This window comes from Pseudomonas sp. AC172 (assembly GCF_979258595.1).
Window position 1 is genome coordinate 6,198,830 of the sequence record NZ_OZ409868.1, and the last position, 227,960, is coordinate 6,426,789.

At 57.7% G+C, this 227,960-nt stretch carries 208 protein-coding genes, 3 tRNA genes, 1 other RNA gene and 2 pseudogenes (2 of these 214 running past the window's edge); 125 read left to right on the forward strand and 89 right to left on the reverse strand.

The features are described from left to right. Together ACZ0A4_RS27875 and ACZ0A4_RS27880 are read left to right on the forward strand one after the other, a co-directional pair. Positions 1–751 carry the 3' portion of an N-acyl-D-amino-acid deacylase family protein gene (locus ACZ0A4_RS27875; protein WP_463577166.1) on the forward strand. It extends 707 nt beyond the left edge of the window, so the window shows 751 of its 1,458 coding nt (coding positions 708–1,458); its start codon lies beyond the left edge, outside the window; the stop codon is at positions 749–751. Between the two features lie 118 nt (positions 752–869). After that, on the forward strand, positions 870–1,238 hold the full coding sequence (locus ACZ0A4_RS27880; RefSeq protein WP_463577167.1) for a glyoxalase superfamily protein: 369 nt from the start codon (positions 870–872) through the stop codon (positions 1,236–1,238). Between the two features lie 394 nt (positions 1,239–1,632). Here ACZ0A4_RS27880 and ACZ0A4_RS27885 read toward each other — a convergent pair whose 3' ends face one another. Then, positions 1,633–1,998: a DUF6124 family protein gene (locus ACZ0A4_RS27885; protein WP_463577168.1), complete on the reverse strand. Its 366-nt coding sequence runs from the start codon at positions 1,996–1,998 to the stop codon at positions 1,633–1,635. A gap of 513 nt (positions 1,999–2,511) precedes the next feature. Continuing rightward, positions 2,512–3,528, reverse strand: coding sequence for an AraC family transcriptional regulator GliR (gene gliR / locus ACZ0A4_RS27890; protein WP_463397755.1), 1,017 nt, complete (start codon positions 3,526–3,528; stop codon positions 2,512–2,514). A gap of 211 nt (positions 3,529–3,739) precedes the next feature. On the opposite strand from gliR, the gene ACZ0A4_RS27895 reads away from it, so the two are divergent. The 8 genes from ACZ0A4_RS27895 to ACZ0A4_RS27930 all read left to right on the forward strand — a co-directional run bounded on the left by ACZ0A4_RS27895 (position 3,740) and on the right by ACZ0A4_RS27930 (position 14,603). Continuing rightward, on the forward strand, positions 3,740–5,335 hold the full coding sequence (locus ACZ0A4_RS27895; protein WP_463577170.1) for an FAD-binding oxidoreductase: 1,596 nt from the start codon (positions 3,740–3,742) through the stop codon (positions 5,333–5,335). A gap of 5 nt (positions 5,336–5,340) precedes the next feature. Beyond that, entirely contained in the window at positions 5,341–6,933 is a 1,593-nt protein-coding gene (locus ACZ0A4_RS27900) for a glycerol-3-phosphate dehydrogenase/oxidase (RefSeq protein WP_463577171.1), read from the forward strand. A gap of 20 nt (positions 6,934–6,953) precedes the next feature. Beyond that, positions 6,954–8,522 carry an FGGY-family carbohydrate kinase gene (locus tag ACZ0A4_RS27905; protein WP_463577173.1) on the forward strand — a complete coding sequence of 523 codons (1,569 nt, stop codon included), beginning with the start codon at positions 6,954–6,956 and terminating at the stop codon, positions 8,520–8,522. 240 nt (positions 8,523–8,762) lie between these two features. Beyond that, positions 8,763–10,052 (forward strand): phospholipase, encoded by a 1,290-nt coding sequence (locus ACZ0A4_RS27910; protein WP_463577174.1) that lies wholly within the window; start codon positions 8,763–8,765, stop codon positions 10,050–10,052. Between the two features lie 50 nt (positions 10,053–10,102). Beyond that, positions 10,103–12,061 carry a DUF1302 domain-containing protein gene (locus ACZ0A4_RS27915; protein ID WP_463577175.1) on the forward strand — a complete coding sequence of 653 codons (1,959 nt, stop codon included), beginning with the start codon at positions 10,103–10,105 and terminating at the stop codon, positions 12,059–12,061. A gap of 131 nt (positions 12,062–12,192) precedes the next feature. Beyond that, positions 12,193–13,566 carry a DUF1329 domain-containing protein gene (locus ACZ0A4_RS27920; RefSeq protein ID WP_463577177.1) on the forward strand — a complete coding sequence of 458 codons (1,374 nt, stop codon included), beginning with the start codon at positions 12,193–12,195 and terminating at the stop codon, positions 13,564–13,566. A gap of 156 nt (positions 13,567–13,722) precedes the next feature. Continuing rightward, positions 13,723–14,076, forward strand: coding sequence for a type II toxin-antitoxin system HigB family toxin (locus ACZ0A4_RS27925; RefSeq protein WP_463577178.1), 354 nt, complete (start codon positions 13,723–13,725; stop codon positions 14,074–14,076). A gap of 53 nt (positions 14,077–14,129) precedes the next feature. Further along, positions 14,130–14,603, forward strand: coding sequence for a helix-turn-helix domain-containing protein (locus ACZ0A4_RS27930; RefSeq protein WP_007911534.1), 474 nt, complete (start codon positions 14,130–14,132; stop codon positions 14,601–14,603). A gap of 145 nt (positions 14,604–14,748) precedes the next feature. Here ACZ0A4_RS27930 and ACZ0A4_RS27935 read toward each other — a convergent pair whose 3' ends face one another. Both ACZ0A4_RS27935 and ACZ0A4_RS27940 read right to left on the reverse strand, forming a co-directional pair. Then, positions 14,749–15,612, reverse strand: coding sequence for a methyl-accepting chemotaxis protein (locus ACZ0A4_RS27935; RefSeq protein ID WP_371748303.1), 864 nt, complete (start codon positions 15,610–15,612; stop codon positions 14,749–14,751). Beyond that, positions 15,607–16,668: pseudogene (locus tag ACZ0A4_RS27940) on the reverse strand (methyl-accepting chemotaxis protein); the annotation flags it as partial. The gene ACZ0A4_RS27935 and the pseudogene ACZ0A4_RS27940, both read right to left, overlap by 6 nt. Positions 16,669–16,921: 253 nt before the next feature. Between ACZ0A4_RS27940 and pmrG the strand changes: the two are divergent. Next, a complete protein-coding gene (gene pmrG, locus ACZ0A4_RS27945; RefSeq protein ID WP_463577179.1) occupies positions 16,922–17,593 on the forward strand; it encodes a lipopolysaccharide core heptose(II)-phosphate phosphatase PmrG in 672 nt (223 codons plus the stop codon). Continuing rightward, positions 17,590–18,411 carry a phosphatase PAP2 family protein gene (locus ACZ0A4_RS27950; protein ID WP_463577181.1) on the forward strand — a complete coding sequence of 274 codons (822 nt, stop codon included), beginning with the start codon at positions 17,590–17,592 and terminating at the stop codon, positions 18,409–18,411. The genes pmrG and ACZ0A4_RS27950 overlap by 4 nt, the downstream gene beginning before the upstream one ends. A 65-nt stretch (positions 18,412–18,476) precedes the next feature. Here ACZ0A4_RS27950 and ACZ0A4_RS27955 read toward each other — a convergent pair whose 3' ends face one another. From ACZ0A4_RS27955 to ACZ0A4_RS27965, 3 genes are all read right to left on the reverse strand, one after another. Then, a complete protein-coding gene (locus tag ACZ0A4_RS27955) occupies positions 18,477–19,955 on the reverse strand; it encodes an ArnT family glycosyltransferase (RefSeq protein ID WP_463577182.1) in 1,479 nt (492 codons plus the stop codon). A gap of 30 nt (positions 19,956–19,985) precedes the next feature. Next, positions 19,986–20,573 carry a ribosomal protein S5-alanine N-acetyltransferase gene (rimJ, locus tag ACZ0A4_RS27960; protein ID WP_463577184.1) on the reverse strand — a complete coding sequence of 196 codons (588 nt, stop codon included), beginning with the start codon at positions 20,571–20,573 and terminating at the stop codon, positions 19,986–19,988. Positions 20,574–20,821: 248 nt separating this feature from the next. Beyond that, positions 20,822–21,196 (reverse strand): DUF6124 family protein, encoded by a 375-nt coding sequence (locus tag ACZ0A4_RS27965; RefSeq protein ID WP_463577186.1) that lies wholly within the window; start codon positions 21,194–21,196, stop codon positions 20,822–20,824. Between the two features lie 315 nt (positions 21,197–21,511). On the opposite strand from ACZ0A4_RS27965, the gene ACZ0A4_RS27970 reads away from it, so the two are divergent. Beyond that, positions 21,512–22,552 carry a DMT family transporter gene (locus ACZ0A4_RS27970; RefSeq protein WP_463577188.1) on the forward strand — a complete coding sequence of 347 codons (1,041 nt, stop codon included), beginning with the start codon at positions 21,512–21,514 and terminating at the stop codon, positions 22,550–22,552. Positions 22,553–22,735: 183 nt separating this feature from the next. Here ACZ0A4_RS27970 and ACZ0A4_RS27975 read toward each other — a convergent pair whose 3' ends face one another. Next, complete coding sequence (locus tag ACZ0A4_RS27975) at positions 22,736–23,413, reverse strand: hypothetical protein (RefSeq protein WP_463577189.1); 678 nt, start codon at positions 23,411–23,413, stop codon at positions 22,736–22,738. A gap of 130 nt (positions 23,414–23,543) precedes the next feature. Then, positions 23,544–23,810 carry a hypothetical protein gene (locus ACZ0A4_RS27980; protein WP_463577190.1) on the reverse strand — a complete coding sequence of 89 codons (267 nt, stop codon included), beginning with the start codon at positions 23,808–23,810 and terminating at the stop codon, positions 23,544–23,546. Positions 23,811–23,855: 45 nt separating this feature from the next. Here ACZ0A4_RS27980 and ACZ0A4_RS27985 point away from each other — a divergent pair. The 4 genes and pseudogenes from ACZ0A4_RS27985 to ACZ0A4_RS28000 all read left to right on the forward strand — a co-directional run. Next, a pseudogene (locus tag ACZ0A4_RS27985) lies at positions 23,856–24,077 on the forward strand (antitermination protein Q); the annotation flags it as partial. Positions 24,078–24,201: 124 nt separating this feature from the next. Further along, positions 24,202–24,453 (forward strand): hypothetical protein, encoded by a 252-nt coding sequence (locus ACZ0A4_RS27990; RefSeq protein WP_463577191.1) that lies wholly within the window; start codon positions 24,202–24,204, stop codon positions 24,451–24,453. Between the two features lie 123 nt (positions 24,454–24,576). Further along, positions 24,577–25,071: a hypothetical protein gene (locus ACZ0A4_RS27995; RefSeq protein WP_463577193.1), complete on the forward strand. Its 495-nt coding sequence runs from the start codon at positions 24,577–24,579 to the stop codon at positions 25,069–25,071. Positions 25,072–25,458: 387 nt separating this feature from the next. After that, the gene (locus tag ACZ0A4_RS28000; protein WP_463577195.1) at positions 25,459–25,824 is read left to right on the forward strand and encodes a hypothetical protein; all 366 of its coding nucleotides are present in this window, start codon (positions 25,459–25,461) and stop codon (positions 25,822–25,824) included. A gap of 1,344 nt (positions 25,825–27,168) precedes the next feature. Here the strand turns inward: ACZ0A4_RS28000 and ACZ0A4_RS28005 are convergent. From ACZ0A4_RS28005 to ACZ0A4_RS28025, 5 genes are all read right to left on the reverse strand, one after another. Beyond that, entirely contained in the window at positions 27,169–29,397 is a 2,229-nt protein-coding gene (locus ACZ0A4_RS28005) for a Z1 domain-containing protein (RefSeq protein WP_463577197.1), read from the reverse strand. 2 nt (positions 29,398–29,399) lie between these two features. Beyond that, positions 29,400–30,983, reverse strand: a complete 1,584-nt coding sequence (locus ACZ0A4_RS28010) for an ATP-binding protein (RefSeq protein ID WP_463577198.1) — start codon at positions 30,981–30,983, stop codon at positions 29,400–29,402. Next, a complete protein-coding gene (locus ACZ0A4_RS28015) occupies positions 30,980–32,341 on the reverse strand; it encodes a DNA cytosine methyltransferase (protein WP_463577200.1) in 1,362 nt (453 codons plus the stop codon). The genes ACZ0A4_RS28010 and ACZ0A4_RS28015 overlap by 4 nt, the downstream gene beginning before the upstream one ends. Positions 32,342–32,532: 191 nt before the next feature. Continuing rightward, positions 32,533–32,979 carry a hypothetical protein gene (locus ACZ0A4_RS28020; RefSeq protein WP_463577202.1) on the reverse strand — a complete coding sequence of 149 codons (447 nt, stop codon included), beginning with the start codon at positions 32,977–32,979 and terminating at the stop codon, positions 32,533–32,535. Next, positions 32,976–33,971: a DUF6731 family protein gene (locus ACZ0A4_RS28025; RefSeq protein WP_463577204.1), complete on the reverse strand. Its 996-nt coding sequence runs from the start codon at positions 33,969–33,971 to the stop codon at positions 32,976–32,978. The genes ACZ0A4_RS28020 and ACZ0A4_RS28025 overlap by 4 nt, the downstream gene beginning before the upstream one ends. 426 nt (positions 33,972–34,397) lie before the next feature. On the opposite strand from ACZ0A4_RS28025, the gene ACZ0A4_RS28030 reads away from it, so the two are divergent. The 5 genes from ACZ0A4_RS28030 (at position 34,398) to ACZ0A4_RS28050 (ending at position 38,979) form a co-directional block, all read left to right on the forward strand. Then, entirely contained in the window at positions 34,398–34,934 is a 537-nt protein-coding gene (locus ACZ0A4_RS28030) for a LasR-specific antiactivator QslA (protein ID WP_463577206.1), read from the forward strand. Between the two features lie 1,068 nt (positions 34,935–36,002). Further along, positions 36,003–37,403, forward strand: a complete 1,401-nt coding sequence (locus ACZ0A4_RS28035; RefSeq protein WP_463577207.1) for a YfjI family protein — start codon at positions 36,003–36,005, stop codon at positions 37,401–37,403. Then, positions 37,396–37,749 carry a hypothetical protein gene (locus ACZ0A4_RS28040; RefSeq protein WP_463577209.1) on the forward strand — a complete coding sequence of 118 codons (354 nt, stop codon included), beginning with the start codon at positions 37,396–37,398 and terminating at the stop codon, positions 37,747–37,749. The genes ACZ0A4_RS28035 and ACZ0A4_RS28040 overlap by 8 nt, the downstream gene beginning before the upstream one ends. After that, positions 37,733–38,713: an integrase domain-containing protein gene (locus ACZ0A4_RS28045; protein WP_463577210.1), complete on the forward strand. Its 981-nt coding sequence runs from the start codon at positions 37,733–37,735 to the stop codon at positions 38,711–38,713. The genes ACZ0A4_RS28040 and ACZ0A4_RS28045 overlap by 17 nt, the downstream gene beginning before the upstream one ends. Beyond that, positions 38,710–38,979, forward strand: a complete 270-nt coding sequence (locus ACZ0A4_RS28050) for a hypothetical protein (protein ID WP_463577212.1) — start codon at positions 38,710–38,712, stop codon at positions 38,977–38,979. Before ACZ0A4_RS28045 ends, ACZ0A4_RS28050 begins: the two co-directional genes overlap by 4 nt. Before the next feature lie 163 nt (positions 38,980–39,142). Here the strand turns inward: ACZ0A4_RS28050 and ACZ0A4_RS28055 are convergent, their stop codons facing one another. The 8 genes from ACZ0A4_RS28055 to ACZ0A4_RS28090 all read right to left on the reverse strand — a co-directional run bounded on the left by ACZ0A4_RS28055 (position 39,143) and on the right by ACZ0A4_RS28090 (position 49,078). Continuing rightward, positions 39,143–40,399: an integrase domain-containing protein gene (locus ACZ0A4_RS28055; protein WP_200986606.1), complete on the reverse strand. Its 1,257-nt coding sequence runs from the start codon at positions 40,397–40,399 to the stop codon at positions 39,143–39,145. Positions 40,400–40,585: 186 nt separating this feature from the next. Next, positions 40,586–40,974, reverse strand: a transfer-messenger RNA (tmRNA) gene (gene ssrA, locus ACZ0A4_RS28060). Between the two features lie 96 nt (positions 40,975–41,070). Then, complete coding sequence (locus ACZ0A4_RS28065; RefSeq protein ID WP_463577214.1) at positions 41,071–41,349, reverse strand: hypothetical protein; 279 nt, start codon at positions 41,347–41,349, stop codon at positions 41,071–41,073. A gap of 130 nt (positions 41,350–41,479) precedes the next feature. Further along, on the reverse strand, positions 41,480–44,290 hold the full coding sequence (locus ACZ0A4_RS28070; protein ID WP_463577216.1) for an FAD-binding and (Fe-S)-binding domain-containing protein: 2,811 nt from the start codon (positions 44,288–44,290) through the stop codon (positions 41,480–41,482). Beyond that, complete coding sequence (locus ACZ0A4_RS28075; protein WP_463577218.1) at positions 44,287–44,958, reverse strand: LutC/YkgG family protein; 672 nt, start codon at positions 44,956–44,958, stop codon at positions 44,287–44,289. The genes ACZ0A4_RS28070 and ACZ0A4_RS28075 overlap by 4 nt, the downstream gene beginning before the upstream one ends. Beyond that, the gene (locus tag ACZ0A4_RS28080) at positions 44,958–46,412 is read right to left on the reverse strand and encodes a LutB/LldF family L-lactate oxidation iron-sulfur protein (protein WP_463577220.1); all 1,455 of its coding nucleotides are present in this window, start codon (positions 46,410–46,412) and stop codon (positions 44,958–44,960) included. Before ACZ0A4_RS28080 ends, ACZ0A4_RS28075 begins: the two co-directional genes overlap by 1 nt. Continuing rightward, positions 46,409–47,233, reverse strand: coding sequence for a (Fe-S)-binding protein (locus ACZ0A4_RS28085; RefSeq protein ID WP_463577221.1), 825 nt, complete (start codon positions 47,231–47,233; stop codon positions 46,409–46,411). The genes ACZ0A4_RS28080 and ACZ0A4_RS28085 overlap by 4 nt, the downstream gene beginning before the upstream one ends. A gap of 150 nt (positions 47,234–47,383) precedes the next feature. After that, on the reverse strand, positions 47,384–49,078 hold the full coding sequence (locus ACZ0A4_RS28090; protein ID WP_463577223.1) for a lactate permease LctP family transporter: 1,695 nt from the start codon (positions 49,076–49,078) through the stop codon (positions 47,384–47,386). A 262-nt stretch (positions 49,079–49,340) separates the two neighbouring features. Between ACZ0A4_RS28090 and ACZ0A4_RS28095 the strand changes: the two genes are divergently transcribed. Then, positions 49,341–50,108 carry an FCD domain-containing protein gene (locus ACZ0A4_RS28095; RefSeq protein ID WP_463577225.1) on the forward strand — a complete coding sequence of 256 codons (768 nt, stop codon included), beginning with the start codon at positions 49,341–49,343 and terminating at the stop codon, positions 50,106–50,108. A 119-nt stretch (positions 50,109–50,227) separates the two neighbouring features. Here ACZ0A4_RS28095 and smpB read toward each other — a convergent pair whose 3' ends face one another. Then, complete coding sequence (gene smpB / locus ACZ0A4_RS28100) at positions 50,228–50,710, reverse strand: SsrA-binding protein SmpB (RefSeq protein ID WP_008088297.1); 483 nt, start codon at positions 50,708–50,710, stop codon at positions 50,228–50,230. A 118-nt stretch (positions 50,711–50,828) separates the two neighbouring features. On the opposite strand from smpB, the gene ACZ0A4_RS28105 reads away from it, so the two are divergent. From ACZ0A4_RS28105 to ACZ0A4_RS28115, 3 genes are read left to right on the forward strand one after another with little or no spacing between them, the layout of a single operon-like run. Beyond that, positions 50,829–52,232, forward strand: a complete 1,404-nt coding sequence (locus ACZ0A4_RS28105; RefSeq protein WP_463577226.1) for a sodium-dependent transporter — start codon at positions 50,829–50,831, stop codon at positions 52,230–52,232. 7 nt (positions 52,233–52,239) lie between these two features. Continuing rightward, positions 52,240–52,674 (forward strand): type II toxin-antitoxin system RatA family toxin, encoded by a 435-nt coding sequence (locus ACZ0A4_RS28110; protein WP_016986510.1) that lies wholly within the window; start codon positions 52,240–52,242, stop codon positions 52,672–52,674. Then, entirely contained in the window at positions 52,667–52,981 is a 315-nt protein-coding gene (locus ACZ0A4_RS28115) for an RnfH family protein (RefSeq protein WP_463577227.1), read from the forward strand. Before ACZ0A4_RS28110 ends, ACZ0A4_RS28115 begins: the two co-directional genes overlap by 8 nt. Positions 52,982–53,041: 60 nt before the next feature. On the opposite strand, the gene ACZ0A4_RS28120 is transcribed toward ACZ0A4_RS28115, so the two are convergent. Beyond that, the gene (locus ACZ0A4_RS28120; RefSeq protein ID WP_038357476.1) at positions 53,042–53,569 is read right to left on the reverse strand and encodes an outer membrane protein assembly factor BamE; all 528 of its coding nucleotides are present in this window, start codon (positions 53,567–53,569) and stop codon (positions 53,042–53,044) included. 97 nt (positions 53,570–53,666) lie between these two features. Here ACZ0A4_RS28120 and fur point away from each other — a divergent pair, with 97 nt between their 5' ends. Further along, a complete protein-coding gene (gene fur / locus ACZ0A4_RS28125) occupies positions 53,667–54,071 on the forward strand; it encodes a ferric iron uptake transcriptional regulator (RefSeq protein ID WP_064119476.1) in 405 nt (134 codons plus the stop codon). A gap of 75 nt (positions 54,072–54,146) precedes the next feature. On the opposite strand, the gene recN is transcribed toward fur, so the two are convergent. Further along, positions 54,147–55,820: a DNA repair protein RecN gene (gene recN / locus ACZ0A4_RS28130; protein ID WP_460097873.1), complete on the reverse strand. Its 1,674-nt coding sequence runs from the start codon at positions 55,818–55,820 to the stop codon at positions 54,147–54,149. 241 nt (positions 55,821–56,061) lie between these two features. On the opposite strand from recN, the gene grpE reads away from it, so the two are divergent. The 8 genes from grpE to ACZ0A4_RS28170 all read left to right on the forward strand — a co-directional run bounded on the left by grpE (position 56,062) and on the right by ACZ0A4_RS28170 (position 66,533). Further along, the gene (gene grpE, locus ACZ0A4_RS28135) at positions 56,062–56,628 is read left to right on the forward strand and encodes a nucleotide exchange factor GrpE (protein WP_122598517.1); all 567 of its coding nucleotides are present in this window, start codon (positions 56,062–56,064) and stop codon (positions 56,626–56,628) included. A gap of 102 nt (positions 56,629–56,730) precedes the next feature. Next, entirely contained in the window at positions 56,731–58,647 is a 1,917-nt protein-coding gene (gene dnaK, locus ACZ0A4_RS28140; protein WP_007915221.1) for a molecular chaperone DnaK, read from the forward strand. A gap of 297 nt (positions 58,648–58,944) precedes the next feature. Next, positions 58,945–60,069 carry a molecular chaperone DnaJ gene (gene dnaJ, locus ACZ0A4_RS28145; protein ID WP_463577228.1) on the forward strand — a complete coding sequence of 375 codons (1,125 nt, stop codon included), beginning with the start codon at positions 58,945–58,947 and terminating at the stop codon, positions 60,067–60,069. A gap of 9 nt (positions 60,070–60,078) precedes the next feature. Then, positions 60,079–60,885, forward strand: coding sequence for a 4-hydroxy-tetrahydrodipicolinate reductase (gene dapB / locus ACZ0A4_RS28150; RefSeq protein ID WP_463577230.1), 807 nt, complete (start codon positions 60,079–60,081; stop codon positions 60,883–60,885). 257 nt (positions 60,886–61,142) lie between these two features. After that, the gene (gene carA / locus ACZ0A4_RS28155; RefSeq protein WP_007915228.1) at positions 61,143–62,279 is read left to right on the forward strand and encodes a glutamine-hydrolyzing carbamoyl-phosphate synthase small subunit; all 1,137 of its coding nucleotides are present in this window, start codon (positions 61,143–61,145) and stop codon (positions 62,277–62,279) included. A gap of 126 nt (positions 62,280–62,405) precedes the next feature. Next, a complete protein-coding gene (gene carB, locus ACZ0A4_RS28160) occupies positions 62,406–65,627 on the forward strand; it encodes a carbamoyl-phosphate synthase large subunit (RefSeq protein ID WP_463577232.1) in 3,222 nt (1,073 codons plus the stop codon). Then, positions 65,624–66,100, forward strand: a complete 477-nt coding sequence (gene greA / locus ACZ0A4_RS28165) for a transcription elongation factor GreA (protein ID WP_064119469.1) — start codon at positions 65,624–65,626, stop codon at positions 66,098–66,100. The genes carB and greA overlap by 4 nt, the downstream gene beginning before the upstream one ends. 28 nt (positions 66,101–66,128) lie before the next feature. After that, on the forward strand, positions 66,129–66,533 hold the full coding sequence (locus tag ACZ0A4_RS28170; protein ID WP_463577234.1) for an MFS transporter: 405 nt from the start codon (positions 66,129–66,131) through the stop codon (positions 66,531–66,533). Positions 66,534–66,542: 9 nt separating this feature from the next. On the opposite strand, the gene ACZ0A4_RS28175 is transcribed toward ACZ0A4_RS28170, so the two are convergent. Continuing rightward, positions 66,543–66,851, reverse strand: a complete 309-nt coding sequence (locus ACZ0A4_RS28175; RefSeq protein WP_463577236.1) for a YhbY family RNA-binding protein — start codon at positions 66,849–66,851, stop codon at positions 66,543–66,545. Between the two features lie 101 nt (positions 66,852–66,952). Here ACZ0A4_RS28175 and rlmE point away from each other — a divergent pair, with 101 nt between their 5' ends. From rlmE to ACZ0A4_RS28260, 17 genes are all read left to right on the forward strand, one after another. Next, a complete protein-coding gene (gene rlmE, locus ACZ0A4_RS28180) occupies positions 66,953–67,582 on the forward strand; it encodes a 23S rRNA (uridine(2552)-2'-O)-methyltransferase RlmE (protein WP_007915237.1) in 630 nt (209 codons plus the stop codon). 202 nt (positions 67,583–67,784) lie between these two features. Beyond that, positions 67,785–69,692, forward strand: coding sequence for an ATP-dependent zinc metalloprotease FtsH (gene ftsH / locus ACZ0A4_RS28185; protein ID WP_016986501.1), 1,908 nt, complete (start codon positions 67,785–67,787; stop codon positions 69,690–69,692). Positions 69,693–69,700: 8 nt separating this feature from the next. Next, positions 69,701–70,552, forward strand: a complete 852-nt coding sequence (folP, locus tag ACZ0A4_RS28190) for a dihydropteroate synthase (protein ID WP_463577238.1) — start codon at positions 69,701–69,703, stop codon at positions 70,550–70,552. A 16-nt stretch (positions 70,553–70,568) separates the two neighbouring features. Beyond that, positions 70,569–71,906, forward strand: a complete 1,338-nt coding sequence (glmM, locus tag ACZ0A4_RS28195; protein ID WP_463577240.1) for a phosphoglucosamine mutase — start codon at positions 70,569–70,571, stop codon at positions 71,904–71,906. A gap of 65 nt (positions 71,907–71,971) precedes the next feature. After that, the gene (gene tpiA, locus ACZ0A4_RS28200; RefSeq protein WP_463577242.1) at positions 71,972–72,727 is read left to right on the forward strand and encodes a triose-phosphate isomerase; all 756 of its coding nucleotides are present in this window, start codon (positions 71,972–71,974) and stop codon (positions 72,725–72,727) included. A 4-nt stretch (positions 72,728–72,731) separates the two neighbouring features. Then, the gene (gene secG, locus ACZ0A4_RS28205) at positions 72,732–73,118 is read left to right on the forward strand and encodes a preprotein translocase subunit SecG (RefSeq protein WP_141127794.1); all 387 of its coding nucleotides are present in this window, start codon (positions 72,732–72,734) and stop codon (positions 73,116–73,118) included. Between the two features lie 22 nt (positions 73,119–73,140). Next, positions 73,141–73,226, forward strand: a tRNA-Leu gene (locus ACZ0A4_RS28210). A 97-nt stretch (positions 73,227–73,323) separates the two neighbouring features. Next, a tRNA-Met gene (locus ACZ0A4_RS28215) sits at positions 73,324–73,400 on the forward strand. A 139-nt stretch (positions 73,401–73,539) separates the two neighbouring features. Beyond that, on the forward strand, positions 73,540–73,998 hold the full coding sequence (rimP, locus tag ACZ0A4_RS28220; RefSeq protein ID WP_064119463.1) for a ribosome maturation factor RimP: 459 nt from the start codon (positions 73,540–73,542) through the stop codon (positions 73,996–73,998). Between the two features lie 47 nt (positions 73,999–74,045). Next, positions 74,046–75,527, forward strand: a complete 1,482-nt coding sequence (nusA, locus tag ACZ0A4_RS28225) for a transcription termination factor NusA (RefSeq protein WP_008088341.1) — start codon at positions 74,046–74,048, stop codon at positions 75,525–75,527. Between the two features lie 27 nt (positions 75,528–75,554). Beyond that, a complete protein-coding gene (gene infB, locus ACZ0A4_RS28230) occupies positions 75,555–78,086 on the forward strand; it encodes a translation initiation factor IF-2 (RefSeq protein ID WP_463577244.1) in 2,532 nt (843 codons plus the stop codon). A 160-nt stretch (positions 78,087–78,246) separates the two neighbouring features. Then, on the forward strand, positions 78,247–78,648 hold the full coding sequence (gene rbfA, locus ACZ0A4_RS28235) for a 30S ribosome-binding factor RbfA (RefSeq protein WP_007915259.1): 402 nt from the start codon (positions 78,247–78,249) through the stop codon (positions 78,646–78,648). A 4-nt stretch (positions 78,649–78,652) separates the two neighbouring features. Next, a complete protein-coding gene (gene truB, locus ACZ0A4_RS28240; RefSeq protein ID WP_034154423.1) occupies positions 78,653–79,570 on the forward strand; it encodes a tRNA pseudouridine(55) synthase TruB in 918 nt (305 codons plus the stop codon). A 142-nt stretch (positions 79,571–79,712) separates the two neighbouring features. Beyond that, positions 79,713–79,982 carry a 30S ribosomal protein S15 gene (gene rpsO, locus ACZ0A4_RS28245; protein WP_003197723.1) on the forward strand — a complete coding sequence of 90 codons (270 nt, stop codon included), beginning with the start codon at positions 79,713–79,715 and terminating at the stop codon, positions 79,980–79,982. 193 nt (positions 79,983–80,175) lie between these two features. After that, positions 80,176–82,281, forward strand: a complete 2,106-nt coding sequence (gene pnp, locus ACZ0A4_RS28250; RefSeq protein ID WP_463577246.1) for a polyribonucleotide nucleotidyltransferase — start codon at positions 80,176–80,178, stop codon at positions 82,279–82,281. 129 nt (positions 82,282–82,410) lie between these two features. Further along, a tRNA-Thr gene (locus ACZ0A4_RS28255) sits at positions 82,411–82,486 on the forward strand. A gap of 292 nt (positions 82,487–82,778) precedes the next feature. Further along, positions 82,779–83,939 (forward strand): acyltransferase family protein, encoded by a 1,161-nt coding sequence (locus tag ACZ0A4_RS28260; RefSeq protein ID WP_463577248.1) that lies wholly within the window; start codon positions 82,779–82,781, stop codon positions 83,937–83,939. 171 nt (positions 83,940–84,110) lie between these two features. On the opposite strand, the gene ACZ0A4_RS28265 is transcribed toward ACZ0A4_RS28260, so the two are convergent. Further along, positions 84,111–84,605 (reverse strand): hypothetical protein, encoded by a 495-nt coding sequence (locus tag ACZ0A4_RS28265; RefSeq protein ID WP_463577250.1) that lies wholly within the window; start codon positions 84,603–84,605, stop codon positions 84,111–84,113. Between the two features lie 277 nt (positions 84,606–84,882). On the opposite strand from ACZ0A4_RS28265, the gene ACZ0A4_RS28270 reads away from it, so the two are divergent. Further along, positions 84,883–85,182 carry a DUF6388 family protein gene (locus tag ACZ0A4_RS28270; RefSeq protein WP_463577647.1) on the forward strand — a complete coding sequence of 100 codons (300 nt, stop codon included), beginning with the start codon at positions 84,883–84,885 and terminating at the stop codon, positions 85,180–85,182. Between the two features lie 88 nt (positions 85,183–85,270). On the opposite strand, the gene nadC is transcribed toward ACZ0A4_RS28270, so the two are convergent. Then, the gene (nadC, locus tag ACZ0A4_RS28275; protein WP_463577251.1) at positions 85,271–86,119 is read right to left on the reverse strand and encodes a carboxylating nicotinate-nucleotide diphosphorylase; all 849 of its coding nucleotides are present in this window, start codon (positions 86,117–86,119) and stop codon (positions 85,271–85,273) included. 390 nt (positions 86,120–86,509) lie between these two features. Between nadC and ACZ0A4_RS28280 the strand changes: the two genes are divergently transcribed. From ACZ0A4_RS28280 to ACZ0A4_RS28305, 6 genes are all read left to right on the forward strand, one after another. After that, positions 86,510–88,690, forward strand: coding sequence for a DUF1631 domain-containing protein (locus tag ACZ0A4_RS28280; protein ID WP_463577252.1), 2,181 nt, complete (start codon positions 86,510–86,512; stop codon positions 88,688–88,690). Positions 88,691–88,754: 64 nt separating this feature from the next. After that, entirely contained in the window at positions 88,755–89,315 is a 561-nt protein-coding gene (gene ampD / locus ACZ0A4_RS28285) for a 1,6-anhydro-N-acetylmuramyl-L-alanine amidase AmpD (protein WP_141127791.1), read from the forward strand. After that, entirely contained in the window at positions 89,312–90,151 is an 840-nt protein-coding gene (gene ampE / locus ACZ0A4_RS28290; RefSeq protein WP_463577254.1) for a regulatory signaling modulator protein AmpE, read from the forward strand. Before ampD ends, ampE begins: the two co-directional genes overlap by 4 nt. A 310-nt stretch (positions 90,152–90,461) precedes the next feature. After that, complete coding sequence (locus ACZ0A4_RS28295; protein ID WP_463575969.1) at positions 90,462–91,457, forward strand: IS110 family RNA-guided transposase; 996 nt, start codon at positions 90,462–90,464, stop codon at positions 91,455–91,457. A gap of 1,500 nt (positions 91,458–92,957) precedes the next feature. Beyond that, entirely contained in the window at positions 92,958–93,662 is a 705-nt protein-coding gene (locus tag ACZ0A4_RS28300; RefSeq protein WP_463577649.1) for a methyl-accepting chemotaxis protein, read from the forward strand. A gap of 244 nt (positions 93,663–93,906) precedes the next feature. After that, entirely contained in the window at positions 93,907–94,296 is a 390-nt protein-coding gene (locus tag ACZ0A4_RS28305) for a hypothetical protein (protein ID WP_463577256.1), read from the forward strand. On the opposite strand, the gene ACZ0A4_RS28310 is transcribed toward ACZ0A4_RS28305, so the two are convergent. Both ACZ0A4_RS28310 and cra read right to left on the reverse strand, forming a co-directional pair. Beyond that, the gene (locus ACZ0A4_RS28310; protein WP_463577258.1) at positions 94,297–95,073 is read right to left on the reverse strand and encodes a TatD family hydrolase; all 777 of its coding nucleotides are present in this window, start codon (positions 95,071–95,073) and stop codon (positions 94,297–94,299) included. Between the two features lie 3 nt (positions 95,074–95,076). Next, positions 95,077–96,072 carry a catabolite repressor/activator gene (cra, locus tag ACZ0A4_RS28315; protein ID WP_463577260.1) on the reverse strand — a complete coding sequence of 332 codons (996 nt, stop codon included), beginning with the start codon at positions 96,070–96,072 and terminating at the stop codon, positions 95,077–95,079. A 307-nt stretch (positions 96,073–96,379) separates the two neighbouring features. Here cra and ptsP point away from each other — a divergent pair, with 307 nt between their 5' ends. From ptsP to ACZ0A4_RS28335, 4 genes are all read left to right on the forward strand, one after another. Further along, positions 96,380–99,241 (forward strand): phosphoenolpyruvate--protein phosphotransferase, encoded by a 2,862-nt coding sequence (gene ptsP / locus ACZ0A4_RS28320; RefSeq protein WP_463577261.1) that lies wholly within the window; start codon positions 96,380–96,382, stop codon positions 99,239–99,241. Then, positions 99,241–100,182: a 1-phosphofructokinase gene (pfkB, locus tag ACZ0A4_RS28325; protein ID WP_463577262.1), complete on the forward strand. Its 942-nt coding sequence runs from the start codon at positions 99,241–99,243 to the stop codon at positions 100,180–100,182. Before ptsP ends, pfkB begins: the two co-directional genes overlap by 1 nt. An 11-nt stretch (positions 100,183–100,193) precedes the next feature. Next, a complete protein-coding gene (locus tag ACZ0A4_RS28330) occupies positions 100,194–101,927 on the forward strand; it encodes a PTS fructose-like transporter subunit IIB (RefSeq protein ID WP_463577263.1) in 1,734 nt (577 codons plus the stop codon). Between the two features lie 184 nt (positions 101,928–102,111). Continuing rightward, positions 102,112–103,653, forward strand: coding sequence for an alkaline phosphatase D family protein (locus tag ACZ0A4_RS28335; protein WP_463577265.1), 1,542 nt, complete (start codon positions 102,112–102,114; stop codon positions 103,651–103,653). Between the two features lie 120 nt (positions 103,654–103,773). Here the strand turns inward: ACZ0A4_RS28335 and ACZ0A4_RS28340 are convergent, their stop codons facing one another. After that, entirely contained in the window at positions 103,774–106,302 is a 2,529-nt protein-coding gene (locus ACZ0A4_RS28340) for a PepSY domain-containing protein (protein WP_463577651.1), read from the reverse strand. 235 nt (positions 106,303–106,537) lie between these two features. Then, positions 106,538–108,865, reverse strand: a complete 2,328-nt coding sequence (locus tag ACZ0A4_RS28345) for a TonB-dependent receptor (RefSeq protein ID WP_463577266.1) — start codon at positions 108,863–108,865, stop codon at positions 106,538–106,540. A 207-nt stretch (positions 108,866–109,072) separates the two neighbouring features. Between ACZ0A4_RS28345 and ACZ0A4_RS28350 the strand changes: the two genes are divergently transcribed. The 4 genes from ACZ0A4_RS28350 to ACZ0A4_RS28365 all read left to right on the forward strand — a co-directional run bounded on the left by ACZ0A4_RS28350 (position 109,073) and on the right by ACZ0A4_RS28365 (position 113,864). After that, positions 109,073–109,753 carry a Fe2+-dependent dioxygenase gene (locus ACZ0A4_RS28350; RefSeq protein WP_463577268.1) on the forward strand — a complete coding sequence of 227 codons (681 nt, stop codon included), beginning with the start codon at positions 109,073–109,075 and terminating at the stop codon, positions 109,751–109,753. Beyond that, positions 109,750–110,505 (forward strand): tetratricopeptide repeat protein, encoded by a 756-nt coding sequence (locus ACZ0A4_RS28355; RefSeq protein WP_463577269.1) that lies wholly within the window; start codon positions 109,750–109,752, stop codon positions 110,503–110,505. The genes ACZ0A4_RS28350 and ACZ0A4_RS28355 overlap by 4 nt, the downstream gene beginning before the upstream one ends. 218 nt (positions 110,506–110,723) lie before the next feature. Beyond that, a complete protein-coding gene (locus tag ACZ0A4_RS28360; protein WP_463577271.1) occupies positions 110,724–112,940 on the forward strand; it encodes an alpha-xenorhabdolysin family binary toxin subunit A in 2,217 nt (738 codons plus the stop codon). 45 nt (positions 112,941–112,985) lie between these two features. After that, on the forward strand, positions 112,986–113,864 hold the full coding sequence (locus tag ACZ0A4_RS28365; RefSeq protein WP_463577273.1) for a hypothetical protein: 879 nt from the start codon (positions 112,986–112,988) through the stop codon (positions 113,862–113,864). Between the two features lie 43 nt (positions 113,865–113,907). On the opposite strand, the gene ACZ0A4_RS28370 is transcribed toward ACZ0A4_RS28365, so the two are convergent. The 5 genes from ACZ0A4_RS28370 to ACZ0A4_RS28390 form a co-directional block, all read right to left on the reverse strand. Further along, positions 113,908–115,071 (reverse strand): type III PLP-dependent enzyme, encoded by a 1,164-nt coding sequence (locus tag ACZ0A4_RS28370; protein WP_034154440.1) that lies wholly within the window; start codon positions 115,069–115,071, stop codon positions 113,908–113,910. Between the two features lie 644 nt (positions 115,072–115,715). Then, positions 115,716–116,873, reverse strand: coding sequence for an osmoprotectant ABC transporter ATP-binding protein OsmV (locus ACZ0A4_RS28375; RefSeq protein WP_463577275.1), 1,158 nt, complete (start codon positions 116,871–116,873; stop codon positions 115,716–115,718). Then, entirely contained in the window at positions 116,870–117,523 is a 654-nt protein-coding gene (locus ACZ0A4_RS28380) for an ABC transporter permease (RefSeq protein ID WP_064585940.1), read from the reverse strand. The genes ACZ0A4_RS28375 and ACZ0A4_RS28380 overlap by 4 nt, the downstream gene beginning before the upstream one ends. 12 nt (positions 117,524–117,535) lie before the next feature. Next, positions 117,536–118,429: a glycine betaine ABC transporter substrate-binding protein gene (locus ACZ0A4_RS28385; RefSeq protein WP_463577277.1), complete on the reverse strand. Its 894-nt coding sequence runs from the start codon at positions 118,427–118,429 to the stop codon at positions 117,536–117,538. A 21-nt stretch (positions 118,430–118,450) separates the two neighbouring features. Continuing rightward, complete coding sequence (locus ACZ0A4_RS28390) at positions 118,451–119,140, reverse strand: ABC transporter permease (protein WP_169844036.1); 690 nt, start codon at positions 119,138–119,140, stop codon at positions 118,451–118,453. 358 nt (positions 119,141–119,498) lie between these two features. Here ACZ0A4_RS28390 and ACZ0A4_RS28395 point away from each other — a divergent pair, with 358 nt between their 5' ends. The 3 genes from ACZ0A4_RS28395 (at position 119,499) to ACZ0A4_RS28405 (ending at position 123,454) form a co-directional block, all read left to right on the forward strand. Then, positions 119,499–121,082: a peptide chain release factor 3 gene (locus ACZ0A4_RS28395; protein ID WP_463577279.1), complete on the forward strand. Its 1,584-nt coding sequence runs from the start codon at positions 119,499–119,501 to the stop codon at positions 121,080–121,082. Positions 121,083–121,830: 748 nt separating this feature from the next. Then, positions 121,831–123,030 carry an MFS transporter gene (locus tag ACZ0A4_RS28400; protein WP_463577280.1) on the forward strand — a complete coding sequence of 400 codons (1,200 nt, stop codon included), beginning with the start codon at positions 121,831–121,833 and terminating at the stop codon, positions 123,028–123,030. Positions 123,031–123,190: 160 nt separating this feature from the next. Beyond that, positions 123,191–123,454, forward strand: a complete 264-nt coding sequence (locus tag ACZ0A4_RS28405; RefSeq protein WP_064387907.1) for a hypothetical protein — start codon at positions 123,191–123,193, stop codon at positions 123,452–123,454. Positions 123,455–123,581: 127 nt separating this feature from the next. Here the strand turns inward: ACZ0A4_RS28405 and ACZ0A4_RS28410 are convergent, their stop codons facing one another. From ACZ0A4_RS28410 to ACZ0A4_RS28450, 9 genes are all read right to left on the reverse strand, one after another. Continuing rightward, positions 123,582–124,562, reverse strand: coding sequence for a peptide ABC transporter ATP-binding protein (locus ACZ0A4_RS28410; RefSeq protein WP_007917625.1), 981 nt, complete (start codon positions 124,560–124,562; stop codon positions 123,582–123,584). Continuing rightward, positions 124,562–125,530 (reverse strand): ABC transporter ATP-binding protein, encoded by a 969-nt coding sequence (locus ACZ0A4_RS28415; RefSeq protein ID WP_016985406.1) that lies wholly within the window; start codon positions 125,528–125,530, stop codon positions 124,562–124,564. Before ACZ0A4_RS28415 ends, ACZ0A4_RS28410 begins: the two co-directional genes overlap by 1 nt. Before the next feature lie 10 nt (positions 125,531–125,540). After that, complete coding sequence (locus tag ACZ0A4_RS28420; RefSeq protein WP_102900706.1) at positions 125,541–126,467, reverse strand: ABC transporter permease subunit; 927 nt, start codon at positions 126,465–126,467, stop codon at positions 125,541–125,543. Positions 126,468–126,478: 11 nt separating this feature from the next. Further along, entirely contained in the window at positions 126,479–127,489 is a 1,011-nt protein-coding gene (locus ACZ0A4_RS28425; RefSeq protein WP_007917620.1) for an ABC transporter permease subunit, read from the reverse strand. A 73-nt stretch (positions 127,490–127,562) separates the two neighbouring features. Beyond that, the gene (locus ACZ0A4_RS28430; protein ID WP_463577283.1) at positions 127,563–129,158 is read right to left on the reverse strand and encodes an ABC transporter substrate-binding protein; all 1,596 of its coding nucleotides are present in this window, start codon (positions 129,156–129,158) and stop codon (positions 127,563–127,565) included. A gap of 78 nt (positions 129,159–129,236) precedes the next feature. Continuing rightward, positions 129,237–130,658 carry an OprD family porin gene (locus tag ACZ0A4_RS28435; RefSeq protein ID WP_463577285.1) on the reverse strand — a complete coding sequence of 474 codons (1,422 nt, stop codon included), beginning with the start codon at positions 130,656–130,658 and terminating at the stop codon, positions 129,237–129,239. A gap of 174 nt (positions 130,659–130,832) precedes the next feature. Then, a complete protein-coding gene (locus ACZ0A4_RS28440; RefSeq protein WP_463577287.1) occupies positions 130,833–132,431 on the reverse strand; it encodes an ABC transporter substrate-binding protein in 1,599 nt (532 codons plus the stop codon). Positions 132,432–132,730: 299 nt separating this feature from the next. Next, positions 132,731–134,356: an ABC transporter substrate-binding protein gene (locus ACZ0A4_RS28445; RefSeq protein ID WP_141127771.1), complete on the reverse strand. Its 1,626-nt coding sequence runs from the start codon at positions 134,354–134,356 to the stop codon at positions 132,731–132,733. Between the two features lie 260 nt (positions 134,357–134,616). Next, positions 134,617–136,218, reverse strand: coding sequence for an ABC transporter substrate-binding protein (locus ACZ0A4_RS28450; protein WP_463577290.1), 1,602 nt, complete (start codon positions 136,216–136,218; stop codon positions 134,617–134,619). Positions 136,219–137,299: 1,081 nt separating this feature from the next. Here ACZ0A4_RS28450 and ACZ0A4_RS28455 point away from each other — a divergent pair. Further along, positions 137,300–137,656 (forward strand): DUF6124 family protein, encoded by a 357-nt coding sequence (locus ACZ0A4_RS28455; protein ID WP_102900701.1) that lies wholly within the window; start codon positions 137,300–137,302, stop codon positions 137,654–137,656. A gap of 165 nt (positions 137,657–137,821) precedes the next feature. Here the strand turns inward: ACZ0A4_RS28455 and ACZ0A4_RS28460 are convergent, their stop codons facing one another. Beyond that, positions 137,822–138,538 carry an SIMPL domain-containing protein gene (locus tag ACZ0A4_RS28460; RefSeq protein ID WP_116029459.1) on the reverse strand — a complete coding sequence of 239 codons (717 nt, stop codon included), beginning with the start codon at positions 138,536–138,538 and terminating at the stop codon, positions 137,822–137,824. A gap of 314 nt (positions 138,539–138,852) precedes the next feature. Here ACZ0A4_RS28460 and ACZ0A4_RS28465 point away from each other — a divergent pair, with 314 nt between their 5' ends. From ACZ0A4_RS28465 to ACZ0A4_RS28480, 4 genes are all read left to right on the forward strand, one after another. Beyond that, positions 138,853–140,115, forward strand: a complete 1,263-nt coding sequence (locus tag ACZ0A4_RS28465; protein ID WP_463577293.1) for an ATP-binding protein — start codon at positions 138,853–138,855, stop codon at positions 140,113–140,115. Further along, the gene (locus ACZ0A4_RS28470; RefSeq protein ID WP_463577295.1) at positions 140,108–140,668 is read left to right on the forward strand and encodes a response regulator transcription factor; all 561 of its coding nucleotides are present in this window, start codon (positions 140,108–140,110) and stop codon (positions 140,666–140,668) included. Before ACZ0A4_RS28465 ends, ACZ0A4_RS28470 begins: the two co-directional genes overlap by 8 nt. Before the next feature lie 96 nt (positions 140,669–140,764). Continuing rightward, the gene (locus tag ACZ0A4_RS28475; RefSeq protein WP_463577297.1) at positions 140,765–142,492 is read left to right on the forward strand and encodes an ABC transporter ATP-binding protein/permease; all 1,728 of its coding nucleotides are present in this window, start codon (positions 140,765–140,767) and stop codon (positions 142,490–142,492) included. Between the two features lie 191 nt (positions 142,493–142,683). Beyond that, the gene (locus ACZ0A4_RS28480; RefSeq protein ID WP_463577299.1) at positions 142,684–143,433 is read left to right on the forward strand and encodes a FadR/GntR family transcriptional regulator; all 750 of its coding nucleotides are present in this window, start codon (positions 142,684–142,686) and stop codon (positions 143,431–143,433) included. Between the two features lie 4 nt (positions 143,434–143,437). On the opposite strand, the gene ACZ0A4_RS28485 is transcribed toward ACZ0A4_RS28480, so the two are convergent. Next, entirely contained in the window at positions 143,438–143,818 is a 381-nt protein-coding gene (locus ACZ0A4_RS28485) for a hypothetical protein (RefSeq protein WP_463577301.1), read from the reverse strand. A 296-nt stretch (positions 143,819–144,114) separates the two neighbouring features. On the opposite strand from ACZ0A4_RS28485, the gene kdgD reads away from it, so the two are divergent. The 5 genes from kdgD (at position 144,115) to ACZ0A4_RS28510 (ending at position 150,786) form a co-directional block, all read left to right on the forward strand. Further along, a complete protein-coding gene (kdgD, locus tag ACZ0A4_RS28490; RefSeq protein ID WP_034154457.1) occupies positions 144,115–145,026 on the forward strand; it encodes a 5-dehydro-4-deoxyglucarate dehydratase in 912 nt (303 codons plus the stop codon). A gap of 75 nt (positions 145,027–145,101) precedes the next feature. Then, positions 145,102–146,547 carry an aldehyde dehydrogenase family protein gene (locus ACZ0A4_RS28495; protein WP_016984320.1) on the forward strand — a complete coding sequence of 482 codons (1,446 nt, stop codon included), beginning with the start codon at positions 145,102–145,104 and terminating at the stop codon, positions 146,545–146,547. A 99-nt stretch (positions 146,548–146,646) separates the two neighbouring features. Beyond that, a complete protein-coding gene (locus tag ACZ0A4_RS28500) occupies positions 146,647–148,011 on the forward strand; it encodes an MFS transporter (protein ID WP_463577303.1) in 1,365 nt (454 codons plus the stop codon). 11 nt (positions 148,012–148,022) lie between these two features. Next, positions 148,023–149,576, forward strand: coding sequence for a galactarate dehydratase (gene garD, locus ACZ0A4_RS28505; RefSeq protein ID WP_150646881.1), 1,554 nt, complete (start codon positions 148,023–148,025; stop codon positions 149,574–149,576). 268 nt (positions 149,577–149,844) lie between these two features. Beyond that, positions 149,845–150,786 (forward strand): AEC family transporter, encoded by a 942-nt coding sequence (locus ACZ0A4_RS28510; RefSeq protein ID WP_463577305.1) that lies wholly within the window; start codon positions 149,845–149,847, stop codon positions 150,784–150,786. Positions 150,787–150,867: 81 nt separating this feature from the next. Here ACZ0A4_RS28510 and ACZ0A4_RS28515 read toward each other — a convergent pair whose 3' ends face one another. From ACZ0A4_RS28515 to gatC, 6 genes are all read right to left on the reverse strand, one after another. After that, a complete protein-coding gene (locus ACZ0A4_RS28515) occupies positions 150,868–151,248 on the reverse strand; it encodes a carboxymuconolactone decarboxylase family protein (RefSeq protein ID WP_463577306.1) in 381 nt (126 codons plus the stop codon). Continuing rightward, entirely contained in the window at positions 151,245–152,306 is a 1,062-nt protein-coding gene (locus ACZ0A4_RS28520) for a calcium/sodium antiporter (protein ID WP_463577307.1), read from the reverse strand. The genes ACZ0A4_RS28515 and ACZ0A4_RS28520 overlap by 4 nt, the downstream gene beginning before the upstream one ends. A 46-nt stretch (positions 152,307–152,352) precedes the next feature. After that, complete coding sequence (locus tag ACZ0A4_RS28525; RefSeq protein ID WP_463577309.1) at positions 152,353–152,724, reverse strand: septal ring lytic transglycosylase RlpA family protein; 372 nt, start codon at positions 152,722–152,724, stop codon at positions 152,353–152,355. Between the two features lie 149 nt (positions 152,725–152,873). Then, entirely contained in the window at positions 152,874–154,319 is a 1,446-nt protein-coding gene (gene gatB / locus ACZ0A4_RS28530) for an Asp-tRNA(Asn)/Glu-tRNA(Gln) amidotransferase subunit GatB (protein ID WP_463577310.1), read from the reverse strand. A 10-nt stretch (positions 154,320–154,329) separates the two neighbouring features. After that, entirely contained in the window at positions 154,330–155,781 is a 1,452-nt protein-coding gene (gene gatA, locus ACZ0A4_RS28535) for an Asp-tRNA(Asn)/Glu-tRNA(Gln) amidotransferase subunit GatA (protein ID WP_025109475.1), read from the reverse strand. 16 nt (positions 155,782–155,797) lie between these two features. Further along, complete coding sequence (gatC, locus tag ACZ0A4_RS28540; protein WP_007901429.1) at positions 155,798–156,085, reverse strand: Asp-tRNA(Asn)/Glu-tRNA(Gln) amidotransferase subunit GatC; 288 nt, start codon at positions 156,083–156,085, stop codon at positions 155,798–155,800. A gap of 211 nt (positions 156,086–156,296) precedes the next feature. Here gatC and mreB point away from each other — a divergent pair, with 211 nt between their 5' ends. The 8 genes from mreB to tldD all read left to right on the forward strand — a co-directional run bounded on the left by mreB (position 156,297) and on the right by tldD (position 167,504). Then, the gene (mreB, locus tag ACZ0A4_RS28545) at positions 156,297–157,334 is read left to right on the forward strand and encodes a rod shape-determining protein MreB (protein ID WP_002555108.1); all 1,038 of its coding nucleotides are present in this window, start codon (positions 156,297–156,299) and stop codon (positions 157,332–157,334) included. A 141-nt stretch (positions 157,335–157,475) separates the two neighbouring features. After that, positions 157,476–158,615, forward strand: a complete 1,140-nt coding sequence (gene mreC / locus ACZ0A4_RS28550; RefSeq protein WP_463577653.1) for a rod shape-determining protein MreC — start codon at positions 157,476–157,478, stop codon at positions 158,613–158,615. Next, positions 158,615–159,106: a rod shape-determining protein MreD gene (mreD, locus tag ACZ0A4_RS28555; RefSeq protein WP_077571118.1), complete on the forward strand. Its 492-nt coding sequence runs from the start codon at positions 158,615–158,617 to the stop codon at positions 159,104–159,106. Before mreC ends, mreD begins: the two co-directional genes overlap by 1 nt. A 37-nt stretch (positions 159,107–159,143) precedes the next feature. Then, positions 159,144–159,740: a Maf family protein gene (locus ACZ0A4_RS28560; RefSeq protein WP_463577313.1), complete on the forward strand. Its 597-nt coding sequence runs from the start codon at positions 159,144–159,146 to the stop codon at positions 159,738–159,740. Between the two features lie 58 nt (positions 159,741–159,798). Next, positions 159,799–161,256, forward strand: a complete 1,458-nt coding sequence (gene rng / locus ACZ0A4_RS28565; protein ID WP_007915369.1) for a ribonuclease G — start codon at positions 159,799–159,801, stop codon at positions 161,254–161,256. A gap of 75 nt (positions 161,257–161,331) precedes the next feature. Beyond that, positions 161,332–165,138: a YhdP family protein gene (locus ACZ0A4_RS28570; protein WP_463577315.1), complete on the forward strand. Its 3,807-nt coding sequence runs from the start codon at positions 161,332–161,334 to the stop codon at positions 165,136–165,138. 58 nt (positions 165,139–165,196) lie between these two features. Next, positions 165,197–166,057 (forward strand): carbon-nitrogen hydrolase family protein, encoded by an 861-nt coding sequence (locus tag ACZ0A4_RS28575; RefSeq protein ID WP_463577316.1) that lies wholly within the window; start codon positions 165,197–165,199, stop codon positions 166,055–166,057. Positions 166,058–166,061: 4 nt separating this feature from the next. Beyond that, positions 166,062–167,504, forward strand: a complete 1,443-nt coding sequence (gene tldD / locus ACZ0A4_RS28580; RefSeq protein WP_034154473.1) for a metalloprotease TldD — start codon at positions 166,062–166,064, stop codon at positions 167,502–167,504. A gap of 51 nt (positions 167,505–167,555) precedes the next feature. On the opposite strand, the gene yjgA is transcribed toward tldD, so the two are convergent. Next, positions 167,556–168,080 (reverse strand): ribosome biogenesis factor YjgA, encoded by a 525-nt coding sequence (gene yjgA, locus ACZ0A4_RS28585; protein ID WP_007915377.1) that lies wholly within the window; start codon positions 168,078–168,080, stop codon positions 167,556–167,558. 108 nt (positions 168,081–168,188) lie between these two features. Here yjgA and pmbA point away from each other — a divergent pair, with 108 nt between their 5' ends. From pmbA to ACZ0A4_RS28615, 6 genes are all read left to right on the forward strand, one after another. Further along, a complete protein-coding gene (pmbA, locus tag ACZ0A4_RS28590) occupies positions 168,189–169,535 on the forward strand; it encodes a metalloprotease PmbA (protein ID WP_463577318.1) in 1,347 nt (448 codons plus the stop codon). Positions 169,536–169,783: 248 nt separating this feature from the next. Continuing rightward, positions 169,784–170,191, forward strand: a complete 408-nt coding sequence (locus ACZ0A4_RS28595) for a FagA protein (protein WP_141127755.1) — start codon at positions 169,784–169,786, stop codon at positions 170,189–170,191. Continuing rightward, the gene (locus tag ACZ0A4_RS28600; RefSeq protein ID WP_463577320.1) at positions 170,172–171,548 is read left to right on the forward strand and encodes a class II fumarate hydratase; all 1,377 of its coding nucleotides are present in this window, start codon (positions 170,172–170,174) and stop codon (positions 171,546–171,548) included. Before ACZ0A4_RS28595 ends, ACZ0A4_RS28600 begins: the two co-directional genes overlap by 20 nt. Before the next feature lie 27 nt (positions 171,549–171,575). After that, positions 171,576–172,016 (forward strand): hypothetical protein, encoded by a 441-nt coding sequence (locus ACZ0A4_RS28605; RefSeq protein ID WP_463577322.1) that lies wholly within the window; start codon positions 171,576–171,578, stop codon positions 172,014–172,016. A gap of 1 nt (position 172,017) precedes the next feature. Further along, the gene (locus ACZ0A4_RS28610; RefSeq protein WP_141127753.1) at positions 172,018–172,629 is read left to right on the forward strand and encodes a superoxide dismutase; all 612 of its coding nucleotides are present in this window, start codon (positions 172,018–172,020) and stop codon (positions 172,627–172,629) included. Between the two features lie 30 nt (positions 172,630–172,659). Next, the gene (locus ACZ0A4_RS28615) at positions 172,660–173,553 is read left to right on the forward strand and encodes a ZIP family metal transporter (protein ID WP_463577324.1); all 894 of its coding nucleotides are present in this window, start codon (positions 172,660–172,662) and stop codon (positions 173,551–173,553) included. A gap of 94 nt (positions 173,554–173,647) precedes the next feature. On the opposite strand, the gene ACZ0A4_RS28620 is transcribed toward ACZ0A4_RS28615, so the two are convergent. The 10 genes from ACZ0A4_RS28620 to ACZ0A4_RS28665 all read right to left on the reverse strand — a co-directional run bounded on the left by ACZ0A4_RS28620 (position 173,648) and on the right by ACZ0A4_RS28665 (position 180,674). After that, positions 173,648–173,923 carry an HPr family phosphocarrier protein gene (locus ACZ0A4_RS28620; RefSeq protein WP_217830968.1) on the reverse strand — a complete coding sequence of 92 codons (276 nt, stop codon included), beginning with the start codon at positions 173,921–173,923 and terminating at the stop codon, positions 173,648–173,650. A 15-nt stretch (positions 173,924–173,938) separates the two neighbouring features. Continuing rightward, the gene (gene rapZ / locus ACZ0A4_RS28625) at positions 173,939–174,796 is read right to left on the reverse strand and encodes an RNase adapter RapZ (protein WP_038357533.1); all 858 of its coding nucleotides are present in this window, start codon (positions 174,794–174,796) and stop codon (positions 173,939–173,941) included. A gap of 2 nt (positions 174,797–174,798) precedes the next feature. Next, complete coding sequence (ptsN, locus tag ACZ0A4_RS28630) at positions 174,799–175,263, reverse strand: PTS IIA-like nitrogen regulatory protein PtsN (RefSeq protein ID WP_463577327.1); 465 nt, start codon at positions 175,261–175,263, stop codon at positions 174,799–174,801. Between the two features lie 11 nt (positions 175,264–175,274). Next, positions 175,275–175,583, reverse strand: a complete 309-nt coding sequence (hpf, locus tag ACZ0A4_RS28635; RefSeq protein WP_007912419.1) for a ribosome hibernation-promoting factor, HPF/YfiA family — start codon at positions 175,581–175,583, stop codon at positions 175,275–175,277. 73 nt (positions 175,584–175,656) lie between these two features. After that, on the reverse strand, positions 175,657–177,150 hold the full coding sequence (locus ACZ0A4_RS28640) for an RNA polymerase factor sigma-54 (protein ID WP_463577328.1): 1,494 nt from the start codon (positions 177,148–177,150) through the stop codon (positions 175,657–175,659). Between the two features lie 187 nt (positions 177,151–177,337). Continuing rightward, positions 177,338–178,063, reverse strand: coding sequence for an LPS export ABC transporter ATP-binding protein (lptB, locus tag ACZ0A4_RS28645; RefSeq protein ID WP_008085069.1), 726 nt, complete (start codon positions 178,061–178,063; stop codon positions 177,338–177,340). Further along, positions 178,063–178,608, reverse strand: a complete 546-nt coding sequence (gene lptA, locus ACZ0A4_RS28650; RefSeq protein ID WP_463577330.1) for a lipopolysaccharide transport periplasmic protein LptA — start codon at positions 178,606–178,608, stop codon at positions 178,063–178,065. The genes lptB and lptA overlap by 1 nt, the downstream gene beginning before the upstream one ends. Then, on the reverse strand, positions 178,595–179,167 hold the full coding sequence (gene lptC / locus ACZ0A4_RS28655) for an LPS export ABC transporter periplasmic protein LptC (protein ID WP_116029479.1): 573 nt from the start codon (positions 179,165–179,167) through the stop codon (positions 178,595–178,597). Before lptC ends, lptA begins: the two co-directional genes overlap by 14 nt. 8 nt (positions 179,168–179,175) lie before the next feature. Further along, positions 179,176–179,700, reverse strand: coding sequence for a KdsC family phosphatase (locus tag ACZ0A4_RS28660; protein ID WP_116029480.1), 525 nt, complete (start codon positions 179,698–179,700; stop codon positions 179,176–179,178). After that, positions 179,700–180,674: a KpsF/GutQ family sugar-phosphate isomerase gene (locus ACZ0A4_RS28665; RefSeq protein ID WP_463397662.1), complete on the reverse strand. Its 975-nt coding sequence runs from the start codon at positions 180,672–180,674 to the stop codon at positions 179,700–179,702. The genes ACZ0A4_RS28660 and ACZ0A4_RS28665 overlap by 1 nt, the downstream gene beginning before the upstream one ends. Before the next feature lie 275 nt (positions 180,675–180,949). Here ACZ0A4_RS28665 and ACZ0A4_RS28670 point away from each other — a divergent pair, with 275 nt between their 5' ends. The 10 genes from ACZ0A4_RS28670 (at position 180,950) to hisC (ending at position 188,896) form a co-directional block, all read left to right on the forward strand. Continuing rightward, positions 180,950–181,759 carry an ATP-binding cassette domain-containing protein gene (locus ACZ0A4_RS28670; RefSeq protein ID WP_007912403.1) on the forward strand — a complete coding sequence of 270 codons (810 nt, stop codon included), beginning with the start codon at positions 180,950–180,952 and terminating at the stop codon, positions 181,757–181,759. After that, positions 181,759–182,556, forward strand: a complete 798-nt coding sequence (mlaE, locus tag ACZ0A4_RS28675) for a lipid asymmetry maintenance ABC transporter permease subunit MlaE (RefSeq protein ID WP_007912402.1) — start codon at positions 181,759–181,761, stop codon at positions 182,554–182,556. Before ACZ0A4_RS28670 ends, mlaE begins: the two co-directional genes overlap by 1 nt. After that, positions 182,556–183,023 (forward strand): outer membrane lipid asymmetry maintenance protein MlaD, encoded by a 468-nt coding sequence (gene mlaD, locus ACZ0A4_RS28680; protein WP_007912400.1) that lies wholly within the window; start codon positions 182,556–182,558, stop codon positions 183,021–183,023. The genes mlaE and mlaD overlap by 1 nt, the downstream gene beginning before the upstream one ends. An 11-nt stretch (positions 183,024–183,034) precedes the next feature. Continuing rightward, positions 183,035–183,682, forward strand: coding sequence for an MlaC/ttg2D family ABC transporter substrate-binding protein (locus ACZ0A4_RS28685; protein WP_034154487.1), 648 nt, complete (start codon positions 183,035–183,037; stop codon positions 183,680–183,682). Beyond that, on the forward strand, positions 183,679–183,984 hold the full coding sequence (locus ACZ0A4_RS28690) for an STAS domain-containing protein (protein WP_141127746.1): 306 nt from the start codon (positions 183,679–183,681) through the stop codon (positions 183,982–183,984). The genes ACZ0A4_RS28685 and ACZ0A4_RS28690 overlap by 4 nt, the downstream gene beginning before the upstream one ends. A 115-nt stretch (positions 183,985–184,099) precedes the next feature. Continuing rightward, complete coding sequence (locus ACZ0A4_RS28695) at positions 184,100–184,339, forward strand: BolA family protein (protein ID WP_007912386.1); 240 nt, start codon at positions 184,100–184,102, stop codon at positions 184,337–184,339. Between the two features lie 22 nt (positions 184,340–184,361). Further along, positions 184,362–185,627, forward strand: coding sequence for a UDP-N-acetylglucosamine 1-carboxyvinyltransferase (gene murA, locus ACZ0A4_RS28700; RefSeq protein ID WP_007912385.1), 1,266 nt, complete (start codon positions 184,362–184,364; stop codon positions 185,625–185,627). Positions 185,628–185,754: 127 nt separating this feature from the next. Next, complete coding sequence (gene hisG / locus ACZ0A4_RS28705; RefSeq protein ID WP_007912384.1) at positions 185,755–186,390, forward strand: ATP phosphoribosyltransferase; 636 nt, start codon at positions 185,755–185,757, stop codon at positions 186,388–186,390. Positions 186,391–186,515: 125 nt separating this feature from the next. Further along, positions 186,516–187,841, forward strand: coding sequence for a histidinol dehydrogenase (hisD, locus tag ACZ0A4_RS28710; protein WP_463577333.1), 1,326 nt, complete (start codon positions 186,516–186,518; stop codon positions 187,839–187,841). A gap of 2 nt (positions 187,842–187,843) precedes the next feature. Further along, positions 187,844–188,896, forward strand: coding sequence for a histidinol-phosphate transaminase (hisC, locus tag ACZ0A4_RS28715; protein WP_463577334.1), 1,053 nt, complete (start codon positions 187,844–187,846; stop codon positions 188,894–188,896). A gap of 193 nt (positions 188,897–189,089) precedes the next feature. Here the strand turns inward: hisC and ACZ0A4_RS28720 are convergent, their stop codons facing one another. The 3 genes from ACZ0A4_RS28720 to algW form a co-directional block, all read right to left on the reverse strand. Continuing rightward, positions 189,090–189,809: a DUF4198 domain-containing protein gene (locus tag ACZ0A4_RS28720; protein ID WP_463577336.1), complete on the reverse strand. Its 720-nt coding sequence runs from the start codon at positions 189,807–189,809 to the stop codon at positions 189,090–189,092. A gap of 12 nt (positions 189,810–189,821) precedes the next feature. Continuing rightward, a complete protein-coding gene (locus ACZ0A4_RS28725) occupies positions 189,822–191,927 on the reverse strand; it encodes a TonB-dependent siderophore receptor (RefSeq protein ID WP_463577338.1) in 2,106 nt (701 codons plus the stop codon). Between the two features lie 88 nt (positions 191,928–192,015). Further along, on the reverse strand, positions 192,016–193,173 hold the full coding sequence (algW, locus tag ACZ0A4_RS28730) for a Do family serine endopeptidase AlgW (protein ID WP_141127741.1): 1,158 nt from the start codon (positions 193,171–193,173) through the stop codon (positions 192,016–192,018). 103 nt (positions 193,174–193,276) lie between these two features. Between algW and ACZ0A4_RS28735 the strand changes: the two genes are divergently transcribed. From ACZ0A4_RS28735 to cysN, 4 genes are all read left to right on the forward strand, one after another. Beyond that, the gene (locus ACZ0A4_RS28735; RefSeq protein ID WP_463577340.1) at positions 193,277–194,035 is read left to right on the forward strand and encodes a Nif3-like dinuclear metal center hexameric protein; all 759 of its coding nucleotides are present in this window, start codon (positions 193,277–193,279) and stop codon (positions 194,033–194,035) included. 250 nt (positions 194,036–194,285) lie between these two features. Further along, a complete protein-coding gene (cysD, locus tag ACZ0A4_RS28740) occupies positions 194,286–195,203 on the forward strand; it encodes a sulfate adenylyltransferase subunit CysD (protein ID WP_007912374.1) in 918 nt (305 codons plus the stop codon). Positions 195,204–195,307: 104 nt separating this feature from the next. Then, positions 195,308–195,649 (forward strand): four helix bundle protein, encoded by a 342-nt coding sequence (locus ACZ0A4_RS28745; RefSeq protein WP_463577342.1) that lies wholly within the window; start codon positions 195,308–195,310, stop codon positions 195,647–195,649. 53 nt (positions 195,650–195,702) lie between these two features. Further along, positions 195,703–197,601 carry a sulfate adenylyltransferase subunit CysN gene (gene cysN / locus ACZ0A4_RS28750; RefSeq protein ID WP_463577344.1) on the forward strand — a complete coding sequence of 633 codons (1,899 nt, stop codon included), beginning with the start codon at positions 195,703–195,705 and terminating at the stop codon, positions 197,599–197,601. 197 nt (positions 197,602–197,798) lie between these two features. Here the strand turns inward: cysN and ACZ0A4_RS28755 are convergent, their stop codons facing one another. The 3 genes from ACZ0A4_RS28755 to ACZ0A4_RS28765 are packed head-to-tail and all read right to left on the reverse strand — an operon-like array spanning position 197,799 to position 201,191. Further along, on the reverse strand, positions 197,799–198,704 hold the full coding sequence (locus ACZ0A4_RS28755) for an acyltransferase (protein WP_463577346.1): 906 nt from the start codon (positions 198,702–198,704) through the stop codon (positions 197,799–197,801). Further along, positions 198,705–200,804 carry a phosphate acetyltransferase gene (gene pta / locus ACZ0A4_RS28760; RefSeq protein WP_122595131.1) on the reverse strand — a complete coding sequence of 700 codons (2,100 nt, stop codon included), beginning with the start codon at positions 200,802–200,804 and terminating at the stop codon, positions 198,705–198,707. A gap of 60 nt (positions 200,805–200,864) precedes the next feature. After that, positions 200,865–201,191, reverse strand: a complete 327-nt coding sequence (locus ACZ0A4_RS28765; RefSeq protein WP_463577348.1) for a DUF3565 domain-containing protein — start codon at positions 201,189–201,191, stop codon at positions 200,865–200,867. Between ACZ0A4_RS28765 and ACZ0A4_RS28770 the strand changes: the two genes are divergently transcribed. From ACZ0A4_RS28770 to ACZ0A4_RS28780, 3 genes are all read left to right on the forward strand, one after another. Next, entirely contained in the window at positions 201,160–201,645 is a 486-nt protein-coding gene (locus ACZ0A4_RS28770; RefSeq protein ID WP_463577349.1) for an FKBP-type peptidyl-prolyl cis-trans isomerase, read from the forward strand. The genes ACZ0A4_RS28765 and ACZ0A4_RS28770 overlap by 32 nt on opposite strands. A 123-nt stretch (positions 201,646–201,768) precedes the next feature. Continuing rightward, a complete protein-coding gene (locus tag ACZ0A4_RS28775; protein WP_463577351.1) occupies positions 201,769–202,251 on the forward strand; it encodes a glutathione peroxidase in 483 nt (160 codons plus the stop codon). Between the two features lie 158 nt (positions 202,252–202,409). Continuing rightward, on the forward strand, positions 202,410–203,513 hold the full coding sequence (locus ACZ0A4_RS28780; RefSeq protein ID WP_463577353.1) for an NADH:flavin oxidoreductase: 1,104 nt from the start codon (positions 202,410–202,412) through the stop codon (positions 203,511–203,513). Positions 203,514–203,648: 135 nt separating this feature from the next. On the opposite strand, the gene ACZ0A4_RS28785 is transcribed toward ACZ0A4_RS28780, so the two are convergent. Further along, entirely contained in the window at positions 203,649–204,848 is a 1,200-nt protein-coding gene (locus ACZ0A4_RS28785) for a glycosyltransferase family 4 protein (protein ID WP_463577355.1), read from the reverse strand. Positions 204,849–205,060: 212 nt separating this feature from the next. Between ACZ0A4_RS28785 and ACZ0A4_RS28790 the strand changes: the two genes are divergently transcribed. Continuing rightward, a complete protein-coding gene (locus tag ACZ0A4_RS28790; protein WP_463577357.1) occupies positions 205,061–205,858 on the forward strand; it encodes a hypothetical protein in 798 nt (265 codons plus the stop codon). A gap of 53 nt (positions 205,859–205,911) precedes the next feature. Here the strand turns inward: ACZ0A4_RS28790 and cysZ are convergent, their stop codons facing one another. Together cysZ and ACZ0A4_RS28800 are read right to left on the reverse strand one after the other, a co-directional pair. Then, positions 205,912–206,661 (reverse strand): sulfate transporter CysZ, encoded by a 750-nt coding sequence (cysZ, locus tag ACZ0A4_RS28795; RefSeq protein ID WP_463577358.1) that lies wholly within the window; start codon positions 206,659–206,661, stop codon positions 205,912–205,914. 251 nt (positions 206,662–206,912) lie between these two features. Beyond that, the gene (locus ACZ0A4_RS28800) at positions 206,913–207,515 is read right to left on the reverse strand and encodes an acyl carrier protein phosphodiesterase (RefSeq protein ID WP_463577360.1); all 603 of its coding nucleotides are present in this window, start codon (positions 207,513–207,515) and stop codon (positions 206,913–206,915) included. A 242-nt stretch (positions 207,516–207,757) separates the two neighbouring features. On the opposite strand from ACZ0A4_RS28800, the gene ACZ0A4_RS28805 reads away from it, so the two are divergent. The 5 genes from ACZ0A4_RS28805 to kefC all read left to right on the forward strand — a co-directional run bounded on the left by ACZ0A4_RS28805 (position 207,758) and on the right by kefC (position 211,949). Next, entirely contained in the window at positions 207,758–208,090 is a 333-nt protein-coding gene (locus tag ACZ0A4_RS28805) for a carboxymuconolactone decarboxylase family protein (protein WP_014860758.1), read from the forward strand. 38 nt (positions 208,091–208,128) lie between these two features. After that, positions 208,129–209,235 carry an alkene reductase gene (locus ACZ0A4_RS28810; RefSeq protein ID WP_463577362.1) on the forward strand — a complete coding sequence of 369 codons (1,107 nt, stop codon included), beginning with the start codon at positions 208,129–208,131 and terminating at the stop codon, positions 209,233–209,235. Positions 209,236–209,265: 30 nt separating this feature from the next. Then, complete coding sequence (locus ACZ0A4_RS28815) at positions 209,266–209,484, forward strand: tautomerase family protein (protein ID WP_463577364.1); 219 nt, start codon at positions 209,266–209,268, stop codon at positions 209,482–209,484. Between the two features lie 110 nt (positions 209,485–209,594). After that, entirely contained in the window at positions 209,595–210,116 is a 522-nt protein-coding gene (gene kefF / locus ACZ0A4_RS28820) for a glutathione-regulated potassium-efflux system oxidoreductase KefF (RefSeq protein ID WP_150617149.1), read from the forward strand. Beyond that, on the forward strand, positions 210,117–211,949 hold the full coding sequence (kefC, locus tag ACZ0A4_RS28825) for a glutathione-regulated potassium-efflux system protein KefC (protein ID WP_463577366.1): 1,833 nt from the start codon (positions 210,117–210,119) through the stop codon (positions 211,947–211,949). It abuts the gene before it with no gap. A 20-nt stretch (positions 211,950–211,969) separates the two neighbouring features. Here kefC and ACZ0A4_RS28830 read toward each other — a convergent pair whose 3' ends face one another. The 6 genes from ACZ0A4_RS28830 to ACZ0A4_RS28855 all read right to left on the reverse strand — a co-directional run bounded on the left by ACZ0A4_RS28830 (position 211,970) and on the right by ACZ0A4_RS28855 (position 216,141). Further along, positions 211,970–212,317, reverse strand: a complete 348-nt coding sequence (locus tag ACZ0A4_RS28830) for a thioredoxin family protein (RefSeq protein WP_463577655.1) — start codon at positions 212,315–212,317, stop codon at positions 211,970–211,972. A gap of 46 nt (positions 212,318–212,363) precedes the next feature. Beyond that, a complete protein-coding gene (locus ACZ0A4_RS28835) occupies positions 212,364–213,062 on the reverse strand; it encodes a DsbA family oxidoreductase (RefSeq protein ID WP_463577368.1) in 699 nt (232 codons plus the stop codon). Between the two features lie 65 nt (positions 213,063–213,127). Continuing rightward, a complete protein-coding gene (locus tag ACZ0A4_RS28840; RefSeq protein ID WP_463577370.1) occupies positions 213,128–213,655 on the reverse strand; it encodes a TetR/AcrR family transcriptional regulator in 528 nt (175 codons plus the stop codon). A 102-nt stretch (positions 213,656–213,757) separates the two neighbouring features. Beyond that, positions 213,758–214,531: an SDR family NAD(P)-dependent oxidoreductase gene (locus ACZ0A4_RS28845; protein ID WP_463577371.1), complete on the reverse strand. Its 774-nt coding sequence runs from the start codon at positions 214,529–214,531 to the stop codon at positions 213,758–213,760. 93 nt (positions 214,532–214,624) lie between these two features. Continuing rightward, positions 214,625–215,179, reverse strand: coding sequence for an OsmC family protein (locus tag ACZ0A4_RS28850; protein WP_150617154.1), 555 nt, complete (start codon positions 215,177–215,179; stop codon positions 214,625–214,627). A 386-nt stretch (positions 215,180–215,565) separates the two neighbouring features. Continuing rightward, on the reverse strand, positions 215,566–216,141 hold the full coding sequence (locus ACZ0A4_RS28855; RefSeq protein ID WP_463577373.1) for a TetR/AcrR family transcriptional regulator: 576 nt from the start codon (positions 216,139–216,141) through the stop codon (positions 215,566–215,568). A 578-nt stretch (positions 216,142–216,719) separates the two neighbouring features. On the opposite strand from ACZ0A4_RS28855, the gene trxB reads away from it, so the two are divergent. Next, positions 216,720–217,682, forward strand: a complete 963-nt coding sequence (gene trxB, locus ACZ0A4_RS28860; protein ID WP_108226178.1) for a thioredoxin-disulfide reductase — start codon at positions 216,720–216,722, stop codon at positions 217,680–217,682. Positions 217,683–217,863: 181 nt separating this feature from the next. Here trxB and ACZ0A4_RS28865 read toward each other — a convergent pair whose 3' ends face one another. From ACZ0A4_RS28865 to ACZ0A4_RS28890, 6 genes are all read right to left on the reverse strand, one after another. Beyond that, the gene (locus tag ACZ0A4_RS28865) at positions 217,864–218,202 is read right to left on the reverse strand and encodes a HopJ type III effector protein (protein ID WP_463577374.1); all 339 of its coding nucleotides are present in this window, start codon (positions 218,200–218,202) and stop codon (positions 217,864–217,866) included. Beyond that, positions 218,195–218,491: a DUF1244 domain-containing protein gene (locus ACZ0A4_RS28870; protein WP_034154503.1), complete on the reverse strand. Its 297-nt coding sequence runs from the start codon at positions 218,489–218,491 to the stop codon at positions 218,195–218,197. Before ACZ0A4_RS28870 ends, ACZ0A4_RS28865 begins: the two co-directional genes overlap by 8 nt. 98 nt (positions 218,492–218,589) lie before the next feature. Further along, positions 218,590–218,961, reverse strand: a complete 372-nt coding sequence (gene folX, locus ACZ0A4_RS28875; protein WP_007914273.1) for a dihydroneopterin triphosphate 2'-epimerase — start codon at positions 218,959–218,961, stop codon at positions 218,590–218,592. Beyond that, on the reverse strand, positions 218,962–219,522 hold the full coding sequence (folE, locus tag ACZ0A4_RS28880) for a GTP cyclohydrolase I FolE (RefSeq protein ID WP_463577376.1): 561 nt from the start codon (positions 219,520–219,522) through the stop codon (positions 218,962–218,964). A gap of 21 nt (positions 219,523–219,543) precedes the next feature. Continuing rightward, the gene (folM, locus tag ACZ0A4_RS28885; protein ID WP_463577378.1) at positions 219,544–220,254 is read right to left on the reverse strand and encodes a dihydromonapterin reductase; all 711 of its coding nucleotides are present in this window, start codon (positions 220,252–220,254) and stop codon (positions 219,544–219,546) included. Between the two features lie 175 nt (positions 220,255–220,429). Further along, a complete protein-coding gene (locus ACZ0A4_RS28890) occupies positions 220,430–220,999 on the reverse strand; it encodes an antibiotic biosynthesis monooxygenase (protein WP_463577380.1) in 570 nt (189 codons plus the stop codon). A gap of 212 nt (positions 221,000–221,211) precedes the next feature. Here ACZ0A4_RS28890 and ACZ0A4_RS28895 point away from each other — a divergent pair, with 212 nt between their 5' ends. After that, positions 221,212–222,171 (forward strand): MerR family transcriptional regulator, encoded by a 960-nt coding sequence (locus tag ACZ0A4_RS28895; protein ID WP_463577382.1) that lies wholly within the window; start codon positions 221,212–221,214, stop codon positions 222,169–222,171. Positions 222,172–222,173: 2 nt separating this feature from the next. Here the strand turns inward: ACZ0A4_RS28895 and ACZ0A4_RS28900 are convergent, their stop codons facing one another. After that, positions 222,174–222,779 (reverse strand): hypothetical protein, encoded by a 606-nt coding sequence (locus ACZ0A4_RS28900; RefSeq protein WP_322845934.1) that lies wholly within the window; start codon positions 222,777–222,779, stop codon positions 222,174–222,176. Positions 222,780–222,833: 54 nt separating this feature from the next. Then, positions 222,834–223,310, reverse strand: a complete 477-nt coding sequence (locus tag ACZ0A4_RS28905; RefSeq protein WP_463577383.1) for a PAS domain-containing protein — start codon at positions 223,308–223,310, stop codon at positions 222,834–222,836. A 154-nt stretch (positions 223,311–223,464) separates the two neighbouring features. Between ACZ0A4_RS28905 and ACZ0A4_RS28910 the strand changes: the two genes are divergently transcribed. Beyond that, on the forward strand, positions 223,465–223,920 hold the full coding sequence (locus tag ACZ0A4_RS28910) for a flavodoxin (protein ID WP_463577385.1): 456 nt from the start codon (positions 223,465–223,467) through the stop codon (positions 223,918–223,920). Here ACZ0A4_RS28910 and ACZ0A4_RS28915 read toward each other — a convergent pair. After that, positions 223,910–224,797: a LysR family transcriptional regulator gene (locus ACZ0A4_RS28915; RefSeq protein ID WP_463577386.1), complete on the reverse strand. Its 888-nt coding sequence runs from the start codon at positions 224,795–224,797 to the stop codon at positions 223,910–223,912. The genes ACZ0A4_RS28910 and ACZ0A4_RS28915 overlap by 11 nt on opposite strands. Positions 224,798–224,893: 96 nt before the next feature. Here ACZ0A4_RS28915 and ACZ0A4_RS28920 point away from each other — a divergent pair, with 96 nt between their 5' ends. The 5 genes from ACZ0A4_RS28920 to ACZ0A4_RS28940 all read left to right on the forward strand — a co-directional run. Continuing rightward, a complete protein-coding gene (locus tag ACZ0A4_RS28920) occupies positions 224,894–225,280 on the forward strand; it encodes a CidA/LrgA family protein (RefSeq protein ID WP_463577387.1) in 387 nt (128 codons plus the stop codon). Continuing rightward, positions 225,270–225,956 (forward strand): LrgB family protein, encoded by a 687-nt coding sequence (locus tag ACZ0A4_RS28925; RefSeq protein ID WP_463577388.1) that lies wholly within the window; start codon positions 225,270–225,272, stop codon positions 225,954–225,956. Before ACZ0A4_RS28920 ends, ACZ0A4_RS28925 begins: the two co-directional genes overlap by 11 nt. A gap of 131 nt (positions 225,957–226,087) precedes the next feature. Beyond that, entirely contained in the window at positions 226,088–226,870 is a 783-nt protein-coding gene (locus tag ACZ0A4_RS28930) for a class II aldolase/adducin family protein (RefSeq protein ID WP_463577390.1), read from the forward strand. Continuing rightward, positions 226,870–227,772 (forward strand): alpha/beta fold hydrolase, encoded by a 903-nt coding sequence (locus ACZ0A4_RS28935; protein WP_463577391.1) that lies wholly within the window; start codon positions 226,870–226,872, stop codon positions 227,770–227,772. The genes ACZ0A4_RS28930 and ACZ0A4_RS28935 overlap by 1 nt, the downstream gene beginning before the upstream one ends. A gap of 156 nt (positions 227,773–227,928) precedes the next feature. Then, on the forward strand, positions 227,929–227,960 hold the start of the coding sequence (locus ACZ0A4_RS28940; RefSeq protein ID WP_463577393.1) for an SDR family oxidoreductase. 880 nt of this gene lie beyond the right edge of the window; only the first 32 of its 912 coding nucleotides appear in the window; it begins with the start codon at positions 227,929–227,931; its stop codon lies beyond the right edge, outside the window.

Here is a 227,960-nt window from a genome sequence, read left to right on the forward strand (position 1 = left end):
ACATGCGAAATCGCCAGTGATCATTTCTCACCTCAAATGCGCTGGCGTCGGTAATTGGGGGCGCAGTCCGCAGTTGCTCGCCTCATTGGAAGAAGCGGCAAAAAACCACCCTGTCGGCTGCGATTGCTACCCCTACGCGGCGAGTTCTTCGACGCTGGATTTGAAGCAAGTCACCGACGCGCATCGCATCACCATCACCTGGTCGACGCCGCACCCGCAAGTCAGTGGTCGCGACCTGATCGACATCGCTGCCGACTGGAACGTGCCGCTGGTCGACGCCGCCAAGCGCCTGCAACCGGCAGGTGCGGTGTACTACGGCATGGACGAGGCGGATGTACGAAGAATCCTCGCGCATCCGTTGTCGATGGTCGGCTCTGACGGACTGCCGGAAGACCCGTTCCCGCATCCGCGTCTTTGGGGGGCTTTCCCACGGGTTCTCGGACATTTCAGTCGTGACGTCGGCCTGTTTCCGCTGCACACCGCCGTGCACAAGATGACCGGGTTGTCGGCGGCGCGGTTTGGTTTGAAGGAGCGGGGCGAGATTCGTGAAGGTTATTGGGCGGATCTGGTGTTGTTCGAACCGGCGACGGTGCGTGATGTCGCCGATTTCAATGATCCGCAACGACCGGCGCAGGGGATTGACGGGGTATGGATCAACGGCGTGTTGAGTTACCGCGACGGGCAGGCGAACGGGCGCAGGGAAGGACGGTTTTTGGCGCGGGAAGGGGATTTGCGCAAGGGGTTTCAGTGATTGCGATTTGAACTGCGTCTCATAGTGGCACTGTGCAATTAAAGAAACGCCAGCCCAAGCCGAATTGCTGACATCCACCCCGTCTACACTGTGGGGCCAATCAGTCAGGGAGCACCCCATGAGCTTCGGCAAAACCACCCCGATCCTGCGGATCTTCGATGAAGCCAAGGCTGTCGAGTTTTACGTCGACTTTCTGGGTTTCAAGATCGACTGGCAGCATCGCTTCGAGGCGAATTTTCCGTTGTATCTGCAGGTGTCGCGCGGTGAATGTGTGCTGCATTTGTCCGAGCATCATGGCGATGCGTGCCCGGGTTCGGCGCTGCGTATCGAGACGGATGAGCTGGAGGCGTTTGAGCAGCAGTTGGTGGCCAAGGATTACAAGTTCTCGCATCCGGGGATTCAGGCGATGCCGTGGGGTAGCCAGGACATGACCATCGTTGATCCGTTTGGTAATCGGCTGGTGTTTACCAATGCGATCTGTCTCTGAAGCGAAAAGCCCCTCACCCTAACCCTCTCCCGGAGGGAGAGGGGACTGACCGAGTTGTCTGACGCTAGACATCGACCTGAAAGATCTGCAGCGATTATGGATTCACGGCAGCACTTTCAGGTCGGTGTATTTAGCGAACATCCTACGGTCGGCCCTCACCCTAGCCCTCTCCCGGAGGGCGAGGGGACCGATCCGGGGATGCTTGAGAGATACATCGACCTGAACCTGCTCGGTCGAATCCATAATCGACTCGGTCATTCAGGTCGATGTATAGCGCCAGACAGCTCGGTCGGCCCCCTCTCCCTCCGGGAGAGGGCTGGGGTGAGGGGGAAATGGCACACCGCAAAAAGAAGCCCGCCACCTAACCATCACAGTTGGGGTCGCGGGCTTTTCGTTACTCGGTCGGCACTAACCTGTCCAACACGCGATTGACGGCCATTTCCGCCACCATTACCACTTGCGCAATGCCCTGCAGGGTTTTGCGGTGCGTGCCTTCGACTTGCGCGGCGTGATTATTGAGCATGACGGTCGCCGAACCCAGGGTTTCGCTGGCGTCGGCCAGCAGGGATTCGGTGTCGGCATTGGGGTTGGCCATGTACAGCGTGTTGGGGGTGTAGGGCGTGGCCATGAGGTCGGCGTTCGTCGGACCGAGATAATGGTCGAGCGCGCGCTCGGCGGCTTCGTGAAATTTCTTTGAATCGGCGGATTTGTAAGGGGAGGCCGGGTCGGTGACCGGCGGGTTTGGCGTTACTTTGAACATGGGAGCGTACCTTTTAAAGCCGCATCCATTTAGCCGCTAAGCAAAAGGGAGGCAGCTGTGCGCAAGTTAGCGGACCGGTCGCATCCCACCCCGGCGCACCCGAAGGTGCCATGCGCACAGCCACCATTAAGCGCAGGCAAATACCTGACTGGATGATATTCGTGCAGCGGGGAGCGAATGTAGCCGAGCCGCTAAGCTCGATCACTGGGAATCAGTGACGCAATCAAGTTACGCAGCATGCTCAGGGCGCACAAGCCGGCGGATTCTGGCGCAGGCGTAGGTTACGGCGCAAGGATTTGTGGGCTGTTTCGCGTAACGCTGAGTGTCTTTAAACACCTGTGGTGCGGGATGTTTATTGCGCTCAAGTATCGAAGATTTACCTGTAGGAAGTGTTGGCTGCCACTGACGCCATCGCTGGCAAGCCAGCTCCCACAGGTTTACGTGCAAGCAATCGATTTTGTGGACGACTCGGACACTGTGGGAGCTGGGTTGCCAGCGAAGGGGCCCGAACATTCATCCCCGATGCATCTGCCGAAACTCCCCCGGCGGCATCCCCCGCCGACTCTTGAACGTGCGGTGAAACGACCTCGGTTCGGTAAACCCCAGATACTGCGCAATGTCCTGAATCGGCAAGGCGCTATTGAGCAAATAATGCTCGGCCAGCTCCTGGCGCAAATCATCCAGAATCTGCTGATACGACGTCCCCGCCTGATGCAACTGGCGCTGCAACGTCCGCACGGAAACAGCGAGCTGCTCGGCGACCTGCTCCTTGCGCGGCAACCCTTCCTTGAGCAACTGCCGCAGTATGTTTTTCACTTGCTGTTCGAGCGACGCATCCTCCAGCGTCGCCATCAAGCCCAGCGCATGTTCTTCCAGCGTCCGCAGCAACTGCGCATCCGCCTGACGCAACGGCAACTGCAAATACGCCAGGGGCACGACCAGCGCCGAATACGGCTGGTCGAACAACACCGGGCAATCGAAAAACGCTTCGTACTGCGCCGGCGTGATCTCCGCCGGGCATGAATGTTCGAGCCAGACCCCGGCCGGCGACATCTGCGTGTCGGCGATCCAGCGCGCATATTGGAGCCACGAACCGAGTACGTTTTCCACCAGATGCCGACGAATCCGTGGACGCTGATACCGGCAGGTCCAGATCAGATGCACGTGGCCGTCCTGCACCTCGGCGCGGCTGACGCCCATGTCCCCCACCAGTTTCTCGAACGGCATGATCCGGCTCATCGCATCACCCAGCGTCGCGCAGTTCATGGTGATGTAACCGAGCACGCTCCACGAGTTGGGCAGGACGAAATTCGCCGCGTTAAGCCCGAACAGCGGATCACCCGAGTGTTCGCAGAAATAATCCAGCAAGCGTTCATGCGCTTCACCGGGCAAACGCAGGGTGTTGTCGCTCAACTGCTGCGCGTGCAAACCCGCCGCCGCCAACGCAGGCTCGATGGCCATGCCCAGCTGTTCGGCATGGCGCATGTACTTGAGCAGCGGCGGAACCGAGGTGAAGCCGAGCGATTGCATGATCCCATTCCTTTGATCAATGGCGGCGGATGCGGACGAATAGCCTGAAAGGTAATTTGAAACCCCGACTAAAGTAAATGGCTGACGCTTGCGCGACGTTTGACTCAATTGGCTACACGAACTGGCCGGATGCGACCGTGACACTTGGCGGCCGCTGGCTAGTATGGAGGCCTGAAATATCACTGATTCGACGGCAAAAAAGGACACACGCATGCGACGCTGGAACGGCTGGGGAGAGGCAAGCACGGTGGTCGAACTGCCGGCCCAGGGCGCGGAGTTTCTTCATGAACGCCTGGGCGAGGGGCGCGCGCTGCCCGATGCCACGCTTGAAGCGGCATTGGCCCGCGTGCCGGCATCGCGATTGCCGGCGCACACGTTGTACAGCGTCGATTCCCATGACCGCTTGCTGCATGCCCGAGGCCAGAGCCTGCCGGACTGGCTGGCGTTGCGCGAAGGTGCGCTGGGCAATTATCCGGATGCGGTGGCGTTCCCCGAGACCGCTGAGCATATTCGCCAGTTGCTGGCGCTCGCTCACGAACAGGACTTGTGCCTGATCCCTTACGGCGGCGGCACGTCGGTGGCCGGGCATATCAATCCGCCAAATTCTGCGCGGCCCGTCGTGACGGTTTCACTGGCGCGGATGAATCGCCTGATCGACCTCGACGAACAGAGTCTGCTGGCGACGTTTGGTCCCGGTGCGAGTGGCCCGCAGGTCGAGAGCCAGCTGCGCGCGAAAGGCTACACGCTGGGGCATTTCCCGCAGTCGTGGGAGTTGTCGACGTTGGGTGGCTGGGTCGCCAGCCGATCGAGCGGTCAGCAGTCGTTGCGCTATGGTCGGATTGAGCAATTGTTTGCGGGCGGAACCTTGGAAACCTTTGCCGGGTCTTTGGAAATTCCAACTTTCCCGGCTTCGGCTGCCGGCCCTGATCTGCGCGAAGTAGTGCTCGGTTGCGAGGGCCGTTTCGGGATTATTTCCGAGGTCAAGGTGCGGGTCAGCGCGCTGCCTGCCGATGAACGTTTCTACGGTGTGTTTCTACCCGACTGGCCGCAGGCACTCAGCGCCATCCGCCAATTAGCTCAGGCGCGCGTACCACTGTCGATGTTGCGTTTATCCAACGCCGTGGAGACCGAAACGCAACTGGCGCTGGCCGGTCATCCACAGCAAATCGCCTGGCTGGAAAAGTACCTGAAGCTAAGGGGGGCGGCAGAGGGTAAATGCCTGCTGACCTTCGGCGTCACCGGCAATCGCCGACAAAATGCATTGTCGCTGACGCAGGCGCGGCAGCATCTGAAGGCCTTCGGCGGCGTATTCACCGGCACCTTGCTCGGCAAGAAATGGGCGCAGAACCGCTTCCGATTCCCCTACCTGCGCGAGAACCTGTGGAACGCCGGTTACGTGGTCGATACCCTGGAAACCGCTACCGACTGGAGCAACGTCGACAACCTGCTCAACCTCATCGAAAACAGCCTGCGCGACGCCTTGGCCGCCGAGGGCGAACGCGTGCATGTGTTCACCCACTTGTCGCACGTCTACGGCGAAGGTTCGAGCATCTACACCACCTACGTGTTTCGCCCGGCGGCGGACTACCCCGCGACGCTGGCGCGCTGGAAAGCGCTCAAACATGCGGCCAGCCAGACCATCGTCGATAACCACGGCACCATCAGTCATCAGCACGGCGTCGGCAAGGATCACGCGCCGTACCTGTTGCGTGAGAAGGGCGCACTGGCGATGGACACCTTGCAGGCGCTGAGCAAACACTTCGATCCGGCCGGGCGCCTCAACCCCGGCACGCTGCTGCCGGAGTGACGGCCATGAGTCAGGACTGGAACGCCGCGTGGCGCCAGCAGATTCTACCGACGCTGGCCGAGGAAACCTGGGATCTGATCGTCATCGGCGGCGGCATCAGCGGCGCCGGAATACTGCGTGAAGCGGCGCGTCGTGGCTGGCGCTGCCTGCTGCTGGAGCAACGCGATTTCGCCTGGGGCACCTCCAGCCGATCCTCGAAAATGGTTCATGGCGGTTTGCGTTACATCGCCAAAGGCCAGTGGCGCCTGACCCGTGATTCGGTACGCGAGCGCCAGCGCTTGCTCGACGAAGCGCCGGGGCTGGTCGAACCGATGAGTTTCATGATGCCGCACTATCGCGGCGGCTTTCCCGGGCCTCGGGTGCTGGGTGGTTTGCTGAGCGTATACGACGCTTTGGCGGGACGGCGCAGCCATCGCTTTCATGATGCGCAACAGCTTCGATATCTGGCGCCGGGCGTGAGAGAAAATGACCTGCTCGGCGGCACCAGTTTTGTCGATGCGCTGACCGACGATGCGCGGCTGGTGATGCGTGTGTTGAGCGAAGCGCGGGCCGAGGGAGCGGTCGTGGTCAATGGCGTGCGCGTCGAACAGCTGCTGCGTGAAAACGGCCGAGTGTGCGGCGTTCAAATCGAAGATTGCGAGGCCGGTTCGTCACAGCAGTTGCGCTGCGGCGTGCTCGCTGTGGCCACCGGCGCATGGGCCGAACGCTTGCGACCGACTGAGGCACCACGGCAATTACGGCCGTTGCGCGGCAGTCATTTATTGCTGCCGGGTTGGCGTCTGCCGGTGGCGCAGGCGTTCACGTTTCTGCATGAGCGCGATCGTCGCCCGGTGTTTGTTTTTCCGTGGGAAGGCGCAACGGTGGTCGGCACCACGGACCTCGATCATCACAAGGATCTGGATCAGAGCGCGAGCATCAGCGGCGAAGAGCTCGACTATCTGCTGGCCGCCTGCACACAACAGTTTCCCGGCGCAGAAGTGACGGCGAATGATGTGCTGTCGACCTGGTCTGGCGTGCGTCCGGTGGTGGGCAGCGCAGGTGCGCATCAAGACAAACCGTCGAACGAAACCCGCGAGCATGTGCTTTGGCAGGAGCCCGGTTGCGTGACACTGGCCGGCGGTAAACTCACCACGTTTCGCCCGCAAGCCATCGAAGTGCTCAAGGCCTGCGCGAGCATGCTGGACCGTCCCTTTGTCGATGACGCCGCGCCGGTGTTTGCCGCAGTCCCTGCGCTGGCGATTGCAGAGTTGAGCAGCCATCAGTGGCGACGTCTGGCCGGAAGGCATGGCCGAGAACTGCCAAGGCTGGCGCAACTGATCAAAGACGTCGGCCACGAAGCGGTCGGCGCCACGGATACGTTGTGGGCAGAATTGGCCTTCGCCTGCGAGAGTGAAATGGTTCTGCACATGGATGATTTACTGCTGCGCCGCACGCGTCTGGGCCTGCTGTTGCCTCGTGGTGGCGAAGAATATTTCACCGCAATCCGTCAACTCTGCCAGCCACGATTGGGTTGGAGCGATGAACACTGGCAGCAAGAAATTCAGCGTTATCGGGCGTTGTGGCAACGCCATCACGGTTTGCCGGATGCCACGCCTTGATGCCCCTTGAAGAGAGCTCCATGGATAACCACCCGAACAAGCGTTACCTGCTGGCCATCGACAACGGCACCCAGAGCGTGCGCGCGCTGCTCTTCGATTTGCAGGGCAATCTGCTCGGTAAGGGCAAGGTCGAATTGCAGGCGTATTACTCGACGCAACCGGGCTGGGCCGAGCAGGATCCGGAGTATTACTGGGCGAAATTGGGCGAGGCGTGCCAGCAAGTCTGGGCGCAGACCGGCATTGATCGCTCGCAGATTGCCGGTGTTTCCCTGACCACACAGCGCGGCACGGTGATCAACGTCGATGCTGAGGGCAAGCCATTGCGTCCGGCGATTCTGTGGCTCGATCAGCGTCAGAGCGAAGTCGAGGGCGGGATCAAAGGGCCGTGGGGCTGGCTGTTCAAACTGGTCGGTGCGCAGGGCACTGTGGATTATTTTCGCGCTCAGGCCGAGGCGAACTGGATTGCTCAACATCAACCTGAAGTGTGGGCGGCGACTGACAAGTTTTTACTGCTCTCGGGGTTTCTGACTCATCGACTTTGCGGGCGCTTTGTCGACTCGGTGGGCTGCTGCGTCGGCTACCTGCCGTTCGATTTCAAACGGCTGAAATGGGCCGCGCCGAATGACTGGAAATGGCAGGCACTGTCGGTGCGCCCCGAGCAATTGCCAGGCCTGCACAAACCCGGTGAAACCCTCGGCTACATCACCGCTGAAGCGGCTCGCCATACGGGTATTCCCGAAGGCTTGCCGTTGATTGCTGCCGGTGCCGACAAGGCCTGCGAAGTGGTGGGTGCCGGCGTGGTCGATGCGGGCACGGTGTGCCTGTCCTACGGCACCACGGCGACGATCACCAGCACCCGATCGCGCTATCTGGAAATCGTCCCGTTGATTCCGCCGTACCCCTCGGCGGTGCCGGATCAGTACAACTGCGAGGTGATGATTTATCGCGGTTACTGGATGGTCAGCTGGTTCAAGAACGAGTTCGGCTTGCGCGAGATGCAGCAGGCCAAAGAGCAGGGCATTGAGCCGGAGCAGTTGTTCGATGCACTGGTTGAGGCGGTGCCGCCGGGCTCGATGGGTTTGATGCTGCAACCGTACTGGTCGCCGGGGATTCGCGAGCCGGGTGTGGAAGCGAAAGGCGCGATGATCGGCTTCGGTGATGTACACACCCGCGCGCATATTTACCGGGCGATTCTTGAGGGACTGGCGTATGCGTTGCGTCAGGGCATGGAGAATATCGAGCGGCGTTCGAAGGTCTCGATCAAGCGATTGCGCGTGGCCGGTGGCGGTTCGCAAAGTGATGCGGCGATGCAATTGACGGCGAATATTTTCGGCCTGCCGGCGGAGCGTCCGCATGTGTATGAAGCGTCCGGTCTGGGCGCGGCGATCTGCTGTGCGGTGGGGCTTGGGTTGCACGCGGATTTTCCCACCGCTATCGCGGCAATGACCCGCGTCGGTGCGGTTTTTACCCCACAACCCGAAGCGCAGAAAATCTACGAACAACTGTACAAAGAGGTCTACCTGCGCATGTACCGCCAGCTCAAGCCGCTGTACCAGAGCATTCGTAAAATCACCGGTTACCCCGCCTGAGAAAACAACACCAATCCTTGTGGGAGCGAGCTTGCTCGCGAATGCGGAGTGTCAGTCAATATTGTCTTGTCTGACCCACCGCTTTCGCGAGCAAGCTCGCTCCCACAAGGTTATGCGATGGAACCGGATCCTCTTATGTGGCGCCATCGGAGAGTTTTTCTGGTGAGATCGGACAGTGTCACCAGCGGGGTCGGTTGTTAGGCTCACCCCCCACGGCACCGCCAATAAGAACGAAAAGCAATGAAGCTGACCTTCCTCCTGTTGCTGCTTTGTGCAACCGCCCCGAGCGCCTGGGGCTGGTCGAACCATACGGTCGGCAGCTATCTGGCGTTGCAGGATCTGCCGGCGTTGCGCGATGCGCCACCGGTTGAAGTCGAGCCACTGGAGCAGTTTCTCACTGAGCAATACCCGGCCGTGCTGGCGCTGTTGGAACAGCAGGAAAGCTTCGCCCGCGAGCACTTCGCTCAGTACCCGCCACGCCCCGACAATCTGAAGTTGCCGGCGGTGCCGAGTGACAATCTGCGCCACGACTTTCTCACTGCGCTGCGCATCAATCCCGAGATTCATCTGGCGATGGTCATCCAGCCATTACCCGGCAAAGACCTGCCTGAACGTGAGCACTTGCAGGCCCATCAAGTGATGGTCGAGCAGACCCTGTCACCGTGGAATCGCCAACGTTTCATCGTTGTCGCCGATCACGAAAAAGTCGCACCGCTGGCCGTGCTCGCCAGTGCCGCCGACGAACCGGATTACGGCCACGACATCAACTTGTTCAGCGACAACCCTGGCAACGTCGGCACGCTCTACGGTTTCGGCCCGCAACCGTTCGGTGATGCGCGCTTCCAGTACAGCTCGCAGGCGCCGTTTCATATGGGCTTCTTCCATGAAAGTCCTGTGGTGTACGCCGCTGCCGGTTTCCTCGAACGCAGCTGGCCGGACTGGCGCGCGTATCAATACATGGGCCTGGCGCGACTGGCGTTTGCCAGCGGTCATCCGTACTGGGGCTATCGTTTTCTCGGCTGGGGCCTGCACCATATTCAGGACCTGACCCAGCCGTATCACGCCAAGCCATTACCCGGCGTCGACCTCGCCAGTCTTCTGTTGCTGGAAGGCAAGGCGCTGGCCGGTTTCGCCGCCGACAAACAAGCCTCGATCGAACGCGTTGCCACTCGACATATGGAAGTGGAGAAGTACCAGTCGACCTGGCTGCGGCGCTTGCTGCGCGCCGGTCAGCCGCACCCGATGCTCGCGGCTTACGCCGATGTGGCTCAGGACAAAACCTATCCGCCGTACTCGGTCGACTACCTGCGCGAAGTGGTCAGTGCCGAGTCCGTCAATGACTCGGCAGCGTTTGATGAGGCCATCGGACAGTGGCTGGAAGCAGCGCCCGTGAGCAGCGATTTCAGCAGCGGCAATCAGCTGCATCGCGAAGATTTCGACCATCCGGCACTTAACCGGCAACTGTTCAAGTTGCTGGGGCATTTCGGCTCGCACAGTCGAATCTACGTCAGCGCGGGATTGGCGCCCTAGCCCTCGCGGCAGGACAAAAAAACAATAAAAAAACAGGGAAGGAGGAACACATGATCAACTCTCGATTGCGCCTGACGGGCGCGGCGCTCCCCGGTGTCGGCCTGGCCGGGCTGCTGCAACTGTGCGCAGTCGATGCGGCGCACGCGGTGGAATTCAGCCTGATGGACAAACAGGTCACCGGCTCCCTCGACACGACCTTGTCTTACGGTCGTTTGTGGCGGGTACAGGGCCGCGACAAGACTAACGATGACGTCAACACCAACGACGGCAATCGCAACTTCGACACCGGACTGGTTTCCGAGGTGTACAAGATCACCTCCGAACTTGAAGCCAACTATCAGAACTACGGTGTGTTCGTGCGCGGCACCGCGTTTTACGACACGCAACTGATGGACAAGCGCAACGACTACTACGACAACAACAGCCCGTCGCAGCCGAGCCAGAGCTACCCGCAGGACGATCATTTCACCAGCCAGACCCGCGACATCGCCGGCAGCCGCATCGAGATGCTTGACGCCTACGTGCATGGCAGCTGGGACGTTGCGCAAATGCCGGTGACCGCGCGTGTCGGTCGGCAGGTATTCAACTGGGGCGAGGGGATTTTCTATCGTGGCGGGATCAACACCACCAACCCGGTGGACGCCGCCAAGTACCGTTTGCCCGGCGCCGAAGTCAAGGAAGTGCTGGTGCCGGTCGAGGCACTGAGTTTCAACATCGGCCTCACCGATTCGCTGACCATGGAGAGTTTCTACCAGACCAACTGGAAGGAAACCCGCATTGATCCGGTCGGCACGTTCTACTCGCAGACCGACCTGTTCGCCGACGGTGGCAACACCGGTTACAACAACTTCAGCGGCACAGCGCTCGATACGCCAGTGCCGGGGTTTGGCAACGTCATCGGTTTGTACAGTGCGCTGGGCAACAACCCGTTGCTGAACTCCGCCCTGCAAACCACTGGCCTGTACGCCAACGGCGTGACACCGGCCTATGGCAATACGCTGAAAGTGGCGAGCATCGGCAAGGACTACAACGCGCGCAACGATGGCCAGTTCGGCTTCGCCTTTCGCTACATCGCCGAACAGCTCAACAGCACCGAGTTTGGCTTGTACATGGTCAATTACCACGCCAAGGAACCGACCATCGCTGCCGATCTGGGCGGCTACAAAGGCATCGACATGGATGTGCTGACCAATCTGCTGGCGGGCGTCGCTGGCAGTCAGGCCGGGGCGCTGGCCAACGGTCTGGCCACGGCGGATGTGATGGGCAATATCCAGGCGCATCGGCGTTACGCCGAAGATATTCGCATGTACGGCTTCAGCTTCAACACCACGTTGGGTGAGGCGTCGGTATTCGGTGAAATCGCTTATCGGCCGAACTTGCCGATCGGCGTCGCGGCCACCAATGATCTGATCGGTGACCTGGCCAACGGCGCAGCGGCAGCGGTGACCGGCAGGTCGATCAACGTCGGCGGGCAGATGGTGACGCTCGACAGCCAGATCAATAACGCCGAGCGTGTGGAAGCGTTCAACACCTCCGTCGGCACCATCTACAACTTCGGCCCGACGGCATCGTTCGACTCACTGTTCGGCATCTTCGAACTGGCCTCCGAACACCTGCGCGGCAGCAGTCTGCAATACACCGCCTACGACGGCAGTCGTCGTTACTACGCCGGCACGGGCAACTATTCCTATGTCTCCGGCGGTGATCGCGACGATCAGGTCAACCGCAATTCCTACAGCTACACGGCGATGCTCAACGGCACATGGAACGATGTGTACGCCGGGGTCAACGTCTCGCCGTACATCGTTTACAAGGACGATTTCGAAGGCAACAGCTATCAGGCCGGCAACACCATCGAAGGGCGCAAGGCTTACACACTGGGGATCAAGGCCAACTACCAGAACAAGCTTGAAGCCGAACTGCAATACACCGAGTTCTATGGCGGCGGGCAAAACAACGGCATTCGCGACCGCGACAACGTCGGGTTCAACCTCAAGTATTTCCTTTAAAGGCTACACACAGCCCCTGTGGGAGCGAGCCTGCTCGCGAAGAGGCCGGCACATTCAATATTGATGTCGACTGACCCACCGCTTTCGCGAGCAGGCTCGCTCCCACAGGTTTTTGTATTTTGGAGAAGATCATGGTTCACACTTCGAGATTGACCAAAGCTTCGCTAGGGCTTGTTTTAGGCCTTGTCGCCAGCAGCGTCTTCGCGGCCATCACCCCACAACAAGCCGAACAACTGAAAACCACCCTGACCCCCATGGGCGCCGAGCGCGCCGGCAACGCCGCCGGCACCATCCCCGCGTGGACCGGCGGCATCACTCAAGCCCCGGCCGGCTACAAACCGGGCCAGCATCACCCGGATCCGTACGCGGCCGACAAACCGCTGTTCACCATCACCAAAGCCAATCTCGACCAGTACAAGGCCCACCTCAGCCCCGGTCAGATCGCCCTGTTCAATAGCTACCCCGACACCTTCCAGATGCCAATCTATCCGTCCCGCCGCTCCGGCTCGGCGCCGCAATGGCTGTACGACAACACCCTGAAAAACGCGACCTCGGCCAAGTTGCTCGAAGGCGGCAGCGGCTTCTCCGATGCCTACGGCGGCGTGCCGTTCCCGGTGCCCAAGGACGGTGTTGAAGTGCTGTGGAACCACATCACCCGCTATCGCGGCATCTACGTCGTGCGCCGCGCCTCGGAAGCACCGGTCCAGCGCAATGGCAGCTTCGCGCTGGTGACCTCGCAGCAGGAAGCGCTGTTCAACTACTACCGCCCGAACGGCCAGTTCGCCGACCTGAAAAACATCCTGTTCTACTATCTCGCCTTCGTGAAAAGCCCCGCACGACTGGCCGGCGGTGCCGCACTGGTGCACGAAACCCTCGATCAACTCAAAGATGCGCGCCAAGCCTGGATCTACGACGCCGGCCAACGCCGCGTGCGCCGCGCACCGAACCTCGCCTACGACACGCCGATCGCATCCTCCGATGGCTTGCGCACCGCCGACGACACCGACCTGTTCAACGGCTCGCCGGATCGCTACGAGTGGAAGCTCAAGGGCAAACAGGAAATCTACATCCCCTACAACAACTACAAGGTCGGCAGCCCCGAGGTGAAATACGCGCAACTGCTCACCCCGGGCCACCTCAACCCGCAATACACCCGCTATGAACTGCACCGGGTCTGGGTGGTGGAAGGCAACCTGAAACCGGGCTCGCGGCACATCTATTCCAAGCGTGTGCTGTTTCTCGATGAAGACAGCTGGGGCGCCGCGCTGGTTGATCAATACGATGGGCGAGGGGAGTTGTGGCGCGTGTCGATGGCTTACCTGAAGAACTTCTACGACCTGCCCACCACGTGGAGTGCGCTGGATGTTTTCCATGATTTGCAGGCACGGCGTTACTACGTGCAGAACCTTGATAATGAAGAGGCGGAGACTGTGGATTTCGCGCAGCCGGTGCCCGAGGATGCTTACTTTATGCCGTCGGCGTTGCGGCAGCGTGGGACGCGGTGATGGCTGAAGTCTTAGTCCACCACTGACAGAAAAAGCCCGAATCCACTGATGCATTTGGCTTCGGGTTTTTTCTATAGAGCTAAAAATATCTGCTTTACAGATATCTGTATTTGAGATAATTTGGCCGCATGTAGGGATACCAGAACCGAAAATTGTATGAGAGTGATCACAAAAGCGACGGTTGCGCGGGCCATTGAGACTCATGGCCAGTGGAGAGATCCTCTCACCTTGTGGCTAACCATCTTCGACAGAGCATCGTTGCGCTTCGAGTCGTTTGAGAAGCTTCGTCAAGACTGGGTCAGCGCCTCAGGTTGGAACGTCGATCGTATCCCTCACTCGAAGCTGAGGCTGACGAGCAAGAAAGGTCCGCTTGATATTTACGTTTTTGATATCAAGAAAAACGAGTGCCGTGTCATTACGTGGATCAACACGAAGACTGGCACTATCTATATCAAGGACATTCTTCCCCATTCCGGATATGACAAATGGTGGAAGGGTGATGTCAAGTAGTTGGCCAGAATGAAATACGCTATTTATGTTTAACGAAAATACAGGTGATCTCAATGAAGCGTAATAAAGTCGAAGCGACAGGACTGGATTCCTTCATAGCCGATATTTCACCCATGCTTGAGGGGCTGGGCGATCAGCTAGCGACTTTGTCCAAGTTGTTGTCTGCCTGCCATGATCCGATAAAAAATGATGACGATCTGCAAGTGCGAATGGCCCTGATTGATGAGCTTTATTCACACGCAAACACCGAGGATCATGCTGCGGCACGGTTTGCGGAGTTTGTGGCTGATCGGGTTTATGAGTACGAGAATGAAACGGTGTTGATTGCTTATTCGTCTCAATCTGAAGCGCTGGCGTTTCTGCTTTCGGAAAGAGGCGTCAAACAGAAGGACTTGTCTGAGATCGCAACTCAGAGTGCTGTTTCAGAGATATTGAATAACAAGCGAAAGATGACCGTTGCCCAGATAAAGGGATTCGCGGAGTTCTTTAAAGTGCCGGTCGAGTTTTTTATGCACGGTGTGGTTTGACGTGAAACGGTGAAAGGCCTGACGCAATCGCGGGCAAGCCCGCTCCCACAGGTCATGAGTCGAACACAACATCTGTGAACGACTCCAAACCCTGTGGGAGCGGGCTTGCCCGCGATTGGTTTTTGGCTTCAGCGCGAAATCAGGATCAAACGCGGAAGTGGCTGACCATCTGCTGCAACTGACCACCCAGACGCGCCAATTCAACACTCGACGCTGCCGTCTCATCACTCGCCGCTGCGGTCTGTTCCGACACGTCGCGCACATTGATGATGCTGCGGCTGATCTCTTCCGCCACGGCGCTCTGCTGTTCGGCAGCAGCGGCGATCTGCTGGTTCATCGACTGGATGTTTGACACCGTGCGGGTGATGTTTTCCAGCGATGCGCCAGCCTTGCGCGTCAGGGCGACGCTGCTGTCGGTCAGCGCGCGGCTGTTGCTCATCACGGCCGAGACTTGCTGGGTGCCGTTCTGCAGACCGGCGACCAGGCCTTCGATTTCTTCGGTGGACTTCTGCGTGCGCTGGGCCAAACCACGCACTTCGTCGGCGACCACGGCAAAACCACGACCGGCTTCACCGGCACGCGCGGCTTCGATTGCAGCGTTGAGGGCGAGCAGGTTGGTTTGTTCGGCCACAGCCTTGATCACGTCCATGACGCTGCCGATCTTGTCGCTTTCCTGTTGCAGCACGCTCATCGCTTCGGTGGAGCGCACCACTTCGCTGGCCAGACGTTCGATCTGAGCGATGGCTTCGTTGACCACTTTGTCGCCTTCACGGGCTTCGCCGTCAGCGGCGGCAGCGGCTTGCGAAGCTTCTTCGGCATTGCGCGCGACTTCCTGCACGGTGGCAGTCATCTCGTGCATGGCGGTGGCGACCTGATCGGTCTCTACCTTCTGGCTGTTCACACCGGCGCTGGTCTGCTCGGTCACGGCGGACAGTTCTTCGGCGGCGCTGGCAATCTGGGTGACGCCGTCGCGGATGCCGCTGATCAAGTCACGCAGGGTCACACCCATGCGGGCGATGCCTTGTTGCAGCACACCGAGTTCGTCGCGGCGGGTGACGGTGACGTTCTGGGTCAGGTCGCCGCTGGCGATGCGCTCGACCACGGCCAGGGTTTCTTGCAGCGGACGGGTGATCTGACGGGTGATGATCACCGCAGCAATCACGCCAACCAGCAGCGCCAGCAGGGTGCTGATCAACTGGAAGGTTCGCGCCTGAGCACTTTCGACATCGCGACGGTCGAGTTGAATCTGATACAGCTGCTCGCTGGTGTTGACGATCGCGGTGCCTTGATCGGTCATTTCCTTACGGGCCTGCACGGCGTCAGTGTTGGCATTTTTATAAGCCATCAATGCGCTGCGATAGTTGACCAGTGCGGTTTCCAGCTGACGCAACGCGTCTTGCTGAGACTCAGCGAAATGCACGTTCAGTTGCTTGAGGCTGGCGATCGCCACGTCCAGTTGGCCAACGGCTTTCTGTTCGGTTTCGGCGTTGGTGGTAGCGGTGTAGCCACGCACCTCGTAGCGCGCGAGGATGAACGCTTCCTTGGCGGCGGTGATCGCCTGGAACTGTTCGAAGCGCTGTTCGCTCATGTCCATCTGCTGCACGCGTTTGCTGATCGATTCGATCTGGTTGTACGCGGTCTCGGCACTCACACTCATGCTGTCGCGGGCACTGTTGCCGGTGCGGTAGGCATTGCGCATTTTGTTCAGCGACGTCTGGTATTCAGCGATGGTCGCTGCCTGCTCCTTGAGCAGTTTGACGTTTTCCGGGCTCTTGAAGCTGTTGATCAGCTTCTGTTGCTGCGCGGCAAAGCTTTCGAGGGTGGTTTGCACATTCTGTGCGGCGGTTTCATCGCCATTGGTCAGCATGTATTGCAGGCGCACCACGCGCAGTTTGGTCAGACCGGCATTGAGCTGGGTGATGTCGCTCATCCAGTTGCTGCGGTCGATCAGGCCACCGAGACTGGTCCAGCCCGTCAGGGCCAGCACGCAGGTCAGGGCCAGCACTAGGCCGAAGCCCAGGCCCAGTTTCATGTTCACGCTGATGTTGCCGAACCAGCTATTCATCAAAAATCCTCCAGAAACGTTGGGTTTCTTGTCGTCGGTTAGGCTGGAAGATTGTTGTTTTTTTGAGCCAGCAAGGGTGTTAGCAGGTTTGTATCGGCCGCATTTCCCAGAGCTGAAAGGATTTTGTCCTACGGAATTTGTAACAACGGATCCCAAGACTTTTTTCACATGAGTTTCACTGGCTGCCCACGCGCGCCTCTGTACCTTCGCCGCATCGAATGAACCCGTGATGCAGAGTGGCGAGGCAGTTTTTGTGGAATTGAGACTGAGTCTGTTCGGCGTCAAACGCTCGATCGATCTGAGCTTTTTGGCGCGTTTTCGCAACACCTGGGTGGTGTTGGCGGCATCGGTATTGGTGATCCCGCTGACCCTGTGGTTGCTCGCGCCGGCGGCGGTGCCGGATCTCGCGCATGGCAATGTCGCCGGTGCGCAGGCGCTGGCAGCCGGTTGGGCCAAGGGCGAGATGATCGTGCTGGTGCGTCATGTCGAGCGCTGCGATCACTCCAAAGCGGCGTGCCTGAGTGGCAACGACGGCATCACCGATCGCTCACGCAGTGTCGCGGTGGCGGTCGGTGCAAGGTTCGAACAACTGGGCCTGAACAACGCCGACATCTACAACAGCCCGTCGGTGCGCACGGTGCAGACCGCCGGTTACATGTTCAACCATGCCGCCAGCGGCGAAGACTGGTTGATCGATTGCCGAGGGCGCATGTTGCAGGATGCACTGGCCCACAAGGTTCCCGGTCGAAATCTGGTACTGGTGACCCACAGCGAATGCATGGCGCAAATCGAGAAAGACCTCAAAGTGCCCACCTCGGACATGGGTTATGGCTCGTCATTGTTTGTTTCCGCTGCCAGCCCGGCGGCTCCCAAGATGCTCGGCTTTATTGAAGCCTCCGACTGGCGCACGGTGACCACCCGATGAAATCCCGTTTCTACGCTTACAACTTTGGCATTCCGTTAGTCTGTGCGGCGCTGGTGTTCCTGATGTTCGACATGACCAGAATCGACATCGCCTTCAGCAACCTGCTGTTCGATCCGCTGACCCAGACCTTTCCGCTCGACAAAATCCACTTCTTTGAAAAGCTCACCCACAAATGGGCGCGGATCATTCCGAACTGGACGGCGGAAATCGCTCTGATCGGCGCGCTGCTGTCGGTGGTCTGGCCATTGGCCAATCCGCACAAACGTCCGCGTCTCGGTGCGATGCTGGAACGCAGCAAAGTCGCGCCAGTGCTGCGATTTGCCGCTGATCATCGTAGGGATTTTCTGTTTGTGGTGGTCGCATTCGCGGTCTGCACCGGGGTGATCCATTTCCTCAAATCCCACACCAGCGTTTACTGCCCGATCGAGACCACGCTGTACGGCGGAAAAATGGCCCACATTGAGTGGTACAGCAACTTTCAACTGTTCCACGAAGCCGGTAGTGGCCGGTGCTGGCCAGGTGGTCATGCGTCGGGCGGCTTCACCATGCTGGCGCTGTATTTCGTGGCGCGGCGCTATCAATGGCGTTTTTCCAGTGCCATCTTGTGGGGCTCACTGTTGCTGGGGTTCGTTTATGGCACTACTCGCGTCCTGCAGGGCTGGCATTACATGTCCCACACGTTCTGGGCCGGAATCTTTGTGTGGCTGGCGTGTTTGCTGACGGCGCTGGCCTTCTACGGGCGGGCACGGCTGGAGGTGCCGGTGCTGGGTAAGCGTGAGGAGAAGGCTTTCGGTGCTCAGCCTGAGGTCTCTCTCTGAACCCGATCGGATGAAATGAAAAACCCGCCAATCACCGGCGGGTTTTTTTATGGGCTGCACAGGCCTCAATAGCCGACGAAGTAATACGCCTGACGTCCGACCATCATGGTCTTGAGTACTTTTAGTGGCGGCGCGGGTTCGCTGTCGCCGGCCATCACCACGACATGCGAGGGCGAGGCCGTGAGGAAGTCTCGCAACTGCGCCTCGGTATCCAGCCCTTTGAGTACTTGCTGGGTATAGAAGACCGTCGCGCCACCGACCCGCTCATTGGCCTGAAACAGTGCGACTTGATGCCCGGTGGTCTGCAGGGTCTGAATTTCTGCGCTCAACGGCAGGAACGAAAGCTTTTTGTCGGCGTGGGGGAGTGCCCATTGCGCGGCGGCGAGATAACTGCCGATCACCAGCGTGAGCACAGTCACTGCCAATGTCTGACGGTGACGGGCGATTCGGCCTACGAATCCATTGCCGGATTCATACCGCTTCAAGCGCTCGAAGAGCACACCCACATACTCCGCCGCGATCAGCGCAGCGGCCGGTGTCATCGACATCAGATACACCGTGCGTTTGCTCGACGCCAACGTCAGCATCACGAACTGCGCAACGATCCACAGGCTGAAAAACAACAGGTAACGGTTGGCCTTCAATTGTGTACGGAAATGCCAGAGCCCCAGGTAGACCAGAATATTCCACGGCAGGAAGGCTTCCGGCAGTTTGGCGAGGTAGTAATAGAACGGTTCATAGTGCCCGGCCTCGACGAACGATCCGCTGAAGCGCCCGACGCTGTTGGTCAGCAGCACTTCTCTGACGGCCTGCGCGCCGCCGTGCTGGAAGAGGATGACGAGCCAGATCAGCAGCGGAATCAAACCGACCAGGGTCAGTAAGCCCGGTCGCAGCCAGTCGGCGATTTTCAGGCGCTTGTCCATCAGGTTGTCGGTCAGCAGATAAGCAAAAATCACCACCCCCGGCATCGCCAGCCCCAGCACACCCTTGCTCAATGTGGCGATGGCGATCCCGACGACAAACAACAGCGAGTTGCCGAGAGTCGATGCTCGTTGAGCCTGGAAAAAGGCCAGCAAGGCCGTGGTCACGCCGAGGGCGAGCAATGCGTCTTCACCGACGCCGCGCACATTGCTCCAGTAACTGGCCATGGTCGCGAGCAGAATGCCCGCCGTCCAGGCAATCATCTTCGGCCGTTCAAAGCGGCGCAACATGCCGTACAGCAGCATCACACTGAGCAAGCCAGCCACCGCCGACGCCAGTCGCACGGCCCACGGTGAAACGCCGAACACGCGCATCGCGCCAGCGTCGAGCCACAGACTCAGCGGTGGTTTTTCCAGAAACGGTTCGCCGAACAGGCGCGGCGTCACCCAGTCGTCGTCCAGATGCATCTCCATGGCGATGCCGGCGACGCGGGCCTCGGTGGAGCCTTGCAATTGATGGCCGCCCAAGGCGAAGAAAAACAGCAGGGCGGCAAGCAGAAACAGCGAAGTGACGGCACGCGACATAGGGTTCAGGCAACCGAAAGGGGCGGGAGGCCTGAGCATACGACGGCAATCCTTAACGAATTGTGAAACTCACGCCAATGGTTTCGACCAGCGCTTTTCCGGTGTTTCGAACCTTGAATTGACCAGCGCCGTCAGCACATGATCCTGCCAGCGCCCGGCAATGTTCAGATACGCCTTGGCGTAACCCTCGCGTTCGAAGCCCAACCGCTCAAGCAAGCGCTCACTGCGCTCGTTGCCGGGAATGTAGTTAGCCATGATCCGATGCAGGTTCTGGATATCGAACATGTAGTCGATGCCAGCCTCCAGTGCTTCCTGCATCAAGCCCTGTCCCTGTTGGGCTTTATCAATGTGATAGCCCAGATAGCACGCCTGAAAGGCCCCGCGAATGATGCCGCTGAAGTTGCACGCGCCGATCATCTGCTGGCCGTCCTGCGTCAGCAGCGCGAAATGCATAGCCAGACCGGCCTCGAACGCGCTGGCCTGTATTTCAAGGCGTCGGCGAATCTGTTCGGTGGAAAAATATTCGGTGGTACGGATCGGCGACCATGGCGCGAGGTGGCGCAGGTTGCGTCGGTAGAACTCGCTTTCAAGTTCGGCCTGGTCCGGAGCCAGTATCGCGAGCGTCAGGCGTTGGCAGGGCAGGGTCAACAGCGGCATCGGGCGCTCCGGCTTGTGGGATCTGCTCGCAGAGTCGCGCAATCACCGGGGTTACGGCAAGTTGTGGCGAAGAAGGGGTTTTGTTTCAGGCAAAAAAAAGCCCGCAGGAGCGCGGGCGAACCGTAGTTTCTTGAATGAGCGAGCGGACTGTACAAGGCTTGGCCGCGTAGCTGCAGTGAAGAAAAATTCATCTCGATGGGCGGCGGCAATGCAGTCCGATGCACAACCGAGCGTCGGGGTTTTGCCCGTCAATGGCGGGTTTCAGGCCCGGTAGTGTTCTGCGGTTTCTGCGGATCAAGATTGTCCCGTGCCCGACAAATCAGGATCTCGGCCAGTGCGCTCAATTGCTTCATGGCCACCGCCACGTGGCGTTTCGAACCGTCGAACTCATCGGCAAAGTTTGCGCTGATGGCCGCGAGGGAATCGAGAATTTCGCTGGCGTGGGTGAGCAGGGTCAGTGTGTCGACATCGTCGCGCACTCTGATGAGCTGATTGAGCGGGACGCTACGACGCCGACGGGGCGCCTCGGTGCGTGTGGTGGTATTCGACTGAGGTTGGGTGCTGGAAGCTGGCGCGTCGGAAGGTGCCGAGCCAACCAGCGAAAGTTGTGGGGTCTTTTTCATGACGTAGCTCCGTGGAGTGAACATTCACTGCAGTTGCGGCTGCCAAACCGTCCGCTGGTTGGCAGTGGTCGTGGAGCGTAACGCCCTGAGGAAGTGTTCACCAGTTCATCAAAGTCGACGCGTGTTGCGGGAATTTTCCTAGGACGTTCGGTGTGGGAAGGAGGGCGTGGCGATAAAACCAAACAGCGTTCGTGATGATCATGCAAAGTCATTTCAAGGCATGTGGTCAGCGGGCGGAACGGTTCACATAATGCTCACCTGAGTTTTGCCATGATCGTTGCCAATATTTCATCGGCCCGAGCGAGTGATCCCTTCATGAATGTGAGCGTGCTCTACGCGTTGGTTGCGGCTGCGTTGTTTGGCGCCAGTACGCCACTCGCCAAGCTGTTGGGCGTACAGATTTCACCGATTCTATTGGCCGGGTTGCTCTATCTGGGCAGCGGGCTGGGTTTGACCGTCCTGCGTTTTGCCCGTGATCGAGGCTGGCAGCGTTCCGGACTCAGCACCAGCGAATGGCCGTGGCTGATCGGTGCCATAGGCTTCGGCGGTGTGCTGGCGCCGGTGGCATTAATGTTCGGTTTGACCAGAACGTCCGGCGCGAGCGCGTCACTGATGCTCAATCTGGAATCAGTGCTCACGGCGCTGCTGGCGTGGCTAGTGTTCAAGGAAAACGCCGATCGGCGAATCGTGATCGGCATGCTCGCCATCGTGGCCGGCGGTGTCGTGTTGTCATGGCCGCAAGAGGCCGTGTCGGCGCAAGACTGGACCGGCCCGCTGGCCGTCGCCTTCGCCTGCTTTTGCTGGGCCATCGACAACAACCTGACGCGTAAGGTCTCTGCCTCGGATGCACTGTTTATCGCGGGCAGCAAAGGTCTTGTGGCGGGGTTGGTTAACTGCAGCCTGGCCTTGTTCATCGGCAAACAACTGCCCGCAACCGCCTCGCTGGTGCCAATCCTGCTGGTCGGGTTTCTCGGTTACGGCGTCAGCCTGGTGATGTTCGTCCTCGCCCTGCGCGGGCTGGGCAGTGCACGCACCGGCGCATACTTTTCCACCGCGCCGTTTCTGGGCGCCGGTATCTCGATTCTGCTGCTGGGCGAGTCGGTATCGCTGATGTTCCTGCTCGCTGCCGCGTTAATGGCCGTGGGGGTATGGATTCACTTGATGGAGAACCATGTTCATGAGCATCAGCACGAACGGCTCGAGCATGAACATCGCCACACACACGACGAGCATCACCAGCATGTGCATGGGTTTGAATGGGACGGAACGGAGCCGCACAGTCATCCGCATGTGCATACGTCGATGCGGCATCGGCATGCGCATTTTCCGGATGTGCATCATCGGCATGAGCATTGAGGTGTGTGGGCGGGGTTGGTTTTCGGAAGGAGCTGGACGGGGCGGCCAGATGCGACAAAGCCCGCACTTGGCGGGCTTTGTCGTTGAGAGTTGGGCCGGGAGGATTTGAGCCCCCGTCTAAGCCCTATGCTACAAGGCTTTCAGAGCTCAAACTGCCATTCTGCTGCCATTTGCGTTCGCCGTTCACCGGCCACCGCCCCAAACTCGGGGAACAAATCCCTTACCGAGCATGAGATAAGTTCTATCGAGAACGTACACATCAATTCCTGCAGGAGTTTTCCATTTGAATTGACCCCTATCACCAATCGCGGACGGCTCTCCTAGGGCTTTGGTCGCTGCGAGTTCTAAGAAACGCTTGCCAAAATCTTTCGCATAATTCAACGGGAAAGAAATAGAGGTTATCTTCTTGGTAACTGGGTCGTAACTATAGTTAACTTCTTCGAAAACTGAATTTTCAAGTTTTACTGTTATCTGCGGCTGTGACGGTCGATCATCACGGAGAGATATCTTTTTGCTGTCGTGGTTCTCATATATTTTTGATATGTCGGAACCTACAGAAACAACGTCAATTGTTGCGGGATAAACTGAGTTTTTAACGAATAAGTCGCTATATTCAATCTGGGATATTTTTTCTCTAGCTTTTTCCAGTTCTGACTTTGTTTTCTCTAATTCATTTGCAATATCTAACTGAGAATCGAGTTTAGCTGTAAGCTTGTCAATTTGTTGTTTTGACTCAAAAACCTTCATTGGAGTTATGAACTGATCATGAAGAACATGTACAGCAGTAGCGGTAGTAGTTATCGCGCCTAATAACAATCCTCCGACCCACACTATCGTACTTTTCTCGATAGAGTCCGCCATTATTTCTCCTTCCTTAGGATGATTTGATAGAAATTCTCTCACAGAGCGTAGAGTAGAACGCGTCCGCCGCCTACTGCCAGCGGAATCGCCTCCAGACGGCAGCCACCAACGTAGACCTTGGCAATCATCGTTAATGCCCGTTGAGGCGCCCGAACTCTGATGCATGGTCTCTGACCAGTTGATCGTAAGCTTGAGCTGTCTCTCTGAAAGTGGAGAAATATCCACGCTTCCTGGCCACGCCGCTGACGGTTAGCCGTGCGTTCCAGAAAACTCCCTTGAACCCAGAGCTGCTGGTGGATGAGCGATCACGGTTTAGGCTGTTTAGAGTCCTTCTCGCGACACGCAGATTGCTTCTGAGGTTGTTGAGGCCATTACCATCTCGGTGATCGACGTCCATTCCCGCAGGAAAACAACGTGTACCGGTGGAATGAAGGAGTACAGCCTGACCGATGATTTGGCGCTGGTGATCGATGACGCCGTGGCACGTCTGATCAATCGGGACTCGCAGATGGATGATTTCATCTGGCTCTACTTCGGTGCGAAGTGGCCGGCACTGCGTATCGCTCGGGAGTCTGGCATCGGTGAAGCTAAGGTTCGGGAGGTGATCAAGGCCGGAGTAGCTTGGGTTGATTGCGCGCTGAAGCGAATTCGAGAGGCTGCGTAAAAAGTCTTTCCACGCGGATAAACACCTGTTTTCATGGCACCGTGTTCAGCTTTTCAAGCGCGACACAACAGACACAGCCAGACTATTGCGTCGGGCTTTCTTCTTGCTCGAAAGGATTCAGCTCGTGGTATACACCGCATCTACTCTAGCCGCCGAATTGAAGCATCAGATCATCAGGCAGTTGCCGTCCAGGCCGCTGGTCGGTGGCGGATTTCGTCATTTTGAACTCAAAGCATCGGTCGAGGCTGAAGTCAGCGTTGAAGTGTCCTGCGAAGCGTTTGAGACGGTGTTGCTGGATTTGAGCGCCGAATGCCCGGAGTGGGAAATAGAGCTTGAAGGCGGCCATGACAACCTGAAGGCGACCTTCACCAGATAGGCCGCGTATGTAGTTCAGGCTGCAAGGCAGCGTAGTACCGGGACGCCCCAGCCACTGCGACGGGCTTTTTTTTGCTGGAGTATTCTGGCACTCTTGCGAAAATTGCATTAAGGAACTCTGCAAGTGACTGAAGCTACGAAGTTCAAGGCTCTTCAAGACATATATGTAAGCAAGAAACTGGCTGACGATTTTTATTGGATAGACATGATCAGTAGCCTGAGCGAAATTCTAGAAGATTTCGGAAAGTACTTAGGTGCACCTCCTCCTTATACTTCTGAGGCCGGTCGGAAAGAGTACTACGTAAGATTTTTTTCCTATAACGGAGAGAAAATGGTTCCTCTTGATGCGAAAAAGATCCAGAAAAAAGGTCAAGCTTTCGATTTTAGATTGGATCTCGCTTTAGATTCTGTGAAGAGTGAGAACGAGCGTGTGAGCGAAATTGTCTCTGCCGAGGTCAGAGTAGAGATGCCTGAGAAGGGGCAGCTTTCTTTCCTCGTCGGAAGTCCACCCAAAGCAGTAACGGTTACCACTCGAGCTCCTGAGCCTTTCTATGATGCGGTTTATGCGGTATTTAAATCCCAAATTGAACGCCCAGTGACGCTTCCAGATATCAAGTAAAAGAAGATGTAATAAATACCAGTGACCAGTCCCCTCAGGGCTTTTTGCTTTCTAATCCAAGGCCTCGCCATCGTGCGGGGCTTTTTCGTTTTCGGCTCCACGACACACATTGCTCAAGCTGGGAGTGCTGCTGGAGCTGACCTACATCTAGGCTCATCATGTCGGCGGCCTTTTTCGTTTCTGGGGCATTCGATGCAAAGCCACGATCATGTGACCGTTGTCTGCGTTCGGAAGCTTGATAAGTAATCCTCATTGATGCGCGCCACGTTTTCGAGAGTTTCAGTTCGTGGCGCTATGGATGCCCCATTCTCAGATCGCCAGGTCTGATTCTGGTGGGTGATGCTGTTATGATGGCCATCACTCAAATCAGCGTTTTAGAGGGATCTTATGCAGTCGTTTTTGTCGAAGACTTTTGGCGGGCTAACCCCCAGCTACTACATCCGGCAGCTTATTTTTGGGTCGTTGTTTACGATTCTGATTTTGTCGGTCGCGGCCAATAGCCCAACTGGTCTGACGGGTAAGCCTGGGCTGATTGTGATGTCGGTCATCTGCACGCTGCTCTACCCATACTCTCGGTTCGTATATGAAAGCGTCGTAAGCTACGTGATGGGCGGGAACGTATTCTTCATCAACGCCATTCTTATGCTGATGGTGAAAGGATTCACGATGGCGATGTGCTGGTCGTTTGCAATTTTCATTGCACCGATTGGCTTGGCGTATCTCTACTGGCACAACAGTCGCCAGGTTTCTTGAGTACGAAAGCCCAGCCATCGAGCTGGGCTTTTTGTGGTCGTGATTCTACTTGTGATGCTTGAAGAAGTCGTTCATTGCGTCAGATACGGGTTCGTTGAACTCAACCTAAATCAAGTCTTCGCCTCGTTGCTTCAAACGGTAGAAATTCAAACCGCCCTGAAAGATGACCTCGGTGTCCCTTGACTCTCTATTCAGTGCATCGAGCAATTCACCCACAGTGATTTTTCGTCCTTCGTTCATAGCGCACTCCAGATAATTGAGGCGCTATTTTGTCATGACTGAAAAAGCAGCGTTTCGCATGGTTGCCGCGACTGTCACGGTAGTCCAGCAACTTTCTGAGCCTCGGCAGTTACCGGGGCGTTTTGTTTTTGATTCCACCATGCTCATTGGGGGCACATCCTCTCCGAGCGAGCTGATGAGCGTTTTATGCCCTATGCCCCCGCCATGGGATGCCCTGGGATTAAATGGGAAAACGCGGGCAAGAAAAAAGCCGTAAAGCTTTGATTTCTCAAGGCTTTACGGCTTTTTTGGGTCTTCCTAGGAAGACTAAATGGTGGGCCGGGGTAATTTGAATCGAATTAATAAGCTTTTGATAAATAACATTAATTTCAAAGACGATTTCTGTTTGGAATACCGATTGGAATACTACTTTCAGTCTAATAGTCATGTGAACTATGTGATGGTCGTGCTTCGTGGCTCTTGTTGGGGGTAACGATTACAATCGGTCCACCTTTAAGTAGTGAATTACTGTCAGGGCGCGTGGTCTGCGCCGAACTGTATCGGTGGGACCCCGTGCTGTTTTACGGCCTTGTCGCGTAGTAGTACGCGATTTCAATAACGTGTATCTAACAATAAAATAGAACTCATAGGTATCGATGTGGATTTTAAATGATCTAACGGAATTTGCTTTTGCCTGATTTAACTCTGCTGCAATATATTATTGTCGGGTTTTTATGGGTTTTGTACTAATAGTGTTTACGGTGGACGTAGAGAAACTAGGGAGGCGTCTTCAGGTTGGAGTTGATATGGGTTTATTATTTTAGTGGTAAGCGCTATTTGTAGCGTTTACGGGTGATCTATAATTTTTCATAACTGTTTTATGCTTTTAGTGTCAGAAAAGTATGTGGGTGTCGTCGAGTTAGGTTGTAGTTGGTGTTTTGGACTATGTGAGTGAATTTGATTCAGTTTTAAACATCGGTGTCCGTTCTATAAAACCCAAGGGAGGATTACTCAGAACGTCACCGATTGATATGAAAAATCGCTACATGGCTTAGGACTTCATTTTTCATGGTTGTCTTTGAACAAGCCAAATACAAAGTTAACAGTATAGGTTGTAAGTATTTTTTATGATCTTAACTCTATGACGAGTTCTTTCTTCAGTTTTGGGGGGATATGTAGAGAAAACCAAGTTACATCAAATACGTTTGCGCTAGACGGATCGCCTGCTTTGATCCCCAAGTTGAAACGTCTAAGCTGCAATGTGATTCTATCTTTAAATATATAGCTTTTGTCATTAACTGTATTGGCGCTCAGGCTGAAATACTGGTTTATGGGAGCGTTGAAATCTTCACGAGAATAGCCTCTAGAGTTTTCCCTTGTACGATACTGGGATTCCAAGCCATTCATTAAAAAGACATCAACTGAGGCTTTTGAATTAAGACGTAGGAGCTCTGCCAACGAAACCAAAATGGCACTGTGCAACTCTGCATCACGAGTGTCTTTTACTTTAAGCGTTAGCAGGAAGTCACTTAGAACGTTTAGAAGTGGAACATTTTCAATGACGGTTGTTGTTGAGTTGGTCCGTTGGAATTGGGGGAAGGATGAGCAGTTTGTAGGTGATCCAAAGCTAGAGGACCAATCAGTAACAACTTTATTTAACAAGGTTTTGTTTTCTGATACGGCTTCAGAATCTCGGTGTAACGCTTTGGGATATATCCAGCCATCCACAGATATTTTTCTGGTATCTAGACCTATTACATTTGGCCTCGTGGGTTTCATTAGAGCACTTAAAACAAAATCGCGTCGCCATTCAATAAGTGGGCGGCCTCGGTGCTCCATTAGGGCTGTGCGTACAAACTCCTCATGTTCTACATAGTTTGAAAATGCACGCTTTACATCCGCTTGAACGAAAACACGGCAAAGCCCAAGATAACCTTTCTTATAACCGAAGAAGCGGGCTCTCTGTTGCAGAGTATCTGCTGCTGCCGCATTTCCCAAGGGCCTTGGCATATACGTTATAGCAAGCCCTTCTACAGTATATCCCCTATCAAGCTTTGCACCACCTACTACGATCCAATAAGGAGACAGTTTCCAGTCAATTTTTTTCTCTGCATCTGGAGTGCCGTTAACTTCCACGATCGTAATATCATCAAGTACTTCTTCGATCATTTCTTGCAGGAGATTGCTTAATGGCAGAATTTTTGGGAATGTCGTTTTTAATGAAGAGTACTCAACCTCAAACCTTTTCTCGATCTCTGCGGGAGAATTAGTATAGTTACTTAAAATAGTCCCTTTCAGCGCCTTGAAGGATCTATCTAACCAGGTTTTATAGGCTTTGTGTGAAGCAGTCTGCATCGCAGGATGAACCATCATAGACCGATTTTTGTCTTTTCCCTTGGTTTGCGTAAGGGAATGTTGGGCTGCGATCAGCAAAAAATATCTAAGTGCACTGAGAAGGCTTTTTGGCGATTTATCAAGAACATTATCTTTGTTCGGAACTTCAGTTGCAGGAATGTCTTTGATTAGTGCTGGATTATCTCTGAAAAATGCTTTGCCCCCCGTATAAGCTGGGCCAGGTGTGACTAATTCGGCAAAGGAGGGGTTCAAAATATCGGCATGAGCGAGCAATAGGTTTGCTTGTGGCGTCGCTGTATATTGGAGAAAAGAATGGGAGGCAAACTGACCGCGTATCAAACAAACTCGGTCATATGTAGCGCTTTTTGTATCTTCGTCAACTTGGTTGGTGCGGATTTTAGCCGCATTTGTATTTAGGCTGGCTTGATCGCTTTCATCATCTATGATCAATACAGGTACTCCCTCAAGAGGAAGTTCTTTTAACAAATTACACAGGTTGTCCAAATGATTTATTTGTTTAAGTACCGTAATTAAAGTCGCGCGTTTTATTTTTGGTCTTCTTTTCCATGCGCCAATTTTATCAGATATTTGACTGCTCGCACCTTTTGTAGGATTTGAAAAAAGATGCCAGTTCTCGCCTTCCTCAATTCCTAAGTCTTTTTTCAATCTGTCTTCAGACTGCTCTCTTAGATTGGTCTTGGTTCCCGCAAAAACAATAACCAATCCAAAGCCATTGTCCCTAGCCAAAGAGATAACTGTTTCAAAGGACATAGTCTTACCACTTTGTACATATCCGATGACCAGCCCTGTTTCACTACCCTTCTTGCAGCTTGGCGGTAGGCAACGCCCCAGTATCCTTTTTGCTTCAGCTAAAACTGAATCATCGCCTTGGGTTAAATCGTCATAGCTAGGATTTTGATCCTTTGTTTTATTTCGGAGAAATTCCTCTGTAACTTCTAATACTTGAGGTTCCCACAACAGACCGTGAGCGTTGTCCATAACTAGATTTCCTTGCGTCTAAGGGCGCCTCTCAAGAGGCTATTCAAGTGACAAAGTACTACATGAGGAGGTTCAGATGTTAGATCCTCAGAAAGTACTAGCGAGATACAGACCGCAGTAGCGATGCGTAGAAATAGCTCGATATTTTTGTTATCGGGACCTAAAAACTCAGAAGAGAAGGGATGAGCTAGAGACACATCTATGCTAATGCGCCGTAGTCGAGTCGAATCATTCATATCGTTTTCAGTTTTTGAAAGGCTTAGCCAATCATTGACTGCTGGATCTATCGATGTTCTGAGCGTTATAACCCAATTCCAATCCCCATCGTCGACACAGACTATTTTTTCTGACGCTTGTAATGGGCTTGATTCAAGCTCTAATGGTAGCGGGACAGGCGAGGCCGGTTGTTGCCGCGCTTCGACGATTATAGGGGCGACAGTAGACTCAATATAATCCGCGACAATCTGAGTCGCCTCTATAGCATTCTGTTCTATGGTGTTTTTCGTGGGTAATGCTCGATAGTTTTCGGCTTGAGCTAATAGATCTAGAGGAGCTGCGCTGATCTCATTTTTGAGCAGCTCTAAAAAAATATCTTCGTATTCCTCCCACCGGAAACCATCTTTAGTATGACTGACCTCAAATCCTTCTATATGAAGCTCACCGAAGAGTCTCTGATACGGATAGCTGTTAGTGTTCTTAAAAATAAATGAGGGTCGGTATGTTTCATCATGACTACCTACGATAAGTCTGTTTCGCCTAAATAGCGCAAAGCCAGCTAAAGGGGTTGAACCGATTTTTCGTAGTGCAACGAACCCAGAAACCTTTTGTCCCGCACCGAAGTCTAGGCTAATGTCTTTCTTCCACTCAATCTCCGGGCCGTCTAAATCGGAAATTTGACCTGGAGCAGAGTATTTCTTACTTTTCAAAATTGGCGGTGAAATATAAAGTAACTCTTCTCCGTTGAATCTTATAGTTATATCGCGATTGCGTAAAAAAACTCGGTAAATACTTGTGAGATGCTCCTTGATTTTACCGACGGTTCGTCCCTGCGGAAGATGATGTAAGTTCTGTAAATCGACGACCGTATAATGTGAAGATAAATTTACGGATCTGCTTTCTACTTCAAGTTGTTCAATGTTGTTGGTTATAATGTTTTGAACGTCGAAGTGTATCGATCTTTCTGCTGCATCATTTAAAGCCTTAGTTCTGACGCTCCACTTCTCAGCGAACCAACATGCGGCGCTTTTCATTCCCATCCCGAACTCTGAAAGTCCTCCTTTCATGTCAGGGGCTTGAGCGGTTTTGAATGCACGAGGGAAATCAATAAGGGAAATTCCCGCTGCATTATCTGTAATAATCAAGCTGCCAGGTTTTGTGGTGTTAAGCCGTATATCAACAACTAGTCTATAGGTGGCGTCGTTTTCTTTTAATAAATCATAGTTTGATATCGAGCTTTGAATCGCGTTGTCTATAAATTCGGCAATTGCAAACCATGCTTTATAGTTTAAATGTCGAAGCACAGAAAGTATTGTTACTTCTGGTCGAATTTCAATAGGTGTGATAGCTTTGGTATTGAGGTTGTTCATACGGCTATCAAGTTTTCAGGCTGTTGATTTTGTTTCGGAATGTCCATTATAGTTCGCTCCTTGTTTGACATAAGCAACGCACTTGCAACCGCTTCAACAACTTTCGTATTTACTGCGTTGCCTAGTGCTTTAAAGGCTTGCGTAGAAGTATCCGGAAGAAATCTAAGTTCTTCCATGCTTTGAAGGCGTGCGCACTCTCTAGGAGTCATGTATCGTTTTTCCCACCCAATTATTGGTACTTGGGTTGCCGTCATGGCTATGAGGCTAGGAGCGGTTGTACGTCTTTTCACACGTACACCCGAAGCGCGCATTTGGATAACATATTGCCATATATCCTGAACGCCACCGTGCACGTTCCATTCCAACTTCTGATGACTAGAAGCAAAACTTAGTATTTTGGGGAGCCAGGGATCAATCCAATCTTTATTGTCTTGATAGAACTGTCTATTTTGTCTAATAAATGTTCGCTTCCAGGTTGGAAACCTCATTTGTTCAGTTCTGGCATGACTCGGTATAGCCAGCCATTTTTCATCGATATTATCAAGAAGGTCTAAATCAGCACCATGATTTCCTTTATACCCATTTAAAGCCTTACCTCCTTTGAGGATCCGTAACGAGTAAGGAGTTTCGTTTTCAAACGGGTAGGTCGCCCCCCATTCCATGGACCATAAAGGATATGATGGAAGTCTAACGCTTTCAGGGCATGCCTCAAGAAAGTCATTCCACACGTTAAGGCTGTCTGCTATTCGCGTGGAGAACTTTTTGGCGTCTAGAGGGCTCTTATCAAGTACACTCTCTATCGTGGTTTCTGCGTTTGTTTTTATGGGCCAATGAAAGTCATCTAATGAGTTTTTTGAACCAACAATATAAACACGCTCACGAATTTGAGGTATGCCAAAATTATGAGGAGACAGCTTTGTTGCTTTTACATGATATCCTAAACCGTCAAGCCCTAAAATTTCTTGTATTTTTTCCCAGGTGCGTCCGTCGTCATGCTTAAGCAAGTTGGGAACGTTCTCAAGAATGAAGAAGGTTGGTTTTTTTTCTTTTAAAATTGCTTCAACATCAAAAAATAGGCCGCCTTGCTTTGTGCATTCAAAGCCCAGTTGCTCCCCAGCCTTTGAAAAGGGCTGACATGGAAAACCTGCAGCAAGTAAGTCGTGATCCGGAACGTCTACTGGAGAAATTAGTGTCAGATCACCAGCAGGGCGAATTCCAAAATTTTTCTCGTAAAGATCTTGAAGATGAGACTTCCACTCAGCTGCAAATACGCACTCCCCACCTAGTCGATTTAAGGCGAGGTGAAAGCCACCAAGGCCAGAGAATAAATCGATAAAACGGAAGTTGGACCCTAGCATGATATAAACCCAAGCAAGCGAGGTAAACGCACCAAAAAAAACATCTCCATTGACTCCCGGCTCCGTGGGTATTGCATCATACTGCTAGCTCATTCATTCTGGGATGTCCTAAACTCGCAATATACTATACTCTCAATGGATTTTCACGAAATTTCAGATAATAATAGCTTCCCATTGTCATGTCCGCGCTATTATTTTGCTCCGTATTTCAGTATTAGCATCATCAGCTTGCTCACGCGAAAAAATGTTAGTGCGCAGTAAGATAAAGAAAAAAACCAGATATAATAAAACTGAGAGTTAAGTGTGGTTATGAAAAATCCTACTAAAGAGAGTGCAACAAAAAAAGTTGCGCCAATCATAGCTGCTGCGAAACAGTTCACTAGGTCATGTATATAACCGCTGGATCGCAATCTTGATAGAAGTCCCGCTTCCGGCAAAGTCATTAAGATTGCTTGAGATGTCGCGATAAATCCTGTCAAAATCGCTCCTAAGCTCATAGACGCTGAAAGAAAGGCAGAGCGGTCTTTAGTCTCGTAAGTGAAATCTAGCAATGTTGGAATTTGTGTTGTAAGTATAGCTAATACCAATGATATTAAGGTGGGGTACCATTTGTGAAATAATCTATGTTTGATATTCATGGATTTATCACGGACTGCCAGTCTGCTAGTGCGCGCTCTAACATGTTCCAGCGTTGAGCTTGTGTAATTCTACCTCTTGATTTTTCAGATATGTCAAACGCCTTGGATAATTTTCCTTCAAGTAAGTCAATTGGTTCTGGTCTTTGGGTTCCATCACTCGCTTTCACTTCAGCAGCTTCTAATGCATCACTTCGGGCAAGCTTCTTTAACCATTCAATCATAGGTAGAACACTTAGCCCATTTTCTTCCTTGCGCTTGCGCGTAGAAACTTCAATAGTGATGTAATCGCCATGTATGGGCATCGAAGCCGCAAGCGCGCTCTGAATAGATAGTTTTCCATCCAAGAGGTCCGAGGTTAGAGAAGCAGTAGCTACCTTTACTCTAATCTTTGTAAAGTGCTTCGCTTGTTCTAATCGTGCGAATGCATCTTCTCGCATCTTTACACTTAATTCATAAACGCATGATTGGCTGTCGTTTAGATATATGCTCAGATATTTTTCGATCGCAGAAGCTCTGGCGCCGTTATGATTGTGTTGAACTAGTAACCAGCCTCGACCATCTTGTCCTCTAACAAAAAGAGCAGCTGTGTCTTCAGCAAAAGAATGCCCGTCTGTCAAAGTGATATCTTTAATGTGGGTAGTCCGTCCCCCTTGTCCTGGACCATCCCAGCGAAATTTTCCAAAATCCATTAGCCAGTAAGCTTTTTTATCAGAAGGTTGTTCTATTTGATCGATACGAAGTTCGTAGTCGGTAAAGGGTCTAAGTCTATCTTCAAGTGAGGCAGAGCTTATAGATTCCAGTACTGTTTCAACTTTTAATTTAGCTCGGCGCTCATCAAGTGCAAACAGATGCACGCGAATTGTTTTTTTTGCCATACTGTTTTTCCCTAAACTTATTCGGTCGTGTGCTTTGTTTTCCGCTTGGACCCGCCTTTCCCTTCCTTTGGCACGGTAGCATAAAGCCACTTCTTTGCCATCTCGTTTGTCATTCATCGGCCTGGTGGGCATTCAGATTCATCGAAGAATACGAGCTAGGATGGTTATTTCTAGGATATTGCATGCTTGTGTTGTAGCTGTTTCGCCTTTAGGCTTTATACCGCCACGGTCAATCCCGTGGTCGGGTGTCGCAACCTGAATCGAAACCAAGGCGCGGTATGTGCCATATCGCACAGTCAGCACTTCAAGTGCTAGCTGCTGCTTTTCTATGGCGCACCGTGCAGGGCAGGCTTCGGCCTGGCCGGGTTCCTTGGTTTCCGGTTTGCGACCCCTGTACGGTGTGCCACCCATTCGTGTCGCAACGGTGGATGGCATTCCTTAATCAAACCAAGGAGATAAGGAAAATGACCTGTCCCCCTTTTAAGCTCGCGCGCCGCCCTGGCCGTTTTTTTAGTTCTGCAAACTATCTCGGAGGATTCCGTGATGTTTGATCTCTCGCTTCTCATCGGCCTCCCCAAACCCCACAGCATCGATACCGCGTTGCTTACCCCTCAAGATGCCGCGATTAAACTGCGGCAGGCTGCCACTCTTCGGCTTAATGGAGCGCAGAGTATTCTGCTTCATTTTCCGCAAGACGTTGAGCTGGCGGTAGAATTGTTGGATGACGCGGCAGTGCTGTTCGACAAAGCATTCCGATATCTGTCGGGTATCCCTGCTCAGCGCGTTCATCAAGAGATTGGTGAGTACGTATCTGTCCCTTCCGCTGAAGGCTGTCCCGGTCTTCGAACACCATGGGGCAATGAATTCCGCCCGATGATTGAGGACGGCGTTCGGTGCGCTGAGACCTGGCTCGATGGCTCATCATTGCCGCTGTGGTGGGCACTGGCGCAAAACCGAAAGCATCATCGTCCAGGTGATCCCCAAGAAGCATTTGAAGCAGGTTTTCTGCTGCGGTTGCAGCAGACGTTGATTATGCGACGTGAGGCAGTCACTTCCCAATCAACGAGCTTCGATGCCTGAGTTTGTAATTGACGTTTGAGACTTTGCTTTTCCCGCCAAACCCTCCGATCAAGCGATCTTTGATCGCGCCGATCGGAGGGTTCACTCGCTTTTTCTTGCAGCCACCGCGTTCCCCCCTTTCATTTCAAATTTGATCAGCGCCAGCCTTCTTTTACCCGTCAGTAATTGCTCGTGATCTGTATCGGGCGCAGAGCCGTTTCAGTGTTAAAGCGGATCCTTTCGTTGGGCATGGATATAGGTATGGCGACAACGGCGACAGTGGCGACAACTCGCGTATAACGTGGTCTGGAGCATGGCGACAGAAGTGGCGACAGTCGCCACTTTCTCAGCGCATTGGCGGTGCCGCTTGACCGCCTTTTCGAGTGGGTATAACAATTGGCGCACGGATCGCTGTCGTTGACAGTACCTGCCCAGGTAGCCAGAACCTTTAAGGCTAAGCCACTCGCGTGGTGGTTCTTCCCCAAGTGCGATTAGCGTCCGGCGGCTCGCACGGTCACTCCCAAGAGTGATGGATGCCTACTCGACCAATCTGCCTACTGCGGCAGACGATGGACCTTCCTCACTGCACTGCAGCAACCTCACCTCTTGGCACACTTCGCTGCGCCAATCCGCGCCCGTCTCTTTCTTCTGGAAAGAGACGGGCGCTCGTACCACTGCTGCAAGCCACGTCGTACAGGGCATTGCCGCAACTCTCCTCGTGACAATCGATCTGACAAATCCGATTCGTCGCCATCCGCAACGACACAGGCACCGGTGCCGCAGCCAATGGAAAGGCTGCATCTGACTGACAGTCAGGCATGCCCCAGGTGTCCATGTCGTTGCCTTCTCCTACTCCAGATCTCCAGGTGCCGAACTCGTCAGTCGGCACAGCCTCTACCCGCCCGCATCTTCGGATGCGACTAAGGAGGCCAGACTCATGGGGTTATGCCCTCGCTCCCGGTTGTAAGGAGCCGTGCGTTCCGCGTCAGTGAACACCTCGCAGGCCGCAGGGGCCTTGATCCCTGATAACACTCAACAGTCGTGGCGGGACTACGTGAGGACAACCAGCAATCACCGAGGAGAGGACCCATGCAGCAGTTAGATCCGAAGCTTGAACTATCACGACCGCCTCGACCGTTGATTGAGTCGAACCCCGTACCTCAGCCTTATCCGGTGCAGGCACTGGGTGGGATTCTTGGGCCTGCGGTTGAGCGCATGGCCGAGGTCATCGGCGTGCCCCAAGCACTGGCCGCGCAATCGGTGTTGGCCGCCTCGGCCCTGGCCACTCAAGGTCATGCGGGCTTACAACTCGACGGGAGACATTATCCCCTGTCGTTGTACCTGATCACGGTGGCTGCGTCCGGTGATCGCAAGACCGCGGCAGACCGATCCGCACTGCTGCCAGCGCGCCAATGGGAGCGTGAACAGTGGCAACACTATCGTGAGCAGCTCTTTCGGTACCGTGCCGCACAGCGACAAGCGCAGCGTATCAATCCTGCCGATCCCGCCCCCACAAACAGCGTACCGCTCGAAGCGGAGCCTTCGGCCCCTCGGCTGATCACCACAGACCCGACGATCGAGGCCCTGATCAAGGGGCTCTGCCATGACTTGCCGAGCATGGGGCTGTTCTGTGACGAGGGCGGACAATTCCTTGGCAGCAGCACTATGAGTCGGGACAACCGTTTGAAAGCGGTCACGACCTTGTCGTCACTCTGGGACGGTAGCCCGATTGATCGTGCTCGCTCTATGGCAGGCGAAAGCCTAAGAGCCTATGACCGACGCCTGAGCCTGCACCTGATGCTGCAACCGTTTTTGGCCATGCAGTTACTCAGTGACCCGTTGCTGCAGGGGCAAGGCATTCTCGGGCGCTGCTTGATGACCTGGCCCACCAGCCTAGCCGGGCAACGTAGCTACCAGGCTGTCGACTTGTCCAAAGACGCCGCCCTCAAGCGCTATCATCACCGCCTTTCGGCTCTGTTTTATCAGCCTTGGTCACTTTCCGCTGACGGAGCCTTGCAGCTATCAAAGCTGAGCCTCAGTCCGCTGGCGCGTCGTCGCTGGATTGATTTGCATGATGCTATCGAAGCTCAGCTGGGGGAGTTTGGCGAGCTGGCCAGCGTACGGCCCAGCGGATCAAAGGCCGCAGATAACCTGCTGCGCGTCGCCGGCATTCTTGCAGTTGTGGAGGAGAGCAGCGTCGTGGAGGTCGACCATATCCAACGGGCCTCCGCTTTAGTCGGCTATTACCTCAACGAGATCCAGCGCCTGACTGAGCAGGAGCCGGTGTGTCGAGTAAAAGAGGAGGCAGACCGGCTGCTGCGATGGCTACAGGTCAAAGATTGGAAGCGTTTCAGTATTCGTGAATTGAATCGCAACGGTCCCCGCTTTGCCCGCAAGAGCAGTCGTCATGCCGCCAAGCTGCTGGTCGAGTTGACTGATCATCAGTGGTTGATCACTGATGGCCACACCTTCGAGGTGCGCCATGTTTAATCTTGATGAAGCGCTGCGCAACCATCTGGCTCAGCGTCAAAAGGAGCCTAAAGCGCGACTTGTCGCCGCTACTGTCGCCACTTTGTCGCCACGCTCAAAACCAGGCAGGACAAGGGTTGTCGCCGCTGTCGCCAGTGTCGCCACCACCCATAAAGCTATCGCCTCTACGACAGCCATTATTCAATGGTTGAAAGAGGAGGGTGCGCATCTTTACGTCACCGACAACACGCTGTGTTTTCGCCCGACTGATTGGGCTCAGTTCGCGATTGTAAGTGCGCACTGGCGAGCCCTTTTGCATGATCTCGCGGTAGTCGATCAGGAACAGAAAAATGGCTCGGGTCGGTAAGCGAGCGGGGCGCAATTTCGGCTTCGGTCGCCAGCTTAGCTATGCTGGACCGCAAGCACTGAAAGACCTGTTTGGCGACGGCCATTTTGCTACCGTCAAAGCCCATAGTGATCGCTGGCAGGCGTTCGTGCATTGGTGTCGATCCGATGAAGGACCGAGGGTCAACGACGCGCGCCAGATAGACCGCGAGATCCTCATGCGGTACGCCGTCCACGTGCGGGAGCAGTTTGATCAGGGCAACGTCGGCATTGCCACCGCGCAGAACCGACTGTCCAGCGTGAACCGAACGATGGCGGCGCTACGCGGTGATCAGTACGTCAAAATCCCGAGTCCGAGTAAGGCGCTTTGCCTGCAGCGCTCAAGCGTGCGTAGTGAGGCTCCGCAAGGCCAAGACCGTGCGCAGGTCGAGTTGATCGCGCGGGCTCTGTCAGATCGTCAGCAATCGAGGGTGAGTGCCATTGTGCTCCTCGCCCGTGAGACTGGTATGCGCCTGCGCGAAGCGATCCTGGCCGATCTGCCCCGACTGCAACGTGAGGTTCGGCAACTGGGCAAGATTAACATCCAGGATGGCACCAAAGGTGGTCGATCAGGGGCCTCGGCACCGCGCTGGATTACGGCAACGGATCAAGTTCGCGATGCCCTGGATTGGGCCAGCGCGACCTCACCCAATGGCAGCCGGAATTTGTTGGCGCCCGACGAAAGCTATAAAGACTTTATGCAGGCAGTTGTGCGACCGGCACGGGACATCCTGCATGAGTATGGATTGAAAGGTTTTCATGAGCTGCGGGCGGCCTACGCCTGTGAGCGCTATGAGCAGCTAATCGGCTTTCCTGCACCCGTTAATGGTGGTCGTGTTCATCAAGAGGATCGAGCACTTGATCAGCGAGCCCGTAAGCAGATCAGCCACGAGTTGGGACATAACCGCATCGATGTGGTGAGTGCCTACATCGGAGGTCGGCGATGACCTCTGAGTTCGACATAGCGTTGTTTCTGAGCCCTGTGCTCAAAGGTGCGCATGCCACGCGGCAGCGGCACATCAGGCAAGCAGAAAGGATGCACGAGGTGATTCGTGAACGCTGGGGTTGCGCGACTCCCTGGTCCTGGAGAGAAAAGCACGTGAGATGGTTTCTGGAGCACTATTTACGATGCTCAGCTCCAGCTACCATCTACTACTACGAGTTAACAGCGGGGTTGATCCGCCGTAGAAAGGCAAAAGTCGTGGTTGCCTGATAGACCTTTAAGCGTGAGCCCCTGAGTATGGGAATGCGGAGCCTTCCCATACTCAGGGGCTTGGCTTAAAAGGCGCAGGCATACCAGAGATCTGGCAACTGTCGTCACTCCTTTCGCCCTACACGACACGGATCGTAGCCGGTGGCGCATACCTTTCGGATGTTCAGCGAATCGGTACGACGTTGCGGTCCCTGGTTTGATTGATGGCAGATGCCGACAGGCTTCCAGTGGCTGCCTTCTGAATATGCTCACTCCACCAGGCCATCATCGGACGCCGGCGTTCGATGTAATCCGCCCTGTTGTAGGCGCTACGAACTTCGTCCTTGTCGACATGCGCCAGTGCGACCTCGATCAGTTCCGGATCCCAGCCATGCTCATTCAGGATGGTACTCGCCATCGAGCGCAAGCCGTGGCTGACCAGACGGTCCTGAAAGCCCATGCGCTTCAATGCCATGTTGGCGGTCTGGCTATTGGCATGGGTGCGGGGATTTCTATCTGAGGGGAACACGTACTCTCTGTTACCACTGAGTTGCTTGAGCGTCTCCAGTAACGAAAGTGCCTGATCGGTAAGGGGGATTGTGTGCGGGCGACGCTTTTTCATGCGCTCTGGCGGAATGGTCCAAATGCGCTTTTGGAAGTCGATATCTGCCCATCGTGTGGTGGCTGCTTCGGCAGGGCGGGTCATCGTATGCAACTGCCATTCGATCAAGCAGCGGGTCGTGCGTTTGATGCTGGCATTCGCGATTTCCATCATGAGCTCGGGAAGCTCCTCAGGTGGTAGCGCAGCCATGTTCTCTTTCTTGGGTTTCTTGAACACCGCCCGAATTCCATTGAGGGGGTTCGCAAATATCAGCCCGGAGTTGACCCCGTAGGTCATGATCTCGTTGAGTCGTTGGCTCAATCGTTTCACGGTTTCGAGGCTCCCTTTGGCCTCGATTGGGCGAAGGATCTTGATAACCATCGGAGCAGTGATTTGAGAGAGCGGCGTTGTTTTCATGCTTGGGAAAACATGAAGCGTCAGCGATCTCCAAATGTCTTCGGCGTAGGCTTTGGTTACGGAGTCTTTCTTCAGCTCGAACCAGGCAGTGGCCACCTTCTCGAAAGTGTGTTCAGTCTCAGCAAGTTTGGCTTGCCTTGCCTCATCGCGCTGGGTTTTGGGATCAGTGCCCAAAGCGAGCAACTCACGCGCCTCTGCGGCTTTCTTCCGGGCGTTGGCTAGCGAGAGATCGGGGTATGGACCAAGTGCCATGTTGATACGGCTTCTGGTCAACGGCTCGCGGTAATTGAAATTCCACATCATTGAGCCGCTCGCGCGTACTCGAAGCTGTAAGCCATCGCCGTCGCTGAGGACGAAGTCTTTACCAGTTGCCTTGACTGCCTTGAGCTGGCGATCGGAGAGGCGGGTTGCGTTAGTAGGCATGGGGGCTACCTCCAGCACCGTTTTGGTATCCTGAAAATAGCATTTGGTGGTCCGGGATACCACCTGGGATACCAAAGCGCCTGGAACTCAGAAACTCTCCAAAGACCCCAAAGGCGCCGAAACCCTTGTATTCATTGGATTTCAGGCACAAAAAAAGACGTCCGTGGACGTCTTTAGATGATGAAGTGGTGGAGCCGGGGGGATTTGAACCCCCGTCCGCCAGTACTCCGCTGTCGGTACTACATGCGTAGCCGTTTCTATTAAGTTAACCCTCAGCGACCCGAAGGGCAGGGTGCTTTGGGCGAGTTGTGTAAGTTTTAGCCGCTTCGTCCACAACGTACTGCACGGCGATTCTGTTCTATATGACAATCATTTTGGGTTTACAGACATCCCCTGATGATTGCTGGACCCGAAGGTACCAGGAGCATTGTCAGCTGCAATTAAGCAGCGAGAGCAACACCGTATTGGTCGTCATTGGCAACTATAAGTAGTTGCAACAGTGGATTTACGACTTCTGTTACCAAGTCGGCATGCACCTAGAGTTTCGCAACCGGCGTCGAATCCTAAACGGCCCCGAACTCATTGCTCAGTACATCTGTTTGAGCAACAAGCCTGCGCAGTGTACGCCAATCGGCCCACAAGGCCAACCCGAAGGTTGGCCGGGACGCTGATCAGTTGTTGGTACCGGTGGATTTGCGCAGTTCCACGATGGTTTGCGAGGTTTCCGCAATGCAATCGTCGATTTTGCCTTGAGCCTTGAGCGCCTTGGCCTTGGCCACACTGGTTTCAGCGCGCTGAGTCAGTTCCGGATTCGCTGACAATTGCCCCTTGGCATTCTCAATGGTCTGAATATTGGCATCGCACAGGTCCGCAGGTTTATCCGCAGCAAACGAAGTGGACGCCATCATCGATGCAGTAACGAACAGACCTAACAGTACAGAACGTTTCATGTGTATCTCCTTGAACCGAGTGGGTCCAGACGTCGCTGGCCGTCAGGACGGGCAACCGAATGGATGAAAAACCCCGATCAGCCGGGGTTAATCTGTTGACTACAGTCGAACTCAAGGGTTCTATTTTTCTTCAGCAGGCCTTCGCCCGGGTCACGCGATCCACCAGATAGACCAGCCCGTGGTAGTCAATTCCACCGTGTTGCGTCAGACCGATCTCACAGGTGCGGCTGGTGGAAATCCCCTCGCTGCAATGCTGCACCGCATCCTTGAGCGTGCGCAGCGAGTGGCTGTTCAGCTCCGGCGTGGTGAAGCCTTTGTCGCCGGCAAACCCACAGCAGTGAATGCCTTCCGGAATCACCACGGTGTTGCTGCACTTGCGCGCCAGATCAATCAACGCCTGGCTTTCGCCCAGATGTTGTGTGCTGCAGGTCACGTGTACGGCAATCGGTGCGTCTTGTGGCGTGAAGTCCAGTCGATCAAGAAGGTGCGTACGGATGAAGCGCACCGGGTCGTACAGATCCAGACGAACTTCTCCTACATCCTGCACCAGCCGCAACGTGCACGGACTGGTGTCGCAGTAAATCGGATCGAGCCCGCCGCGACTGGCGTGGAGCAATGCGCTGATCAGTTCCTGACGCTTGTGCTCTGCTTGCTCGGCGTAGCCTTTGGAGGCGAAGGGCTGACCGCAGCAAAGGTTGTCCTGATTGTCCGGGAAGACCACTTGGTAACCGGCCTTTTCCAGCAAACCACGGGTTTTGTCGTACAGCGATATCTGCTCTTTATCAGCCGCCGCCGGGCCCATGACCCGCGACACACAAGCCGCTAGATAGACAACGCGCGGGCGTTCGTCTGACACGCTTGGGCTGAAGCGAATGGCCTTCTCCGGTTGCGGCATCGCATTCGTCCACAGCGGCACCTGGCCTTTGGACAGCCGCGTAATCGTTGCCGAAAGTTTCGCCAGACGCGGCGCCCCGAGCATCATCCGCGCACCGTTGGCCACGTGCAGCGTGAAGCGAGCGCCCTGCAGAGTCTTGGCGAAATTTCCTTCAATCCAGTCAGCGGTTTTCTGATGCGTCGCGTGTCGGCCACGGAGCTTTTTCACAAGCTCGCCGGTATTGATACCTACAGGGCAACGCTGCGCGCACAGACCGGTGGCGGCGCAGGTTTCGATGCCTTGGTATTCGTAGGCTTTTTCCAGTTCGGTGGTGTCGACTCCTGCACGTTTTTTCGCCTGAATATCGCGCCAGATCACGATGCGCTGGCGCGGGCTCAGGGTCAGTCCTTTCGACGGGCAAACCGGCTCGCAGAAACCGCACTCAATGCACTTATCGACAATCTCGTCGGCCGCTGGCAGCGGTTTCAGGTGTTTGAGGTGGATCTGCGGATCTTCACTGAGCACCACGTCCGGGTTGAGAATGCCATTTGGGTCGAGCAGACGTTTGAGCTGCCACATCAGTTGATAGGCGTCGCTGCCCCATTCCAGTTCCACGAACGGCGCCATGTTGCGACCGGTGCCGTGTTCGGCTTTCAGCGAGCCACCGAATTCCACCGCGACCAGTTGCGCGACGTCGTCCATGAACGCTTGATAGCGTGCGACTTCTTCCGGGTTGTTGAAGCCTTGGGTGAAGACGAAGTGCAGATTGCCTTCCAGCGCGTGTCCGAAAAGGATCGCTTCGTCGTAGGCATGTTTGTCGAACAGCTCGATCAAGCGGTTTACGCCGATGGCCAGTTGTTCGACCGGGAAGGTCACGTCTTCGATGATCACCGTGGTGCCGGTTTTGCGTACGGCGCCGACAGCGGGGAAGGTGTCCTTGCGAATGGCCCAGAGCTTGGCGTTCTCGGCAGGATCTTCGGTGAAGTCGACCTGCTTTTCCACCGGGAAACCGCTGAGTGACGCCATGATCTGCGCCAGTTGCTCATGCAGAAGTGCGGAAGTTGCCGCGCGGGATTCGATCAACAGGGCGCAGGCATTGTTCGACAGTTGTTGTACGAAAGCGGGCATGCCCGGTTTGTCTTGCACCGACCGCAGGCTGCGCCGATCCAGCAGCTCTACGGCGGACACCGGTTGGCTTTTCAGTACGGTGACCGCGTTGCAGCAGGTTTCCACATCCGGAAACACGATCAGCGCCGAGGCTTTGTTCGGGTGATCGATCACGGTGTCGTAAGTCACCGAGCTGATGAAGCCGAGGGTGCCTTCGGAGCCGACCAGCAAGTGGCTCAAGATATCCACAGGCTCATCGAAATCCACCAAGGCATTCAGCGACAGGCCGGTGGTATTTTTCAGACGGTATTTGTGGCGGATTCGTGCAGCGAGTTCGGCATTGGCGCGGGTCTCGCGACCTAAAGTCGCCAAGCGCTCAAGCAGATCGCCGTGGCTGGCGTGGAATGCCGCGACATTGCCAGCGTCCTCGGTATCCAGACGTGTGCCATCGGCCAGCACCAGGCGAATACCGGCCAGCGTGTGATAGGTATTTTGCGCTGTACCGCAGCACATGCCGCTGGCGTTGTTGGCAACGATGCCGCCGATCTTGCAGGCGTTGATCGACGCCGGATCCGGGCCGATCTTGCGCCCAAACGGTGCGAGCCACGCGTTGGCCTGTGCGCCGATCACGCCGGGTTGCAGGCGGATTTGCGTACCTTGGCCACGAATCTCGCGGGCGTTCCAGTTATCCCCAAGCACGATCAAAACGGAATCACTGATTGCCTGACCGGAGAGGCTGGTGCCCGCCGCACGGAAGGTCACCGGAACGTGGTCACGCTGAGCCAGTTTCAAAAGCGCCACAACTTCATCTTCGGATTCGACACGAATCACCAGTTTCGGAATCAGTCGATAAAAACTGGCATCCGTACCAAAGGCCAGGGTCGATAACGGGTCATCAAAACGGCGCTCGGCCGGAATCAGTTGTTGCGCATCACGCAGGAAATTCACCGGAAGCGTCATTGGTCCTCCAGGATCAGCACCACCAGGTCTTTCGGGCCATGGGCGCCGTAAGCCAGCACTTGCTCGATGTCGGCAGTTTTCGACGGGCCGGACACCAGCAACGCGTTGGTCGGCATGCCTTGGGCCCACTCGAATTCCTCTTGCACCTGATAGAAGTTGTCGCGGATTTCGCTGGCCTTGAGCAGGGCGAAATGCACCGGCGGCACCAGGCTCATCAAACGCGGTTCTTCGCGGGTTGGCCACAGAATCAGACTGCCGGTGGCGGCAATGGCGCCGAGGGTGCCGGTGAGACTGGCGGGCGTGTCGTTGAACAGTTCGGCTTTCCACTCTTCCATCGGACGGTCGTAAGACTTCAGCGTCGGAAAATCAGGATTGTTCGCCCAGTGCTGTGTGATTTTTTGCCCATGCGCTGTTGTCGGTGCGATCAACAAGCTCGGCAACTGACGATCACGTAACAATTGCGCAAGCAGCGCCGGCCACTCTTCGCCCGAAGTCAGGTGGATTTCGGTGTGCACCGCTTCCATCAGTTTGCGCAGTTGCGGAATGCGTTGTTCGGCAGTGTAGGTGTAGGGCCGCGTCACCAGATCGACATCGAAGTCGTCGGCAATCGGCATGGTGCCTGTCAGACTTTTCCGCAGTTTGCCGAGGATATTTTGCTTGGCGCTCATCAGCGGTCTCCCTGTTTGGCCAGATGGTCGCGGGCCATGTCGTGCAGTGAGCGAGCGGCGGGTTTTGGCGCGCTGTGGTTCTGTGTCCACGGGCCGACGTTGCTCGGGGTCAGTGCGCGCAAGCGCGTGGCGAAGAAACCGAACAATCGATACAAGGTTGGCGAGCTGTTGAGTTTGGCCCAGGCATTCCAGATAAAGCGTTCCTTGCGCGAATATTTGCTGCCCTGGCCGCGCATCACTTGATTCGGGCTGTCCGGGGCTTTGACGTTTTCTTCGCGCAGGCGCCGGAGGATCGCCGGGATCGGAATTTTTACCGGGCAGACTTCACCGCAAGCGCCGCACAGCGATGACGCGCTAGGGTGATCCGGAACCTTGGCCAGGCCAACCATGTGCGGTGTGATGATTTTGCCGATGGGCCCTGGATACACCTCGCCATAGGTGTGGCCACCGACGCGGGTGTACACCGGGCAATGATTCATGCAGGCGCCGCAGCGGATGCAGTTCAGGGTCTGGCGCAATTCGCTGTCGGCGAAAGCCTGGCTGCGACCGTTGTCGAGCAACACCAGATGCACTTCCTGCGGGCCGTCGAGTTCATGCTCCTTGCGCGGGCCGGAGATCATGTTGACGTAGGTGGTGATCGGAATACCCAGCGCCGAGCGCGTCAGCAGTGACAGCAGCGGCACCACGTCACGCAGGTTTTCGACAACCTTTTCGATCCCGGTGACGGCGATGTGCACTGGCGGCACGGTGGTGGTCATGCGGCCGTTGCCTTCGTTTTCCACCAGCAGCAGGGTGCCGGTTTCGGCCACGGCGAAGTTGACACCGGAGACGCCGATGTCCGCTTCGAAGAATTTCTGCCGCAGGACTCTGCGACCGATCTGAATGAGTTGGTCAACGTCCTTGGTGTATTCCACGCCAAGTTTGTCGTGGAACAAGGACGCGACCTGACCGGCATTCTTGTGGATCGCCGGCATAATGATGTGTGAAGGCTTCTCGTGGTCGAGCTGGACGATGTATTCCCCCATATCGGACTCCAGACATTCAATGTCCCGAGCCTCGAGGAAATGGTTCATCTCCATCTCTTCGCTGACCATCGATTTGCCCTTGATCACTTGCCGCGCCTCGTGAGCGCGGATGATCGATAAGACGATGCCATTGGCCTCGTCCACCGTTTCCGCCCAGTGCACTGTCACACCGTTGCGGGTCAGGTTTGTTTCCAGGTGCTCGAGCAGGTCGGGCAACTTGGACAGCGCGCGGGCCTTGATCGAATTGCCCAGTGCGCGCAAATGCTCTCTTTCATGGGGATCACTGAAAGCGGCTGCCCGCTTGACCATCAGTGAATCCATGGCAGTGCGGAAGTTGTTCCGTAGCTGCTGATCACCCAAGGCGTTGTGCGCCCGGGTGCGGAAATCTTCTTCTACGGCGACCGTAGGAATAATCGCGGAAGTGCTCATTGCGCACCCCCGGTTCGTTGCCACAAGAAGCTGGCGAGATGTTGCCCGCGCAGCGCTTCTTTTTGTTTCTCCAGTGCGCCGTTGATGTTCATCAAACAGCCACAATCGGCGCTCAAGACCTTATGCGCGCCGGAATCCTTCAACGCTTTGGTCTTGTCAGCCACCATCGCGCCGGAAATGTCTGGCATACGGACGCTGAATGTCCCACCGAAGCCACAGCATTCGCTTTCGTGGTCGTGGTTGACCCGTTCCACGTTGCTCAACTGCGCCAATAACTCGCGGCCGTGCAGGTGAGTGTTCATCTCGCGGCGTGCTGAACACGAAGTGTGCAGCGCGACTTTGACCGGCTCGCCGCTGTCCTTGAGCTGCACCTTGCAGACGAACAGCAGAAACTCGGCCAGTTCATAGGTACGAGCCGCGAGGGCCTGAACCTGTTTCAACGTTTCCGGCTCGTCCCTGAACAAGTCGGCGTAATGCTCGCGCAGCATGCCGGCGCAGGAACCCGATGGCACCACCACTGGATAATCCCCGGCAAACAGCGCCAGTTGCGAGCGCGCTACCGTCCGCGCCTGCTCGGTGTAACCCGAGGTATAGGCCGGTTGGCCGCAGCAGCTCTGTCCTTGCGGGTACTCGACCCGAATCCCTTCGCGCTCCAGCAAGTGGATCGCGTCCATCCCGGCTTCGGGGTAGAACAGATCGACCACACACGTGCCGAACAGATAGACCCGCGACGGTTTCTCGTTGGGGTATTGCCGAGGTTCGGGCAGTGGCGGTGCCACACGGGTCGCGTTCGGCACGGCGTTGTAAAAAAGCTCGCTCATCAGGCGTGTCTCCGGGTGGGCCCGGTTATCCGTCTGTTGCGGCTGCTGAATATAGAGAGCATTGCTTTCAGCAGCCTTACAGACCGGGTTGTGAATTGCTGACGCCGAAATCACGGATCGGCGTCGGTTATTTCTATTTCGCGTGTAGGTTTAGTGGACCAGCATGCCGGTGAACCAGTAGGCCTGGGCCAAGGTGATCAGACCGACAATCGTTGCAAAGAATAGGCTGTGCTTGAGGGTGAAGCGGAACAGATCCGATTCTTTGCCCACCAGCCCGGTCGCGGCACAAGCCACGGCGATCGATTGTGGCGAGATCATCTTGCCGGTCACGCCGCCGCTGGTATTGGCCGCCACCAGCAGAGTGTCGTTGACCCCGATCTGGTGCGCGGTGGTCGCCTGCAGCGAACTGAACAGAGCGTTGGACGAAGTATCAGAGCCAGTCAGGAACACGCCGAGCCAGCCGAGGAACGGCGAGAAGAACGGGAATGCTACGCCCGTACCGGCCAATACCAGAGCCATTGTCGAAGACATGCCGGAGTAGTTGGTGACGAAAGCGAACGCCAAGACCATGCCGATCGACAGGATTGGCCAGCGCAGTTCGTAGAAGGTCTCTTTCAAAGTGGTAAGACCAGTTTTGAAGTTGATCTTCAGCACCAGCATCGAGATCAGCGCGGAGAAGAAAATCGCCGTGCCGGTCGCGGAAATCGGGTCGAGTTTGAACACGGCCGGAATCGCTGTTGGAGCAGCCACGATCGGCGCGGTTTTGATCACCAGTTGATCAAGGTGCGGAATCGCGAAGTTGAACACCCAGCTGTACATCGAACCGCCAGCGGCGAACATCGCTTTGAAAGGCTTCAGCGTCCAGATGGTCACCAGTACGGTGAGGATCAGGAACGGCGACCACGCTTTGAAAATTTCCCCAAGGCTGTAAGGCGAAGCCACAGTAGTGCGTTTCTGACCGAAACCGCCGACGCTGGCGGTAATTGCTGCGCTGGAAGTGGCGCCAGCGATTTGCGCGCCGGCGGTGCGCTTCGGCTGCCAGACTTTCAGGAACAGGGTCAGGGAAATCAGGCTGGCCAAGGCCGAGGTGATGTCCGGCAACTCTGGGCCGATGAAGTTGGATGTGAAGTATTGAGTGACGGCGAAGCTCAGGCCCGCGACCAATGCAGCCGGCCAGGTTTCACGTACACCGCGCAGGCCGTCCATCATGAACACCAGCCAGAACGGCACGAACAGCGACAGCAACGGCAATTGCCGACCGGTCATGGCGCCGATTTTGAACGCGTCAATCCCGGTGACTTGGCCGGCAACGATGATCGGAATCCCCAGTGCGCCGAACGCGACCGGCGCGGTGTTGGCGATCAGGCACAGGCCGGCGGCATACAGCGGGTTGAAGCCCAGTCCGACAAGTAGCGCGGCAGTAATCGCCACGGGCGCGCCGAAACCGGCAGCACCTTCCAGAAATGCACCGAAGCAGAAACCGATCAGCAGCACTTGCAGGCGCTGGTCGTCAGTAATCGATAACACCGAACTGCGAATGACCTCGAACTGACCACTTTTGACCGTCAGTTTGTAGAGGAACACCGCCGCGACAATGATCCAGGCAATCGGCCACAGACCATAGGCGAAACCATAACCGGCGGCGGCGAAGGCCATGTCGACCGGCATCTGGAACGCGAAGATCGCTACGGCAATCGATAGGGCGAGGGTGATGCTCCCGGCCACATGGCCTTTGAGGCGGAATACCGCCAATGCGAGGAAAAAGAACACGATGGGGATGACGGCCGCGAGTGCGGACACGCCGAGACTGCCGAGCGGGCTGTAGAGCTGTTGCCAGGTTTGCATATGGGGTGGCCCCTAATTGTTGTTGGTCAGGCACTGTCAGCGTTCTTGGGTAATTGGTAATACCAATTTACAATCGCTGTTGGCTAGGGTAAAAGCCTTGATGTCGGTGTGTCAATTTGTCGCCCTGAAACTTTCGTCGAACAAGCGGTGCAGAGCGCATCTGATCCGGTTTCGGCAAGTGGCGTCTGGTAGGTGTCGACAAGGCGCCGATAGGCCAGAATAGAGAGCCCGGCGAGCGGTCGGGATCGTGGAGAAATGAGTTATGGGGTTTGATCAGATACGTCAGCGCCGTTTGTCTGACGATATTGTCGAGCGACTCGAGGGGATGATCCTTGAGGGCACGCTGAAGTCTGGTGAGCGGCTTCCGGCGGAGCGCACGCTGGCCGAGCAATTTGGCGTATCACGGCCGTCGCTGCGCGAAGCGATTCAGAAACTGGCGGCGAAAGGGCTGCTGGTCAGTCGCCAGGGTGGCGGCAATTTTGTGGTGGAGAGCCTGGGCTCGACGTTCAGTGATCCGCTGCTGCAGTTGCTCGAAAGCAATCCTGAAGCACAGCGTGATTTGCTCGAGTTTCGGCACACTCTGGAGGCGTCGTGCGCCTATTACGCAGCATTGCGCGCGACGGACGTTGATCGCGAGCGGCTGACGGCGGCGTTCGAAGAGTTGCAGGATTGCTATTCGCGCCACGACGAAGTCAGTCGGGCGGAAGAGGGCGCGGCGGATGCGAAATTCCATCTGGCGATTGCCGAAGCCAGTCATAACGCAGTGTTGCTGCACACCATTCGCGGGCTGTTCGATCTGCTCAAACGCAACGTGGTGACCAACATCGGCGGCATGTACAAGCAGCGCACGGAAACCCGCGACATGCTGATCACTCAGCATCGGGAATTGTATCTGGCGATTATCGAAGGTCGCGCGGAGCAAGCGCGTGAGGTTTCCAGCCGACATATTTTGTATGTGCAGGAAGTGCTGGAAGAGGTGCGGCAAGAGGTTCAGCGCATGGCTCGGGCGGAACGGCGCAAGGGGATGTGATCAGTTATTTCTGTGTTGATGCTGCAATAGCTTTCGCGAGCAGGCTCGCTCCTACAATTGGAATGCATTTCAATGTGGGAGCGAGCCTGATCGCGAATACGCTCTAAAGGCAGAAAAAATTAATCTTCCTTGCCCTTGTTGCGCACAGCACGCTGCAATTCACGACCGGCATCGCGTTCACGCTCGGTGTCACGCTTGTCGTATTCCTTCTTGCCCTTGCCCAGAGCAATCTCGCACTTGACCATGTGCTTGCTCCAGTACCAGGACAGGCAGACGCAGGCGTAACCCTTTTGCTGCACCATCGCTGCAAGCTTTTCCAGCTCGCGGCGGTTGAGCAGCAATTTGCGTGTGCGCACCGGGTCAGCGATGACGTGGGTGCTTGCGGTCATCAGAGGCGTGATGTGGCTGCCGAGCAACCACGCCTCGCCATCCTTGAGCAGGACATAGCTGTCGACCAGCTGTAGCTTGCTTGCCCGCAGACTTTTTACTTCCCAGCCGGCCAGGACCAGACCAGCCTCGAACTTATGCTCGATGAAGTAATCGTGTCGCGCCTTTTTGTTCTGCGCGATGGTCCCTGTTGGGTGTTTCTTCTGTTTAGCCATAGGGGCGGCATTATATGGAGATAAACGGCTGTCGGCTACGGTGATGCTGCGTGCTTGAGCAGGTTGAGTGAATCCCGGACAATGCGGCCTCTTTTCTAACGCTTGGGCGTGATAAACGATGTCGACAGACAAGGTTTCTGTCCACGGCAGTTGGGCTAGCCGCTGGGTATTCATACTCGCCGCGACCGGTTCGGCCGTGGGACTGGGTAGTATCTGGAAGTTCCCCTACATGGTCGGGGTCTACGGCGGCGGTGCGTTTGTACTGATGTTTCTGGCGTGCATCGCGCTGATCGGTGTCCCGGTCATGCTCGCTGAAACCCTGATTGGCCGGCGCGCCCGGCAAAGTCCGGCGAACGCTTTGAAGGTGCTGGCGCTGGAAGCCGGGCATTCGGGCAAGTGGTCGTGGGGCGCGTTTGCCGGGATGATCACGGCATTGTTGATCCTGTCTTTCTATAGTGTGGTCGGCGGCTGGTCGCTGGACTACATCGTCGATATGGGGCGCGGCGACTTCCAGGGCGCCACGGCCGATCAGGTCGGCGCTTATTTCGGCAATGTCATCTCCAATCCATGGCGCCTGACACTTTGGCACACGATTTTCATGCTGCTGTCGGCCTTCGTCATCGCCAAAGGCGTAGTCGCCGGGCTTGAGCGCAGCTTGCGCATCATGATGCCGCTGCTGTTCGTGATGATCCTGGTATTGCTGGGTTACAGCATGACCACCGGGCACTTCATGGAGGGCGTGCATTTCATGTTCGACTTCCACCCGGAAAAAGTCCTCGACGGCTTGTTGCCGGCGATGGGGCATGCGTTCTTCTCGCTGAGTGTCGGTGTCGGCTCGATCATGATCTACGGCGCTTATATGCCGAAGAGTTCGTCGTTGTCGGGCACCGTTGTTGGCGTGGCACTGCTCGATACCTTTGTGTCGCTGGTCGCCGGGCTGGCTCTGTTCCCGATTGTATTCGCCGGCGGCCTGAACCCTAGCGAAGGGCCGGGGCTGATGTTCGTCAGTCTGCCATTTGCCTTTGGTAACGTGGCGTTCGGTCAGTTGATGGGTGTGGTGTTCTTTGTTCTTGTGGCGATCGCTGCCTGGAGTTCGGCGATTTCCTTGCTGGAACCGATGGTTGCCTATCTGGTTGAGCGCACGAAAGTCAGCCGCGCGTGGGTGACGTTCTGGCTTGCCTTCACTTGCTGGTTCGTCGGTCTGGGCACGGTGTTCTCCTTCAATATCTGGAAGGAAGCCAAATTTTTCGTGAACGAAGGTGGGATGTTCCACCTCTACCAATGGGGTGCGCAGAGCGGTCTGGACTTCTTTGGCGTGATCGATTTCTTCACTTCGCGGATCATGTTGCCCCTCGGTGGCCTGTGTTTTGTGCTGTTTGCCGGATGGGTGATGGGGCGTGAAGCGGTACGCGACGAGTTGTCTATCCGCAATCCGCTACTGTTCGGCCTGTCTTTGTTCTTGATGCGCTACGTGGCGCCCATCGGCATTCTTGTAGTGTTTGCCGCTCAGCTCTGGAAGTAACGCTCACATGACGACACATATTCAACGATCAGCGCTGCTGCCTTACCCGGCGCAATTTCTCTACGACCTGGTCAACGACGTGGCGCGTTACCCGGAATTTCTGCCATGGTGCTCGTCCGCTGAAGTGCTGGAAAGTTCGCCGGAGCATATGCGCGCCAGTGTTGGCGTAGCCAAGGGCGGGCTCAGTCAGCATTTCGTGACGCGTAATACGCTGGTGCCGGGGCAGTCGATCGAGATGAACCTGGAAGAGGGGCCGTTCAATCAGTTGCACGGCGTCTGGGTGTTCAAGGTGTTGAACGAGAAGGCCTGCAAGATCAGTCTGGATTTGTCGTTCGATTACGCCGGGCCGCTGGTGCGCGCGACGTTGGGGCCGCTGTTCAATCAGGCCGCCAATACGCTGGTGGACGCATTCTGCCAGCGCGCCAAGCAGATGCATGGTTGAGCCGGTGATTCAGATAGAGGTGGTATACGCGGCCGTGTCTCGTCAGGTATTGCGCACTGTCAGCGTAAAACAGGGCGCGACGGTTCGCGCTGCGGTTCTGGCGTCAGGCATCGGTAGCGAATTCCCTGAGCTGAATCTGGCGGAGTCTCCGCTGGGTATTTTCGGCAAGGTGGTTGCTGACCCGGATTCCCGGTTGATTCAGGCAGGGGAGCGCATCGAGATTTACCGTCCATTGCTGGCCGATCCGAAAGAGGTACGACGCTTGCGGGCCGCCAAGGCTGCCGAAGCCAAAGCGCGAAACGCGTAAAAAACCAAATCGCAGGCAATAAAAAACCCGGAATTTCCGGGTTTTTTATTGCGTCGCAAATTATTGCGGCGAGGTGTCCAGCGGCTCTGGTGTCGGAACCGGAACGGTCTCCACACCATCGACGTCCTTCTGGATCTGATCCAGCAAGGAACCTGGCTTGACCGGTTTTTCCGGTTTTGGCTTCTCGGCGTTTTCAGCAGGAGCGGTCACGGTCGTGCCACTGTCCTTGCCGAGAATGGCTTCATCACGGCTTACGCCCGGCATAAAGTCACCGGACAGGCTGACAAGCTGGTCGTTTGAGTTGAAAATAACGCTGATGCGTTCCTGTTGGCGTTCACCGCCACCCGGTTGCAGGCTGTACAGATAATCCCAGCGATCGGCATGGAACGTGTCGACAAGCAGAGGGTTACCCATGATAAACCGTACTTGCGGCCGGGTCATTCCCGGGCGTAACTGGTCTATCATGTCCTGCGTGACGACATTGCCCTGCTGGATGTCGATTTTGTAAACCCCGGGGAATGAACAACCGGCGAGTGCGAGCAGTCCCACAAAGGTGAAACTGGTTAGCAAGAGCTTGGTGTTTTGCATCGGTGGGCGACTTCCACTATCTTGGCTGGGACAACGTAAACGCCGATCATACCCGCATTAAGAGAAGCTGCGAAGCAGCATCGCGAGAAAGCTGACCATGGTTGAAAATAGCGAACTACGCAAAGCCGGCCTCAAAGTGACCCTGCCACGGGTCAAGATCCTGCAAATGCTCGACTCCACCGAGCAGCGTCACATGAGTGCCGAGGACGTCTACAAGGCGTTGATGGAAGCTGGCGAGGACGTCGGTCTGGCCACGGTTTACCGTGTTCTGACCCAGTTCGAAGCCGCTGGCCTCGTGGTCCGTCACAACTTCGACGGCGGCCACGCGGTATTCGAATTGGCTGACGGTGGCCACCACGACCATATGGTCAACGTGGAAACCGGTGAAGTCGTCGAATTCGTCAGCATCGAAATTGAAAAGCTGCAGAAGGCAATTGCCGAAGAGCACGGTGTCGAGTTGGTTGATCACAACCTGGTGCTGTACGTGCGCAAGAAAAAGTAAGCATGTCGCGCGAATTTCACATTCGCGAAACGAACGAAGGCGACCCGAGGGTCGCCTTCGTGCTTTCTGTCGTTGTCAAACCTTGGCGGTGACGACCATTTTTTTCGCGTGAGCCAGGGACTCCTTGGTCAGATCAATACCGCCGAGCATGCGCGCCACTTCTTCTATACGGTCGCTTTTGCTCAGTTTGGAGACGGCAGTGTGAGTCGCCTCTTCACCGCGCACCTTATGCACGAACAGATGCTGATGGCCCTGCGCTGCCACTTGCGGCAAGTGCGTCACGGTCAATACCTGGCCGCGATCGCCGAGACGGCGCAACAGTTGGCCAACAATCTCAGCCGTCGGCCCACCAATGCCGACGTCCACTTCGTCGAATACCAGTGTTGGAACGCGGGACGTCTGCGCGGTGATCACCTGAATCGCCAGGCTGATTCGCGAAAGCTCACCGCCGGAAGCGACTTTTGCCAGTGCCTTCAGCGGCTGGCCCGGGTTGGCGCTGACCAGCAATTCGACCTGTTCCAGCCCGTTGGGTAGCAACTCGTCACTGCTGTTGGCCTTCAATTCGATGGTAAATCGGCCGCCAGGCATGCCCAGTCGCTGAATCTCCTGCTCAACCGCGCTGGCGAGACTGCCGGCGGCCTGATGACGCAAATCGCTCAGCTCTCGTGCCTTCTCTTGATAGTGGCGGGCATACGAGGCCAGTTCTTCACCCAGGCGCTCGATGGATTCGTCGTTGGCGTTGAGGGTTTCGATTTCATCCAGCAACTTCTGCTGCATCTCTCCCACTTCGGTCGGCTGGATCCGGTGCTTGCGCGCCAGGGTGTAGATCGCGTCGAGGCGTTCTTCCAGATACTGCAGGCGTGCCGGATCGGCATCGAAGTTATCGAGGAAGCGATTGAGTTCACCGACGGCCTCTTCGACCTGGATCTGCGCGCTGGTCAGCAGACTGCTGGCTTCGCCCAGTGCGCCGACGGAGTTATTCACGCTCGACAGGCGGTTGAGGCTGGCGGTCAGCGCATTCAACACATTGCCGGAATCGCTTTCGCTGCATTGCTCGACCACTTGCCGGCAAATGCCCAGCAGGGTTTCTGCGTTGGTCAGGTTTTTGTGTTCCTGCTCCAGTTGCTCCAGCTCGTTATCACCCAGACCGAGGTTTTCCAGCTCTTCAAGCTGATAGCTGAGCAATTGATGGCGCGCGCGTTGTTCGTCGCCGGAGTTGGAGAGGCGCTCCAGTTCCTGGCGAGTCTGCCGCCAGCGCTGGGCGGCGAGCTGAACCTGGCGGGCCAGATCGGTAGCGCCGGCGTACTCGTCCAGCAAGCGACGATGGGTATCGGTTTTCAGCAGGGACTGGTGTTCATGCTGGCTGTGGATATCGATCAGCAATTCGCCCAGCGACTTGAGGTCACCCAGCGGGCAAGGGGTGCCGTTGATATAGCCGCGCGAACGACCCTCCGAGGTGATCACCCGACGCAGAATGCACGGGCCATCAGTCTCCAGATCGCGCTCGGCCAGCCACGCGCTGGCTTCGGGAATGTCAGCCAGATCGAAAGTCGCGAGGATGTCGGCCTTGTCGGCGCCGGGACGAACCACGCCGCTGTCGGCACGATCACCGAGGGTCAGGCCCAGCGCGTCGAGCATGATCGATTTGCCAGCGCCGGTTTCACCCGTGATCACGCTCATCCCGCGATCAAGTTCGAGATCGAGATGTTCAACGATGGCGTAGTTATGTACGGACAGGTGCACCAGCATAAAAGGCCGCTCCCAAGCTAAAGGTCTGGTTATTTATACAGTGTTTTGTTTCGCGCTGACAATGCCCTCCCTTAGCTCGATTTGCTTGAACCACAAATCTGCTTAGCGCATCGAGGAATGAGGATTCGACACTTTTTTGTAGGGTTAATGTTTGAAGCCCCTTGAAGCCTGATTTTGCGGCCCCATATATCGGGACAGAAGCGCGAGTCAGGCTCGCGGACGAAATTGAAAGGAGAATTCTATGGCTGACGAACAGACAGTAGATACGCAAAACCCAGAAGCCAATCAGGCGCCCGAAGGTTCGGGTGATGACCTGGCGACCCGTGTACAAGTGCTCGAAGAGCAATTGGCCGCCGCGCAGGATCAGTCTCTGCGTGTTGCTGCCGATCTGCAGAACGTCCGTCGCCGTGCCGAGCAGGACGTCGAGAAGGCGCACAAGTTTGCCTTGGAAAAATTCGCCGGCGACCTGCTGCCGATCGTCGACAGCCTGGAGCGCGGCCTCGAGCTGTCGAACCCGGACGACGAAAGCATCCGTCCGATGCGCGAAGGTATCGAGCTGACGCTGAAAATGTTCCACGACACCCTCAAGCGTTATCAGCTGGAAGCGATCGATCCGCATGGCGAACCGTTCAACGCCGTTCAGCATCAGGCGATGGCCATGCAGGAAAGCGCTGACGTAGAACCGAACAGCGTTCTGAAGGTGTTCCAGAAGGGCTACCAGCTCAACGGTCGCCTGCTGCGCCCGGCCATGGTTGTGGTCAGCAAGGCGCCTGCGCCAGTTTCGCCTTCGATTGACGAGCAGGCTTGAAATTGGCCGTAAGGCCCCCATTTAGAAGTCAAGCGTTTAAGTATTACCGCAGACAGCCACCACTGCTGCGGCAAAAAAATCCAAAGTTTCGGGAGAGTTAACATGGGCAAAATTATCGGTATCGACCTGGGGACTACCAACTCCTGCGTCTCCGTGCTGGAAAACGGCAAAGCAAAAGTTATCGAAAACGCTGAAGGCGCGCGTACCACGCCGTCGATCATCGCTTACGCCAACGATGGCGAAATCCTGGTAGGTCAGTCGGCCAAGCGTCAGGCTGTGACCAACCCGCACAACACTCTGTACGCGGTAAAGCGTCTGATCGGTCGTCGTTTCGACGAAGAAGTTGTGCAGAAAGACATCCAGATGGTCCCTTACAAGATCGTCAAGGCTGACAACAACGACGCTTGGGTTGAAGTGAACGGCCAGAAAATGGCGCCGCCACAAATCTCGGCTGAAATCCTGAAAAAGATGAAGAAGACCGCCGAAGACTACCTCGGCGAGACCGTGACCGAAGCGGTGATCACCGTTCCGGCCTACTTCAACGACAGCCAGCGTCAGGCGACCAAAGACGCCGGCCGTATTGCTGGTCTGGACGTAAAACGTATCATCAACGAACCAACCGCAGCTGCTCTGGCTTACGGTATGGACAAGGCCAAGGGCGATCACACCGTGATTGTTTATGACCTGGGTGGCGGTACTTTCGACGTTTCCGTGATCGAGATCGCTGAAGTGGATGGCGAGCACCAGTTCGAAGTACTGGCTACCAACGGTGACACGTTCCTCGGCGGTGAAGACTTTGACATTCGTCTGATCGACTACCTCGTTGACGAATTCAAGAAAGAAAGCGGCATGAACCTCAAAGGTGACCCGCTGGCCATGCAGCGCCTGAAAGAAGCCGCTGAGAAAGCCAAGATCGAGCTGTCGTCCGCTCAGTCGACCGACGTCAACCTGCCGTACATCACTGCAGACGCGACCGGTCCTAAGCACCTGAACGTGAAGATCTCGCGTGCCAAGCTCGAAGCGCTGGTTGAAGACCTGGTTCAGCGCACCATCGAACCTTGCCGCATCGCCATGAAAGACGCAGGCCTGGACGTTGGCGCGATCAACGACGTGATCCTGGTCGGTGGTCAGACCCGTATGCCGCTGGTGCAGAAGCTGGTTACCGATTTCTTCGGTAAAGAAGCTCGCAAAGACGTTAACCCGGACGAAGCTGTTGCCATGGGTGCTGCGATTCAGGGCGCTGTTCTGGCCGGTGACGTGAAAGACGTTCTGCTGCTCGACGTCAGCCCGCTGACCCTGGGTATCGAAACCATGGGTGGCGTGATGACCGCGCTGATCGAGAAAAACACCACGATTCCTACCAAGAAATCGCAAGTGTTCTCGACTGCCGACGACAACCAGGGCGCTGTGACCATTCACGTGCTGCAGGGCGAGCGCAAGCAAGCCACTCAGAACAAGTCCCTGGGCAAGTTCGACCTGGCCGACATTCCACCTGCTCCACGTGGCGTGCCGCAGATCGAAGTGACCTTCGACATCGACGCTAACGGCATTCTGCACGTTGGTGCGAAAGACAAGGCAACCGGCAAGACCCAGTCGATCGTGATCAAGGCCAACTCCGGTCTGTCCGACGAAGAAATCGAGCGCATGGTGCGTGACGCCGAAGCGAACGCTGAGGAAGACCGCAAGTTCGAAGAGCTGGCCGCTGCCCGTAACCAGGGTGATGCACTGGTGCACTCGACACGCAAAATGATTGCTGACGCGGGCGACAAAGTCACCGCCGAAGAGAAGACTGCGATCGAAGCTGCTGTTGTTGCTCTGGAAGCCGCTGTCAAAGGCGACGACAAGGCTGCTATCGAAGCGAAGGTTGAAGAGCTGTCGAAAGTCTCCGCTCCGGTTGCTCAGAAGATGTACGCCGAACAGGCTCAGCCAGCTGATGGCGCAGCCCCGCAAGGCGAATCGGCTGAGAAGGCTGACGACGTTGTCGATGCAGAGTTCGAAGAAGTCAAAGACCACAAGTAAGTTGTTGGTCGGCCGGTTGACTGCCTTTAGGTAGTGACTGGTAGGATGTCGCCGCGCGGGAGCTAGCTCCCGCGTTGGCGTATCTGGAATACGCGAATTTTTACAGCATGCGACAAGGTTCGGATGTTGGCGGTATGGCCGGGAATGCTCCTGCTTTTCGTGCCGTAAGTACCGCATGAAACAAAGACCAGGATCGTTGAATTGACGTGAGTTGGGTCCGGGCCTGTATTGGGGCTCAACGAGTTTGGCCATCCTCAGGAGGGGTTTGCCGAACGTCCTCAAGAGTGCAGAAGACTTATGGCAAAGCGTGACTATTACGAAGTGTTGGGTGTTGAGCGCGGCTCAAGCGATGCGGACCTGAAGAAGGCTTACCGTCGTCTGGCGATGAAGCACCACCCGGACCGTAATCCCGATGACAAAGCGTCGGAAGACATGTTCAAAGAGGCCAATGAGGCCTACGAAGTGCTGTCCGATTCCAGCAAGCGCGCGGCGTACGACCAGTACGGTCATGCCGGAGTCGACCCGAGCATGGGCGGCGGTGGCGCCGGTTTCGGTGGTCAGAACTTCTCGGACATCTTCGGTGATGTCTTCAGTGATTTCTTCGGTGGCGGTCGCGGCGGTTCCCGTGGCGGCGCTCAGCGTGGCAGCGACTTACGCTACACCCTTGAGCTGAATCTGGAAGAGGCGGTGCGTGGCACATCGGTGAATATCCGCGTTCCGACACTGGTTAACTGCAAGCCGTGCGATGGTTCTGGCGCGAAGAAAGGCTCCTCTCCATCGACGTGCCCGACTTGCGGCGGCATCGGCCAGGTCCGCATGCAGCAAGGCTTCTTCTCGGTGCAGCAAACCTGCCCGCGCTGCCATGGCCAGGGCAAGATCATTTCCGATCCGTGCGACTCCTGCCACGGTGACGGCCGCGTTGAAGAGTACAAAACCCTGTCGGTCAAAGTGCCGGCCGGCGTCGATACCGGCGACCGCATTCGTCTGTCCGGCGAAGGCGAGGCGGGTACGCAGGGCGGCCCGACTGGCGACCTGTATGTGGTCATCAATGTTCGCGAACACGACATCTTCCAGCGCGATGGCAAGCACCTGTTCTGCGAAGTGCCGATCAGCTTCGTCGATGCGGCACTGGGCGGCGAGCTGGAAATTCCGACCCTCGACGGTCGCGTCAAACTGAAAATCCCCGAGGGCACTCAGACTGGCAAGCAGTTCCGTGTTCGCGGCAAAGGCGTGGCGCCGGTGCGTGGCGGTGGTGCAGGCGACTTGATGTGCCGTGTGGCGGTCGAGACTCCGGTCAACCTGAACCGTCGTCAACGTGAACTGCTGGAAGAATTCCGCAGCTCGCTGGCGGATGACAACAGCCATTCGCCAAAAACCACCGGTTGGTTCGACGGTGTGAAGCGTTTCTTCGGCGATCTGTAAGGAGTCGGCATGCGACGTATAGCTGTGATGGGCGCTGCTGGGCGCATGGGTAAGATTCTGGTCGAGGCCGTGCAGCAGCGCGCGCCGCTGACCGGTTTGACTGCTGCCGTGGTGCGCCCGGGCAGCACGCTGATCGGTGTCGACGCCGGTGAGCTGGCGTCGCTGGGTCGCATCGGCGTGCCGCTGTCCGGGCATATCGAGGCGGTGGCTGAAGAGTTCGATGTGTTGATCGACTTTACGCTGCCGGAAGTGATGCTGAAAAACCTCGCCTTCTGCCGCAAGGCCGGCAAGGCCATGGTCATCGGCACCACTGGCCTGGACGCTTCGCAGAAGCAGTTGTTGGTCGAGGCGGGCAAGGACATTCCGATCGTGTTCGCGGCCAACTTCAGTGTCGGCGTCAATCTGTCGCTGAAGTTGCTCGATATGGCGGCGCGGGTGTTGGGCGATGAAGCCGACATCGAAATCATCGAAGCTCATCACCGCCACAAGATCGATGCGCCGTCGGGTACGGCGTTGCGCATGGGTGAAGTGATTGCCGGTGCGCTGGATCGTGATTTGCAGAAAGTCGCGGTCTACGGTCGCGAGGGTCACACTGGCGCCCGTGAGCGTGAAACCATTGGTTTTGCAACCGTGCGCGGCGGTGATGTGGTGGGTGATCACACCGTACTGTTTGCCTGCGAAGGTGAGCGTCTGGAGATCACGCACAAGGCGTCGAGCCGCATGACGTTTGCCAAGGGCGCGGTGCGTGCGGCGCTGTGGCTGGACGGTCGCGAGCCGGGTCTGTACGACATGCAAGACGTGCTCGACCTGCGCTGATTCATTGCTGAACCCGGCGCAAACGCCCTGTTTGCGCTGGTTTTTCTCCGCTTGGCGACGACCTGTCGCATTCTCCGGCCTTTTAGGCTCTTTAGCGGTGGACCAAAAAAGCCTTTTTCTGTAAGCTACAGCTTTAGTGTGTCCACTAAAAGCGCGCAGAATAATTCAGTGAAGAAGCGGGGTGACGTGTCCATACGTCACTCCGCTTTTTTACAACCTGCGATCGCCCTTTCATGCGTTATTTACGGGAGGTCTTCTTGACTAAGCCAGCCATACTTGCCCTTGCTGATGGCAGCATTTTTCGCGGCGAAGCCATTGGTGCCGACGGTCAAACCGTTGGTGAGGTGGTGTTCAACACCGCAATGACCGGCTATCAGGAAATCCTTACCGATCCTTCCTACGCCCAACAGATCGTTACCCTGACTTACCCGCACATCGGCAACACCGGCACCACGCCGGAAGATGCCGAGTCCGATCGCGTCTGGTCCGCTGGCCTGGTCATCCGTGACCTGCCGCTGGTAGCGAGCAACTGGCGTAACACGATGTCCCTGTCCGACTACCTGAAAGCCAACAACGTTGTGGCAATCGCTGGTATCGACACCCGTCGCCTGACCCGCATCCTGCGTGAAAAAGGCGCACAGAACGGCTGCATCATGGCCGGCGACAACATCTCCGAAGAAGCGGCAATCGCCGCTGCGCAAGGCTTCCCTGGCCTGAAGGGCATGGATCTGGCGAAAGTCGTCAGCACCAAGACTCAATACGAATGGCGCTCGACTGTCTGGGATCTGAAGACCGACAGCCACGCGACCATCGACGCTTCCGAGCTGCCTTACCACGTGGTTGCCTACGACTACGGCGTCAAGGTCAACATCCTGCGCATGCTGGTCGAGCGCGGCTGCCGCGTCACCGTGGTACCTGCGCAGACGCCTGCCGCTGATGTGCTGGCACTGAAGCCGGACGGCGTGTTCCTGTCCAACGGCCCTGGTGATCCGGAGCCATGCGACTACGCGATCAAGGCGATCAAGGAAGTCCTGGAAACCGAAATTCCGGTATTCGGCATCTGCCTCGGCCACCAACTGTTGGCGCTGGCCTCCGGCGCCAAGACCCTGAAAATGGGCCACGGCCACCACGGTGCCAACCACCCGGTGCAGGATCTGGACACTGGCGTGGTGATGATCACCAGTCAGAACCACGGTTTTGCGGTCGACGAAGAAACCCTGCCAGCCAACGTGCGTGCGATCCACAAATCGCTGTTCGACGGCACGCTGCAAGGCATCGAGCGCACCGACAAGAGCGCGTTCAGCTTCCAGGGTCACCCTGAAGCGAGCCCGGGCCCGAACGACGTCGCGCCACTGTTCGACCGCTTCATCAACGAGATGGCCAAGCGACGCTAAGCGTTCGCCTTGAGACTGTAGAGAGAAGCCCCTCGAGGGCGGCCCCGAGACCGGTGGCCCCCTCGGGACTTCAGAAATCGATCAAGACGGCTTGCCGACTGACCTGCGGATTTGAGTGACAAACCCATGCCAAAACGTACAGACATTAAAAGCATCCTGATTCTCGGCGCTGGCCCGATCGTTATCGGCCAGGCCTGCGAATTCGACTACTCCGGCGCCCAGGCCTGTAAAGCCCTGCGCGAAGAGGGTTACCGCGTCATCCTGGTGAACTCCAACCCGGCCACCATCATGACCGACCCGGACATGGCCGACGCCACCTACATCGAGCCGATCAAGTGGCAGACCGTTGCCAAGATCATCGAAAAAGAGCGTCCGGACGCGGTGCTGCCAACCATGGGCGGCCAGACCGCTCTGAACTGCGCCCTGGACCTGGAGCGCGAAGGCGTTCTGGAGAAGTTCGGCGTAGAAATGATCGGCGCCAACGCCGACACCATCGACAAGGCTGAAGACCGTTCGCGTTTCGACAAGGCGATGAAATCCATCGGCCTGGCGTGCCCGCGTTCCGGTATCGCCCACAGCATGGAAGAAGCCAACGCGGTTCTTGAAACCCTGGGCTTCCCGTGCATCATCCGTCCGTCCTTCACCATGGGCGGCACCGGTGGCGGTATCGCCTACAACCGTGAAGAGTTCGAAGAAATCTGCGCCCGTGGTCTGGACCTGTCGCCGACCAAAGAGCTGCTGATCGACGAATCGCTGATCGGCTGGAAAGAATATGAAATGGAAGTTGTCCGCGACAAAAAGGACAACTGCATCATCGTCTGCTCGATCGAAAACTTCGACCCGATGGGCGTGCACACCGGTGACTCGATCACCGTCGCGCCAGCACAAACCCTGACCGACAAGGAATACCAGATCCTGCGTAACGCCTCGCTGGCGGTACTGCGCGAGATCGGCGTCGAGACTGGCGGTTCCAACGTGCAATTCGGTATCTGCCCGGACACTGGCCGTATGGTCGTGATCGAAATGAACCCGCGCGTATCGCGTTCCTCGGCCCTGGCTTCGAAAGCCACCGGTTTCCCGATCGCCAAAGTCGCGGCCAAACTGGCTGTGGGTTACACCCTCGACGAACTGTCGAACGACATCACCGGTGGCAAGACCCCGGCATCCTTCGAGCCGTCGATCGACTACGTCGTCACCAAGCTGCCACGTTTTGCCTTCGAAAAATTCGCCAAGGCTGACGCGCGCCTGACCACTCAGATGAAGTCGGTTGGTGAAGTCATGGCCATCGGCCGGACTTTCCAGGAATCTCTGCAGAAAGCCCTGCGCGGTCTGGAAGTCGGTGTTTGCGGTCTGGACGAGAAGCTCGACCTGAGCAACCCGGAAAGCATGAGCGTACTCAAGCGTGAACTGACCGTGCCGGGCGCCGAGCGCATCTGGTATGTGGCAGACGCTTTCCGCGCCGGCATGACTGTCGAAGAAATCTTCGCCATGAACATGATCGATCCTTGGTTCCTCGTGCAGATCGAGGATCTGATCAAGGACGAAGAGAAGGTCAAGACCCTCGGTCTCTCCGCTATCGACCGCGACCTGATGTACAAACTCAAGCGCAAAGGCTTCTCCGATCAGCGTCTGGCCAAGCTGCTGGGTGTGACCGAGAAGAACCTGCGCACGCACCGTCACAAGCTGGAAGTGTTCCCGGTCTACAAGCGCGTTGACACCTGCGCCGCCGAGTTCGCCACCGACACCGCTTACCTCTATTCGACTTACGAAGAAGAGTGTGAAGCCGCGCCGTCGGGCCGCGACAAGATCATGATTCTGGGCGGTGGCCCGAACCGAATCGGCCAAGGTATCGAGTTCGACTACTGCTGCGTTCACGCTGCCCTCGCACTGCGCGAAGACGGCTACGAAACCATCATGGTCAACTGCAACCCGGAAACTGTTTCCACCGACTACGACACCTCCGACCGTCTGTACTTCGAATCGGTAACCCTCGAAGACGTGCTGGAAATCTGCCGCGTCGAGAAACCAAAAGGCGTGATCGTCCAGTACGGCGGCCAGACTCCGCTGAAACTGGCTCGCGCTCTGGAAGCCGCTGGCGTGCCGATCATCGGCACCAGCCCTGATGCGATCGACCGTGCCGAAGACCGTGAGCGCTTCCAGCAAATGGTTGAGCGTCTGAACCTGCGTCAGCCGCCGAACGCCACCGTGCGCAGTGAAGACGAAGCAATTCGTGCCGCCAGCAAGATCGGTTACCCGTTGGTCGTACGCCCATCCTATGTACTGGGTGGTCGCGCGATGGAAATCGTTTACGAAGAAGAAGAACTCAAACGCTACCTGCGTGATGCGGTGAAAGTGTCCAACGACAGCCCGGTGCTGCTCGACCACTTCCTCAACTGCGCCATCGAAATGGACGTGGATGCTGTCTGCGACGGCAAAGACGTCGTCATCGGCGCGATCATGCAGCACATCGAACAGGCTGGCGTTCACTCCGGTGACTCGGCTTGCTCGCTGCCGCCGTACTCGCTGCCGGCGCACATCCAGGACGAGATGCGCGAACAGGTCAAGAAAATGGCCCTGGAACTGGGCGTTGTCGGTCTGATGAACGTGCAGTTGGCGCTGCAGGGCGAAGACATCTACGTCATCGAAGTCAACCCGCGCGCTTCGCGTACCGTGCCGTTCGTATCGAAGTGCATCGGTGTCTCCCTGGCCATGATCGCTGCTCGCGTGATGGCCGGTAAGACTCTGAAAGAAATTGGCTTCACCAAAGAAATCATTCCGAACTTCTACAGCGTGAAAGAGGCGGTGTTCCCGTTCGCCAAATTCCCTGGCGTTGACCCGATCCTCGGCCCGGAAATGAAGTCGACCGGTGAAGTGATGGGCGTCGGCGACACCTTCGGTGAAGCATTCGCCAAAGCCCAGATGGGCGCCAGCGAAGTGCTGCCGACCGGTGGTACCGCATTCATCAGCGTGCGCGATGACGACAAGCCGCTGGTTGCAGGTGTGGCCCGTGATCTGATCAACTTGGGCTTCGAAGTGGTTGCCACTGCCGGCACTGCCAAGCTGATCGAGGCTGCAGGTCTGAAAGTGCGCCGTGTGAACAAGGTGACCGAGGGTCGTCCGCACGTGGTCGACATGATCAAGAATGACGAAGTCACCCTGATCATCAACACCACCGAAGGGCGTCAGTCGATCGCTGATTCGTACTCCATTCGTCGTAATGCCTTGCAGCACAAGATTTACTGCACCACCACCATTGCTGCTGGCGAAGCTATCTGTGAAGCGCTGAAGTTCGGTCCGGAAAAAACCGTGCGCCGCTTGCAGGATCTACACGCAGGATTGAAGGCATGATCAAATACCCAATGACCGTCCAGGGCGCTAAAGCCCTGGAAGAAGAACACGCTCACCTGACCAAGGTCGTCCGTCCGAAGCTTAGCCAGGACATCGGTACGGCCCGCGAGTTGGGCGACTTGAAAGAAAACGCTGAATATCATGCCGCGCGCGAACAGCAAGGCATGGTCGAGGCGCGGATTCGTGACATCGAGGGCCGGATTCAGAATCAGGTCATCATTGACGTCACGTCGATTCCGCACACCGGCAAAGTGATTTTCGGTACTACCGTCGAAATCGCCAACGTCGAGACCGATGAAAGCGTCACTTACCACATCGTGGGTGAGGATGAGGCTGACTTCAAACTCGGCAAGATTTCCGTCGGCTCGCCTTTGGCCCGTGCCTTGATCGGCAAGGAAGAGGGCGATGTGGTCGCCGTGAAAACGCCAAGCGGCGTGATCGAGTACGAGATTGTCGAAGTCCGTCACATCTGAAAAAGGGCGCCCGCTGCATGCGGGCGCCATGCTTTGGCAGCTGGCCCAGATGCTTTGGGTTGGCGGTCTATGGCTGATTCATCTTGGTTTGCAGCCGGCGTTGGGCAAGATTGGCCTGGCACCGCTGCTGATCGATGAGGTGGCCAGTGCATTCGAAGTGCTGGTGGTGGGGTTCGCCGCCGCATGCGTTATTTTTCAGGCTTTGGTGCTGGTACAGGCCGAGGGCCTTGCCAGTCTATGGCGAGATTTTCGCGGTCAGGTGCTGCTGATGGCGTTGTATGCGTGTGCGATGTATGTCGCAGTGCGTGTCGGCTGGCCGGATGCGCAGCGCTGGCAGGTGTTCAGTTATCTGGTTCTGGGCTTTTCCGGGCTGGTGCTGGTGATGCAGCCGGTGCCGGGATGGAGTGGCAGGGTGCGCGAAGCACACCCTTGACCCTTTTCATCACTTGAAGCGATGAACGTTCGACAGCTGCTTGTTCGCGCTGAAGTTCCGACGGTAAATCAGTGCCATCTTGCCGATGACCTGCACCAGATCCGCTTTGCCAACCTTGCACAGTTCTGCGATGTGCGCCAGGCGCGATTCGCGATCGAGGATATTGAGCTTGATTTTGATCAGCTCGTGATCCGCCAAAGCGCGTTCAAGTTCGGCTAAAACACCTTCAGTCAAACCGTTGTCAGCCACCGTCAAAACCGGTTTCAGGTGGTGGCCAATGGATTTGTACTGTTTCTTCTGCTCTGGAGTGAGCGGCATAATCTGACCCTTTCGTCTGGATTCTGTAAAATGGCGGCCATTTTACCCGAGGGCTCGTGGATCCGCCCAATTAATCACGACCCTTATCAACGAGGTGCCCAATGGCGCGTTCCAAGACAAGCCTTGGTTGGCTGAAAAGACATGTCAATGATCCTTATGTGAAACAAGCGCAGAAGGATGGCTACCGCTCGCGTGCGAGTTACAAGCTTCTGGAGATCCAGGAGAAATACAAACTGATCCGTCCCGGCATGAGCGTTGTCGACCTGGGTGCAGCGCCCGGTGGCTGGTCGCAGGTCACCAGTCGGCTGATCGGCGGTCAAGGGCGTCTGATCGCCTCGGACATCCTGGAAATGGACAGCATTCCTGATGTGACCTTTATTCAGGGTGACTTTACCGAGGACGAAGTGCTCGGGCGGATTCTTGAGGCTGTGGGTAATTCGCAGGTGGACCTTGTGATTTCCGATATGGCCCCCAATATGAGTGGTACGCCTGAAGTGGATATGCCAAAAGCCATGTTCCTTTGCGAGTTGGCGCTTGATCTGGCGGAACGTATCCTCAAGCCGGGCGGTAATTTCGTCATCAAGATTTTTCAGGGTGAAGGGTTTGATGTTTACCTGAAGGATGCCCGCAAGAAGTTCGACAAGATCCAGATGATCAAGCCGGACTCCTCTCGTGGCAGCTCTCGCGAGCAATACATGTTGGCTTGGGGTTATCGCGGGCGTAGTGAGTAAAACGAGGTTTTTGTGCGGGGTGATAGGTTTTTAGTATTTCGCCCGGCTAGCATTAACGAATATTGTGTAGAAAGTGTTTCACAAAGGGTTACAGACGGCGCCTGCCAGAGTCGTAGGTAATGTAGTAAGTTAGGCCGGTGAATATCATGCGAAGCGCGCGCCAGTAGCGGAGCTTGCTTCAGAGGGTAGTTAATTGAACGATATGGCAAAGAATCTGATCCTGTGGTTGATCATCGCGGCTGTCCTGGTGACGGTGATGAACAACTTCTCCAGCCCTAACGAGCCGCAGACCCTCAACTATTCCGACTTCATCCAGCAGGTCAAGGATGGCAAGGTCGAGCGCGTAGCCGTTGACGGCTATGTGATTACCGGCAAACGCAACGATGGCGACAGCTTCAAGACCATTCGTCCGGCGATTCAGGACAATGGCCTGATCGGCGATCTGGTCGACAACCACGTTGTGGTCGAAGGCAAGCAGCCTGAGCAACAAAGCATCTGGACCCAGTTGCTGGTAGCCAGCTTCCCGATCCTGGTGATCATCGCGGTGTTCATGTTCTTCATGCGCCAGATGCAGGGCGGTGCCGGTGGCAAGGGCGGGCCGATGAGCTTCGGCAAGAGCAAGGCGCGCCTGCTTTCCGAAGATCAGGTGAAAACCACATTGGCTGACGTCGCTGGTTGCGACGAAGCCAAGGAAGAGGTCGGCGAGCTGGTTGAGTTCCTCCGTGATCCTGGCAAGTTCCAGCGTCTGGGCGGCCGCATTCCTCGCGGTGTGCTGATGGTCGGTCCACCGGGTACCGGTAAAACCTTGCTGGCCAAGGCGATTGCCGGCGAAGCCAAGGTTCCGTTTTTCACCATCTCCGGTTCCGATTTCGTCGAAATGTTCGTCGGTGTTGGTGCCAGCCGTGTACGTGACATGTTCGAGCAGGCGAAGAAACACGCGCCTTGCATCATCTTTATCGACGAAATCGACGCCGTCGGTCGCCATCGTGGCGCCGGCATGGGTGGCGGTCATGACGAGCGTGAGCAGACTCTCAACCAGTTGCTGGTCGAGATGGACGGCTTCGAGATGAATGACGGCATCATTGTGATCGCTGCAACCAACCGTCCTGACGTACTCGACCCCGCGCTGCTGCGTCCGGGCCGTTTCGACCGTCAGGTTGTGGTGGGACTGCCGGATATCCGTGGTCGCGAACAGATTCTCAAGGTGCACATGCGCAAAGTGCCAATGGGTGACGACGTTGCTCCGGCCGTTATTGCGCGTGGTACTCCGGGCTTCTCCGGTGCTGACCTGGCTAACCTGGTCAACGAGGCGTCGCTGTTCGCTGCACGCAGCGGCAAGCGCATCGTTGAAATGAAAGAGTTCGAACTGGCCAAAGACAAGATCATGATGGGCGCCGAGCGCAAATCGATGGTCATGTCCGAAAAAGAGAAACAGAACACTGCTTATCACGAAGCGGGTCACGCCATTGTTGGTCGCGTCGTGCCTGAGCATGATCCGGTGTACAAAGTATCGATCATCCCGCGCGGTCGTGCGTTGGGTGTGACGATGTTCCTGCCGGAAGAAGATCGCTACAGCCTGTCCAAGCGCGCGCTGATCAGCCAGATCTGTTCGCTGTACGGCGGTCGTATCGCTGAAGAAATGACCCTGGGCTTCGATGGTGTAACCACCGGCGCTTCCAACGACATCATGCGTGCCAGCCAGATCGCACGGAACATGGTGACCAAGTGGGGCCTGTCGGAAAAACTCGGTCCGTTGATGTATGCCGAAGAAGAAGGTGAGGTGTTCCTTGGTCGCGGCGGTGGTGGTCAGGCAGCCAGCTTCTCCGGTGAGACAGCCAAGCTGATCGACTCCGAAGTGCGCAGCATCATTGACCAGTGCTACGGCACGGCCAAGCAGATCCTCACGGACAACCGTGACAAGCTTGATGCGATGGCTGATGCCCTGATGAAATACGAAACGATCGATGCTGAACAGATCGACGACATCATGGCAGGTCGTACACCTCGCGAGCCTCGTGACTGGTCAGGTGGCACCGGTACGCCGCCGCCACCAGTGGTTCGAGACGAGCGTCCGGAAACACCGATTGGCGGCCCGGCTGCTGACGTTTAAGGTTTGAAATGACTTCTGTACAGTCCCTGACCCGGTTGCCTTGCGGCAACCGGGTTCTTGATTTGGCCCAGACGCATGTCATGGGCATTCTCAATGTCACCCCTGATTCTTTCTCCGATGGCGGCCAATACAGTCAGCTGGATGCGGCCTTGCGCCATGCAGAAGCAATGGTTGCCGCGGGTGCGACGCTGATTGATGTTGGTGGCGAATCCACGCGTCCTGGCGCGCGAGCAGTCTCTCCGCTTGAAGAGCTTGAGCGCGTCGCGCCGATCGTCGAGCTGATCAATCGCGAGCTTGATGTGATCATCTCGGTGGATACTTCTACACCTGCTGTCATGCGCGAAACCGCACGGTTGGGTGCCGGATTGATCAATGATGTGCGCTCGCTGCAGCGCGACGGCGCACTGGATGCTGCGGCGGCTACCGGTTTGCCGGTGTGTCTCATGCATATGCTCGGTGAGCCTGGAGATATGCAGGACAATCCGCAGTATCAGGACGTTACGCGTGAAGTCGGTGACTTTCTCGCTGAACGCATGGCGCAATGTGCGGCGGCAGGTATTCCTGCCGAGCGGATCATTCTAGATCCGGGGTTCGGTTTCGCCAAAAGCCTGCAGCACAATCTAAGCTTGTTCAAGCACATGGAAGCTCTGCATGCGTTGGGCAGACCCTTGTTGGTGGGTGTTTCTCGAAAGAGCATGATCGGCCACGCATTGAATCGCCCTGTCGGCGAGCGGTTGCATGGCGGCCTGGCGCTAGCGGCACTGGCGTCGGTGAAAGGTGCGCGTATATTGCGCGTCCATGATGTGGCGGAAACAGTAGACGTGGTGCGGATGATCGCGGCCGTGGAATCAGCCGAATAAGAATGATGGAGCACTTATGAGCAAGAAATACTTTGGTACTGACGGCATTCGTGGTCGCGTAGGTGAATACCCGATTACTCCTGACTTCATGCTCAAGCTCGGCTGGGCCGCCGGCATGGCGTTCCGCAAGATGGGCGCCTGCAAGGTGCTGGTCGGCAAGGACACGCGAATTTCCGGTTATATGTTCGAGTCGGCGCTTGAGGCCGGACTGACATCGGCCGGTGCCGATGTGATGCTGCTGGGTCCTATGCCGACGCCGGCCATCGCTTACCTGTCGCGAACGTTCCAGGCTGAGGCCGGTATCGTGATCAGTGCTTCGCACAATCCGCACGATGATAACGGCATCAAGTTTTTCTCCGGTAAAGGCACCAAGCTGCCAGATGAGCTGGAACTGATGATCGAGGAGCTGCTCGATACCCCGATGACTGTGGTCGAATCAAGCAAGATCGGCAAAGTATCGCGGATCAACGATGCATCAGGTCGTTATATCGAGTTTTGCAAAAGCAGCGTGCCAACGGGCACCAGTTTCTCTGGCCTCAAGATCGTTATCGACTGTGCGCATGGCGCGACCTACAAGGTAGCTCCGAGTGTCTTCCGGGAGCTGGGTGCGGAAGTGGTCGTGCTGTCAGCCCAGCCTAACGGTCTGAACATCAACGAGAATTGCGGCTCGACCCATATGGGGCAGCTGCAGGCTGCGGTGTTGGCTGAGCACGCCGATCTGGGTGTCGCGTTTGATGGCGACGGCGATCGGGTTTTGATGGTCGACCATACCGGTGCCATTGTTGATGGTGATGAACTGCTGTTCATCATTGCTCGTGATCTGCATGAGCGCGGGAAATTGCAGGGCGGCGTGGTTGGCACCCTGATGAGTAATCTGGGGCTGGAACTCGCGCTTGCAGAGCTTTCGATTCCATTTATTCGTGCCAATGTCGGCGACCGTTACGTGATTGCCGAGTTGCTTGAGCGCAACTGGCTGGTCGGTGGTGAGAATTCGGGGCATATCGTTTGCTTCAATCACACCACGACCGGTGATGCGATCATCGCGGCCTTGCAAGTGCTGATGGCCTTGAAGACCCGTAATGAAGGTTTGGCGCAAACGCGTCAGGCATTGCGCAAGTGTCCTCAGGTTCTGATCAATGTGCGTTTTGGTGGTGGCGAAAGCCCGCTGGAACACCCGGCTGTCAAGGAAGCCAGTGCGCGTGTCACCCAGGCAATGGCGGGTCGTGGTCGTGTGCTTTTGCGCAAGTCTGGCACAGAGCCTTTGGTGCGTGTGATGGTCGAGGGCGAGGACGAAACCCAGGTTCGCGGTTACGCCGAAGAACTGGCAAAACTGGTAACTGAAGTTTCTGCCTGATACGGCTTGCAAGCCATGATTGTGTTGGGTAACATCTGCGCCCACTTTGACCGACGAGGTACAGCATGCGTCGCCCTATGGTAGCTGGTAACTGGAAGATGCACGGTACCCGCGCCAGCGTCGCTGAGCTGATCAACGGCCTTCGTCATCTGGCCTTGCCAAGCGGTGTTGATGTCGCGGTATTCCCGCCTTGCTTGTATATCAATCAAGTGATTGATGGCTTGAAAGGCAAGTCGATTTCGGTCGGCGCGCAGAATTCTGCGGTGGAATCCATGCAAGGTGCGTTGACCGGTGAAATTGCTCCGAGTCAGTTGGTGGATGCAGGTTGTTCCCTGGTGCTTGTCGGGCACTCCGAACGCCGTCAGATAATGGGCGAGCGAGACGGAATGCTGAATCGCAAGTTCGCAGCGGCGCAGGCATGTGGCTTGATTCCGGTGTTGTGTATAGGGGAGACCCTCGAGCAGCGCGAAGCCGGAAAAACTCTTGAGGTTGTCGGGCGTCAGCTGGGCAGCATCATAGAGGAGCTGGGTGTTGGCGCTTTTGCCAAGGCAGTCATTGCTTACGAGCCTGTCTGGGCCATTGGTACCGGACTGACTGCAACGCCGCAGCAAGCTCAGGATGTGCACAAAGCCATTCGCGAGCAGTTGGGGGCAGAGAATTCTGAAGTCGCACGAGGTGTGCGGCTTCTATACGGCGGCAGCGTGAAGGCGGCCAATGCGGTCGAACTGTTCGGCATGCCGGATATCGATGGGGGGCTCATTGGTGGAGCTTCCCTGAATGCAGATGAGTTCGGTGCGATCTGTCGCGCCGCGGGAAACTGAAAAAATGCTGGAAACAGTCGTAGTCGTTTTTCATCTGCTGGGTGCATTGGGCGTAGTTGCTCTGGTTTTGCTGCAGCAGGGTAAGGGTGCGGACGCTGGCGCGTCTTTCGGAGCAGGTGCTTCAAATACTGTGTTCGGAAGCCAAGGTTCCTCTACCTTTCTTAGTAAGTTTACTGCTATACTTGCCGCCGGTTTCTTCATAACCAGCTTGGGGTTAGGTTACTTTGCTAAAGAGAAGGCTCATCAGCTGACTCAGGCAGGTCTCCCAAATCCAGCGGTGTTGGAAGTACCTAAGCAGCAACAACCGGCTTCTGATGATGTCCCGGTGCTTCAAGAGCAAAAGTCGGCTTCTCCAGCGACTGACGTACCTCCAGCTCAAGAGCAGAAGTAAGAAGGGTTTCAAACGTAGTTTTGCCGAGGTGGTGGAATTGGTAGACACGCAACCTTGAGGTGGTTGTGCCCATAGGGTGTAGGGGTTCGAGTCCCCTTCTCGGTACCAATTAGTCAGGAGAGCCCGCTGTTGCGGGCTTTCTTGCAGGTGGAAGGTTACATTGACCCTATAAGGGATCGGTCGTATACTTCCGCCCCAGCTTTGTCGCGGGGTGGAGCAGTCTGGTAGCTCGTCGGGCTCATAACCCGAAGGTCGTCGGTTCAAATCCGGCCCCCGCAACCAGTTTAAGGAGCCCCTTTTAAGGGGCTTTTTGTTAGCTGGACACTTTCAACGCCGCTGTTCGACGGCGTTTCAAGGATGGGCGTTTCGCCCATTTTTTTATTTTGCAACGCATGCACATATCATGCACTAGGGGGTTCAGGTGTCGAGCAAGCTAGAAGAGTTGCAGGCCTTGCTGGCCCCGGTGGTCGTGGCCCTGGGCTATGAATGCTGGGGTATCGAGTTTTCGGCTCAGGGTCGTCACTCGATGTTGCGCGTTTATATCGATAAAGAGGGCGGCGTGCTGGTGGACGATTGCGCCATTGTCAGCCGTCAGATCAGCGGTGTACTGGATGTTGAAGATCCAATCACCGTTGAATACACCCTTGAAGTTTCCTCGCCTGGCATGGAGCGCCCACTGTTCACTCTTGAGCAGTTTGCAAAGTTTGCCGGTGAACAAGTGAAGATCAAGCTGCGCTCGCCTTTTGAAGGTCGACGCAACTTTCAGGGCCTTCTGCGCGGTGTAGAAGAACAGGATGTCGTGGTGCAGGTAGACGACCATGAGTTCCTGTTGCCGATCGATATGATCGACAAGGCCAACATTATTCCCAGTTTTGACTGAGACGCGGATCCCGCGGATCCAATGGCTTGCGAAAGGCGAGGCGTACGATGAGCAAAGAAGTACTGCTGGTTGTTGAGTCGGTATCCAATGAAAAGGGCGTACCGGCAAGCGTAATTTTTGAAGCGCTGGAGCTGGCTTTGGCCACTGCTACCAAAAAGCGTTTTGAAGACGAAGTTGACCTGCGTGTGGAAATTAACCGCCACACCGGGGCATACGAAACTTTCCGTCGCTGGACGGTCGTCGAAGAGAATGATCTCGACGATCCGGCCATCGAAACCTGGCCGAGCAAGGTTGCCGAAACGCATCCGGGTGCCAACGTTGGCGACGTCGTCGAAGAAAAGATCGAATCCATCGAGTTCGGCCGTATTGCTGCACAGACTGCCAAGCAGGTCATCGTGCAGAAAGTGCGTGAAGCCGAGCGTGCTCAAGTGGTTGACGCTTATCGCGAGCGCCTTGGAGAAATCATCTCCGGCACCGTGAAAAAGGTCACCCGCGACAACGTGATCGTCGATCTGGGTAACAACGCTGAAGCGTTGCTGGCCCGTGAGGACATCATTTCTCGCGAAACTTTCCGTGTTGGCGTGCGTCTGCGTGCGCTGCTCAAGGAAATCCGCACCGAGAACCGCGGCCCGCAGCTGATCCTGTCGCGTACTGCGCCGGAAATGCTGATCGAGCTGTTCCGCATCGAAGTGCCGGAAATTGCCGAAGGCCTGATCGAAGTAATGGCAGCGTCCCGCGATCCGGGTTCGCGCGCCAAGATCGCCGTCCGCTCCAAGGACAAGCGCATTGACCCACAAGGTGCTTGCATCGGTATGCGCGGTTCGCGCGTCCAGGCAGTGTCGGGTGAGTTGGGCGGTGAGCGTGTGGATATCGTTCTTTGGGACGACAACCCGGCTCAGTTCGTAATCAACGCCATGTCCCCGGCTGAGGTTGCGGCAATTATCGTTGACGAAGATGCCCACGCAATGGACATCGCCGTTGGCGCAGACAATCTGGCTCAGGCCATCGGTCGCGGTGGTCAGAACGTGCGTCTGGCTAGCCAGTTGACTGGCTGGACCCTGAACGTGATGACCGAATCGGACATCCAGGCTAAGCAGCAAGCAGAAACCGGCGACATCCTGCGCAACTTCATCGACGAGCTGGAAGTCGACGAAGACCTGGCACAGGTGCTGGTAGATGAAGGCTTCACCAGCCTGGAAGAGATTGCCTACGTACCGTTGGAAGAAATGCTCAACATCGACGGCTTTGACGAAGATACCGTCAACGAGCTTCGCGCTCGTGCCAAGGATCGTTTGTTGACCAAAGCCATCGCTACTGAGGAAAAGCTGGCAGACGCCCATCCGGCCGAAGACCTGCTCTCGCTTGAGGGTATGGACAAGGATTTGGCGATGGAACTGGCGGTGCGCGGCGTAATTACCCGCGAAGACCTGGCCGAGCAGTCTATTGACGACCTGCTCGACATCGACGGCATTGACGATGATCGTGCCGGCAAGTTGATCATGGCCGCCCGAGCCCACTGGTTCGAGTAATTAGGCGCGGCCTGAGGAGAGAAGTGCATGACGCAAGTCACGGTGAAACAACTGGCCGATGAGGTCAAAACACCGGTAGAGCGCCTGTTGCAGCAGATGCGTGAGGCAGGTCTGCCGCACACCGCCGCCGAAGAAAATGTGACTGACAGTGAGAAGCAGTCCCTGCTGACTCACTTGAAAAGCAGCCACAAGGCGAAAGTGGAAGAACCACGCAAGATCACGCTGCAGCGTAAAACCACCAGCACCCTGCGTGTGGCTGGTAGCAAAAGCATCAGCGTAGAAGTTCGCAAAAAGAAAGTTTTCGTACAGCGCAGCCCGGAAGAAATCGAAGCCGAGCGCAAGCGTGAACTGGATGAGCGTCGCGCAGTAGAAAATGCTGCCCGTCAGAAGGCTGAAGAAGAAGCCAAGCAACGCGCCGAAGTAGAAGCGCGTAATCAGCCTGCTGCTGCGCAGAACGCTAACAGCGCTGCCGTTGCGGCGCCGGTTGCCGCTGCAGAACCTGTTCGCGAAAGCGCGCCGGTGGTTGCCGCTGCTCCAGCTCCGTCTGCTGACGTTCGCAACAAGCAGAACGAACAGCGCCGTCCTGACAAGCCACGTGCCGACGACAACAATCGTCGCAGCGGTGGTGGTGATGGCGAGCGCAAAAACGCTCCGCATCGCGCATCGGTCAAGGAAAAAGCGCCAGCTCCACGTGTGGCACCACGCACTACCGACGAAGAAAGCGATGGCTTCCGTCGTGGTGGTCGCGGCAAGGCCAAGCTGAAGAAGCGCAACGCCCACGGTTTCCAGAGCCCAACCGGCCCTGTCGTGCGTGATGTGCAGATCGGCGAGACCATCACTGTTGGCGATCTCGCCAATCAGATGTCGGTCAAGGCAGCTGAAATCATCAAGTTCATGTTCAAACTGGGCACTCCAGCGACCATCAACCAAGTGCTTGATCAGGAAACTGCTCAGCTGGTAGCCGAAGAACTGGGCCACAAAGTGACCCTGGTCAGCGACACCGCCCTGGAAGATTCCCTGGCCGAGTCCCTGAAGTTTGAAGGTGAGTCGTTCTCCCGTGCGCCAGTTGTGACCGTAATGGGCCACGTTGACCACGGTAAAACGTCCCTGCTCGACTACATCCGTCGTGCCAAGGTAGCTGCTGGCGAAGCCGGTGGTATTACTCAGCACATCGGTGCATACCACGTTGAAACCGAACGCGGCATGGTCACCTTCCTCGACACCCCGGGTCACGCCGCGTTTACCGCAATGCGTGCTCGTGGTGCCAAGGCGACCGACATCGTGATTCTGGTGGTTGCAGCGGACGACGGCGTGATGCCGCAGACCATTGAAGCTGTTCAGCACGCTGTAGCGGCTGGCGTTCCACTGGTGGTAGCAGTGAACAAAATCGACAAGCCGGGCGCCGATCTCGATCGCATCCGTAGTGAACTGTCGGTTCACGGCGTGACTTCTGAAGAGTGGGGCGGTGATACGCCGTTCGTACCGGTTTCGGCGAAAGTCGGTACTGGCGTGGACGAGCTGCTTGAAGCCGTTCTGCTGCAAGCTGAAGTTCTCGAACTGAAAGCAACTCCATCGGCTCCTGGTCGCGGTGTTGTGGTTGAATCGCGTCTCGACAAAGGTCGTGGCCCGGTGGCAACCGTTCTGGTTCAAGACGGTACCCTGCGTCAAGGCGACATGGTCCTGGTCGGCTCGAACTATGGCCGCGTGCGTGCCATGCTCGACGAGAACGGCAAGCCAATCAAGGAAGCCGGTCCTTCCATCCCTGTCGAGATCCTCGGCCTGGACGGTACCCCGGACGCTGGCGACGAGATGAGTGTGGTTGCCGACGAGAAGAAAGCCCGTGAAGTGGCTCTGTTCCGTCAAGGCAAGTTCCGCGAAGTCAAACTGGCTCGCGCTCACGCCGGCAAGCTGGAAAACATCTTCGAAAACATGGGTCAGGCCGAGAAGAAGACGCTCAACATCGTCCTCAAATCCGACGTCCGTGGTTCGCTGGAAGCGTTGAACGGTGCCTTGAATGGCCTGGGCAACGATGAAGTACAAGTGCGCGTAGTGGGTGGCGGTGTCGGTGGTATCACCGAGTCCGACGCTAACCTGGCACTGGCTTCCAACGCTGTACTGTTCGGCTTCAACGTGCGTGCCGATGCTGGCGCACGGAAGATCGTCGAGCAGGAAGGTCTGGATATGCGTTACTACAACGTGATCTACGACATCATCGAAGACGTCAAGAAAGCCCTGACCGGCATGCTCGGCAGCGATGTTCGCGAGAACATCCTGGGTATCGCCGAAGTGCGTGACGTGTTCCGTTCGCCGAAGTTTGGCGCGATCGCGGGCTGCATGGTGATCGAAGGTGTTGTGCACCGTAACCGTCCGATCCGTGTACTGCGTGAAGACATCGTTATCTTCGAAGGCGAGCTGGAATCCCTGCGCCGCTTCAAGGATGACGCTTCCGAAGTACGTGCCGGCATGGAATGCGGTATCGGCGTGAAGAGCTACAACGACGTCAAAGTCGGCGACAAGATCGAAGTCTTCGAGAAGGTTCAGGTTGCTCGCAGCCTCTAACTCGCGCACTTCAGGAGCCGTGATGGTCGGCCGCACCCAACAGTGTGGCGCATCACCCGGACTCTAAACGCAACGCCCGGTCTGGCTTTTGTCAGGCCGGGCGTTTGCCGCTTTCAGACCTTGCGGGTTTCACCGCTGGGCAGTAACAGGTAACAAAATCATGGCAAAAGAATACAGCCGTACCCAACGTATCGGCGATCAGATGCAGCGTGAGCTGGCTCAACTGATCCGTCGCGAAGTCAAAGACCCGCGCGTCGGCCTGGTCACCATTACCGCAGTAGAAGTCAGCCGTGACGTCGGTCACGCGAAGATCTTCATCACCGTGATGGGCCAGGACAACGCCGAAGATATCGCGCAAAGCATCAAGGTGCTGAATGCCGCCGCAGGTTTCCTGCGTATGCAACTGGCCCGTGAAATGAAACTGCGCAGCGTGCCGCAATTGCACTTCCACTACGACGAATCCGTTGTCCGTGGTGCGCACCTGTCGGCCCTGATCGAGCGTGCCGTGGCTGAAGACAATCAGCATCCGGTCGCTGCTGAACCTGAAGACACCAAGGAGTAATTCGGTGGCTCAGGTCAAACGTATCCGTCGTAACGTCAGCGGTATCATCCTGCTCGACAAACCGTTGGGGTTCACCTCCAACGCCGCGTTGCAGAAGGTTCGCTGGCTGCTGAATGCCGAGAAAGCCGGTCACACCGGTAGCCTCGATCCATTGGCCACCGGTGTCTTGCCGTTGTGCTTTGGTGAGGCAACCAAGTTTTCGCAATACCTGCTCGATTCCGACAAGGGTTATGAAACCCTGGCGCAGCTGGGCAAGACCACCACCACGGCAGACGCCGAAGGTGAGGTTTTGCAGGAACGCCCGGTGACCGTTGGTCGCGCCGATGTCGAAGCGGCATTGCCGAAATTTCGCGGGCAAATCAGTCAGATACCGCCGATGTACTCGGCGCTCAAGCGTGATGGCCAGCCGCTGTACAAGCTGGCCCGTGCAGGCGAAGTAGTGGAGCGCGAACCGCGTTCTGTTACTATTGCGCGCTTGGAATTACTGGCCTTCGAAGGCGATACTGCGCGTCTTGCGGTGGATTGCAGCAAGGGCACCTATATTCGCACCCTGGTGGAGGATATCGGTGAGCAACTCGGTTGTGGTGCGTACGTCGCAGAATTGCGCCGTACCCAGGCCGGGCCTTTCACCCTGGCGCAGACGGTTACCCTCGAAGAGCTTGAAGCGGTACATGCCGAAGGCGGCAATGAAGCGGTCGACCGCTTCCTGATGCCATCGGACAGCGGCCTGCTGGATTGGCCGTTGCTGCACTTCTCGGAAGCGAGCGCGTTCTACTGGCTCAATGGCCAGCCAGTACGTGCCCCGGATGCTCCGAAGTTCGGCATGGTGCGGGTACAGGATCACAATGGTCGCTTCATCGGTATCGGTGAAGTGAGCGAAGACGGGCGCATCGCGCCACGTCGTTTGATTCGGTCAGAATGACCGGAACCGGCCTGTGTCACAGCAGGTCGGCGAGTGTGGCTGTTAACAGGCACGGTCACGACTCATTTATAGATACAGGGATTTGTCCCTGGCCTGTTGAAGCTGTTTCCCTGAAACAGTTTCCTGATAAAAGGATTGCCTCATGGCTCTCGACGTTCAAGAAAAAGCTCAAATCGTTGCTGACTACCAGCAAGCTGTTGGTGACACTGGTTCGCCAGAAGTGCAAGTTGCACTGCTGACCCACAACATCAACAAACTGCAAGGTCACTTCAAGGCCAACGGTAAAGATCACCACTCCCGTCGTGGTCTGATCCGCATGGTAAACCAGCGTCGCAAGCTGCTGGACTACCTGAAAGGCAAGGACGTGAGCCGTTACAGCGCTCTGATCGCTCGCCTGGGTCTGCGTCGCTAATCAGCGATTGCGCTATGAGGTTGGTTGTCTGCCAGACGTCTGCGGTTTACCGCTGGCGCCTTGCAGGCTCCCAGCCTCAAGTTTTATCTGGATACACGTTTTACCCTGGACAGGCGTTGGGCCGATTCCCGACATTGCCCAAGAATTCGCAAGAAACCGATTCCCCCAAGAGCCACAAAGAAGGTAGGACACCGTGAACCCGGTAATCAAAAAATTCCAGTTCGGTCAATCGACCGTTACCCTCGAGACTGGCCGTATCGCCCGTCAGGCCTCCGGCGCAGTATTGGTCACCGTTGACGAAGACGTCAGCGTATTGGTGACTGTAGTCGGTGCAAAACAAGCCGATCCAGGCAAGGGCTTCTTCCCTCTGTCGGTTCACTACCAGGAAAAGACTTACGCTGCCGGTAAGATCCCTGGCGGTTTCTTCAAGCGTGAAGGCCGTCCTTCCGAGAAAGAAACCCTGACTTCCCGACTGATCGACCGTCCGATCCGTCCGCTGTTCCCAGAAGGCTTCATGAACGAAGTGCAGGTAGTCTGCACCGTCGTTTCCACCAGCAAAAAGACCGATCCGGACATCGCTGCGATGATCGGTACCTCGGCTGCCCTGGCTATCTCGGGCATCCCGTTCGACGGCCCGATCGGCGCCGCTCGCGTTGCCTTCCACGAAAGCACCGGCTACCTGCTTAACCCGACTTACGAGCAGCAAGCTGCTTCGAGCCTGGACATGGTCGTTGCCGGTACTTCCGACGCCGTACTGATGGTTGAATCGGAAGCCAAAGAGCTGACCGAAGACCAGATGCTGGGCGCCGTACTGTTTGCTCACGACGAGTTCCAGGTGGTGATCAACGCTGTTAAAGAACTGGCCGCTGAAGCTGCCAAGCCAACCTGGACCTGGGCTCCGGCTCCAGAAGCCACCGAACTGCTGGGCGCTATTCGTGCCGAGTTCGGCGAAGCGATCTCCCAGGCTTACACCATTACCGTCAAGGCTGACCGTTACGCTCGCCTGGGTGAGCTGAAGGATCAAGTCGTTGCCAAACTGTCCGGTGAAGAAGGCCAGCCTTCGTCCAGCGAAGTCAAAGCCGCTTTCGGCGAAATCGAATACCGCACCGTTCGCGAAAACATCGTAAACGGCAAGCCACGTATCGACGGCCGCGACACCAAGACCGTACGTCCGCTGAACATCGAAGTCGGTGTTCTGCCGAAGACTCACGGTTCGGCGCTGTTCACCCGTGGTGAAACCCAGGCTCTGGTCGTTGCAACTCTGGGCACCGCCCGTGATGCACAGCTGCTGGACACCCTGGAAGGCGAGAAAAAAGACCCGTTCATGCTGCACTACAACTTCCCTCCGTTCTCGGTAGGTGAGTGTGGTCGCATGGGTGGTGCTGGTCGTCGTGAAATCGGTCACGGCCGTCTGGCCCGTCGTTCGGTTTCGGCCATGCTGCCAGCCGCTGACGTGTTCCCGTACACCATCCGTGTGGTGTCGGAAATCACCGAATCCAACGGTTCGAGCTCGATGGCTTCCGTTTGCGGTGCTTCCCTGGCCCTGATGGACGCTGGTGTACCGATGAAAGCACCGGTTGCCGGTATCGCCATGGGTCTGGTTAAAGAAGGCGAGAAGTTCGCCGTTCTGACCGACATCCTTGGTGACGAAGACCACCTGGGCGACATGGACTTCAAAGTAGCCGGTACCGCCAAAGGCGTTACTGCGCTGCAGATGGACATCAAGATCAAAGGCATCACCGAAGAAATCATGGAAATCGCTCTGGGCCAAGCCCTGGAAGCGCGCCTGAACATCCTCGGTCAGATGAACCAGATCATCGGCCAGTCGCGTACCGAACTGTCGGCCAACGCTCCGACCATGATCGCGATGAAAATCGACACCGACAAGATCCGTGACGTTATCGGTAAAGGTGGCGCGACCATCCGTGCGATCTGCGAAGAAACCAAGGCTTCGATCGACATCGAAGACGACGGTTCGATCAAGATCTTCGGCGAAACCAAGGAAGCTGCTGAAGCTGCACGTCAGCGCGTTCTGGGCATCACCGCTGAAGCCGAGATCGGCAAGATCTACGTCGGCAAGGTTGAGCGCATCGTCGACTTCGGCGCATTCGTCAACATCCTGCCGGGCAAGGATGGTCTGGTACACATCTCGATGCTGAGCGACGCTCGCGTAGAGAAAGTGACCGACATCCTGAAAGAAGGCCAGGAAGTGGAAGTGCTGGTACTGGACGTGGACAACCGCGGCCGTATCAAGCTATCCATCAAAGACGTGGCAGCGGCCAAGGCTTCGGGCGTTTAATCACCCCCAGGCTTTAGCGCAATGAGAATGCCCCGCCGTGAAAACGGCGGGGCATTTTTTTGTCCTGGAAATATCGAGACATTCTGGGAATTTGCCGGACTTCAAGAGCGGTGCTAGTTTTAGCCCACCGCCCGTGTAGCTCAGCCGGTAGAGCAGCGCACTCGTAACGCGAAGGTCGCAGGTTCGATTCCTGTCTCGGGCACCACATGCACTTTCGCCATCATTAGGCGAGTTCAGTACCCTCCCGGATCAAACCGTATATCCGGGCAGTTTTCTTTCGCTCCCTCGATCACAGCGTTGGGAGGAAAAGCGCACTGCGGTGGAAACGTTATCAAGCAGTTCGAGACCGAAGAAGGACGCTGCTTATGTTTCCGATCGGCGTCGGAGTCGAGGCTATCTGTAGATCAACCGGCGGGCGATAGTTTTCATCGCCTGCTGCCCATCGCAAATGTACACTTTCTGAAATAATCAAGATTGTTTCAGGGGAAAGGCAAGTGATGGGGTATGTCAAGGAGCACTGGAAATATTTGACCGGTGCAGGTGGGTATCCGGGAATCGATTTTCTGAGGGCTCTGGCGGTTTTGCTGGTAGCCTTCTACCACTTCCAGATGCTGCCTATGGGGTGGGTCGGGGTGGACATTTTTTTCGTGATCAGTGGTTTTCTGATCGGGGGTATTATTCTCGACAAGGTCAAGTCAGGGAGTTTTGACTTCGTCGACTTCTATAAAAAACGCGCTCTGCGCATTCTGCCAATCTATTATTTCATCATGCTGCTGTGCTTTATATTCAAGGCCGGCGGTGTCTTTGATTTTGCGGGGATTAAAAGCATTCTCTCCGGGATGTTGTTTCTGCAAACGACGGGCCCTTATTTCTTTCCAGGTTTCTTTACGGTCAATGACGCTTATATTCCTGCCGGTTCATGGAGTTTGGTCATTGAGGAAATGTTTTATCTCGTAGCGCCGCTGGCAATTGTCCTCGTCTCTTATCTTGCCGGTAAAAGACTTTGGTTCATCATTACCGTACTGGTGGTTGCGTTTGTATCTGGTATCGCTACCAGAATCGCGATGACCTCCGCATTCATGCCGGATGATTCAAGCTGGCACTTTGCGAGTTTTATTCAGTTTCACTCCCGTTACGACGAACTGGCCATTGGCGTCCTGGCTGCGGCCTACCTTCGCTTCGCCCGTGACGTAAAGGCCCAGTCTGCCTGGTGGATTGCTGCGGCGCTGACCCTGATCTTCCTGTTCCTGATGTACATTTTTGGAAAACCCGAGTTCTTGGCGAAGCCTTTCCTGATGACGCGTGACACCATCTGGTTGCCGACTTTGCTTGGCGCAATTGGGGCTTGCCTGGTGCTGGGCATTTACTGGATGCCGCTACAGGCGAAACCGATCGTTTTGCTTGCTCGACTTTCCTACCCGCTGTATCTGGTTCACATCTTTTTTCTGGAGATGACGAACCGTTACAGCCACGTGGGCATTTTGAAATGGATGTTTGAGGCCTTCACGGATCACGGTCGATCGGTGGTGCTGATCGCGGTCTGTGTGTTCCTGTCTTATCTGGCGTCACTGCTGGTGGAATACCCTTTCATTCGGATCTACAAGACGAAGAAAGCGCCGGCCACCATCGACTCGAAGCCCGAGGCTGTTGCTGCCTGACATCAATGGCCGTAAAAAAAAGCCCGCGTTAGCGGGCTTCTTTTTTACTTCAGCAAATGCCCCAGAATCCCCGAAAAGTACATTGTTCAGTACGCTGCTGCTCAAGGTTCCGAGTTATCCCCGGACAGGCTGGACGAATGTACTGGTTCCTCGTTCGGGCCCCCCGTTCCCTTATTTCACCTTGCGGCTCAATTCCTCTACGGTACGTTTGAGCTGATCCGTGGCGCGATCCTGATCGTTGATTTTTTGTTTCAGGCTGGGAATTTCGCTGCTGGCGGAATTCGAACTCGAGCCGCTGTTGCGCTTGAGATCTTCCACCTGACGTCCGAGGGTATCCAACTGACGGTCCTGTTCCCTGACCGTGTTCTTAAGATCGTCGATTTCTTTGCCGCTGGAGCTTGAACTGGAACCGCTGCTGCGTTTGAGTTCTTCGATCTGGCGTGATTGGTCGCGGACGGTATCGCGCATCTTTTGCAGTTCATCGATACTGATATCGCTCTTGATTACGACCTCTTTGCCGTAATCGTTGTGAATCAGTGAAACCTTGTCGCCATAGGATGAGCTACTGTTGCTCAGGTCGATAGCCATGGCGCTTGCCGGCAACATCAGGGTGGTAAGCAAGGCACTGGCAGACACAACGGAGCAGATCTTCGAAAAGCTGCGCATCACTGGTTTTCCTTGTGAACAGCGTGGGTGAGTGCCCAAGTGGCACAACGCTATGACTTGAAATCCGGATTTATGTTCCGCAGGTCAGCTTTTTGTGGGAGAGATGTAAAGAGCCGTGTAATTCGTCATGCAAACGTCCTATATTCGGAGCCTGCATGAGCATCGCCCAGCAGTTTTCAGATGATCCCGAATGGTTCCGAAGGCCGGAAAAATCCGCGTCAGAGAGATCCTTGATGATCCAGATCCATCCCCCATTCTTACGATCAGCGAGAACGCCATGACCGAATTAACTCAAGAGCAACGTCACGAACAAGCGCTGGAAAAGTACAGGCTTGATGCGCCGCAGCTGCTGGAAGAGATCAAGGACCTCAGTCCCGATGATCAGAAAGATCAGATTCAGTGGGCCTTCGAAGACGAGGCTGAAGCCCAGGGCCTGCAGCCGTGGGAGCTGACACTCAAGTACACGAGCACGCCGGAGGAGTTCGAGGCGCAGCGCCTCGTGCTGCACAAAGAGGCGGCCGAAGTGCTGGGTGTCGAGTGGGACGAGTACTGCGAGATGAATAATCTCGTCGTATAACAGCAGCTACAAGCTTTAAGCGGCAAGCTGCAAGTCAACGCAAAAGCGCTCTGGCTTGCAGCTTGTAACTCGCATCGTGCCGCTGCCTTTAGAGGCTGAGGCGCATCGACAGATCCACCGCTTTGACATCCTTGGTCATTGCGCCAATCGAAATGTAATCCACCCCGGTCTCGGCGATCGGCAGCAGCGTGCTTTCGTTGATGCCGCCGCTGGCTTCCAGCTTCGCCTTGCCGCCGTTCAGGCGCACGGCTTCGCGCATGTCGTCCAGGCTCAGTTCGTCGAGCATGATGATGTCGGCGCCGGCAGCCAGTGCTTCTTTCAGTTCATCCAGACTTTCCACTTCGATTTCCACCGGTTTGCCCGGCGCAATCTTGTGCGCGGCGGCAATGGCTTGTGGAATCCCACCGCTGGCAGCGATGTGGTTTTCCTTGATCAGGAACGCGTCGTACAGGCCGATGCGATGATTGTGGCAGCCACCGCAGGTCACCGCGTATTTTTGCGCCAGACGCAGACCCGGCAGGGTTTTGCGGGTGTCGAGCAGTTTGACCTGAGTGGTGCCGACGAAATCGGCAAGGTACTGCGCGCGCGTGGCTACGCCGGACAGTAGTTGCAGGAAATTCAGCGCACTGCGCTCACCGGTCAGCAGCGAGCGGGCCGGGCCTTCCAGATGAAACAGCGGCTGATTGGGTTTTACCCGCTCGCTATCGACCACTTGCCAATGCACCGCGACCCGCGGATCGAGCTGACGAAACACGGCATCAACCCACGCCGTACCGCAGATGACGGCGGCGTCGCGCGTAATGATGGTGGCTTTGGCCAGGCGTTCGGCCGGGATCAGTTGCGCGGTGATGTCGCCGCTGCCGATGTCTTCGAGCAACGCACGGCGCACGTTGGCTTCGATTTCGGCGGTCAAATCGGCGAGACGTAGATTCGGCATAACGGGCTCCACAAACAAAGTGGTTCGATTATAGGGGCATGACATGAGCCAACCCAAGGCGAGAACACGCGTGCTTGCCTGCATCCGGTCGATTTTCTTTGAGCAAACCTCGCCCGGACATGGTCAGTGAGGGGGCATAGGGGAAACCCTGACGGCTATGGCGTCGGGTACAAGTTATGAAAGATAATCCGCCTTGCATTTGACGTCATAGCTTTGACGTGCAATGCGGCCATACATAGTTGTTGAGACCTGTGGGAGCGAGCTTGCTGGCGAAAGCGCAGTGTCAGCCACCAACAATGTCACTGACCGATCGCCTTCGCGAGCAAGCTCGCTCCCACAGGAGGCTTATGTTGAAAGTGACCGAACGAATCACCGTTTCAGGAGGCTTGGATGCACAACGACGGGAAAGTGGTGCCTTTGCACAAAGGCACTGCCGATCAGGCGAATCACTCGCCGCTCGCCCGCCTGCCTGTGATTCTGCTTCAGGTTCGCGACAAGGCTGCCCAGCAACTGCGCCACGGTTTGCAGGAGCTGTTCGATAACGCCGACGACACGCTGTTCGAAATGGCCGACCGGGCGCGCAACGACGTCGAACAGAATATTTTTTTCGAAGCCATGCGCGACCTGCGCCTCAAGCGCAAAAACATCGAGCGCGGTTTCCTTGAGCAATTCTTTGAAGCTTTCGTTGGCCTGACACAATACGAACCCACGCAAAACACGCTGCCCCATGCCCTGATATATGACGAGTTGGCGCCACGCAGCGACGACATGGAGCGCAGCGTGGCGGTCGAGACCATGGTCGGTCGCGTACTCAAGCGTGACGGCTTCGCCCTCGGTCAACTGACCGCGCGGCTTAACGCGCTACTCGGCAATACCCTCGACGATCAACACAACCCGCTCGGCCCGGCGATGCTCTGCGAGTTTTTCCTCCAGGCCGGGCGCAACCTGGGCGTGGAAATCAAGGTCAAGCTGATCCTGCTCAAACTGTTCGAACGTTATGTCTTGGCCGATACCGAACAGCTTTACGCCGAAGCCAATCAATTGTTGCTCGCCACCGGTGTGTTGCCCGAGTTGAAAGCCGCCCCGGCGCGGCGCGCCATTGATCGTGCGATCGCCAGTGTGAACAACGATGAAAGCGACGACACCCCGCCCGTCGATGAAGGCGTGCAGGAGGTCTTCGCCGCGCTGCAGCAATTGCTCGCGCAGGTGCGTGGCAGTGTCGCGCCGACGCTGGAACCCAGCCTTGCCGCGCAACCGATTTCCACCCGCGACCTGCTCCGTCTGCTCTCGCATTTGCAACAATACGTACCGGCGCTGGCGGCTCAGGATGACTTCGATCTGCGCAATCAGCTCGAACAACTGCTGACCCGGGTCAGCGTCAGAAGTGGTAAATCGCGGATCGTCGGCGATGCGGATGAAGACGTGATCAACCTGATCGCGATGGTCTTCGACTGCATTCTTGAAGACCGCAATGTGCCGGATTCGCTCAAGGCTCTGATCGCGCGGTTGCAGATCCCGATGCTAAAGGTCGCAGTGCTCGACAAGAGTTTCTTCAGTCGCACCACCCATCCGGCGCGGCGCCTGCTCAACGAAATCGCCGAGGCGGCGATGGGCTGGGGCGACTGCGACGGTGAAGCACGCGACAGCTTGTACCTGCGTATCGAGCAAGTGGTGCAGCGCCTGCTGACTGACTTTGTTGATGACCCGGCGATTTTCTCTGAGTTGCTCGCCGATTTCCTCGCGTTCACCAGCGACGAACGCCGCCGCAGCGAGCTACTTGAACAGCGTCTGCGTGACGCCGAAGAAGGGCGGGCAAAAACCGAGTTGGCCCGGTGCCGGGTCGAGCGGGCGTTGAATCATGCATTGCTGGGTAAAACGCTGCCGCCCTCGGTGATCACCTTCGTCCAGGACGCCTGGAGCAAAGTACTCCTGCTGACCTGCCTCAAGCATGGCGATCAGTCAGCCGAATGGCAGGCCGACGTGCTAACCATGGAGCAACTGATCTGGAGTGTGCAGCGTCATGAAGACACTGAATCCAGTCTGCGTTTGCTGGCAATGGTGCCGGGGTTGCTCAAATCGCTGCGTGATGGCCTGAGCAGTTCGGCGTTCGATCCGTTCGCCACCAGCGAGTTTTTCAGTGAGCTGGAAGCATTGCATGTGCAGGTGCTTGAGCGTTCCGTCGAGGTGGATCAAGCAACGCCAATGGTCGAGGTGTCACAGCAGATTGTGCTGCAAACCGCTGACGAGGGCAGCGCGGTGTCGACGTCGGTTCGTTTGCCTCACGACGCCGCCGGATTGCGTCAGGTCGAACAACTGCGTATGGGCAGTTGGGTAGCTTTTCGAGAGGATGATGAAAACAGCCTGCGATGCAAGCTCGCGGCTATCATCGAAGCCACTGGCAAGTACGTGTTCGTCGATCGCACCGGGATGAAGGTGCTGGAACGCAGCCGCATTGCGCTGGCCGTGGAATTCCAGCGTGGCACGGCGCGTGCACTGGACGATACCTTGCTGTTCGACCGCGCACTCGAATCGGTGCTGGGCAATCTGCGGCGACTCAATCGCGGCAAGTGATCGCGCGCCGGGGGCCGATCACGGCATACTGGGCGCCAACACAGTCGGCGTTGAAGGAATCGGTATGCAGTTGGATCCCGCTAGCGGGTGGTGTCACGGGGTGCAGGTCTGCCCATCGCCCAACTTCAATGAACGCCCTGCGGGCGAAATTTCCCTGTTGGTGATCCACAACATCAGTTTGCCGCCGGCGCAGTTCGCCACGGGCAAGGTGCAGGAATTTTTCCAGAATCGTCTGGATGTCACTGAACATCCCTACTTTGCAGGGATCGCTGACCTACGCGTCTCGGCGCATTTTCTGATCGAACGTGACGGCAAGATCACCCAGTTTGTCTCCTGTCTTGAGCGGGCGTGGCATGCGGGTGTTTCGATTTTCGAAGGGCGCGAAACCTGTAACGATTTTTCCGTGGGCATCGAGCTCGAAGGCACCGATGATCTACCGTTCACCGACGCGCAGTATCAGGCGTTGACGGCGTTGACCCGCCAGTTGCAGACAGCATTTCCGGCCATCACCGGCGCCCGCATTTGTGGGCATAGCGACATAGCTCCCGGGCGTAAGACCGATCCTGGCCCGGCATTCGACTGGGCACGTTACCGCGCAGCCCTGGCACAAGAGGAAGGACAATGAGTTTTCTGGTGTTACTGCTGGCGCTGTGGATCGAGAAGTTTTCGGCCCTGCGTCATCGGGTTCAACGCGATGGCGGATGGATCCGCGAACTGAACAAACTCGAAAACAGCGAGCGGCTGGCGAAACAGCCATGGCTGGTGCTGAGCATTCTGGTGCTGTTTCCAGTGGCGTTGCTGGCGCTGTTGTTGGTGGTGCTGGAGCCGGTGGCCTACGGTCTGCTGGCGTTGCCGGTGCATTTGCTGGTGGTGATTTACAGCCTGGGGCGCGGCGACTTGCTTGGCGGTCTCGGGCCGTTTCGCGATGCCTGGCGCCGTGAGGATCTGCAAGCGGCGGCCCATGTCGCCAAGCGCGATTTGAACATTTGCGCCGACAGCGGCGAGCAGTTGCTTGAAAGCGTGCAGGGGCATCTGCTGTGGCAGGCCTACCAGAGTTTTTTTGCGGTGATCTTCTGGTATTTCGTGCTCGGCCCCGTGGCAGCGCTGGCGTATCGCTTGCTGGCACTGGCGCAGGAACACGGCCAGAACCCGGCGCTGGTCGAGCGCGCCGCGCAAATGCGGCATGCCTTTGACTGGCTGCCGGTACGCTTGCTGGCCGCGAGTCTGGCGCTGGTCGGCAACTTTGTCGCGGTCAGCCGGGTGATGCTGCATGAATTGCTCAACTGGAACATCAGCGCTGCGCAACTGATTAATCGGGTCGGTTTGGCGGCGGGCGAGATTCCACCTCCTGTGGTCGGGCCGGACGGCATCAACACCCTCGATTGCCTGTGGGAACTGCTGCTGCGTGCGGCGGTGCTGTGGTATGCCGGGTTTGCCTTGTGGACGGTTCTGATTCACTGATTCAAAGAAAGATCAAAAGATCGCAGCCTGCGGCAGCTCCTTGTATGTTGCCCTTACACCAGTCGATTGAGATCTAAGCTCGTTGGTGCGGACATACGAAGATGTGTTTCTGGGGGAGACCGATCGCTCCTAAAGGCAGGACTTGCTCCTGACCTTGTCTGTAGAGAGGTCCCCCCGCCTCATTGCCCACCACGAAGAGTATCGAGAAGCCGACAAGTCGGACTTCGCATTACAAGGTTGCAGTGGCATGAAGTTCGAGGTCAGGGGAACCAGGATGCATTTCTAACCCAGTTCACTCGGAGTTGAAAGCATGAGCATGCATGTCGGTTTGGATGTGGGGTCTCGCACGACCGCCATGGGCTGGCGCAACGACGGCCGTTTTGCAGGGGCCTGCAACATCGACCAAACGCCCGCCGGGCGCAAAGCAGCGGTCAACAGATTGCTCGAGCTCAAGCCTTTATCCGTAGTGATGGAGGCCACCGGCATCTATTACCTGGATTTGGCCATGGAGCTCACTGCAGCGGGTTTGCCCGTTTCGGTTATCAACCCGAAGAGCTTTCATAACTTCGCCAAGCTGATGCTGAAGAACAGCAAAACCGATGCGATCGATGCCCAGTTGCTAGCTGAATACGGCGAGCGCATGAGCCCCAGATTGTGGACGCCGCCCACGACCATACAGTTGGAACTGCGGGCTATCGGAAGGCATATCAATCGTCTGACGTGTCATCGCACCCGAGCCAAGAACGAGCTGCATGCGCTGAAAGCTACTCAAACAACCATGAAAATGCTGATTGAAGACGAAGAAGAAGCCATTGAGGCATTTGACAAGCGAATCGAGCGTTTCAGGCTCGCAGGTCGGGCGCTGATCGACAATTGCCCAACCCTAAGCGCCCAGTTCGGGCACATGATCGCAGCGCCGGGCATGGGCGAAATTTCAGTATTTGCGGCATTGGCTGAATTGACGACCTTGCCAGTGACGCTTAAGTCCGCGCAGGTCAGCCGACATGCAGGTCTCGATGTACGGCTTACGCAATCAGGTACCAGCATCGATAAACCTGGACGGATAAGTAAGGGCGGAAACGCCTACCTACGCTCAGCGATGTATATGCCAGCGCTGACTGCCATACGTTGCGACAGCAACGTGAAAGCCTTTTACGAAGCGCTGATCGGGCGAGGAAAGAGAAAAATGCAGGCCATCGTCGCCGTCATGCGCAAATACCTGACTGGGCTGTGGGCCTGCATGCGAGCCGGCGAAGATTTCAATACGGCCAAGCTTTTTAGCGAGAAACACCTCGCAAAAGCTTGACCGTGAACAGAGTATCTACAGGGAGATGTGTGTTTCGCGGGCTGCGATGTCGTTAACCTTAAGTTACAAAACCTCCCTTCGATTTGAGCTATACAGAGATGGCGCTCGATAGTGGCTATCTGCTGTCGCCCCGCGCCAGCCAATAAAAACAAGAAAAACCAAGGGAGACTTCCAGTGAAGAGCTTGCTCTATCCCGCTGTCTCGCTGATGAACCGTCTGAGCTTCGGCATGAAGTTCAGCCTGATCAGCGTGCTGTTCCTGGTGCCGATGCTGGTGACCAATTTCTATCTGGTGCGCGATTCCTATCGCGAATTCCAGGGAACCCGCGTCGAGCTGCAAAGCCTTGATCTGCTGGGCAGCAGCCTGGCCTTGCGCCGGGATCTGGAAACCCTCAACAACCTGGTGCAGATCAACGTCACCCTCGGCCAGTCCGGCAAGGCCGGGAATGTCGAGGCGCAGATCACCACGCTCGAACAAGCGGTACTCGACCGCCTGCAAGGGCTGACGCCAATGACCGACGATCCTGAGCAGATTCAAGTATTTGAAGGCAAGCGAGACGAAATGATCGCCGCGTTCAAGGCACAGCAAGTGGAGAACTCGCTACAGAGCAAAAGCGCGTTGATCGGCAAACTACTGGCCAGTGCGCAGATTTTCAGCCAGATCATCACCAGCCAGGCCGGGCTGAGCCGCGACAATCAGAGCGACATCCGTCAGCTCAGCGAACTGATCACCCTGATCACGCCGAGCGTCACGCAAACCCTCGGCGAAGGCCGGGCCATGGGCTCGTATTCATTGGGCCAGGGGTTTCTCAACAGCTCTTCAAGCACCCGTTTCGATGAGCTGTTGGTGCAGATCGAAAAACTCCAGGCCGAGTACGGTCTGAAACTGCAGGACGCCCTCGGCTCCAGCAAGGCCGCGCGGGACAACCTCAGCACGGCGGCCGACAGCAGCAAGGCCTCGCTGAAACAGGCCAGCGAACTGTTCGAAGAACAGGTGGTGATGGCTGACACCCTCGATGCGCCGTGGCAGGCGTTTTACGATCAAGTCACCGGGCTGATCGACAGGACTTACCAGCTCAACGACGCCACGCTGAAATTCCTCGACACTCAATTACAGCAACGCCTGGCGCAGAACCGCACGCACATGGTCTTGCAGGCAGTGGCGTTGACGGTGGTGTTCGTGCTGATTTTCTATCTCTACGGTGGTTTCTACGCCTCGACCCGCACCACACTTAAACGCTTGGGCGCGATGATGGACAGGGTCGCGGCCGGTGACATGACGGTCAACTTCAAAGCTAACAGCCAGGATGAACTCGGCGAGTTGGGCGAAGTGTTCAACGGTACGGTGAAGAAGATTCACGACTTGATCGAGCGGGTGGGGCAGACCGTCGGCGAGGTCGAGCGCCAGGCCGGGCAAGTTGAAAATGTCTCTGCGCAAAGCAATCAGGCAGTGGCGGGCCAACGGACGCAGATCGAGCAAGTGGCGACGGCAATGAACCAGATGTCGGCGACCTCACTGGAGGTGGCGCGCAGTGCCGCCGCGGCGGTGAGCAGTGCCCACAGCGTCAATGACGAGACCATCAGTGGTCGTGGCCTGGTCGAGTCGCAACAGGGCAGCATTGCCGCGCTGGCCAGCGAGATCGACCAATCGGTACGGGTGATCAACCAGTTGGCCAGCGACAGTCAGTCGATCAGCCGTGTACTGGAAGTGATCAAGAGCATCGCCGAACAAACCAACTTGTTGGCGCTTAATGCCGCGATCGAAGCGGCTCGCGCAGGCGAGCAGGGACGTGGTTTTGCTGTGGTCGCAGACGAAGTGCGCACCCTGGCCAAACGTACCCAGCAATCGACCGAAGAAATCGAACAGATGATCGCCAAGCTGCATGGCGGCGTCGGGGCGGCGGTAAAAGCCATGAGCGTCAGCCATCAGATGGCCAGTGGCACGGTGGGGCAGTCAGAGAAGGTCCAACAGGCGCTGGAAAATATCCTTGGTGCGGTCGGCATGATCGTCGATCAGAACCAGCAGATCGCTGCTGCGGTTGAACAGCAAACGGCGGTGGCCCATGACATCGACCAGAACATTGTCGAAATCAACCGCGCCGGCGAGCGCACGGCGCACGGTGCGCACCAGACCGAAGATGCCAGCCGGGCGTTGTCTGCCCAAGTTGTTCAGCTTAAACAACTGATCAGCGCCTTCCGCGTCTGAGTCGTACATACCACCTGTGTGCGAGCCTGCCCGCGAATGCAATCTGTCAGTGACATCTCTGTCACCTGACACACCGCCTTCGCGAGCAGGCTCGCTCCCACAGGGTCTCGCGTTTTATCAGAACTCTTTGTAGTACTTTTTCAGTTCCGGCCGTAAGCCCAATCCTGTTTCTCTGCAGACTCTGGCATTTCCCCAGCAATGAGCCAGTATCCCTACCCAATCGTTCGTGTAGAGGAGGCCGCTCATGTCTGTCGCAACCTTGGGAGTCCAGGGCCATTGTGCTCATTGTCAGACCACGCTGGTGCTCAGGCCCTGGCAGCTAAATGCCATCTCGATCAATGAACCGTTCACGTGCGAGCATTGCCAGCAAACGCTGGAATTGCGTTGCCCGCAACAGATCAAACGCTTCAAGTCCCTCGATTCACTGGCGCTGCTGCGTTTCAGCGCTTCGGTGACGGTGTGCACCGCGCTGATGGTGGCGTTGGTGATGGAGTGGGTGGGGCTTCTGAGCGTCACCGAACAACTGAACGCGTCACTGATCACGATCTTCGTGTACTTCGTGGTCGTCCGTTACGCGCGTCAGCGTCAGCATCTGACGCTGATTCTGGAGGCCGCCAAGGCGCACGCCGACTGATTACCAGCCGAATATCTCGCAGCTATTGGCGGTACTGGCCGTGGCCAGTTGTTGCGGGCTGATATTCAACAGTCCGGCCAGCGCCTCGCAGATCGCCGGCAAATGCGCCGGGCTGTTGCGCTGACCGGGAAACATCGCAGGCGCCATGTCCGGTGAATCTGTTTCCAGCACAATCGATTCCAGCGGCAGTTCCGCCAGCACCCGATGCATGCGCAACGCTTGCGGCCAGGTCGGTGCGCCACCGAGGCCCAGTTTGAAACCGAGTTTGATGTATTCCCGCGCTTCTTCACGGCTACCGGCAAAGGCGTGGATGATCCCTGCGCGTTGGAGCTTGAAGCGCTTGAGCGTCGCGATCACCGCCGCGTGGCTGCGCCGCACATGGATCAGCGCCGGCAGCTGAAAGTCAGCGGCCAATTGCAGTTGTGCCTCGAACAGCGCCTGTTGCCGCTCGCGGTCGAGGGTTTCGATGAAGTAATCCAGACCGATTTCGCCCACCGCACACAATTGCCGATGACCGCGCAAACGAGTCAGCCAATCACCGAGTGCCCGTAAATGCTCAGGACAATGCTGATCGAGATACACCGGGTGCAGACCGAATGCCGCATACAAATCCGCATCGCTCTGCACCAGATCCCACACCCGTTGCCAATTACCCTCATGCACACCCAATACCACCATCCGCCGCACCCCCAGGGCGCGGCTCTCGGCAAGCAACGCCGGGCGATCGGCATCGAAGTCGGGGAAGTCGAGGTGGGTGTGGCTGTCGATCAGCTCCACGGCTCAGTCCTGGTGGATACGCTGCTTGAAGGTCCGCGCAATGGCCTGCACACCGGGCTTGTACTCCGACTGTTCGACAGCGGCCAGCGCCAGTTCCAGCGCCTTGTCGGCAATCAACTGGTGCTGCTGGGCCATGGCGTTGACCGGCAGCGGCAGGAAATCCAGCAACTGCGTATCGCCGAAGGTGCCGAGGCGCAGCGGCCGCGATTTCAGCGGGAAGTCATGCAGTGCATCGAATACACCCTGCAGCAGCACGTAGGAAGTCGTCACCAGCGCATCGGGCAAATGCCCCAGACGTTGCAGGAGTTCTTCCATCAATTGCTTGCCGCATTCGCGGCTGAAGGACTCGGCGTGTTCGACCAGCACTTCGCCTTTGAAGTCGACCAGCGCCTCTTTGAAACCAGCGGCACGTTCCTGGCTGATACTCAGTTCCGAGCGCGCGCCGAGCAGCACGATTTGCTTCGGTTGCGGATCGAGCAGGCTCTGGGTCAGGTGCAGGCTGGCTTCGCGGTCGTCACTGATCACCGAGCAGAAATGCTCTGGCTCCATGACCCGGTCGATGGCGATGATCGGCGTGCCCTTGGCCTGCAACTGGCGATAGCTGTCATCGCCGGCCGGCAGGCAACTGGCAACGATCAGCGCATCGCAACGGCGCGCACGGAACAGTTGCAGCAATTGCCGTTCACTTTCAGGTGCATCATCGGAACTGGCGATCAGCAATTGATAGCCGCGCGCCCGCGCACCTTGCTCAAGCAGTTTGGCGATCCGCGCGTAACTGGGGTTTTCCAGATCCGGCAGAATAAAGCCCAGCGTGCGCGTGTGCCGACTGCGCAGCCCGGCCGCTTGAGGGTTTGGCGTGAAGCCGTGCAGATCGACCACGGCCCGCACCCGCTCGACGGTGGCGTTGCTGATGCGTTGCTGTTCGGCCTTGCCGTTGATGACGTAGCTGGCGGTGGTCACGGACACTCCGGCCAACCGCGCGATATCACTGAGTTTCAACCCGGTATTTCCTTGTTTTTTCGAGCTTGCCGCCACATTTTCGCCAATCCTACCCGATTAGGGCAGGCGACTATTGTCGCAGCGCATCCGACAAGTTGGACTTCAAGGATGGGACATTATCGAGTAACGTGCCGATCAATCTAGATTAAACGTTTCAGCAAGCGTATTTTCTACGTTTTAGACGTCTTTGGCCGGTTCTGCCGTGAAACCGCCAAAACTGCCGCTGAAAAGCAAAGCGGTAAAGCGCCTAAGCTGCAAACCATTCAAAACAATACCTGGCACCTTCATGTGCCAAAAAGGAGATCGCATGCTCGAGCTCACTATAGAGCAGATATCCATGGGCCAATCGGCTGTGGATAAACCCGCTGCCTTGCAACTGCTCGCCAATCACTTGGTGGCCGATGGTCTGGTTGCCGATGGTTACCTCGCTGGATTGCAGGCACGGGAAGCCCAGGGCTCGACCTTTCTCGGTCAAGGTATTGCCATTCCCCATGGCACCCCGGAAACCCGCGATCAGGTATTCGCCACCGGCGTGCGTCTGATGCAGTTCCCGGAAGGCGTGGATTGGGGCGATGGCCAGATCGTTTATCTGGCGATTGGCATCGCCGCCAAATCCGACGAACACCTGCGCCTGTTGCAACTGCTGACCCGTGCCCTCGGCGAGACCGATCTGGGTCAGGCTTTGCGTCGTGCGAGTTCGCCTGAAGCGCTGCTGAAACTGCTGCAAGGCGCGCCGCAGGAGCTGGCGCTGGATGCACAGATGATTGGCCTCGGCGTCTCCGCCGATGATTTCGAAGAGCTGGTCTGGCGTGGCGCGCGTCTGTTGCGTCAGGCCGATTGTGTGAGTAACGGTTTTGCCGGTGTGTTGCAGCAGGTCGAAGCGCTGCCGCTGGGTGATGGTTTGTGGTGGTTGCACAGCGAGCAAACCGTAAAGCGTCCAGGCCTGGCGTTCGTCACACCGGACAAACCGATGCGCTACCTCGGCCAGCCGCTCAGCGGTCTGTTCTGCTTGGCCAGTCTTGGCGAAGCGCATCAAGCGTTGCTTGAACGCCTGTGTGCGTTGCTGATCGAAGGTCGTGGCCATGAACTGGGCCGCGCTACCAGCAGTCGCAAAGTTCTCGAAGTGCTCGGCGGTGAATTGCCCGCCGATTGGCCGAGCGCTCGCATTGTGCTGGCCAACGCCCACGGCTTGCACGCGCGTCCGGCGAAGATTCTCGCGCAACTGGCAAAGAGTTTTGATGGTGAGATTCGTGTGCGCATCGTTGACGGTCAGGACAGCGCCGTGTCGGCGAAGAGCTTGAGCAAACTGCTCAGCCTTGGCGCCCGTCGCGGTCAGGTGCTGGAGCTGATTGCCGAGCCGAGCATCGCTGCCGACGCCTTGCCCGCGTTGCTTGCCGCGATCGAAGAAGGCCTTGGTGAAGAAGTCGAACCGCTGCCAGCAGTGAGTCAGCAGCGCGAAGTCATCGCCGACATCGCCGAAGTGGTCGTCGCCCCGGCTTCCGGCAGCCAGTTGCAAGCAATCCCCGCTGCCCCCGGCATCGCCATCGGCCCGGCACACATCCAAGTGCAGCAAACCATCGATTATCCGCTGCGGGGCGAGTCCGCCGCCGTTGAACGCGAACGTCTCAAGAAAGCGCTCAGTGACGTGCGCAGCGACATTCAAGGCCTGATCGAACGCAGCAAAGCCAAAGCCATCCGCGAAATCTTCATCACCCATCAGGAGATGCTCGACGACCCGGAACTCACCGACGAAGTCGACACCCGCCTCAAGCAGGGCGAAAGCGCCGAAGCGGCGTGGATGGCGGTGATCGAAGCGGCGGCCAAACAACAGGAGTCGCTGCAGGACGCGTTGCTCGCAGAGCGCGCTGCGGATCTGCGCGATATCGGTCGCCGCGTACTGGCGCAACTCTGTGGCGTGCAAACTGCGAGCGAGCCTGAGCAACCTTACATTCTGGTGATGGACGAGGTCGGCCCGTCCGACGTCGCGCGGCTGGATCCGGCACGCGTAGCGGGGATTCTCACCGCACGCGGCGGCGCCACGGCGCACAGTGCAATCGTTGCGCGAGCCCTCGGCATTCCGGCGCTGGTCGGCGCTGGCGCAGCGGTGTTGTTGCTGGCGCCGGGCACGCCGTTGCTGCTCGACGGTCAACGTGGTCGTCTTCACGTCGACGCCGATGCCGCGACCCTGCAACGCGCCACCGAAGAACGCGACACCCGCGAGCAACGCCTGAAGATTGCCGCCGAACAACGCCACCAACCGGCGCACACCACTGACGGTCATGCGGTCGAAGTGTTCGCCAACATCGGCGAAAGCGCGGGCGTGATCAGCGCGGTGGAGCAGGGCGCCGAAGGCATTGGTCTGCTGCGCACCGAACTGATTTTCATGGCCCATCCGCAAGCGCCGGACGAGGCCACGCAAGAAGCCGAATACCGCCGCGTTCTCGACGGTCTCGCCGGGCGTCCGCTGGTGGTGCGCACGCTGGATGTCGGCGGCGACAAACCGCTGCCGTATTGGCCGATCGCCAAGGAAGAAAACCCGTTCCTCGGCGTGCGCGGCATTCGCCTGACGTTGCAGCGTCCGCAGATTATGGAAGCGCAGTTGCGCGCATTGCTGCGCTCGGCGGACAACCGTCCGCTGCGGATCATGTTCCCAATGGTCGGCAGCGTCGAAGAGTGGCGTCAGGCCCGCGACATGACTGAGCGTCTGCGTCTGGAAATCCCGGTCGCCGATCTGCAGTTGGGGATCATGATCGAAGTACCGTCCGCCGCATTACTTGCCCCAGTATTGGCCAAGGAAGTCGACTTCTTCAGCGTCGGCACCAACGACCTGACCCAGTACACATTGGCCATCGATCGTGGTCACCCGACCCTGTCGGCGCAGGCGGACGGCTTGCACCCGGCGGTGCTGCAACTGATCGACATCACCGTGCGCGCGGCCCATGCCCACGGCAAATGGGTCGGCGTCTGTGGCGAACTGGCCGCGGACCCGCTGGCGGTGCCGGTGCTGGTCGGCCTCGGTGTCGATGAACTCAGTGTGTCCGGTCGCAGCATTGCCGAAGTCAAGGCACGCATCCGCGAACTCAGCCTGACGCAGGCGCAAACCCTTGCTCAACAGGCCCTGGCCGTGGGCAGCGCGAATGAAGTGCGCGCATTAGTGGAGGCCCTGTAATGGCCAAGATTCTTACCCTGACCCTCAACCCGGCGCTCGACCTCACCGTTGAGTTGCCACGGCTGGAGGCCGGTCAGGTCAATCGCAGCGACGAGATGCACACCCACGCCGCCGGCAAAGGTGTGAACGTTGCGCAGGTGCTCGCCGACCTCGGTCATCAACTGACGGTCAGTGGGTTTCTCGGCGAAGACAATCTGCAAGCGTTCGAAACGTTGTTCGCCAAGCGCGGTTTTGTCGACGCATTTATTCGCGTACCGGGCGAGACGCGCAGCAACATCAAGGTCGCCGAACAGGATGGCCGCATCACCGACATCAACGGCCCGGGGCCGGTGGTCGATGCCGCCGCGCAGCAGGCGTTGCTGGATCGCCTGGTGCAGATTGCACCGGGTCACGATGCGGTGGTGGTTGCCGGCAGTTTGCCGCGTGGCGTGACCGCGCAGTGGTTGCGTGAACTGATCGAACGGCTCAACCAGCTCGGTTTGAAAGTCGCCCTCGACTCCAGCGGCGAAGCGTTGCGCGAAGCATTGAAAGCCAGTCCATGGCTGATCAAACCGAACACTGAAGAGCTCGCTGACGCGCTTGGTTGCGAGGTGGTTTCCCACGCGGCGGAAGCGCAAGCAGCGGCGCGCTTGCATGCGCAAGGCATCGAACACGTGGTGATCTCCCACGGTGCTGACGGTGTGAATTGGTTCAGCGTCGGTTCGGCACTTCACGCCACGCCGCCGAAGGTCAGCGTCGCCAGCACGGTCGGTGCCGGTGATTCATTGCTGGCCGGCATGCTTCACGGTTTGCTCAGCGCTGATACCCCGGAGCAAACCCTGCGCACGGCCACGGCGATTGCCGCACTGGCCGTCACGCAGATCGGTTTCGGCATTAACGATGCTGCGCAATTGGCGCAGCTCGAACAGGGCGTGCGCGTGCGTCCCCTGACAGAACAATAAGAGGGTTTGTCATGAAATTAGCCATTGTTACGGCTTGCCCGAACGGCATGGTCACCAGTGTGCTGTGCGCGCGTTTGCTCGATGCGGCGGCGCAGCGTCAGGGCTGGAGCACCAGCGTTGAAGTGGTCGATGCGGCGCACCCGGAACGCGAGTTGTCGGCGGCGACCGTTGCAGCGGCCGAGTGGGTTTTGTTGGTCACCACAGGTGCGGTCGACATGAGCCGCTTTGTCGGCAAACGGGTGTTCCAGATTGCCCCGGCGCAGGCGTTGCAGGATGTCGAAGCGGTGCTGCGCCGTGGCGCTGAAGAGGCTGAGGTCTACGTCGCCAGCGCGGCTGAGCCGGTTGCTGATGCACCGCGTGTGCCACGCATCGTTGCCATCACCGCGTGCCCGACCGGTGTCGCCCATACCTTCATGGCCGCCGAAGCCTTGCAGCAAACCGCCAAGCGTCTGGGCTATGACTTGCAAGTCGAAACCCAAGGCTCGGTGGGCGCGAAAACCCCGTTGAGCGCAGCGGCAATTGCCGAAGCGGATGTGGTGTTGCTGGCGGCGGATATTGAGGTCGCCACCGAGCGTTTCGCCGGCAAGAAAATCTATCGTTGCGGCACCGGCATTGCGCTCAAACAATCGGAGGCGACGCTGAAAAAAGCCTTGGCCGAAGGCGCTGTGGAGAGCGCAGCAAGCGACGGCCACACACCGGCCAAACAAGAGAACACCGGCATCTACAAACACCTGCTGACTGGTGTCTCGTTCATGTTGCCGATGGTGGTGGCCGGCGGTTTGATGATCGCGCTGTCGTTCGTGTTCGGTATTACCGCGTTCAAGGAAGAGGGCACGCTGGCCGCTGCGCTGATGCAGATCGGCGGCGAGACCGCGTTCAAATTGATGGTGCCGTTGCTGGCCGGCTACGTCGCCTATTCGATTGCTGACCGTCCGGGCCTGGCGCCGGGGATGATTGGTGGTTTGCTCGCGAGTACGTTGGGCGCGGGGTTTATCGGTGGCATCGTCGCTGGTTTTATCGCCGGTTACGCGGCGAAAGCGATCAGCCGTTATGTCGCGTTGCCGCAAAGCCTTGAAGCGCTGAAACCGATTCTGATCATCCCGTTGTTCGCCAGTCTGTTCACCGGTCTGGTGATGATCTACGTGGTCGGCAAACCCGTCGCCGGGATGCTGTTGGCGCTGACGAATTTTCTCGACAGCATGGGCACCACCAACGCGATTCTGCTCGGTGTATTGCTCGGCGGCATGATGTGCGTCGACCTCGGCGGGCCGATCAACAAAGCCGCGTATGCGTTCTCGGTGGGGCTGCTGGCGTCGCAGAGTTATGCACCGATGGCGGCGACCATGGCGGCGGGTATGGTGCCGCCGATTGGCCTGGGCATTGCCACGTTTATCGCGCGGCGCAAGTTCGCCCAGACTGAGCGCGAGGCCGGGAAAGCGGCGCTGGTGCTGGGCCTGTGCTTTATCTCCGAAGGGGCGATTCCGTTTGCCGCGAAAGACCCGTTGCGGGTGATCCCGGCGAGCATTGCTGGTGGAGCGTTGACCGGTGCGTTGTCGATGTACTTCGGCTGCAAACTAATGGCGCCGCACGGTGGCTTGTTTGTGTTGGCGATTCCGAATGCGATCAATCATGCGTTGCTGTATTTGCTGGCGATTGTCGCGGGGAGTTTGTTGACCGCGATTGTGTACGCAACGGTCAAGCGCCCCGAGGCCGTCGAGCTGGCGCTGGAACCGGCCAAGGCTTAACTGGCACCACAAATCCCTGTGGGAGCGAGCTTGCTCGCGAAAGCGGTGTGTCAGCGAATAAGATTTCGACTGATAGGAAGCATTCGCGAGCAAGCTCGCTCCCACATTGGTTGTGTGGTGTTTCTGGTGTCATGGCGAGTTCATATAGGCGTGCTTAAGTTTTCCTTTTTTCAGGGAGAACACCATGAGCGATTTCAACCCCGGTCGCCGGCGCGTCGTGCAGGTTGTCGGCGCCGGATTACTGATGCCAGGCCTGGCGCCGGCGGTGATTGCATCGGTCAAGGACCGTCCACTTCTGACCGATGGCGTGCAGTCCGGCGACCTGCAGGGCGACCGCGCGATGATCTGGAGCCGCAGCGATCGCCCGGCGCATATGGTTGTCGAGTGGGACAACCGCAGCCAGTTTCGCCATCCGCGCCGGGTGGTCTCGGTGCTCGCCGATGCCCGCAGCGACTTCACCGCCCGCGTTGAACTCACCGGACTGCCCGCCGATCAGGCAATTTTCTATCGGGTGTATTTCAAGGACGCCCGCACCGGCGTTGCCAGCGAACCTTGGCTTGGCCACCTGCGCAGCGCACCGACGGCGCGGCGCAACATTCGTTTCGTCTGGAGCGGTGACACCGTCGGCCAGGGCTTCGGCATCAACCCGGACATCGGCGGCATGCGCATCTACGAAGCCATGCGCCTGCGTCTGCCGGACTTCTTTATCCACAGCGGCGACACCATCTACGCCGACGGCCCGGTGCCCGCGCAGCTCACCACCGAAGGTGGGCGCATCTGGCGCAACATCACGACCGAAGCCAAGAGCAAAGTCGCGCAGACCCTCGACGACTATCGCGGCAACTACCGCTACAACCTGATGGATGAAAACATCCGCCGCTTCAACGCTGAAGTGCCGCAGATCTGGCAGTGGGACGATCATGAGGTGGTCAACAACTGGTCGCCGGGCAAACAACTCGACGAGCGTTATCAGGAGAAAGATATCCACACCCTGGTCGGGCGCGCACGTAAGGCCTGGCTGGAATATTCGCCGATGCGTTTGCAGGCTGCCGACGGTGGCGGACGGATTTATCGCAAGCTCAGTTACGGGCCGATGCTCGATGTGTTCGTGCTCGACATGCGCAGTTATCGCGGCGCCAATGACGACAACCTTGGCGCGGCGAAACCGTTTCTGGGTCGCGAGCAACTGGACTGGCTCAAGCGCGGTTTGAAGAAATCCAGAGCCCAGTGGAAGGTCATTGCCGCTGACATGCCGATTGGTCTGGGCGTGCCTGATGGTGAGGTCAGTCCGGGTGTCGCGCGCTGGGAAGCGGTGGCCAATGGTGACCCAGGACCGGCGCAGGGGCGCGAACTGGAAATCGCTGAATTACTCGGATTCCTGCGTGCGCAGCAAGTGCGCAATTTTGTCTTCCTCACGGCCGACGTGCATTACTGCGCGGCGCATCACTATCACCCGGATCGGGCGGCGTTTCAGGATTTCGAACCGTTCTGGGAGTTTGTCGCCGGGCCGCTGAATGCCGGGAGTTTCGGGCCCAATCCGCTGGATAAAACCTTTGGCCCGGAGGTGGTGTTCGAGAAGGCGCCGCCGGAGCAGAACACTTCGCCGTTTGCCGGGTTTCAGTTTTTTGGCGAGGTGAATATTGAAGGGGGAAGTGGGGAGATGAATGTGGTGTTGCGGGATTTGAATGGGGTGGCGGTTTTCGAGAAAAAACTGCAACCGGTTTGATCAGCGCATCCTCTGTGGGAGCGAGCCTGCTCGCGAAAGCGGAGTGACATCCAACATCAATGTTGAGTGTTAAATCGCCTTCGCGAGCAGGCTCGCTCCCACAGTGGGGATGGTGTGGGGTCAGTAAACGTCGCGACGATAGCGGCCCTGCTCAATCAGTCGCTCGACTTCGGCGGCACCGAGGATGTCATTGAGCGCTTGATCTACGCCCGAGGCCATACCTTGCAAGCTGCCGCAGATATAAATAACGGCACTATCCGCCAGCCATTTCTTCAACTCACCCGCCGACTCACGCAAACGATCCTGCACATAAACCTTCTCCTCCTGATCCCGCGAAAACGCCAGATCCAGTCGCTCCAGGTCACCATTGATCAACCACTCCTCCAGTTCCGCGCGGCAGAGGAAATCGTGCTCACGATTGCGCTCGCCAAACAGCAACCACTGGCGCTGCTGACCGTCGGCAATCCGCGCTTTCAGCAAGCTGCGCAACCCGGCCAGACCGGTGCCGTTGCCCAGCAGAATCATCGGCACGGGTTCGTTCGGCAGGTGGAAACCACTGTTGCGGCGCACGCGCAGACTGATACTGCCGCCCACTGGCGCATGTTCGGTTAACCAGCCGGAAGCGATACCCAGATTGCCATCGGCGTGCTGTTCCTGACGTACGATCAGCTCCAAAACGCCGTCAGCGGCAATCGAGGCGATCGAGTATTCACGCATGGCCAACGGCACCATTGCATCGACCAGTGATTGCGCATGCAAACCGACCAGATGCGCGCGATGTTCAGGCAACTGACGCGAAGCCAATGCGACTTCCAGCGGCTCGTCGAGGCCGTTGATTTTCACCATGGTTTCGCCACGAATGCCGAGGCCGTCGAGGAAATGTTCGATGGCCCACGGGCAGTTGCGCGGCAGCACTTCGACCAGATCACCAGCCAGCCAGCTGCTGGTGTTCGGTGCGCTCAAGCCCAACAGATAAACCGGCGAACCGCTGCTGTCCGGATTCATCAGTTCGCGGCGGGTCAGCGTCCAGTTGTCGTAGCTCGGCGCTTGCCAGGTGTCGACCGGCGCTTGTCCGGTCAGCAGACCGAGTTGCGTCTGCCAGTGACGCAAGGCGTAGGGGTCGCCACCGTCGACTTCCACCGGCGCAAACAGCGTCTTGCCGCCATGCTCGCCGAGCCACTGATGCAGACGTTTGGCGAAACCGCAGAAGTGCTGATACTGACGATCACCGAGACCGAGCACCGAGTAATTCAGGCTGTCGAGTGTCGAGGCTTTGCTCAAGACTTTGCGCTCGAAACCACGGGCGCTGTCCGGTGCTTCGCCGTCGCCAAAGGTGCTGACCACAAACAGTGCGTTGTTCGATTCACGCAAATCCTGTTCGCTGACATTCGCCAGCGGCTGCACCTTCACCGGTAGTCCGGCGGCCTGCAATTGCCCGGCGGTCTGCCACGCCAGTTGTTCGGCAAAACCGCTCTGGCTGGCGAAACCGATCAGCCATGCCGGCGCATCGCTGGCCGGTTGCTCCAGGCCTTTGCGCGCATCCTTGATCTGCTTCTTCTTGCGCCGACGATCGAGGTACAGCAGCCAGCCAGTAATGAAGAACAACGGCATGCACACCGCCGCGAGGGTGATGATGATCCGCCCGACGAGGCCGAAGTAACTGCCGACGTGCAGCGCATAAATGCTGGTCAGCAGTTGCGCCTTGAAGCTCTTGTCGGCGTAGCGATCGACACGTTTGACGATGCCGGTGGCCGGGTCGAGGGTGATCTGGTTCAGCGCGCGATCATGCGGCGAGCTGTCGAGCAGATAGAACACTGTGGCCGGTTGACCAGCGACGGCCGGCATGCGGATGTTGTACGCCGCCAGACCTGGGCCAGCAGCGCTGTAAATGCTGCTCCACATCGCCGCGTAATCGGCCGTCGGCGCCGGGCCTTCCGGCGCCGGGCCGCGACCACCGCGCATGCGCTCGTTTTGCGGTGCGTCGGAAAGCAGCTTGGTCAGGCCTTTGTTGTACCACTCGTAGGACCACGACAACCCAGTCAACGCCAGCAGCAGATAGACCAGCAGGCACCAGGTGCCGGCCACCGAATGCAGATCCCAATTGAAGGCGCGACCCTTTTTCTTCCAGTCCAGCGTCAGCCACACGCGCCAGCTGTTCCACTGACGTGGCCAGCGCAGGTACAGACCGGAGAGGCAGAAAAACAACAGGATCAGCGTGCAGGCGCCGGTGATGTTGCGTCCGGTATCGCCCATCGCGAGGAAGCGGTGCAGTTGCAGCATCAGGCCAAAGAAATCCTGGCCGACGGCATCGCCCATGAATTCGGCGGTGTACGGGTCGAAGTAGCGCATTTCGCCACGACGTTCGCCTTTGGGTGGCGTGAAGTAGACGCGCGCGGCGTTGCCACTGTCGGTTTCAACCCAGAGCATCGAAACCTTTTTGCCGGATGTGGCTTCGATACGTTCCACCAGTTCGACGGGCGGCAGGACGCCGGCCACCTGCTTTTCCACTTGCAGGACGGACGGATTCAGCGCCCGCAGGATTTCGTCCTGAAACGAATAGGCCGCGCCGGTGATGCCCATCAACGCCAGCACCAGGCCTGCGGTGATGCCAAAAAACCAGTGCAACTGGAACAGGGTTTTCTTCAACACGTCACTCGCCGTCCGTTCGAAAATTGTCTTCACGGCGCGCATTATGCCGTGGGTTATCGAGAAGCGTTCTTTATTACGCACAAAAGCCCCGTTCAATTGAATGAACGGGGCCGAGCCTTGCGGCGCATACCTTGTGGGAGCGAGCCTGCTCGCGAAGGCGTCGTGTCAGTCAGCCTCTGCTTCACTGACCCACCGCTTTCGCGAGCAAGCTCGCTCCCACAGGTTTCCACATCGGTCAGAAGTGGAAGTTGGTGCTCAACAGTGCCGTACGCCCCGCCGCCTGGTTGGCGAAGTGGGTCGAGAAGGCTTTGTCGTAATAGGTTTCGTTGGTCAGGTTCTGCACGTTGAGTTGCAGGTCGACGTTCTTGGTCAGCTTGTAAGCCGCCATTGCGTCGTAACGAACATACGAGTCAACCATGGTGGTGTTGGCCACGCTGCCGTACACGTCGTCGACGTAGAACGCACCGCCACCGAGGGTCAGCTTCGGCGTGACCTGGTAAGTGGTCCACAGGCTGGCGCTGTTTTTCGGCGTGTTTGGCAATTGATTGCCGTCGGTGGCGCGGTTCAGCGGGCCGCCGTCGACTTGTTCGCTGTCCATGAAGGCGTAACCGGCGAACACTTGCCATTTGTCGGTGATCTTGCCGCTGGCCGACAGCTCGACACCTTGCACACGGGTCTTGCCGGCGTTTTCGTATGAGGTGGTGTCGACTTGCACACGAGCGTTTTCTTTCTCGGTGCGGAAGATGTCAGCGGTCAGCGACAGTCGATCATTGAGCAGATCCCACTTGGTACCGACTTCGTAGTTCTTGGTGGTTTCGGGCTCCATGTCGCTGCTCAGCAGGTTTTTGCTGCGATCGACGCTGCCGCCCAACGGGTTGCCGTCCATGCCTTCGCCCAGGGTATTGCCCGGTGGAGTGGCAGAGGTGGCATAGGAGGCGTAAATGCTGCCGTTCTCAGCCGGCTTGTAGACCACACCGAACTGGCCAGTGACAAATTCGCTGGTGTCCTTGCCTTTGGCTTCTACGCCTTTGTTGACGGTCGTCGAACCGTCGGCTTCATAGGAGCGGTACTTGGTGTCGAAGTGGTCGTAACGCAGACCCATGTTCACCAGCCATTGCTCGGACAACTCCAGGGTGTCGAATACGTACAGCGCGTAGGTGTTGGCTTTGGTGTCAGTGCCGGCGTAGTTGCGCGAGATCGCGCCGTTCCACGGATCGTTCGGGTTCGGGTTCGACAGCGAGGTGCAGTTGTAGCCGCTCGACGCACCGATCATTGATGGCGTGCAGTTGGTGCTCGCCGGCACGTTGGTGGTGCGCGGTGTGGTGTCAGTGTTGACGTTGTACGAAGACTTCTGGCTTTCCTCGCGGGTGTATTCGACACCGGTGGAGAAGCTGTTCTTGAAGCCGGCAACGTAGAAGTTGCCGAACAGGTCAGTCTGGTTGGTGGTGGTCTCGGTGTTGCTCACGCGAGTATTCGCACGGCGCCAGACGCTGCCGTTGTTGACATTGCCCTTGCTGTCGTCCGGCTGGGTGAGGATGTAATCCTGCATGCTGGTGCCATGACGCAGGGTGTTCTTGATCGTCAGCGAGTCGCTCAGGTCATGTTCGATGGCGAAGGTCGCGGTGTCGGTGCGGCCCTTGCGGAAGTCGCGATCCAGACCGTAGAAGTTGCTATGGTCACCGCCAGCGTACGGCTTGTCCGGGCTGGATTTGGCGCGTGGGCTGGACAGGGAATACGGCACGCCCGAATCCGGGGTGTCGTTGCTTTCGAGGTGATAGTAATCGAGGTTGACGCGGGTGTCGGTGCCCAGGCCAAACGCCAGGGACGGCGCGATACCCCAGCGGTCGTAGTCGACCTTGTCGCGACCGGCGACGTTGCTCTCGTGGCTCATCAGGTTCAGACGGCCAGCGGCGGTGTCGCTGAACTGGTAGTTGCCGTCGAGGGTGTAGCGCTGGGTCTGGTCGGAACCCCAGGTGAAACCACCGTCGAACGAGTTACCCAGGTGGGCTTTCTTGCTCACCAGGTTGATGCTGCCGCCTGCTGCGCCACGACCGCCGATGGCGGAGTTCGGGCCCTTGCTGACTTCAATGTTTTCCACGGCGAAGATTTCGCGGCTCTGCGAACCGGTGTCGCGCACGCCGTCGAGGTAGGTGTCGCCCTGGGCGTCGAAGCCACGGATGAACGGACGGTCGCCCTGTGGGTTGCCGCCTTCACCGGCGCCGAAGGTGATGCCCGGCACGGTGCGCAGCGCGTCCTGCATGTTCAGGGCGCCGGTGTCTTTGAGGACTTGTTGCGGAATAACGGTGACCGAGCGCGGCGTGTCGACCAGCGGCGCGGTGTACTTGGGCGAGGAGGCTTTTTCGACCTGGTAGGACGTCGAGTCCTGCGCTTCGCCGGTGATGGCAGTAGCGTCCAGGGCGATGGCATTGCCGGAGGCTTTGCTGTCGGTTTTTTCCGCAGCGAACACCATCTGGCCAGCGGAGCCGGCGGTGATTGCCACACCGATTGCAGAGGCGAGCAGACGTGGTGAACTGACCGGTAATTGTGCGTGTTGACGTGCCATTTTTATTCCCCTCCCCAAGGATTTGAGGCGGCGGAATATAGGTTAAACAAGTATTCGTATCAATTGCGAAACATTGTTATTCGCACTGAATTTACATTCTTTACAATTTAACCTTACGGTTTTTGCCAGTTCATTCGTCTCTCGTGTTTTACACAGTCAATAAGAATCAATACCATTGCCGCCTCTTTGCCATCAGGTGACATCGCCATGCTGCTGCACATTCCCGGACTGTTCGCAAAAGACGAAGTGCAGCGCATTCGTGAGGCGCTGGAGCAGGCCGATTGGGCCGATGGCAAGATTACCGCCGGCTTTCAATCGGCCAAGGCAAAGCACAATCTGCAACTGCCAGAAGGTCATCCGCTGGCCAAGGAAATCGGCGCGGCGATGTTGGAGCGGCTGTGGAAAAATCCGCTGTTCATGTCCGCCGCGCTGCCGCACAAAGTGTTCCCGCCGTTAGTGAACTGTTACACGGCCGGTGGCAGCTTCGATTTCCACATCGACAACGCTGTGCGCCAACCCAAGGGCAGCATCGAACGGGTGCGTACCGATGTGTCGGCGACGCTGTTCTTCAGCGAGCCTGAGGACTACGACGGTGGCGAGCTGGAAGTCCAGGACACCTATGGCATGCAGCGGGTGAAGTTGCCGGCCGGTGACATGGTTTTGTATCCCGGCACCAGTCTGCACAAGGTCAACGCGGTCACTCGTGGTGCGCGTTATGCGTCATTCTTCTGGACGCAAAGTCTGGTGCGCGAAGACAGCCAGCGTGCGTTGCTGTTCGAGATGGACGGGGCGATCCAGCAACTCACCCAGGACATGCCTGATCACCCGTCGCTGATTCGGCTCACTGGCACTTATCACAATCTGCTGCGCCGCTGGGTCGAGGTATGAGTTTCCTACTGCGCCGCGAGGAAGTCCTCAGCGGCGAGCAGCTCAGCGCCATGCTGGTAGAAAGCCCGGCACGCGCGGCGCAAGCGATTTTGCTCGCGGCAGGCGAGGGCGAGGTTGAAGCGCAGGCGTTGCTTGGGCAGATTCTTCTGGACGGTCAGGGCATCGCCAAGGATCAAGCGCTGGCGCTGCGCTGGTTTAGCATCGCTGCGGGACGCGGGCATTTGATGGCGCGCAACATGCTCGGGCGTTGTCATGAGCATGGTTGGGGCGTTGCTGCGGATGCGTCGGTTGCTGCGCAGCACTATCGGATCGCAGCGGAAGCCGGGCTGGATTGGGCAATGTACAACCTCGCGAATTTGCTGGCGACCGGTCGGGGCGTCGCGATGGATCATTCGCGGGCGTTGGCGCTGTATCGGTGCGCTGCCGAGCGGGGACATGCGAAATCGATGAACCTGCTTGGGCGGTATCTGGAAGAAGGGCAGGCATGCCCGGAGGATGCGGCGGCGGCTCGCGACTGGTATCGGCGCTCGGCCGAGGGCGGTGACTTCCGCGGGCAGTTCAGTTTTGCAGCGGTGCTGGCGGATGAGGGACGTGTCGAAGAAGCGATCGGCTGGCTGCGCAAGGCGCTGGTCGGGGGGAATTCCAAATTTCTCCGGGTTGCCAGTGAATCATTGACGAACGCTCGCCACGCGCAGATCCGTGCACTGGCAGACGAATACTTATTACGTCTGAATGAATGGATTGGCGAGTAAGGGTTTATTTGGGTTTTTAGTTGTTCGAAGGGCTTGTGGTTATTTAATTTGCCTTGCGGAAATATGGCTTTGTTCTTTGTTGTCTTGATTTTTAATATATTGACGCTTGTTTGTTCTTGTTTGGGTGCTCTAAGGTTTGTGTCGGCTTGGCGATAAAGAATGTCCGCTTCGCTGCCTGTTTGACAAATTAATCATCCAACTAAGACAAGGAGTCTTTTATGGAATCCACAATTGACAACAAGATTGTCGAGGCTGCCACCAAGGCGCCTCAAGCATTTGTTAATGCCTCTTTGGGCGACGGTGAAGAATACAATCGGGATACCGGTATTCAGTTAACCAAAGAGCAGATTATCAGTTTAAGAAAGTATGAAGTTCTAGGGCTGTCTCTGCCCGTCAGGTTGCAAGACGTTATTGCTTATTTGAATTACGGTGCCGGTGATACTGGTGGCGTAGGCCTCAAGCCCGCAGATTTTCTGCGCACCTTCACTACGACGTATGATCACGCCAAACGCTGGTCGCCGTTGCGTGAGCAAGTCATGCTCACCGGAACCGACCTGAAGATTTTCGCCGGCAGCATCATCCGCACAGGCAAAGGCATCGTCGAGATCTATGAGGATCTGAAAGCTTCGAGGTATCTGGAAGAGCACGATATCAACACGCCGGAACAATATCTGGAACTCAAGCGAGAGATTCCCAATCTGCCTGATCTTGCATTGCCGGCAGGGGATGTTCCGGAGATCAAGGCCTACCTTAACGACATGCTCGGCAAGGTCAGACAGTGTCATGAAAAAGCCGAACGGGTGCGGGCGCAACTGGACAGCTTTGGCATTGATATGCGCGAAAAAGTATTGCCGGAGATCAAGCTGCGCCTGGAGTTTGTGTCGCGAAATACTTACCAGGCGGACATTCAGGTCCTCCAGGGTGAGATTGACCAGCGCTCGAAAGAGATCGATGAACTCAACAAGCAGTATGACCAACTGGTTCAGGAAGCAATCAAATCTGCAGCGACCTTGAACATTGGTGGCTTGATTCTGGGTATCTATCAGGGCGTGAAAGCTGAAAAGATCCGCAAGGAACGAAATGTACTTAAAGAACAACAACAATCGGCTAACCAGAAAATGGCCAGTAAGAGCCAGACCCTGAGTTCGTTGAACAAAGTACGCGACGACTTGCAAAACCTGAGCTACGTCACCATCGAAGCTGAAGTCGCCACGCAAAACCTGATGCTGGTATGGAATGCGCTAAGTACTTATGTGAGTGCCTCTGTCAAAGAAGCTGACCTGCTCTTGGAGGCAACTTCCTTGCGGCGTTTCAAAAACCAGATTCTGGCTATTATTGATCCATGGGAACAGATTAAATCGAGTTCTGATCAACTGCTGGGCGTTTTCGCAGCGGCGGATAAAGAGTATGGAAACAGCTTTTCGGTATTCAGGAGCAAGACAGTGATGCTATCGCCATATAATACTAAAACCTACCCTGATTTAGATGTTACTGCTCTTCGAGAGCATGCTCTCGCGGTTCAGGAACGTAATGTTACAGCGCAAATGTTGTTTGAGCAGTTCGCCTATTTGCCGGGCACCGTCCGTACCATGAAAGAACTGGCCGATGCCATCCAGAAAACCGGCTTTGATATCCGTAATCAATCCCAGAACGATGTTATCGCTATGGAGCGCGCGCAGACCAAACTGAAGGGCTTTCAGGCTGAACTTGCTTATCCGGAAGATGCAGACGAAGTCCGTGAAGATATGGAAATCGAGCTCAAGAGCATCTACAAAAAAATCTGCGAACGCTTCGAAGATCTGAAAACTACCCGCAACGCTATGAGCACGGCCTATGACCGAGCCGCTTCGCAGGAATGGATTGCGACGCTGCAACAGGATCAGGGCATCTCGCAGGCGCTGAAAGTAAAAGCCGAGGAGAAAGTGATCGCTCTGGAAGTAGAAATGAAATCGGTGGCCGAAGGCATCGACTTGATTGCCAAGGCAGGCATAGAGAAGATCGGCAAGGAAACGCAATTATCCCTGGACAGTCTCAAAGCCTTGGGGATGGCGCCACCACAGGTCGCGGTCGCACTGCTGGCCGTCGACACGCTGAAAAAAATCATTACCGGGATTGGTGAATCGATTTCCTTCCTGAACATGCTGGCGGGCTACAACAAACTCCGGGACAAGGCCGCTGACTTGCGAGCGCAAGTCAAAAAATACGCGAACGAGATCGTCCAGACCGAGGGGAAAATTGAACTGGTCGAGGTGCTTGATCAATTGGATGACGGGCGTTGGAGCTATGTGAATGAGTTTTCGAATCTGGTCGCCGGTTTTGAATCGTTTTGCCGAGATTTCAAGCAGGACAGGGTTCAGCCGGTAGAAGACCGCGCAACCGACGCGATTGCCCGGATTACCGACGTCGTCAAGTATCTGAAAGCGGTTCAACAGTAAGGAGTTGGGGCGGTGGGCTGTGCGCCCATCGCCTCTTGAGTAGCGATGAATACACTTGCCTATGAGTTTTCTGCCGGGCAGCGGCGCGTACTGGATCGCTACACGGCGTTTCTTGGGTCTCTTGTGCCGACGTTTAACAATATTGCCGTGGTATTTGAGCGCTGCAGGGCCAGCGGTCATGCACCTGCCGTGTTAACCAGCGACTCGCGCTTGAACAACGCACGCTTCAATGAGCGTTATCTGCAAGAGTTCTGGGAATGGACTGATGAGGCCCGGGACTTGTGCAGGGCTTACGTTTCGGATCTCACCGTATTTACCCACGAAACCCGGGACATCAGCCAAAGTACCTCGAGGAGCGAGCTGCTCGAACAAGTTGATTTCAAGTTGTACAGCCTGTCCGCATCGCCAACGTGGAAGTTGTCTCCAGCCACTGACGTGCGGGGCCTGATCCAGGAGTTGACGCTGCGCTTTTATTCGCTCAGAGCGGTGATCCAACAACTGAAATACCCCATCGCAGAGGTGCATGATGAGTCGTTCGGATTGCACTCCGTGTTTGTCAGGGCAATGGACCATCGCATCTGCCAATGCCATGCCGAGCCGACAATTGTCCCGGAACTGTTCCGCGATACCCGCACAGTACCGGTTTGGGACATCACGTATTCGTCTTGGAATGCAGTCGTTCGCGCCGCAGAGTACAAGGCTGATGTTGCCCGGTTGTTTCACGGATTGGCTTCCGTGAGCGCGCAAATCAGCGTGTTTATCGAGGAGACCGTTTTACGCATAGACACTGCGATCAATGAGTTGTTGAAAGCCCAGCGCGTATCGACACTCAGAGAGTTGAATTTCCAATTAGCGGGTATAAAGGAAGGGGCCGACGAGTTCATGGCGATGGTCGATCACCTTGAGACATGGTTGCGCAAATAAAAAAGGCCCATGCATGCATGGGCCTCTTCATTCAGAGCATTGATTACACGTAGAACGACTTCAACGGCGGAAAGCCATTGAACTCAACCGCGCTGTAACTGGTGGTGTACGCACCGGTCGACAGCCAGTACAGACGATCACCGATCGCCAGGTTCAGCGGCAGGCCGTACTTGTAGTTCTCGTACATGATGTCGGCGCTGTCACAGGTCGGGCCGGCGATCACGACTTCTTCCATCTCGCCTTTCTTCTCGGTCCAGATCGGGAACTTGATCGCTTCGTCCATGGTTTCGATAAGGCCGGAGAACTTGCCCACGTCGGTATACACCCAACGCTCGACAGCGGTGCGCGACTTGCGTGCAACCAATACCACTTCGCTGACCAGAATACCGGCGTTGGCAATCAACGAACGGCCCGGCTCGAGAATGATTTCCGGCAGGTCATCACCGAAGTCTTCTTTTAGGAAGCGGATGATTTCTTCGGCGTAGGTTTCCAGGCTGTTGGTGCGGGTGATGTAGTTGGCCGGGAAGCCACCGCCCATGTTGATCAGCTTCAGGTGAATGCCGTCTTCTTCTTTCAGACGTTCAAAGATCACTTTGACCTTGGCGATCGCTGCGTCCCAGACGCTGATGTCGCGCTGTTGCGAACCGACGTGGAACGAGATGCCGTAAGGCACCAGGCCGAGGTCGCGAGCGAGGATCAGCAGGTCCATGGCCATGTCGGTCTGGCAGCCGAATTTGCGCGACAGTGGCCAGTCAGCCGTGGTCGAGCCTTCGGTGAGGATGCGCACATAGACTTTCGACCCCGGTGCAGCCTTGGCGATGTTGCGCAGGTCGGCTTCGGAGTCGGTGGAGAACAGACGCACGCCCTTCTCGTAGAAGTAGCGGATGTCCTTGGATTTCTTGATGGTGTTGCCGTAGCTGATACGGTCGGCGCTGACGCCGCGATCCATCACCTTGTCCAACTCGTAGATCGAGGCGATGTCGAAGCTCGAACCTTTCTCTTTGAGCAGGTCGATGATCTCGACGGCCGGGTTGGCCTTGACGGCGTAGTAGACCTTGGCGAATTCGAAACCGGCACGCAGGTCATCGTAGGCCTGGGCGATCATCGCGGTGTCGATCACCACGAACGGGGTTTCCTGTTTGTCGGCGAACGCCTTCATTTTGTCGAATGTAGCGCGCGCGAAATAGTCTTCGACCTGGATCGACATACTTGGGACTCCTAGTGGCAAACGTCGTTAATCAATGGGTGCAAATGAACGTCCTCCGTATCCCCACTTTGGTTCGCCTACTTCCCAAGGCATGTCGCCGAAAGCAAAAAGGCCATGGGTGGTTTTACCCTTGGCCTTGCTGTCTCGTCGTCAGTACTTGAGCCGGATGGATCGTTTCCAGCATGGACGTTCGGCGCGAACTTTAGGGCGTGAGGGGCCTGAGATCAACTAAAAATGTCGCGTTTTTGCACGCTTCTGACGTGCGTCGCGTTCATCACTCTTTGTAGCCGACCGAGATGACGGGCAGATGTTCCCCGAGAATTTTTGAGTGTTAAAAATATCTGCACGTTCGCGGATTATGTCGGCTAAGTCATGGGTAAGTGTGATCGCGTCAACATCGGCGACGTTGGCGGCGAAAGGTGGGGGTGAGGGGGATTTTGGCGGTTTTGAGCAGCAGGTTCGAGAACAATTCAGAGGAGCGGGTGTTGAGATTATTTTCCGCCTTGTAATAACGAAAATTCACACCCGATCCTGTAGGAGTGAGCCTGCTCGCGATGACATTTTTCAGTCAACATCTTCATCGACTGAAATTGCCAATCGCGAGCAGGCTCACTCCTACAGGGATTTGTGTTTCCATCCGAAAATCAGGCGACCACAGCCTCAGCTGGCGAGACGATGCTGGTCTTGCCGCCGCGAGATTTGCCGGAGCTCAGATACTCGGCAATCGACTCCTGCGTGACCTCGCCGAGGAACACCCGCTCGGCATCCATCACCGGCAACCAAGCACGATTGAACTCGTACATACGCGACAGCAAGATGCGCAAATGCTCGTCATACGCGGCGGTGGCGTTGAACTCACGCAGGAACTGCGCACAGGTGCCGGTCTGGCGGTGCAGGTCGCGGCGGCGCACATAACCCAACGCCTTGTTCTCGGCACAGGTGACCACGACATAACGGCGGTCATGCTCGTCCATCAACTCCAACGCATCGGCCACTGAAGTTTCCGGGCTCACCGACGGCGCGTTGTCCGCCGCATCTTCGGCTTTCACCAATAGCAGGCGCTTGAGCGTGCTGTCCTGTCCGACAAAGTTGCTGACAAAGTCGTCTGCCGGATGCGCCAGCAGGGTGTCCGGATGATCGATCTGCAGCAGTTTGCCGGCGCGGAAAATCGCAATCTTGTCGCCGAGTTTGATCGCTTCGTCGATGTCGTGGCTGACCATGATCACGGTCTTGTTCAGCGCGCGCTGCATTTCGAAGAACTCATTCTGGATCATCTCGCGGTTGATCGGATCGACCGCGCCGAACGGTTCATCCATCAACAACAGCGGTGCGTCAGCCGCCAGTGCGCGGATCACGCCGATGCGCTGTTGCTGGCCTCCGGACAATTCACGCGGATAACGATGCAGATACTGCTTGGGCTCCAGCTTGATCATGCTCATCAATTCGCGGGCGCGGTCGTGGCATTTCTGTTTGTCCCAGCCGAGCAGTTTCGGCACGACGACGATGTTTTCTTCAATGGTCATGTTCGGGAACAGACCAATCTGCTGGATCACGTAACCGATGTTGCGACGCAGGGTCACTTCGTCGAGATCGGTGGTGTCTTCGCCATTGATGAGGATCTTGCCCGAGGTCGGTTTGATCAGGCGGTTGATCATTTTCAGCGTGGTGCTTTTGCCGCAACCCGATGGCCCGAGGAACACACAGATTTCGCCTTCATTGACGGTCAGGCTCACCGAGTCCACGGCTTTGACATCTTTGCCGTTGCTTTGGAAAGTTTTGCTGAGGTTTTGAAGTTCGATCATTTGAGGAGTCCTTTTGGAGTCAGCGTACGTTGCAGCCACTGCAGGAGAAGGTCGGCGAAGATCGCCAGAAGACTGACCAGCAGTGCGCCGACGATGAGCATCGACATGTCACTGCGGCTGATGGAGGCGAGGATCAACACGCCGAGACCGCCGGCGCCGATGGTCGCGGCGATAGTCATCACGCCGATGTTCATCACCACGGCGGTGCGTACACCGGCGAGGATCACCGGCACGGCGATCGGCAATTCGACCATGCGCAGGCGCTGGCCGAAGGTCATGCCGATGCCGCGTGCGGCTTCACGGATACCGGGTTCGACGCCGGTGAGGGCGAGGTAGGTGTTGCGCATGATCGGCAGCAATGAATAAAGGAATACGGCGGTGATCGCCGGCATCGGGCCGAGGCCCTGGCCGAACTTGGAGTAGAACGGCAGCAGCAACCCGAACAGGGCAATCGACGGCACGGTCAGCAGCACCGTAGCGCTGGCCTGCAAAGGGCCGGCGAGGGTCGGAAACCGCGTCATCAGAATGCCCAGCGGCACGCCAACGACAATTGCCAGGGTCACGGCGATGCCGACGAGGGTGATGTGCTGCCAGGTCAGGTGCATCACCTGCTGCCAGTCGAGGTGGGAAAAGGCGTTCAGAAATTCCATGACTTTTCCTCCTTAGTTAAGTGGGTGCTGGCGCAGGAAGTCGGCGGCCACTTTCGAGGGGCTTTCGTGATCGACGTCGACCCGCGCGTTGAGTTGGCGCATGGTTTCGTCATCGAACAGTTCGGCCAGCGGCTTGAGTTGCTCGGCCAGTTGCGGGTGTGCGTCGAGGTAGGCCTGACGCACCACCGGCGCGGCGGTGTAGTCGGGGAAGTAGTGCTTGTCGTCTTCCAGCAGTTTCAGGCCGAAGGCATTGAGGCGACCGTCGGTGGTATAGACCAGACCGGCGAACACCTGGCCGTTGCGCAGCGCGGTGTAAACCAGTCCCGCGTCCATCTGGCGGATGTTCTTGCGGGTCAGGTTCATGCCGTAGAGATCGACCATGCCGATCAGGCCGTCGGAGCGGTTGGCGAACTCGGTGTCCAAAGCCACCAGATGATTGGTCTTGGCTTCGGCGCGCAGCACTTCGTTCAACTGGCTGATGTTGTTGATCTGCGGATATTCCTCGGCGACCTTTTGAGGGAGGGCGAGGGCGTAGGTGTTGCTGAATTTCGACGGCGTCAGCCAGACCAGGCCTTTTTTCGCGTCGAGTTCTTTCACCCGGGCGTAGGACTGGGCGCTGTCGAGTTTTTCGGTGACATGGTTGTAAGCCACCAGCGACACGCCGGTGTATTCCCAGAGCATGTCCAGTTGTCCACTTTCGTGGGCGCTGCGGGCGAGGTTGCTGCCCAGACCACCGGTGATCTGCGCGTCGTAGCCTTTGCTGCGCAGGTATTGCGCGGTGATTTCTGCGAGCAGGGTTTGCTCGGTGAATACTCGGGCGCCGAGGCGAATCACTGGTTTGTCGGCGGCTTGGGCGACACCTGCGAACAGCAGGATGCAACCTAAGATCAAACTAAGTCGTTTCATAATCATTCCTTCGCAAAAGCCTTAAGACGGGCGCAAACCACGTTCCAGCCAGAGGCGGCTGGCGAGGGTGACGACGCCATCGAGCAGCAAGGCCAGCAGCGCGGTGCACGCGGCGCCGAGCAGCAGTTGCGGCTGATTGTTCAGGGCGATGCCAGGGAAGATCAGGCTGCCGAGGCTGTTGGCGCCGATCAGGAACGCCAGTGGCGCGGTGCCGACATTGATCGCCAAAGCCACGCGCACGCCACCGACAATGATCGGCACGGCGTTGGGCAATTCGACTTTCCACAGCACCTGGCGCGGAGTCATGCCGATGCCGACGGCCGCTTCTTTCAGCGAGCCCTGGACGTTTTTCAGGCCTTCGTAGGTGTTGCGCACGATCGGTAGCAACGAAGCGAGGAATAAAGCGAAGATCGCCGGGCCACTGCCGATGCCGAGGACGCCCAGGGCGATCGCAAGCACGGCCAGCGGAGGCACGGTGTTGCCGATATTGAAGATTTGCATGAAGCGTTCAGCGCGGCCGACCATGGTCGGGCGACTGAGGAAGATGCCGGCGGGGATGCCCACGACAAGGGCGGCCAGCATTGAAGCGAGGACGAGAATCAGATGAGCTTGCAGGTAAAACAACAAATCGTCGCGGTAGTGTTCGATCGTGTTGATGCCGATCCAGTGGACCAGCAGGGCCAGGAGCGCGATCACCACCGCACCTCCCATCAGCCCTTTGCCATAGCGGATAGCCACAGGCGGACTCCTTTTTTTGTAGTCGGCGAACGCTCTCCCGTGTGGCATGCCATACATGGCTGCCGGGAATAAACGTTCGCGAGAAGCAGCTCCCTCAGCACCGGCAAAAAGCGGTCTGAAAGCGAGCCATGAGCGCAGCCTCGTCAGGCTAACTTGCTGATTTTTCAGCCCCTGACGAAAATTCGTAACAGGGGATGGACGTCTCCGTGCTTTAAAAGGTTCCCATCTGCGGCAGCATTTGGCCACCCTTAATGTGCTCAACGGTTCGGTTATTGCATCGAGTTGGGCTATAATCGCGGCCCTTTTTTGAATCACCGCCAGGCGATTTCCCATGACCAACCAGGCCGCCGAAGTCGCGAAACGCCGCACTTTCGCCATTATTTCCCACCCCGATGCCGGTAAAACCACGATCACCGAAAAGCTCCTGTTGATGGGCAAGGCGATTGCAGTGGCCGGTACGGTGAAATCCCGTAAATCCGATCGCCATGCGACATCCGACTGGATGGAGATGGAGAAGCAACGGGGTATTTCCATTACCACGTCGGTCATGCAGTTCCCGTATCGCGAACACATGATCAACCTGCTCGACACCCCGGGCCACGAAGACTTCTCCGAAGATACCTACCGCACCCTGACGGCGGTCGACTCGGCATTGATGGTTCTCGACGGCGGTAAAGGTGTCGAGCCACGGACCATTGCGCTGATGGATGTCTGCCGTCTGCGTGACACGCCGATCGTCAGCTTCATCAACAAACTCGACCGTGACATCCGCGACCCGATCGAACTGCTCGACGAGATCGAAGCCGTTCTGAAGATCAAGGCTGCCCCGATCACCTGGCCGATCGGTTGCTACCGCGACTTCAAGGGCGTGTACCACCTGGCCGACGACTACATCATTGTCTACACCGCCGGTCACGGTCACGAACGCACCGAAACCAAGATCATCGAGAAGCTCGACTCCGACGAGGCGCGCGCGCACCTGGGCGACGAGTACGAACGTTTCATCGAGCAGCTGGAACTGGTTCAAGGCGCCTGCCACGAATTCAACCAGCAGGAATTCCTCGACGGTCAGCTGACCCCGGTATTCTTCGGTACGGCGCTGGGCAACTTCGGTGTTGACCACGTTCTCGATGCTGTTGTTGATTGGGCGCCGCGTCCGCTGGCCCGTGTGGCCAACGAGCGCACCGTTGAGCCGGTGGAAGAGAAGTTCTCGGGCTTCATCTTCAAGATCCAGGCGAACATGGACCCGAAACACCGCGACCGCATCGCCTTCATGCGCATTTGCTCCGGCAAGTACGAGAAAGGCATGAAGATGCGCCACGTGCGCACCGGCAAGGACGTGCGCATCGGCGACGCCCTGACGTTCTTCTCCTCCGAGCGTGAGCAGCTTGAAGAAGCCTTTGCCGGCGACATTATCGGTTTGCACAACCACGGCACCATTCAGATCGGCGACACCTTCAGTGAAGGTGAAGTCCTTGGTTTCACCGGTATCCCGCACTTCGCTCCGGAGTTGTTCCGTCGTGTGCGTCTGCGTGATCCGCTGAAATCCAAGCAGTTGCGTCAGGGGCTGCAGCAGTTGGCGGAAGAGGGCGCGACGCAGGTGTTTTTCCCGGAGCGCAGCAACGACATCATTCTGGGCGCCGTGGGTGTGCTGCAGTTTGATGTGGTCGCCAGCCGTTTGAAAGAGGAATACAAGGTTGAGTGCTCGTATGAGCCGATCACTGTGTATTCCGCGCGCTGGATTGAATGCGCTGACAAGAAGAAGCTTGAGGAGTTTTCCAACAAGGCTGTGGAGAACCTGGCGGTTGATGGCGGTGGGCACCTGACTTACCTTGCGCCGACGCGGGTTAATCTGGCGTTGATGGAGGAGCGCTGGCCGGATGTGAAATTCCGGGCGACGCGTGAGCATCACTAAGCTTTTAGTTGGTTTGTTCGAAGCCCCCTAGGTGTATGCCTTGGGGGCTTTTTTGTTTGGTTGGTTTTGGGTGTATATCCGTTTCTGCGGGTGTTGCGGCTGACGGTTTCGCCCTTACGGCGACTCACTTTTTTTACAAACGCCTAAAAAAAGTAAGCAAAAAAACGCTTGCTCCTGCGTACGGCCCGCTCGCTGGGGCTCGGGGTTCCTTCGCTGCGGGATCGATCCGGGCGCAGCGACTACGGTTTGCTTCGCTGCACCTCCTCTCGCTGTGTTTGGCTGCGCCAAACGGTCGCTGCGCTCCCACGCCCGGATCAATCCCTCCACTCAGCCTTCCGACGTCGCCCGTGGATCAAGATCAAGATCAAGATCAAGAGCAGGCGAGCTGACACTCGGCCTAGTGAGTGGTGAAGAGCGCGGGGGTGTTCGGCTTTGGTTTTGTGGTGGATTTGCCCCTTACCCCAGCCCTCTCCCCAAGGAGAGGGGGGCCGATTTTTGTGCTTTTCAAAATCTGAGTTCAACGCGGAATCGCACGTCGGCGTATCTCTTCCATTCCATGCGGTCAGTCCCCTCTCCCTTTGGGAGAGGGTTAGGGTGAGGGGCTTTTGATCTTCGGCACGGTTTTATCGCGCGCAATGGCTGTAGTACGACTCCGTTTTTCGTGATCTCGATGCACTTCAGCGCGACAACCAGCCCGCCGGCCGTTAGTGTTCCAGCTCCACGCAAGTCGCTTTGAGAGGTCAATGGAATGACGAGTCGACTGACTCACCTGCTGCGCCTCGGCGGTTATTTCGGCGTGATGGCCTGGGTGCTCGCGGCGCTGTTGTTCATCAATCGGCTGAGCAGCATGGTCAAGTTGTTCATGGCGTTGTACCTGCGGCAGGAGCTGGGGCTGGCGATCGAGACGGTTGGCTGGTTGCTGTCGGCGTATGGCGCGGGGTTGCTGGTGGGGTCGATGCTCGGTGGCTGGCTCAGTGATCATGTGCGTACGGCGCGGCTGACGGCGGCGTTGTTCTTTATTTCGGTGTGGGTGCTGATGCTGCTGGGGCTGGTCACGCAGGTGCTGTTGCTCGCTGCATTGCTGTTGCTCAGCGGGACCATCGATGGGGCCATTCGCACGCTGCATCAGCGGCTGATCATGGAATATTGCGAAGTCGCTCAACGTTCGCGTGCGCAGGCCTTGAGCCGGGTGGCGCGTAATCTCGGCATGGCCGCTGCCGGGGTGGCGGGCGGGGTGTTGGCGCAGACCGATTTTCGCTGGGTGTTTTTCGGCAGCGCGGCGATGACGTTGCTGGCGTTGCTGTGGTTTGTTCGCACCACGTGGCAGCGGCCGGTGTTGATCAATGATGAGCCTTCCACGAGCGGCACAGGTGGATCGGGTGTGCCGTTTCGTGACAAACCTTTCCTGTGGTTGCTGGCGGCGACGGCCGTGCTCGGCATCGCGTTCGACACGGTCTACAGCACGCTGGGCAATTATCTGCGTGATTACTATCACCTGAGCACCGAGGCGATCGGTTGGCAATTCGGCCTCAATGCGTTGCTGGTGATCGCGCTGCAGATTCCGCTGTCGCACTGGGGCGAACGTTGGGGGATGCGCCGGCAAATGCTGCTCGGCAGTGTGTTGCTGGCGTGCGGGTTGGGCATGCTGCCGTTCGGTTCCGGACTGTTTTACGTCTGCCTGTCGACGCTGATCTGGACCTTGGGCGAGGCGTTTTTCATGCCGCCGCTGAATGTGCTGGCCATGCGTTTTGCCCAAGGCGGCAAAAGCGGTCAGTACTTCGGCCTGTTCTTTATGAGCTGGAGCGCAAGTGCGCTGTTGTCACCGGTGCTCAGTGGCCAGTTGTATGGTCAATTCGGGGGCCACAGTGTGTGGCTGGCGAGTGCGCTGATGGTGTTGATTTCCATCCCGCTGACTTGGCAGGCCACGCGCGTGCGCCCGGTCGCTTAGCTGATCCAGCTATTGGAATTATTCGAAAGCAATCTGTCTGTCGAGGGCATTTCTGCGTGCTCGTTAGCGTCCTGTCTGGTGAACCCGATGGATCAGAACTAGATTTCACACAGCGCCAGTCAGGCACGAATGTCTCACCTGAAAATGGATGGAGTCGGCTATGAAAAGCAGGTTGCTACGGGTTTTATTGCTTTTGAAAGTGATGGTCATGCTGTCCCTCGGCACCGCGACGGCCTGGGCCGAGTGCGAGGATCACGATTCCCAGGCCTTCAACGGGCAGGTCGGGCATAGCGGGTTGATGCTTGCCAAGTCCGAGTCCGAGCCGGGCGATCAGGGGCAGGGTGGCAGCGCCGATGACGACGACTCGACGACTGACGAACCGGACACTGATGATCCGGACGACGAAGGCGATAGCCAGACATAAATCGCAGGCAAAAGAAAACCCCTTCTGCCTCGACTGATGCGCAATCGAGGTGGAAGGGGTTTGGTTAACACGTCACTCTGTTTGAAAATGCGATCCCACAGTGTTTTGTATCGCTCTCCAGATTTGTTTACGCTGCGCCGTCGAGGAATTGCTCGGCGTAGTGGCAAGCCACCTGCCGGCTGTCGAGCTGGCGCAACGCCGGCTCTTCCGTGCTGCAACGCTCGGTCGCATATGGGCAACGCTTGTGGAAAGCACAGCCCGGTGGCGGGTTCAGCGGGTTGGGTAGTTCGCCGACGATCTTGATTTTCGGCTTGTTCGGGTCCGGGTGAATGGTTGGAGTCGCCGACAGCAGCGCCTGGGTGTACGGGTGCAACGGACGCTCGTAGATGTCGTTCTTCGGACCCAGTTCCACCGGGCGACCGAGGTACATCACCATCACGTCATCGGCCACGTGTTGCACCACCGCGAGGTTGTGCGAGATGAACACGTAAGCGGTGTTGAACTCCTGCTGCAGATCCATGAACAGGTTGAGTACCTGCGCCTGAATCGACACGTCGAGCGCCGAAGTCGGTTCATCCGCCACCAGCACTTTCGGTTGCAGCATCATGGCGCGAGCCAGGGCGATACGCTGACGCTGACCGCCGGAGAACATGTGCGGATAGCGCTGATAGTGCTCAGGGCGCAAGCCGACCTGCTTCATCATCGCCTGGACTTTCTCGCGACGCTCGGCGGCGGAGAGATTGGTGTTGATCAGCAGCGGCTCGCCGAGCTGATCACCGACCTTCTGCCGTGGGTTCAACGAGGCGTATGGACTTTGGAAGACCATCTGCACGTCTTTGCGCAGTTGCTTGCGCTGGGCCTTGTCGGCACCGGCGACTTCCTGGCCGGCGATTTTCAGCGAGCCGGAGGACGGATCTTCAATCAGTGTCAGAGCACGGGCGAGGGTGGATTTGCCGCAGCCTGACTCACCCACAACGGCGAGGGTCTTGCCGGCTTCCAGCTCGAACGACACACCGTTCAGTGCGCGCACGGTCGCGTGGCCCTTGAACAGGCCACGGGAAACTTCGTAGTGACGGGTCAGGTCGCGGGCGGTAAGTACGACGGCCATTACGCCACCTCCTGGTTCAGCGGGAAGAAGCAGCGGGCGAGGCTGTGGGCTTTCGGATCAAGGCCTGGACGCTGCGCGCGGCAGCTGTCCTGCACGTACGGGCAGCGCGGCGACAGCAGGCAACCCTGCGGACGGTCGTAGCGGCCCGGAACGATGCCCGGCAGGGTCGACAGGCGTGCGGCGCCGAGGCTGTGCTCGGGAATCGCCTTGAGCAGCGCTTCGCTGTACGGGTGCGCCGGGACGTCGAACAACTGCGGCACCTGACCGACTTCAACAGCCTGGCCGGCATACATCACGCAGACGCGCTGGGCGGTTTCCGCCACGACCGCGAGGTCGTGAGTGATCAGCACCAGGCCCATGTTCTGTTCTTTCTGCAATGCCAGCAGCAGATCCATGATCTGCGCCTGAATCGTCACGTCCAAAGCAGTGGTCGGTTCGTCGGCGATCAGCAGTTTCGGCTCGCCGGCAATCGCCATGGCGATTGCGACGCGCTGGCTCATACCGCCGGACAGTTGATGCGGGTAGGCGTCCATACGGCTGGCAGCGCCCGGGATTTCAACTTTTTCCAGCAGTTCGATCGCACGTTTGCGCGCTTGCTTGCCGGACATTTTCAGGTGCAGGCGCAGCACTTCTTCGATCTGGAAGCCGACGGTGTAGCTCGGGTTCAGCGCGGTCATCGGGTCCTGAAAGACCATCGACAGGTCTTTGCCGACGATCTGCCGACGCTGACGATTGCTCAGCTTGAGCATGTCTTTGCCGTCAAAGCTGAGCGAGTCGGCGGTGACGATGCCGGGATGCTCGATCAGGCCCATCAGCGCCATCATGGTCACGGATTTACCCGAACCCGACTCGCCAACGATGGCCAGCACTTCGCCTTTGTCGACTTTCAGGTCGAGGCCATCGACCACCGGGGTCGCGGTCTTGTCGCCGAAGCGAACGTTGAGATTCTTGATTTCTAACAGTGACATGGGAATCTCCTCAGGCGGCGTTCTTGAGTTTCGGGTCCAGCGCATCGCGCAGACCGTCGCCCATCAAGTTGATTGCCAGCACGCTGAGCAAAATGGTCAAACCAGGCAGACTCACCACCCACCAGGCGCGTTCGATGTAGTCGCGGGCCGAGGCCAGCATGGTGCCCCACTCAGGGGTTGGCGGTTGTACGCCGAGGCCGAGGAAGCCCAGAGCGGCGGCATCGAGAATCGCCGAGGAGAAGCTCAAGGTCGCCTGCACGATCAACGGTGCCATGCAGTTCGGCAGCACGGTGATGAACATCAGACGTGGCAGACCGGCACCGGCCAGGCGCGCGGCGGTCACGTAGTCGCGGTTCAGTTCGCCCATCACCGCAGCGCGGGTCAGACGTACGTAGGACGGCAGCGATACCACAGCAATGGCGATCACGGTGTTGATCAGGCCAGGGCCGAGGATGGCGACAATCGCCACAGCCAGCAGCAACGACGGCAGGGCCAACATGATGTCCATCAGACGCATGATGGTTGGGCCAATCATCTTCGGGAAGAAACCGGCGAACAGACCGAGGAGGATCCCTGGAATCAGCGACATCACTACCGACGACAAGCCGATCAGCAGCGACAGGCGCGAACCCTGGATCAGACGCGACAGCAGGTCACGCCCCAGTTCATCGGTGCCGAGCAGGAACTGCATCTGGCCGCCTTCCAGCCACGCCGGCGGCGTCAGCAAGAAGTCACGGTATTGCTCGCTCGGGTTGTGCGGCGCGACCCAAGGGGCGAACAGCGCGCAGAAAATCACCAGCAGCATGAACAGCAGGCCGGCAACCGCGCCCTTGTTCTTGGAGAAGGCTTGCCAGAATTCTTTGTACGGAGACGGGTACAGCAGGCTTTGATCCGCGTTTGGGGCGGACGTGGCTACTGAGGATGTTGGAGTGCTCATGGTTATTGACCTCAGCGCTGATGACGGATGCGTGGGTTGGCAAAGCCGTAGAGGATGTCCACTACGAAGTTGACCAGAATCACCAGGCAGGCGATTAACAGGATGCCGTTTTGCACAACCGGGTAGTCCCGGGCGCCGATGGCTTCGATCAGCCATTTACCGATGCCGGGCCAGGAGAAAATGGTTTCGGTCAGGACCGCACCGGCCAGCAGGGTGCCGACTTGCAGGCCGACCACGGTCAGCACCGGAATCAGCGCATTGCGCAGACCGTGCACGAACACCACGCGCGATGGCGACAGGCCTTTGGCCTTGGCGGTGCGGATGTAGTCTTCACGCAGCACTTCGAGCATCGACGAACGGGTCATCCGCGCGATCACCGCCAGCGGAATGGTGCCGAGCACGATGGCCGGCAGGATCAGGTGATGCAGCGCATCGAAGAACGCACCGACGTCATCGGCCAGCAGCGTGTCGATCAGCATGAAACCGGTGCGCGGCTCGATGTCGTAGAGCAAGTCGATCCGCCCGGAAACCGGCGTCCAGCCCAGGCTCACCGAGAAGAACATGATCAGGATCAGGCCCCACCAGAAGATCGGCATCGAATACCCCGCGAGGGAGATGCCCATCACCCCGTGGTCGAATAGGGATCCTCGCTTGAGTGCCGCGATCACCCCGGCCAGAAGCCCGAGAATGCCGGCGAACAGCAGGGCGGCCATGGACAGTTCCAAGGTCGCCGGGAAGAGGGAGGTGAACTCGGTCCACACGCTTTCACGGGTACGCAGGGATTCGCCGAGATCGCCTTGAGCCAGTTTGCCGATGTAGTCCAGATACTGGGCATACAACGGTTTGTTCAGACCTAGGCGTTCCATTGCCTGAGCGTGCATTTCGGGGTCGACCCGACGTTCGCCCATCATCACTTCCACGGGGTCGCCCGGAATCATGCGAATCAACGCGAAAGTCAGCAAGGTGATGCCGAAAAACGTGGGGATCAATAACCCCAGTCGGCGGGCAATAAAACTAAACATCTTGTGTGGTACCTCATCAGCCGGTTAGGCGTGCCCGGCGTCCCTGGGGTCAGGGACGCCGGGAGTTTCTTATCTACTTCACCTGGGTAGTGGCGAAGTTATTAGTGGTGAGAGGGCTGATGTGATAGCCCTCTACGTTGTTGCGCATTGCAGTAAACATCCGGGTGTGGGCCATGCTGATCCACGGTTGATCCTGATTAAACAGGACCTGAGCCTGCTCGTAGAGTTTCGCGCGTTCGGCCGGATCTACTTTAGCCCGTGCTTCGTCTAGCAGTGCCTGGAATTTCTCGTTGCACCAGCGTGCGTAGTTTTCGCCGTTCTTGGCAGCTTCGCAACTGAGCATAGGCGTCAGGAAGTTATCCGGGTCGCCGTTGTCGCCCGCCCATCCGGCCGAGACCATGTCGTGCTCACCGGCCTTGGCGCGCTTAAGCATTTCGCCCCATTCCATCACGCGGATGTCGATCTTGATCCCGACTTTCGCCAGGTCAGCCTGCATCATTTGCGCGCCGAGCATCGGGTTGGGGTTGGTCGGACCGCCGCCGTTACGGGTAAACAGGGTAAACACGGTGCCGTCCGGAACCCCGGCTTCCTTGAGCAAGGCGCGGGCCTTGTCGAGGTCGCGTGGCGGGTTCTTCAGGTCGTGGTTGTAGCCCAGCAGCGTCGGCGGGTACGGGTTGACCGCGACCGAAGCGTTGCCTTTGCCGAACAGGGCGTTGACGTAGGCTTCCTTGTCGAAGGCGATATCGATCGCCTTACGTACGCGCACGTCACTCATGTATTTGTGCTGGGTGTTCATGGCGATGTAGGACACGGTCATCGCGTCCAGTTCGTCGACTTTCAGGTTGCTGTCTTTCTTGATGCTCGGGATGTCATCCGGTTTCGGATACAGGGCGATCTGGCACTCGTTGGCCTTGAGCTTCTGCAGGCGCACGTTGTTGTCGGTGGCGATGGCCAGGATCAACGCGTCGGCCGGTGGCTTGCCACGGAAGTAATCCGGGTTGGCCTTGAAACGTACCTGAGCGTCTTTTGCGTAGCGCTGGAAGATGAACGGGCCAGTGCCGATCGGCTTGTTGTTGAGGTCGCCGGTCTTGTTGGCCTTGAGCAACTGGTCGGCGTATTCGGCTGGGTAGATCGAGGAGAACGCCATCGCGATGTCGGCCAGGAATGGCGCTTCGCGGCGGGTCAGGGTGAACTTGACCGTGTTGTCGTCGACTTTTTCGACGTTTTTCAGCAGTTCCTTGAAGCCCATGCTTTCAAAGTACGGGAAGCCCACGCTCGACAGTTTGTGCCATGGGTGATTCGGGGCCAGCTGGCGCTGGAAGCTCCAGACCACGTCGTCGGCGTTCATGTCGCGGGTCGGCTTGAAGTATTCGGTGGTGTGAAACTTGACGCCTTTGCGCAGGTGGAACGTGTAGTTCAGGCCGTCTTCACTGATGTCCCACGACTCGGCGAGTGCCGGGATCACTTCAGTAGTACCGGGCTTGAAGTCCGCCAGGCGGTTGAAGATGGTTTCGGCCACCGCATCGGCAGTGACTGCAGTCGTGTACTGAACCATATCGAAGCCTTCCGGACTGGCTTCGGTGCAGACCACCAAGGGTTTGGCCGAGACGCCGAGAGCGGCACTCAGCAAGGCGGCAGCGACGGCCGCACGTAGGGGAAGCATTTTCATCGATAACCCTCTGCAATCGGTTGAAGACAAAAAACCGAACGGCCGACTCATCATGAGTCAGCCGTCGGTTGGCGTTTTTTACAGGATGTTGAATGGAATCGTGGTCACGAGACGGAACTCGTTGATGTTGCCGTCAGCCTGATGCTCGCTGGCGCGGTGCGTGGTGTACGTCGCGCGAATCGCGGTGGCTTTGAGCGGACCGCTCTGCACGGCGTAGGAAGCACCGATGCCGTATTCGTAGTGGGATTCGCCGTCCATCAGACTCAGATCGCCGCGCTTGTCATCTGGAATGGTGTAAGCGGTGCCACGGTAGTGAGTACCGTCGATGCCCCATCCGCGAGCCTGGTAGATGTTGAACTTCAGGCCTGGCACGCCGTACTCGGCCATGTTGATGCCGTAGGCGATCTGGAAGGATTTCTCGTTCGGGCCGTTGAAGTCCGACAGCAGGGAGTTGGCCAGGTAGATGCCGTTGGTTTCGTGCAGGTAGTCGAAGTACTCGTTACCGTTCACTTGCTGATACGAGAAGGTCAGGCTGTGGGCCTGGTGGGTCAGTCCCAAGGACAGCGAGTAGGTATCGTTGTCGATGTTGCCCATCAACTTTTTGCCTTCGTCGACGGTCTTGTAGTAGTTCAGGCCGGTGGTCAGGCTCAATACCTGGCTGTCACCCAATTCGTGGGTTCCGCCGAAGTAGTACTGGTTCCAGAAGTCTTCGACGTTGGCGACGTACAGGCTGGTCTTCAGGCTTTTGAGCGGCTGATAGTTCACGCCCGCGGTGTAGACCTTGTCAGTTTCTTCGCCGTTGGCGCCGTATTCGGAACGGAATTTCGACAGGCTCTGCTCGGTACGTGGCGAGACGCGGTCGAAACCGGCGAGGTCGAACGACAGGTTGTTCAACTCTTCGCTATGCAGACTGATCCCTTCAAAGCTCGAAGGCAGCGGACGGTTGCCGATAACATCGACAATCGGCGTGCTGAAGTTCTGGCGACCTGCGGTCAACGTGGTGTTGGACACGCGGAACTTGACGTTGGCCAGACCCAGTTTGCTCCACTGGTCGACCGCATCACCGTCGGAATGGGCGAGGGTGCGGTTGGAGCCGCCAGCAATATCCTTGCGGTCACGGTCGAGAACGATGGCGTTGTAAGCGGCAACTTCGGTGCTCACGCCAACGGTGCCTTGGGTGAAGCCCGAGGTGTAGTTGACGATGGTGCCCTGAACCCAGTTGATACGACGCGGGGTCTTTGTTCTTACCGTTGGCGAGGTGTCTTTGTCGCTGTTTTTCACGTAGCTGAAGCTGTCGTCACGACGACGCAGTTCATTGGCGTACCAGTTACGGGTTGTGCCGCCCAGGCTTTGTCCATCGATAAAGCCTTTGGCCTCGCTTTGGGCGCTACTGCCGGCCAACGTGGTAGGGACGAACTCCTGACTTGCAGGTTCTGCGTACGCCGTGGCGGTGACGCTGCTGATGGCCAGGGCCAGTATCGCGGTGCTGCTCAGTTTCATGGGTGAAGCTCCTTTACTTTCTTTTTATGCCGGCTTTTTTTGGTATGCCGGTTATTGGTTTAGAACTCATTCACACATCGCAAACGTTTGCAAAAGGCCGGATTGGCGAATTTCGGCAAAGCGCTTGCGTGGGGGGCTAGACAGCGCCCCCAGCATTGCGGCTAATCGTCTGGTTTAATCGATACCGACACCCGAGAACACGTTGCGACCGAACGGGCTGACTTTGAAGCCCTCGATCCTCGCGCTTAACGGTTGGTTGACCGTCGAGTGGGCGACAGGCGTGATCGGCACTTGCTGTTTAAGCAATTGCTGCGCCTGTTTGTAGAGCACGGTGCGTTGGTCACGGTCGGTGACGACCTTGGCCTGTTTGATCAGCTTGTCGTAAGCCGGATCGCACCACATGGAGTAGTTGTTGCCGCCGATGGCATCGCAGCTGTACAGCGTGCCGAGCCAGTTGTCCGGATCGCCGTTGTCACCGGTCCAGCCAATCAGGCTGATGTCGTGCTCGCCGTTCTTGGTGCGCTTGATGTACTCGCCCCATTCGTAGCTGACGATCTTCACTTTCAGACCGATCTTGGCCCAGTCAGCCTGGAGCATTTCGGCCATCAGTTTGGCGTTCGGGTTGTACGGACGCTGCACCGGCATCGCCCACAGGGTGATTTCGGTGCCTTCTTTGACGCCGGCAGCCTTGAGCAGCTCTTTGGCTTTTTCCGGGTTGTAGGCGGCGTCTTTGATGCTGTCGTCGTAAGACCACTGGGTCGGCGGCATGGCGTTGACGGCCAGTTGGCCGGCGCCTTGATAAACAGCGTTGAGAATTCCTTGTTTATTCACCGCCATGTCCAGCGCCTGACGCACTTCGAGCTGGTCGAATGGCTTGTGGCGCACGTTATAGGCGATGTAGCCGAGGTTGAAACCCGGTTTGGAAATCAGTTGCAGTTTCGGATCGGCCTTCAGCGCTTCAACATCGGCAGGGCGCGGATGCAGGGTGATCTGGCATTCGCCGGCCTTGAGTTTCTGCACGCGCACCGAGGCGTCGGTGTTGATCGCAAAGATCAGATTGTCGAGTTTGACCCGACTCGGATCCCAGTAATGTTTATTACCGGTGTAACGGATGTTCGAGTCTTTCTGATAACTCTTGAACACGAACGGCCCGGTGCCGATCGGTTTCTGGTTGATGTCGCTCGGCTTGCCGTCAGCCAGCAGTTTGTCGGCGTATTCGGCGGACAGGATGGAGGCGAAGCTCATGGCGATATTCTGGATGAACGCGGCGTCGACGCTGTTGAGCGTGAACTCCACGGTCAGCGGCCCGGTCTTCTCGACCTTGGCGATGTTCTTGTTCAGGCTCATCCCGTTAAAGTACGGGAACTCGGTGGGATAAGCCTTACGGAAAGGTTGTTGCGCATCGAGCATGCGATTAAACGTGAACAGCACGTCGTCGGCGTTGAAATCGCGGGTCGGCTTGAAGTACGGCGTTGTATGAAACTTCACACCTTCACGCAGGTGAAAGGTGTACTTGAGACCATCCTCGGAAATATCCCACTGGGTTGCCAGGCCCGGGACGACATTGGTCGCGCCTTTTTCGAACTCGACCAGACGGTTGTAGATCGGTTCGGCGGCGTCGTTATCGGTCGCTGTCGTGTATTGCGCGGTATCAAAACCGGCGGGGCTGCCTTCGGAGCAGAACACCAGGCTCTTGCTGGCGGCGAAACTGGCGGACGAGGCGGCCATCAGGCCGGCGCCCAGCAATGCGGAAAAAATCAAGGTATGGCGCATGACGCTCCCTCTTTTTTAGTGTTGTTCAATGCGCCGCCGTCCCATCCTGAGACGTTTGGCTGCATCGAGCTCAATCCAGTACGTACGGCAAACCGGTGGCCCACGCAGAAACTGGTCAGTACCCGACGGTAGGGGCCGCGGTCCTGGCAGTAAATGCGTAAATGCCTTAAAGCTCGTAGGAAAAGGCGACGCGTCCTATACCACTGTGGTAATCCGCAGTGGAATTGGCTGTAGGCAATTTCCTAACTTCCCGGCAGGTAAAACAACGGCGACGTCAAAAACGTCGCCGTTGCAGTGCCTTATTTGCTGACGCTGACGCCGTAGAAGGAGTTCAAGCCGAATGGGCTGATCTTGAAGTCCTGCACGTTGGCGCGCATGGGTTGGTACACCGTCGAGTGAGCGATAGGTGTCATAGGGACTGCATCTTTGAGGACGTGTTGTGCCTCTTTGTACAGTTCGGTGCGCTTACCTTGGTCGGTTGTGCGCTTGGCTTCTTTGACGAGGCCATCGAACTTCTTGTCGCACCACTTGGAGAAGTTGTTGCCGCTGAGCGAGTCGCAGCCGAACAGCACGTTCAGCCAGTTGTCCGGATCACCATTGTCACCGCTCCAGCCAATGATCATGGCCTGGTTCTCGCCACCTTTGGAGCGCTTGATGTACTCGCCCCACTCGTAGCTGGTGATCTTCACTTTCAAGCCGATCTTGGCCCAGTCGGACTGGAGCATTTCAGCCATCAGTTTAGCGTTCGGGTTGTATGGACGCTGCACCGGCATCGCCCACAGCACGATCTCGGTACCTTCCTTGACTCCGGCTTCCTTGAGCAGCTGTTTGGCTTTCTCAGGATCGTACTTGGCATCCTTGATGGTGGTGTCGTAAGACCATTGGGTCGGCGGCATGGCGTTGACGGCCAGTTGGCCTGCGCCCTGGTAAACCGAGTCGATGATCTGTGGCTTGTTCACGGCCATGTCCAGCGCCTGACGTACGCGCAGGTCAGCCAGCGGGTTGGCCTCGTTGCTGCCCTTGACCTTGTCCATCACGTTGTAGGCGATGTAACCGAGGTTGAAACCAGCCTGGTCAGGCATCTTCAGGGTTTTGTCTTCTTTCAGCGCTTTCAGGTCGGCTGGACGCGGGAACAGGGTGACCTGGCACTCGTTCTTTTTCAGCTTCTGAATACGTACCGACGGGTCGGTGGTGATGGCGAAGATCAGGTTGTCGATCTTCACGTCATCCGGCTTCCAGTAGTCCTTGTTGCCGGTGTAACGGATGTTGGAATCTTTCTGGTAGCTCTTGAACACGAACGGACCAGTGCCGATCGGCTTCTGGTTGATGTCGGCAGCCTTGCCTTCTTTCAGCAGCTGCGCTGCGTACTCGGCGGACTGCACCGAGGCGAAGCTCATGGCCATGTTCTGGATGAACGCGGCATCGACTTCTTTCAACGTGAACTTGACGGTGTGGTCGTCGACTTTATCGATCTTGGTGATGTTGGTGTCCATCCCCATGTCGGTGAAGTACGGGAATTCGGTCGGATACGCCTTACGGAACGGGTCATCCTTGTTAATCATGCGATTGAAGGTGAACAGTACGTCGTCGGCGTTGAACTCACGAGTCGGCTTGAAATACGGGGTGGTGTGGAACTTGACGCCTTCACGCAGGTGGAAGGTGTAAGTCAGGCCATCATCGGAAATGTCCCACTTGGTCGCCAGACCAGGAATCACGGCGGTGCCGCCGCGCTCGAACTGGGTCAGACGGTTGAACATGGTTTCGGCTGAGGCGTCGAAGTCGGTTCCGGTGGTGTACTGGCCTGGGTCGAAACCGGCCGGGCTGCCTTCGGAGCAGAACACCAGGTTAGTCGCAGCGGATGCGAAAGGTGCGGAGGCTAACAAGCCTGCGCCGACTAAAAACGGAATGACCGCGTGTTTAAGCATGTTGGCCTCATGATTTGTTGTCATTTTTTAGTTGTGAGGTACGACCTCGTGAGTCGTGCCTGCGGATACTTATGCAGGGGCCATACCCATTGCAAGATCCAGAGCGACTGCCGGCCTCAAAGCGTGGCACGAACGTACCTTAATGTCGCATCTGTATAACTTCTGACGCATTTGACCGTTTGCGGGTGATTTTTACGGTGCAAATGAAGCCCCAAAACGGTGCATTGGTCACGTTGTGCGCGCCGCCTTGGGGCTTGGTGTTACTTATTTATACCCACGCCATAGAAGGGAGTAAGACCGAACGGGCTTATCCGGAAATCAGTGACTTCCTTGCGCAGTGGCTGGAACACCGTGGAGTTGGCGATCGGTGTGATCGGCACTTGCTGTTTAAGAATCAGTTGCGCCTGTTGATACAGCTTTACCCGCTGCTCTTTGTCGGTGGATAACTTGGCCTGTTGCACCAGCTTGTCGTAAGCCGGATCGCACCATTTGGCGTAGTTGCTGCCTTTTACCGCCGCGCAGCTGTAGAGCACGCCAAGCCAGTTGTCCGGGTCACCGTTGTCACCTGTCCAACCATAGATCATGGCGTCGTGTTCGCCATTTTTCGCACGTTTGATGTACTCGCCCCATTCATAGCTGACGATGTTGGCCTTGATGCCGATTTTCTCCCAATCCTGCTGGATCATCTGTGCCGACATCCGTGCATTCGGGTTCGAAGCGCGTTGCACTGTCATCGCCCAAAGGTTGATGGTTGTGCCCGGCGCAACCCCTGCTTCTTTCAGTAGCACCCGCGCTTTGACCGGGTCATAAGGGGCATCCTTGATGTTCGGGTCATACGACCATTGCGCTGGCGGCAAAGCGTTTTGGGCCAGCTGGCCGGCGCTCTGGTAAACGGCTTTGATGATTGCCGGTTTGTCGATGGCCATGTCCAGCGCCTGCCGAACCTTGAGCTTATCGAGTGGCGCGTGGGTGGTGTTGTAGGCGAGGAACCCGAGGTTGAAACCGGCCTGCTTGAGCACGCGCAGGTTCGGGTCTTTTTCCATCACTTCGATGTCGGCCGGGCGTGGGTAGCCGCTGACCTGGCATTCGCCGGCCTTGAGTTTTTGCAGGCGCACGGCGGCGTCGGGGGTGATCGAGAAGATCAGGTTGTCGATCTTCACGTCTTCGGGTTTCCAGTAGGCCGTGTTGGCGGCGTAGCGGATTTGTGAATCCTTCTGGTAGCGCTTGAACACGAACGGGCCGGTGCCGATCGGCTTCTGGTTGAGGTCGGCGGCTTTGTCTTCCTTCAACAGTTGGGCGGCGTATTCGGCTGATTGCACCGAGGCGAAGCTCATGGCGAGGTTTTGCACGAAGGCGGCGTCGACGTTGTTGAGGTTGAAGCGCACGGTCTGGTCGTCGAGTTTTTCTACCGATTTGATCGTGGTGTTCAGGCCCATGTCGGTGAAGTAGGGGGACTCGGCGGGGTAGGCCTTGCGGAAGGCGTTCTCCGGATCGAGCAGGCGCTGGAAGGTGAAGAGCACGTCGTCGGCGTTGAAGTCGCGGGTGGGTTTGAAGTAGTCGGTGGTGTGGAACTTTACGTTTTGGCGCAGGTGGAAGGTGTATTGCAGGCCATCCGGGGAGATGTCCCATTTTGTTGCCAGGCCGGGTTCGATGTCGGTGCCGCCGCGTTGGAATTGGGTGAGGCGGTTGAAGACGGTTTCGGCGGAGGCGTCGAAGTCGGTGCCGCTGGTGTATTGGCTGGGGTCGAAGCCTGCCGGGCTGGCTTCGGAGCAGTAGACCAGGGTTGTGGCGGCGTTGGCGATCGGGGCTATGGCGGTTAGTGCGAGGGAGATCAAGAGCGGTTTTAGGGTGGATCTTGGCATGGGGTCCCCGGGGAATCGGCGGTGGTAATCGTGGAAGAGTAGCTGGGGCGGGGGTGTTGGCGGAAATATCGTTTTTCCTGTTGAAGTGTCTATCTCGGTATATCTAGCGCTGTGTGTATATCCGTTGCTGCGGTAACGGCGGCTTAGGGTTTCGCCCTTACGGCGACTCACTTTTTTTCAAACGCCAAAAAAAGTAAGCAAAAAACGCTTGCTCCTGCGTGCGGCCCGCTCGCTGGGGCTCGGGGTTCCTTCGCTCCGGGATCGATCCGGGCGCAGCGCCTACGGTTTGCTTCGCTGCACCTCCTCTCGCTGTGTTTGGCTTCGCCAAACGGTCGCTGCGCTCCCACGCCCGGATCAATCCCTGCGCTCAGCCTTCCGACGTCGCCCGTGGATCAAGATCAAGAGCAGGCGAGCTGACACTCGGCCTAGTGAGTGGTGAAGAGCGCGGGGGTGTTCGGCTTTTGATTTGCGTTGTTGCTGCCCCTCACCCCAGCCCTCTCCCGAGGGAGAGGGGGCCGATTTGTGGGCTTTTCAAAGCTTGAGTTCAACGCGGTATCGAGCGTCGGCGTAGCTCTCGCAATCACCTCGGTCAGTCCCCTCTCCCTTTCGGAGAGGGCTAGGGTGAGGGGCTTTTGATCTGCTTCAGAATCTGAGTTCAACTCGGTATTTCGAGTCGGCGTAGCTCTCCCAAACACCACGGTCAGTCCCCTCTCCCTCCGGGAGAGGGCTAGGGTGAGGGTTGGCTTTTTGGCTGTTTAAATCCGTGTCAGATAACCAGAACCTTCCCACAATGTTTTCAGGTTGTCCGTCGGACGTCGGCTCTCTAGGCTCTGGGTGTCGCTGAAGACTCAGCGATCGGGAGGTGAGATTCCCGGTTATTGAATTTGGAAACCTGCACAAGCCCCTCCATAATCGCCGTCAGCTCATGCTGTCAGCAGTTTTTATGGCGGCTATGTACGGGCGGACTTCTGTCCGGCCGGGTTGGTTTCCTTACCGGTAATCTCACTCCGTACATAGTTGCCACCTCATTTCTCGAGTGAGATCGGAAATGAATGGCGTCAGTTCATAAGGAAATTTTTCCATGGATAAATTGATACCTGACCCACCCCTCGATACCCCACTCGAAGAAGCCATCCGCGCCGACGACCAGATCAAAACCCGCGAAGCCATCAAACGCGCCCTGGATTTCTACCTCAGCCCCGACCCGGTCAAGCCCCGGCAACCCAGCACGATGTTCCTGATCCAGCCAAACATCGACACCGAAAGCCTGCTGGCGCATGCCTGTGAGTCACTGGCATCGGCGAACACGCTGACGGGTAACTTTGCCGATCAGTTGGGCCGGCCCGAGCGCAATACGGCGTTGGCGATTCAGCAGATCATCATGCTGGCCGAGCTGGCCGTGAATCGGGCGCTGGATCGGGTTGATCCGCAGACCTGAGACCTCGTTATCGTTCTTCGCGAGCAGGCTCACTCCTACAGGGGAATACATTCCAAACTGTAGGAGTGAGCCTGCTCGCGATGGCGGCGGAACATTCACCACAAAATCCAGGCACAAAAAAACCGCCGACCCTTCACAGATCGGCGGTTTTTCATTGAGCTCACATCACTGCATCAACACTTCAATCGAGCCATCAGCCGTCATGCTGACCTGGCTGGTGCCCGCTTCAACTTCCGGTGTCACCGGCGCGGAATCCATCGCCGCCGCTTTCATCATCATTGGTGCGCGCAGGTACGGTTGTGGATAACCGTTGCTGTTGAGGTTCAGGTTGACGATTTTGTAGCCCTTGCCGCCCAGTGCATCGGTGGCCAGTTGGGCGCGGGCCTTGAAGGCGGTCACGGCTTCTTTGAGCAACTGGTCTTCACTGGATTTGCGGGTCGGGTCGGCGATGGCGAAGTCCATGCCGCCCATTTTCAGGTCGCCGAGCAACTCGCCAGTGAGTTTGGACAGGGCGGCGAAGTCAGAGCTTTCCAGGCGCAGTTCGGCGCGTTCACGCCAGCCGGTGATCTTCTGGCCCTTGGTGTCGTAGATCGGGTAGCTGTTGCGGCTGCCTTGGCGCAGGGTGATGTCTTTTACTTGCTTGGCTTGGGCCAACGCTTTATTCATGGTGGTGCTGACGTCGGCGGCGAGTTTGGCCGGGTCGGTGTTTTGCTCTTCGGTGTAGAGGGTGACGATCATCAGGTCGCGGGCGACTTCCGTGCTGACTTCGGCGCGCAGGGAAATCTGGTTGTAGTGCAGCTCATCGGCGGCCAGGGCCGGGAGGCTGGCGACGCTGCCGATGGTGAGGGCGAGAAGGGCGGCGCTGCGGCGAAATGTATGCATGAAAGCTCCTTGATGAGGGCGCAGGTGATGGTTCGGGGGCCTGCGTGAAACCATCAGACTCTAGCTTTTATGATCCGGTTCGCACAGTTACAACTTCTATACAGATGACCGGGACTGCTGCGCAGCCATTCGCGAGCAGGCTCGCTCCCACCTTTGAAATCCATTCCCCTGTGGGAGCGAGCCTGCTCGCGAAGGCGTTCTTATAGCCGCCGAAAATGTTTTCGCCATGTGGTCGTTTGCCGCACTTTCGCCTCTCGGGGGCGCGGCTTGGTTATACTCCGGCGATCCGCCTGGAGCGCTCATCAGGAGAGCTCATGCTCGCCCCCGTACAACTGACTTCCGCCACTCGCCAGAATCTCTGGCGGCTGACTTTCATCCGCACTCTGGTGCTCGCCGCGCAGGCTGGCTCCGTAGGCCTGGCCTACTGGCTGCAACTGCTGCCATTGCCGTGGGTGCAACTGGCGATGACCCTCGGCTGTTCGACGCTGCTGTGCGTGTTTACCGCCGTGCGCTTGCGCACTTCGTGGCCGGTAACCGAGCTTGAGTACGCGCTGCAACTGGCCTGTGATCTGGTGATCCACAGTGCGTTGCTGTACTTCTCCGGCGGTTCGACCAACCCGTTCGTTTCTTACTATCTGGTGCCGCTGACCATCGCTGCGGTGACGCTGCCGTGGCGTTATTCGGTGATCTTGTCCGGCATCGCGCTGGCGCTGTACACGGTGATGCTGACGCGCTTCTATCCGCTGGAAACCCTGCCGGTCGCCCGCGAGAACCTGCAGATCTACGGCATGTGGCTGAGCTTTGCACTGGCCGCTGCGGTGATCACCTTCTTTGCGGCACGCATGGCTGAGGAGCTGCGCCGTCAGGAAGAATTGCGCGCGATCCGCCGTGAAGAAGGCCTGCGTGACCAGCAATTGCTGGCCGTCGCCACCCAGGCCGCTGGCGCCGCCCATGAACTCGGCACGCCACTGGCGACCATGAGCGTGTTGCTCAAGGAGATGCAGCAGGATCATCCCGACCCGATGCTGCAGGACGATCTGAAGGTGCTGCAGGACCAGGTAAAACTCTGTAAAGAAACCTTGCAGCAACTGGTTCGCGCCGCCGAGGCCAACCGACGTCTGGCCATCGATATGCAGGATGTCACCGACTGGCTCGACGAAGCGTTGAACCGCTGGCACTTGATGCGTCCGGAGGCCAGTTATCGCTTCCACCGTCTCGGCCAAGGCACCGTCCCGCGCATGGCGCCGCCGCCGGATCTGACTCAGGCGCTGTTGAATTTGCTAAACAACGCCGCCGATGCTTGCCCGGAAAATCTCAAAGTGACCCTGGACTGGGACGTCGAGAACCTGACCATTAGCATTCGTGACCATGGCGCCGGTGTGCCGCTGGCCATCGCCGAACAGATCGGCAAACCGTTTTTTACCACCAAGGGCAAAGGTTTCGGCCTGGGCCTGTTTTTGAGCAAGGCCAGCGTGACACGCGCCGGCGGCTCAGTGAAACTCTATAGTCATGAGGAAGGCGGCACGCTCACCGAGCTGCGCCTGCCCCACGGCGCCCGAGGAGACCAACATGAGTGACGAAATCCAAGTCGAAGGCGAAGAACTGCCGCATTTGCTGCTGGTCGACGACGACGCAACGTTTACCCGAGTAATGGCCCGCGCCATGGCTCGTCGTGGCTTTCGCGTCAGCACTGCCGGCTCGGCCGAAGAGGGCCTGACCATCGCCCAGGCCGATGTGCCTGATTACGCCGCGCTCGACCTGAAAATGGACGGCGACTCCGGTCTGGTGCTGCTGCCCAAGCTGCTGGAGCTGGACCCGGAAATGCGCGTGGTGATCCTCACCGGTTATTCGAGCATTGCCACTGCGGTCGAAGCGATCAAGCGCGGCGCCTGCAACTACCTGTGCAAACCGGCCGACGCTGACGACGTGCTGGCCGCGCTGCTGTCCGAACACGCTGACCTCGACAGTCTGGTGCCGGAAAACCCGATGTCGGTCGACCGCCTGCAGTGGGAACACATCCAGCGCGTGCTCACCGAGCATGAAGGCAACATCTCCGCCACTGCCCGCGCCTTGGGCATGCATCGTCGCACCCTGCAGCGCAAATTGCAGAAGCGCCCGGTTCGTCGCTGAACCTGCGCTGAACGACTATCGCCAGCCCTCGCGATAAAACGCACCGATCAACTATGATCGGTGCGTGTCTGTTCTTTTCTATATCGAGCCTTATCCATGAATCAGAACGCTGAATATTCCGCGGTCAACGATGCTGTGCGCGGGCAGTTTTTTCGCAAAGTGTGGGCGATGACCACGCCTTACTGGCGCAGCGAAGAGAAGGGCAAGGCCTGGACATTGCTGATTGCCGTGATCGCGTTGTCGCTGTTCAGCGTGGCGATCTCGGTGTGGATCAACAGTTGGTACAAGGATTTCTACAACGCGCTGCAAAAGAAGGATGAAGCGGCGTTCTGGCAATTGATTCTGTATTTCTGCGGTATCGCCACTGTGGCGATCCTTGGTGCGGTGTATCGTCTGTACCTGACGCAGATGCTGACTATCCGCTGGCGGGCGTGGTTGACCGAGAACCACTTCAAGCGTTGGCTCGGCCACAAGAACTACTATCAGCTGGAGCATGGCGGTTACACCGATAACCCGGACCAGCGGATTTCCGAAGACCTCAATACCTTTACCGCCAACACCCTGAGTCTGGGCCTTGGGCTGATTCGCACGGTGGTCAGTCTGGTGTCGTTCTCGATCATTCTGTGGGGCGTGTCGGGCAGCATCGAAGTCTTCGGCATCGAGATTCCCGGCTACATGTTCTGGTGTGCGCTGATTTATGCCGCCGTCGGCAGCTGGCTGACGCACCTGATCGGTCGACGCTTGATCGGCCTGAACAACCAACAACAACGCTTCGAAGCGGACCTGCGCTTTTCCATGGTGCGCGTGCGCGAGAACGCCGAAAGCATTGCCTTGTACAACGGTGAGCCGAACGAAAATCGGCGTTTGAGCAGCCGTTTCGGGCTGGTCTGGCACAACTTCTGGGACATCATGCGCGTGTCCAAGCGCCTGACGTTCTTCACCTCGGGTTACGGCCAGATCGCAATCATCTTCCCGTTCATCGTCGCGGCCCCACGTTATCTGGCAGGCAAGATCGAACTGGGTGAGCTGATGCAAATCAACTCGGCATTCGGCAACGTGCAGGAGAATTTCAGCTGGTTCATCAGTGCCTATTCGGATCTGGCCGCGTGGCGCGCAACCTGTGATCGTTTGCTGAGTTTCCGCCAGGCCATGACCGACAACGAAGAGCGCACGCCGGCGATCGACGTGCAGAATCAGGGCAGCGAATTGCAGGTGCACAACCTCGGCCTGGATCTGGCCGATGGTCGTCATCTGCTGACCAATGCCGACATGACTGTGGAACCCGGCGAGCGAGTGATGCTCAGCGGCCGTTCCGGCAGCGGCAAGTCGACGCTGTTGCGAGCAATGGGCCATTTGTGGCCGGCGGGGCACGGCAACATCCGCCTGCCGGCGGCGCGGTATCTGTTCCTGCCGCAAAAGCCGTATCTGCCGATCGGCACCCTGCGCGAGGCGCTGAGTTATCCACAACCGGGTGACACCTACGCGTCTGAACGTTATGCACAAGTGCTGGAAACCTGCCGCTTGCCGCATCTGGTCGCGCGGCTGGACGAGGCCAATCATTGGCAGCGCATGCTCTCGCCGGGCGAGCAGCAACGACTGGCCTTCGCCCGCGCAATGCTTTACGCGCCACAATGGCTGTACATGGACGAAGCCACTTCGGCGATGGATGAGGAAGACGAAGCGACCTTGTATCAAGCACTGATCGATCAGTTGCCGGGGCTGAGCATTGTCAGCGTTGGCCATCGCAGCAGTTTGAAACGCTTTCATCCACGGCATGTGCGGATCGACAGCGGCCATCTGGTTGAACAGACCGTGACTGCCTGATCAATACACATCCCATGTGGGAGCTGGCTTGCCAGCGATGGCGTTGGTTCAGTCGACATCTTCATCGACTGGTATGGCCTCATCGCTGGCAAGCCAGCTCCCACAGGTTTTGTATGGAAATGGAAAGTGATCGTACAACCCGCTTGAGCTATCATGCTCACAAGCCGAATTTTCGAGACAAGATGCACACCATGGAAAACCTGATCGACACCCCGCGCCTCCCGCGCAAGCGCCGCAGTCTGGCCCAGGAATTGGTGACAGTGCTGAGCGAGCAGATCCGCGATGGCCTGCTCAAGCGCGGTGACAAACTGCCTACCGAGTCGGCGATCATGGAAGCCCATGGCGTCAGTCGCACCGTGGTGCGCGAGGCAATTTCCCGTTTGCAGGCTGCAGGGCAAGTGGAAACCCGCCACGGCATCGGCACCTTCGTGCTCGACACGCCGAGCCCGAGTGGTTTCCGTATCGACCCGGCCACCGTCGTTACCCTGCGTGATGTGCTGGCCATTCTCGAATTGCGCATCAGCCTTGAAGTGGAATCTGCCGGCCTTGCCGCGCAACGTCGCAGCGCCGAGCAACTGGCGACCATGCGCGCCGCCCTCGATGCGCTCAACGAAAGCGCCGCCCATGCCAGTGATGCGGTCGCGTCGGACTTTGCTTTCCACCTGGAAATCGCCCTGTCCACCGGCAACCGCTACTTCACCGACATCATGACCCACCTGGGCACCAGCATCATTCCGCGTACGCGGCTGAACTCGGCGCGCCTGGCCCATGATGACCAGCAGCACTACATGAGCCGCCTGAGCCGTGAACACGAAGAAATCTACGACGCGATTGCCCGTCAGGATTCCGATGCAGCGCGTGCTGCGATGCGTCTGCACTTGACCAACAGCCGTGAAAGACTGCGCCAGGCTCATGAAGAGGCGCAGGCGCAGCGGGTTTGAATCGTCAGCACTCGATCCGTAAAGTCAACGGCTGCGAGAACGGCTCCATACTCGACTCATCACAAAACTTGTAGCGCAGCTCAACCTCTCTGTTCAGGTACGGACGCAGCGCCTCTTTAGGCAGCTGCAACTCGATTCCCGTGAGTTTCTCCATCTCGTCTTCAGCATCGTCCCAGGTGCCGGTGTCCACTTCTTCACCAATCCACTCCGGCTCTTCCGGGTCATCGCCGAGAATCGGGTAAACGCTCCAGTTCGCTGGAAAATCACTCGAATCCGGGACCTGGACGATCAATACATCGGGTAGCACGGATAGCTGAAGGGTGAGGGTGTCAGAGGCGGAAGAGGCGATTTGCGCGAGGGTCGGCGTAGCATAATTCACGAACATTTCAGTTTCCTTCGAAGGTCCGCCACGATCCTTCGTGGCAGTCGTCGCACCTTACCCGGCGTTTCTCCAGCGCTCAGTAAACGAATCTTGACCAGACATTTCCGCGCTAAAAGCCTTTAAACACAGGCGTTTGCGACGCGTCCTGCCAAGCCTTAAACAGTTTTGTCCGACAAAAAAACACCCACAACGATGAAATGCAGTTGACGGTTATTATTTAAGTTGTACGATGACCTACAACTTCAGCGAAGGCTGAACGGACCAATCACAAAAAACGTTGCTACCAGGGTGTTCGAATAATGAATCCACAAGAACTGAAGTCCATCCTCTCTGCCGGCCTGCTGTCTTTCCCGGTGACCGATTTCAACGCGCAGGGCGATTTCAACCGCGCGGGCTATATCAAACGCCTGGAATGGCTGGCACCGTATGGTGCTTCAGCCTTGTTCGCCGCCGGTGGCACCGGTGAGTTCTTCTCCCTCGCTGCCAGCGAATACTCGGAAATCATCAAGACCGCCGTCGACACCTGTGAAACCAGCGTACCGATCCTCGCCGGTGTCGGTGGTTCGACCCGTCAGGCCATCGAATACGCTCAGGAAGCCGAGCGTCTGGGCGCCAAAGGTCTGTTGCTGCTGCCGCACTACCTGACCGAAGCGAGCCAGGACGGTGTTGCCGCTCACGTTGAAGCTGTGTGTAAATCGGTCAACATCGGCGTAGTCGTTTACAACCGCAACGTTTGCCGCTTGACCGCGCCGCTGCTGGAACGTCTGGCCGAGCGCTGCCCGAACCTGATCGGTTACAAGGACGGTCTGGGTGATATCGAGTTGATGGTGTCGATCCGTCGCCGCCTCGGTGATCGCTTCAGCTATCTGGGTGGTCTGCCGACCGCCGAAGTCTATGCCGCTGCCTACAAGGCGCTGGGCGTGCCGGTCTATTCCTCGGCGGTGTTCAACTTCATCCCGAAAACCGCGATGGACTTCTACCACGCGATCGCCCGTGAAGATCACACCACCGTCGGCAAGATCATCGACGACTTCTTCCTGCCGTACCTCGACATCCGTAACCGCAAGGCCGGTTACGCCGTGAGCATCGTCAAGGCAGGCGCAAAAATCGCCGGCTATGACGCAGGCCCGGTGCGGGCGCCGCTGACCGATCTGACTGGCGAAGAGTACGAAATGCTCGCCGCGCTGATCGACAAGCAAGGTGCGCAGTAACACCCGACAAAAACGCGGCCGCTGAGTAATCAGCGGCTTTTTGCGTAAAGGCTTTTAGTTGTGAGGGCTGCCCCTGTGACAAATGCAAAACGCTACGACAACTACATCAACGGCGAATGGGTTGCCGGTGCCGACTACTCGGCCAACATCAACCCATCCGAACTGAGCGACACCATCGGCGACTACGCCAAGGCTGATCTGACTCAGGTTCACGCCGCCATCGACGCCGCCCGCGCGGCATTCCCGGCGTATTCGACCTCGGGTATTCAGGCCCGTCACGATTCGCTGGATAAAGTCGGCACGGAAATCCTTGCCCGTCGCGAGGAGCTCGGCACCCTGCTGGCCCGGGAAGAGGGCAAGACCCTGCCCGAAGCCATCGGCGAAGTGACCCGCGCCGGCAACATTTTCAAGTTCTTCGCCGGTGAATGCCTGCGCCTGTCTGGCGACTACGTGCCGTCGGTGCGCCCGGGCGTCAATGTTGAAGTGACTCGCGAAGCACTGGGTGTGGTCGGTCTGATCACCCCGTGGAACTTCCCGATTGCGATTCCGGCGTGGAAAATCGCGCCAGCCTTGGCCTACGGCAACTGCGTGGTGTTGAAACCAGCCGATCTGGTACCGGGCTGCGCTTGGGCACTGGCGGAAATCATCTCCCGCGCAGGCTTCCCGGCCGGCGTGTTCAACCTGGTGATGGGCAGCGGTCGTGTGGTTGGCGATGCGCTGGTGCAGAGCCCGAAAGTCGATGGCATCAGCTTCACCGGTTCGGTGGGCGTGGGTCGGCAGATCGCGGTCAACTGCGTGTCGCGCCAGGCCAAGGTTCAGCTGGAAATGGGTGGCAAGAACCCGCAGATCATTCTCGACGACGCCGACCTCAAGCAAGCGGTCGAGCTGTCGGTGCAGAGCGCGTTCTACTCCACCGGACAGCGTTGCACAGCCTCAAGCCGCTTGATCGTCACTGCCGGCATTCACGACAAATTCGTTGAGGCCATGGCCGAGCGCATGAAGTCGATCAAGGTCGGCCACGCCCTGAAATCCGGCACCGACATCGGTCCAGTGGTTTCCCAGGCGCAGCTTGAGCAGGACATGAAGTACATCGACATCGGCCAGTCCGAAGGTGCGCGTCTGGTCAGCGGTGGCGGTCTGGTGACTTGCGACACCGAAGGTTACTTCCTCGCGCCAACGCTGTTTGCCGACAGTGAAGCGTCGATGCGCATCAGTCGCGAAGAGATCTTCGGTCCGGTGGCCAACATCGTTCGTGTGGCCGATTACGACGCGGCGCTGGCGATGGCCAACGACACCGAATTCGGTCTGTCTGCGGGTATCGCGACCACTTCGCTGAAGTACGCCAACCACTTCAAACGCCATTCGCAAGCCGGGATGGTCATGGTCAATCTGCCGACCGCTGGTGTTGATTACCACGTTCCGTTTGGTGGGCGTAAAGGTTCATCCTATGGATCACGTGAGCAAGGCCGCTATGCGCAAGAGTTTTACACGGTGGTAAAAACTGCCTACATCGGATCGTAACCCGCTGCACCCGCGCCGGGCCTTCGCCTGAGGCCCTGCGCGGCACAAGACCAAAGAATGTTTTACCCGCATAAAAATAATCAGTGGGAGTACATCTACATGCAATCGTCCAAGCCGACTCACGTCCGCTATTTGATCCTGCTCATGCTGTTTCTGGTGACCACGATCAACTACGCCGACCGCGCCACGATCGCCATTGCCGGCTCCAGCCTGCAAAAAGATCTGGGCATCGACGCAGTCACCCTCGGCTATATCTTCTCCGCATTCGGTTGGGCCTATGTGGCCGGGCAAATCCCCGGCGGCTGGCTGCTCGATCGCTTCGGCTCGAAAAAAGTCTATGCCCTGAGCATTTTCACCTGGTCGCTGTTCACCGTGCTGCAAGGCTTTGTCGGTGAGTTCGGCATGTCCACCGCCATTGTTGCGCTGTTCATGCTGCGCTTCCTGGTCGGTCTGGCTGAAGCGCCATCCTTCCCCGGTAACGCGCGCATCGTCGCCGCTTGGTTCCCGACCGCCGAACGCGGCACCGCTTCGGCGATCTTCAACTCGGCGCAATACTTTGCCACCGTGTTGTTCGCACCGCTGATGGGCTGGATCGTTTACTCCTTCGGCTGGGAGCACGTGTTCATTGTCATGGGCCTGTTCGGCATCGTTTTCTCGGGGATCTGGCTGAAGGTTATCCACAGCCCGCGCCAACACCCGCTGGCCAACGAAGCCGAAGTACAGTTCATCGCCGACAACGGCGGCATGGTCGACATGGACGTCAAACAAGGCAAAAAGGCTGATGGCCCGAAGTGGGACTACATCCGTCAGTTGTTGACCAACCGCATGATGCTTGGCGTGTATCTGGGCCAGTACTGCATCAACGGCATCACCTATTTCTTCCTGACCTGGTTCCCGGTGTACCTGGTGCAAGAGCGTGGCATGACCATTCTCAAGGCTGGTTTCATTGCCTCGTTGCCGGCGATTTGCGGTTTCATCGGTGGCGTGCTCGGCGGGGTGATTTCCGATTACCTGCTGCGCAAGGGCCACTCGCTGACCTTCGCCCGTAAAGCACCGATCATTGCCGGTCTGCTGGTTTCCAGCAGCATCGTCGCCTGCAACTATGTTGATGTGGAATGGATGGTCGTCGGCTTCATGGCGTTGGCGTTCTTCGGCAAAGGCGTTGGCGCACTCGGTTGGGCAGTGGTCTCCGACACTTCGCCAAAACAGATCGCCGGTTTGAGCGGTGGCCTGTTCAACACCTTCGGCAACATCGCTTCGATTACCACGCCGATCGTGATTGGCTACATCATCAGCTCCACCGGTTCGTTCAAATGGGCGCTGGTGTTCGTCGGTGCCAACGCACTGGTGGCGGTGTTCAGCTATCTGGTCATCGTTGGCCCGATCAAACGTGTGGTACTCAAAGAGCCGCCAACCCATGGCGGTACTGAAGCCACCGGCAAATTGTCTCAAGCGCATTCCTGAGGAGCGGCGTCATGCAGTTGATTGAACATTCCGACTCGCCGCGCCACATCCGCCTGCACGAGCGGGACAATGTGGTGGTTGTGGTCAACGACCAGGGCGCACCGGCCGGCACTGAATTTGCCGATGGCCTGGTGACGCTGGAATTTGTGCCGCAGAGCCACAAAGTCACCCTCGAAGACATTCCCGAGGGCGGCCAGGTGATTCGCTACGGTCAGGTGATCGGCTACGCGTTGCAGCCGATTCGCCGTGGCAGTTGGGTCAAGGAAGATCAACTGCGCATGCCGACCGCGCCGCCGCTGGACAGCTTGCCGCTGTCCACCGAGGTGCCGGACGCACAGGCACCGCTGGAAGGCTTCACGTTCGAGGGTTATCGCAACGCTGACGGTACCGTCGGTACGCGCAATATTCTCGGCATCACCACCACCGTGCAGTGCGTTACCGGCGTGCTTGATCACGCGGTGAAACGCATCAAGGAAGAACTGCTGCCCAAGTATCCGCACGTCGATGACGTGGTGGCACTGACTCACAGTTACGGCTGCGGCGTGGCGATTACCGCCACCGACGCCTACATCCCGATCCGCACCGTGCGCAATCTGGCGCGCAACCCGAATCTGGGTGGCGAGGCGTTGGTGATCAGCCTTGGCTGCGAGAAATTGCAGGCCGGGCAGGTGATGCATGAGGACGATGCGTCGGTGGATCTCAGCGATCCATGGCTGTATCGCTTGCAGGATTCCAGTCACGGTTTCACCGAAATGATCGAGCAGATCATGGAGTTGGCCGAAGTCCGCTTGAAGAAACTCGACCAGCGCCGCCGCGAAACCGTGCCGGCGTCTGAGTTGATCCTCGGCATGCAGTGCGGCGGCAGTGATGCGTTCTCCGGAATCACCGCCAACCCGGCGCTGGGTTACGCCTCGGACTTGTTGCTGCGTGCAGGGGCGACGGTGATGTTTTCCGAAGTCACCGAAGTTCGCGATGCGATTTACCTGCTGACTTCGCGCGCCGAAACCAAGACCGTCGCTGAGGAACTGGTGCGCGAGATGGACTGGTACGACCGTTACCTGGCCAAGGGTGAAGCGGATCGCAGCGCGAATACCACGCCGGGCAACAAGAAGGGCGGACTGTCGAACATTGTCGAGAAGTCGCTGGGTTCGATCGTCAAATCCGGCAGCAGCGCAATCAACGGCGTGCTCGGCCCGGGTGAGCGTTTCAAGCAGAAGGGGCTGATTTTCTGTGCGACGCCGGCGAGTGATTTTGTCTGCGGTACGTTGCAATTGGCGGCAGGGATGAACCTGCATGTGTTCACCACCGGGCGTGGCACGCCGTATGGTTTGGCGATGGCGCCAGTGGTGAAGGTCTCGACGCGTACGGAATTGGCGCAGCGCTGGCCGGATCTGATCGATATCGACGCCGGACGGATTGCTACAGGGCGCGCGACCATCGAGGAATTGGGTTGGGAGTTGTTTCACTATTACCTGGATGTTGCGAGCGGCAAGCAGCAGACGTGGGCGGAGAAGCACAAGCTGCATAACGACATTACGTTGTTCAACCCGGCGCCGATTACTTGATGGTTTGGGGGGGCAAGAGCTTCCCTCACCCCAGCCCTCTCCCTGGGGGAGAGGGGGCCGACCGAGTTGTCTTGCGCTATACATCGACCCGAAGTGCCGAGTTGATTATGGACTCGACAAGCAGTTCTGGATTCAGTGGTGCCCTTTCAGGTCGGTGGAATTATTGAATATCCCGCGATCGGTCCCCTCTCCCTCGGGGAGAGGGCTAGGGTGAGGGGCTTTTGCTTTATCATTGGCATCCAACGACGCTCACCCAAGGCTCTCCGGCATGCTGGCAATTTTCCTCGAAACCCTGAACATCACCGCGCCGGTGTTTGCCATGCTGTTTCTCGGTGTGCTGCTCAAGCGCATCGACTGGATCAACGACAACTTCATCCACACCGCGTCGTCGCTGGTCTTCAACGTGACCATGCCGGCGTTGCTGTTTCTCGGCATCCTGCACGCCGATCTGCATGCTGCGCTGCAACCGTCCCTGCTGATCTACTTCTCCCTCGCCACGCTGGTGAGTTTTGCCGTGGCTTGGGGCTGGGCGATTTTGAAATGCCCGCGTGAAGATCGCGGTATCTACACCCAAGGCGCGTTTCGCGGCAACAACGGCGTGATTGGCCTGGCACTGGCGGCGAGCATGTACGGCGATTACGGAATTTCCCTCGGGGCGATTCTCGCGGCGCTGGTGATCCTGTTTTACAACACCCTGTCGACCATCGTGCTGGCGGTGTACAGCCCGGTGATCAAGTCCGATCCGTGGAGCATCTGCAAAAGCGTGTTCAGCAATCCGCTGATCATCAGCGTGATCGCGGCGGCGCCGTTTGCTTACTTCAAGATCGGTTTGCCGGGCTGGCTGGAAACCTCCGGGCAGTATCTGGCGCAGACCACCTTGCCATTGGCGCTGATCTGCATTGGCGGCACGTTGTCGCTGGCGGCGTTGCGCAAGAGCGGTAGCATGGCGCTCAGCTCCAGCCTGGTGAAGATGATCGGTTTGCCGGTGCTGGCGACGCTGGGTGCGTGGTTGTGGGGTTTTCGCGGGGCGGAGCTGGGGATTCTGTTTCTGTATTTCGGCAGCCCGACGGCGGCGGCGAGTTTTGTCATGGCCCGCGCGGCGCAGGGCAATCATGAGCTGGCGGCGGCGATTATCGTGATGACCACATTGATGGCGGCGATTACCACCAATGTCGGGATCTTTGTTTTGCAGTGGGGTGGGTGGATCTAGCCTGAATCTTGGGTTGCTCTCCCGGGCCTCTTCGCGAGCAAGTTCGCTCCGGGCGGCGTTCCGACGAAGGCGTCAGTTCAATCACTCAGGCTTCTGGTAGGTATCGATCACTTCCTGCGCCGCGCGAAACGCATCAATCGCCGCCGGCACGCCGGCATACACCGCGCAATGCAGCAGCGCCTCACGAATCTCGTCCACCGTGCAGCCATTGTTCAGCGCACCGCGCACGTGGCCCTTCAATTCTTGCGGGCACTTCAGCGCCGTCAGCGCGGCGAGGGTGATCAGGCTGCGGGTTTTCAACGGCAGACCCTCGCGATTCCATACGCCACCCCAGGCATGCTCATTGACGAAATCCTGCAGCGGTTGGGTGAACTCGGTGGCGTTGCCCAAGGCGCGATCAACAAACGCATTGCCCATTACCTGGCGACGGATTTCAACCCCGGACTTCTTCGATTCGGTCATGATTTTTCACTCTTGTGGTGTTGGCGGCGCCAGGCGCGGATCGACGTGAACAGCAAAAACGTCAACAGCGTCGGCAAGACATAAAACAGCATCAGCCGCTCCAGCTTGCCGGCCAGCGGCATGCCGGTGGTGAACGACACCACGTGCAGCCCGTAAACCAGATACAAACCGAGCAGCAACAAACCTTCGGCGCGCGTTACCCGATAGCCGGAATAGAACACCGGCAGGCACAGCGCGGCGACGCCGAGCATCACTGGCAGGTCGAAATCCAGCGCATTCGGCGATACCGACAGCGGCGTCGGCGCGATCAAAGCCGTGAGGCCGAGCACCCCGAGCAGATTGAACAGGTTGGCGCCGATCACGTTGCCGACGGCGATATCGCGTTGCCCGCGCAATGCGGCGATCAACGACGTGGCCAGTTCCGGCAGGGAGGTGCCGACAGCGACAACGGTCAGACCAATGACGCGCTCGGAAAATCCAAGATCAGTTGCCACCACCACGGCAGCTCCGAGCAGAAGATGTCCGGCGAAAACCAGCATCGCCAAACCGACAATGATCATCAGGGAACTGCCGATCCATGACGCCTGAGTTGTTTCAATTCGATCCGTATGTGGCCGCGCCGAATGCCGTGACTGGCGCAACAGTAAGCCGAGATACAACGCCAATGCGCCCAACAACAGGAGGCCGTCGAAACGCCCGATCTCTTCGTTCCACGCCAATACGAACACCAGCAGGCTGGCGCCGATCATCAGCGGAATATCCAGCCGCACCAATTGCCGCGAGACGCGCAGAGGAATGATCAGCGCTGACAGGCCGAGGGTGACGAGGATGTTGAAGATGCTGCTGCCGACCACGCTGCCAACGGCAATGTCCGGGTTATGCGCCAGTGCCGCTTGAAGACTGACGGCCATCTGCGGCGCACTGCTGCCGAGGGCGACAATGGTCAGACCGATGATCAGCGGCCGCACATGCAGACGCGCTGCCAGACGCACCGCTGCGCGCACCATCAGCTCTGCGCCGAAGATCAGCAGGCACAGGCCGGCGAGCAGTTCGATCACGCTGATCAGGGGTAGGTCGGCTAATCCGAAAATGGTCAGCGCTCCATCAGTCGAGGGCCTGCACGCGGACCCGTGCGGTGCCGCTGCGCAGCATGCCGAGCTGTTCGGCGGCCTCGCGGGAGACGTCGATCAGGCGTCCACGGGTATGCGGGCCACGGTCATTGATGCGGACCACGACGGACTCATCGTTTTTCAGGTTGGTGACCTTCACCCGTGTGCCGAAGGGTAGCTGGCGGTGGGCGGCGGTCAGGGAATTCTGGTTGAACGCTTCGCCGCTGGCGGTGCGTTTACCGTGGTGCTTTGCACCGTAATAGGAAGCGACGCCGGTCTGGTCGTAGCCGTGCGGGTCGATGGTGTCGGTGCTGGCGCAGCCGGCCAACAAGGAAAGCAGGGCGCAGGCGCCGAGCAGATGTTTCATTCGAAAGCTCCCAGATAACAATGTGGGAGCGAGCTTGCTCGCGAAGAGGCCGCCACATTCAGTACTCATGTTGAATGTCATGACGCCTTCGCGAGCAAGCTCGCTCCCACAGGGAATAGAGCCAGGCTTTGGATCTGGCTCCATTGTGGTCAGCCTTCGAGCTTGCTTTTCAGCAGTTCGTTCACTTGCTGCGGGTTGGCTTTGCCTTTCGACGCTTTCATCGCCTGACCGACGAAGAAGCCGAACATCTTGCCGCGCTTGGCTTCATCCGCCGCACGATACTGTTCAACCTGCTCGGCGTTGGCCGCGAGCATTTCGTCGAGTACCTTTTCGATGGCACCACTATCGCTAACTTGTTTTAGGCCGCGAACTTCAATGATCTGATCTGCGTCGCCTGCACCATTAGCTATAGCTTCAAAAACTACCTTTGCTACCTTTCCGCTAATAGTGAGGTCACGGATGTAGAGCAATAGCTCGCCGAGTTGCTTCGCAGTGACTGGTGTTTGGTCAAAACCTACTCCCAGCTTGTTGAGCAAGCTTCGCAACTCACCCATGACCCAGTTAGCGGCCAACTTGTAATCGCCGCATATTTCAGCGACCTGCTCAAAGTAATCTGCCTGTTCACGAATGGATGCAAGTACGTTGGCGTCGTACTCCGACAGACCGAGTTGGCTCTGGAAACGTTCGCGTTTCTGCGGTGGCAGTTCCGGCAGGGTGGCGCGCACCTCGCCGAGGAACGACTCTTCGATGACCACCGGCAGCAGGTCCGGATCGGGGAAGTAACGGTAGTCGTTGGCTTCCTCTTTCGAACGCATCGGACGGGTCTCGTCCTTGTTCGGATCGTACAGACGGGTCTGCTGGATCACTTTGCCGCCGTCTTCGATCAGCTCGATCTGACGCTGAATCTCGGAGTTGATCGCCTTCTCGATGAAACGGAACGAGTTGACGTTCTTGATCTCGCAACGCGTGCCGAACTCAACCTGGCCTTTTGGACGGATCGACACGTTGCAGTCGCAACGCAGCGAACCTTCGGCCATGTTGCCGTCGCAGATGCCCAGATAACGTACCAGCGCGTGGATCGCCTTGACGTAAGCCACGGCTTCCTTGGCGCTGCGCATGTCCGGCTCGGAAACGATTTCCAGCAGCGGCGTGCCGGCACGGTTCAGGTCGATACCGGTAGCACCGTTGAATTCTTCGTGCAGGCTCTTGCCGGCGTCTTCTTCCAGGTGCGCACGGGTGATGCCGACACGTTTGACAGTGCCGTCTTCCAGGGCGATGTCCAGGTGGCCCTTGCCGACGATCGGCAATTCCATCTGGCTGATCTGGTAACCCTTCGGCAGATCCGGGTAGAAATAGTTTTTGCGGGCGAACACGTTGTGCTGACCGATCTCGGCGTCAATCGCCAGACCGAACATCACCGCCATACGCACGGCTTCCTGGTTCAGCACTGGCAGAACGCCGGGCATACCCAGGTCGATCAGGCTGGCCTGGGTGTTCGGCTCGGAACCGAACGTGGTGGAACTACCGGAAAAGATTTTCGACCGGGTAGTGAGCTGAGTGTGAATCTCCAGCCCGATCACGACTTCCCATTGCATGTGTGTCTCCTCAGAAGCCGGTTGGGGTGCGGGTGTGCCAGTCAGTGTTCAACTGATACTGGTGCGCAACATTGAGCAAACGGCCTTCCTGGAAATACGGCGCGAGCAATTGCACGCCAACCGGCAAACCGTCGACAAAACCGGCCGGCATCGACAGGCCCGGCAGGCCCGCGAGGTTGGCGGTGATGGTGTAGACGTCTTCCAGATAGGCAGCGACCGGGTCGCTGTTCTTGGCGCCAAGCTTCCAGGCCGGGTTCGGCGTGGTTGGGCCGAGGATGATGTCGACTTCATTAAAGGCAGCCATGAAATCGTTCTTCACCAGACGACGGATCTTCTGCGCTTTCAGGTAGTAGGCGTCGTAGTAACCGGCGGACAGCGCGTAGGCACCGACCATGATCCGGCGCTGCACTTCCGGGCCGAAGCCTTCGCCACGTGAGCGCTTGTACAGGTCGATCAGATCTTTCGGTTGCTCGCAACGGTGGCCGAAACGCACGCCGTCGAAACGCGAAAGGTTGGAAGATGCTTCTGCCGGCGCGATCACGTAGTACGCAGGAATCGCGTGCTGCATGTTCGGCAGGCTGATTTCCTTGATCACGGCACCGAGCTTCTGCAGCTCTTTGATGCTGTTCTGGATCAGCTCGGCGATGCGCGGGTCGAGACCGGCGCTGAAGTATTCCTTCGGCACGCCAATACGCAGGCCTTGCAGCGAATCGCCGAGGCTGGCGGAGTAATCCGGCACGGGCTCATCGATGCTGGTGGAGTCGTTCTGATCGAAGCCGGCCATACCTTGCAACAAAATTGCGCAGTCTTCGGCAGTGCGCGCCAACGGGCCACCCTGGTCGAGGCTGGAGGCGTAGGCGATCATGCCCCAGCGCGAAACGCGACCGTAGGTCGGTTTCAGGCCAGTGAGGTTGGTGAACGCTGCTGGCTGACGGATCGAACCACCGGTGTCAGTGGCCGTGGCTGCTGGTAACAGACGAGCGGCAACTGCCGCCGCCGAACCACCGGACGATCCACCTGGAACGTGTTCCAGGTTCCACGGGTTTTTCACCGCGCCGTACCAGCTCGACTCGTTGGCCGAACCCATGGCGAATTCGTCCATATTGGTCTTGCCCAGGGTCACGGCACCGGCGGCCGCCAGTTTTGCGACCACGGTGGCGTCGTACGGCGCTTTGAAGTTGTCGAGCATCTTCGAGCCGCAGCTGGTGCGAATGCCCTGGGTGCAGAACAGGTCTTTGTGAGCGATCGGCGCGCCGAGCAGGGCGCCGCTCTCACCGTTGGCGCGGCGGGCATCGGCGGCTTTCGCCTGCTCGAGGGCCAGCTCTTCGGTGAGGCTGATGAAACTGTTGAGCTGCGGATCGAGCTGGGTGATACGCGCCAGCAGGACTTTGGTCAGCTCTTCGGAGGAAAACTTTTTATCGGCAAGACCGCGGGCGATCTCGGCCAGAGTCATTTGATGCATTGCAGGCTCTTTCCCTTTAGTCGATGACTTTCGGAACCAGATACAGGCCGTTTTCGACCGCTGGTGCGATGGACTGGTAGGCCTCGCGGTGATTGGTCTCGGTCACAACGTCGGCGCGCAGGCGCTGACTGGCTTCCAGCGGGTGGGCCAGAGGCTCGATTCCGTCGGTATTAACAGCCTGCATTTCGTCGACCAGACCGAGAATGCTGTTGAGAGCGGAAGTAATGTGTGGAAGATCGGCATCATTGAGGCCAAGGCAGGCCAGATGAGCGATTTTTTCCACGTCGGAGCGTTCTAGCGCCATCGGGATTCTCCTGTGGAAAACAGAACGGACGGCGTCCGTGTGTTAGATTGTCGGAACACTACCGCACTTCTACGGTCATAAGGCCGCGATTGTGGGGCTTGGTGCACAGAAAAGCGGCCAATTTAACATATTGGCGCCTTGCCCAAAATCCCTGTCGTTGTTAGAGTTTGCCGCACTTTTTTACCCACGCGTTGCCTAGGGTCCCTTTCCCATGTTCAAGAAACTGCGTGGCATGTTTTCCAGCGATCTTTCCATTGACCTGGGCACTGCCAACACCCTTATTTACGTGCGCGAGCGCGGTATCGTCCTGAATGAGCCATCGGTTGTGGCCATTCGGACACACGGTAACCAGAAAAGTGTCGTTGCTGTCGGCACCGAGGCCAAGCGCATGCTCGGCCGTACGCCGGGCAACATTGCTGCCATTCGTCCGATGAAGGACGGCGTGATCGCCGACTTCAGCGTCTGCGAAAAGATGCTGCAATACTTTATTAACAAGGTTCACGAAAACAGCTTTCTGCAGCCTAGCCCTCGTGTGCTGATCTGCGTTCCATGCAAGTCCACTCAGGTTGAGCGTCGTGCCATCCGTGAATCGGCCCTTGGTGCCGGTGCCCGTGAAGTGTTCCTGATCGAAGAGCCAATGGCTGCTGCGATCGGTGCCGGCCTGCCGGTAGAAGAAGCGCGCGGTTCGATGGTCGTGGATATCGGTGGTGGTACCACCGAAATCGCGCTGATCTCCCTGAACGGTGTGGTCTATGCCGAATCCGTGCGCGTTGGCGGCGACCGCTTCGACGAAGCGATCATCACCTACGTGCGTCGTAACTACGGCAGCCTGATCGGTGAATCCACCGCTGAGCGCATCAAGCAGGAAATCGGCACGGCCTACCCGGGCGGCGAAGTTCGCGAAGTCGACGTTCGCGGTCGCAACCTGGCCGAAGGCGTTCCACGCGCATTCACCCTGAACTCCAACGAAGTGCTGGAAGCTCTGCAAGAGTCCCTGGCCACTATCGTTCAGGCCGTGAAAAGTGCTTTGGAGCAATCGCCGCCGGAACTGGCTTCCGACATCGCCGAGCGTGGCCTGGTGCTGACCGGTGGTGGCGCGCTGCTGCGTGACCTCGACAAGTTGCTGGCCCAGGAAACCGGTCTGCCAGTGATCGTTGCCGAAGATCCGCTGACCTGTGTTGCTCGCGGCGGTGGCCGTGCATTGGAAATGATGGATAAGCACACCATGGACCTGCTCTCGAGCGAATAAGTCGCCGGGTGCAATACGTGGGTGAGCGCACAGGCAGCACTTTGCAGTGCTGCCTGTTGGCGTTTATCTTCTGTCAGTCTTCATCCAGGCCGGTTTGATGCCGTATGAATAAACAGAACATTTGCCTGGGAGGAGCGGCTTATTAAACCGCTTTTCGCCAAAGGCCCTTCGTTGGGTGTGCGCCTGTTGGTGCTGGCCGTGCTGTCGGTCGCACTGATGGTGGTCGATGCCCGCTTCGACCTGCTCAAGCCTGCGCGCAAACAAGCGTCGCTGGTGTTGATGGACGCCTACTGGATCACTGATCTGCCCGGACGGCTGTGGGAAGGGATTGCCAGTCAATTCGGCAGTCGCACCGAACTGGTCGCCGAAAACGAAAAACTCAAGACCGAAAATCTGCTGTATCAGGGCCGCATGCAAAAGCTTGCAGCACTGACCGAGCAGAACGTTCGGCTGCGCGAGTTGCTCAATTCCTCTGCGCTGGTCAATGAAAAGGTCGAAGTGGCCGAGTTGATCGGCATGGACCCCAACCCCTTCACACATCGCATCATCATCAATAAAGGTGAGCGCGACGGCGTGGTACTGGGGCAGCCGGTGCTTGATGCGCGCGGACTGATGGGGCAGGTGGTCGAGTTGATGCCGTACACTTCCCGTGTATTGCTGTTGACCGATACCACCCACAGCATTCCTGTGCAGGTGAACCGCAACGGCTTGCGTGCGATTGCCAGCGGCACCGGTAACCCGGAGCGTCTGGAATTGCGTCATGTCGCCGACACGGCAGATATCAAGGAAGGCGATCTGCTGGTCAGCTCCGGTCTCGGCCAGCGATTCCCGGCCGGTTACCCGGTCGCCACAGTGAAGGAAGTGATCCACGATTCCGGTCAGCCGTTCGCGATCGTCCGCGCCGTGCCGACTGCTGCACTCAATCGCAGCCGTTACCTGCTGTTGGTATTCAGCGACAACCGCACTGCCGAAGAGCGCGCCAACGATGTCGCGCAAGCACAGGAAAATCTTGACGCCTTTGGTGGCGGCCCGATTGTTCCGGCCACTGTGCCAAAAACGGTGACACCGCCTGCAGCTGCTGCGACGACGCCAGCGCCTGCCGCACCGGCCGCTGCCGCCAGCACCACACCGGCCAAACCCGCTGCCAGTAAACCGCCAGCGGCTGCCAAACCACCGGCCACTACGCCAGCGGCAACCAAACCTCCAGCTGCCCAGCCCGCTGCACGACCTGCGGCGAAACCGCCTGTCAGTGCGCCGGCGACAACCGGGAGACAAGAATAATGGTCGGGGCTACCGCATCGCGAAACGGCTGGATTGTCTGGCTGACGTTTCTCATCGGCATGTTGCTCAGCGTCTCACCGTTGCCGCAATTCATGGAAATCCTGCGTCCGCTATGGCTGGCACTGCTCCTGACATTCTGGGCGCTGTACATGCCACAAACGGTCGGCATGGTCACGGCGTTTTGCCTCGGACTGGCTGAAGATGTGCTCTACGGCACGCTGCTTGGGCAGAACGCATTGATCCTGACACTGATCACCTTCCTTGTGCTGTCGTTGCAACAACGCCTGCGGATGTTCCCGATGTGGCAGCAATGCCTGGTGATTCTGGTGATCTTCGGCCTCGCGCAACTGGTGCAGTTGTGGCTCAGTGCCTTGACCGGTAACCGTCAGCCAACCCTGGCGCTGGTGCTACCGGCGCTGGTCAGTGCCTTGCTTTGGCCGTGGGTCAGCTTTGCCCTACGCGGATTGCGCCGACGCTACAAAATCAATTGAGCCGGTGAAGCTGGGCACTGAACAGGGAGATGTTTTGATGAAGCCGCTTTACCTCGCCTCCGGATCGCCGCGCCGCCGTGAATTGCTCGCGCAGATAGGCGTTGCGTTCTCCGCCATCAGTGCGGATATCGACGAAACTCCATTACCCGAAGAATCGCCGTCGGCCTATGTCGAGCGTCTGGCGCGCGGCAAGGCCGAGGCCGGGCGTCGCACAGTCGTGTCCGCTCAGCCATTCTGCGTGCTGGGTGCCGACACCGCCGTGGTGCTGAACGGCAAAATTCTTGGCAAACCGGTGGACGAAGCCGACGCATGCGCCATGCTGATGATGTTGTCCGGCAAGGAGCACGAAGTGCTGACCGCCATCGCTGTGCTGGAAGACGAGCGCTGCGAGTCGCGGGTGGTGCACAGTCTGGTGCGGTTCCGCCCGATCAGCAGTAAAGAGGCCGCTGCCTACTGGGCCAGTGGCGAGCCGCGGGACAAGGCCGGCGGTTATGGCATTCAGGGGCTCGGCGCGGTGTTTGTCGCGGGGCTCAACGGCAGCTACTCGGCAGTGGTCGGGCTGCCGGTTTGCGAAACCGCAGAACTGTTAGGCCATTTCGGCATACCCTGTTGGCAAAACCTGAACGCGCAATAAGCGTCGTACGAATCCAGATGCGGCCATTATCGTGAACACGCCTGAACGAGATCCTGCCATGAGTGAAGAGATTCTGATCAACATCACGCCGATGGAGTCGCGCGTGGCGGTGGTCGAAAACGGTGTGCTGCAAGAAGTCCACGTCGAGCGCACGCAAAAACGCGGGATCGTCGGCAACATCTATAAAGGCAAGATTGTCCGGGTGCTGCCGGGCATGCAGGCAGCATTCGTCGACATCGGCCTGGATCGCGCGGCATTCATTCATGCTGCAGAAATCTCTCTGCGTGAAGGCCCAGCGGTGGAAAGCATCAGCGCGCTGGTGCACGAAGGCCAGAGCCTGGTGGTGCAAGTCACGAAGGATCCGATCGGCTCGAAAGGCGCGCGGTTGACTACGCAGCTGTCGATCCCGTCGCGCTATCTGGTGTACATGCCGCGCACCGCCCACGTCGGCATCTCGCTGAAAATCGAAGACGAAGCCGAACGCGAGCGCCTCAAGCAAGTGGTCAGCGATTGCGTGGCCAAAGAGGGGATCAAGGAGGCCGGCGGTTTTATTCTGCGCACCGCCGCCGAAGGCGCTGGCGCCGATGAAATCCTCATGGACATCCGTTACCTGCGTCGCCTGTGGGATCAGATCAACGAACAGATCAAAACCATCGCCGCGCCGAGCGTGATTTACGAAGACCTCGGTCTGGCGTTGCGTACGCTGCGTGATCTGGTCAACCCGAAAATCGAGAAGATCCGCATCGATTCCCGGGAAACCTTTCAGAAAACCACGCAGTTCGTCGCCGAACTGATGCCTGAAATCGCCGATCGTCTGGAACATTACCCGGGTGAGCGGCCGATTTTTGACCTGTACGGCGTCGAAGATGAAATCCAGAAAGCCCTCGAACGCAAGGTGCCGCTGAAATCCGGCGGCTATCTGGTGGTCGATCCTGCGGAAGCCATGACCACGATCGATGTGAATACTGGCGCGTTCGTCGGCCATCGCAACCTCGAAGAAACCATCTTCAAGACCAATCTCGAAGCGGCCACCGCGATTGCCCGGCAGATGCGCCTGCGCAATCTGGGCGGGATCATCATCATCGACTTCATCGACATGGAAGATGAGGAACACCAGCGCCAGGTGCTGCGCACGTTGGAAAAACAGCTGGAGCGTGATCACGCCAAGACCAACATCATCGGCATTACCGAGTTGGGTCTGGTGCAGATGACTCGCAAGCGCACGCGTGAAAGTCTCGAGCAGGTGCTGTGCGAACCGTGCAGCAGTTGCCAGGGGCGCGGCAAACTGAAAACCGCGGAAACCATCTGTTACGAGATCTTCCGCGAGATCCTCCGTGAAGCGCGTGCCTATCAGGCCGAGGGTTACCGGGTACTGGCGAACCAGAAAGTCGTCGATCGCTTGCTCGACGAAGAATCCGGTAACGTCGCCGAGCTTGAAGGGTTTATCGGTCGCACCATACGCTTCCAGGTGGAAACCATGTATTCCCAGGAACAATATGACGTGGTGCTGCTCTGATCCCCTGCGTCACGTTTATTCCACCGCGGCTGGCCTCAGCTTTTCGCAGTATTTTTGCCATGGGAGCCATCTGACATGGAGCGTCTGACACGCATTCTGGCCGCACTCACCCGTTGGGGGCTGGGCCTGTGCGCGTTGGTTCTGGTGTTGATGGCGTTATATGTCAGTCTCGGCCGCGAACTGACCCCGCTCGTGGCTGAATACCGCGCCGACATCGAAGACAAGGCCAGCGCCGCCCTTGGTATGCCCTTACAGATCGGCGAACTTGAAGGCAACTGGAGCGGTTTTGCGCCGATCCTGCTGGCTCATGACGTTATGGTCGGGGCTGGTGCCAATGCGTTGCGTCTGGACCACGTGCGAGCAGTGCCGGATCTCTGGGCCAGTCTGTTGGCGCGTGAAGTACGCATTGCCCACCTTGAACTCAACGGTCTGAAAATCAGCCTCAAGGAGGCCGAAGACGGCAGTTGGGCGCTGGAAGGTCTGCCGGTGCAAGACGATCAGCCGCTCGATCCGCAGCAGCTATTCAATCGCTCGCAGATGATTCAACAACTGTCGGTGCTCGACAGTCAGGTGACCTTGCAGCCGCAGGATCACGCTCCGCTGACGCTCACCTATGTCGGCCTGAATCTGAAAACCGGCGCCAGCCGTCAGCGGCTCGATGCGCGTTTGACCTTGCCCGATGGCCAGCCTGTTGCGTTGAGTCTGCGTACGCGAATTCGCCCGGAGCAATGGCAGGACAGTGTGGTGGAGGGGTATGCCAGTCTGCCGCAAAGCGACTGGTCCAAGTGGCTGCCGGAACGTCTGACCCAACAGTGGAATTTTTCCGAGATCAAGGCTGGCGGCGAACTTTGGGTCAATTGGGCCAAGGGCACGCTGCAAAGTGCGGCGCTCCGTTTGAACGCGCCGCAACTGACTGGCGCTTACGCCGAGCGCAAGCCGATCCAGATCAATAATCTGGCGCTTAACGCCTACTACGAGAACAGCGCCGAGGGCGCGACCGTTACCCTCGATTCGCTGGCGATGAGTTTCGGTGAAAACCGTTGGGAGTCGCATGTACAGCTGAAGCAGACGCGCGCGACCGACAAGGTGGACGAGCTCTGGCACTTGCAGGCGGATCGTCTCGATCTGACCCCGATCACTCCACTATTGAACGCTTTGGGGCCGCTGCCGCAGGGATTCGCCACGGCCGTCGATCATCTGAAGGTCACCGGTGGCCTGCGTAACGTGCTGCTGGATTTTCGCCCAAACGCCACCGATGGCAACAAATTCAGTTTCGCCACCAATCTGGATAACGTCGGTTTCGACGCCTATCACGGCGCTCCGGCAGCACGAAACGTCAGCGGTAGCCTCAGTGGCAACCTCGACGGTGGCGAGTTGCGCATGGACAGCAAGGATTTTGTCCTCCACCTGGACCCGATTTTCGCCAAGCCATGGCAGTACATTCAGGCCAACGCACGCCTGACCTGGAAACTCGATAAAGACGGCTTCACCCTGATCGCTCCATACCTGAAGGTGCTCGGCGAGGAGGGCAAGATTGCCGGCGACTTCCTGATTCGCCTGCATTTCGACCATAGCCAGGAAGATTACATGGACCTGCGCGTCGGTCTGGTTGAGGGCGATGGTCGCTATACGGCCAAATACCTGCCAGAAGTCTTGAGCCCGGCGCTCGACGAGTGGCTGCGTACGGCAATCCTCAAAGGTGCGGTCGACCAGGGTTTCTTCCAGTATCAGGGCTCGCTGAGCAAAAACGCCGGTGAGGCCGATCGCAGCATCAGTCTGTTCTTTAAGGTGCACGACGCTGAACTGGCCTTTCAGCCAGGCTGGCCGCACGTGAGCAAGGTCAGTGGTGACGTGTTCATCGAAGACAGTGGCGTGCGGATCTGGGCCGACAAGGGCCAATTGCTCGACACTCAGGTCAGCGATGTCTTCGTCAATATTCCTCACGTAGCGGCCGGGCAACACACGCACATGTATCTCGACGGCGGGTTTGCCGGCGGCCTCGGTGATGGCCTGAAAATTCTTCAGGACGCACCGATCGGCACGGGTGAGACCTTCGCCGGTTGGGAAGGGGCGGGGGATCTGCAAGGCAAGCTCAAGCTCGATATCCCGTTGGACAAGGGCGGCGACCAGCCGAAAATCCTCGTCGATTTCAAAACCGCCAATGCGCGGTTGAAACTGGCTGAGCCGAAGCTGGAGCTGACTCAACTCAAGGGCGATTTCCGTTTTGACAGTGCCAAAGGACTCAGCGGGCAGAACATCGCAGCGCGCGCATTCGACAAACCGGTGACTGCGCAGATCTTCGCCGATGGCAGCCCCGGCAAGCTCAAAACCCGGGTCGCGGCATCCGGGCAGGTCGAAGTGAAGAAACTCACCGACTGGCTGGGTGTGACGCAGCCATTGCCAGTGTCAGGGACGATTCCGTATCAACTGCAGTTGAATCTGGACGGCGCCGATAGCCAGTTGATGGTCAGTTCCAGCATGAAAGGTGTGGCGGTGGATCTGCCGGCACCGTTCGGCATGACGGCAGATGTTGGTCGCGATACCGTGTTCCGCATGACCTTGCAGGGGCAGGAGCGGCGTTATTGGGTCAATTACGACCAACTGGCTAATTTCACTTTTGCCGCGCCGCCGAGCAATTTTGCCGAGGGCCGTGGCGAGTTGTTCCTCGGTGCCGGTGAAGCGGTGCTGCCGGGCGCCAAGGGCTTGCGGATTCGCGGGGTGCTTTCGGAGCTGGACGTCGCGCCGTGGCAGGACCTGGTCAACAAATACGCCGGGCAGGATCCGGGCGGCAGCGCCAAGCAATTGCTCAACAGCGCTGATTTCAAGGTCGGCAAGCTCACCGCATTCGGAACTACGCTGGATCAGGCGTCGGTCCAGGTCAATCGCAAGCCGGGCGCGTGGAATCTGACCCTCGACAGCCAGCAGGCGAAAGGCTCGGCAAGCCTGCCGGACGCCAAGGGCGTACCGATTACGGTTAATCTGCAATACGTGAAACTGCCGGCGCCGGACCCGACGGTGCAGGCTGACGAGAATTCGCCGGATCCGTTGGTGTCGGTCGACCCGACGAAGATTCCGGCACTGGATATCACCGTCAATCAACTGTTTCTGGGACCGGATCTGGTCGGCGGCTGGTCGTTGAAGGTACGGCCGACTGTCAAGGGTATCGCCCTGAACAAACTCGACATGGGCCTCAAAGGCATCCTGTTGCAGGGCAACGGCGGCTGGGAAGGCACGCCGGGTGCGACCAACAGCTGGTTCAAGGGCCGGATCGGCGGCAAAAACCTCGCCGATGTCCTCAAGGGCTGGGGCTTTGCCCCGAGCGTGACCAGCGAAGAATTCCACATGGACGTCGATGGCCGTTGGCCGGGCTCGCCGGCATGGCTGGCGACCAAGCGCTTCTCCGGCACCCTCGATGCGTCGTTGAACAAAGGCCAGTTCGTTGAAGTGGAGGGTGGCGCACAGGCGTTGCGGGTGTTTGGGCTGCTCAACTTCAACTCTATCGGCCGGCGTTTGCGTCTGGACTTCTCCGACCTGTTCGGCAAAGGCTTGAGCTACGACCGGGTCAAAGGTCTGCTGGTGGCAAACAATGGTGTGTATGTCACCCGCGAGCCGATTCGCCTGACCGGCCCTTCAAGTAACCTTGAGCTGGACGGCACGCTGGATCTGGTCGGTGACCAGGTCGACGCCAAGTTGCTGGTGACGTTGCCGGTGACCAATAACCTGCCCATCGCTGCGCTGATTGTCGGTGCACCGGCGGTTGGCGGTGCGTTGTTCCTCATCGACAAGTTGATCGGTGACCGTGTGGCGCGCTTTGCCAGTGTGAAGTACACCGTCAAAGGCCCTTGGAAAGAGCCGAAAATCACCTTTGACAAGCCTTTTTGAACAGCCAGCCCCTGAACCGATGGAGTAGCATGGCCGCATACCTCTTGCGGAGTTCGCCATGTCTTTAGCGGTGATTCAAATGGTCAGCCAGAGCGACGTGCTGGCCAATCTGGTCCAGGCCCGGCGCCTGCTCGAGCAGGCTGCGGCCGGCGGTGCGAAGCTCGCGGTGCTACCGGAAAATTTCGCTGCCATGGGCCGTCGTGACGTCGCTGACATCGGTCGCGCCGAAGCGCTTGGCGAAGGGCCGATCCTGCCATGGTTGAAACAGACCGCCCGCGACCTCAAGTTATGGATAGTGGCCGGCACTTTGCCGTTGCCGCCGGTGGATCAACCAATGGCCAAGTCCAATGCCTGCTCGCTGCTGGTCGGTGATCAGGGCGAAATCGTTGCACGCTATGACAAGCTGCATCTGTTCGATGTCGATGTGGCGGACAATCGCGGCCGTTACCGCGAATCCGATGACTATGCTTATGGCAGTGGCGTCGTCGTTGCCGATACGCCGGTCGGCCGACTCGGTCTGACCGTGTGCTACGACTTGCGCTTTCCCGAGCTGTACAGCGAGTTGCGCGCCGCCGGTGCCGAATTGATTACCGCGCCGTCGGCCTTTACTGCGGTGACCGGCGCCGCGCATTGGGATGTGCTGATTCGCGCACGGGCCATCGAGACCCAATGTTATGTGCTGGCCGCAGCACAAGGCGGAACCCATCCGGGACCGCGCGAAACCTTTGGCCATGCGGCGATTATCGACCCGTGGGGCCGCGTGCTGGCGAGTCAGGATCAAGGCGAAGCGGTGTTGTTGGCCGAACGCGACAGTATTGAACAAGCGTCCATCAGGGCGCGAATGCCGGTGACCAGTCATCGGCGGTTTTTCTCGCAGGGCGCACAGCGGCCTGCTTCAGAACACGAATTTAAGGCGTAAACCTATGAGCGAGTTGTTGTCCTCAGTCAGTGATCACCTGTTGGCGCCCGGTGGCGTGACGATCGAGAGCCTGCAAGGCGTGCTCGGCGATCTGGCCGGCCCCGGCATCGACGCCGCCGACCTGTATTTCCAGGGCCAGATTTCCGAGTCGTGGGCGCTGGAAGACGGCATCGTCAAGGAAGGCAGCTTTAACCTCGACCAAGGTGTCGGCGTCCGCGCGCAGTCCGGTGAGAAAACCGGTTTTGCCTACAGCAACGCGATCACCCTCGAGGCCCTCGGCGCAGCCGCCCGAGCCGCGCGTTCGATCTCCCGCGCCGGGCAGAACGGCACGGTGCAGGCGTTCACCACGCAGGATGTCGCGCAACTGTACGCGCCGGACAACCCGCTGGAAGTGCTGAGCCGCGCCGAGAAGGTTGAACTGCTCAAGCGTATCGATGTGGCTACCCGCGCGCTTGACCCGCGTATTCAGCAGGTCAGCGTCAGCATGGCTGGCGTCTGGGAGCGGATTCTGGTGGCGTCCACCGACGGCGGCCTGGCGGCGGATGTGCGCCCGCTGGTGCGTTTCAACGTCAGTGTCATCGTCGAGCAGAATGGCCGTCGCGAGCGTGGCGGGCATGGCGGCGGCGGGCGTACCGATTACCGTTATTTCCTCGCCGAAGACCGCGCCATGGGTTATGCCCGCGAAGCGTTGCGCCAGGCGCTGGTGAATCTTGAAGCAATTCCGGCACCGGCCGGTACGTTGCCGGTGGTACTGGGCTCGGGCTGGTCTGGCGTGCTGCTGCACGAAGCCGTCGGTCACGGTCTGGAAGGCGATTTCAACCGCAAGGGCAGTTCCGCTTACAGCGGGCGCATGGGTGAAATGGTTGCCTCGAAGCTCTGCACCATTGTCGATGACGGTACCTTGAGCGGCCGTCGCGGTTCGCTGAGCGTTGACGACGAGGGCACCCCGACCGAGTGCACCACGCTGATCGAAAACGGCGTACTCAAGGGCTACATGCAGGACAAGCTCAATGCGCGTCTGATGGGGGTGGCTCGTACCGGTAACGGTCGTCGCGAGTCTTACGCGCATCTGCCGATGCCACGCATGACCAACACCTACATGCTCGGCGGCGAAAGCGATCCGGCGGAAATCATTGCTTCGGTGAAGAAGGGCATCTACTGCGCCAACCTCGGCGGCGGTCAGGTCGACATCACCAGCGGCAAGTTCGTGTTCTCCACCAGCGAGGCGTACCTGATCGAAGACGGCAAGATCACCGCGCCAGTCAAAGGTGCGACGTTGATCGGCAACGGCCCTGAGGCAATGAGCCGGGTGTCGATGGTCGGTAACGATCTGGCGCTGGACAGCGGTGTGGGCACGTGCGGCAAGGATGGGCAGTCGGTGCCGGTAGGCGTGGGTCAGCCGACGCTGAAAATCGATGCGATCACCGTGGGTGGCACGGGCGCATAAGAAGAGGTGGAGCTTCGGGTGGTGCGCAGGGCGACCACCCGGTGGCGAATATCAACGCAGACCGCGTTGAGTCTCGTCCAGCTCACGGATGTACTTGAAGATCTTGCGGCTGGAAGCAGGAGGTTTGTTTTGCGCAACCTCGTGCTGAGCCTGACGGATCAGGGAGCGCAATTGCTGGCGATCGGCGTCCGGGTACTCGACGACGAATTTCTCCAGCACGGCATCGTCGCCTGCGATCAGACGATCACGCCAGCGTTCGAGATTGTGGAAACGCTCGTTGTACTGGCGAGTGGAGGCATCGAGTTGATCGAGCAGCGTGAGAATCGCGTCAGTGTCCTGATCGCGCATCAGTTTGCCGATGAACTGCAGGTGCCGTTTACGCGCGATGTTCGCGGTGTGCTTGGGCGCATCGGCCAAGGCACGGCGCATCGCGTCGGTCAGTGGCAGTTTTGCGATCAAGTCAGGCTTGAGTGTTGTAAGGCGCTCGCCAAGGTCAACCAGAGCATGCAGCTCGCGTTTGACCTGAGATTTGCTTTTTTCTCCCGTATCGAGGGAGTCGTCGTAAGAATCAACCATGGTGGCAGTCCGCAAAGAAACGCCGCCATGATAACCAGTCGGGGGCCGCTTGTCCGGCCCGGTCGCTCGATGGCCCCAGCCGAAAGCAGAATTTGAGTGGAGATGAGCATGAGTGCAGTTGAAAGCGTCGGCCCGCAGGCATTGCCGGCACTGCAGGAACAAGTCGAGCAGATCATCGCCGAAGCCAAGCGTCAGGGCGCCAGCGCCTGCGAAGTAGCCGTGTCGCTCGAGCAGGGTCTGTCGACCTCGGTGCGTCAGCGCGAAGTCGAAACGGTAGAATTCAACCGTGATCAGGGCTTTGGCATCACGCTGTATGTGGGCCAGCGAAAAGGCTCGGCCAGCACCTCTGCCACCGGACCGGACGCCATTCGCGAAACCGTCGCGGCCGCACTGGCGATTGCCAAACATACCTCGGAAGACGAAGCCTCGGGTCTGGCTGACGCTGCGCTGATGGCCCGCGAGCAGCAGGATTTCGATCTGTTCCATGAATGGGATATCACTCCGGAGCAAGCCATCGAGAAAGCTCTGCTCTGTGAGGCGGCAGCATTCGACGCCGATTCGCGGATCAAGAACGCCGATGGCACCACGCTCAGCACCCATCAGGGTTGCCGCGTTTACGGCAACAGCCACGGTTTCATCGGCGGTTACGCGTCGACCCGGCACAGCCTGAGCTGCGTGATGATCGCCGAGGCCGATGGCCAGATGCAGCGCGATTACTGGTACGACGTGAGCCGCCAGGGCCAATTGCTGGCCGATCCGGTGAGCATCGGTCAGCGTGCTGCGCTACGGGCGGCAAGCCGTCTCGGCGCACGTCCGGTGCCGACTTGTGAAGTGCCGGTACTGTTTTCCGCAGAGCTGGCGGGCGGTTTGTTTGGCAGTTTCCTCTCGGCGGTATCCGGTGGCAGCCTGTATCGCAAATCGTCGTTCCTTGAGGGCTCGCTGGGGCAGAAGCTGTTCCCGGAATGGCTGACCATTGACGAGCGGCCGCATTTGATGCGTGCGATGGGTAGCGCTTCGTATGACGGTGACGGTCTGGCGACTTACGCTAAACCGTTCGTCGAAAAGGGCGAGTTGGTGTCGTACATCCTCGGCACTTACTCCGGGCGCAAACTCGGCATGCCGAGCACTGCCAACGCTGGCGGCGTACACAACCTGTTCGTCACCCATGGCGACGAAGACCAGGCGGCGCTGTTGAAGCGAATGGGCCGTGGCTTGTTGGTTACTGAGTTGATGGGCCATGGCCTGAACATGGTTACCGGCGACTATTCGCGCGGGGCGGCGGGGTTCTGGGTCGAAAACGGCGAAATCCAGTTCGCGGTGCAGGAAGTGACCATCGCCGGCAACATGCGTGACATGTTCAAGCAGATTGTTGCGGTGGGTAATGACCTGGAGCTGCGCAGCAACATTCGCACCGGCTCGGTGTTGATCGAACGGATGACTGTCGCGGGCAGCTAAGCTCCAGCCGTCATACACAAGGCGCGCCACCTAATCGGGTGGCGCGCCTTTTTTCTTGTCTCCACACAAAAACCTGTGGGAGCGAGCCTGCTCGCGAAAGCGATTTAACAGTCGACCGCAGCGGCGACGGACACGACGCCTTCGCGAGCAGGCTCGCTCCCACAATGAAGTGTGTGTCATCAAGCGCTCTTGTTTTGGTTCTCATTATCATCTAATAATAAATCTCATTATCGGATGAGCCCCGGATCATGAGTTCTGCCTTGCACGAGCAGCCGTACCTCGAAAGCTGGCGCTGGATGAGTCGCCAGATCCGTTGCGCGATGGATCCTGACGAGCCGCGCCTGATCGAACATTACCTGGCCGAAGGCCGATACCTGTCTTGTTGCACCGCGACCTCACCCTGGACGGTCGCCGAAACCTCCTTCCGTTTGCTGTTCGACACGGCCACCGACATCGCCTTGCCGTGGCACTGGCGCAGCCTCTGTCTTGATCAAGCCTGGCGCCCGTTGCGTGAAATGGAACGCCTCTCTTTGTGCAAATGCCGGCTTAAACGCTGGCAGCGGTACACCTGGCAGCTCGCCACTTGCGAGTTGCTTCCCTCGATTCCTCTCATTGAATTAGTCCAAGGATTTACCGATGACCAAGACACGTATTGAGCGCGACAGCATGGGCGAACTGCAGGTGCCGGTAGACGCTCTCTACGGCGCGCAAACCCAGCGCGCAGTGGATAACTTCCCGATCAGCGGCAAACCGATGCCGACGCAATTCATTCGCGCACTGATCCTCGCCAAAGCCGCCGCAGCTCGCGCCAACGTCGAGCTCAATCAGATTACAGCCGCGGAAGGTAAAGCCATCAGCGATGCCGCGCAAGGCCTGCTCGAAGGCGATTTCATGCAGCACTTTCCGGTGGATATCTTCCAGACCGGGTCCGGCACCAGCTCGAACATGAACGCTAACGAAGTGATCGCCACCCTGGCCAGCCGCCTGCTCGGTGAGCCGGTCAACGCCAACGATCACGTCAACTGCGGTCAGAGCAGCAACGACATCATCCCGACCACCATTCACGTCAGCGCTGCGCTGGCCCTGCACGAACAACTGCTGCCGGCGCTGCTGCACCTGGTGCAAGTGATCGAGCACAAGGCCGCGCAAGAGCATCACCACGTCAAAACCGGCCGCACACATTTGATGGACGCGATGCCGGTGCGCATGAGCCAGGTGCTCAACGGTTGGGCGCAGCAGCTCAAGGCCAACATCGGCCACCTGCAAGACTTGCTGCCAAGCCTGCAATCGCTAGCGCAGGGCGGCACGGCCGTCGGCACCGGGATCAACGCGCATCCTGAGTTCGCCGCACGTTTCAGTCGCCAGTTGAGCCAACTGACCGACGTGCAATTCACTCCGGGCAAGGATCTGTTCGCGCTGATCGGCTCGCAGGACACCGCCGTCGCCGTCTCTGGCCAGCTCAAGGCCACCGCTGTGTCGTTGATGAAAATCGCCAACGACCTGCGCTGGATGAACTCCGGCCCGCTCGCCGGCCTCGGCGAAATCGAACTGGAAGCCCTGCAACCGGGCTCGTCGATCATGCCGGGCAAGGTCAATCCAGTGATCCCGGAAGCCACCGCCATGGTCGCCGCGCAAGTGATCGGCAACGACTCGGTGATCACCATCGCCGGCCAGTCGGGCAATTTCGAATTGAACGTGATGCTGCCGATCATCGCGCAAAACCTGTTGAGCAGCATCGAACTGCTGGCCAACTCCAGCCGCCTGCTTGGCGACAAGGCCATCGCCAGCTTTAAGGTCAATGAGTCGCGCTTGAAAGAAGCGTTGTCGCGCAACCCGATTCTGGTCACCGCGCTCAACCCGATCATCGGTTACCAGAAAGCCGCCGAGATCGCCAAGCAGGCCTACAAGGAAGGCCGCGCGGTGATCGACGTCGCTCTGGAACACACCGACCTGTCGCGCAGCCAACTGGAAGAGTTGCTCAATCCCGAGAAACTCACCGCCGGCGGCGTGTAAACCCCGCAACCGCTTTGGAGGCTCACCATGGAGCACTGGAAACGCACGATCGAACGGGCCAATCGCTGCTTCATGCTCGGCGAATTGATCGACGCCCGTGAGGCTTACCTGCAAGCCCTGGCCCTGGCGCAAGTGTTGTTCGAACGCTGGGCGGATGCCGACGAAGCGGTGGCGGCCTGCGTCATCTCCCACCACAACCTCGCGGATCTGCACCTGCGCCTGAACCAGCCGGAGGAGAGTGCCGAATACCTCTGCGCGATCCATCAACGACTGTTGCAGACCATGCAGGACGAACGTCAGCGTCTGGCATTGCGTGAAGCAGCGCTGCGCCAGAGCAGCAAGACCTACGTCGAGCTGCTGAATTTCATCAGTGAACACGGCGAATACCCGCGCACCCAGCGTCTGCTGCACCCGGATACCGGCAATGCGCGCCGCGCGCCTGCCCCACATCACCTTGGAGTCCATTGAAATGGCTTTTACCTTGCCTGCCTTGCCTTACGCCTACGACGCCCTCGAACCGCATATCGATGCGCAGACCATGGAGATTCACTACACCAAGCATCACCAGACTTACATCAACAACTTAAACGCCGCCGTAGAGGGCACTGAATACGCAGAGTGGCCGGTTGAAAAACTGGTCGCCAGCGTTAAGGATCTGCCGGAAAAGCTCCGTGCGGCAGTGATCAATCAGGGCGGCGGTCACGCCAACCACTCGCTGTTCTGGGAAGTGATGGTGCCAAACGGCGGTGGTAAACCGGACGGCGCGCTGGCCAAGGCGATTGATGAACAACTGGGCGGTCTCGACAGCTTCAAGGAAGCCTTCACCAAAGCCGCGCTGACCCGTTTCGGCAGCGGCTGGGCCTGGCTCAGCGTGACCCCGGAGAAAAAGCTGATCGTGGAAAGCAGCGGCAATCAGGACAGCCCTTTGATGAACGGCAACACGCCGATTCTCGGTCTCGACGTCTGGGAGCACGCCTATTACCTGCGTTATCAGAACCGGCGTCCGGAATACATCAATGCGTTCTACAACGTGATCAATTGGCCTGAAGTGGCTGCGCGCTATCAGGCCGCACTGGTTTAAGTCTTCTATAAAAACAATTCAAGGCTGACTATGGGCACTGAAACACTGGCGATCGGAAGTGGGCGTATGTTTCGTTACGCAGTGGGATCGCTGTTGCTGTTGGCGGGCATGACCTTGCTGGTCGCCCACGGGCTGGAATGGCTGAATCTCGAGCCGAGGCTTTCGCGGGCGTTGCAGGGCGGCGCGATCTGCGCCCTCGGCACGGCGCTTGGTGCCGTCCCGGTGCTGGTGATTCGGCGCATGCCACAGGCACTCAGCGATACCTTGCTGGGTTTTGGCGCCGGGGTGATGCTGGCGGCGACGGCGTTTTCGTTGATCGTGCCGGGCATTGCCGCCGCGGAAAGCCTTGACCTGACACCGTGGGGCGCCAGTGGGCTGATCTGTTTCGGCATCATGCTCGGTGCGTTCGGGTTGTACCTGGTCGATCGTCAGTTGTCCGGAGCCTCGCCTGAAATGCTGGTGGGTACGCCGGAGCGTCCGGTGATTCCGCCACGAATCTGGCTGTTCGTGTTCGCCATCATTGCCCATAACATTCCTGAAGGCATGGCCGTTGGCGTTTCCGCCGGTGGCGGCATGCCGGATGCGGACAGTCTGGCCATGGGCATCGCCCTGCAGGATGTGCCGGAAGGTCTGGTGATTGCGCTGGTATTGGCCGGGGCGGGGATGTCGCGGGTCAAGGCGTTCCTGATCGGCGCGGCATCAGGGCTGGTCGAGCCAGTGTTTGCGTTGCTGTGTGCGTGGCTGGTCGGTCTGGCGCAGGTGCTGCTGCCATTAGGTCTGGCACTGGCGGCGGGGGCAATGTTGCTGGTGGTGACTCACGAGGTCATCCCGGAATCACGACGTCATGGTCATGACAAACTGGCCAGTCTTGGCCTGTTGATCGGATTTTGTTTGATGATGGTGATGGATACGGCGTTGGGTTGAAGAAGGTCAAAAGATCGCAGCCTTCGGCAGTTCCTGTATTGGAATGCGTTCCCGGTAGGAACTGCCGAAGGCTGCGATCTTTTGATTTTGGCTGTCAGCCACCTTCGTCGAAATAGTTGTTGATCAGCGCCACCAGCGCATCCAGCGCTTCCTGTTCCTGATGCCCTTCAGTACTCAAATGGATCTTGGTGCCCTTGCCAGCCGCCAGCATCATCATCGCCATGATGCTTTTACCATCGACCGTGGTCTCTGGCGTGCGGCCCACTCTGATCGAGCAATCCGGAAACTGCCCGGCCACGCCAACGAACTTGGCCGACGCGCGGGCATGCAGGCCCAGCTTGTTGATGATTTCGATTTCCAGAGCAGGCATCGCGGTGTGAATCCTTTAAGTGAGGTCGCGGTGGCGAACCTGGACGTTCTTCAGGGTTTTCTGCAGGGCCTGACCCAGTCGTTCAGTCAGGTAGACGGAGCGGTGATGCCCGCCGGTGCAGCCAATGGCAATGGTGACGTAGGCCCGGTTGCTCGCAGCGAAGCGCGGCAGCCACTTGTGCAGGTAGGTGAAAATGTCCTGGAACATTTCTTCGACCTCCGGCTGCGCCGCGAGGTACTCGGCCACCGGCGCATCAAGACCTGATTGCGCACGCAGTTCCGGCTTCCAGTAGGGATTGGGCAGGCAGCGCACATCGAATACCAGATCCGCGTCTACCGGCATGCCGCGTTTGAAGCCGAATGACTCGACCAGAAACGCTGTGCCCGGCTCGGGCTGATTCAGCAGGCGCAGCTTGATGCTGTCGCGCAACTGGTACAGGTTGAGGTTGGTGGTGTTGATTTTCAGGTCGGCGAGGTCGGCAATCGGGCCGAGCAGGGCGGTTTCATCCTGGATCGCTTCGGCCAGCGAGCGATTGGCGTTGCTCAGCGGGTGGCGGCGGCGGGTTTCGGAGAAACGCTTGAGCAAGGTTTCTTCGTCGGCGTCCAGATACAGGACATCGCACTGGATGTGCTTGGCCCGGACATCTTCAAGCAACTCGGGAAAGCGCGTCAGATGACTCGGCAGGTTGCGCGCATCGATCGATACGGCCACCAGCGGTTGCGCCAGCTCAGTGTGAATCAGCGCGCGTTCGGCCAGTTCCGGCAGCAAGCCTGCGGGCAGGTTGTCGATGCAGTAATAGCCGTTGTCTTCAAGGACATCCAGAGCCGTACTTTTACCCGAGCCGGAACGGCCGCTGACGATGATCAAGCGCATGATTAGTGCCCGTTCTGCTCGTCCAGGACAACCTGATACAAGGCTTCGTTGCTCTTGGCGTTACGCAGTTTATCGCGCACATCCTTGCGGTCGAGCATGCTGGCGATCTGGCGCAGTAACTCCAGGTGTGCATCGGTGGCGGCTTCCGGGACCAGCAATACGAACAGCAGGTCAACCGGAGCGCCATCGATGGCGTCGAAATCGATTGGCGTATCAAGGTGCATCAAGGCGCTGATAGGCGACTGGCACCCCTTGAGACGGCAGTGAGGAATGGCGATGCCGTTGCCAAAACCGGTGGAACCGAGTTTTTCACGGGCAATCAACGCCTCGAAGACATCTTGCATCTCCAGATCCGGCACTTCGCGGGCGATCAGGTTGGCAATTTGTTCGAGGGCTTTCTTCTTACTGCCGCCCGGCACGTTCACAAGGGAACGGCCGGGGGTCAGGATATTTTCAAGTCGGATCATGGAATGGGGGGTTATCGACCGGTCGCGCCCTGGAGGAGGCTCTGGGTCTTTTCCTTATGCTTTTTGAGTTGGCGATCCAGCTTGTCGGTCAGTGAGTCGATCGCAGCATACATATCAGTATCTTCTGCGTTGGCGACCACTTCGCTGCCGGGAATATGCAAGGTGGCTTCGATTTTCTGCTTCAGCTTTTCGACGCACATCGTGACTTGCACGTTGGTGATCTTGTCGAAATGTCGCTCCAGTCGTTGGAGCTTTTCCTCGATATAGGAACGCAGAGGTTGGGTCACTTCCAGTTGGTGTCCACTGATGTTGACTTGCATACAGCTTCTCCTTCGTTGCCAGTGCATAAAGCGGCAGGCTGGATAGCCTGCCACTGGAACGCTGTAACGTGGCTTACATCAACCGCTTGCGTTCGCTCGAAGGCGCGATCCCGAGGGATTCGCGGTACTTGGCGACGGTGCGGCGAGCCACCTGAATGCCTTGTGCCTCCAGTAAACCAGCGATCTTGCTGTCACTCAACGGCTTTTTCTGATTTTCCGCGGCAACCAGTTTTTTGATGATCGCGCGGATCGCCGTGGACGAGCATTCGCCGCCTTCGGAAGTGCTGACGTGGCTGGAGAAAAAGTATTTCAGCTCATAAATACCGCGCGGGGTATGCATGAATTTCTGCGTGGTCACCCGTGAAATCGTCGATTCGTGCATGCCGACCGCTTCGGCGATGTCATGCAGGACCAACGGCTTCATCGCTTCGTCGCCGTACTCCAGAAAACCGCGCTGATGCTCGACGATCTGGGTGGCAACTTTCATCAGGGTTTCGTTGCGGCTCTGCAGGCTCTTGATGAACCAGCGAGCCTCCTGCAACTGATTGCGCATGAAAGTGTTGTCGGCGCTGGTGTCGGCGCGGCGAACGAAACCAGCGTACTGGGCGTTGACGCGCAGGCGTGGTACCGACTCCTGGTTCAACTCGACAAGCCAGCGTTCGTTGTCCTTGCGCACGATCACGTCAGGGACGACGTATTCGGCTTCAGTGGACTCGATCTGTGAGCCCGGACGGGGATTGAGGCTTTGCACCAGCTCGATGACCTGGCGCAGTTCGTCTTCCTTGAGCTTCATGCGCCGCATCAACTGGCTGTAGTCGCGGCTGCCGAGCAGATCGATGTAATCGCTGACCAAGCGTTTCGCTTCTGCCAGCCATGGAGTCTTGGCAGGCAACTGGCGCAATTGCAGCAGCAGGCACTCGCCGAGATTGCGCGCGCCGATGCCGGCCGGTTCAAACTGCTGGATGCGGTGCAGGACGGCTTCGATTTCGTCCAGCTCAATGTCCAGCTCCGGATCGAACGCCTCAAGGATCTCTTCGAGGGTTTCGTCCAGGTAGCCCTGATTGTTGATGCAATCGATCAAAGTGACGGCAATCAGGCGATCGGTGTCGGACATCGGTGCAAGGTTCAGTTGCCACAGCAGGTGGCTTTGCAGGCTCTCGCCGGCGGACGTGCGTGTGGTGAAGTCCCACTCGTCATCGTCGCTGCTGGGCAGGCTGCTGGCGCTGGTCTGGTAGACGTCTTCCCAGGCCGTGTCGACCGGAAGCTCGTTGGGGATGCGCTCGTTCCATTCGCCGTCCTCGAGGTTGTCCACCGTCGGTGCGGTTTCCTGATACGAGGGCTCCTGGATCTCGGTGTTGGGCTTCTGTTCGGCGTTGTCGGCCATGGGGTCGGAATTGTCGAAGTCCTCGCCTTCTTCCTGGCGTTCGAGCATCGGATTGGATTCCAGAGCCTCCTGGATTTCCTGTTGCAGATCCAGGGTCGACAATTGGAGCAGGCGGATGGCCTGTTGCAGCTGCGGTGTCATCGTCAGCTGCTGGCCCATTCTCAAGACTAGCGATGGTTTCATGGCAGGGGCTTAACACCTTATTCGCCGGCGCTATGCGCCATCCACTACAGGGCGCCGGAGCGCCAAACTTAAGCAAATTATATGCCTGAAACTGAAGTGTTTGCCTAGAGCGCTGTAACAATTAAAGCGTATTAAATCCTGCTTGAATCGATACAGCGCCCGGGCGGCGCACCGGGCACTGTTGCGCTTACAGGCGGAACTCGTGGCCCAGATACACTTCCTTGACCAGATCGTTGGCCAGGATGGTTTCTGCATCGCCCTCGGCAATCAACTGGCCATCGTTGACGATGTAAGCGGTTTCGCAGATATCCAGCGTCTCACGGACGTTGTGGTCGGTGATCAATACACCGATGCCTTTGGCCTTGAGGTGGTGGATGATCTGCTTGATGTCGCCGACCGAAATCGGGTCGACACCGGCAAACGGTTCGTCGAGCAGGATGAATTTCGGTGCCGTTGCCAGCGCGCGAGCGATTTCCACGCGGCGACGTTCACCACCGGACAGGCTCATACCGAGGTTGTCGCGGATGTGGCTGATGTGGAATTCCTGCAGCAGGCTTTCCAGCTCTTTGCGGCGTCCGGCCTTGTCGAGTTCCTGACGGGTCTCGAGGATGGCCATGATGTTGTCTGCCACCGACAGTTTGCGGAAGATCGACGCTTCTTGCGGCAGATAGCCGATGCCGGCTTTTGCACGGCCGTGCATTGGCTGGTGGCTGACGTCCAGGTCATCGATCAGTACGCGGCCCTGATCGGCCTGCACCAGGCCGACGATCATGTAGAAGCAGGTCGTCTTGCCGGCACCGTTCGGGCCGAGCAGGCCGACGATCTGGCCGCTGTCGATCGACAGGCTGACATCACGCACGACCTGGCGGCTTTTATAGGCCTTGGCCAGGTGCTGAGCTTTCAGAGTTGCCATTACTGGGTTTTCTCGTCGGTTTTCTTCTTCGGCTGGATCACCATGTCGATGCGCGGACGCGCCTCGGTGACCTTGCTGCCGGTAGCGCGACCGGCGCTGGCGAGTTTCTTCACGGTGTCATAGACGATTTTCTCGCCTTGAGTCGTGTTGTTGTCCTTGTCGACAACCTTGGCCTTGTCGATCAGCACAACGCGGTTTTGCGCGGCGTGGTACTGGATCGTCACGCCCCAGCCCTGTACAGGCTTGGTGTCGCCAGCGGTCTGCAGTTGTTCGAAGTAGGCAAGGTTGCCCACCGACGTAACGACGTCGATATCGCCGGCCGGAGTGCGGGTGATGGTCACCGTGTTGCCTTTAACGATCATCGAACCCTGGGTGATGATCACATCACCTTTATAGGTGGCGATGCCGTTTTTGTCGTCCAGTTGGGCGTCGTCGGCTTGAATGCGGATAGGTTGCTGCTGATCGTTCGGCAGAGCCCAGGCGCTCACGCTTCCCAGTGCTGCGCCCAGACTGAGCAAAATAGGGAGGGTTTTAACGAGCCTCATACTGTCCTCTTACGTTCGATAGCAGGTGTATCCTGCTTTCCTTCAGGTACGCTTTCATTCCAACGCCAGTCGATACACCGCCAGCGCCGTCGATTCTAACGGGTTGCTCGGTCTGCGCATATTCCTGCTGCGGGAACACGGTCATGCGCGTGGACGTGATCAGGATGTCACGCTTCTTTTCATCGGTGCGCGCAACGCGTACCGAATCGATCAGTTCGACTTCGGTGCCGCCTGAGTTCACTTCGCCGCGCTCACTGGTCACGTGCCACGGAAATTCCGTTCCGCGGTACATGTTCAGGTCGGGTTTGGTCACGAGCGTGACGTCGGTTGCCTTCACGTGCTCGGCCTTTTCGGAGGTCATTTCATACTGCACTTTGCCATCCGGCAGGTATTGCAGGGTATGCGTGTTGGTTGCATACCAGTCGATAGGTGTCTCGATCGACGTAACCGGCGGTTTGTCGAGAAAGCGTTCAGGGCTGATGTTCCAGTAGCCCACCGCGGCAAATATCGCCGCGATACAGCCAAACAGCAGGAAGTTGCGAAATTTTTTGCTGAACATGGTTTGGCTCACAGGTACGCGGCGTGGGCCGCATCGAGGCGGCCCTGGGCGCGCAGGATCAATTCGCAGAATTCGCGGGCGGCGCCTTCGCCACCACGGGCGCGGGTGACGCCATGGGCGTGTTCGCGGACGAAATCGGCAGCGTTGGCCACGGCCATTCCCAGGCCTACACGGCGGATCACCGGCAGGTCGGGCAGGTCGTCACCGAGATAGGCAACCTCTTCGTAGCTTAGGCCCAGTTGCTCAAGAAGACCGTCGAGAACAACCAATTTGTCTTCACGACCCTGAAACAGGTGGGGAATCCCCAGGTTTTTCGCTCGACGCTCGACCACTGGGGTCTTGCGGCCGCTGATGATAGCGGTCTGCACACCGGCGTTCATCAGCATTTTGATGCCTTGGCCGTCGAGGGTATTGAAAGTCTTGAATTCGCTGCCGTCTTCAAGGAAATACAGGCGCCCGTCGGTGAGGACGCCGTCGACGTCGAAAACCGCCAGCTTGATCGCTTTGCCGCGTTGCAGCAGATCGTTACTCATTACATGACTCCTGCGCGCAGCAGATCGGAGAGGTTGAAGGCGCCGACCGGGCGATCTTCATCGTCCACAACAACCAGTGCGTTGATTCGGTGATCTTCCATGATTTTCAGGGCTTCGGCGGCCAGCATCTCTGGCCGTGCAGTCTTGCCATGGGCCGTCATTACCTGGTCGATGGTGGCGCTGCGAATGTCGATGCTGCGATCCAGCGTGCGGCGCAAGTCGCCGTCAGTGAAGATCCCGGCCAGTTTACCGTCAGTTTCAAGGATGACGGTCATGCCCAGACCTTTACGAGTCATTTCCATCAATGCGTCTTTAAGCAATGTGCCGCGTTGTACTTGCGGCAATTCCTGCCCGGCGTGCATGACGTTTTCCACTTTCAGCAACAGACGACGACCGAGCGCGCCGCCCGGGTGGGAGAATGCGAAGTCTTCGGCAGTGAAACCGCGTGCTTCCAGCAGCGCGACGGCCAATGCATCGCCCATGACCAGTGCCGCTGTCGTCGACGAGGTCGGCGCCAGATTCAGCGGGCAGGCTTCGTGCTCGACGTGAACGTTGAGATTGACCTCGGCAGCCTTGGCCAGCGGCGATTGCGGGTTGCCGGTGACGCTGATCAGCTGGATGCCCAGACGCTTGATCAGCGGCAGCAGGGTAACGATTTCATTGGTCGAGCCGGAGTTCGACAGGGCCAGGATCACGTCATCGCGAGTGATCATGCCCATGTCGCCATGACTGGCTTCTGCCGGGTGGACAAAAAAAGCAGGAGTGCCGGTGCTGGCCAGGGTCGCGGCAATCTTGTTGCCGATGTGCCCGGACTTGCCCATGCCGACCACCACTACACGGCCTTTACTGGCCAGAATCATCTCGCAAGCGCGTACGAAATCGGCGTCGATATGGGGCAACAAGCCTTGTACGGCCTCCACTTCGAGTTGGATGGTGCGTTGTGCCGATTGAATCAGGTCGCTGGATTGGCTCATGTCAGAAATCGTATAGCCCGATGAAAAGGCGGCGATTATAGCGGTTATGTTGCAAAGCCTCACGCAAGTTCGTCGTGCTTTGTCATTACTCGTTACCAAAACCCGGCAAAAGAGCCTGCGCACCTGTCAAATCGCCGAACACAGGCTGGTACAAGCCTTGGGCGCGTAGCCTTTGCAGTGATATAGTTCGCCGCCAGTTCGGCCTGCCCGGGATGTACGTACTTTTTAAGTAAAGACAGGCGTCCGAGTGAGAGGCTGCATCGCAAGGAGTTTAGATGAGTGCCGATAACGCCTACGCGGTCGAGCTGAAGGGAGTCTCCTTCAAGCGCGGTGCGCGCAGCATTTTCAATAACGTCGATATTCGCATCCCGCGCGGCAAGGTCACCGGCATCATGGGACCTTCCGGGTGTGGCAAGACCACGCTGCTGCGATTGATGGGCGCACAGTTGCGCCCTGCCAGCGGCGAAGTCTGGGTCAACGGCCAGAATCTGCCTGCGCTTTCGCGCAGCGATCTGTTCGATGCGCGAAAGCACATGGGTGTGCTGTTTCAAAGCGGCGCGCTGTTCACCGATCTCGATGTGTTCGAGAACGTGGCTTTCCCCCTGCGTGTTCATACCGATTTGCCGGAAGAAATGATCCGCGACATCGTCCTGCTCAAACTGCAGGCAGTCGGTCTGCGCGGTGCCATCGAGTTGATGCCGGATGAGCTGTCCGGTGGCATGAAGCGTCGTGTCGCGCTGGCACGGGCGATTGCGCTCGATCCGCAGATCCTCATGTACGATGAACCGTTCGTCGGCCAGGACCCGATCGCCATGGGCGTGCTGGTCCGTCTGATCCGCCTGCTCAACGACGCGCTGGGGATCACCAGTATCGTGGTGTCCCACGATCTGGCCGAAACCGCGAGCATCGCCGACTACATCTATGTCGTCGGTGATGGTCAGGTGCTGGGTCAGGGGACGCCGGACGAGTTGATGAACTCGGACGAACCGCGTATCCGTCAGTTCATGACCGGCGATCCCGATGGCCCGGTGCCGTACCATTTTCCAGCGACGGATTACCGCGCAGATCTTCTGGGGAAGCGCTGATGCGCAGAATTTCATTAATAGAACGCGTACGCCGGTTCGGCGAGGCGGCGATCGACGCCGTCGCGGTGTTCGGTCGGGCGACGCTGTTCCTGTTTCATGCTCTGCTGGGGCGCGGCGGGATCAGCGGCGGCTTCAGCCTGCTGGTCAAGCAATTGCATTCAGTCGGCGTGATGTCGCTGGTGATCATCGTCGTTTCCGGGATCTTCATCGGCATGGTGCTGGCGCTGCAGGGCTTCAGCATTCTGTCCAGCTACGGTTCGGAGCAGGCGGTGGGGCAAATGGTTGCGCTGACCCTGTTGCGTGAGCTCGGCCCGGTGGTGACCGCACTATTGTTCGCCGGTCGTGCCGGTTCGGCGTTGACCGCAGAGATCGGCAACATGAAGTCCACCGAACAGCTTTCCAGTCTGGAAATGATCGGCGTCGATCCGCTCAAGTACATCATTGCCCCGCGCCTGTGGGCCGGCTTTATTTCCCTGCCGGTGCTGGCGATGATTTTCAGCGTGGTCGGGATTTGGGGCGGTTCGTGGGTGGCCGTCGACTGGCTGGGTGTGTATGAAGGCTCTTATTGGGCAAACATGCAGAACAGCGTGAATTTCACCAGTGACGTGCTCAATGGCGTGATCAAAAGTATTGTTTTTGCCTTTGTAGTGACCTGGATCGCCGTATTTCAAGGCTACGACTGTGAGCCCACTTCCGAGGGAATCAGTCGTGCCACCACCAAGACCGTGGTGTTTGCCTCGCTGGCAGTGCTCGGCCTGGACTTTATTCTGACCGCTTTGATGTTTGGAGATTTCTGATGCAAAACCGCACCCTGGAAATCGGTGTCGGCCTGTTCCTGCTGGCAGGGATCCTGGCTTTGTTGCTGCTTGCTTTGCGGGTCAGTGGTCTGTCTCCGACGTCGACCACCGACACCTATAAACTCTATGCCTATTTCGACAATATCGCCGGTTTGACGGTCAGAGCCAAAGTGACCATGGCCGGTGTGACCATCGGCAAGGTCACGGCGATCGATCTGGATCGCGACAGCTTCACCGGTCGGGTCACCCTGCAAGTGGATAAAAAGGTCGACAATCTGCCGACTGACTCCACAGCGTCTATCCTGACCGCTGGTCTGCTGGGCGAGAAGTACATCGGTATCAGCGTCGGCGGAGAAGACAAGCCGTTGAAGGACGGCGGAACCATCCATGACACGCAGTCGTCACTGGTACTGGAAGACCTGATCGGTAAATTCCTGCTCAATACCGTTAGCAAAGACGCCAAATGAGGAGCTTTTGAATGATCTCTATCTTGCGACGCAGCCTGTTGGTGCTGTTGGCGGCCTTGCCGTTGATGGGTAACGCCGTGGCTGCTGCGACTTCGGCACATGATCTGGTTCAGGACACAACCACCCGGTTGCTGGCCGACCTGGCTGCCAACAAAGAGAAATACAAGCAGGATCCGACTGATTTCTACGCGGCGCTCAACAGCATCGTCGGTCCGGTGGTGGATGCCGAGGGCATTTCCAAGAGCATCATGACGGTCAAGTATTCGCGCAAGGCCACGCCAGCGCAAATGCAGACCTTCCAGGAAAACTTCAAGAAAGGCCTGTTCCAGTTCTACGGTAATGCCTTGCTCGAGTACAACAACCAGGGCATTACTGTTGACCCTGCCAAGGACGAATCGGGCGACCGCACCAGCGTCAACATGACCGTCAAGGGCAGCAGCGGCGCAATCTATCCTGTGCAGTACACGCTGGAGAAGATCAACGGCGAGTGGAAACTGCGCAACGTGATCATCAACGGCATCAACATCGGCAAGCTGTTCCGTGATCAGTTCGCTGACGCGATGCAGCGCAATGGCAACGACCTGGACAAGACCATCAACGGTTGGGCCGGTGAAGTGGCCAAGGCCAAGGAAGCCACTGAAAAGAATCCAGCACAATGAGTGAGGCCGCAGTTCGTATGAGTGATGTCGACGAGCTTCTGCTCAGTGGCGTGCTGGACTATCGCACCGGTGCCGACCTGCGCAAGGAAGGCCAGGCGCTGATCAAGTCCAGCAAGGCTGCTTCGCTGGTGATCGATTGCTCGGCGGTGAAGAAGTCCAGCAGCGTCGGCTTGTCGTTGCTGCTGTGCTTCATGCGCGATGCCAATGCGGCCGGAAAGGCTGTCAGCATTCGTGCGATGCCCGAAGACATGCGCGAAATTGCTCAGGTCAGTGAACTGACCGAACTGTTGGCGCACCCCTGAACCCGCATCAATAAAGAAGCCCCCCGTCAGAGTCCTGCCATGCGGGGTTCGCAGGCGCGGGGCTTTTTTGTATGATGTCCGACCCGTGCGCACAGGGCGCCGATTGAGGTTGAGCATGCAGGCCGTAGAAGTGAAGAGCTTCCTTGAAGGAAAGCTGCCCGGAACGTTGGTAGAAGTTGAGGGCGAAGGCTGCAATTTCCAGCTGAACGTGATTAGCGATGAACTGGCGGCGTTGAGCCCGGTAAAGCGTCAGCAGCAGATCTATGCCCATTTGAACCCATGGATCACCGATGGCAGCATCCATGCGGTCACTATGAAATTTTTCAGCAGCGCGGCCTGGGCCGAGCGCACCTGAGCCTAAGGGCGTCGAGATTCTTATGGATAAATTGATTATTACCGGTGGCGCTCGTCTTGATGGCGAGATCCGCATTTCCGGCGCAAAAAACTCCGCCCTGCCGATCCTGGCGGCCACCCTGCTGTGCGATGGCCCGGTGACCGTTGGCAACTTGCCGCACCTGCACGACATCACCACCATGATCGAGCTGTTCGGTCGCATGGGCATTGAGCCGGTGATCGACGAGAAGCTGAGCGTCGAAATCGACCCGCGCACCATCAAGACCCTGATTGCTCCGTACGAGCTGGTGAAAACCATGCGTGCGTCGATTCTGGTGCTGGGCCCGATGGTTGCCCGTTTCGGTGAGGCCGAAGTCGCACTGCCTGGCGGTTGCGCCATCGGTTCGCGTCCGGTTGACCTGCACATCCGTGGTCTTGAAGCCATGGGCGCGGTGATCGACGTCGAAGGCGGCTACATCAAGGCCAAGGCGCCTGAAGGCGGCCTGCGCGGTGCGCACTTCTTCTTCGACACCGTCAGCGTGACCGGCACCGAAAACATCATGATGGCCGCTGCTCTGGCCAAGGGCCGCAGCGTGTTGCAGAACGCCGCTCGCGAACCTGAAGTGGTTGACCTGGCGAACTTCCTCAACGCCATGGGCGCCAAGGTGTCCGGTGCTGGCACCGACACCATCACCATCGATGGCGTCGAGCGTCTGGGTTCGGCTTTCTATAAGGTCATGCCTGACCGTATCGAAACCGGCACTTACCTGGTTGCCGCTGCCGTGACCGGTGGTCGCGTCAAGGTCAAGGACACCGATCCGACCATCCTCGAAGCGGTTCTGGAAAAACTCCGTGAAGCCGGCGCAGAAATCACCTGTGGTGAAGACTGGATCGAGCTGAACATGCACGGCAAGCGTCCGAAAGCAGTCAACGTGCGCACTGCGCCGTACCCTGCATTCCCGACCGACATGCAAGCGCAGTTCATCTCGCTCAACGCCATTGCCGAAGGCACCGGTGCGGTGATCGAGACGATCTTCGAAAACCGTTTCATGCACGTGTACGAACTGCACCGCATGGGCGCCAAGATCCAGGTCGAAGGCAACACTGCCATCGTTACCGGTACTGAAGTCCTCAAGGGCGCGCCAGTCATGGCGACCGACCTGCGTGCTTCGGCCAGTCTGGTGATCTCGGCTCTGGTTGCCGAAGGCGACACTTTGATCGACCGCATCTACCACATCGACCGTGGTTACGAGTGCATCGAAGAAAAACTGCAGATGCTGGGCGCCAAGATCCGTCGCGTTCCGGGCTGATTGCTGCATCGGGACACAGGGACGTGTCCACTGAATTCGTTTTGAGTCGAGCCGGTTTCCGGCTCGATGTGTGTCCGGCGCCGATTGCGACCGGACATGAGTACCTTGATAAGGACTGACGTTTCCCATGTTGACCATCGCACTGTCCAAGGGCCGCATCCTTGACGACACCCTGCCGCTTCTCGCCGAAGCGGGCATCGTGCCGACCGAGAATCCGGACAAGAGTCGCAAGCTGATCATCCCCACGACGCAGGACGATGTTCGTCTGCTGATCGTGCGTGCCACCGATGTGCCGACTTACGTTGAGCATGGCGCGGCTGACCTCGGCGTTGCCGGTAAAGACGTGCTGATGGAATACACCGGCCAGGGCTTGTACGAACCACTGGATCTGCAGATCGCTCAGTGCAAGCTGATGACCGCCGGCAAGATCGGCGCGCCTGAGCCCAAGGGCCGTCTGCGCGTGGCGACCAAGTTCGTCAACGTCGCCAAGCGTTATTACGCCGAACAGGGCCGTCAGGTCGATATCATCAAGCTCTACGGCTCGATGGAACTGGCGCCGCTGATCGGTCTCGCTGACAAGATCATCGACGTGGTCGACACCGGCAACACCTTGCGTGCCAATGGCCTGGAACCTCAGGAACTGATCGCCACGATCAGCTCGCGCCTGGTGGTCAACAAGGCTTCGATGAAGATGCAACACGCCCGAATCCAGGCGTTGATCGATACCCTGCGCAACGCAGTGGAATCGCGACACCGCGGCTGATTTACCTGCGCGACCCCAGGTCGCGCCGTCTATCCGCCTCATAGCCAGAATTCTCAGGTGCCTAAGCGGATCGAATGATAGTTTCGGGCGCCTGAGTTTTTTGCCATTCCTATGAGGCTCTCGCTATGACCGCAACGACTGCAATTCGCCGACTCAACGCTGCTGACCCGGATTTCGCGCATCATCTGGATCATCTGCTGAGCTGGGAAAGTGTGTCTGACGACTCGGTCAATCAGCGGGTGCTGGACATCATCAAGGCTGTGCGTGAGCGCGGTGACGCGGCGCTGGTCGAGTTCACCCAGAAGTTCGACGGCCTCGAAGTTGCTTCGATGGCTGACCTGATCCTGCCGCGCGAGCGACTGGAACTGGCTCTGACCCGAATCACCGTGCCACAGCGCGAAGCACTGGAAAAAGCCGCCGCGCGCGTGCGCAGCTACCACGAAAAACAGAAACAGGATTCCTGGAGCTACACCGAAGCCGACGGTACTGTGCTGGGCCAGAAGGTCACGCCGTTGGATCGTGCCGGTCTGTACGTGCCGGGCGGCAAGGCATCGTACCCGTCGTCGGTGTTGATGAATGCGATTCCGGCCAAAGTGGCGGGTGTGACCGAAGTGGTCATGGTCGTGCCAACGCCGCGCGGCGAAATCAACGAGCTGGTGCTGGCGGCGGCATGCATCGCTGGCGTTGACCGTGTGTTCACGATAGGTGGCGCACAAGCCGTCGCTGCGTTGGCCTACGGCACCGAAAGCGTGCCGAAGGTCGACAAAGTGGTTGGCCCGGGCAACATCTATGTCGCCACCGCCAAGCGTCACGTATTCGGTCAGGTCGGTATCGACATGATCGCCGGTCCTTCAGAAATTCTCGTGGTGTGCGACGGCCAGACCGATCCGGACTGGATCGCCATGGATCTGTTCTCGCAAGCTGAGCACGACGAAGACGCCCAGGCGATTCTGGTCAGCCCGGACGCCGAGTTCCTCGACAAGGTGGCGGCGAGCATCGACAAACTGCTGCCGACCATGGATCGCGCGACCATCATCGAAACGTCGATCAATGGCCGTGGTGCGCTGATTCACGTGCGCGATATGACGCAAGCCATCGAAGTCGCCAACCGCATTGCCCCGGAACACCTGGAGTTGTCGGTCGCTGACCCGCAAGCCTGGCTGCCGCAGATCCGCCACGCAGGCGCGATCTTCATGGGCCGTCATACTTCCGAAGCGCTGGGCGATTACTGCGCAGGTCCGAACCACGTATTGCCGACGTCCGGCACTGCGCGGTTCTCCTCACCGCTGGGCGTGTACGACTTCCAGAAGCGTTCGTCGATCATTTTCTGCTCCGAGGCCGGTGCTTCCGAGCTGGGTAAAACTGCATCGGTTCTGGCCCGTGGCGAATCCCTGAGCGCTCACGCGCGCAGCGCCGAATACCGCATCAAAGACGAATCGAAGGGGAACTGAACATGAGCAAATTCTGGAGCCCGTTCGTTAAAGATCTGGTGCCGTACGTGCCGGGCGAACAGCCAAAGCTGACCAAACTGGTCAAACTCAATACCAACGAAAACCCGTACGGCCCATCGCCAAAAGCCTTGGCGGCGATGCAGGTCGAACTGAATGACAACCTGCGTCTGTACCCGGACCCGAACAGTGATCTGCTGAAAACTGCGGTCGCCAACTACTACGGCGTGCAAAGCAATCAGGTCTTTCTGGGCAACGGTTCGGACGAAGTGCTCGCGCACATTTTCCATGGCTTGCTGCAACACGATCAGCCACTGCTGTTCCCGGACATCAGCTACAGCTTCTATCCGGTTTACTGCGGTTTGTACGGCATCGAGTTTGATGCGGTGCCGCTGGACGCGCAGTTCCAGATCAACCCGGCCGACTACGCCAAACCGAACGGCGGGATCATTTTCCCTAACCCGAACGCACCGACTGGTTGCCTGCTGGCGCTGGACGCGGTTGAACAAATCCTCAAGGCCAGCCCGGATTCGGTGGTTGTGGTGGACGAGGCGTACATCGATTTCGGCGGCGAGACGGCGATCAGTCTGGTCGATCGCTATCCGAATCTGCTGGTGACGCAGACGCTGTCAAAGTCGCGCTCGCTGGCCGGGCTGCGTGTGGGTCTGGCGGTCGGGCATCCGGACCTGATCGAGGCGCTGGAGCGGATCAAGAACAGTTTCAACTCTTATCCACTCGATCGTCTGGCGATTGTTGGCGCAGCGGCGGCGTTCGAGGATCGCGAGCATTTCGACAAGACGTGCCGCCTGGTGATCGAGAGCCGTGAGTGGGTGATCACGCAGTTGCAGGCCAAAGGATTTGAAGTGCTGCCGTCGGCGGCGAACTTCATTTTCGCCCGGCATCCGCAGCATGATGCGGCGGGTTTGGCGGCGAAGCTGCGTGAGCAGGGCGTGATTGTGCGGCACTTCAAGCAGGAGCGGATTGCGCAGTTCCTGCGGATTTCGATTGGCACGCCGGAGCAGAATCAGGCGCTGATTGATGGGCTTGGCAACCTCTAAAGGCAAGAGCCCCTCACCCTAGCCCTCTCCCAAAGGGAGAGGGGACTGATTGGGGGATATTGCAGAATAACGCCGACGTGAAAGTGCTGTACCGAATCCATAATCGACTCGGTCTTTCAGGTCGATGTACTTCGCAAGACAACTCGGTCGGCCCCCTCTCCCTCAGGGAGAGGGCTGGGGTGAGGGTGCGCTTTTATTCGTGATGCGCTTCGCCGAGGAACGTCAGTGAGGTGAACAACCCACGACTATCCACATCAGCGCTGCCCTTCACCGGCACCTCAACCTGCGCCGCAATCACATTCAAGCCTTCGTTCCTCACCAGCACCTGCGCACGGCCATCCTTGTCCGTCTCGGCACTCAACGTGTTCGGCGCGCTGCGATAGTCACCAATCAACTTCACCCCCGCTGCCGGTTTGCCATCGAGCAATACCCGCACCGGCAATGATTTCCCCGGCCCCACAGTCAACGGGTCAACCTCTGGCAAAATCAGCAACTTGATCTGATCAAGCTTGGGCAACTTCGCCCCCGGCTGGTAAATCGCCAGACTGTACTTAAACGTCTCCATCGCCTCGACAGCGCCCGGCACTTTGCTGCGGCCTTCGTTGACCCACTTCTTGTCAGCCGTTTGCGACCACATACCATTGTTCAGTGCCACGGCCATCACCGCCGGCGATTTCAAAGGTTTCAGACGAGCATGATCCGTCAGGCGCTCGACGCTGACCGGGATCATCTTGCCGGCAACGTCGTAAGCCCAAGCGCCGCGGATCTTCTGCGCTTTGAACGCATTGTCCTCAGCGCCATGACCGTAGACCACTTCGATATTGCCGCGACGCTCTTCGGTCCATAGACCATGGGCCGAGACTTCGCCTGCGAACAGCGCAGCGATGAGCACAAAGGTTTTGCCGTATTGCATGGTGACGTCCTTTTACAGGTTGAGTGTCAGGCTGACGGTGAAATTGCGCGGCTCGCCGGGGTTGACCCAGTAGTTGCTGTAGGAGCGCTCGTAATACTTTTCATCGAAGAGGTTGTTCAGGTTCAGGCCGACGGTGACGTTGTCGCTTGCCTTGTAATGCGCGAGCAGGTCGACGGTCTGGTAGGCCGGCAATTCAAAGTCGCTGCCGGATTCTCCGGAGCGGTCGCCGACATAAGTGAACGCTGCGCCGACGTCCGAGCCGCGCAGATGGCCATCCTGAAACTCATAAACGCCGAGCAGGCTGCCGCTGCGTTTGGCCACGCCGAGGATGCGACTGCCGGTGGGAATTACCGCGTCACCCTTGGTCACTTCTGCGTCGATGTAAGCAAAGGCGCCGATCACCCGCACTGCGTCAGTCACTTGTCCGGTGATTTGCAGATCGAAACCACGACTGCGCGCCTTGCCCATCGCCCGGCTGGTGTCGCTGGCCGGGTCGAGGGCGAGGACGTTTTCCTTGTCGATGTGGAAGAAGGCGAGGGTGCTGCTCAGGCGTTCGTCGAACAGCTCGTTCTTGATCCCGACTTCGTAGCCGACGCCTTCCTCCGGGTCGAAGGATTTGCCGGACGCGTCGAGGCCATTGTTCGGTTTGAACGAGGTCGAGGCGTTGGCGAACAGCCCGGTGTCCGGCGTCAGTTGATAGAGCAGGCCGGCGCGTTGGGTCAGGGCGTCCTGGCGCTGGTTGCTCGTGGCGTTGCGGCTGTGGTCGTCGATGTGCTGATCGAAGTGCTCGAAACGCCCACCGATCATCCCGCGCAATTTGTCGGTGAAGACGATCTGATCCTGCAGGTTCAGTGCATGACTTTCGACGTGTTCGAAAAAGTCGCTGCCCGAGCGGGCGCCGTTGGGTTTTGGCTGACCATAAGTCGGGTTGTAGATGTCGATGGCGTAAGGGCCGCCGGCGATGGTGGTGACGCGCTCGTTCTTGCGGAAGTTTTCGTATTCGCTGCCGATCAGCAGTTCGTGCTGCCACGGGCCGAGGTCGAACAGGCCGCGCAGCTCAAGCTGGGTGATGCTGTCATGCCAGTTGGTATCACGCTCGCGATAGCGGCGGTTGACGGTGTGGCCATCGGCGTTCAACGGACGGGATTCGGAAGCGTCGCCCCAGAGTTTACCTTCCTTGTAGTGGCTGGCCAGACGCAGCTTCCAGCTGTCGTTGAGGTGATGTTCCAGCGTGGCCTGCAGCAGGTTGTTGTGGTTGTCGATGTTGCCGTCGTTGGGCTCGCCGAGGAAGGTCGAGCGCGACACGCCGCTCCATTTGTTGTTCGGTGCGACGATGCCGCGATCGAAGGTGGAGCTGTGACGGACGATTTCGCTTTCCACCAACAGCGACGTGTCCGGGTTCAATTGCCAACTGATCGAGGGCGCGACGAATACGCGCTGGCTGTCGACGTGATCGCGGAAGCTGTGGTTGTCCTCGACCGCGAGGTTGATCCGCGAGAGCACATTACCCTGATCATCCAGCGGCGTGTTGACGTCCAGTGCGGTGCGATAACGGTCCCAGCTGCCGGCGCTGGTTTGCAGGGTGGTGAAGGCTTCAGGCTGCGGTTTCTTGGTGACGATGTTTACCGTGCCGCCGGGATCGCCTCGGCCATACAGGCTGGCGGCCGGGCCCTTGAGCACTTCGATGCGCTCGATGTTGGCCGCGTCGGGTGTGCTCGGATAACCGCGATTAGCGCTGAAACCGTCCTTGTAAAACTCGGAGGTGGTGAAGCCGCGCACGCTGTATTCGTACAGCGTCAGGCCGCCAAAGTTGTTTTGCTTCGATACGCCACCGGCGAAATCCAGCGCGCGCTCGACACTGGTGCTGCCCAGATCCTTGAGCACGCTGGCGGGTACTACGCTGATCGCCTGCGGGATATCGCGTATTGCGGTGTCGGTTTTGGTTGCGCTGGACGAACGTGTGGCGCGATAGCCCTTGACCGGGCCGGTCGGCGATTCGTAGTCGGAGATGACGCTGATGGCGTCGAGTTCGAGGGGTTGTGGTTCTTCGGCGAAGGCCGGATCAACCAGTAAACCGAGGCTCAGGCCGAGCAGGGAGGCCTTTGTTCGAGACGACATGTTATGTTGTTCCAATTCTTAGAATTGAAACAATATAACATGCCTGTTGAGAATTTCTTTTATTTGCGCGTTTGGCGCGAAGAAAGCTTTATTCTTCTTTTTCTTTCACCGGCGCCGGTGGCGGACGCAGGCCGATTTCTGCGGTGAGCTTGAGCTCTTTGCCGTTGCGCATCACCTGAATCGTCACTTTGTCAGTCGGTTTGATCCGCGCGACCTGGTTCATCGAACGACGGCCATCACCGGCCGGCTCGCCATCAATGCTCAGAATCACATCGCCCAATTGCAGGCCGGCCTTCTGCGCCGGGCCATCGCGGAAGATCCCCGCGACGACAATCCCCGGGCGTCCGGACAAACCGAACGACTCGGCCAGTTCCTGGGTCAGCGGTTGTACTTCAATGCCCAGCCAGCCACGAATTACCTGACCGTGCTCGATGATCGATTTCATCACCTCCATCGCCAGTTTCACCGGGATCGCAAAGCCGATGCCTTGCGAACCGCCGGACTTGGAGAAGATCGCTGTGTTGATTCCGGTGAGGTTGCCGTTGGCATCGACCAGCGCACCGCCGGAGTTACCCGGGTTGATTGCCGCGTCGGTCTGGATGAAGTCTTCGTAGTTGTTCAGGCCCAACTGATTACGCCCAGTGGCGCTGATGATGCCCATGGTCACGGTCTGGCCAACGCCGAACGGGTTGCCGATGGCCAGCGCGACGTCGCCGATGCGAATGTTGTCGGAGCGGCCGACTGTGATCGACGGCAGGGTTTTCAGGTCGATCTTCAACACCGCGAGATCGGTTTCCGGGTCGCTGCCGATCACCCGGGCGAGGGTTTCACGGCCATCCTTCAGGGCCACGACAATCTGATCGGCGCCGCTGGTCACGTGGTTGTTGGTGAGGATGTAGCCTTCCGGGCTCATGATCACGCCGGAACCGAGGCTCGATTCCATGCGTTTCTGCTTCGGCGAGTTATCACCGAAGAAGCGGCGGAACTGTGGATCTTCAAACAGCGGATGCGCCGGTTTGTTGATGACTTTGGTGGTGTACAGATTGACCACTGAAGGCGCGGCGATGGTCACCGCGTCCGCATAGGACACCGGCCCCTGCTGCACGCTGGTGGTCTGCGGGGCCTGTTGCAGGTTGACGTCGAGGCTCGGCAGCCCGACCCACTGCGGGTAACGCTGAATAATCAACAGAGCGATAAGCACACCGGCCAACAACGGCCAGCCCATAAAACGCAGCGCCTTGAACATTAAGCACGTCCTGGAAGAGTTGCAGGCGGGGTCAGACCGCCCATAATGTCGCGCATTATACGAGGCCGCGCGTGCCTCGGAACGGGATATTTAGGAGTCTTTCATGGCCGTTGCCCTCAGCACCCTCGTCGAAGAAGCCGACCGTTACCTTGGCAGTGCGAAAATTGCCGATTATTGCCCGAACGGATTGCAGGTCGAGGGCCGTCCTCAGGTGATGCGTATCGTCAGTGGCGTCACGGCCAGTCAAGCCTTGCTGGATGCCGCCGTTGAGGCCGAGGCCGATCTGGTGCTAGTGCATCACGGTTATTTCTGGAAGGGCGAGAATCCGTGCGTCACCGGCATGAAGCAGCGCCGGCTGAAGACCTTGCTCAAGCACGACATCAGTCTGCTCGCCTATCACTTGCCGCTGGATCTGCACCCGGACGTGGGCAATAACGTGCAACTGGCGCGGCAGTTGGATATCACGGTGGAAGGGCCGCTGGATCCCGAAAACCTGAAAATCGTCGGCCTGGTTGGCTCGTTGAAAGACCCCATGACCGCCCGCGATTTCGCCCGCAAGGTGCAAGAAGTCATGGGCCGCGAACCGTTGCTGATTGAAGGTAATCCGATGATCCGTCGGGTCGGCTGGTGCACTGGCGGCGGCCAGGGCTATATCGATCAAGCTGTCGCGGCGGGCGTCGATCTGTACCTGAGCGGTGAAGCGTCCGAGCAGACCTTCCACAGCGCCCGCGAAAACGACATCAGCTTCATCGCCGCCGGCCATCACGCCACCGAACGCTACGGCGTGCAGGCGCTGGGCGACTACCTGGCGAAGCGCTTCGCTCTCGAACACATTTTCATCGACTGCCCCAACCCGATCTGAAAACCACCGCAAATCCCGGTGGGAGCGAGCCCGCTCGCGAAGGCGTCAGACTTTCAATACAAAGGTGCCTGACACAGCGCTTTCGCGACCAGGCTCGCTCCCACAAGGGAACTGCTCGGCCGAACTGGCAGGCATATTCATATACCCTTTCGATCTAGTTGGCGTCCTGATTAGAAGAGGCCGCTGTGCTAGGATTTCCCGCTCGAACACGGCCCGCTGGCCGTTCATAAGAAAGTTTTCGTGAGTAGCCATGGTCGACAAACTGACGCATCTGAAACAGCTGGAGGCGGAAAGCATCCACATCATCCGCGAGGTGGCCGCCGAGTTCGATAACCCGGTGATGCTGTACTCCATCGGTAAAGACTCCGCCGTGATGCTGCACTTGGCACGCAAGGCATTCTTCCCGGGCAAACTGCCGTTTCCGGTGATGCACGTCGACACCCGCTGGAAATTCCAGGAGATGTACAAGTTCCGCGACAAGATGGTCGAAGAACTCGGCCTGGACCTGATCACCCACATCAACCCCGATGGCGTGGCGCAGAACATCAACCCGTTCACCCACGGCAGCGCCAAACACACCGACATCATGAAAACCGAAGGCCTGAAGCAGGCACTCGACAAACATGGTTTCGACGCAGCGTTCGGCGGGGCCCGTCGCGATGAAGAGAAATCCCGCGCCAAAGAGCGCGTGTACTCGTTCCGCGACAGCAAGCACCGCTGGGACCCGAAAAACCAGCGTCCAGAGCTGTGGAACGTCTACAACGGCAAGGTCAACAAGGGCGAATCCATTCGTGTGTTCCCTTTGTCGAACTGGACCGAACTGGACATCTGGCAGTACATCTACCTTGAAGGCATCCCGATTGTGCCGCTGTACTTCGCCGCCGAACGCGAGGTGATCGAGAAGAACGGCACGCTGATCATGATCGACGACGAACGCATCCTGGAACACCTGTCCGACGAAGACAAAGCGCGCATCGTCAAAAAGAAAGTGCGTTTCCGTACCCTTGGCTGCTACCCGTTGACGGGCGCCGTGGAGTCCGAGGCCGAAAGCCTCACGGACATCATCCAGGAAATGCTCCTGACGCGAACTTCCGAGCGCCAGGGCCGAGTCATCGACCACGATGGCGCAGGCTCGATGGAAGACAAAAAACGTCAGGGATACTTTTAAGCTTCGAGTTACAAGCGCCAAGCTGCAAGTTAAAGGCAGTATGCGTAACTTTGCGGTCTGGCGCTTGCGGCCGGTTGCTGCGAGCCGGAATCGGATGACTCGTAATGGATTTCGAGAAACTGGTTGTTTGGCAGCGAAGCAAATGTTTAGCGGTGGGGATTTTTAGAGAGTTTGCGCGATGCGGGGATTTTGGATTCAAGGATCAGATCACTCGCTCTGCACTGTCAGTGCCTTCCAATATTGCTGAAGGCATGGAGCGTCGGAGTTGCAAAGAAAAGGTTCACTTTCTTTGGATCGCGAAGGCTTCGTGCGGAGAGTTGCGCACCCAGATCCTGGTAGGCCGAGATATCGCTTACATCGCAGAACCGCTGGCTGAAAATTGGATTATGGAAACCCGTGAGCTTTCTAGAATGCTGGGCGGGTTGATCAACAAAATTTCTGACTAGCTGTACGCCGACAAGCTTGCCGCTTGAAGCTTACAGCTCGGAGCTTGAATGCAATGAGCCACGTATCTGATTTGATCAGCGAGGACATCCTCGCCTACCTGGGCCAGCACGAACGTAAAGAGCTGCTGCGCTTTTTGACTTGCGGTAACGTCGATGACGGCAAGAGCACCCTGATCGGGCGCCTGCTGCACGATTCGAAGATGATCTACGAAGATCACCTCGAAGCGATTACCCGCGACTCGAAGAAAGTCGGCACCACCGGTGATGACATCGACTTGGCGTTGCTGGTCGATGGCCTGCAGGCCGAGCGTGAGCAGGGCATCACCATTGATGTCGCTTACCGTTATTTCTCCACCGCGAAACGCAAATTCATCATCGCCGACACCCCCGGCCATGAGCAGTACACCCGCAACATGGCCACCGGTGCGTCCACCTGTGACCTGGCGATCATCCTTGTCGACGCGCGTTATGGCGTGCAGACCCAAACCCGTCGCCACAGCTTCATCGCCTCGTTGTTGGGGATCAAACACATCGTCGTCGCCATCAACAAGATGGACCTGAAAGACTTCGATGAAGGCGTGTTCGAGTCGATCAAGGCTGACTATCTGAAGTTCGCCGAAGGCTTGAAGATGAAGCCGACCAGCATGCACTTCGTGCCGATGTCTGCCCTCAAGGGCGACAACGTGGTCAATAAGTCCGAGCGCTCGCCTTGGTACAAAGGCCAGTCGCTGATGGAAATTCTCGAGACCGTGGAAGTCGCGGGCGACCGCAACTTCACCGATCTGCGTTTCCCGGTGCAGTACGTCAACCGTCCGAACCTGAACTTCCGTGGTTTCGCCGGCACGCTGGCCAGCGGCATCGTCAAGAAAGGCGACGAAGTTGTGGTGTTGCCCTCGGGCAAAAGCAGCCGTGTGAAATCCATCGTCACTTTCGAAGGTGAGCTGGAACACGCCGGTCCAGGCCAGGCTGTCACGCTGACCATGGAAGACGAAATCGACATCTCCCGTGGCGACCTGTTGGTGCATGCCGACAACGTGCCGCCGGTCACCGACAGCTTCGAAGCGATGCTGGTGTGGATGGCTGAAGAGCCGATGCTGCCGGGCAAGAAATACGACATCAAACGCGCCACCAGTTACGTGCCGGGCTCGATTGCCAGCATCGTCAACAAGGTCGACGTCAACACCCTGGAAGAAGGCCCGGCGAGCGCGTTGCAGCTCAACGAAATCGGCAAGGTGAAGATCGCGCTCGACGCGCCGATCGCCCTCGACGGTTACGAAAGCAACCGCACCACCGGTGCATTCATCATCATCGATCGCTTGACCAACGGCACCGTCGGCGCCGGCATGATCGTCGCCCAGCCTGTGTCGCATGGCACTGCCACGCACCACGGCAAACTGGCCCACGTGGCCACTGAAGAACGCGCTCAGCGCTTCGGTCAGCAACCGGCCACCGTGTTGTTCAGTGGCCTGTCGGGCGCGGGCAAGAGCACGCTGGCTTACGCGGTCGAGCGCAAGCTGTTCGACATGGGCCGTGCGGTGTTTGTGCTGGATGGTCAGAACCTGCGTCACGACCTCAACAAAGGTCTGCCACAGGATCGCGCCGGTCGTACCGAGAACTGGCGTCGTGCCGCGCACGTGGCGCGTCAGTTCAACGAAGCCGGTCTGCTGACGTTGGCCGCGTTTGTTGCACCGAGTGCTGAAGGGCGTGAGCAAGCCAAGGATCTGATCGGCAAGGATCGTCTGCTGACGGTCTACGTGCAGGCCTCGCCGGCCGTGTGCGCCGAGCGTGATCCGCAAGGTCTGTATGCCGCCGCTGGCGACAACATCCCTGGCGAATCCTTCCCGTACGACGTGCCGCTGAATGCCGATCTGGTGATCGACACGCAGACGTTGAGTCTGGAAGAGAGCGTCAAGCAAGTGCTGGATCTGCTGCGTCAGCGTGGCGCGATCTAAGCAATAAAGCAGCGACAAGCTTCTAGCTTCAAGCTGCAAGAAAAAGCCCGCCGATGAGCAATCATCGGCGGGTTTTTTTATTCGGGCATACAGCGATCAAAACTGTGGGAGCGAGCCTGCTCGCGAAAGCGTTATCTCATTCAACATCTTTGCAAGCTGATCCACTGCTTTCGCGAGCAGGCGCGCTCCCACAGGGGTTAGTGGTGATCGGGATATTCGCGGTGCATCTGTTCGAGTAACGCATCCTTGTCCAGCCACAGCTGATTGATCCAGCCCTGAAACTGCAATCGATATTCGCCGTCCTGATCGTAATTCTTGCCAATGAACTGCTGCGGAATTTTCAGCTCTTCAAAGTGCACCACCACGTCGCGCACATTGCCGCAAAGCAGATCCCAGAACCCCGGACGCCCGCTCGGATAGTGAATCGTCACGTTGACGATCGACTCCAGCTGCTCGCCCATCGCATCCAGTACAAACGCGATGCCGCCGGCCTTGGGCTTGAGCAGGTACTTGAACGGCGATTGCTGCTGCGCGTGCTTGCCGTCGGTAAATCGCGTGCCCTCGACAAAGTTGAAGATCCCCACCGGGTTATTACGAAACTTCGCGCAGGTCTTGCGCGTGGTTTCGAGGTCTTTGCCTTTCTTCTCCGGGTGCTTGGCCAGGTACGCCTTTGAGTAACGCTTCATGAACGGGAAGCCCAGCGCCCACCACGCAAGACCAATCACCGGCACCCAGATCAGCTCCTGCTTGAGGAAGAATTTCAGCGGCTGAATCCGACGGTTGAGCACGTATTGCAGCACCAGAATATCGACCCAGCTCTGGTGGTTGCTGGTGATCAGGTACGAGTGCTGATAATCAAGGCCTTGCAAGCCGCTGATGTGCCAGCGCGTGCGGCGTACCAGGTTCATCCAGCCCTTGTTATTGCTGATCCAGGCCTCATGGGTGTGGCTCATCAACCAGAGCGAAGCCCGCCGGGCGAAATCGAACGGCAGCACTTTGATCAGTGCCACGCAGAACAGAAACGAGCACAGCAGAATCGTATTGAGTGCCAATAGCAGCGAGGCAATCACGCCGCGCACGGGTGCAGGTAGAAAATCCAGCATTTATACATCCATAGGTCGGTTGGCGGCTTGAATCGCGGTGAGGGCGATGGTGTAGACGATGTCATCGACTTGCGCGCCGCGCGGCAAATCATTCACCGGTTTGCGCAGGCCTTGCAGCATCGGCCCGAGGCTGACGCAATCGGCGCTGCGCTGTACGGCTTTGTGCGTGGTGTTGCCAGTGTTCAGATCCGGGAAGACAAACACCGTGGCACGACCGGCCACCTGACTGTTCGGCGCCAGTTGCCGGGCGACTTCAGCGTTGGCCGCGGCGTCGTATTGCAGCGGGCCGTCGATCAGCAGCGAGTGCTGTTGCTCGTGGGCGAGCAGGGTGGCTTCGCGGACTTTCTCAACCTCTTCGCCAGTGGCTGATTCGCCGCTGGAGTAACTGATCATTGCCACGCGCGGAGTGATGCCGAACGCGGCTGCCGAGTCGGCGCTTTGCAGGGCAATTTCGGCCAGTTCGGTGGCACTCGGATGCGGGTTCATCACGCAGTCGCCGTAGACCAGCACTTCTTCCGGGAACAGCATGAAGAACACCGACGACACTAGCGTGCAGCCCGGTGCGGTCTTGATCAACTGCAAGGCCGGGCGGATGGTGTTGGCGGTGGTGTTGATCACACCCGAGACCAGACCGTCGACTTCATCCAGCGCGAGCATCATGGTGCCGATCACTACGGTGTCTTCCAGTTGCTGCTCGGCCATCGGCGCATTAAGGCTTTTGGTCTTGCGCAGGGCGACCATCGGCTCCACGTATCGCTCGCGGATCAGGTCCGGATCGAGAATCTCCAGCCCCGGCGGCAACACGATGCCTTGAGCGCGAGCGACCGCTTCGACGTCTTCCGGTTTGGCCAGCAACACGCAACGGGCAATCCCGCGCTCCTGACAGATCGCCGCCGCTTGCACGGTGAACGGCTCGCTGCCTTCGGGCAGGACGATGCGCTTGTTCGCGGCCTGCGCACGCTGGATCAATTGATAACGGAACACCGCTGGCGACAGGCGCATTTCCCGTGGCGTGCCGCAGCGCTGATGCAACCACTTGGCGTCGAGATGGCTGGCGACGAAATCAGTGATGATCTCCGCACGTTCGCGGTCGTCGATCGGGATTTCCTTGTTCAAACCGTTGAGCAGGTTGGCGGTGTCGTAGGAGCCAGTGCTCACCGACAACACCGGCAGACCGGCCTGCAACGCGCCACGGCACAGATCCATGATGCGCGGATCGGGCAGGGTGTCGCTGGTCAGCAACAGGCCGGCCAGCGGCACACCGTTGATCGCCGCGAGGCTGACGGCGAGGATAATGTCGTCGCGGTCCCCCGGCGTCACCACCAGCACGCCGGGCTTGAGCAGCTCGACGGTGTTGCGCATGGTCCGCGCGCAAATGATGATTTTGGTCATCCGCCGGGTTTCGTAGTCACCGGCGTTGAGCACTTGTGCGCCCATCAGGTCGGCAACGTCGCGGGTGCGTGGTGCGTTGAGTTCCGGCTGATAGGGAATGCAGCCGAGCAGGCGGAAATCACCGCTGCGCAGCAACGGCGAATGCTCCTTCAGACGCGCGGCGAAGGCGTCCATGCTCTCGTCGGTTTTGACCTTGTTGAGAATGACGCCGAGGACTTTGGGGTCTTTCGGCCCGCCGAACAATTGCGCCTGCAATTCGACACGGCCGGAGAGTTCTGCAAGCACTTCGTTTTCCGGCGCCGAGACCAGAATCACCTCGGCATCGAGGCTTTTGGCCAGGTGCAGGTTGACCCGCGCGGCATAGCTGGCGCTGCGGGTCGGCACCATGCCTTCGACGACCAGCACGTCTTTGCCGATGGCGGCTTGCTGATACAGGGTGATGATTTCTTCGAGCAGCTCATCGAGCTGACCGTCGCCGAGCATCCTCTCTACGTGAGCGAGGCCCAATGGTTGCGGCGGTTTCAGACCGTGGGTGCGCGCCACCAGTTCGGTGGAGCGCTCAGGGCCGGTGTCGCCCGGATGCGGCTGGGCGATCGGTTTGAAGAAGCCGACTTTCAAGCCGGCGCGCTCCAATGTACGCACCAGCCCGAGGCTGATGGAGGTCAGACCCACGCCAAAATCGGTGGGCGCGATAAAAAAAGTTTGCATGCGAATTCTCTAAGGGTGCATGGCAATGGTGTCAGCTTATGTCTGGCTGACTACCGAAATTCAGTCGCCAAGGTTATCGCTAACCGAGGCTTGAGCGCACCAACCGCAGGCAAAGGGTTGGCCTATTTTTTCAATACGTTGCGCCGGGTCAAGCACCCACGCCCGCGATTGCCAGGGCGGCTGGTGACGCAAGTGTTGGGTGTGGCCACAGGAAAGCTCGGCCACCCAATGACCTTCTTCGTCCTGATGGAAGCCAACAATCGTAGAAACCCGTTTGTCCGGGTTGTGTTCGCTTTCGCGCGATTGCTTCGCTAAACTTGGCCTTTCTATATTCTTCTGCAAAAGGTCTCGCCCCATGCTGATCGCCGCCAATAAGGCTGTCTCCATCGACTATACCCTGACCAACGACGCTGGTGAGGTCATCGACAGCTCCGCCGGCGGCGCTCCGCTGGTCTACCTGCAAGGCGCAGGCAACATCATCCCGGGCCTGGAAAAAGCTCTGGATGGCAAAGCTATCGGCGACGAACTGGAAGTTTCCGTTGAGCCGGAAGATGCTTACGGCGAATACGCCGCTGAACTGGTCAGCACCCTGAGCCGCAGCATGTTCGAAGGCGTTGACGAGCTGGAAGTCGGCATGCAGTTCCACGCTTCGGCGCCGGACGGCCAGATGCAGATCGTCACCATCCGTGACCTCGACGGCGACGACGTGACTGTTGACGGCAACCACCCGTTGGCCGGTCAGCGCCTGAACTTCAAAGTGAAGATCGTTGATATCCGTGATGCCAGCCAGGAAGAAATCGCTCATGGCCACGTCCATGGCGAAGGTGGCCATCACCACTGATTTTCTGCGCTAAGCTTCGAGTACTGGAGAGGCGCCTGCGGGCGCCTTTTTAGTCCGCGGCTGTCCTTGGTGGCCTCGCCAAGTGGCTGTTTCGAGTAGAACATCGGAATCCTGGAGTTCGTCATGAGTGCTTTTCACGACCTTAAGTTGACAGCCCTGGATGGTCAGGAGCTACCGCTGGCGCCGTTCAAGGGCCAAGTCGTGCTGGTGGTCAACGTCGCCTCCAAGTGCGGCTTGACGCCTCAGTACGCGGCGCTGGAAAACCTCTATCAGCAATTCAAAGGCAAAGGCTTCAGTGTGCTGGGCCTGCCGTGCAACCAGTTTGCCGGCCAGGAACCCGGTTCTGAAAAGGACATTCAGGATTTTTGCAGCCTCAACTATGGCGTGACGTTCCCGTTGTCGAGCAAGCTCGAAGTGAACGGCCACGAACGGCATCAACTCTACCGCCTGCTGGCGGGTGAGGGTGCTGAGTTTCCGGGTGACATCACCTGGAATTTCGAGAAATTCCTGCTTGGCAAGGATGGCCGGGTGCTGGCGCGGTTCTCGCCGCGCATGGCGCCGGATGATCCGACCATTGTTCATGCGATTGAAAAAGCGCTGGGCTGAAACACGAAAATCGTCGCCTTTGGGCGGCGATTTTTTTTGCCTGCCTTTTGACCCTTAATCATTCAGATCAATAATGCTATCGCGGCGACGTTGTCACGCATATTATCGCCGTCATATGGTTTTATGCCCTGTCGATAACGTTTTCGTGGAGCTTTTCGATGCCCGTTCAAGCCTTGTTCAAACCGTTCCACCTCGGTGCCCTCGAACTGCCGACCCGTGTGGTCATGGCGCCGATGACTCGCTCTTTCTCCCCGGGTGGCGTGCCCAATTCGAAAGTCATCGAGTACTACCGTCGTCGCGCGGCGGCCGGTGTTGGCTTGATCATCACCGAAGGCACCACCGTCGGCCACATTGCCTCCAACGGTTACCCGAATGTGCCGCAATTCTTCGGTGAAGCGCCATTGGCCGGCTGGAAGAAAGTCGTCGACGCCGTTCACGCGGAAGGCGGCAAGATCGTTCCGCAGCTGTGGCATGTGGGCAGCGTTCGCCGCATCGGCACCGAGCCGGACGCCAGCGTGCCGGGTTATGGCCCGTCGGAAAAACTCAAGGACGGCCAGGTCGTGGTGCACGGCATGACCAAACAAGATATTCAGGACGTGATCGCTGCGTTCGCCCAAGCGGCCAAAGATGCACAAGGCATCGGCATGGACGGCGTGGAAATCCACGGCGCCCACGGTTACCTGGTCGACCAGTTCTTCTGGGAAGGCAGCAACCAGCGCACCGACGAATATGGCGGCAGCCTGGCCAACCGTTCGCGCTTCGCCATCGAACTGATTCAAGCGGTGCGTGCGGCGGTCGGAGAAGGCTTCCCGATCATCTTCCGCTTCTCGCAGTGGAAGCAGCAGGATTACACCGCGCGTCTGGTGCAAACCCCGGAAGCACTGGGTGAATTCCTCAAGCCGCTGTCCGACGCTGGCGTGGATATTTTCCACTGCTCGACGCGCCGTTTCTGGGAGCCTGAGTTCGATGGCTCAGAGCTGAACCTTGCTGGCTGGACACGCAAGCTGACTGGCAAACCGACCATCACCGTCGGCAGCGTCGGTCTGGACGGCGAGTTCCTGCAGTTCATGGTCAACACCGACAAGGTCGCGCAACCGGCCAGTCTGGAGAACCTGCTGGAGCGTTTGAACAAAGAGGAGTTCGATCTGGTGGCAGTGGGCCGCGCGCTGCTGGTCGATCCGGACTGGGCGCAGAAAGTCCGCGAAGGGCGTGAGCAGGATATTCTGCCGTTCAGCCGTGAGGCGTTGATGACGCTGGTTTAACCGGCGCCCTTACTGACGCTATCGCTGGCAAGCCAGCTCCCACAGGTTTTATGGGTGTTCACACGACCTGTGGTCACTGGAAATCCCTGTGGGAGCTGGCTTGCCAGCGATGGCGGTTTCAAACGCAACAATAATTCAGGGAAGTGTCTGTGCATTCGGGACAACCTGCTCCCCCACACAAGCCCCGCGCAAATGCTTTTCAAACTGCTCGATAACCGCCGGCCAGCCTTGGCGACTCGCATGCTGCCGCGCATTCAAGCGCACGCACCGCAACGTCTCATCTTCTTCCAGCAACCACGCCGCCGCCTCGCAGAAGGCTTGCTCATCCCCCGGCATCGCCAACACGCCGTTGTAACCGTGGCGAATGTGCTGCGCCGCCGCAGCCTGATCGTAAGCCACCACACCCAGTCCCGAGGCCAGTGCTTCCAGCACCACATTGCCGAAGGTTTCGGTCAGGCTGGGAAACAGAAATATATCGCCGGACGCGTAGTGCGTCGCCAGTGCTTCACCACGCTGTGAGCCGCAGAAAATCGCCTCGGGCAAATCCTTTTCCAGCGCCACCCGTTGCGGCCCGTCCCCGACCACGATCAGTTTCAGATTGCGCTGTGGATACGTCTCGCGCAGGGTTGCGAAGCTGCGCTTGAGCAGGCCCAGGTTTTTCTCCGGAGCCAAACGTCCTACATTAATCACGGCAACGTCGCGCTCGCTCAGTCCCCATTGCTCGCGTAAAGCATTCAGCCGTTTGCTCGGATGAAACAACTGGCTGTCGACACCGCGCGACAACAGCGCCAACCGCTCGAAATGCCGCCGCTCCAGTTCCAGGCGCTGGCTGATGCTCGGCACCAACGTCATGGCCGAACGATTGTGGAACCAGCGCAGATAATGCGTGAGCATCCGCGTCAGCAGGCCGAGACCGTACTGACTGGTGTATTGCTGAAAATTGGTGTGAAAGCCGCTGACCACCGAAATGCCCAGACGCCGCGCCGCACGCAGGGCCGATAACCCGAGCGGTCCTTCCGTGGCGATGTACAGCACATCGGGACGCTGACGTTTCCAGCGTCTCAGCAGTTTGTGCATCGACGACTGACCCCATTGCAGGCCCGGATACCCCGGCAACGGCCAGCCACGGCACAACAGCAACGCGTCATCTTCACTGCGCTGCGGATCACCGGCCTGACGCGGGCGCACCAGTTCAACCTGATGCCCACGCGCGCGCAATCCATCGCACAAGCGGCCAAGGGTATTGGCCACGCCGTTGATTTCCGGTGGGAAGGTTTCGCTGATCAGGGTGATGTGTAGAGCTGTCGTCATGGCCTCAGTGTCGGCTGAGGCCATGTCGTGCTTGTGACGTTTGGATGATGGATTTGTGACGATCGGACCCGATTTTTCTAGTGGAATTGAAGTGTACGAAATTCGAGAATTTTTACGATGGTCCGGGGCGCCTTAAAAACGGCGCCAAAAAAATTGCATTTAATTTTGATAAGTGATCTTATTAAGCTATTACTGGTTGGATAGCCAGTATTTTTATCAGCTAAGAGAGGATTTGAATGCAGACATTTATGGATTTGGTCACAAACGCGAATTTGCAGGCTTGGATTTGGGGGCCGTTGATGGGCGTGCTATGTGGAGCACTCTTTGCCGGTATAACTAATCCGCCGACGGTAAATGCCCCTGTTACGGTTGTTCAAACCAAACAAACCTTTGTCACGAACATAACCAATAATGGTAAATCGACCACTAGCTCAGGTGGCGATGGAGCAGGCGCAATATTTTTTGGCCTGGCAATCGGTTTGATGTTTGTGGTTTGGAAATACGCAGTTTATGTTGATCTAATCCACTATTATCTCTGGGTGTCTCTATCAACTGTGCTTGCTTTCACGATAAGTACTGCTTTGGTGTCATTGATAAAAGGCCAGTTCACCTCCAGCAGTTGGGCGGTTTATATCGCGGCACCTCTTTTGATCCTCATGGGATGCGGGGGCATTATAGGACTGGCCAAGTCAACTATTGATCCTAATCTGACCATTCTGGCCTCTCAGAATACTTTTTACGACTTCTACATGCACAGTTTGACGGATTATGGTCGCTCTTTGATGATTAGCCATGTATTCGGTATGGTTGTAACTCTACTTGTTATGGTTTTTACAGGGGTAGCCTTGTTGCATTATCTAGCCCTTATGAATCAACGTAGCTATGGACCACTGCATCGTTTTTGGATGTTCCTGACCGGAGTTACAATATTTTTTTCCGGTAGAGCGTGGTTGTTCTTCATGATGTTTGGGATGCTGTTGGCGTATCTGCTAATAGAGCCTGAGTCTATACCATTGTGGATGACTCAGAAGTAATTGAGTTAAGCAGCTAGGCTGCGAAGCATTAATTAAATGCTTCGCAGCTTATTTTACTGTGTAATTAGATTCTCGGCACCGCGCTCACGCACCCAGAACAACGTCGCACCGGCCACGGCCGCCGGCATCATCAGGATGTTAACCACCGGAATCAGCAACACCAGATAGACGATTCCGCCAAAACTCATGCTCTGCCAGCGCTTCTGCCGCAGCCAGGCGAGCATCTCGTTCCAGCCCAGTTTGTGGTTGTCCGCCGGGTAGTCGATGTACTGGATCGCCATCATCCACACGCCGAACAGCAGCCACAGTGGCGCGGCGATGATGTTCACCACCGGGATGAACGAGAGGATGAACAGGCCTATCGCCCGTGGCAGGAAATAGCCGAGTTTGCGCATTTCCCGGGCCAGGGTGCGCGGAACCATGGCGATCAGTTCGCCCCAGCTGAACGCCGGGAAGTCATCGGTGCCGCGCACGACCACTTCGACTTTCTCCGCGAGGAAACCGTTGAACGGTGCGGCGATCACGTTGGCGAGCATGGTGAAGGTGAAGAACACCATCAGCGCCACCAGCACCACAAACAGTGGCCAGAGGATGTAGCTGAGGAAACTCAGCCATTCGGGCAGCGACGGCATCAACGTATCGACCCACAGGCTGAACTGGTGGCTGGCCAGATAGATCAATCCGACGAACAGCACCAGATTGATCGCCAGCGGCAATAACACGAACAGGCGCAAGCCAGGGCTGAGAACCAGTTTGAGGCCTTCGCGCAGATATTGCGGGCCGGACAGAACGGGGGCGGGCATAAGGTGCTCCGAGCAAGGGAAAACGCGCCGACCTTACCGACTTTGCATCGGGGGCGAAAGCGCGGCAGAGCGATCGACATTCACTGTAACAAAGATCTGAGGGGGCGCATTTGTTAGTGGATCGTTTACAGTCCGTGAGCTTTCTTAGGGGACTAATAGTCTTGGCTATGTCCTGAATTAGATCCTGAGGCGGGTGCTTGGATCCTATGAGGTTGTGCGTTTCGATAGAACGCTGTACCTCCGGCTTGTTCTCATCGAAGAATAAATGCGCCCTGCATTTCTGCCAGCCTGAGCATTGCGAATCGTTCCAGCAGTGGATAAAACTCCGCGAAATCTAAACTCAGCGGCTCATAGAGGGCGGTCAACTCCTCAAATGCGCTACGTAGCTGCTCAGGCTCCGATAATCGTTTGGATATGACGTCCAGCCCATGGCCGATCATTGAGAAGTCTCGATACGCCCCGAACCAATCCTCCGTAACGATCAAAGGCGCAACCCGAGCTAATGGCTCCGGCAAGGAAGGTTCGCTTTGTAGAAGCGCGTAAACCTTTTCCGAAAATTCCTTCAGGGTGGTTTCTGAGTACTGATCCCAATCCCGAGCCAAGCAGTGATCAAAAAACATGTCGAGGGCTATCCCACCATATCGACGTCGCGTGATCGTGAACCGATCTAAGGCTCGTTTCACCACAGCATGAGAATCAGTGAACGCGTCGATCTTGCGATGAAGGTGGATCGCTTCTTCTGTTTTTACAGAAAAGCGTCCAGAGAGTGCTCCCTTTACGAAATCTCCGTAAAGGCTTCCCAGCAGCTGTTCAGGGTGCTGCCCCCCGAGATTAAGGTGCGCTAGGTAGTTCATGGCCACTCGCTATCAAGATATGTGATTGATTTCATTTGGCCTGGGTGAGTGCCGCAGGACTTGTTGCGAAAGATACCATCCTAGAGGTAGGCAAAAAAATAGATCAATTATATTCAGCTTAATATCCTTGATATTGAATATCAACCAAACCACATTGTAGACCTACCTACTGGATGGTAGCTTATGGGTGAGTTTTCTGACTGCTTAGAAATCGTCGTCCTCCCATACCTGTGAGAATCCCCATGCAAGATTGGAAGCAAACCCGCAAAGACATCAACACACGGCTGGTTGAACTCAATGGCCTGTCCCCCGAGACCATGAAAGGCATGGCTGCGCTAGGCGCCGCTGGCGGCAAGACCAACCATCTGGACGCCAAGACCCGCGAGCTGATCTCTTTGGCCGTGGCTGTGACAACTCGTTGCGACGGATGCATCGCCTTTCACGCGGCGGAAGCCAAGAAGCTCGGTGTCACGAGCGAAGAGGTCGCGGAAGCGCTGGGCGTCGCCATCAACATGAACGCTGGTGCTGCGCTGGTCTACAGCACCCACGTGCTCGACGCGTTCGACAAATCCTGAATCACCGACCTTCCACGTTTAGTTACGTCGAGATAATCATGAATAAATTGTTCACTCCGTACGATCTGTCTGGTATTCCCCTGAGGAATCGCGTGGTCATGGCCCCCATGACACGGACCCGAACGCTAGACAACATTCCAAACGAATCCAATGCGCTTTACTACGCGCAACGAGCTTCCGCCGGCCTTCTGATCACCGAAGGGTTGCCAATTTCCGACGAAGCACGCGGATACCTTTACACGCCTGGTATTTACGCAGATGAGCACTTGCCAGGTTGGTGCAAAGTCACTGACGCGGTGCACGCCAAAGGCGGAAAGATTTTCGCGCAGTTGTGGCATGTAGGCCGAATGTCCCATGTCTCGGTGCATGGCATGGCACCTGTCTCCTCGGGGACTGTGCCTGCGGTGGACACCACTGTTTACGCTTGGGTCGAGCCTGGCAAATCAGGCCCGGTTCAGCCTAGCGCACCGCGTGCGCTGGAAACTGACGAAGTGAAACGCGTTATTGCGGACTTTGTGAAGTCTGCGCGCATGGCGATGGACGCCGGTTTTGACGGCATCGAAATCATGGCCGCCAACGGCTTTCTGTTCGATCAGTTCCTGAGTAGCGCCCTGAATACTCGCACCGACCAGTACGGTGGCTCTATCGCTAATCGTCAGCGTTTCTTGCTTGAAACCATCGACGCAATTGCAGCTGAAATTGGCGGTTCGAAGATTGGCGTACGTTTTTCCCCATTCGGACGCCTGTATGACTTCGGCGTGTACGAAGGCGAAGAAGAAACCTGGATGAGCATGGCGGCTGCGCTCAACGATCGCGAATTGGCGTTCGTTCACCTGAACTACCAGCCGACCATCCTCGCCGCGCAAACACCACCTGGTTTCGGAGCCGCATTCCGCGAGGCCTACAAAGGCACCTTGATGGCCGCCGGCGGCTTCACCAAAGAGATCGCCGAGTCGGAACTGGCCAAGGGTGAATTGGACCTGATCGCCTTCGGCACGGCCTACATTGCAAACCCGGATCTCGTAGAGCGCATGCAAAACGATTGGCCATTGGCCGAGGGTGATCGTGCGACCTACTACGGGGTCAGCGATTCGATTGATAAGGGTTATACCGACTATCCGGAATATGCCTCGGCTAAAGCCTGACAGTCCTTTTCCAGCATTCAGGAGCACACCATGCCACTCGTAACGATCAAAGGTATTGAAGGCGTTTTCTCCGATGAGCAAAAAGCCGAGGTCATTCGCAAAGTGACTGACGCCATGGTGTCGGTGGAAGGCGAAAACATGCGCGCCCTCACTTGGGTCATCTTTGAAGAGATCAAGAGCGGAGATTGGGGCATTGCCGGCAATCCCGTGACTGCGCAGGAAGTATTGAAGCTGCAAGCCGGTAAATAAGGGCTTCACCTTCAAGTCATTGGCTCCCCGGACATTGAGTGCACTCATGCTCAGCGTCCGGGGAGCTTTTTGCGTTCTAAAAGAGCGCCAGGTTTGTTGGGGATTAATCTGTGATTCTGATCATCTATGCCCATCCTTACCCTGAGAAATCTAACGTCAACAAGTTGATGCTCAGGCTCGCTGCCAATAATTCCGATGTCGTCATTCGCTCCCTTTACGACCTGTATCCCGATTTCAACATTGATGTCGAAGCTGAACAGAAGGCTGTCGAGCAAGCAGACCTGCTGGTTTTGCAACATCCACTTTATTGGTACAGCTACCCACCTCTTTTAAAGCTGTGGATCGACAAAGTGTTCACTCAGGGTTGGGCTTATGGCGAGGGTGCTACCGCTCTCAAAAACAAACACCTGCTATGGGCAGTGACTACGGGAGGAGAACACGATCACTTCGATATTGGCGATAACCCAGGGTTCGCTGTGCTCGCCCAACCTCTTCAGGCAACGGCCAATTACTGCGGAATGCGCTGGCTAAGCCCAGTAGCAGTCCACGGTGCTTACAGGGCTGATCAAACCGCGCTGCTTCCACAAGTTCGCCATTACGCCGCACGTCTCACCTCATGGATGACCAATTGAATGGACACTCACAGCCTCGTTGAAATGCTCATCTACCTAGGCTCAGCAGCATTGATTGTGCCCATTGCCGTGCGGTTAGGATTGGGCCCCGTGCTGGGTTATCTACTAGCTGGATGCCTGATAGGCCCATGGGGCCTGAAGCTAGTGACGGATGTGGAGTCCATCCTGCATTTTGCTGAAATCGGCGTGGTCTTGATGCTGTTCATCATTGGCCTCGAACTTGACCCCAAGCGTCTATGGGCCATGCGCCGCATGGTGTTCGGTGGCGGCGCCCTGCAGATGCTTGTGTGTGGTTTGGCAATTGCCGTTTTCTGCGCCGTGTTGGGCCTGAACTGGACAGCCGCACTGTTGGTGGGATTAACGCTGAGTCTCTCGTCGACCGCCATTGCCATGCAGGCCATGAACGAACGAAACATGATCCCAACTGCCGTGGGTCGCAGCAGTTTTGCCGTGCTGTTGTTTCAGGACATCGCAGCGATTCCACTGGTGGCAATGATTCCTTTGTTGGCCGCAAATGGTGGTACGCCTTCCGGCGCTGAACTCGCGCTGTCCATCGCAAAAATCGTCGGTGCGATTGTTGCGGTAGTGCTCTTGGGTCAGTACGTTTCCCGTCCAGTCCTTCGCTTCGTCGCGCGCTCAGGATTGCGTGAAATCTTCAGTGCCGTTGCGCTGTTTCTGGTGTTCGGATTCGGCTTGTTGTTGGAGGAGGCCGGATTGTCCATGGCCATGGGCGCCTTTCTCGCTGGTGTTCTGTTAGCGAGCTCGGAATACCGGCACGCACTGGAAAGTGACATCGAGCCATTCAAGGGGCTGCTGCTTGGTCTGTTCTTTATCGGCGTGGGCATGTCGATCGATTTCGGCACGCTGATCGATGCACCACTGAAAGTCTTGACGCTGACCTTGAGTTTTATCCTGATCAAGCTGCTGGTGATCAAACTCCTTGGTCGCTTCTTGAGTGTCCCCCCTGAACAACGCTCTTGGCAGGCTGTGTTTCTGGGTCAAGGCAGTGAGTTCGCTTTCGTCGTGTTTGGTGCCGCAACGGTTGCCGGGATTCTGGTCGACCCTTGGGGCAAAAGCCTGACTTTGGCGGTGGCGTTATCCATGTGCGTCACACCGCTGCTGATCTTGGTGCTTAATCGACTGGAATCCGCAAATAAACGGGGTAACCAGGAAGCGGACACCATCGAACAGAGCAATCCTCGGGTGATCATCGCCGGCTTTGGTCGATTCGGCCAAATTGCCGGCCGACTGCTTATGTCATGTGGGTTTGAAGTCGTAGTACTGGATCACGATCCCGATCATATCGAGACGTTGCGCAAGTTCGGAGTCAAGGTGTTCTACGGCGATGCGACCCGCCTCGATTTGCTCCACGCTGCCGGCGCAGCGCAGGCAGTGGTGCTGATTAACGCAATCGACAATCAGGAAGACAACCTGGCACTCACCAGGCTGGCTCAGGAGCATTTTCCATCTCTGAAGCTGGTGGTACGTGCTCGCGACATGGGGCACATCATCACCCTCCGCCAGATGGGGATTGAGGCAGTTGAGAGGGAAACTTTCGAAAGTGCATTGTCCTTGGGACGAAGAGCGCTGGAGCAGCTTGGGATCGGGCGCTACAAGGCTCGAGAGCGCGCGGATAGATTCCGCCGATTGAATCTGGAGATGCTTGAAGAAATGGCGGCCCAACCCGAAGACGACACCGACTTTAAGTACGACGCCTACAAGCGCGCTAATGCGCTGCTGACAGAAATATTCAATGAAGATCGTGCTCACCCGTTCGATAACGGGCCGGGAAAAATTCTACCTGCAATCAAGGGCAGAAACGTACCAGACTAAGCCATGGGGCTGAGGCTCGACTAACGAGCCTCTTCTAGTTCCGCCAGTATTACCTTCTTCAAGGCAGAGACGGACCGAGACCCAGGCATGACCCGCAAAAGTCGGCCCTGATGGAAGACCGCCAAAGACGGCACCGCGCGAATGCCATACATTTGCGCAATCGTCGGCGACACCGCGACGTCTATCTTCCCAAATACTGCCAAGGCGTGAAGCTTTTCCTCCAGCGCATGAAAGATCGGCTTCATCTCCTGACAAGGCTTACACCAGGACGCTGAAAACAGCACAATGCTGCTGCCTTTGGCAATAAATCGGGCGAACTGTGGAGCGCTTAACTCAACGATACGGCTCATGAGATCCTCTTGCTCCAGACTGTGGGAGGTGCGGTACTGCTAGGTACCGCACAACCAATGCCTATCAAACTTTGCAGCCATCGATACCGCAGACTTGTCCTGCAAAATCCTCTTCCTTGACCTGTACCTTTGCTTGCATCTTATTCAGCGCTTCGAGAAAAACGGCCTCAGGCTGAGCGCCGGACAACGAGAACTCGTTGTTGAAGACGAACATCGGCACGCCCGATCCCAATTGCGCAGCGAAGTGCTCGTCCTCTTCCATCTCAACGCGTAGTTCTACGGATGACCATGCGAGCTGGATCGATTCTTCCGACACGCCCACTTCCCGCGCAATCGCCTCCAGACTGGAGCGATCAAACAGTGACTTGCCATGGGTAGTGCTTTGTTCGTACAACGCTTCCATGAGACGCTTTTTCACTGTCGGTTCTTCAACTGCCTTGACCAGCACATGAGCGTCTGCGGTATCGCCAAACTGCATAGTCGCAAAGCGGTAATCAAGGCCGTCTGCTTTACCGTATTTGAGTACGGTACTCATCATCGCTTCAGCGGTGTCTGCGTTCCCGAGCTTGCGCTTTAGAGCAGCAATCATGGGTTCAGGTGTGTGTTTCGCCGCCAAGCGATAAGCACGAATATTTATCTGAACGGCGTCTTTTTCGTCAAAGCGATCCAGCGCTTTTTCAAAGCGACGCTTTGCGACCCAGCACCAAGGGCAAACAAAATCAGACCAGATATCGACTACGTATTTTTTCGAAGTGGTTTGCATAAGTCATCCTGCGAGAAGAAATGAAGACCGCATTGCCAGCGACTCAAGCAAATGGTCAAAGCCAGCTAAAGGGTAGGTTGATCGGCCCAATGCCCAATCGATGAGGCTGAGCCCTCAAGCGTGCTCAGCAGCATGAAGGCGTATTCCTCAACGGGTTTATCCAGCAACCAGTGATGAAGTTGGACTGCGTCATTGAGGGTGGCTGTCAGCCAGTCGAGCTGAGACTCAAAGAACTCCCGAGTGAGCTCTTGCAGCGAAAGGGGCAATGCGGCCATTTCTGCCGCCAATGCACCACACAACGGCAGCAGCCCGTCATGGGCGCTGACGACGAACAGCCGCGAAAACTCACGTAGCCGCAACAGCGGATCGGGATGCCTGATTTCTATCGAGCCAAGCGTCTCTGTGAATCGATGGATGTAATCCCTGATCAATTCCGCGCCCAGACATTCCTTGGTCGGGAAGTGATGATGAATACTGGCTTTCCTGATGCCGATCTGTGCTGCTAGGTCGGCGTAACTGAACGCTGAGTAACCTCTGGAGCGCATCTGTGTTTCCGCGACATTCAACAGTGCGGCTTTTGTCGTGATAGACATTGGAGACTCCTCCGGCCAGCGTTCAGCCGTTTTTAGCCAAGGCAGCGATCCGGTGAGCGCCCTCCCGGAGGAGGGACATTCCATTTGCGCTGCACTTTCGGGTCAGGCACGTACGGCCATGATCCCTGCGTCCACGTCCCAGATTGCGCCTGTCACCCACGATGTCTTGTCCGACAGCAGGAACAGGATGGTATTGGCGACGTCTTCTGGAACACCGACTCGACCCAGCGGGTGGAAACCGTTCAGCGACTTCATGGCTTCTGGAATCGCTTCCTTGTCCATGAACCCCTCGTAGATCGAGGTGTGAACTATGCCTGGCGATACTGCATTGACGCGGATACCCGAATGAGCCAACTCGATGGCCAAGTTGCGTGTCAACGCATGCAAGCCTGCCTTTGCCATGGAGTATGCGGACGCAGGTGAACCGGCCAGTGCCGCCTGTGCACCGATGGAGCCGACATTGACGATCGAGCCTTCGCGCTTGGCAGCAAGCATGTTTTTGACCACTGCCTGGGTGATGAAGAAGGTCGCGCGGTTGAGCGACAGGTACATGTCGTACTCAGCTTCGTCGTGCTCGGTGAACGGTTTTGGAATGAAGATCCCGGCCGAGTTCACCATTAGGCTGATGTCGCTGTGCTTGGCATTGATTTCGTCGCGGACGAGGTTCATGCCTTCTTCAGTCATCAAGTTGGCCACGATCACCGAGACCGAACCCAGTGGGCTCAGCTCGTTACGAACGGCGTCAGCCTTGTCTTGCTTGCTGCCGGTGAGCACAACGCTACCGCCTGCCTTGAGAACCATGCGTGCGGTTTCGAGACCCATGCCACTGGTACCGCCGACGACCAACAGTTTCTTGCCTTTGAAAAAATCGTTCATTTCAGACTCCGGGTATCCAGATTTAGTAAGGGGGCACCAAACCAGCTTTCTGCCTGGTGCTCACAAGTTGTTTATCTCGATGAAGCAGACGATTTAGCCTTCAAGGACTTCGAGGGTTGGCACCATGCGGATGGCTTTCGAAAAGTTGGCGTAGTTGACCGATGTTTTCAGCACCACCTTGTGCAGTTCTTCAACGCGCTCGCGGGGGGCGTCGGTGTGCAGGCGAATCACGACGCTCACTTCGTCGTAGCCAGGGTTGACGGTTTCGTCGATGCCCAGGAAGCCGCGAAGGTCGAGGGTGCCGTCAGTCTCGATCTCAAGGCTGTGAATCTTGATGCCCATCATTGCCGCATTCGCTGCATAGCCGACCGACATGCAAGCGTTGAGCGCGGCCATCAGCAATTCCTGCGGGTTAGGCGCGGTGTTTTGGCCCAGCAATTCATTTGGCTCATCGGCGACAATTTCAAAATCGCGCGAGTAGGTTTCCCCGGCCAGGCTGTAGCGATTGACCTTCGCGACGGAACGGGTCTGGCCTTTCCACTCGGTCTTCACGTTAAAGCTTGCGTGACGCTTGGTCGCATCCTCAGCAACGCCTTGGGCGAACTGCTGGAGTGCGGCGACATCGATACCATTCAGATTGTTGCTCATGTGTTCGTTCCTCTTCGGATGGACCGGGCGTTTGACCCGGAAGAGAAACAAGCCTACCAACTAGTAGGTTGTGCATCAATAGGTTGTTTCCTTATAGCTGAGCGGCGCAAAAAAAACGTGCTCTACAGATATTCTGGAATAGGCGCGCTAGCGATCACCGTAGAGGTGTCGCAGCTCTCAAAGAAATTGGCTCGGGTTTGTTAGGGTAAAGAAGGGGAAAAGTGTCCGCGACTATTGCAGGACTCGATGTGCTCCCGATAGAAAGAGCGCGCGAATGCAGAATTCAGAGGATCGAGACAGGGAGATGAAACGATCACGAGGAGGCGGCCAGGCCGTGCTGGTCATAGCAGAGCCGAAGGCTTGGAAAGCGGAAGAAGCTGTTAGCCTTAGTGGCGCGTTCCCGCAGCCCTGAGCCCATCTAGAATGAATTCAAAACCAGAAAACTGCTCGTAGTTGTCGTTCAACGCCCAAGATACAAAGCTGCCGCCTTCCAATGTGTTCAAGATGAGCCTGGCGACCTTCACGCAGTCGAGATCTGCTTTGAGTTCGCCGGCTTCCTGGCCCTTCACGATATTTTCCTGAAGCCAGTTGAGGTGGATCTCGAAAAAATCTCTCGTCATTTGCTTTAGGCTATCGGGCAAAGCCAGCAACTCCGCTGCCAGTGCGCCGCAGAGTGGCAGCAGTGAGCTTTCGCTGCTTTTTGCGAACATCAGGGCGAAGGCATTGAGTCGATCAATAATGCCGGCACTTTCTACATTGATGCATTCCAGCTGACTTTTGAAGCGGAACAGATAGCTATCTACGATGGCGATCGCCAGACCTTCCTTGGTGGGAAAGTGATGATGAATACTCGCTTTCTTGATGCCTATCTCTTCAGCCAGATCGGCGTAACTGAAGGCCGCATAGCCTTTTGTACGCAACAGAATCTCTGCACTAGCGAGGAGGTCAGAACGTGTACTCATGATGCCGCTTCCAAATGAATCGATATGGCATCATAAATTAGTACTACTTCATAAGACAGCGCCCGACCTTCACAGCCCTGTCACATTTCAATGGCCGCTGTGCCTCATTGCACATGTTGAACGAGCAGAAGAGGGCGGCCAAAGAGCTGCATGATTCGCTCGTCACGGTTAATGTGAAAATTGGACCTTAAAGAGGGCCCTAGGCAAGGCGTTCCGATGAGGTGCACCCTTCGACATGGGTCTATCGTCTGGCTTTCCACCCGCATTTGCGATAAAAACACAAAAAATGTTACTGATATAAAAATCTTAAAAATCAATAAGATATTGATTGATAACTGTTAGGGTCATTCAGATACAGCGACGTCCATCTCGTCAGTGTGTCGGCATAGAGACCACCTATGAGCTGGATTGTTAAACCGTATTTCCTTAATCTTGCCCCCCTCGATACGCTGCACCCAACTTTTTACAGGACTGTCGAGCTCATACCTTCCCCAAGGTTATCCACAGTCCTTTTTTATTCCCGCCGGCAGTCCGGCGATCCGTGCCCTTTTTTTTGGCTCGGTCAACAGGAGCAGGTCATGTCTGAAGTCCGTCATTCGCGAGTGATTATTCTCGGTTCCGGCCCTGCCGGTTACAGTGCAGCGGTATACGCGGCCCGTGCAAACCTCAAGCCGCTGCTGATCACCGGCATGCAGGCTGGCGGTCAACTGACCACCACCACCGAAGTCGACAACTGGCCGGGCGACGTCCATGGCCTGACCGGTCCTGCACTGATGGAGCGCATGCGCGAGCACGCCGAGCGTTTTGAAACCGAGATCGTGTTCGATCACATCAACGCTGTGGATTTCGCTGCCAAGCCTTACACCCTGACCGGCGACAGCGCGACCTACACTTGCGACGCCCTGATCATCGCCACCGGCGCCAGCGCGCGTTACCTGGGCTTGCCGTCGGAAGAAGCGTTCATGGGCAAAGGCGTTTCGGCCTGCGCGACCTGTGACGGTTTCTTCTATCGCAACAAGCCTGTTGCAGTGGTCGGCGGCGGCAACACCGCTGTTGAAGAAGCACTGTACCTGGCTAACATCGCCAGCACCGTGACCCTGATCCACCGTCGTGAAACCTTCCGGGCCGAGAAGATCCTGATCGACAAGCTCAACGCTCGTGTGGCTGAAGGCAAGATCATCCTCAAGTTGAACGCTACTCTCGACGAAGTATTGGGCGATAACATGGGCGTGACCGGTGCGCGTCTGAAAAACAACGACGGCAGCTTCGACGAAATCACCGTTGACGGCGTGTTCATCGCTATCGGCCACACTCCGAACACCTCGCTGTTCGAAGGCCAACTGACCTTGAAAGACGGTTATCTGGTGGTGCACGGCGGCCGTGAAGGCAATGCGACTGCAACCAGCGTCGAAGGCATCTTCGCCGCCGGTGACGTGGCTGACCACGTTTACCGTCAAGCGATCACCTCGGCCGGTGCAGGCTGCATGGCGGCACTGGACACCGAGCGTTACCTGGACGGCCTGCAGAACGCTTCGTTCTAAATCGCAGACATAAAAAAACCGGCCAATTGGCCGGTTTTTTTGTGCCCGGGAATCACAGCCACGACAGATCAAATGTGGGAGCGAACCTGCTCGCGAAAGCGGAATATCAGTCGACATCAGTGTTGAATGTCGTATTCGCGAGCAGGCTCGCCCCCACAAGAGATTGTGGTTGCGTCTGGGATCAGCGGCGGGTCAGGGGTTGCGCGGTGAATTGGACGCCGGCCAGACCGTGCTGGATCAAAGCACGGATATTGCCGTGATCGCTGCCCTCTGGCGTCGCGACCACCGAGCGGTAATGCTCGCCGAATGCCAGCAGCGCTTCTTCATCGCTCAGACCTTCCAGCAGAGCCAGACCTAGAGTCTTGCACGAGCCTTCGTTCTGCCCGGCGGCGTTTTCCACGCCACCGTTGTTGAAGGCTTGCGGCTGGTAGTCGTAAGCGGCAGCGATGAAGTCCAGTGTGTCGGCGAAAGCGTGGTCGCCGCTCTTGAAGCTGGTGCGCAGGGTGTTCAGATCACTCATGGGTTTTCCCTTTGGCGAACGCCGCTTGCTGTTCGGCGTTGGCTTCTTGCTGAAATTGGGCTTTCCACTCGGCGTACGGCATGCCGTAAACCACTTCGCGGGCGTCATCGAGGCTGACCTCGATCTGGCGCTCGTCGGCTTCGGCCTTGTACCACTTCGACAGGCAGTTGCGGCAGAAGCCGGCGAGGTTCATCAAGTCGATGTTCTGCACGTCCTTGCGGCTGTCCAGATGGGCGACCAGCCGGCGGAAAGCGGCGGCTTCGAGTTCGAGGCGTTGTTGCTCGTTCATGGAGGTCTCTTCGAGACAGCTTCAAGCGGCGAGCTTCAAGCTGCAAGTTTGGATTGTGGGTGGCGGTAGCTTAACGCTTGCAGCTCGAAGCTTGAAGCTCAGCGGCTTGCCGCGAGCGTGATCGATACCGACTCGGCAAACCGCAGCGCATGCGGCTTGTCGACTTCGACTTCGGCGTACAGCACCGAGCCGTTGCTCATCACCAAGTCGAGCAATTCCTGAGTCAGGCGTTCGAGCAAGGCAAAGCGGTTGCCCTCGACGTGGGCGATGATCGCTTTGGTGATCGTGCGGTAATTCAGCGCATGATCAATGTCGTTGTCACGCACCGCTTCCTGCGCGGCGTACAGAATGGTCAGGTTGATCAGTACATCCTGCTTGTTGAGGATCTCGTCCTCGTTGATCCCGATAAAGGTGCGCAAGCGCAGATCCTTGACCCGGATGCGCGCCATTCCCGGCTGAAGTTGTGGCATTTACTTGCTCCGTCCAATCAATTGCAGGAACTCCTGGCGGGTGTTGCTCGACTCACGGAAGGCGCCAAGCATGACCGAGGTGTTCATGGTCGAATTCTGTTTTTCGACACCGCGCATCATCATGCACATGTGTCTGGCCTCGATCACCACGGCGACGCCCGCAGCATCGGTGACCTGTTGCACCGCATCGGCGATTTGCCGGGTGAGGTTTTCCTGAATCTGCAGGCGCCGGGCGAACATGTCCACCAGTCGCGCGATTTTCGACAGGCCCAGTACCTTGCCCGTCGGAATATAAGCCACATGGGCCTTGCCGATGAAGGGCAGCAGGTGATGTTCGCACAACGAGTACAACTCGATGTCGGCGACGATGATCATTTCGTCACTGTCTGAGTCAAACAGCGCGCCGTTAACAATGTCTGCGACGCTTTGTTCGTAACCGTGACACAGGTATTGCATGGCCTTGGCCGCGCGCGCTGGCGTATCGAGCAGTCCTTCGCGGTCGGGATTTTCACCGAGGCCGATGAGGATTTCGCGGTAATTCTCGGGCAGTGAGCGGGCCATGGAAATCCTCGCAGGCAGGCGTTATTTGATGTGCCGTCCGCCGTTGACGGTCAGGGTCGTACCGGTGACATAAGGGTTGTCGAGCAGATAGCGCAGGCTCTGATAGATCACTTCACTGCCGGGTTCGATGCCCAGTGCGGATTTGGCCAGGGCCTTGGCGCGGTACGCCGCGTCGTCGTCGGGATTGAACAATAGCAGGGCCGGCGCGATGCCGTTGACCTTGATTTGCGGCGCATAGCGGGCGGCGAAGGACAGCGTCAGGCTGTCGAGCCCGGCTTTGCTGGCGCAGTAGCCGATGTGCTTGCTGCTGCCTTTGCGGGTGACATCGTCGCTGATATGGATGATGTCGGCGGGGTTCGAGCGTTGCAGCAATTCACCACAGTGCAGGTTGATCAGATACGGCGCGAGCATGTGCAGATTGAACATGCGCGTGAAGGCTTCGGCCTCGCTGTCCGGGGTTTCGGCCAGCCATTCGGACGCGTTGTGCACGATGGCGCGCAGGCTGTCGGTGTGGGTTTTCAGCGTTTCGATGAAGGCGAGAATCCCGGCTTCGCTGGAGAAATCGGCGAACAGGCCGATGGCACCCAGATCGCGCAATGTCTGTACGCCCGGGCGTTCGCTGCGGTAGGTGAAGATGACGCGACAGCCTTCTTCGAGCAACCGCTGTGCGCAATGCAGACCGACACGCTGGCCGGCACCGGTGATAAGGATCGGGGCGGAGGAATCAGGCATGAACGGCTCGCATCGCGGTGGGAGCAAAAACTATAACAGCGACATGGCTTGCCCACCTATTGTCGGCTTTCCCCATTACTGTGGGAGCGAGCCTGCTCGCGAAAGCGGTGTCTCAGTCGACATCAATGTTGAAGGTCAGTCCGTATTCGCGAGCAGGCTCGCTCCCACACAGAGATCATCGATTCTGTGCAGAAGACGTCGCTGGCAACGGGCGCACCGGGGTGCTGTTCAGCCAGTTCGCCAGCAAGCGGGTCGATAATGGAATAAAGAAGTAAACCATCAACGGCGTCAGGCACGCCGTGCTGATCAGTACTCGTGGCAACAAACTCATGTCAGCGAGCAGCGGGCCGAGGATAAAGTTGAACAGCAACGACACCGGAAAGAACGCCAGCCAGATTGCGACAGCCTGCTTCCAGCGCGGTGGACGCTGACCTGCCGCGCCGAACCAGCCTTCGATACCGCTGACCCGATGTTCCTTCGGATGGGCAAACAGGTCGCTGCCACGATCCAGCCACGCCGTGCGCGAAGCGGAATGCTCCCACGCATGCAGCGTCTGTTCATCGACGAAACGGAAAATGATCTGGAACTCGTTATCACCGGGCGGCGGAGCGAGTACGCCAGAGCCGAGATAACCGGGAAAGTCAGTGGCCAGTTGTTCACCTTCGCGCAACCAGGCGATCAAATCCTGATAACGGCCGTCGGCGACGCGACGGGCGACCATCAACGTGACAGGGGAAGTAGACATTTTGTATCTCCGTATTTCGAGTGCGTCACTCCGGGTAGGAATTTCGCATGACGCAGAGCCGGGGTAGAGACCTGCGTTTTTCAACAAGCAAGGATTATTCCGGTTTTTCGTGATTAAACCAGCGACTTTCGTCGCATTTCATCACTTGAATCTGATTGGGGCATAAGCGTTAGAATAGGATCCATTGAACCGACATGGAAGTTGAACGCCATATGCCTGTGATCACGGACGCAAGCCCTTCCTTGCAGGCCTCTGTTGCGCTCGAGCGCGCCGATCTGTTCCCGATCCGTGAGGTCGCACGCCTGACAGGTGTCAACCCTGTCACCCTGCGCGCGTGGGAGCGGCGCTATGGTTTGATTCAGCCGACCCGCACCGAAAGCGGTCATCGGCTCTATTCGATGACCGATATCGAGCGCGTGCGCAGCATCGTCGACTGGATTGATCGTGGTGTTGCCGTGAGCAAAGTCGGCAAGATTCTGGCCAAGACCGAACCGATGAAGGTGCTGGCACACATCATCCCGGATGATCTGGTGCAAGCGGATTACCTGCAATGGCAGGAGCAGGTCCAGCAGGCGGTCAGTGCATTCGACGACCAGCAACTGGATCGCGTCTATGGGCAGATATTCTCTTCTTACGCGTTGCCCGTGGTGTTTCAGGACATCCTCATGCCGTTGTGGCTGCAATTGTTGCAGCGCCAGGAGGCTTTCGGGCAAACCAGCGAGTGGCTGTTCTTCGATGGATTCCTGCGGGCGCGCGTATTGCAGCGGGTTGTCATGCTGCGCGGCGCGCAACCGCGCCGGGTGATCGTCAGTGCGCTGGCCGGGCAGTGTCGGGAGCTGGAATTGCTGGTGGCGGCGTTGTTTCTCAGCGACAGCAATTCCGGTGTTCGGGTGCTGACGACAGGTCAGCCGTTCGATGAATTGACGCTGGTTTGCGAGAAAATCAAACCCCAAGCGCTGGTGCTGTTTTCCAATCACGCGCCCGGCGCCGATTTGCCTCGGCGTTTGAACCGGCTGGCGTTGAGTCTCGATTGTCAGTTGATGCTGGCGGGCGATGCGTCAGATCTGGCGCAGGACAATCTGGCCGGATCCTCTGTTGCATGCCTTGGAAATGAAGGTGGCAACATGCGGCAACGCATGCTGCAGTTTCTCGCCGGAAATCTGGATACCTGAACTCAGGTGTGCAGGGCAGGGTGGGTCAAGCGATGTTGTTGCAGGATGAATTGGCGCAGACGCTCGGTTTCGTCGGTGTCGGTCTGGCTCAGTTCGTAGGCGTAGAAACCGCTTTCGGTTTCCCGTTCGAAATTGCCGCGCAATGAAATCCGCTCGTAACCCGAAGGGCTGAACCACAGCGCGAAATGCTTGGGTGGTTTTGTCTTGTTGCGTACTTCCAGCAGCACACCTTTGTGCGACACCTCGTGCACCCACAACATGCCCGGCTGACCTTTGGCGTTTTCCAGAGCTACCGGCTCTTCAAGCACCAGTCGCCATGGCCGCACCATCGGGCCGTCTTCGTAAATACTCGGCACGCCGAGGCGCAAGTGCAGCGCGTGAAACTCGTCTTCCACAAGATGCAACGGGAAAGTCATCTGCTGATTTTCGAAGTTGGCCTGAATGGTCACTTGCTCGTGAGCGGCCAGGCGCGTGAGCAGATCACGGATCTGCGAACCGCCGTTAACCAGCAGACTCGACGTCGCATCCCGCACGTTCAGTTGCGGGTTGTGCTGCATGGTCTGGATGAAATCCAGCTCATCCTGAGTGAGGAGGGCGTCGCGCTGCATGGCTAACTCGAAAGATATAGTTACAAAGTCATTGGTGATTGTAGTTAATGACAATTAGTTCGCGATTTTGTTTTGACCGTTTGTCGCTTTCAATGCGGCCAGTTCTGCTTCGAGGGTTGCGACCTGTTCTTCAAGCTGGGCCACTCGCTGCTGAGCCTTGACCTGAACGGTGACGTCCTTCTGCACGCCGACGAAATAAGTCTGCCCGTCATCGGCGTTTTTCACCGTTGAAAGCGACAGTTCATTCCAGAACGGCGTGCCGTCCTTGCGATAGTTACGCAGGATTTCCCGGCATGAGCCGCCATTATTCAGTGCATCGCGAATCAGGTTCAGATTTCCCTGATCCCGATCACCGGCCTGCAGAAAACGGCAGTCCTGATAGAGGATTTCCTCGCTGGTGTAACCGGTCAGGCGCTCAAAAGCCGGGTTCACATAAATCAGGATATTGTCCTGCTCACCTTCCTTCTCGGCGACCACGATCCCGTCGTTCGACGCGTTGATCACCATTTGCAGCAAGCTTGCGTTGATCATCTTTGAATCCTTTCAGAGTTGTCAGTGGCACGCATTCTAGAAGAACCGTAGGCGCTGTCTACTGGCCATTAACGCCAATTGAGATCCAGTCGCAGCTTTGCGCTGGAGGCTGTTACTATCGCCGCTCTTTTTTTCCAGTTTCAGGATCAGATTGATGAAAGTCGCCATCCTCTCCGGTTCGGTCTACGGCACCGCCGAAGAAGTCGCCCGTCACGCCCAGAACCTGTTGAAAGCCACTGGCTTTGAAACCTTCTACAACTCGCGCGCCAGCCTCGCCGACATCCAGGCGTTCGGCCCCGAAGCGTTGCTCGCGGTGACCTCGACCACCGGCATGGGCGAATTGCCCGACAACCTGCAACCGCTGTATTCGGCGATTCGCGACCAGTTGCCAGCGGCATTGCTCGGTTTGCCTGGCGCAGTGATTGCCTTGGGCGACGCCAGTTATGGCGACACCTTCTGCGGTGGCGGTGAGCAAATGCGTGAGTTGTTCGGCGAACTGGGCGTGCGCGAAGTGCAGGACATGCTGCGCATCGACGCCAGTGAAAGTGTCACCCCGGAAACCGACGCCGAGCCTTGGCTGGCACAGTTGATCGACGCGCTCAAGGGCTGATCGCCCGCTCGCGCAGCAAGCTCAGCCACGCCTGCGCCGCTTTCGACAGATACGCGCCCCGACGCCAGATGAACGCGATATCCCAACGCAGATAATCTGGCGCGCGCAAGGTCAGGCGCATCACGCCTGGCCGCACCAGACCGCGTGCGACCACGCTGGGCAACAGCACCACGCCTTGCCCGGCGGCCACCAGCGCCGCAAGAAAGTCTGCCTGACCGCTGCGTCCGCCTTCCTTCGGCGTGAAGCCCAATTGCTGGCATGCCTGCAGCAAGCGGTCGTTGAGCACGAAGCTGCGCTGATAAAGAAGGAATGGCGTCTCGGCCAATTCCTCCAGACCAATCTCGCCGCGATCGGCCAGCGGATGATCCACTGGCAGCAGGGCGTCAAGTTGCTCATCGCAAAATGGCTGACAGTCGAATTGCGGATCCTTGGGCAACAGACTGCCGCCCAACTCCAGTTCCCCGCTCAACACTGCCTGCTCGATGTTGCGACTGCCGCCCTCGAGCAATTGCACGCTGATATTCGGATAGCGTCGCCGGTATTCGGCAAACAATCCGGCGAACAGCGCGTCACTGCCGAGCAGTGGCAGGCCGAGGCGCAGTTCACCACGCGCCAGATGACTGAGGTCGTCCAGTTCCGCGAGCAGTTCGTTGCGCAAACGCAGCATGCCCTCGGCCCGTTGCAACACCACGCTGCCGGCAGCGGTCAGGCGTAACTGTGAACCGAGCCGTTCGAGTAATGGCGTGCCGAGGCTCTGCTCCAGTTGCGCGATCTGTTTGCTCACCGCTGATTGGCTGATGTGCAGGGTTTTCGCGGCTTGAGTGAAACCGCCCTGATGCATGACTTCGACGAAACTGCGCAGCTGTTTGAATTCCATTGCCTGATTCCATTTTGGAATGGGTTTGAGTCTAACAATTCGCTTCGGGGATGGCAGGTCACTTCGTAAAATAGGCTTCTGTAAGGAGCCAACCTCATGAACGCCGCCCGCTTCAAACATCTTTCCCGTCTCTTCGTCGAACTCGCCGTGTTACTCGGTCTCTACTTGCTCGGCTGCCAACTCGCCGCATGGCTAGCCTGGCCGATTCCCGGGGGCGTGATTGGCATGGCGCTTTTGCTGCTGGCATTTGCCTTTGGCTGGGTCAAACCGGCGGCGCTGCAATTGGGCGCAGGAGTGCTGATGGCCGAGATGCTGTTGTTCTTTATCCCGGCGCTGATGAGTCTGCTCGACTACGGCGCGCTGTTGCGCAATGACGGCTGGCGCATCCTGCTGGTGATCGCAGCCAGCACCTTGATGGTGATGCTGGTCACCGCGTTCACCGTCGAGCTCGCGGTGCGTATGAGGCGTTCCCATGAAGCTTGAATGGATGCCGATGTTCTGGCTGGCCTTTACCTTGTTGGCATACCTGTTCAGTCGCTGGTTGTATCAGCGCACCGGGCGCTATGTATTGTCGCCGCTGATTCTGGTGCCGGCGTTGCTGCTGGCGCTTGCGGTGCCCCTGCACACCGCTTATGCGGAGTACTCCAGCAACACCCACTGGTTGATGCTGGTGCTCGGCCCAGTCACCGTCGCTTTTGCCGTGCCGATCTGGCAGCAACGTCGCTTATTGATGCGGCACTGGTCGGCACTGCTGCTGGGCATGGTGGCCGGCAGTGCGGCATCGATCGGTACTTCCTTCGGATTGGCCCAAGCGTTGGCGCTCGACAGCTCCGTGACGATGTCACTGGTGCCGCGCTCGATCACCACACCGTTCGCCATGCCGCTGGCACAGAACCTGGGTGGCGTGCCGGAGTTGACGGCAGTCTTTGTAATGTTCACCGGTGTGTTTGGCGCGATGCTCGGCGGCGTGTTGTTGAAGTGGTTGCCGTTGCGCAGTGCCTTGGCCCGCGGTGCGTTGTTCGGGGTTGGCGCGCACGGTGCCGGGGTCAGCCGGGCCCATGAAGTGGGCGGTGAAGAAGGCTCTGTCGCCGGGCTGGTGATGGTGCTCACCGGATTGCTCAATCTGTTTGCCGCGCCTTTGTTGGCGTCGTTGCTTTGACATGGATCCAAGGTGTTTGCGTTGCTGACTCGGTCAGTCATCAAGCTGGCTGCCAATGCAACTACGCGATCCTCTGCGCCTGACTAGACTGCTCGTACGTGCAGAACAATAAGAACGCAGAGGTGCATACAGTGAACGTAGCCCCCGTCCAATCGTCCCTTAATGTCAAAGACCAGGTCAGTACTGCGGAATGGCAGACCCGAGTCGATCTCGCCGCTTGTTATCGTCTGGTCGCGCTGCATGGCTGGGACGATCTGATCTTCACCCATATTTCCGCCAAAGTGCCGGGCACCGAAGACTTCCTGATCAACCCGTTCGGTCTCATGTTCCATGAGATCACCGCGTCGAGCCTGGTGAAAGTCGATCAGGCCGGCAACAAACTCATGGACAGCCCATACGAAATCAATCCCGCCGGTTACACCATCCACAGCGCCGTGCACGAAGTGCGGCACGATGTGGTTTGTGTGCTGCATACGCACACCGCGACCGGTGTCGCGGTGTCGGCGCAAAAGCAAGGTGTGTTGCCGATCAGTCAGCAGTCGCTGTTCGTTCTCTCGAGTCTGGCTTATCACGCCTATGAAGGGGTGGCGCTGAACCACGAAGAAAAGGCGCGCTTGCAGACCGATCTGGGCGAAAACAATTTCCTGATGCTGCACAACCACGGCCTGCTGACCTGTGGCGGCACCATCGCCGACACCTTTCTGATGATGTTCACCTTCCAGCGCGCGTGCGACATTCAGGTCATGGCGCAAACCGGCGGGGCTGAACTGATCGCCATCGAACCGCAAATTCTGGCAGGCGCCAAAGCGATGATCGCCGGCGTCACCAAAAGTGCTCAAGGCATGGGTGGCGCGCTGGCCTGGCCGGCGCTGCTGCGCAAACTCGATAAACAAGACCCCGGATATAAACTCTAATGCCTCTTGCCGAGATTCCTCTGTGTGTCTGGCGCAAACGCAGCCAGACGTTTGTCTTTCGTGGTCAGCCGATTCGCTACTGGACGGCGGGGCAGGGTGAGCCGCTGCTGCTGATCCACGGCTTCCCGACCGCCAGTTGGGACTGGCATTACCTGTGGCAGCCGCTGGCCCAGCGTTATCGGGTGATCGCCTGCGACATGCTCGGCTTTGGCGACTCGGCCAAGCCGCTCAATCACAGCTACAGCCTGCTTGAGCAAGCGGATTTGCAACAGGCCTTGCTCGCACATCTGCAGGTCGAGCAACCGGTGCATGTGCTGGCGCACGACTACGGTGACAGCGTCGCTCAGGAATTACTGGCGCGGCACTACGAAAACCAGATCGACGTGGCCAGCTGCGTATTCCTCAACGGTGGTCTGTTTCCGGAAACCCATCGCCCGGTACTGATGCAAAAATTGCTGCTCAGCCCGCTGGGCTGGATGATCGGTCGTGCGTTTACCCGCGACGGACTGGTGAAGAGTTTCCGCCAGATCTTCGGCCCGCAAACCCGCCCGAGCGAAAGTGAACTGGATGATTTCTGGAGTCTGGTCGAAAGCAATCGCGGCCCGCGAATCATGCACAAGTTGATCGGTTACATTCCGGAGCGCCGCGTGCAACGTGATCGTTGGGTGGCCGCCATGCAGCGTGGCGAAGTGCCGTTGCGCGTGATTGATGGCGAAGTCGATCCGATTTCCGGTGCGCACATGGTCGAGCGTTATCGCGAGCTGATCCCTGACGCCGACACGGTCCTGTTACCGGGTATCGGCCACTATCCACAGACCGAGGCGCCGGTGCAGGTGCTCAAGCACTACCTGGCGTTTCGTGAACGTTTTGTGCTGCCGCCACGCAAAGTGGCCTGCTCCTGACCAATCAAAAGATCGCAGCCTGCGATCTTTTGGTTTTTTTGCGCCTCATCATCCCCCAGCCTTATCGCGCACCATTCAGCCTCAGCCGTATTCATTGTGACCAAAAGCCGCGTGGCTGACACTCGGGGTCAATACTGGCCTGCTGGAGTTGCTGCGATGAATGAGTCTGTGCGTTTCGAAGATAAAGT

Excerpts from the sequence above, each read along its gene's own strand:
- ACZ0A4_RS27880 (WP_463577167.1), top strand. The coding sequence starts at position 870 with ATGAGCTTCGGCAAAACCACCCCGATCCTGCGGATCTTCGATGAAGCC.
- ACZ0A4_RS27885 (WP_463577168.1), bottom strand. The coding sequence starts at position 1,998 with ATGTTCAAAGTAACGCCAAACCCGCCGGTCACCGACCCGGCCTCCCCT.
- gliR (WP_463397755.1), bottom strand. The coding sequence starts at position 3,528 with ATGCAATCGCTCGGCTTCACCTCGGTTCCGCCGCTGCTCAAGTACATG.
- ACZ0A4_RS27895 (WP_463577170.1), top strand. The coding sequence starts at position 3,740 with ATGCGACGCTGGAACGGCTGGGGAGAGGCAAGCACGGTGGTCGAACTG.
- ACZ0A4_RS27900 (WP_463577171.1), top strand. The coding sequence starts at position 5,341 with ATGAGTCAGGACTGGAACGCCGCGTGGCGCCAGCAGATTCTACCGACG.
- ACZ0A4_RS27905 (WP_463577173.1), top strand. The coding sequence starts at position 6,954 with ATGGATAACCACCCGAACAAGCGTTACCTGCTGGCCATCGACAACGGC.
- ACZ0A4_RS27910 (WP_463577174.1), top strand. The coding sequence starts at position 8,763 with ATGAAGCTGACCTTCCTCCTGTTGCTGCTTTGTGCAACCGCCCCGAGC.
- ACZ0A4_RS27915 (WP_463577175.1), top strand. The coding sequence starts at position 10,103 with ATGATCAACTCTCGATTGCGCCTGACGGGCGCGGCGCTCCCCGGTGTC.
- ACZ0A4_RS27920 (WP_463577177.1), top strand. The coding sequence starts at position 12,193 with ATGGTTCACACTTCGAGATTGACCAAAGCTTCGCTAGGGCTTGTTTTA.
- ACZ0A4_RS27925 (WP_463577178.1), top strand. The coding sequence starts at position 13,723 with ATGAGAGTGATCACAAAAGCGACGGTTGCGCGGGCCATTGAGACTCAT.
- ACZ0A4_RS27930 (WP_007911534.1), top strand. The coding sequence starts at position 14,130 with ATGAAGCGTAATAAAGTCGAAGCGACAGGACTGGATTCCTTCATAGCC.
- ACZ0A4_RS27935 (WP_371748303.1), bottom strand. The coding sequence starts at position 15,612 with ATGGGTGTGACCCTGCGTGACTTGATCAGCGGCATCCGCGACGGCGTC.
- ACZ0A4_RS27950 (WP_463577181.1), top strand. The coding sequence starts at position 17,590 with ATGAAATCCCGTTTCTACGCTTACAACTTTGGCATTCCGTTAGTCTGT.
- ACZ0A4_RS27955 (WP_463577182.1), bottom strand. The coding sequence starts at position 19,955 with ATGCTCAGGCCTCCCGCCCCTTTCGGTTGCCTGAACCCTATGTCGCGT.
- rimJ (WP_463577184.1), bottom strand. The coding sequence starts at position 20,573 with ATGCCGCTGTTGACCCTGCCCTGCCAACGCCTGACGCTCGCGATACTG.
- ACZ0A4_RS27965 (WP_463577186.1), bottom strand. The coding sequence starts at position 21,196 with ATGAAAAAGACCCCACAACTTTCGCTGGTTGGCTCGGCACCTTCCGAC.
- ACZ0A4_RS27970 (WP_463577188.1), top strand. The coding sequence starts at position 21,512 with ATGAATGTGAGCGTGCTCTACGCGTTGGTTGCGGCTGCGTTGTTTGGC.
- ACZ0A4_RS27975 (WP_463577189.1), bottom strand. The coding sequence starts at position 23,413 with ATGGCGGACTCTATCGAGAAAAGTACGATAGTGTGGGTCGGAGGATTG.
- ACZ0A4_RS27980 (WP_463577190.1), bottom strand. The coding sequence starts at position 23,810 with ATGGACGTCGATCACCGAGATGGTAATGGCCTCAACAACCTCAGAAGC.
- ACZ0A4_RS28000 (WP_463577195.1), top strand. The coding sequence starts at position 25,459 with ATGCAGTCGTTTTTGTCGAAGACTTTTGGCGGGCTAACCCCCAGCTAC.
- ACZ0A4_RS28005 (WP_463577197.1), bottom strand. The coding sequence starts at position 29,397 with ATGGACAACGCTCACGGTCTGTTGTGGGAACCTCAAGTATTAGAAGTT.
- ACZ0A4_RS28010 (WP_463577198.1), bottom strand. The coding sequence starts at position 30,983 with ATGAACAACCTCAATACCAAAGCTATCACACCTATTGAAATTCGACCA.
- ACZ0A4_RS28015 (WP_463577200.1), bottom strand. The coding sequence starts at position 32,341 with ATGCTAGGGTCCAACTTCCGTTTTATCGATTTATTCTCTGGCCTTGGT.
- ACZ0A4_RS28020 (WP_463577202.1), bottom strand. The coding sequence starts at position 32,979 with ATGAATATCAAACATAGATTATTTCACAAATGGTACCCCACCTTAATA.
- ACZ0A4_RS28025 (WP_463577204.1), bottom strand. The coding sequence starts at position 33,971 with ATGAATGACAAACGAGATGGCAAAGAAGTGGCTTTATGCTACCGTGCC.
- ACZ0A4_RS28030 (WP_463577206.1), top strand. The coding sequence starts at position 34,398 with ATGTTTGATCTCTCGCTTCTCATCGGCCTCCCCAAACCCCACAGCATC.
- ACZ0A4_RS28035 (WP_463577207.1), top strand. The coding sequence starts at position 36,003 with ATGCAGCAGTTAGATCCGAAGCTTGAACTATCACGACCGCCTCGACCG.
- ACZ0A4_RS28040 (WP_463577209.1), top strand. The coding sequence starts at position 37,396 with ATGTTTAATCTTGATGAAGCGCTGCGCAACCATCTGGCTCAGCGTCAA.
- ACZ0A4_RS28045 (WP_463577210.1), top strand. The coding sequence starts at position 37,733 with ATGGCTCGGGTCGGTAAGCGAGCGGGGCGCAATTTCGGCTTCGGTCGC.
- ACZ0A4_RS28050 (WP_463577212.1), top strand. The coding sequence starts at position 38,710 with ATGACCTCTGAGTTCGACATAGCGTTGTTTCTGAGCCCTGTGCTCAAA.
- ACZ0A4_RS28055 (WP_200986606.1), bottom strand. The coding sequence starts at position 40,399 with ATGCCTACTAACGCAACCCGCCTCTCCGATCGCCAGCTCAAGGCAGTC.
- ACZ0A4_RS28065 (WP_463577214.1), bottom strand. The coding sequence starts at position 41,349 with ATGAAACGTTCTGTACTGTTAGGTCTGTTCGTTACTGCATCGATGATG.
- ACZ0A4_RS28070 (WP_463577216.1), bottom strand. The coding sequence starts at position 44,290 with ATGACGCTTCCGGTGAATTTCCTGCGTGATGCGCAACAACTGATTCCG.
- ACZ0A4_RS28075 (WP_463577218.1), bottom strand. The coding sequence starts at position 44,958 with ATGAGCGCCAAGCAAAATATCCTCGGCAAACTGCGGAAAAGTCTGACA.
- ACZ0A4_RS28080 (WP_463577220.1), bottom strand. The coding sequence starts at position 46,412 with ATGAGCACTTCCGCGATTATTCCTACGGTCGCCGTAGAAGAAGATTTC.
- ACZ0A4_RS28085 (WP_463577221.1), bottom strand. The coding sequence starts at position 47,233 with ATGAGCGAGCTTTTTTACAACGCCGTGCCGAACGCGACCCGTGTGGCA.
- ACZ0A4_RS28090 (WP_463577223.1), bottom strand. The coding sequence starts at position 49,078 with ATGCAAACCTGGCAACAGCTCTACAGCCCGCTCGGCAGTCTCGGCGTG.
- ACZ0A4_RS28095 (WP_463577225.1), top strand. The coding sequence starts at position 49,341 with ATGGGGTTTGATCAGATACGTCAGCGCCGTTTGTCTGACGATATTGTC.
- smpB (WP_008088297.1), bottom strand. The coding sequence starts at position 50,710 with ATGGCTAAACAGAAGAAACACCCAACAGGGACCATCGCGCAGAACAAA.
- ACZ0A4_RS28105 (WP_463577226.1), top strand. The coding sequence starts at position 50,829 with ATGTCGACAGACAAGGTTTCTGTCCACGGCAGTTGGGCTAGCCGCTGG.
- ACZ0A4_RS28110 (WP_016986510.1), top strand. The coding sequence starts at position 52,240 with ATGACGACACATATTCAACGATCAGCGCTGCTGCCTTACCCGGCGCAA.
- ACZ0A4_RS28115 (WP_463577227.1), top strand. The coding sequence starts at position 52,667 with ATGGTTGAGCCGGTGATTCAGATAGAGGTGGTATACGCGGCCGTGTCT.
- ACZ0A4_RS28120 (WP_038357476.1), bottom strand. The coding sequence starts at position 53,569 with ATGCAAAACACCAAGCTCTTGCTAACCAGTTTCACCTTTGTGGGACTG.
- fur (WP_064119476.1), top strand. The coding sequence starts at position 53,667 with ATGGTTGAAAATAGCGAACTACGCAAAGCCGGCCTCAAAGTGACCCTG.
- recN (WP_460097873.1), bottom strand. The coding sequence starts at position 55,820 with ATGCTGGTGCACCTGTCCGTACATAACTACGCCATCGTTGAACATCTC.
- grpE (WP_122598517.1), top strand. The coding sequence starts at position 56,062 with ATGGCTGACGAACAGACAGTAGATACGCAAAACCCAGAAGCCAATCAG.
- dnaK (WP_007915221.1), top strand. The coding sequence starts at position 56,731 with ATGGGCAAAATTATCGGTATCGACCTGGGGACTACCAACTCCTGCGTC.
- dnaJ (WP_463577228.1), top strand. The coding sequence starts at position 58,945 with ATGGCAAAGCGTGACTATTACGAAGTGTTGGGTGTTGAGCGCGGCTCA.
- dapB (WP_463577230.1), top strand. The coding sequence starts at position 60,079 with ATGCGACGTATAGCTGTGATGGGCGCTGCTGGGCGCATGGGTAAGATT.
- carB (WP_463577232.1), top strand. The coding sequence starts at position 62,406 with ATGCCAAAACGTACAGACATTAAAAGCATCCTGATTCTCGGCGCTGGC.
- greA (WP_064119469.1), top strand. The coding sequence starts at position 65,624 with ATGATCAAATACCCAATGACCGTCCAGGGCGCTAAAGCCCTGGAAGAA.
- ACZ0A4_RS28170 (WP_463577234.1), top strand. The coding sequence starts at position 66,129 with ATGCTTTGGCAGCTGGCCCAGATGCTTTGGGTTGGCGGTCTATGGCTG.
- ACZ0A4_RS28175 (WP_463577236.1), bottom strand. The coding sequence starts at position 66,851 with ATGCCGCTCACTCCAGAGCAGAAGAAACAGTACAAATCCATTGGCCAC.
- rlmE (WP_007915237.1), top strand. The coding sequence starts at position 66,953 with ATGGCGCGTTCCAAGACAAGCCTTGGTTGGCTGAAAAGACATGTCAAT.
- ftsH (WP_016986501.1), top strand. The coding sequence starts at position 67,785 with ATGGCAAAGAATCTGATCCTGTGGTTGATCATCGCGGCTGTCCTGGTG.
- folP (WP_463577238.1), top strand. The coding sequence starts at position 69,701 with ATGACTTCTGTACAGTCCCTGACCCGGTTGCCTTGCGGCAACCGGGTT.
- glmM (WP_463577240.1), top strand. The coding sequence starts at position 70,569 with ATGAGCAAGAAATACTTTGGTACTGACGGCATTCGTGGTCGCGTAGGT.
- tpiA (WP_463577242.1), top strand. The coding sequence starts at position 71,972 with ATGCGTCGCCCTATGGTAGCTGGTAACTGGAAGATGCACGGTACCCGC.
- secG (WP_141127794.1), top strand. The coding sequence starts at position 72,732 with ATGCTGGAAACAGTCGTAGTCGTTTTTCATCTGCTGGGTGCATTGGGC.
- nusA (WP_008088341.1), top strand. The coding sequence starts at position 74,046 with ATGAGCAAAGAAGTACTGCTGGTTGTTGAGTCGGTATCCAATGAAAAG.
- infB (WP_463577244.1), top strand. The coding sequence starts at position 75,555 with ATGACGCAAGTCACGGTGAAACAACTGGCCGATGAGGTCAAAACACCG.
- rbfA (WP_007915259.1), top strand. The coding sequence starts at position 78,247 with ATGGCAAAAGAATACAGCCGTACCCAACGTATCGGCGATCAGATGCAG.
- rpsO (WP_003197723.1), top strand. The coding sequence starts at position 79,713 with ATGGCTCTCGACGTTCAAGAAAAAGCTCAAATCGTTGCTGACTACCAG.
- ACZ0A4_RS28260 (WP_463577248.1), top strand. The coding sequence starts at position 82,779 with ATGGGGTATGTCAAGGAGCACTGGAAATATTTGACCGGTGCAGGTGGG.
- ACZ0A4_RS28265 (WP_463577250.1), bottom strand. The coding sequence starts at position 84,605 with ATGCGCAGCTTTTCGAAGATCTGCTCCGTTGTGTCTGCCAGTGCCTTG.
- ACZ0A4_RS28270 (WP_463577647.1), top strand. The coding sequence starts at position 84,883 with ATGACCGAATTAACTCAAGAGCAACGTCACGAACAAGCGCTGGAAAAG.
- nadC (WP_463577251.1), bottom strand. The coding sequence starts at position 86,119 with ATGCCGAATCTACGTCTCGCCGATTTGACCGCCGAAATCGAAGCCAAC.
- ACZ0A4_RS28280 (WP_463577252.1), top strand. The coding sequence starts at position 86,510 with ATGCACAACGACGGGAAAGTGGTGCCTTTGCACAAAGGCACTGCCGAT.
- ampD (WP_141127791.1), top strand. The coding sequence starts at position 88,755 with ATGCAGTTGGATCCCGCTAGCGGGTGGTGTCACGGGGTGCAGGTCTGC.
- ampE (WP_463577254.1), top strand. The coding sequence starts at position 89,312 with ATGAGTTTTCTGGTGTTACTGCTGGCGCTGTGGATCGAGAAGTTTTCG.
- ACZ0A4_RS28295 (WP_463575969.1), top strand. The coding sequence starts at position 90,462 with ATGAGCATGCATGTCGGTTTGGATGTGGGGTCTCGCACGACCGCCATG.
- ACZ0A4_RS28300 (WP_463577649.1), top strand. The coding sequence starts at position 92,958 with ATGTCGGCGACCTCACTGGAGGTGGCGCGCAGTGCCGCCGCGGCGGTG.
- ACZ0A4_RS28305 (WP_463577256.1), top strand. The coding sequence starts at position 93,907 with ATGTCTGTCGCAACCTTGGGAGTCCAGGGCCATTGTGCTCATTGTCAG.
- ptsP (WP_463577261.1), top strand. The coding sequence starts at position 96,380 with ATGCTCGAGCTCACTATAGAGCAGATATCCATGGGCCAATCGGCTGTG.
- pfkB (WP_463577262.1), top strand. The coding sequence starts at position 99,241 with ATGGCCAAGATTCTTACCCTGACCCTCAACCCGGCGCTCGACCTCACC.
- ACZ0A4_RS28330 (WP_463577263.1), top strand. The coding sequence starts at position 100,194 with ATGAAATTAGCCATTGTTACGGCTTGCCCGAACGGCATGGTCACCAGT.
- ACZ0A4_RS28335 (WP_463577265.1), top strand. The coding sequence starts at position 102,112 with ATGAGCGATTTCAACCCCGGTCGCCGGCGCGTCGTGCAGGTTGTCGGC.
- ACZ0A4_RS28345 (WP_463577266.1), bottom strand. The coding sequence starts at position 108,865 with ATGGCACGTCAACACGCACAATTACCGGTCAGTTCACCACGTCTGCTC.
- ACZ0A4_RS28350 (WP_463577268.1), top strand. The coding sequence starts at position 109,073 with ATGCTGCTGCACATTCCCGGACTGTTCGCAAAAGACGAAGTGCAGCGC.
- ACZ0A4_RS28355 (WP_463577269.1), top strand. The coding sequence starts at position 109,750 with ATGAGTTTCCTACTGCGCCGCGAGGAAGTCCTCAGCGGCGAGCAGCTC.
- ACZ0A4_RS28360 (WP_463577271.1), top strand. The coding sequence starts at position 110,724 with ATGGAATCCACAATTGACAACAAGATTGTCGAGGCTGCCACCAAGGCG.
- ACZ0A4_RS28365 (WP_463577273.1), top strand. The coding sequence starts at position 112,986 with ATGAATACACTTGCCTATGAGTTTTCTGCCGGGCAGCGGCGCGTACTG.
- ACZ0A4_RS28370 (WP_034154440.1), bottom strand. The coding sequence starts at position 115,071 with ATGTCGATCCAGGTCGAAGACTATTTCGCGCGCGCTACATTCGACAAA.
- ACZ0A4_RS28375 (WP_463577275.1), bottom strand. The coding sequence starts at position 116,873 with ATGATCGAACTTCAAAACCTCAGCAAAACTTTCCAAAGCAACGGCAAA.
- ACZ0A4_RS28380 (WP_064585940.1), bottom strand. The coding sequence starts at position 117,523 with ATGGAATTTCTGAACGCCTTTTCCCACCTCGACTGGCAGCAGGTGATG.
- ACZ0A4_RS28385 (WP_463577277.1), bottom strand. The coding sequence starts at position 118,429 with ATGAAACGACTTAGTTTGATCTTAGGTTGCATCCTGCTGTTCGCAGGT.
- ACZ0A4_RS28390 (WP_169844036.1), bottom strand. The coding sequence starts at position 119,140 with ATGGGAGGTGCGGTGGTGATCGCGCTCCTGGCCCTGCTGGTCCACTGG.
- ACZ0A4_RS28395 (WP_463577279.1), top strand. The coding sequence starts at position 119,499 with ATGACCAACCAGGCCGCCGAAGTCGCGAAACGCCGCACTTTCGCCATT.
- ACZ0A4_RS28400 (WP_463577280.1), top strand. The coding sequence starts at position 121,831 with ATGACGAGTCGACTGACTCACCTGCTGCGCCTCGGCGGTTATTTCGGC.
- ACZ0A4_RS28405 (WP_064387907.1), top strand. The coding sequence starts at position 123,191 with ATGAAAAGCAGGTTGCTACGGGTTTTATTGCTTTTGAAAGTGATGGTC.
- ACZ0A4_RS28410 (WP_007917625.1), bottom strand. The coding sequence starts at position 124,562 with ATGGCCGTCGTACTTACCGCCCGCGACCTGACCCGTCACTACGAAGTT.
- ACZ0A4_RS28415 (WP_016985406.1), bottom strand. The coding sequence starts at position 125,530 with ATGTCACTGTTAGAAATCAAGAATCTCAACGTTCGCTTCGGCGACAAG.
- ACZ0A4_RS28420 (WP_102900706.1), bottom strand. The coding sequence starts at position 126,467 with ATGAGCACTCCAACATCCTCAGTAGCCACGTCCGCCCCAAACGCGGAT.
- ACZ0A4_RS28425 (WP_007917620.1), bottom strand. The coding sequence starts at position 127,489 with ATGTTTAGTTTTATTGCCCGCCGACTGGGGTTATTGATCCCCACGTTT.
- ACZ0A4_RS28430 (WP_463577283.1), bottom strand. The coding sequence starts at position 129,158 with ATGAAAATGCTTCCCCTACGTGCGGCCGTCGCTGCCGCCTTGCTGAGT.
- ACZ0A4_RS28435 (WP_463577285.1), bottom strand. The coding sequence starts at position 130,658 with ATGAAACTGAGCAGCACCGCGATACTGGCCCTGGCCATCAGCAGCGTC.
- ACZ0A4_RS28440 (WP_463577287.1), bottom strand. The coding sequence starts at position 132,431 with ATGCGCCATACCTTGATTTTTTCCGCATTGCTGGGCGCCGGCCTGATG.
- ACZ0A4_RS28445 (WP_141127771.1), bottom strand. The coding sequence starts at position 134,356 with ATGCTTAAACACGCGGTCATTCCGTTTTTAGTCGGCGCAGGCTTGTTA.
- ACZ0A4_RS28450 (WP_463577290.1), bottom strand. The coding sequence starts at position 136,218 with ATGCCAAGATCCACCCTAAAACCGCTCTTGATCTCCCTCGCACTAACC.
- ACZ0A4_RS28455 (WP_102900701.1), top strand. The coding sequence starts at position 137,300 with ATGGATAAATTGATACCTGACCCACCCCTCGATACCCCACTCGAAGAA.
- ACZ0A4_RS28460 (WP_116029459.1), bottom strand. The coding sequence starts at position 138,538 with ATGCATACATTTCGCCGCAGCGCCGCCCTTCTCGCCCTCACCATCGGC.
- ACZ0A4_RS28465 (WP_463577293.1), top strand. The coding sequence starts at position 138,853 with ATGCTCGCCCCCGTACAACTGACTTCCGCCACTCGCCAGAATCTCTGG.
- ACZ0A4_RS28470 (WP_463577295.1), top strand. The coding sequence starts at position 140,108 with ATGAGTGACGAAATCCAAGTCGAAGGCGAAGAACTGCCGCATTTGCTG.
- ACZ0A4_RS28475 (WP_463577297.1), top strand. The coding sequence starts at position 140,765 with ATGAATCAGAACGCTGAATATTCCGCGGTCAACGATGCTGTGCGCGGG.
- ACZ0A4_RS28480 (WP_463577299.1), top strand. The coding sequence starts at position 142,684 with ATGGAAAACCTGATCGACACCCCGCGCCTCCCGCGCAAGCGCCGCAGT.
- ACZ0A4_RS28485 (WP_463577301.1), bottom strand. The coding sequence starts at position 143,818 with ATGTTCGTGAATTATGCTACGCCGACCCTCGCGCAAATCGCCTCTTCC.
- kdgD (WP_034154457.1), top strand. The coding sequence starts at position 144,115 with ATGAATCCACAAGAACTGAAGTCCATCCTCTCTGCCGGCCTGCTGTCT.
- ACZ0A4_RS28500 (WP_463577303.1), top strand. The coding sequence starts at position 146,647 with ATGCAATCGTCCAAGCCGACTCACGTCCGCTATTTGATCCTGCTCATG.
- garD (WP_150646881.1), top strand. The coding sequence starts at position 148,023 with ATGCAGTTGATTGAACATTCCGACTCGCCGCGCCACATCCGCCTGCAC.
- ACZ0A4_RS28510 (WP_463577305.1), top strand. The coding sequence starts at position 149,845 with ATGCTGGCAATTTTCCTCGAAACCCTGAACATCACCGCGCCGGTGTTT.
- ACZ0A4_RS28515 (WP_463577306.1), bottom strand. The coding sequence starts at position 151,248 with ATGACCGAATCGAAGAAGTCCGGGGTTGAAATCCGTCGCCAGGTAATG.
- ACZ0A4_RS28525 (WP_463577309.1), bottom strand. The coding sequence starts at position 152,724 with ATGAAACATCTGCTCGGCGCCTGCGCCCTGCTTTCCTTGTTGGCCGGC.
- gatB (WP_463577310.1), bottom strand. The coding sequence starts at position 154,319 with ATGCAATGGGAAGTCGTGATCGGGCTGGAGATTCACACTCAGCTCACT.
- gatA (WP_025109475.1), bottom strand. The coding sequence starts at position 155,781 with ATGCATCAAATGACTCTGGCCGAGATCGCCCGCGGTCTTGCCGATAAA.
- gatC (WP_007901429.1), bottom strand. The coding sequence starts at position 156,085 with ATGGCGCTAGAACGCTCCGACGTGGAAAAAATCGCTCATCTGGCCTGC.
- mreB (WP_002555108.1), top strand. The coding sequence starts at position 156,297 with ATGTTCAAGAAACTGCGTGGCATGTTTTCCAGCGATCTTTCCATTGAC.
- mreD (WP_077571118.1), top strand. The coding sequence starts at position 158,615 with ATGGTCGGGGCTACCGCATCGCGAAACGGCTGGATTGTCTGGCTGACG.
- ACZ0A4_RS28560 (WP_463577313.1), top strand. The coding sequence starts at position 159,144 with ATGAAGCCGCTTTACCTCGCCTCCGGATCGCCGCGCCGCCGTGAATTG.
- rng (WP_007915369.1), top strand. The coding sequence starts at position 159,799 with ATGAGTGAAGAGATTCTGATCAACATCACGCCGATGGAGTCGCGCGTG.
- ACZ0A4_RS28570 (WP_463577315.1), top strand. The coding sequence starts at position 161,332 with ATGGAGCGTCTGACACGCATTCTGGCCGCACTCACCCGTTGGGGGCTG.
- ACZ0A4_RS28575 (WP_463577316.1), top strand. The coding sequence starts at position 165,197 with ATGTCTTTAGCGGTGATTCAAATGGTCAGCCAGAGCGACGTGCTGGCC.
- tldD (WP_034154473.1), top strand. The coding sequence starts at position 166,062 with ATGAGCGAGTTGTTGTCCTCAGTCAGTGATCACCTGTTGGCGCCCGGT.
- yjgA (WP_007915377.1), bottom strand. The coding sequence starts at position 168,080 with ATGGTTGATTCTTACGACGACTCCCTCGATACGGGAGAAAAAAGCAAA.
- pmbA (WP_463577318.1), top strand. The coding sequence starts at position 168,189 with ATGAGTGCAGTTGAAAGCGTCGGCCCGCAGGCATTGCCGGCACTGCAG.
- ACZ0A4_RS28595 (WP_141127755.1), top strand. The coding sequence starts at position 169,784 with ATGAGTTCTGCCTTGCACGAGCAGCCGTACCTCGAAAGCTGGCGCTGG.
- ACZ0A4_RS28600 (WP_463577320.1), top strand. The coding sequence starts at position 170,172 with ATGACCAAGACACGTATTGAGCGCGACAGCATGGGCGAACTGCAGGTG.
- ACZ0A4_RS28605 (WP_463577322.1), top strand. The coding sequence starts at position 171,576 with ATGGAGCACTGGAAACGCACGATCGAACGGGCCAATCGCTGCTTCATG.
- ACZ0A4_RS28610 (WP_141127753.1), top strand. The coding sequence starts at position 172,018 with ATGGCTTTTACCTTGCCTGCCTTGCCTTACGCCTACGACGCCCTCGAA.
- ACZ0A4_RS28615 (WP_463577324.1), top strand. The coding sequence starts at position 172,660 with ATGGGCACTGAAACACTGGCGATCGGAAGTGGGCGTATGTTTCGTTAC.
- ACZ0A4_RS28620 (WP_217830968.1), bottom strand. The coding sequence starts at position 173,923 with ATGCCTGCTCTGGAAATCGAAATCATCAACAAGCTGGGCCTGCATGCC.
- rapZ (WP_038357533.1), bottom strand. The coding sequence starts at position 174,796 with ATGCGCTTGATCATCGTCAGCGGCCGTTCCGGCTCGGGTAAAAGTACG.
- ptsN (WP_463577327.1), bottom strand. The coding sequence starts at position 175,263 with ATGATCCGACTTGAAAATATCCTGACCCCCGGCCGTTCCCTTGTGAAC.
- hpf (WP_007912419.1), bottom strand. The coding sequence starts at position 175,583 with ATGCAAGTCAACATCAGTGGACACCAACTGGAAGTGACCCAACCTCTG.
- ACZ0A4_RS28640 (WP_463577328.1), bottom strand. The coding sequence starts at position 177,150 with ATGAAACCATCGCTAGTCTTGAGAATGGGCCAGCAGCTGACGATGACA.
- lptB (WP_008085069.1), bottom strand. The coding sequence starts at position 178,063 with ATGGCAACTCTGAAAGCTCAGCACCTGGCCAAGGCCTATAAAAGCCGC.
- lptA (WP_463577330.1), bottom strand. The coding sequence starts at position 178,608 with ATGAGGCTCGTTAAAACCCTCCCTATTTTGCTCAGTCTGGGCGCAGCA.
- lptC (WP_116029479.1), bottom strand. The coding sequence starts at position 179,167 with ATGTTCAGCAAAAAATTTCGCAACTTCCTGCTGTTTGGCTGTATCGCG.
- ACZ0A4_RS28660 (WP_116029480.1), bottom strand. The coding sequence starts at position 179,700 with ATGAGTAACGATCTGCTGCAACGCGGCAAAGCGATCAAGCTGGCGGTT.
- ACZ0A4_RS28665 (WP_463397662.1), bottom strand. The coding sequence starts at position 180,674 with ATGAGCCAATCCAGCGACCTGATTCAATCGGCACAACGCACCATCCAA.
- ACZ0A4_RS28670 (WP_007912403.1), top strand. The coding sequence starts at position 180,950 with ATGAGTGCCGATAACGCCTACGCGGTCGAGCTGAAGGGAGTCTCCTTC.
- mlaE (WP_007912402.1), top strand. The coding sequence starts at position 181,759 with ATGCGCAGAATTTCATTAATAGAACGCGTACGCCGGTTCGGCGAGGCG.
- mlaD (WP_007912400.1), top strand. The coding sequence starts at position 182,556 with ATGCAAAACCGCACCCTGGAAATCGGTGTCGGCCTGTTCCTGCTGGCA.
- ACZ0A4_RS28685 (WP_034154487.1), top strand. The coding sequence starts at position 183,035 with ATGATCTCTATCTTGCGACGCAGCCTGTTGGTGCTGTTGGCGGCCTTG.
- ACZ0A4_RS28690 (WP_141127746.1), top strand. The coding sequence starts at position 183,679 with ATGAGTGAGGCCGCAGTTCGTATGAGTGATGTCGACGAGCTTCTGCTC.
- ACZ0A4_RS28695 (WP_007912386.1), top strand. The coding sequence starts at position 184,100 with ATGCAGGCCGTAGAAGTGAAGAGCTTCCTTGAAGGAAAGCTGCCCGGA.
- murA (WP_007912385.1), top strand. The coding sequence starts at position 184,362 with ATGGATAAATTGATTATTACCGGTGGCGCTCGTCTTGATGGCGAGATC.
- hisG (WP_007912384.1), top strand. The coding sequence starts at position 185,755 with ATGTTGACCATCGCACTGTCCAAGGGCCGCATCCTTGACGACACCCTG.
- hisD (WP_463577333.1), top strand. The coding sequence starts at position 186,516 with ATGACCGCAACGACTGCAATTCGCCGACTCAACGCTGCTGACCCGGAT.
- hisC (WP_463577334.1), top strand. The coding sequence starts at position 187,844 with ATGAGCAAATTCTGGAGCCCGTTCGTTAAAGATCTGGTGCCGTACGTG.
- ACZ0A4_RS28720 (WP_463577336.1), bottom strand. The coding sequence starts at position 189,809 with ATGCAATACGGCAAAACCTTTGTGCTCATCGCTGCGCTGTTCGCAGGC.
- ACZ0A4_RS28725 (WP_463577338.1), bottom strand. The coding sequence starts at position 191,927 with ATGTCGTCTCGAACAAAGGCCTCCCTGCTCGGCCTGAGCCTCGGTTTA.
- algW (WP_141127741.1), bottom strand. The coding sequence starts at position 193,173 with ATGTTCAAGGCGCTGCGTTTTATGGGCTGGCCGTTGTTGGCCGGTGTG.
- ACZ0A4_RS28735 (WP_463577340.1), top strand. The coding sequence starts at position 193,277 with ATGGCCGTTGCCCTCAGCACCCTCGTCGAAGAAGCCGACCGTTACCTT.
- cysD (WP_007912374.1), top strand. The coding sequence starts at position 194,286 with ATGGTCGACAAACTGACGCATCTGAAACAGCTGGAGGCGGAAAGCATC.
- ACZ0A4_RS28745 (WP_463577342.1), top strand. The coding sequence starts at position 195,308 with ATGGATTTCGAGAAACTGGTTGTTTGGCAGCGAAGCAAATGTTTAGCG.
- cysN (WP_463577344.1), top strand. The coding sequence starts at position 195,703 with ATGAGCCACGTATCTGATTTGATCAGCGAGGACATCCTCGCCTACCTG.
- ACZ0A4_RS28755 (WP_463577346.1), bottom strand. The coding sequence starts at position 198,704 with ATGCTGGATTTTCTACCTGCACCCGTGCGCGGCGTGATTGCCTCGCTG.
- pta (WP_122595131.1), bottom strand. The coding sequence starts at position 200,804 with ATGCAAACTTTTTTTATCGCGCCCACCGATTTTGGCGTGGGTCTGACC.
- ACZ0A4_RS28770 (WP_463577349.1), top strand. The coding sequence starts at position 201,160 with ATGCTGATCGCCGCCAATAAGGCTGTCTCCATCGACTATACCCTGACC.
- ACZ0A4_RS28765 (WP_463577348.1), bottom strand. The coding sequence starts at position 201,191 with ATGGAGACAGCCTTATTGGCGGCGATCAGCATGGGGCGAGACCTTTTG.
- ACZ0A4_RS28775 (WP_463577351.1), top strand. The coding sequence starts at position 201,769 with ATGAGTGCTTTTCACGACCTTAAGTTGACAGCCCTGGATGGTCAGGAG.
- ACZ0A4_RS28780 (WP_463577353.1), top strand. The coding sequence starts at position 202,410 with ATGCCCGTTCAAGCCTTGTTCAAACCGTTCCACCTCGGTGCCCTCGAA.
- ACZ0A4_RS28785 (WP_463577355.1), bottom strand. The coding sequence starts at position 204,848 with ATGGCCTCAGCCGACACTGAGGCCATGACGACAGCTCTACACATCACC.
- ACZ0A4_RS28790 (WP_463577357.1), top strand. The coding sequence starts at position 205,061 with ATGCAGACATTTATGGATTTGGTCACAAACGCGAATTTGCAGGCTTGG.
- cysZ (WP_463577358.1), bottom strand. The coding sequence starts at position 206,661 with ATGCCCGCCCCCGTTCTGTCCGGCCCGCAATATCTGCGCGAAGGCCTC.
- ACZ0A4_RS28800 (WP_463577360.1), bottom strand. The coding sequence starts at position 207,515 with ATGAACTACCTAGCGCACCTTAATCTCGGGGGGCAGCACCCTGAACAG.
- ACZ0A4_RS28805 (WP_014860758.1), top strand. The coding sequence starts at position 207,758 with ATGCAAGATTGGAAGCAAACCCGCAAAGACATCAACACACGGCTGGTT.
- ACZ0A4_RS28810 (WP_463577362.1), top strand. The coding sequence starts at position 208,129 with ATGAATAAATTGTTCACTCCGTACGATCTGTCTGGTATTCCCCTGAGG.
- ACZ0A4_RS28815 (WP_463577364.1), top strand. The coding sequence starts at position 209,266 with ATGCCACTCGTAACGATCAAAGGTATTGAAGGCGTTTTCTCCGATGAG.
- kefC (WP_463577366.1), top strand. The coding sequence starts at position 210,117 with ATGGACACTCACAGCCTCGTTGAAATGCTCATCTACCTAGGCTCAGCA.
- ACZ0A4_RS28835 (WP_463577368.1), bottom strand. The coding sequence starts at position 213,062 with ATGCAAACCACTTCGAAAAAATACGTAGTCGATATCTGGTCTGATTTT.
- ACZ0A4_RS28840 (WP_463577370.1), bottom strand. The coding sequence starts at position 213,655 with ATGTCTATCACGACAAAAGCCGCACTGTTGAATGTCGCGGAAACACAG.
- ACZ0A4_RS28845 (WP_463577371.1), bottom strand. The coding sequence starts at position 214,531 with ATGAACGATTTTTTCAAAGGCAAGAAACTGTTGGTCGTCGGCGGTACC.
- ACZ0A4_RS28850 (WP_150617154.1), bottom strand. The coding sequence starts at position 215,179 with ATGAGCAACAATCTGAATGGTATCGATGTCGCCGCACTCCAGCAGTTC.
- ACZ0A4_RS28855 (WP_463577373.1), bottom strand. The coding sequence starts at position 216,141 with ATGAGTACACGTTCTGACCTCCTCGCTAGTGCAGAGATTCTGTTGCGT.
- trxB (WP_108226178.1), top strand. The coding sequence starts at position 216,720 with ATGTCTGAAGTCCGTCATTCGCGAGTGATTATTCTCGGTTCCGGCCCT.
- ACZ0A4_RS28865 (WP_463577374.1), bottom strand. The coding sequence starts at position 218,202 with ATGAGTGATCTGAACACCCTGCGCACCAGCTTCAAGAGCGGCGACCAC.
- ACZ0A4_RS28870 (WP_034154503.1), bottom strand. The coding sequence starts at position 218,491 with ATGAACGAGCAACAACGCCTCGAACTCGAAGCCGCCGCTTTCCGCCGG.
- folX (WP_007914273.1), bottom strand. The coding sequence starts at position 218,961 with ATGCCACAACTTCAGCCGGGAATGGCGCGCATCCGGGTCAAGGATCTG.
- folE (WP_463577376.1), bottom strand. The coding sequence starts at position 219,522 with ATGGCCCGCTCACTGCCCGAGAATTACCGCGAAATCCTCATCGGCCTC.
- folM (WP_463577378.1), bottom strand. The coding sequence starts at position 220,254 with ATGCCTGATTCCTCCGCCCCGATCCTTATCACCGGTGCCGGCCAGCGT.
- ACZ0A4_RS28890 (WP_463577380.1), bottom strand. The coding sequence starts at position 220,999 with ATGTCTACTTCCCCTGTCACGTTGATGGTCGCCCGTCGCGTCGCCGAC.
- ACZ0A4_RS28895 (WP_463577382.1), top strand. The coding sequence starts at position 221,212 with ATGCCTGTGATCACGGACGCAAGCCCTTCCTTGCAGGCCTCTGTTGCG.
- ACZ0A4_RS28900 (WP_322845934.1), bottom strand. The coding sequence starts at position 222,779 with ATGCAGCGCGACGCCCTCCTCACTCAGGATGAGCTGGATTTCATCCAG.
- ACZ0A4_RS28905 (WP_463577383.1), bottom strand. The coding sequence starts at position 223,310 with ATGATCAACGCAAGCTTGCTGCAAATGGTGATCAACGCGTCGAACGAC.
- ACZ0A4_RS28910 (WP_463577385.1), top strand. The coding sequence starts at position 223,465 with ATGAAAGTCGCCATCCTCTCCGGTTCGGTCTACGGCACCGCCGAAGAA.
- ACZ0A4_RS28915 (WP_463577386.1), bottom strand. The coding sequence starts at position 224,797 with ATGGAATTCAAACAGCTGCGCAGTTTCGTCGAAGTCATGCATCAGGGC.
- ACZ0A4_RS28920 (WP_463577387.1), top strand. The coding sequence starts at position 224,894 with ATGAACGCCGCCCGCTTCAAACATCTTTCCCGTCTCTTCGTCGAACTC.
- ACZ0A4_RS28925 (WP_463577388.1), top strand. The coding sequence starts at position 225,270 with ATGAAGCTTGAATGGATGCCGATGTTCTGGCTGGCCTTTACCTTGTTG.
- ACZ0A4_RS28935 (WP_463577391.1), top strand. The coding sequence starts at position 226,870 with ATGCCTCTTGCCGAGATTCCTCTGTGTGTCTGGCGCAAACGCAGCCAG.